173 protein-coding genes, 8 tRNA genes and 44 pseudogenes (2 of these 225 cut by a window edge) are annotated in these 230,686 nt (G+C 63.8%); 120 read left to right on the forward strand and 105 right to left on the reverse strand.

The window, feature by feature from the left end:
* Positions 1-366: the 5' end (the start) of a glycine betaine ABC transporter substrate-binding protein gene (locus LN139_RS02010; protein WP_236358314.1), read on the reverse strand. 546 nt of this gene lie to the left of the window's left edge; 366 of the gene's 912 nt are visible here — the first part of the coding sequence; it begins with the start codon at positions 364-366; its stop codon lies beyond the left edge, outside the window.
* 25 nt (positions 367-391) lie between these two features.
* A complete protein-coding gene (locus LN139_RS02015; protein ID WP_236358316.1) occupies positions 392-1,111 on the reverse strand; it encodes an ABC transporter permease in 720 nt (239 codons plus the stop codon).
* 430 nt (positions 1,112-1,541) lie between these two features.
* Between LN139_RS02015 and LN139_RS02020 the strand changes: the two genes are divergently transcribed.
* The 3 genes from LN139_RS02020 (at position 1,542) to LN139_RS02030 (ending at position 3,872) form a co-directional block, all read left to right on the forward strand.
* The gene (locus LN139_RS02020; RefSeq protein ID WP_236358318.1) at positions 1,542-1,916 is read left to right on the forward strand and encodes a type II toxin-antitoxin system RelE/ParE family toxin; all 375 of its coding nucleotides are present in this window, start codon (positions 1,542-1,544) and stop codon (positions 1,914-1,916) included.
* Positions 1,900-2,226 (forward strand): helix-turn-helix domain-containing protein, encoded by a 327-nt coding sequence (locus tag LN139_RS02025; RefSeq protein WP_236358320.1) that lies wholly within the window; start codon positions 1,900-1,902, stop codon positions 2,224-2,226. The genes LN139_RS02020 and LN139_RS02025 overlap by 17 nt, the downstream gene beginning before the upstream one ends.
* Before the next feature lie 62 nt (positions 2,227-2,288).
* The gene (locus tag LN139_RS02030) at positions 2,289-3,872 is read left to right on the forward strand and encodes a peptide chain release factor 3 (RefSeq protein ID WP_236358322.1); all 1,584 of its coding nucleotides are present in this window, start codon (positions 2,289-2,291) and stop codon (positions 3,870-3,872) included.
* Positions 3,873-4,014: 142 nt separating this feature from the next.
* Here the strand turns inward: LN139_RS02030 and LN139_RS02035 are convergent.
* The 8 genes and pseudogenes from LN139_RS02035 to LN139_RS02070 form a co-directional block, all read right to left on the reverse strand.
* Positions 4,015-4,982 (reverse strand): annotated as a pseudogene (locus LN139_RS02035) (peptide ABC transporter ATP-binding protein).
* Positions 4,982-5,950, reverse strand: coding sequence for an ABC transporter ATP-binding protein (locus LN139_RS02040; protein ID WP_236358324.1), 969 nt, complete (start codon positions 5,948-5,950; stop codon positions 4,982-4,984). The pseudogene LN139_RS02035 and the gene LN139_RS02040 overlap by 1 nt, the downstream one beginning before the upstream one ends.
* 11 nt (positions 5,951-5,961) lie before the next feature.
* The gene (locus tag LN139_RS02045; RefSeq protein ID WP_236358326.1) at positions 5,962-6,873 is read right to left on the reverse strand and encodes an ABC transporter permease subunit; all 912 of its coding nucleotides are present in this window, start codon (positions 6,871-6,873) and stop codon (positions 5,962-5,964) included.
* 10 nt (positions 6,874-6,883) lie between these two features.
* Complete coding sequence (locus tag LN139_RS02050) at positions 6,884-7,894, reverse strand: ABC transporter permease subunit (protein ID WP_236358328.1); 1,011 nt, start codon at positions 7,892-7,894, stop codon at positions 6,884-6,886.
* A 61-nt stretch (positions 7,895-7,955) separates the two neighbouring features.
* Positions 7,956-9,549 (reverse strand): annotated as a pseudogene (locus tag LN139_RS02055) (ABC transporter substrate-binding protein).
* A gap of 69 nt (positions 9,550-9,618) precedes the next feature.
* Positions 9,619-10,998: an OprD family porin gene (locus LN139_RS02060; protein ID WP_236358330.1), complete on the reverse strand. Its 1,380-nt coding sequence runs from the start codon at positions 10,996-10,998 to the stop codon at positions 9,619-9,621.
* A 204-nt stretch (positions 10,999-11,202) separates the two neighbouring features.
* Entirely contained in the window at positions 11,203-12,804 is a 1,602-nt protein-coding gene (locus LN139_RS02065) for an ABC transporter substrate-binding protein (protein WP_236358332.1), read from the reverse strand.
* Between the two features lie 262 nt (positions 12,805-13,066).
* The gene (locus LN139_RS02070) at positions 13,067-13,774 is read right to left on the reverse strand and encodes an SIMPL domain-containing protein (RefSeq protein WP_236360221.1); all 708 of its coding nucleotides are present in this window, start codon (positions 13,772-13,774) and stop codon (positions 13,067-13,069) included.
* 127 nt (positions 13,775-13,901) lie between these two features.
* Here LN139_RS02070 and LN139_RS02075 point away from each other — a divergent pair.
* The 6 genes and pseudogenes from LN139_RS02075 to LN139_RS02100 all read left to right on the forward strand — a co-directional run bounded on the left by LN139_RS02075 (position 13,902) and on the right by LN139_RS02100 (position 20,495).
* Positions 13,902-15,154: pseudogene (locus LN139_RS02075) on the forward strand (ATP-binding protein).
* The gene (locus tag LN139_RS02080; protein WP_236358334.1) at positions 15,155-15,718 is read left to right on the forward strand and encodes a response regulator transcription factor; all 564 of its coding nucleotides are present in this window, start codon (positions 15,155-15,157) and stop codon (positions 15,716-15,718) included. It abuts the pseudogene before it with no gap.
* Between the two features lie 63 nt (positions 15,719-15,781).
* Entirely contained in the window at positions 15,782-17,497 is a 1,716-nt protein-coding gene (locus tag LN139_RS02085; RefSeq protein WP_236358336.1) for an ABC transporter ATP-binding protein/permease, read from the forward strand.
* Positions 17,498-17,564: 67 nt separating this feature from the next.
* Complete coding sequence (locus LN139_RS02090) at positions 17,565-18,320, forward strand: FadR/GntR family transcriptional regulator (protein ID WP_236358338.1); 756 nt, start codon at positions 17,565-17,567, stop codon at positions 18,318-18,320.
* Positions 18,321-18,502: 182 nt separating this feature from the next.
* The gene (kdgD, locus tag LN139_RS02095) at positions 18,503-19,414 is read left to right on the forward strand and encodes a 5-dehydro-4-deoxyglucarate dehydratase (RefSeq protein WP_236358340.1); all 912 of its coding nucleotides are present in this window, start codon (positions 18,503-18,505) and stop codon (positions 19,412-19,414) included.
* Between the two features lie 139 nt (positions 19,415-19,553).
* The gene (locus tag LN139_RS02100; RefSeq protein ID WP_236358342.1) at positions 19,554-20,495 is read left to right on the forward strand and encodes an AEC family transporter; all 942 of its coding nucleotides are present in this window, start codon (positions 19,554-19,556) and stop codon (positions 20,493-20,495) included.
* Positions 20,496-20,598: 103 nt separating this feature from the next.
* Here LN139_RS02100 and LN139_RS02105 read toward each other — a convergent pair whose 3' ends face one another.
* From LN139_RS02105 to gatC, 5 genes and pseudogenes are all read right to left on the reverse strand, one after another.
* On the reverse strand, positions 20,599-21,633 hold the full coding sequence (locus LN139_RS02105; RefSeq protein ID WP_236360224.1) for a calcium/sodium antiporter: 1,035 nt from the start codon (positions 21,631-21,633) through the stop codon (positions 20,599-20,601).
* Between the two features lie 45 nt (positions 21,634-21,678).
* Positions 21,679-22,065: a septal ring lytic transglycosylase RlpA family protein gene (locus LN139_RS02110; RefSeq protein ID WP_442964369.1), complete on the reverse strand. Its 387-nt coding sequence runs from the start codon at positions 22,063-22,065 to the stop codon at positions 21,679-21,681.
* A 56-nt stretch (positions 22,066-22,121) separates the two neighbouring features.
* Positions 22,122-23,567 carry an Asp-tRNA(Asn)/Glu-tRNA(Gln) amidotransferase subunit GatB gene (gene gatB / locus LN139_RS02115; protein WP_236358344.1) on the reverse strand — a complete coding sequence of 482 codons (1,446 nt, stop codon included), beginning with the start codon at positions 23,565-23,567 and terminating at the stop codon, positions 22,122-22,124.
* Positions 23,568-23,579: 12 nt separating this feature from the next.
* Positions 23,580-25,031 (reverse strand): Asp-tRNA(Asn)/Glu-tRNA(Gln) amidotransferase subunit GatA, encoded by a 1,452-nt coding sequence (gene gatA, locus LN139_RS02120; RefSeq protein WP_236358346.1) that lies wholly within the window; start codon positions 25,029-25,031, stop codon positions 23,580-23,582.
* 15 nt (positions 25,032-25,046) lie between these two features.
* Positions 25,047-25,333 (reverse strand): annotated as a pseudogene (gene gatC, locus LN139_RS02125) (Asp-tRNA(Asn)/Glu-tRNA(Gln) amidotransferase subunit GatC).
* Positions 25,334-25,533: 200 nt separating this feature from the next.
* Between gatC and mreB the strand changes: the two are divergent.
* From mreB to tldD, 8 genes and pseudogenes are all read left to right on the forward strand, one after another.
* Positions 25,534-26,571, forward strand: a complete 1,038-nt coding sequence (gene mreB, locus LN139_RS02130; protein WP_097086069.1) for a rod shape-determining protein MreB — start codon at positions 25,534-25,536, stop codon at positions 26,569-26,571.
* A gap of 126 nt (positions 26,572-26,697) precedes the next feature.
* Positions 26,698-27,816, forward strand: coding sequence for a rod shape-determining protein MreC (mreC, locus tag LN139_RS02135; protein ID WP_268944866.1), 1,119 nt, complete (start codon positions 26,698-26,700; stop codon positions 27,814-27,816).
* Complete coding sequence (gene mreD / locus LN139_RS02140; RefSeq protein WP_236358350.1) at positions 27,816-28,307, forward strand: rod shape-determining protein MreD; 492 nt, start codon at positions 27,816-27,818, stop codon at positions 28,305-28,307. The genes mreC and mreD overlap by 1 nt, the downstream gene beginning before the upstream one ends.
* Positions 28,308-28,333: 26 nt before the next feature.
* Entirely contained in the window at positions 28,334-28,909 is a 576-nt protein-coding gene (locus LN139_RS02145; protein WP_236358352.1) for a Maf family protein, read from the forward strand.
* 64 nt (positions 28,910-28,973) lie between these two features.
* A pseudogene (rng, locus tag LN139_RS02150) lies at positions 28,974-30,430 on the forward strand (ribonuclease G).
* Positions 30,431-30,464: 34 nt separating this feature from the next.
* Positions 30,465-34,279: pseudogene (locus LN139_RS02155) on the forward strand (YhdP family protein).
* Positions 34,280-34,349: 70 nt separating this feature from the next.
* Positions 34,350-35,200: pseudogene (locus tag LN139_RS02160) on the forward strand (carbon-nitrogen hydrolase family protein).
* Positions 35,201-35,202: 2 nt separating this feature from the next.
* A complete protein-coding gene (tldD, locus tag LN139_RS02165; protein ID WP_236358354.1) occupies positions 35,203-36,645 on the forward strand; it encodes a metalloprotease TldD in 1,443 nt (480 codons plus the stop codon).
* 13 nt (positions 36,646-36,658) lie between these two features.
* Here tldD and yjgA read toward each other — a convergent pair whose 3' ends face one another.
* Positions 36,659-37,180: a ribosome biogenesis factor YjgA gene (yjgA, locus tag LN139_RS02170; RefSeq protein WP_236358356.1), complete on the reverse strand. Its 522-nt coding sequence runs from the start codon at positions 37,178-37,180 to the stop codon at positions 36,659-36,661.
* 111 nt (positions 37,181-37,291) lie between these two features.
* On the opposite strand from yjgA, the pseudogene pmbA reads away from it, so the two are divergent.
* The 6 genes and pseudogenes from pmbA to LN139_RS02200 all read left to right on the forward strand — a co-directional run bounded on the left by pmbA (position 37,292) and on the right by LN139_RS02200 (position 42,526).
* Positions 37,292-38,637, forward strand: a pseudogene (gene pmbA, locus LN139_RS02175) (metalloprotease PmbA).
* 122 nt (positions 38,638-38,759) lie between these two features.
* Positions 38,760-39,173, forward strand: coding sequence for a FagA protein (locus tag LN139_RS02180; RefSeq protein ID WP_236358358.1), 414 nt, complete (start codon positions 38,760-38,762; stop codon positions 39,171-39,173).
* Positions 39,148-40,523, forward strand: a pseudogene (locus tag LN139_RS02185) (class II fumarate hydratase). The gene LN139_RS02180 and the pseudogene LN139_RS02185 overlap by 26 nt, the downstream one beginning before the upstream one ends.
* 17 nt (positions 40,524-40,540) lie before the next feature.
* Positions 40,541-41,002: a hypothetical protein gene (locus tag LN139_RS02190; RefSeq protein ID WP_236358360.1), complete on the forward strand. Its 462-nt coding sequence runs from the start codon at positions 40,541-40,543 to the stop codon at positions 41,000-41,002.
* Between the two features lie 2 nt (positions 41,003-41,004).
* On the forward strand, positions 41,005-41,616 hold the full coding sequence (locus tag LN139_RS02195; RefSeq protein ID WP_236358362.1) for a superoxide dismutase: 612 nt from the start codon (positions 41,005-41,007) through the stop codon (positions 41,614-41,616).
* 1 nt (position 41,617) lies between these two features.
* Positions 41,618-42,526, forward strand: a complete 909-nt coding sequence (locus LN139_RS02200) for a ZIP family metal transporter (protein WP_236358364.1) — start codon at positions 41,618-41,620, stop codon at positions 42,524-42,526.
* Positions 42,527-42,665: 139 nt separating this feature from the next.
* Here LN139_RS02200 and LN139_RS02205 read toward each other — a convergent pair whose 3' ends face one another.
* The 10 genes and pseudogenes from LN139_RS02205 to LN139_RS02250 form a co-directional block, all read right to left on the reverse strand.
* On the reverse strand, positions 42,666-42,938 hold the full coding sequence (locus LN139_RS02205) for an HPr family phosphocarrier protein (RefSeq protein ID WP_236358365.1): 273 nt from the start codon (positions 42,936-42,938) through the stop codon (positions 42,666-42,668).
* A gap of 16 nt (positions 42,939-42,954) precedes the next feature.
* Positions 42,955-43,811, reverse strand: a pseudogene (gene rapZ, locus LN139_RS02210) (RNase adapter RapZ).
* Position 43,812: 1 nt separating this feature from the next.
* The gene (gene ptsN / locus LN139_RS02215; RefSeq protein ID WP_236358367.1) at positions 43,813-44,277 is read right to left on the reverse strand and encodes a PTS IIA-like nitrogen regulatory protein PtsN; all 465 of its coding nucleotides are present in this window, start codon (positions 44,275-44,277) and stop codon (positions 43,813-43,815) included.
* 12 nt (positions 44,278-44,289) lie between these two features.
* A complete protein-coding gene (hpf, locus tag LN139_RS02220; RefSeq protein WP_236358369.1) occupies positions 44,290-44,598 on the reverse strand; it encodes a ribosome hibernation-promoting factor, HPF/YfiA family in 309 nt (102 codons plus the stop codon).
* A gap of 92 nt (positions 44,599-44,690) precedes the next feature.
* A pseudogene (locus LN139_RS02225) lies at positions 44,691-46,208 on the reverse strand (RNA polymerase factor sigma-54).
* Between the two features lie 135 nt (positions 46,209-46,343).
* Entirely contained in the window at positions 46,344-47,069 is a 726-nt protein-coding gene (gene lptB / locus LN139_RS02230) for an LPS export ABC transporter ATP-binding protein (RefSeq protein ID WP_236358371.1), read from the reverse strand.
* Positions 47,069-47,626 (reverse strand): lipopolysaccharide transport periplasmic protein LptA, encoded by a 558-nt coding sequence (gene lptA, locus LN139_RS02235; protein WP_236358373.1) that lies wholly within the window; start codon positions 47,624-47,626, stop codon positions 47,069-47,071. Before lptA ends, lptB begins: the two co-directional genes overlap by 1 nt.
* The gene (gene lptC, locus LN139_RS02240; RefSeq protein WP_236358375.1) at positions 47,607-48,185 is read right to left on the reverse strand and encodes an LPS export ABC transporter periplasmic protein LptC; all 579 of its coding nucleotides are present in this window, start codon (positions 48,183-48,185) and stop codon (positions 47,607-47,609) included. The genes lptA and lptC overlap by 20 nt, the downstream gene beginning before the upstream one ends.
* A gap of 10 nt (positions 48,186-48,195) precedes the next feature.
* Positions 48,196-48,717, reverse strand: a complete 522-nt coding sequence (locus tag LN139_RS02245) for a KdsC family phosphatase (protein WP_236358377.1) — start codon at positions 48,715-48,717, stop codon at positions 48,196-48,198.
* Positions 48,717-49,692 (reverse strand): annotated as a pseudogene (locus LN139_RS02250) (KpsF/GutQ family sugar-phosphate isomerase). Before LN139_RS02250 ends, LN139_RS02245 begins: the two are co-directional and overlap by 1 nt.
* A 250-nt stretch (positions 49,693-49,942) precedes the next feature.
* Between LN139_RS02250 and LN139_RS02255 the strand changes: the two are divergent.
* The 10 genes and pseudogenes from LN139_RS02255 (at position 49,943) to hisC (ending at position 57,814) form a co-directional block, all read left to right on the forward strand.
* The gene (locus LN139_RS02255; RefSeq protein WP_236358379.1) at positions 49,943-50,752 is read left to right on the forward strand and encodes an ATP-binding cassette domain-containing protein; all 810 of its coding nucleotides are present in this window, start codon (positions 49,943-49,945) and stop codon (positions 50,750-50,752) included.
* Positions 50,752-51,549: a lipid asymmetry maintenance ABC transporter permease subunit MlaE gene (mlaE, locus tag LN139_RS02260; RefSeq protein WP_236358381.1), complete on the forward strand. Its 798-nt coding sequence runs from the start codon at positions 50,752-50,754 to the stop codon at positions 51,547-51,549. Before LN139_RS02255 ends, mlaE begins: the two co-directional genes overlap by 1 nt.
* Positions 51,549-52,016, forward strand: coding sequence for an outer membrane lipid asymmetry maintenance protein MlaD (gene mlaD, locus LN139_RS02265; RefSeq protein WP_236358383.1), 468 nt, complete (start codon positions 51,549-51,551; stop codon positions 52,014-52,016). The genes mlaE and mlaD overlap by 1 nt, the downstream gene beginning before the upstream one ends.
* Before the next feature lie 13 nt (positions 52,017-52,029).
* Complete coding sequence (locus LN139_RS02270) at positions 52,030-52,701, forward strand: MlaC/ttg2D family ABC transporter substrate-binding protein (RefSeq protein ID WP_236358385.1); 672 nt, start codon at positions 52,030-52,032, stop codon at positions 52,699-52,701.
* Positions 52,698-53,000 (forward strand): STAS domain-containing protein, encoded by a 303-nt coding sequence (locus LN139_RS02275; RefSeq protein ID WP_236358387.1) that lies wholly within the window; start codon positions 52,698-52,700, stop codon positions 52,998-53,000. The genes LN139_RS02270 and LN139_RS02275 overlap by 4 nt, the downstream gene beginning before the upstream one ends.
* A 101-nt stretch (positions 53,001-53,101) precedes the next feature.
* Positions 53,102-53,341, forward strand: coding sequence for a BolA family protein (locus LN139_RS02280; RefSeq protein WP_097086129.1), 240 nt, complete (start codon positions 53,102-53,104; stop codon positions 53,339-53,341).
* 22 nt (positions 53,342-53,363) lie between these two features.
* Positions 53,364-54,629: a UDP-N-acetylglucosamine 1-carboxyvinyltransferase gene (gene murA, locus LN139_RS02285; protein ID WP_236358389.1), complete on the forward strand. Its 1,266-nt coding sequence runs from the start codon at positions 53,364-53,366 to the stop codon at positions 54,627-54,629.
* Between the two features lie 55 nt (positions 54,630-54,684).
* Positions 54,685-55,319, forward strand: a pseudogene (gene hisG, locus LN139_RS02290) (ATP phosphoribosyltransferase).
* A 128-nt stretch (positions 55,320-55,447) separates the two neighbouring features.
* Positions 55,448-56,767 carry a histidinol dehydrogenase gene (gene hisD, locus LN139_RS02295; RefSeq protein ID WP_236358391.1) on the forward strand — a complete coding sequence of 440 codons (1,320 nt, stop codon included), beginning with the start codon at positions 55,448-55,450 and terminating at the stop codon, positions 56,765-56,767.
* Between the two features lie 3 nt (positions 56,768-56,770).
* On the forward strand, positions 56,771-57,814 hold the full coding sequence (gene hisC, locus LN139_RS02300) for a histidinol-phosphate transaminase (protein WP_236358393.1): 1,044 nt from the start codon (positions 56,771-56,773) through the stop codon (positions 57,812-57,814).
* 57 nt (positions 57,815-57,871) lie between these two features.
* Here the strand turns inward: hisC and LN139_RS02305 are convergent, their stop codons facing one another.
* Entirely contained in the window at positions 57,872-59,287 is a 1,416-nt protein-coding gene (locus tag LN139_RS02305) for a sugar porter family MFS transporter (RefSeq protein ID WP_236358395.1), read from the reverse strand.
* 211 nt (positions 59,288-59,498) lie between these two features.
* Here LN139_RS02305 and LN139_RS02310 point away from each other — a divergent pair, with 211 nt between their 5' ends.
* The 10 genes and pseudogenes from LN139_RS02310 (at position 59,499) to LN139_RS02355 (ending at position 68,692) form a co-directional block, all read left to right on the forward strand.
* A complete protein-coding gene (locus tag LN139_RS02310; protein ID WP_236358397.1) occupies positions 59,499-60,656 on the forward strand; it encodes an MFS transporter in 1,158 nt (385 codons plus the stop codon).
* Positions 60,657-60,705: 49 nt separating this feature from the next.
* Positions 60,706-61,275, forward strand: a complete 570-nt coding sequence (locus LN139_RS02315) for an RNA polymerase sigma factor (RefSeq protein ID WP_236358399.1) — start codon at positions 60,706-60,708, stop codon at positions 61,273-61,275.
* Complete coding sequence (locus LN139_RS02320; RefSeq protein WP_236358401.1) at positions 61,272-62,255, forward strand: FecR family protein; 984 nt, start codon at positions 61,272-61,274, stop codon at positions 62,253-62,255. The genes LN139_RS02315 and LN139_RS02320 overlap by 4 nt, the downstream gene beginning before the upstream one ends.
* 157 nt (positions 62,256-62,412) lie before the next feature.
* Positions 62,413-64,787: pseudogene (locus LN139_RS02325) on the forward strand (TonB-dependent siderophore receptor).
* A 163-nt stretch (positions 64,788-64,950) separates the two neighbouring features.
* Positions 64,951-65,026: transfer RNA gene (locus LN139_RS02330), tRNA-Glu, on the forward strand.
* A 6-nt stretch (positions 65,027-65,032) separates the two neighbouring features.
* Positions 65,033-65,108: transfer RNA gene (locus LN139_RS02335), tRNA-Gly, on the forward strand.
* Positions 65,109-65,206: 98 nt separating this feature from the next.
* A tRNA-Glu gene (locus LN139_RS02340) sits at positions 65,207-65,282 on the forward strand.
* A gap of 6 nt (positions 65,283-65,288) precedes the next feature.
* Positions 65,289-65,364 (forward strand) — tRNA-Gly (locus tag LN139_RS02345).
* Positions 65,365-65,716: 352 nt separating this feature from the next.
* A pseudogene (hutH, locus tag LN139_RS02350) lies at positions 65,717-67,248 on the forward strand (histidine ammonia-lyase).
* Between the two features lie 70 nt (positions 67,249-67,318).
* The gene (locus LN139_RS02355) at positions 67,319-68,692 is read left to right on the forward strand and encodes an amino acid permease (protein ID WP_236358403.1); all 1,374 of its coding nucleotides are present in this window, start codon (positions 67,319-67,321) and stop codon (positions 68,690-68,692) included.
* Here LN139_RS02355 and LN139_RS02360 read toward each other — a convergent pair.
* The 4 genes and pseudogenes from LN139_RS02360 to LN139_RS02375 all read right to left on the reverse strand — a co-directional run bounded on the left by LN139_RS02360 (position 68,658) and on the right by LN139_RS02375 (position 73,554).
* Positions 68,658-69,906: pseudogene (locus LN139_RS02360) on the reverse strand (NAD(P)/FAD-dependent oxidoreductase). The gene LN139_RS02355 and the pseudogene LN139_RS02360 overlap by 35 nt on opposite strands.
* A gap of 98 nt (positions 69,907-70,004) precedes the next feature.
* Positions 70,005-70,952: a dihydrodipicolinate synthase family protein gene (locus tag LN139_RS02365; protein WP_236358405.1), complete on the reverse strand. Its 948-nt coding sequence runs from the start codon at positions 70,950-70,952 to the stop codon at positions 70,005-70,007.
* 32 nt (positions 70,953-70,984) lie between these two features.
* The gene (locus LN139_RS02370; RefSeq protein ID WP_236358407.1) at positions 70,985-71,923 is read right to left on the reverse strand and encodes a 4-hydroxyproline epimerase; all 939 of its coding nucleotides are present in this window, start codon (positions 71,921-71,923) and stop codon (positions 70,985-70,987) included.
* Positions 71,924-71,933: 10 nt separating this feature from the next.
* Positions 71,934-73,554: pseudogene (locus LN139_RS02375) on the reverse strand (APC family permease).
* Between the two features lie 216 nt (positions 73,555-73,770).
* On the opposite strand from LN139_RS02375, the gene LN139_RS02380 reads away from it, so the two are divergent.
* The 18 genes from LN139_RS02380 to LN139_RS02465 all read left to right on the forward strand — a co-directional run bounded on the left by LN139_RS02380 (position 73,771) and on the right by LN139_RS02465 (position 89,214).
* A complete protein-coding gene (locus LN139_RS02380; RefSeq protein WP_236358409.1) occupies positions 73,771-74,562 on the forward strand; it encodes an AraC family transcriptional regulator in 792 nt (263 codons plus the stop codon).
* A 55-nt stretch (positions 74,563-74,617) separates the two neighbouring features.
* A complete protein-coding gene (locus LN139_RS02385; protein ID WP_236358410.1) occupies positions 74,618-74,938 on the forward strand; it encodes a DUF6482 family protein in 321 nt (106 codons plus the stop codon).
* A gap of 314 nt (positions 74,939-75,252) precedes the next feature.
* Positions 75,253-75,825 carry an acyl-homoserine-lactone synthase gene (locus LN139_RS02390; RefSeq protein ID WP_236358412.1) on the forward strand — a complete coding sequence of 191 codons (573 nt, stop codon included), beginning with the start codon at positions 75,253-75,255 and terminating at the stop codon, positions 75,823-75,825.
* Between the two features lie 2 nt (positions 75,826-75,827).
* Complete coding sequence (locus LN139_RS02395; RefSeq protein WP_236358415.1) at positions 75,828-76,607, forward strand: SDR family oxidoreductase; 780 nt, start codon at positions 75,828-75,830, stop codon at positions 76,605-76,607.
* Positions 76,607-77,200: a hypothetical protein gene (locus tag LN139_RS02400; protein ID WP_236358417.1), complete on the forward strand. Its 594-nt coding sequence runs from the start codon at positions 76,607-76,609 to the stop codon at positions 77,198-77,200. The genes LN139_RS02395 and LN139_RS02400 overlap by 1 nt, the downstream gene beginning before the upstream one ends.
* Positions 77,197-78,009 carry a cyclase family protein gene (locus tag LN139_RS02405; RefSeq protein WP_236358420.1) on the forward strand — a complete coding sequence of 271 codons (813 nt, stop codon included), beginning with the start codon at positions 77,197-77,199 and terminating at the stop codon, positions 78,007-78,009. The genes LN139_RS02400 and LN139_RS02405 overlap by 4 nt, the downstream gene beginning before the upstream one ends.
* 145 nt (positions 78,010-78,154) lie before the next feature.
* Positions 78,155-79,498 carry a coproporphyrinogen-III oxidase family protein gene (locus LN139_RS02410; RefSeq protein WP_236358422.1) on the forward strand — a complete coding sequence of 448 codons (1,344 nt, stop codon included), beginning with the start codon at positions 78,155-78,157 and terminating at the stop codon, positions 79,496-79,498.
* Positions 79,491-79,928 carry an SRPBCC family protein gene (locus LN139_RS02415; RefSeq protein ID WP_236358424.1) on the forward strand — a complete coding sequence of 146 codons (438 nt, stop codon included), beginning with the start codon at positions 79,491-79,493 and terminating at the stop codon, positions 79,926-79,928. Before LN139_RS02410 ends, LN139_RS02415 begins: the two co-directional genes overlap by 8 nt.
* A 14-nt stretch (positions 79,929-79,942) precedes the next feature.
* The gene (locus LN139_RS02420; RefSeq protein WP_236358425.1) at positions 79,943-80,440 is read left to right on the forward strand and encodes an EVE domain-containing protein; all 498 of its coding nucleotides are present in this window, start codon (positions 79,943-79,945) and stop codon (positions 80,438-80,440) included.
* A 28-nt stretch (positions 80,441-80,468) separates the two neighbouring features.
* On the forward strand, positions 80,469-81,734 hold the full coding sequence (locus LN139_RS02425; protein WP_236358427.1) for a beta-ketoacyl-[acyl-carrier-protein] synthase family protein: 1,266 nt from the start codon (positions 80,469-80,471) through the stop codon (positions 81,732-81,734).
* Positions 81,727-82,842: a beta-ketoacyl synthase N-terminal-like domain-containing protein gene (locus tag LN139_RS02430; protein WP_236358429.1), complete on the forward strand. Its 1,116-nt coding sequence runs from the start codon at positions 81,727-81,729 to the stop codon at positions 82,840-82,842. The genes LN139_RS02425 and LN139_RS02430 overlap by 8 nt, the downstream gene beginning before the upstream one ends.
* An 18-nt stretch (positions 82,843-82,860) precedes the next feature.
* The gene (locus LN139_RS02435; protein ID WP_236358431.1) at positions 82,861-83,097 is read left to right on the forward strand and encodes an acyl carrier protein; all 237 of its coding nucleotides are present in this window, start codon (positions 82,861-82,863) and stop codon (positions 83,095-83,097) included.
* Between the two features lie 13 nt (positions 83,098-83,110).
* Positions 83,111-84,367: a class I adenylate-forming enzyme family protein gene (locus tag LN139_RS02440; RefSeq protein ID WP_236358433.1), complete on the forward strand. Its 1,257-nt coding sequence runs from the start codon at positions 83,111-83,113 to the stop codon at positions 84,365-84,367.
* On the forward strand, positions 84,364-84,627 hold the full coding sequence (locus LN139_RS02445) for a hypothetical protein (RefSeq protein WP_236358435.1): 264 nt from the start codon (positions 84,364-84,366) through the stop codon (positions 84,625-84,627). Before LN139_RS02440 ends, LN139_RS02445 begins: the two co-directional genes overlap by 4 nt.
* A 7-nt stretch (positions 84,628-84,634) precedes the next feature.
* The gene (locus tag LN139_RS02450; RefSeq protein ID WP_236358436.1) at positions 84,635-86,053 is read left to right on the forward strand and encodes an SRPBCC family protein; all 1,419 of its coding nucleotides are present in this window, start codon (positions 84,635-84,637) and stop codon (positions 86,051-86,053) included.
* Complete coding sequence (locus tag LN139_RS02455; RefSeq protein WP_236358439.1) at positions 86,050-87,216, forward strand: alpha/beta hydrolase family protein; 1,167 nt, start codon at positions 86,050-86,052, stop codon at positions 87,214-87,216. Before LN139_RS02450 ends, LN139_RS02455 begins: the two co-directional genes overlap by 4 nt.
* Entirely contained in the window at positions 87,213-88,400 is a 1,188-nt protein-coding gene (locus LN139_RS02460) for an MFS transporter (protein WP_236358441.1), read from the forward strand. Before LN139_RS02455 ends, LN139_RS02460 begins: the two co-directional genes overlap by 4 nt.
* 103 nt (positions 88,401-88,503) lie before the next feature.
* On the forward strand, positions 88,504-89,214 hold the full coding sequence (locus tag LN139_RS02465) for an autoinducer binding domain-containing protein (RefSeq protein ID WP_236358443.1): 711 nt from the start codon (positions 88,504-88,506) through the stop codon (positions 89,212-89,214).
* Between the two features lie 64 nt (positions 89,215-89,278).
* Here the strand turns inward: LN139_RS02465 and LN139_RS02470 are convergent, their stop codons facing one another.
* On the reverse strand, positions 89,279-89,644 hold the full coding sequence (locus LN139_RS02470) for a VOC family protein (protein ID WP_236358444.1): 366 nt from the start codon (positions 89,642-89,644) through the stop codon (positions 89,279-89,281).
* Positions 89,645-89,731: 87 nt separating this feature from the next.
* A complete protein-coding gene (locus tag LN139_RS02475; protein WP_236358446.1) occupies positions 89,732-90,412 on the reverse strand; it encodes a helix-turn-helix transcriptional regulator in 681 nt (226 codons plus the stop codon).
* A 148-nt stretch (positions 90,413-90,560) separates the two neighbouring features.
* On the opposite strand from LN139_RS02475, the gene LN139_RS02480 reads away from it, so the two are divergent.
* Positions 90,561-91,325 carry a hypothetical protein gene (locus LN139_RS02480; protein WP_236358447.1) on the forward strand — a complete coding sequence of 255 codons (765 nt, stop codon included), beginning with the start codon at positions 90,561-90,563 and terminating at the stop codon, positions 91,323-91,325.
* 148 nt (positions 91,326-91,473) lie between these two features.
* On the opposite strand, the gene LN139_RS02485 is transcribed toward LN139_RS02480, so the two are convergent.
* Both LN139_RS02485 and LN139_RS02490 read right to left on the reverse strand, forming a co-directional pair.
* Complete coding sequence (locus LN139_RS02485; protein ID WP_236358449.1) at positions 91,474-91,887, reverse strand: PA2817 family protein; 414 nt, start codon at positions 91,885-91,887, stop codon at positions 91,474-91,476.
* A 63-nt stretch (positions 91,888-91,950) separates the two neighbouring features.
* A pseudogene (locus LN139_RS02490) lies at positions 91,951-94,384 on the reverse strand (acyl-CoA dehydrogenase).
* Between the two features lie 165 nt (positions 94,385-94,549).
* Here LN139_RS02490 and LN139_RS02495 point away from each other — a divergent pair.
* The 18 genes and pseudogenes from LN139_RS02495 to LN139_RS02580 all read left to right on the forward strand — a co-directional run bounded on the left by LN139_RS02495 (position 94,550) and on the right by LN139_RS02580 (position 108,218).
* Positions 94,550-95,173, forward strand: coding sequence for a glutathione S-transferase family protein (locus tag LN139_RS02495; RefSeq protein ID WP_236358451.1), 624 nt, complete (start codon positions 94,550-94,552; stop codon positions 95,171-95,173).
* A 124-nt stretch (positions 95,174-95,297) separates the two neighbouring features.
* Positions 95,298-96,231: pseudogene (locus tag LN139_RS02500) on the forward strand (ABC transporter ATP-binding protein).
* Positions 96,228-97,004, forward strand: a complete 777-nt coding sequence (locus LN139_RS02505) for an ABC transporter permease (protein ID WP_236358453.1) — start codon at positions 96,228-96,230, stop codon at positions 97,002-97,004. Before LN139_RS02500 ends, LN139_RS02505 begins: the two are co-directional and overlap by 4 nt.
* A 184-nt stretch (positions 97,005-97,188) precedes the next feature.
* Positions 97,189-99,408 (forward strand): DNA internalization-related competence protein ComEC/Rec2, encoded by a 2,220-nt coding sequence (locus LN139_RS02510; RefSeq protein ID WP_442964370.1) that lies wholly within the window; start codon positions 97,189-97,191, stop codon positions 99,406-99,408.
* A gap of 76 nt (positions 99,409-99,484) precedes the next feature.
* A complete protein-coding gene (locus tag LN139_RS02515) occupies positions 99,485-100,120 on the forward strand; it encodes a MotA/TolQ/ExbB proton channel family protein (protein WP_236358457.1) in 636 nt (211 codons plus the stop codon).
* A complete protein-coding gene (locus LN139_RS02520) occupies positions 100,117-100,542 on the forward strand; it encodes an ExbD/TolR family protein (protein ID WP_236358459.1) in 426 nt (141 codons plus the stop codon). The genes LN139_RS02515 and LN139_RS02520 overlap by 4 nt, the downstream gene beginning before the upstream one ends.
* Positions 100,542-101,549, forward strand: coding sequence for a tetraacyldisaccharide 4'-kinase (gene lpxK / locus LN139_RS02525; protein ID WP_236358461.1), 1,008 nt, complete (start codon positions 100,542-100,544; stop codon positions 101,547-101,549). The genes LN139_RS02520 and lpxK overlap by 1 nt, the downstream gene beginning before the upstream one ends.
* A 26-nt stretch (positions 101,550-101,575) precedes the next feature.
* Positions 101,576-101,758, forward strand: a pseudogene (locus LN139_RS02530) (Trm112 family protein); the annotation flags it as partial.
* Positions 101,759-101,760: 2 nt separating this feature from the next.
* Positions 101,761-102,522, forward strand: coding sequence for a 3-deoxy-manno-octulosonate cytidylyltransferase (gene kdsB / locus LN139_RS02535; RefSeq protein WP_236360229.1), 762 nt, complete (start codon positions 101,761-101,763; stop codon positions 102,520-102,522).
* Positions 102,522-102,986 (forward strand): low molecular weight protein-tyrosine-phosphatase, encoded by a 465-nt coding sequence (locus LN139_RS02540; protein WP_236358463.1) that lies wholly within the window; start codon positions 102,522-102,524, stop codon positions 102,984-102,986. Before kdsB ends, LN139_RS02540 begins: the two co-directional genes overlap by 1 nt.
* Positions 102,983-103,990 carry a UDP-N-acetylmuramate dehydrogenase gene (gene murB, locus LN139_RS02545; RefSeq protein WP_236358465.1) on the forward strand — a complete coding sequence of 336 codons (1,008 nt, stop codon included), beginning with the start codon at positions 102,983-102,985 and terminating at the stop codon, positions 103,988-103,990. Before LN139_RS02540 ends, murB begins: the two co-directional genes overlap by 4 nt.
* A gap of 8 nt (positions 103,991-103,998) precedes the next feature.
* Positions 103,999-104,799, forward strand: a complete 801-nt coding sequence (locus LN139_RS02550) for a helix-turn-helix domain-containing protein (RefSeq protein WP_236358467.1) — start codon at positions 103,999-104,001, stop codon at positions 104,797-104,799.
* Positions 104,800-104,859: 60 nt separating this feature from the next.
* A complete protein-coding gene (locus tag LN139_RS02555) occupies positions 104,860-106,284 on the forward strand; it encodes an NAD(P)/FAD-dependent oxidoreductase (protein WP_236358469.1) in 1,425 nt (474 codons plus the stop codon).
* Positions 106,281-106,622, forward strand: coding sequence for a cupin domain-containing protein (locus tag LN139_RS02560; RefSeq protein WP_236358471.1), 342 nt, complete (start codon positions 106,281-106,283; stop codon positions 106,620-106,622). Before LN139_RS02555 ends, LN139_RS02560 begins: the two co-directional genes overlap by 4 nt.
* A gap of 39 nt (positions 106,623-106,661) precedes the next feature.
* Positions 106,662-107,737: pseudogene (locus tag LN139_RS02565) on the forward strand (polyamine ABC transporter substrate-binding protein).
* Positions 107,738-107,859: 122 nt separating this feature from the next.
* Positions 107,860-107,935: transfer RNA gene (locus tag LN139_RS02570), tRNA-Val, on the forward strand.
* 44 nt (positions 107,936-107,979) lie between these two features.
* Positions 107,980-108,056 (forward strand) — tRNA-Asp (locus LN139_RS02575).
* Positions 108,057-108,141: 85 nt separating this feature from the next.
* Positions 108,142-108,218 (forward strand) — tRNA-Asp (locus LN139_RS02580).
* 234 nt (positions 108,219-108,452) lie between these two features.
* Here LN139_RS02580 and LN139_RS25360 read toward each other — a convergent pair.
* Positions 108,453-111,841: pseudogene (locus LN139_RS25360) on the reverse strand (type III effector HrpK domain-containing protein).
* 305 nt (positions 111,842-112,146) lie between these two features.
* Between LN139_RS25360 and LN139_RS02590 the strand changes: the two are divergent.
* Entirely contained in the window at positions 112,147-113,280 is a 1,134-nt protein-coding gene (locus tag LN139_RS02590; protein ID WP_236358473.1) for a cysteine desulfurase family protein, read from the forward strand.
* A gap of 42 nt (positions 113,281-113,322) precedes the next feature.
* Complete coding sequence (locus tag LN139_RS02595) at positions 113,323-113,949, forward strand: glutathione S-transferase family protein (RefSeq protein ID WP_236358475.1); 627 nt, start codon at positions 113,323-113,325, stop codon at positions 113,947-113,949.
* Between the two features lie 111 nt (positions 113,950-114,060).
* Here the strand turns inward: LN139_RS02595 and LN139_RS02600 are convergent, their stop codons facing one another.
* From LN139_RS02600 to LN139_RS02615, 4 genes are read right to left on the reverse strand one after another with little or no spacing between them, the layout of a single operon-like run.
* Positions 114,061-115,398, reverse strand: a complete 1,338-nt coding sequence (locus LN139_RS02600; protein WP_236358477.1) for an MFS transporter — start codon at positions 115,396-115,398, stop codon at positions 114,061-114,063.
* Complete coding sequence (locus LN139_RS02605; RefSeq protein WP_236358479.1) at positions 115,304-116,320, reverse strand: NAD(P)-dependent oxidoreductase; 1,017 nt, start codon at positions 116,318-116,320, stop codon at positions 115,304-115,306. Before LN139_RS02605 ends, LN139_RS02600 begins: the two co-directional genes overlap by 95 nt.
* Before the next feature lie 12 nt (positions 116,321-116,332).
* The gene (locus LN139_RS02610) at positions 116,333-117,334 is read right to left on the reverse strand and encodes a transketolase family protein (RefSeq protein WP_236358481.1); all 1,002 of its coding nucleotides are present in this window, start codon (positions 117,332-117,334) and stop codon (positions 116,333-116,335) included.
* Position 117,335: 1 nt separating this feature from the next.
* Positions 117,336-118,211, reverse strand: a complete 876-nt coding sequence (locus LN139_RS02615) for a transketolase (RefSeq protein ID WP_236358484.1) — start codon at positions 118,209-118,211, stop codon at positions 117,336-117,338.
* Positions 118,212-118,339: 128 nt separating this feature from the next.
* Here LN139_RS02615 and LN139_RS02620 point away from each other — a divergent pair, with 128 nt between their 5' ends.
* Positions 118,340-119,263, forward strand: a complete 924-nt coding sequence (locus LN139_RS02620; RefSeq protein ID WP_236358486.1) for a LysR substrate-binding domain-containing protein — start codon at positions 118,340-118,342, stop codon at positions 119,261-119,263.
* A 147-nt stretch (positions 119,264-119,410) separates the two neighbouring features.
* On the opposite strand, the gene LN139_RS02625 is transcribed toward LN139_RS02620, so the two are convergent.
* The 3 genes and pseudogenes from LN139_RS02625 to LN139_RS02635 all read right to left on the reverse strand — a co-directional run bounded on the left by LN139_RS02625 (position 119,411) and on the right by LN139_RS02635 (position 122,361).
* The gene (locus tag LN139_RS02625; protein WP_236358488.1) at positions 119,411-119,728 is read right to left on the reverse strand and encodes an AtuA-related protein; all 318 of its coding nucleotides are present in this window, start codon (positions 119,726-119,728) and stop codon (positions 119,411-119,413) included.
* Positions 119,725-121,071: an acyclic terpene utilization AtuA family protein gene (locus tag LN139_RS02630; RefSeq protein ID WP_236358490.1), complete on the reverse strand. Its 1,347-nt coding sequence runs from the start codon at positions 121,069-121,071 to the stop codon at positions 119,725-119,727. The genes LN139_RS02625 and LN139_RS02630 overlap by 4 nt, the downstream gene beginning before the upstream one ends.
* A pseudogene (locus tag LN139_RS02635) lies at positions 121,028-122,361 on the reverse strand (CitMHS family transporter). Before LN139_RS02635 ends, LN139_RS02630 begins: the two are co-directional and overlap by 44 nt.
* Before the next feature lie 102 nt (positions 122,362-122,463).
* Between LN139_RS02635 and LN139_RS02640 the strand changes: the two are divergent.
* Entirely contained in the window at positions 122,464-123,336 is an 873-nt protein-coding gene (locus tag LN139_RS02640; RefSeq protein WP_236358491.1) for a LysR family transcriptional regulator, read from the forward strand.
* A gap of 54 nt (positions 123,337-123,390) precedes the next feature.
* On the opposite strand, the pseudogene LN139_RS25070 reads toward LN139_RS02640, so the two are convergent.
* Both LN139_RS25070 and LN139_RS02645 read right to left on the reverse strand, forming a co-directional pair.
* Positions 123,391-123,885: pseudogene (locus LN139_RS25070) on the reverse strand (methyl-accepting chemotaxis protein); the annotation flags it as partial.
* A complete protein-coding gene (locus tag LN139_RS02645; protein ID WP_442964371.1) occupies positions 123,782-125,380 on the reverse strand; it encodes a HAMP domain-containing methyl-accepting chemotaxis protein in 1,599 nt (532 codons plus the stop codon). The pseudogene LN139_RS25070 and the gene LN139_RS02645, both read right to left, overlap by 104 nt.
* Before the next feature lie 208 nt (positions 125,381-125,588).
* Between LN139_RS02645 and LN139_RS02650 the strand changes: the two genes are divergently transcribed.
* Entirely contained in the window at positions 125,589-126,035 is a 447-nt protein-coding gene (locus LN139_RS02650; protein WP_236358493.1) for a GNAT family N-acetyltransferase, read from the forward strand.
* Positions 126,036-126,093: 58 nt separating this feature from the next.
* Here LN139_RS02650 and LN139_RS02655 read toward each other — a convergent pair whose 3' ends face one another.
* From LN139_RS02655 to LN139_RS02685, 8 genes are all read right to left on the reverse strand, one after another.
* Positions 126,094-126,591, reverse strand: a complete 498-nt coding sequence (locus tag LN139_RS02655; protein ID WP_236358494.1) for a hypothetical protein — start codon at positions 126,589-126,591, stop codon at positions 126,094-126,096.
* A 339-nt stretch (positions 126,592-126,930) separates the two neighbouring features.
* The gene (locus tag LN139_RS25365; RefSeq protein ID WP_442964372.1) at positions 126,931-127,149 is read right to left on the reverse strand and encodes a hypothetical protein; all 219 of its coding nucleotides are present in this window, start codon (positions 127,147-127,149) and stop codon (positions 126,931-126,933) included.
* Positions 127,150-127,354: 205 nt separating this feature from the next.
* Positions 127,355-127,428, reverse strand: a tRNA-Gly gene (locus tag LN139_RS02660).
* Between the two features lie 86 nt (positions 127,429-127,514).
* Positions 127,515-128,384 (reverse strand): alpha/beta fold hydrolase, encoded by an 870-nt coding sequence (locus LN139_RS02665; protein ID WP_329611001.1) that lies wholly within the window; start codon positions 128,382-128,384, stop codon positions 127,515-127,517.
* Positions 128,385-128,656: 272 nt separating this feature from the next.
* Positions 128,657-129,349 (reverse strand): pseudouridine synthase, encoded by a 693-nt coding sequence (locus LN139_RS02670; RefSeq protein ID WP_236358495.1) that lies wholly within the window; start codon positions 129,347-129,349, stop codon positions 128,657-128,659.
* Positions 129,339-129,560, reverse strand: a complete 222-nt coding sequence (locus LN139_RS02675; RefSeq protein WP_236358496.1) for a cysteine-rich CWC family protein — start codon at positions 129,558-129,560, stop codon at positions 129,339-129,341. Before LN139_RS02675 ends, LN139_RS02670 begins: the two co-directional genes overlap by 11 nt.
* Positions 129,532-131,019, reverse strand: a complete 1,488-nt coding sequence (locus LN139_RS02680; protein ID WP_236358497.1) for a sensor domain-containing diguanylate cyclase — start codon at positions 131,017-131,019, stop codon at positions 129,532-129,534. Before LN139_RS02680 ends, LN139_RS02675 begins: the two co-directional genes overlap by 29 nt.
* Positions 131,020-131,097: 78 nt before the next feature.
* Positions 131,098-131,727: an energy transducer TonB gene (locus LN139_RS02685; protein ID WP_236358498.1), complete on the reverse strand. Its 630-nt coding sequence runs from the start codon at positions 131,725-131,727 to the stop codon at positions 131,098-131,100.
* A gap of 94 nt (positions 131,728-131,821) precedes the next feature.
* Here LN139_RS02685 and LN139_RS02690 point away from each other — a divergent pair, with 94 nt between their 5' ends.
* Complete coding sequence (locus LN139_RS02690; protein WP_236358499.1) at positions 131,822-132,613, forward strand: class I SAM-dependent methyltransferase; 792 nt, start codon at positions 131,822-131,824, stop codon at positions 132,611-132,613.
* Between the two features lie 15 nt (positions 132,614-132,628).
* Here LN139_RS02690 and glpD read toward each other — a convergent pair whose 3' ends face one another.
* From glpD to LN139_RS02710, 4 genes and pseudogenes are all read right to left on the reverse strand, one after another.
* Positions 132,629-134,155: a glycerol-3-phosphate dehydrogenase gene (gene glpD / locus LN139_RS02695; protein ID WP_236358500.1), complete on the reverse strand. Its 1,527-nt coding sequence runs from the start codon at positions 134,153-134,155 to the stop codon at positions 132,629-132,631.
* Positions 134,156-134,356: 201 nt separating this feature from the next.
* On the reverse strand, positions 134,357-135,148 hold the full coding sequence (locus LN139_RS02700; protein ID WP_236360231.1) for a DeoR/GlpR family transcriptional regulator: 792 nt from the start codon (positions 135,146-135,148) through the stop codon (positions 134,357-134,359).
* A 37-nt stretch (positions 135,149-135,185) separates the two neighbouring features.
* Positions 135,186-135,668: pseudogene (locus tag LN139_RS02705) on the reverse strand (transcription elongation factor GreAB).
* Between the two features lie 2 nt (positions 135,669-135,670).
* Positions 135,671-136,159, reverse strand: a complete 489-nt coding sequence (locus LN139_RS02710; RefSeq protein ID WP_236358501.1) for a hypothetical protein — start codon at positions 136,157-136,159, stop codon at positions 135,671-135,673.
* Between the two features lie 18 nt (positions 136,160-136,177).
* Here LN139_RS02710 and earP point away from each other — a divergent pair.
* Positions 136,178-137,307 (forward strand): annotated as a pseudogene (gene earP / locus LN139_RS02715) (elongation factor P maturation arginine rhamnosyltransferase EarP).
* Positions 137,308-137,355: 48 nt separating this feature from the next.
* Complete coding sequence (efp, locus tag LN139_RS02720) at positions 137,356-137,925, forward strand: elongation factor P (RefSeq protein WP_236358502.1); 570 nt, start codon at positions 137,356-137,358, stop codon at positions 137,923-137,925.
* 341 nt (positions 137,926-138,266) lie between these two features.
* Here efp and LN139_RS02725 read toward each other — a convergent pair.
* A pseudogene (locus LN139_RS02725) lies at positions 138,267-138,694 on the reverse strand (organic hydroperoxide resistance protein).
* A 140-nt stretch (positions 138,695-138,834) separates the two neighbouring features.
* The gene (locus LN139_RS02730; protein ID WP_236358503.1) at positions 138,835-139,305 is read right to left on the reverse strand and encodes a MarR family winged helix-turn-helix transcriptional regulator; all 471 of its coding nucleotides are present in this window, start codon (positions 139,303-139,305) and stop codon (positions 138,835-138,837) included.
* Positions 139,306-139,490: 185 nt separating this feature from the next.
* Between LN139_RS02730 and LN139_RS02735 the strand changes: the two genes are divergently transcribed.
* On the forward strand, positions 139,491-140,237 hold the full coding sequence (locus LN139_RS02735) for a sulfite exporter TauE/SafE family protein (RefSeq protein WP_268944811.1): 747 nt from the start codon (positions 139,491-139,493) through the stop codon (positions 140,235-140,237).
* On the opposite strand, the gene LN139_RS02740 is transcribed toward LN139_RS02735, so the two are convergent.
* Complete coding sequence (locus LN139_RS02740; RefSeq protein WP_236358504.1) at positions 140,227-141,081, reverse strand: LysR substrate-binding domain-containing protein; 855 nt, start codon at positions 141,079-141,081, stop codon at positions 140,227-140,229. The genes LN139_RS02735 and LN139_RS02740 overlap by 11 nt on opposite strands.
* Positions 141,082-141,183: 102 nt before the next feature.
* Here LN139_RS02740 and LN139_RS02745 point away from each other — a divergent pair, with 102 nt between their 5' ends.
* Positions 141,184-141,378, forward strand: a complete 195-nt coding sequence (locus LN139_RS02745) for a DUF1127 domain-containing protein (protein WP_236358506.1) — start codon at positions 141,184-141,186, stop codon at positions 141,376-141,378.
* A 46-nt stretch (positions 141,379-141,424) separates the two neighbouring features.
* Positions 141,425-142,583 (forward strand): annotated as a pseudogene (locus LN139_RS02750) (winged helix-turn-helix domain-containing protein).
* Here LN139_RS02750 and LN139_RS02755 read toward each other — a convergent pair.
* Complete coding sequence (locus tag LN139_RS02755; RefSeq protein WP_236358508.1) at positions 142,564-143,910, reverse strand: class II 3-deoxy-7-phosphoheptulonate synthase; 1,347 nt, start codon at positions 143,908-143,910, stop codon at positions 142,564-142,566. The pseudogene LN139_RS02750 and the gene LN139_RS02755 sit on opposite strands and share 20 nt — an antisense overlap.
* Before the next feature lie 104 nt (positions 143,911-144,014).
* On the opposite strand from LN139_RS02755, the gene LN139_RS02760 reads away from it, so the two are divergent.
* Both LN139_RS02760 and LN139_RS02765 read left to right on the forward strand, forming a co-directional pair.
* Positions 144,015-144,788, forward strand: coding sequence for a spermidine synthase (locus tag LN139_RS02760; RefSeq protein ID WP_236358510.1), 774 nt, complete (start codon positions 144,015-144,017; stop codon positions 144,786-144,788).
* 256 nt (positions 144,789-145,044) lie between these two features.
* Positions 145,045-146,752: pseudogene (locus tag LN139_RS02765) on the forward strand (DEAD/DEAH box helicase).
* Here the strand turns inward: LN139_RS02765 and LN139_RS02770 are convergent.
* Entirely contained in the window at positions 146,724-147,626 is a 903-nt protein-coding gene (locus LN139_RS02770; protein WP_329611002.1) for a DODA-type extradiol aromatic ring-opening family dioxygenase, read from the reverse strand. The pseudogene LN139_RS02765 and the gene LN139_RS02770 sit on opposite strands and share 29 nt — an antisense overlap.
* A gap of 107 nt (positions 147,627-147,733) precedes the next feature.
* Here LN139_RS02770 and LN139_RS02775 point away from each other — a divergent pair, with 107 nt between their 5' ends.
* Positions 147,734-148,363 (forward strand): thiopurine S-methyltransferase, encoded by a 630-nt coding sequence (locus LN139_RS02775; protein WP_329611003.1) that lies wholly within the window; start codon positions 147,734-147,736, stop codon positions 148,361-148,363.
* 6 nt (positions 148,364-148,369) lie between these two features.
* On the opposite strand, the gene LN139_RS02780 is transcribed toward LN139_RS02775, so the two are convergent.
* The 3 genes and pseudogenes from LN139_RS02780 to LN139_RS02790 form a co-directional block, all read right to left on the reverse strand.
* A complete protein-coding gene (locus LN139_RS02780) occupies positions 148,370-149,008 on the reverse strand; it encodes a DUF2959 family protein (protein ID WP_236358512.1) in 639 nt (212 codons plus the stop codon).
* Between the two features lie 70 nt (positions 149,009-149,078).
* On the reverse strand, positions 149,079-149,966 hold the full coding sequence (gene htpX, locus LN139_RS02785; RefSeq protein ID WP_236358514.1) for a protease HtpX: 888 nt from the start codon (positions 149,964-149,966) through the stop codon (positions 149,079-149,081).
* A 181-nt stretch (positions 149,967-150,147) separates the two neighbouring features.
* Positions 150,148-151,357 (reverse strand): annotated as a pseudogene (locus tag LN139_RS02790) (pyridoxal phosphate-dependent aminotransferase).
* 157 nt (positions 151,358-151,514) lie between these two features.
* Between LN139_RS02790 and msrB the strand changes: the two are divergent.
* Both msrB and LN139_RS02800 read left to right on the forward strand, forming a co-directional pair.
* On the forward strand, positions 151,515-151,919 hold the full coding sequence (gene msrB / locus LN139_RS02795) for a peptide-methionine (R)-S-oxide reductase MsrB (protein WP_236358516.1): 405 nt from the start codon (positions 151,515-151,517) through the stop codon (positions 151,917-151,919).
* Positions 151,916-152,401, forward strand: coding sequence for a glutathione peroxidase (locus tag LN139_RS02800; protein WP_236358518.1), 486 nt, complete (start codon positions 151,916-151,918; stop codon positions 152,399-152,401). Before msrB ends, LN139_RS02800 begins: the two co-directional genes overlap by 4 nt.
* Here the strand turns inward: LN139_RS02800 and LN139_RS02805 are convergent, their stop codons facing one another.
* Complete coding sequence (locus tag LN139_RS02805; RefSeq protein WP_236358520.1) at positions 152,402-154,714, reverse strand: ATP-binding protein; 2,313 nt, start codon at positions 154,712-154,714, stop codon at positions 152,402-152,404.
* A gap of 151 nt (positions 154,715-154,865) precedes the next feature.
* On the opposite strand from LN139_RS02805, the gene LN139_RS02810 reads away from it, so the two are divergent.
* Both LN139_RS02810 and LN139_RS02815 read left to right on the forward strand, forming a co-directional pair.
* A complete protein-coding gene (locus LN139_RS02810; RefSeq protein ID WP_236358523.1) occupies positions 154,866-155,753 on the forward strand; it encodes an ATP-binding protein in 888 nt (295 codons plus the stop codon).
* Entirely contained in the window at positions 155,753-156,238 is a 486-nt protein-coding gene (locus tag LN139_RS02815) for a GAF domain-containing protein (RefSeq protein WP_236358525.1), read from the forward strand. Before LN139_RS02810 ends, LN139_RS02815 begins: the two co-directional genes overlap by 1 nt.
* Here the strand turns inward: LN139_RS02815 and LN139_RS02820 are convergent, their stop codons facing one another.
* Together LN139_RS02820 and LN139_RS02825 are read right to left on the reverse strand one after the other, a co-directional pair.
* The gene (locus LN139_RS02820) at positions 156,239-157,015 is read right to left on the reverse strand and encodes a hypothetical protein (RefSeq protein WP_236358527.1); all 777 of its coding nucleotides are present in this window, start codon (positions 157,013-157,015) and stop codon (positions 156,239-156,241) included.
* A gap of 123 nt (positions 157,016-157,138) precedes the next feature.
* Positions 157,139-158,701 (reverse strand): annotated as a pseudogene (locus tag LN139_RS02825) (TerC family protein).
* Positions 158,702-158,954: 253 nt separating this feature from the next.
* Here LN139_RS02825 and LN139_RS02830 point away from each other — a divergent pair.
* The 5 genes from LN139_RS02830 (at position 158,955) to nadA (ending at position 163,642) form a co-directional block, all read left to right on the forward strand.
* Positions 158,955-159,986: an ABC transporter substrate-binding protein gene (locus tag LN139_RS02830; protein ID WP_236358532.1), complete on the forward strand. Its 1,032-nt coding sequence runs from the start codon at positions 158,955-158,957 to the stop codon at positions 159,984-159,986.
* Positions 159,983-160,852, forward strand: coding sequence for an ABC transporter ATP-binding protein (locus tag LN139_RS02835; protein WP_236358534.1), 870 nt, complete (start codon positions 159,983-159,985; stop codon positions 160,850-160,852). The genes LN139_RS02830 and LN139_RS02835 overlap by 4 nt, the downstream gene beginning before the upstream one ends.
* Positions 160,853-160,854: 2 nt before the next feature.
* Positions 160,855-161,637 carry an ABC transporter permease gene (locus LN139_RS02840; protein ID WP_236358536.1) on the forward strand — a complete coding sequence of 261 codons (783 nt, stop codon included), beginning with the start codon at positions 160,855-160,857 and terminating at the stop codon, positions 161,635-161,637.
* A gap of 87 nt (positions 161,638-161,724) precedes the next feature.
* Positions 161,725-162,435 (forward strand): ABC transporter substrate-binding protein, encoded by a 711-nt coding sequence (locus tag LN139_RS02845; protein ID WP_236358538.1) that lies wholly within the window; start codon positions 161,725-161,727, stop codon positions 162,433-162,435.
* Between the two features lie 148 nt (positions 162,436-162,583).
* Positions 162,584-163,642 carry a quinolinate synthase NadA gene (gene nadA / locus LN139_RS02850; protein WP_236358540.1) on the forward strand — a complete coding sequence of 353 codons (1,059 nt, stop codon included), beginning with the start codon at positions 162,584-162,586 and terminating at the stop codon, positions 163,640-163,642.
* On the opposite strand, the gene LN139_RS02855 is transcribed toward nadA, so the two are convergent.
* A complete protein-coding gene (locus tag LN139_RS02855) occupies positions 163,602-164,843 on the reverse strand; it encodes an OpgC family protein (protein ID WP_236358542.1) in 1,242 nt (413 codons plus the stop codon). The two genes, nadA and LN139_RS02855, sit on opposite strands and share 41 nt — an antisense overlap.
* A 412-nt stretch (positions 164,844-165,255) precedes the next feature.
* Between LN139_RS02855 and LN139_RS02860 the strand changes: the two genes are divergently transcribed.
* Positions 165,256-165,687 carry a hypothetical protein gene (locus LN139_RS02860; protein ID WP_236358544.1) on the forward strand — a complete coding sequence of 144 codons (432 nt, stop codon included), beginning with the start codon at positions 165,256-165,258 and terminating at the stop codon, positions 165,685-165,687.
* Positions 165,688-165,857: 170 nt separating this feature from the next.
* On the forward strand, positions 165,858-166,403 hold the full coding sequence (locus LN139_RS02865; protein WP_236358545.1) for a hypothetical protein: 546 nt from the start codon (positions 165,858-165,860) through the stop codon (positions 166,401-166,403).
* Positions 166,404-166,442: 39 nt separating this feature from the next.
* Here the strand turns inward: LN139_RS02865 and LN139_RS02870 are convergent, their stop codons facing one another.
* The 3 genes and pseudogenes from LN139_RS02870 to LN139_RS02880 form a co-directional block, all read right to left on the reverse strand.
* Positions 166,443-167,075 (reverse strand): hypothetical protein, encoded by a 633-nt coding sequence (locus LN139_RS02870; RefSeq protein WP_236358547.1) that lies wholly within the window; start codon positions 167,073-167,075, stop codon positions 166,443-166,445.
* A 113-nt stretch (positions 167,076-167,188) separates the two neighbouring features.
* Positions 167,189-168,816 (reverse strand): annotated as a pseudogene (locus LN139_RS02875) (FMN-binding glutamate synthase family protein).
* Positions 168,817-168,898: 82 nt separating this feature from the next.
* Positions 168,899-173,186 (reverse strand): annotated as a pseudogene (locus tag LN139_RS02880) (Lhr family helicase).
* 82 nt (positions 173,187-173,268) lie between these two features.
* Here LN139_RS02880 and LN139_RS02885 point away from each other — a divergent pair.
* Positions 173,269-173,671: pseudogene (locus tag LN139_RS02885) on the forward strand (NUDIX hydrolase).
* Here the strand turns inward: LN139_RS02885 and metR are convergent.
* The 14 genes and pseudogenes from metR to LN139_RS02955 all read right to left on the reverse strand — a co-directional run bounded on the left by metR (position 173,649) and on the right by LN139_RS02955 (position 191,087).
* Entirely contained in the window at positions 173,649-174,572 is a 924-nt protein-coding gene (gene metR / locus LN139_RS02890; protein ID WP_236358549.1) for a transcriptional regulator MetR, read from the reverse strand. The pseudogene LN139_RS02885 and the gene metR overlap by 23 nt on opposite strands.
* A 131-nt stretch (positions 174,573-174,703) precedes the next feature.
* The gene (locus LN139_RS02895; protein WP_236358551.1) at positions 174,704-176,380 is read right to left on the reverse strand and encodes a hypothetical protein; all 1,677 of its coding nucleotides are present in this window, start codon (positions 176,378-176,380) and stop codon (positions 174,704-174,706) included.
* Positions 176,381-176,400: 20 nt separating this feature from the next.
* On the reverse strand, positions 176,401-178,680 hold the full coding sequence (locus tag LN139_RS02900; protein ID WP_236358553.1) for a dermonecrotic toxin domain-containing protein: 2,280 nt from the start codon (positions 178,678-178,680) through the stop codon (positions 176,401-176,403).
* On the reverse strand, positions 178,668-179,135 hold the full coding sequence (locus LN139_RS02905) for a hypothetical protein (protein ID WP_236358555.1): 468 nt from the start codon (positions 179,133-179,135) through the stop codon (positions 178,668-178,670). The genes LN139_RS02900 and LN139_RS02905 overlap by 13 nt, the downstream gene beginning before the upstream one ends.
* A 70-nt stretch (positions 179,136-179,205) precedes the next feature.
* Positions 179,206-180,478: pseudogene (locus tag LN139_RS02910) on the reverse strand (sigma-54-dependent transcriptional regulator).
* Positions 180,479-180,522: 44 nt separating this feature from the next.
* Positions 180,523-182,415: a sensor histidine kinase gene (locus LN139_RS02915; protein ID WP_236358557.1), complete on the reverse strand. Its 1,893-nt coding sequence runs from the start codon at positions 182,413-182,415 to the stop codon at positions 180,523-180,525.
* An 82-nt stretch (positions 182,416-182,497) separates the two neighbouring features.
* Positions 182,498-183,232 carry an amino acid ABC transporter ATP-binding protein gene (locus tag LN139_RS02920; RefSeq protein ID WP_236358559.1) on the reverse strand — a complete coding sequence of 245 codons (735 nt, stop codon included), beginning with the start codon at positions 183,230-183,232 and terminating at the stop codon, positions 182,498-182,500.
* Positions 183,229-183,897, reverse strand: a complete 669-nt coding sequence (locus tag LN139_RS02925; protein WP_236360236.1) for an amino acid ABC transporter permease — start codon at positions 183,895-183,897, stop codon at positions 183,229-183,231. Before LN139_RS02925 ends, LN139_RS02920 begins: the two co-directional genes overlap by 4 nt.
* The gene (locus LN139_RS02930; protein WP_236358561.1) at positions 183,894-184,640 is read right to left on the reverse strand and encodes an amino acid ABC transporter permease; all 747 of its coding nucleotides are present in this window, start codon (positions 184,638-184,640) and stop codon (positions 183,894-183,896) included. The genes LN139_RS02925 and LN139_RS02930 overlap by 4 nt, the downstream gene beginning before the upstream one ends.
* Before the next feature lie 68 nt (positions 184,641-184,708).
* Positions 184,709-185,623 carry a glutamate/aspartate ABC transporter substrate-binding protein gene (locus LN139_RS02935; RefSeq protein ID WP_236358563.1) on the reverse strand — a complete coding sequence of 305 codons (915 nt, stop codon included), beginning with the start codon at positions 185,621-185,623 and terminating at the stop codon, positions 184,709-184,711.
* A 182-nt stretch (positions 185,624-185,805) separates the two neighbouring features.
* Complete coding sequence (locus LN139_RS02940; protein WP_236358566.1) at positions 185,806-186,504, reverse strand: DUF4197 domain-containing protein; 699 nt, start codon at positions 186,502-186,504, stop codon at positions 185,806-185,808.
* 15 nt (positions 186,505-186,519) lie between these two features.
* Positions 186,520-186,944: pseudogene (locus LN139_RS02945) on the reverse strand (YbaY family lipoprotein).
* 103 nt (positions 186,945-187,047) lie between these two features.
* A complete protein-coding gene (gene plsB, locus LN139_RS02950; protein ID WP_236358568.1) occupies positions 187,048-189,552 on the reverse strand; it encodes a glycerol-3-phosphate 1-O-acyltransferase PlsB in 2,505 nt (834 codons plus the stop codon).
* Between the two features lie 179 nt (positions 189,553-189,731).
* Positions 189,732-191,087: a TolC family outer membrane protein gene (locus tag LN139_RS02955; RefSeq protein WP_236358570.1), complete on the reverse strand. Its 1,356-nt coding sequence runs from the start codon at positions 191,085-191,087 to the stop codon at positions 189,732-189,734.
* A 517-nt stretch (positions 191,088-191,604) separates the two neighbouring features.
* On the opposite strand from LN139_RS02955, the gene LN139_RS02960 reads away from it, so the two are divergent.
* Together LN139_RS02960 and LN139_RS25075 are read left to right on the forward strand one after the other, a co-directional pair.
* Positions 191,605-197,514: a retention module-containing protein gene (locus LN139_RS02960; RefSeq protein ID WP_236358572.1), complete on the forward strand. Its 5,910-nt coding sequence runs from the start codon at positions 191,605-191,607 to the stop codon at positions 197,512-197,514.
* 211 nt (positions 197,515-197,725) lie between these two features.
* A pseudogene (locus tag LN139_RS25075) lies at positions 197,726-199,121 on the forward strand (ATP-binding protein); the annotation flags it as partial.
* A gap of 132 nt (positions 199,122-199,253) precedes the next feature.
* On the opposite strand, the gene LN139_RS02975 reads toward LN139_RS25075, so the two are convergent.
* Positions 199,254-199,841, reverse strand: a complete 588-nt coding sequence (locus LN139_RS02975) for a UPF0149 family protein (protein ID WP_236358574.1) — start codon at positions 199,839-199,841, stop codon at positions 199,254-199,256.
* Positions 199,842-200,046: 205 nt separating this feature from the next.
* Between LN139_RS02975 and recQ the strand changes: the two genes are divergently transcribed.
* The 4 genes from recQ to LN139_RS02995 all read left to right on the forward strand — a co-directional run bounded on the left by recQ (position 200,047) and on the right by LN139_RS02995 (position 205,452).
* Positions 200,047-202,185, forward strand: coding sequence for a DNA helicase RecQ (gene recQ / locus LN139_RS02980; protein WP_236358576.1), 2,139 nt, complete (start codon positions 200,047-200,049; stop codon positions 202,183-202,185).
* A 92-nt stretch (positions 202,186-202,277) separates the two neighbouring features.
* Positions 202,278-202,715 carry a transcriptional regulator SlyA gene (gene slyA, locus LN139_RS02985; RefSeq protein WP_236358578.1) on the forward strand — a complete coding sequence of 146 codons (438 nt, stop codon included), beginning with the start codon at positions 202,278-202,280 and terminating at the stop codon, positions 202,713-202,715.
* A 74-nt stretch (positions 202,716-202,789) separates the two neighbouring features.
* A complete protein-coding gene (locus LN139_RS02990) occupies positions 202,790-205,171 on the forward strand; it encodes a FimV/HubP family polar landmark protein (RefSeq protein ID WP_236358580.1) in 2,382 nt (793 codons plus the stop codon).
* Positions 205,172-205,173: 2 nt separating this feature from the next.
* The gene (locus LN139_RS02995; protein ID WP_236358582.1) at positions 205,174-205,452 is read left to right on the forward strand and encodes a SelT/SelW/SelH family protein; all 279 of its coding nucleotides are present in this window, start codon (positions 205,174-205,176) and stop codon (positions 205,450-205,452) included.
* Here LN139_RS02995 and LN139_RS03000 read toward each other — a convergent pair.
* Together LN139_RS03000 and LN139_RS03005 are read right to left on the reverse strand one after the other, a co-directional pair.
* Entirely contained in the window at positions 205,449-206,297 is an 849-nt protein-coding gene (locus LN139_RS03000) for a DMT family transporter (protein ID WP_236358585.1), read from the reverse strand. The genes LN139_RS02995 and LN139_RS03000 overlap by 4 nt on opposite strands.
* A gap of 17 nt (positions 206,298-206,314) precedes the next feature.
* A pseudogene (locus LN139_RS03005) lies at positions 206,315-207,767 on the reverse strand (TrkH family potassium uptake protein).
* Positions 207,768-207,948: 181 nt separating this feature from the next.
* Between LN139_RS03005 and LN139_RS03010 the strand changes: the two are divergent.
* A pseudogene (locus LN139_RS03010) lies at positions 207,949-208,493 on the forward strand (nitroreductase family protein).
* An 11-nt stretch (positions 208,494-208,504) separates the two neighbouring features.
* Entirely contained in the window at positions 208,505-209,452 is a 948-nt protein-coding gene (gene pcaQ / locus LN139_RS03015) for a pca operon transcription factor PcaQ (RefSeq protein ID WP_236358587.1), read from the forward strand.
* Between the two features lie 20 nt (positions 209,453-209,472).
* On the opposite strand, the gene mqo is transcribed toward pcaQ, so the two are convergent.
* Positions 209,473-211,116 (reverse strand): malate dehydrogenase (quinone), encoded by a 1,644-nt coding sequence (gene mqo / locus LN139_RS03020; RefSeq protein ID WP_236358589.1) that lies wholly within the window; start codon positions 211,114-211,116, stop codon positions 209,473-209,475.
* Positions 211,117-211,516: 400 nt separating this feature from the next.
* On the opposite strand from mqo, the gene LN139_RS03025 reads away from it, so the two are divergent.
* The 3 genes from LN139_RS03025 (at position 211,517) to LN139_RS03035 (ending at position 213,520) form a co-directional block, all read left to right on the forward strand.
* On the forward strand, positions 211,517-212,320 hold the full coding sequence (locus LN139_RS03025; protein WP_236358591.1) for an FKBP-type peptidyl-prolyl cis-trans isomerase: 804 nt from the start codon (positions 211,517-211,519) through the stop codon (positions 212,318-212,320).
* A gap of 269 nt (positions 212,321-212,589) precedes the next feature.
* A complete protein-coding gene (locus tag LN139_RS03030; RefSeq protein WP_236358593.1) occupies positions 212,590-213,036 on the forward strand; it encodes a YkvA family protein in 447 nt (148 codons plus the stop codon).
* 103 nt (positions 213,037-213,139) lie between these two features.
* On the forward strand, positions 213,140-213,520 hold the full coding sequence (locus LN139_RS03035) for a hypothetical protein (protein ID WP_236358594.1): 381 nt from the start codon (positions 213,140-213,142) through the stop codon (positions 213,518-213,520).
* Here LN139_RS03035 and LN139_RS24670 read toward each other — a convergent pair.
* Both LN139_RS24670 and LN139_RS03050 read right to left on the reverse strand, forming a co-directional pair.
* Positions 213,502-215,243 (reverse strand): annotated as a pseudogene (locus LN139_RS24670) (GGDEF domain-containing protein). The gene LN139_RS03035 and the pseudogene LN139_RS24670 overlap by 19 nt on opposite strands.
* 107 nt (positions 215,244-215,350) lie before the next feature.
* Entirely contained in the window at positions 215,351-217,423 is a 2,073-nt protein-coding gene (locus LN139_RS03050) for a carboxy terminal-processing peptidase (protein ID WP_236360241.1), read from the reverse strand.
* Positions 217,424-217,609: 186 nt separating this feature from the next.
* On the opposite strand from LN139_RS03050, the pseudogene LN139_RS03055 reads away from it, so the two are divergent.
* Positions 217,610-218,559 (forward strand): annotated as a pseudogene (locus LN139_RS03055) (NAD(P)H-quinone oxidoreductase).
* Positions 218,560-218,652: 93 nt separating this feature from the next.
* Here LN139_RS03055 and LN139_RS03060 read toward each other — a convergent pair.
* The 6 genes and pseudogenes from LN139_RS03060 to LN139_RS03085 all read right to left on the reverse strand — a co-directional run bounded on the left by LN139_RS03060 (position 218,653) and on the right by LN139_RS03085 (position 223,511).
* On the reverse strand, positions 218,653-219,516 hold the full coding sequence (locus tag LN139_RS03060; RefSeq protein WP_236358596.1) for an IS3 family transposase: 864 nt from the start codon (positions 219,514-219,516) through the stop codon (positions 218,653-218,655).
* A 5-nt stretch (positions 219,517-219,521) separates the two neighbouring features.
* The gene (locus tag LN139_RS03065) at positions 219,522-219,845 is read right to left on the reverse strand and encodes a transposase (RefSeq protein WP_236355192.1); all 324 of its coding nucleotides are present in this window, start codon (positions 219,843-219,845) and stop codon (positions 219,522-219,524) included.
* Positions 219,846-219,934: 89 nt separating this feature from the next.
* Positions 219,935-220,312, reverse strand: a complete 378-nt coding sequence (locus LN139_RS03070) for a hypothetical protein (RefSeq protein WP_236358598.1) — start codon at positions 220,310-220,312, stop codon at positions 219,935-219,937.
* Between the two features lie 19 nt (positions 220,313-220,331).
* Positions 220,332-221,140: pseudogene (locus LN139_RS03075) on the reverse strand (putative RNA methyltransferase).
* Positions 221,140-222,292 (reverse strand): annotated as a pseudogene (dapE, locus tag LN139_RS03080) (succinyl-diaminopimelate desuccinylase). Before dapE ends, LN139_RS03075 begins: the two co-directional pseudogenes overlap by 1 nt.
* 58 nt (positions 222,293-222,350) lie before the next feature.
* Positions 222,351-223,511: a GGDEF domain-containing protein gene (locus LN139_RS03085; protein WP_236358600.1), complete on the reverse strand. Its 1,161-nt coding sequence runs from the start codon at positions 223,509-223,511 to the stop codon at positions 222,351-222,353.
* 130 nt (positions 223,512-223,641) lie between these two features.
* On the opposite strand from LN139_RS03085, the gene tcdA reads away from it, so the two are divergent.
* Positions 223,642-224,469: a tRNA cyclic N6-threonylcarbamoyladenosine(37) synthase TcdA gene (gene tcdA / locus LN139_RS03090; RefSeq protein WP_236358602.1), complete on the forward strand. Its 828-nt coding sequence runs from the start codon at positions 223,642-223,644 to the stop codon at positions 224,467-224,469.
* Here tcdA and LN139_RS03095 read toward each other — a convergent pair.
* Complete coding sequence (locus tag LN139_RS03095; RefSeq protein WP_236358604.1) at positions 224,446-224,703, reverse strand: type B 50S ribosomal protein L31; 258 nt, start codon at positions 224,701-224,703, stop codon at positions 224,446-224,448. The genes tcdA and LN139_RS03095 overlap by 24 nt on opposite strands.
* A 168-nt stretch (positions 224,704-224,871) precedes the next feature.
* On the opposite strand from LN139_RS03095, the gene LN139_RS03100 reads away from it, so the two are divergent.
* On the forward strand, positions 224,872-225,690 hold the full coding sequence (locus tag LN139_RS03100; protein ID WP_236358607.1) for a hypothetical protein: 819 nt from the start codon (positions 224,872-224,874) through the stop codon (positions 225,688-225,690).
* A 241-nt stretch (positions 225,691-225,931) separates the two neighbouring features.
* On the opposite strand, the gene LN139_RS03105 is transcribed toward LN139_RS03100, so the two are convergent.
* From LN139_RS03105 to LN139_RS03130, 6 genes and pseudogenes are all read right to left on the reverse strand, one after another.
* The gene (locus LN139_RS03105) at positions 225,932-226,339 is read right to left on the reverse strand and encodes a SufE family protein (RefSeq protein ID WP_236358609.1); all 408 of its coding nucleotides are present in this window, start codon (positions 226,337-226,339) and stop codon (positions 225,932-225,934) included.
* Positions 226,336-227,540, reverse strand: a pseudogene (locus LN139_RS03110) (aminotransferase class V-fold PLP-dependent enzyme). Before LN139_RS03110 ends, LN139_RS03105 begins: the two are co-directional and overlap by 4 nt.
* 54 nt (positions 227,541-227,594) lie before the next feature.
* Positions 227,595-228,629, reverse strand: a complete 1,035-nt coding sequence (dapD, locus tag LN139_RS03115) for a 2,3,4,5-tetrahydropyridine-2,6-dicarboxylate N-succinyltransferase (RefSeq protein WP_236358611.1) — start codon at positions 228,627-228,629, stop codon at positions 227,595-227,597.
* 35 nt (positions 228,630-228,664) lie between these two features.
* Entirely contained in the window at positions 228,665-229,009 is a 345-nt protein-coding gene (locus LN139_RS03120; RefSeq protein WP_236358614.1) for an ArsC family reductase, read from the reverse strand.
* Positions 229,010-229,161: 152 nt separating this feature from the next.
* Positions 229,162-229,452: a hypothetical protein gene (locus LN139_RS03125; protein WP_236358616.1), complete on the reverse strand. Its 291-nt coding sequence runs from the start codon at positions 229,450-229,452 to the stop codon at positions 229,162-229,164.
* A gap of 166 nt (positions 229,453-229,618) precedes the next feature.
* Positions 229,619-230,686, reverse strand: the 3' end of a protein-coding gene (locus LN139_RS03130; protein ID WP_236358617.1) for a PAS domain-containing hybrid sensor histidine kinase/response regulator. The gene runs 1,794 nt beyond the window's last position; the window shows 1,068 of its 2,862 coding nt (coding positions 1,795-2,862); its start codon lies off the right edge, out of view; its stop codon occupies positions 229,619-229,621.

The following is a 230,686-nucleotide window of genomic DNA, read 5'->3' on the forward strand; positions in this document are numbered from 1 at the left end:
GTTGAACTTGGAGGGTTCAAGCCACACCAGGCCCTCTTTGGCGTCCAGCTCCTTGACGCGCTGGTAGGTAGCGTCGCTGTCGAGCTTTTCGTTCACATGGTTGTAGGACACCAGCGAGACACCGGTGTATTCCCAGAGCATGTCCAGCTGCCCGGTTTCCTGGGCGCTGCGGGCGATGTTGCTGCCCAGCCCCGAGGTAATGCGAACGTCGTAGCCTTTGGTCTTGAGGTATTCGGCGGTGAGGGTGGCGAGCACGGTCTGCTCGGTGAATACCCTGGCGCCGATGCGCAGCACCGGTTGCGGTGCTGCCTGGGCGAGGCCGGCGCAAAGCAGCGCCAGGCCCGCCAGTAATGTGCGTGTCTTCATGTTCGGTCCTTTATCGTGGCCAGGCTCAATGCGCCGGGGCCAGCCCGCGTTCGAGCCAGGTACGGCTGGCGAAGGTCACCAGGGCGTCCAGCAGCAGTGCCAGCAATGCCGTGCAAGCGGCGCCTAGCACCAGCTGTGGCTGGTTGTTCAGGGCGATGCCGGGGAAGATCAGGCTGCCCAGGCTGTTGGCGCCGATCAGAAACGACAGGGGTGCAGTGCCCACGTTCAGCGCCAGCGCCACACGCACACCGCCGATGATGATCGGCACGGCGTTGGGCAACTCCACCTGCCAAAGCACCTGGCGCGGGGTCATGCCGATGCCCGTGGCCGCTTCCTTGAGCGAGCCCTCGACATTTTTCAGGCCCTCGTAGGTGTTGCGCACGATCGGCAGGAGGGACGCAAGGAACAAGGCGAAGATCGCAGGGCCGGCACCGATGCCGAGGATGCCCAGGGCAATGGCCAGCACGGCCAGCGGCGGCACGGTGTTACCGATGTTGAACACTTGCATGAAGCGCTCTGCTGTATGAGCGCGTTGCGGGCGGCTGAGCCAGATCCCGGCGGGCACGCCGACCAGGATGGAGGCGAGCATTGAAGCGAGCACCAGTTCCAGATGCGCTTGCAGGTAAAACCACAAATCGTCCTGGTAGTGCCGCAGTGTGTCTAGGCCGATCCATTGGATCAGCAGGGCGAGGATCACCACGATGGTCGCGGCGCCCAACAGCCCTTTTCCATAGCCTTTAGCCACAGAGGAGCTCCTGTATTTCGGTCGGCGCAGAGCGGTCGTTGGCGCTGCTCGAAGTGAGCCGCCACTGCCTTCTGCGCGAGAAGCAGCCCGTGCTGCGGAGCCTGGCGAACAGGGCGCGGCGCGGGCCATGAGCACAACCTCGTCAGGTTGAAAGTTGCCGTTTGAACGGCCCCCGACGAAAGGTCATATCGGGGGAGTGGACGTCTCCGGGGTCGGAAAGGTTCCCATAAAAGACGGCACTTGGCCACCTTCTATCACCCTCAGTCACTTTCCCAAGCCGTCGTCGCGCTTGAGAAAATGCCACCGCTGAAGGCCTCTGGATCAGTATCTGCACGCCGTTGAAAACATTTGAAGCTGTTACTCGGTAGCGTTTTTTTAGTGCGTGAAGAAAATTAGGTCACTTGAACAATATTCTTTAAAGGTATATTTCGTGACCTGGATTGTGAGGTTCGACGATGAGTTCGAACAGGAATTCTTTGAATTGCCCGAATGTGTCCAGGACGAGCTGCTGGCCCGCCTCGGGCACCTTGAAAGGGAAGGGCCGCTATTGGGGCGCTCCTACGTTGACACGCTCAACGCCTCTGGCTTTGCACGCATGAAGGAGTTGCGCTCTACGGCAGCTCAGAGCGCATGGCGTGTCGCATTCGCTTTCGACCCGCAGCGTACCGCGATCATTTTGGTGGCTGGAACCAAGTCAGGTATCAGTCAGACCCGTTTCTATCGGTGGCTGATCGAAGTTGCCGACCGGCGATGGATCCGCCACATCGAAGGTCTACAGGAGGCCAATAATGGGAAGGACACTTGATGAAATCACCCACACCCTTCCGTCAGCCCGACGAAAGAAGATTGAGCAGCGCACCGAGCAATTGATTCACGAGCATGCCTCATTGCAGCAACTGCGTAACGAACTCGGCCTGACTCAGGAAGTGCTTGCACAGCTGTTGGGTATGCAACAGGCGAGCGTGTCACGGCTTGAAAAACGTACCGATATGCTGATTTCGACACTACGAGGCTATATCGAGGCTATGGGAGGGACACTGGATCTGGTTGCAAGGTTGCCTGGCAAGGAGCCGGTGCTCGTTCAGGGGATCGCTGATCTCAAGACGGAGCGCTGACGGCGCTCCCCTATATACGCTACAATCCCCGCCCTTTTTCACCGTCACCCCGGGCACCCTTCATGACCCAACAGGCCGCTGAAGTCGCGAAGCGCCGTACCTTCGCCATTATTTCCCACCCCGATGCGGGTAAAACCACCATCACCGAAAAACTGTTGCTGATGGGCAAGGCCATTGCGGTGGCCGGGACGGTGAAGTCGCGCAAATCCGACCGCCATGCCACCAGTGACTGGATGGAAATGGAGAAGCAGCGCGGCATTTCCATCACCACCTCGGTGATGCAGTTCCCCTACCGCGAGCACATGGTCAACCTGCTCGACACCCCCGGCCACGAAGACTTCTCCGAAGACACCTACCGCACCCTCACAGCGGTGGACTCGGCGTTGATGGTGCTCGACGGCGGTAAAGGCGTCGAGCCGCGTACCATCGCGCTGATGGACGTGTGCCGCCTGCGTGACACGCCCATCGTGAGCTTCATCAACAAGCTCGACCGCGACATCCGCGACCCCGTCGAGTTGCTCGATGAAATCGAAGCGGTGCTCAAGATCAAGGCCGCGCCGATCACCTGGCCGATCGGCTGCTACCGCGACTTCAAGGGCGTTTACCACCTGGCGGGCGACTACATCGTGGTCTACACCCCCGGCCACGGCCATGAGCGCACCGAGGCCAAGATCATTCAGGGCCTGGATTCGGCCGAGGCGCGGGAGTATCTGGGCGACGACTATGCAAGCTTCGTCGATCAGCTGGAGCTGGTGCAGGTCGCTTGCCACCCGTTCGATGCCGATGAATTCATGCGCGGCGAGATCACCCCGGTGTTCTTCGGCACGGCACTGGGCAACTTCGGCGTAGACCACGTGCTCGACGCAGTCGTCGACTGGGCGCCGCGCCCGCTGGCCCGTGAAGCCCGCGAGCGCACCGTGCAGCCGGTAGAAGAGAAGTTCTCAGGCTTCATCTTCAAGATCCAGGCGAACATGGACCCCAAGCACCGCGACCGCATCGCGTTCATGCGCATCTGCTCGGGCAAGTACGACAAAGGCATGAAGATGCGCCATGTGCGCCTGGGCAAGGACCTGCGCATCGGCGATGCGCTGACCTTCTTCTCCTCCGAGCGTGAACAGCTCGAAGAAGCCTGGGCCGGCGACATCATCGGCCTGCACAACCACGGCACCATCCAGATCGGCGACACCTTCAGCGAAGGCGAGGCGCTGGGCTTCACCGGCATCCCGCACTTCGCCCCGGAGCTGTTCCGCCGCGTGCGCCTGAAAGACCCGCTCAAGTCCAAGCAACTGCGCCAGGGCCTGCAGCAGCTGGCCGAAGAGGGCGCCACCCAGGTATTTTTCCCGCAGCGCAGCAACGACATCATCCTCGGTGCCGTAGGCGTGCTGCAGTTCGATGTGGTCGCCAGCCGGTTGAAGGAAGAGTACAAGGTCGAGTGCGTTTACGAGCCGATCACCGTGTGGTCCGCCCGCTGGATCGAGTGCGCCGACAAGAAGAAGCTCGAAGACTTCGAGACCAAAGCCATGGAAAACCTGGCCGTCGATGGCGGCGGGCACCTGACCTACCTGGCGCCGACCCGCGTGAACCTATCGGTCATGGAAGAACGCTGGCCGGATGTGACCTTCCGCGCGACGCGCGAGCACCATTAGGAGCTTCAAGCTTCAAGCTTCAAGCTTCAAGCTTCAAGCTTCAAGCTTCAAGCTTCAAGTAAAAGCGGGGTCCTCAATACTGCGAAGGCCCGCTTTTGCTCTTGCTTGTAGCTTGTAGCTTGTAGCTTGTAGCTAGCAACTTCTATATGAATTGTTCGGCATAGTGGCAAGCCACCTGCCGCGTGCCCACCTGCCTGAACACCGGCTCCTCAGCCGAACACCGCTCGGTCGCATACGGGCAGCGCTTGTGGAAGGCGCAGCCTGACGGCGGGTTGAGCGGGTTGGGCAGTTCGCCGGCGATCTTGATCTTGGGCTTGTCCGGGTCGGGCTTCAGGGTCGGGGTGGCCGAGAGCAGCGCGCGGGTGTAGGGGTGCAGCGGGTTGGCGTAGATGTCTTCCTTGGGCCCCATTTCCGCCGGGCGGCCGAGGTACATCACCAGCACGTCGTCGGCTACGTGGCGCACCGCGGCCAGGTTGTGGGAAATGAACACATAGCCGGTCTGGTACTGCTGCTGCAGGTCCATGAACAGGTTCAGCACCTGCGCCTGGATCGACACATCCAGCGCCGAGGTGGGTTCATCGGCCACCAGTACCTTCGGTTGCAGCATCATCGCCCGGGCCAGCGCGATGCGCTGGCGCTGGCCGCCGGAGAACATGTGCGGGTAGCGGTGGTAATGCTCTGGGCGCAGGCCCACCTGTTGCATCATCGCCTGCACTTTTCCCGGCGCTCGGTGCGCGAGAGGCTGGTGTTGATCAGCAGCGGCTCGGCCAACTGATCGCCGACCTTCTGCCGCGGGTTAAGCGAAGCGTAAGGGCTCTGGAACACCATCTGCACCTCACGGCGCAGTTGCTTGCGCTCGGACTTGCTGGCGCCGGCGACCTCGGTACCGGCAATCTGCAACGAGCCGGCGGAGAGTTCTTCGATCAGCGTGAGCGCACGCGCCAGTGTGGATTTGCCACAGCCTGACTCGCCCACCACCGCCAGGGTTTTGCCGGCGTGCAATTCGAATGAAACGCCGTTGAGCGCCCTCACCAGAGCATGGGGCTTGAACAGCCCTCGGGAGACTTCGTAGTGGCGCGTCAGATTACGCGCGCTGAGAACGACGCTCATCACGCCACCTCCTGGTTAAGCGGATAGAAGCAACGGGCCAGGCTCTGGCGTTTAGGGTCCAGCGCCGGGCGCTGGGTGTGGCAATCAGGCTGAGCGTAGGGGCAGCGCGGCGACAGCAGGCAGCCTTGCGGGCGGTCGTAGCGGCCCGGCACCATGCCCGGCAACGTGGCCAGGCGCTCGGCATCGTTGCTGTGCTCGGGGATCGCTGCCAGCAGCGCTTCGCTGTAAGGGTGCGCCGGCTCATCGAACAGCTGCGGCACATGGCCCAGCTCCACCGCCTGGCCTGCATACATCACGCACACGCGCTGGGCGGTTTCGGCCACCACGGCCAGGTCGTGGGTGATCAGGATCAGGGTCATGCCCTGTTCCTTCTGCAGGTTCAGCAACAGCTCCATGATCTGCGCCTGGATGGTCACGTCCAGTGCCGTGGTCGGTTCGTCGGCGATCAACAGCTTGGGCTCGGCAGCAATGGCCATGGCAATCGCCACGCGTTGGCTCATGCCCCCGGAGAGTTGGTGCGGGTAAGCGTCGAGCCGGCTTTCCGGGGCCGGGATCTCGACCTTCTTCAGCAACTCCAGTGCGCGCTGGCGAGCGGCCTTGCCCTTGAGGCCAAGGTGCGCGTGCAGCACTTCTTCGATCTGGTAACCCACGGTGTAGCTGGGGTTCAGGGCCGTCATCGGGTCCTGGAACACCATGGCCAGGTCCTTGCCGACGACGCGGCGGCGCTGGCGCTTGCTCAGGCGCTGCATGTCGTTGCCGTCGAAGTTCACCGAGTCGGCAGTGATGATGCCGGGGGCGTCGATCAGGCCCATCAGCGCCATCATGGTGACCGATTTGCCCGAGCCGGATTCGCCAACGATGGCCAGCACTTCACCCCGCTCCACGGACAGGTTCAGGCCGTCTACCACCGGGACCGCGTTCTTGTCACCGAAACGCACGCTGAGGTTCTTGATTTCCAGTAATGCCATGGTCGTTCTCCTCAGAGCGCGTTCTTGAGTTTCGGGTCCAGCGCATCGCGCAGGCCATCACCCATCAGGTTGATCGCCAGCACGCTGAGCAGGATGGTCAGGCCAGGCAGGCTCACCACCCACCAGGCACGCTCGATGTAGTCGCGGGCCGAAGCCAGCATGGTGCCCCACTCCGGCGTCGGCGGTTGCACGCCAAGGCCCAGGAAGCCCAGCGCTGCGGCGTCGAGGATTGCCGAGGAGAAGCTCAAGGACGCCTGCACGATCAGCGGCGCCATGCAGTTGGGCAGTACGGTGATGAACATCAGCCGTGGCAGGCTCGCACCGGCCAGCCGTGCGGCGGTCACGTAGTCACGGTGCAGCTCGCCCATGACTGCCGCGCGGGTCAGGCGCACGTAGGAGGGCAGCGAAACGACCGCAATGGCGATCACGGTATTGATCAGGCCTGGGCCAAGGATGGCGACGATCGCCACAGCCAGCAGCAACGAGGGCAGGGCCAGCATCACGTCCATAAGGCGCGTGATCGCCGGGCCCATCAGGCGCGGGAAGAAACCCGCCAGCAGGCCCAGCAGGATGCCCGGAATCAGCGACATCACCACCGACGACAGGCCGATCAGCAGCGACAGCCGCGCCCCATGAATCAACCGGGAGAGCAGGTCGCGGCCCAACTCATCGGTGCCCAGCAGGTAGGTGAATTGCCCGCCCTCAAGCCAAGACGGCGGCGTGAGCAGGGCGTCGCGGAATTGCTCGCTGGGGTCGTGCGGCGCGACCCAGGGCGCGAACAGCGCGCAGAAAACGATCAGCACGATGAACGCAAGGCCGGCGACGGCGCCTTTGTTGCGTGAGAAAGCTTGCCAGAATTCCTTCAGCGGCGAAGGGTAGAGCAGGCTTTGGTCCAGCGCGGTGGCCGGGGTTTGAGTTTTCATGTCAGGGCCCTCAGCGCTGATGACGGATGCGTGGGTTGGCCAGGCCGTAGAGAATGTCCACGAAGAAGTTGACCAGGATCACCAGGCAGGCGATCAGCAGGATGCCGTTCTGCACCACGGGATAGTCGCGGGCGCCGATGGCCTCGATCAGCCACTTGCCGATGCCCGGCCAGGAAAAGATCGTTTCGGTCAGCACAGCACCGGCGAGCAGGGTGCCCACTTGCAGGCCGAACACGGTAAGCACCGGGATCAGCGCGTTGCGCAGGCCGTGGATGAACACCACGCGCGTGGGCGAGAGGCCCTTGGCCCGCGCGGTACGGATGTAATCCTCGCGCAGCACTTCCAGCATCGAGGAGCGCGTCATGCGTGCGATCACCGCCAGTGGAATGGTGCCCAGCACGATCGACGGCAGGATCAGGTGCTTGAGCGCGTCCAGCCAGGCGCCTTCGTCTTCGCTGTAGAGCGTGTCGATGAGCATGAAGCCGGTGTGCGGCTGGATGTCGTAGAGCAGGTCGATGCGCCCGGAGACCGGCGTCCAGCCCAGGCTCACCGAAAAGAACATGATCAGGATCAGGCCCCACCAGAAGATCGGCATCGAATAACCCGCCAGGGAAATGCCCATCACGCCATGGTCGAACAGCGAGCCGCGCTTGAGCGCGGCGATCACCCCTGCCAGCAGGCCGAACACCCCGGCGAACAGCAGCGCCGCCAAGGACAGCTCAAGCGTTGCCGGGAACAGGTTGAGGAACTCGTGCCACACGCTGGTGCGAGTGCGCAGCGACTCCCCCAGGTTGCCGTGGGCGAGCTGGCCGATGTAGTCGAAATACTGCAAGTACAACGGCTTGTTCAGCCCCAGCCGTTCCATGGCCTGGGCGTGCATTTCGGGATCGACGCGCCGCTCGCCCATCATCACTTCCACCGGGTCTCCGGGGATCATGCGAATCAGTGCGAACGTCAGCAGGGTGATGCCGAAGAAGGTGGGGATCAACATCCCCACTCGGCGGGCAATGAAGCTAAACATGGTTCAGGCTACCTCATCAGCGCCCGGTCCCACGTGCACGTAACGTGGGCCGGGCGATCATTTACTTCACCTGGGTGGTGGCGAAGTTGTTATTGGTCAAAGGGCTGATGGTGTAGCCCTCGACGTTCTTGCGCATGGCCACGAACAGCTTGGGGTACGCCAGGCTCAGCCACGGTTGTTGCTGGTTGAAGATCACTTGCGCTTGCTCATAGAGCGCAGCGCGTTTGCCAGGGTCGGTTTCGGCGCGGGCCTGATTGATCAGGTCGTCGAAGCCCTTGTCGCACCAGCGCGCGGCGTTTTCGCCACTGCGCGCCGCATCGCAGCTCAGGTTGGGGCTGAGGAAATTGTCCGGGTCGCCGTTGTCGCCGGCCCAGCCATAGAAGGCCAGGTCGTGCTGGCCCAGCTTGATGGCCTTGACCATCTCCCCCATTCCATGGTGCGAATGTCGGCTTTGAGGCCAACCTTGGCCAGGTCCGCCTGCAACAGCTGCGACGACAGCCCCGGGTTGGGGTTGGTAGGGCCGCCGCCGTTGCGGGTGAATACGGTGAACGTGGTGCCTTCCGGTACGCCGGCCTCACGCAGCAGGGCGCGTGCCTTGTCCGGGTCATGGGGCAGGTCTTTGACCTGCTGGTTGAAGCCCAGCAGGGTCGAGGGGTATGGGCCTGTGCCTGCCACCGCATTACCGTCGCCGAACAGTGTGCGAACCAGGTTCGGTTTGTCCAGTGCCATCTGGATCGCCTGGCGCACCCGCACGTCCTTGAGCCACTTGTGCTCGGTGTTCATCGCCACGTAGCTGACCAGCAGGGCCTCTTTGTCCTGCACTTGCAGCGCCGGGTCGGCCTTGATGGCGTTGATGTCGTCAGGTTTGGGATAGACCATCACCTGGCACTCGTTGGCACGCAGCTTCTGCAGGCGAGTGTTGGAGTCCACGGTAATCGCAAATACCAATGGATCAGCGTGCGGTTTGCCGGCGAAGTAATCCGGGTTGGCGCGGAAACGCACTTGAGCGTCCTTGGCATAGCGGCTGAAAATGAACGGGCCGGTGCCGATGGGCTGGGCGTTGAGTTTTTCCGGGGTGCCGGCCTTGAGCAACTGGGCGGCGTATTCGGCTGAATAGATAGAGGTGAAGCCCATTGCCATGTCGCGCAGGAAGGGCGCTTCAGGGCGGGTCAGGTAAAAGGTGACGGTCATGTCATCGACCTTCTCGACGCGTTCGAGCAGGTCCTTGAAGCCCATGGCTTCGAAATACGGATAGCCCATCGGGGCCAGTGCATGCCAAGGGTGCTTGGGGTCCAGCTGGCGCTGGAAGCTGAACAGCACGTCGTCGGCAGTCATGGTGCGCGTGGGTTTGAAGTATTCGGTGGTGTGGAACTTCACCCCGGGCCGCAGGTGAAAGGTATAGCGCTTGCCGTCTTCGCTGATGTCCAGCGTTCGGCCAATGAAGGCACGATATCGGTGGTGCCGGGCTTGAACGTCACCAGGCGGTTGAACACGGTTTCGGCGGAAGCATCGGCGGTGGTGGCCGCGGTGTATTGGACGATGTCGAAACCTTCCGGGCTGGCTTCGGTGCACACCACCAAAGGCTTGGCGGCGGCCGTAGCGCAGAGGCCGAACAGCGTCGCGGCAAGTGCGGCGCGCAGTGCTTGCGGGTTCATGATAGGCCCTCTTCTGGCAAACAACGGGTGTGGCCACCGCAGTTAGGACAACGGCGGTGGCCTCGGGGTTTACAGGATGTTGAACGGCACGGTGGTCACCAGGCGCAGCTCGTTGAGGCTGCCATCGGCCTGGTTGGCCGAAGCGCGGTGCGCGGTGTAGGTGGCGCGCAGGCTGGAGCCCTTCAGGGCGCCGCTTTGCAGGGTATAGGCGGTGCCGAAGCCGTATTCGTAGTGGGTCTCGCCATCGAGGTTGCGCACGTCATAGCCGTTGCCGGTGTAGTGCGTGCCGTCGATGCCCCAGCCACGTGCGGTGTACACGTTGAACTTCAACCCGGGAATGCCGTAGTCGGCCATGTTCAGCAGGTAGCCGAACTGGAGGGATTTCTCGTTCGGGCCGTTGAAGTCCGACAGCAGCGAGTTGGCCAGGAAGATGCCGTTGGTTTCGTGCAGGTAGTCGAAGTACTCGTTACCGTCGACCTGTTGCCAGCCAACCATCACGCTGTGCGCGCCGTGGGTAAGGGTGAATGCCAGGCTGTAGGTGTTGTTGTCGATCGCACCGAGCTTGGCCGAGCCTTCGTCGCGGGTCTTGTAGTAGTTGAGCGCAGTGTTGAGTGCCAGCGAGTTCGGGTCGCCCAGGTCGTGGGTGAGGCCGAAGTAGTACTGGTTCCAGAAGTCTTTGACCTGGGTTGCGTAGAAGCTGGTTTCCAGGCTTTCCAGCGGCTTGTAGACCACCCCTGCGGTGCTGGCGTGGTCGGCGGACACCGCCCGGTTGCCGTATTCGGACACAAACCGGGTCAGGCTCTGCTCGGTACGCGGCGACACACGGTCGAAGGTGCCGGCATCGAAGCTCAGGTTGTTGAACTCGGCGCTGTGCACCGCCAAGCCTTCAAAGCTGGAAGGCAGGGCGCGGTTACCGATGGTGGCGATCATCGGCGTGTTCAGGTTCTGCCGGCCGGCGGTGAAGGTTGTGTTGGACACCCGTGCTTGCAGGTTGGCCAGGCCCAGCTTGCTCCACTGGCCTACGGCATCCCCGTCTGCGTGGGTCAGGGTGCGGTTGCCGCCGCCGGCGATGCGGTCGTGATTCTGCTGCAGGGCGATTTCGTTGTAGGCCGCTACTTGCGCCGCGAGCCCGACGGTGCCCTGGGTGAAGCCGGAGGTGTAGTTGACGATGGTGCCTTGCGTCCAGGTTTCGCGCAGGCTGGTGGATTCACGAGTGCCGTCGCTCTTCTGGATCGAGAAACGCGTGTCGCGCTTGGTGCGCTCCTGGGCGAAGAAGTTCTTGGTCGAGCCGCTCAGCGACTGGCCGGCGACGAAGCCGGTGGCTTCGGCCTGGGCGCTGCTGCTCTTGAGCTGGGTGGGAACGAACGCCTGGCTGGTGGTATCGGCCAGGGCCGCGCCGCTGGTGCTGGCAATGGCCAGCGCCAGGAGCGTGCGGGTGTGGATCTGCATGGTGTGTTGCTCCTTTTTCTTTCTCGTTGTGTTCCGGCGTGTGCGCGCCGGGTGCTGCGCCCCGTTGTGCGACGGGGCTGTTTTTCGGGTAAAGCGCGCCCGCAGGGCTCTGAGGCTCTGTCGAGAGTTCGATGCGCGAACAGGGCTGCGCCGGGGCGCCCCCGTGAGGGGCGCCCGGTCAGTCGATCAACGTTTCGGGAGGGTTCAGTCCTTGATGCCGACGCCGTAGAAGGAGTTCAGGCCCAGGGGGCTGATCTTGAAGCCTTCGACCTTGTCACTCATCGGCTGATAGACCGTGGAGTGGGCGATGGGGGTATAGGGGACCTGTTGCTTGAGCAGCTGCTGGGCCTTCTCGTAAAGCGGGATGCGGTCGGCCTGTTTGGGCGTGGCCTTGGCGGCCTTGATCAGCTTGTCGTAGTCCTGGTTGCAGAACTTGGCGAAGTTGTTGCCGTTGACCGCGTCGCAGCCGAACAGGGTGCCCAGCCAGTTGTCCGGGTCACCGTTGTCGCCGCTCCAGCCAATCAGCATGGCGTCGGTTTCGCCGGCCTTGGCGCGTTTGATGTACTCGCCCCATTCGTAGCTGACGATGCGCGCATTGATCCCGATCTTTTTCCAATCCGATTGCAACATCTCGGCCATCAGGCGCGCATTCGGGTTGTAGGGGCGCTGCACCGGCATGGCCCATAGCTGGATTTCGGTGCCTTCCTTCACGCCGGCTTCCTTGAGCAGAGCCTTGGCTTTTTCAGGGTCGAAGGGGGCGTCCTTGATGGATTTGTCGTAAGACCACTGAGTCGGCGGCATGGCGTTGACTGCCAGCTGGCCGGCGCCCTGATAAACAGCCTCGATGATGCGTTTCTTGTCGACCGCCATGTCCAGCGCCTGGCGGACGCGCACGTCATCGAGCGGCTTGTGGGTGACGTTGTAGGAGATGTAGCCCAGGTTGAAGCCCGGCTGGTTGGGCATCAGCAGGTTCTTGTCGGCTTCCAGCGGCTTGATGTCGGCCGGGCGCGGGTAAGCGGTGACCTGGCACTCGTTGCGCTTGAGTTTCTGCGCACGTACGGAGGCGTCGGTGGTGATGGCGAAGATCAGATTGTCGATCTTCACGTCCGACGGGTTCCAGTAGTCCTTGTTGCCCTTGTAGCGGATCTGCGCGTCTTTCTGGTAGCGGCCGAACACGAATGGGCCGGTGCCGATCGGTTGCTGGTTGATCAGCTCTGGTTTGCCTTCCTTGAGCAGCTTGTCGGCGTATTCGGCGGACTGGATCGAGGCGAAGCTCATCGCCAGGTTCTGGATGAAGGCCGCGTCCACAGTGCCCAGCTGGAAGCGCACAGTGTGGTCGTCGACTTTCTCGACCTTCTTGATGTTGTCGTTCATCCCCATGTCGGTGAAGTAGGGGAACTCGGTGGGGTATGCCTTGCGAAACGGCATGTTCGGGTCGAGCATGCGGTTGAAGGTGAACAGCACATCGTCCGCGTTGAATTCGCGGGTGGGCTTGAAGTAGTCGGTGGTGTGGAATTTCACGCCTTCACGCAGATGGAAGGTGTAAGTCAGGCCGTCATCGGAGACGTCCCAACTGCTGGCAAGGCCAGGAATCACAGTGGTGCCGCCGCGCTCGAACTGCGTCAGGCGGTTGAAGACGGTCTCGGCCGAGGCGTCAAAGTCGGTGCCGGTGGTGTACTGGCCAGGGTCGAAGCCGGCAGGGCTGCCCTCCGAACAGTAAACCAGGTTGGAAGCGGCTTGTGCCAAGGGGGAGAGGGCGAGCAAACCAGCACTTACGACAAACGGAATCACAGCAGCTTTGAGCATGGTGGCCTCATTGTTATCTTCTTCGTGAGAGGGCGGCCTTGTGAGCGCCCCTCCGATACTTATGCAGGCGCCATACCCGGTGCAACGTTGCGATGTAAGACTTTTCGCAAATTGTTGTACGTGAGTACTAGAATGTCGCATCGATGTAATTTGTAACGGTCTGCGGAAGGCGCCCCTGTTCGTTTTCGAACATTGATGCACAGTCTAGGTGCGGGCGCCCCCCGATGGTGCCGATTGTCGTCTCGGCACCGCCGGTCGTCCGTCAGGGCATTTGCACTTCGATGACGCCAGTTGCGTTGATCTGCACCTCGGTGGTGCCTGCTTCCACTTCCGGTGTGACCGGCGCACTGTCAGCGCGCGCGGCTTTCATCATCATCGGCGCCGGGGCCACCGGGAAACGGATCTGCCCGTCGCTGTTGAGGTCCAGGCTGACCACGCGGTAACCCGTGCCGCCCATCGCTTGTGCCACATGCTGTGCGCGGGCCTTGAAGTCGGCCACGGCTTCCTTGAGCAAGGCGTCTTCGTTTTCCTTGCGCGTGGCATGCGCTATATCGAAGCTCATGCCGCCAAGCTTCAATGTCTGCTGCAATTCACCGGTCAGTTTCGACAGCGCGGGGAAGTCCTGGCTTTCAAGGCGCAGCTCGGCGCGTTCGCGCCAGGCGGTGATCTTCTGGCCCTTGTCGTCGTATACGGGATAGCTCTGGCGAGTGCCGACGCGTACGGTCACGCCTTCCACGGCCCGCGCCTGTGCCAGGGCTTTGTTCAATGTTTCGCTGATACCCTTGGCCAGTTGGGCTGGGTCGCGGCCTTGATCTTCGGTGTAGAGCGTCACGTTCATCAGGTCGCGCGGCACCTCGCGGGTGGCCTCAGCACGCAGCGAGACCTGGTTGTAATTCAGCGCCTCGGCGCCCGCCAGGGGCGAGAGAAGAAGGCCTGCCGCCAACAGCAGGGCGGGGCGGTAACGGTGCATCAGCATCTGAAACTCCTTGTTCTGGAAATACCGGTGAGCGTAACTGTGGTGCTTTGCCGCAGATTTGTCAGCCTCTGGCTGGCATTCGGGTATACTTGCCGCTTCCCTTTGACAGCCTGGAGCGCGCATGTTCGCGGCCTTGCCACCGTTGTCCGCCAGCCGCCAGAACCTCTGGCGGCTCACCCTCGTACGCATCCTGGTGCTGGCCGCGCAGGCAGGCTCGGTGGGGTTCGCCTGGCTCACACATCTGTTGCCACTGCCCTGGCTTGCGCTGGTGATCACCCTCGCGTTCTCTGCGGTGCTGTGCGCCTTGACCGCAGCGCGCCTGCGCCTGCCGCTGCCGGTCACCGAGTTCGAATACGCCGTGCAGCTGGGCTGCGACCTGCTGATCCACAGCGTGCTGCTGTATTACTCCGGCGGTTCGACCAACCCGTTCGTGTCCTACTACCTGGTGCCGCTGACGATCGCCGCGGTCACGCTGCCTTGGGTGTATTCGCTGGCGCTGTCGGGGCTGGCGCTGGTCAGCTACACCTTTCTGCTGCTGCGCTTCTACCCGCTGGAAACCTACCCGGTGGCGCGCGAGAACATGCAGGTCTACGGCATGTGGATGAGCATCGCGCTCGCCGCCGGCGTTATCACCTTTTTCGCCGCGCGCATGGCCGAGGAGCTGCGGCGCCAGGAACAGTGGCGAGCGCAACGCCGCGAGGAGGGCCTGCGAGATCAGCAACTGCTGGCCGTGGCCACCGAGGCCGCCGGTGCAGCCCATGAACTGGGCACGCCCTTGGCGACCATGAGCGTGCTGCTCAAGGAAATGCGCCAGGAACACAGTGATGCAGCCCTGCAGGAGGATCTGGCGCTGCTCCAGCAACAGGTGCAGCAATGCAAACATACCCTGCAGCAGCTGGTGCGCGCCGCTGAAGCCAACCGCCGCCTGGATGTCATGCCAAGGCCTGTCAAGGCGTGGCTGGACGAAACCTGCGATCGCTGGCACCTGATGCGCCCGAGGTGACCTACCGCCTCGAGGTTCAGAGCGCTGGCCCGGTGCCTGAGATCGCGCCGCCACCGGACCTCACCCAGGCGCTGCTCAACCTGCTCAACAACGCCGCCGACGCCTGCCCGGACGACCTGCTCGCCACCCTGGACTGGGACGATGAAAACATCTTCATCCGAATTCGCGACCACGGCGCGGGTGTGCCCCTAGCTATTGCCGAGCAAATCGGCAAACCTTTCTTCACGACCAAGGGCAAAGGCTTCGGCCTTGGCCTTTTCCTGAGCAAGGCCAGCGTTACCCGCGCCGGCGGCTCGGTCAAACTCTACAGCCACGAGCAGGGCGGCACGCTGACCGAACTGCGCCTGCCCGTGCAGCCTCAGGAGGCCTGAATGACAGACGAAAACCCGCACGCCGAAGGCGAGGACCTGCCGCACTTGCTGCTGGTCGACGACGACACCACCTTCACCCGGGTGATGGCCCGCGCCATGGCCCGCCGCGGCTTGCGCGTGAGCACCGCCAGCTCCGCCGAGGAAGGCCTGGCACTGGCCCAGCAGGACCTGCCCGACTACGCCGCGCTCGACCTGAAAATGGAAGGCGACTCGGGGCTTGTGCTGTTGCCCAAGCTGTTGGCGCTGGACCCTGAAATGCGCGTGGTGCTGCTCACCGGCTATTCGAGCATCGCCACCGCCGTCGAGGCGATCAAGCGGGGGGCACGCAACTACCTGTGCAAGCCGGCTGACGCCGACGACGTGCTGGCGGCGTTGATGTCCGACCACGCCGACCTCGATACGTTGGTGCCCGACAACCCTATGTCGGTCGACCGCCTGCAGTGGGAGCACATCCAGCGCGTGCTGGGTGAGCACGAGGGCAACATCTCCGCCACCGCACGCGCCCTGGGCATGCACCGGCGCACCCTGCAACGCAAACTGCAGAAGCGGCCAGTACGCCGCTGATTCCTACCTGCCGCCAGCGCCGCCCAGGGCAGGGCGGCACTGGCTCGGCCTGCGAGCCTGAACATGACATCGAACACCGATAATGCAGTGGGCCTGCGTATGCCCGCCGGAAACTTCCTCAAGCGCGTATGGCGCCTTGCCGTGCCGTACTGGCGCAGCGAGGAAAAGGCCAAGGCCTGGACCTTGCTCATCGCCGTACTGGGCCTTTCGCTGTTCAGCGTGGCCGTTTCGGTATGGTTCAACGGCTGGTACCGCGACTTCTACAACGCTCTGGAGAAGAAAGACTTCAGCGCCTTCGGTACGCTGATCGCGCACTTTACGGTCATCGCGATGGTCGCGATCTTCGCTGCGGTCTACCGGCTCTACCTGACGCAGATGCTCACCATCCATTGGCGCCGCTGGCTCACCGAGCAGCATTTTGCCCGCTGGCTGGGGCACAAGAACTACTACCAGCTCGAAACCGCGACCTACCTGGACAACCCCGACCAGCGCATCAGCGAAGACATCAACAGCTTCACCAGCGACACCCTGACCCTGGGCCTGGGGTTCGTCAGAACCGTGGTTAGCCTGGTGTCGTTCTCTGTGATCCTGTGGGGCGTGTCGGGCAGTGCCGAGGTCGCCGGTATCGAGATCCCCGGCTACATGTTCTGGGTGGCACTGGTGTACGCGGTGGTGGGCAGTTGGCTCACGCACATCATCGGCCGCCGCCTGATCCCGCTGTCGAACCTGCAACAGCGCTATGAGGCGAACCTGCGGTTTTCGATGGTGCGCATCCGCGAAAACGCCGAGAGCATTGCGCTCTACAACGGCGAGCCGAACGAGCACCGCCGTTTGAGCGCTCGCTTCGGCGCAGTGTGGGAAAACTTCTGGCAGACCATGCGCGTGCAGAAGCGCCTGACCTACTTCACCTCCGGTTACGACCAGTTGGCGGTGATCCTGCCGCTGGCGCTGGCGGCGCCGCGCTATTTCGCCGGCAAGATCGAGCTGGGCGAGCTGATGCAGATCAGCTCGGCCTTCAGCAATGTGCAGGAGAGCATGAGCTGGTTCATCTCGGCATACACCTCGCTTGCCGGCTGGCGCGCGACCTGTGACCGTTTGCTGGGCTTTCGTGACGACATGGCCGCCAACGAGGCGCGCCCGCAAGCCATCGAAGTGGTGGAGCAGGGCAGCGCGCTGGCGCTGGACAACGTGGCGCTGGACCTGGCCGATGGCCGCAAGCTGGTCAGCGGCGCTTCGCTGCAACTGGCGCCCGGTGAGCGGCTGATGCTCAGTGGCCAGTCCGGCAGTGGCAAGAGTTCGTTGCTGCGGGCCATGGGCAAGCTTTGGCCCAGTGGAGCAGGGCGAATTGTGCTGCCGGGCGAGCGCTACCTGTTCCTTCCGCAAAAGCCCTACCTGCCGATTGGCCCACTTCGTGAAGCCCTCAGTTACCCGGAACCGGCCAGCGCATACGACGACGAGGCCTTCACCGAGGCACTGCGCAGTTGCCGGCTCGGTCATCTGGTCGGCCGGCTGGACGCCAGCGAGCATTGGCAGCGCCTGCTCTCACCGGGTGAACAGCAACGCCTGGCCTTCGCCCGAGCGCTGCTGTACCGGCCGCGCTGGCTGTTCATGGACGAAGCCACTGCGGCGATGGACGAAGAAGACGAGGCGCGGCTGTACGGCCTGCTGATCGAGCGTTTGCCCGGCGTCGGGATCGTAAGCGTCGGCCACCGCAGCACGCTCAAGCCCTTCCACCCTCGGCTTATGGCGATCCGCGAGGGCCAGCTGCTGGCGCAATGAGGCATGCCCGGGCCTATGGGATGCGCTATGATGCCGCCTGATCATTGGCCCGAGTTCGATGCACGTCATGGATAATCAGAGCGCACTTCCACGCGCCCGCAAAAAGCCCCGCAGCCTGGCCCAGGAGCTGGTCGCCGTGCTCTCCGAGCGCATTCGCAGCGGCCAGCTCAAGCGCGGCGACAAGTTGCCCACCGAGTCCGCCATCATGGAAGAGCAGGGCGTGAGCCGTACCGTGGTGCGTGAGGCCATTTCGCGCCTGCAGGCCGCAGGACAGGTCGAAACCCGCCACGGCATCGGCACGTTCGTACTCGACACCCCCAGCCCGAGCGGCTTTCGCATCGACCCGGCTACCATCGTTACCCTGCGTGACGTGCTCGCAGTGCTCGAACTGCGCATCAGCCTTGAGGTCGAGTCGGCAGGCCTTGCTGCCACCCGCCGCACGCCCGAGCAACTGGCGCAGATCCGCGAAGCGCTCGACGCGCTCAACGAGGGCGCCGCGCATTCGCTCGATGCGGTCTCCTCGGATTTCCAGTTCCATCTGCGCATCGCGCTGGCCACTGGCAACCGCTACTTCACCGACATCATGACCCACCTGGGCACCAGCATCATTCCGCGTACGCGCTTGAACTCCGCACGCCTGGCCCATGATGACCAGCAACACTACATGACCCGCCTGAGCCGCGAGCACGAAGAGATCTTCGACGCCATTGCCCGCCAGGACGCCGACGCTGCGCGCGCCGCGATGCGCTTGCACCTGACCAACAGCCGCGAGCGGCTGCGGCAGGCGCACGAAGAGGCAGCGCCCAGTACCGGGCTGAATTAACGCCACATTCGTTTTCAAACATTCAGCCGCGCCGCCTGATCGAGCGGTTGCGGCTGCGCGCCAGAGGAGCAAATGGAATCCGGTTGCAATGCTCCATATGTGGTTGTACGATGACTAACAACATCGAGCGGCATAGCCCCGATGCCGTCTCCCACATTCAGTGCTCGCAGGGTGTTCCTACAATGACTCCACAAGAACTCAAGTCCATCCTCTCCGCCGGTCTGCTGTCTTTCCCGGTCACCGATTTCGACGCCCAGGGTGAATTCGACCCCAAGGGCTACATCAAGCGCCTGGAATGGCTCGCCCCGTACGGCGCCAGCGCGTTGTTCGCGGCGGGCGGCACCGGTGAGTTCTTCTCCCTGGCTGCCGACGAATACTCCGCCATCATCAAGACCGCCGTAGACACCTGCGCCACCAGCGTACCTATCCTCGCCGGCGTCGGCGGTTCCACCCGCCAGGCGATTGCCTACGCTCAGGAAGCCGAGCGCCTGGGGGCCAAAGGCCTGCTGCTGCTGCCGCATTACCTGACTGAAGCCTCCCAAGATGGCGTGGCTGCCCACGTCGAAGCGGTGTGCAAGTCGGTGAACATCGGCGTGATCGTCTACAACCGTAACGTTTGCCGCCTCAACGCGCCGCTGCTGGAGCAACTGGCCGAGCGCTGCCCGAACCTGATCGGTTACAAAGACGGCCTGGGCGACATCGAAACCATGGTCAGCATCCGCCGCCGCCTGGGTGACCGCTTCAGCTACCTGGGTGGCCTGCCCACCGCTGAGGTCTATGCCGCTGCCTACAAGGCGCTGGGTGTGCCGGTCTACTCTTCGGCGGTGTTCAACTTCATCCCGAAAACCGCGATGGACTTCTACCACGCTGTTGCCAAGGACGATCACGCCACGGTTGGCAAGCTGATCGATGATTTCTTCCTGCCGTACCTGGACATCCGCAACCGCAAGCCGGGCTATGCCGTGAGCATCGTCAAGGCAGGCGCCAAGATCGCGGGCTACGATGCAGGCCCGGTACGCACGCCGCTGACCGACCTGACTGGCGAAGAAATCGAAATGCTCGCGGCACTGATGCACAAGATGGGCCCGCAGTAAGGCGTTGCCTGCCCGCGCCGCCACAAGCAGCGCGGGTGTTTCACCCTCTCTATTGCCCATCCTGCATGGGCCCCGGCGCGCCACGAGCGCGCCGTCTCGTTTATGATGGGCGCGCTATCAGCCCACGGACCTTTGCCGAATGCTCGCGCTTTTCCTGCAGACCCTCACCATCACCCTGCCGGTGTTTTCCATGCTGGTGCTGGGGTGGGTGCTCAAGCGAGTCGGCTGGATCGACGACGGGTTCATTCGCGTGACCTCGGCATTGGTGTTCAACCTGACCATGCCGTGCCTTTTGTTTCTGGGCATCGTTCATGCCGATTTCAAAACCTCGTTCAAGCCCGGCATCGTGCTGTACTTCACGCTCGCCACGGTGCTGAGCTTCGCGCTGATCTGGCGTTATGCGATATGGCGCGTGCCTCATGCCGACCGCGGTGTGTTCGTGCAGGGGGCGTTTCGCGGTAACAACGGGGTGATCGGGCTGGCACTCGCGGCGAGCATGTACGGCGCCTATGGCATTTCGCTGGGGTCGATCCTGGCGGGGCTGGTGATCGTTTGCTACAACGCGCTCTCGGTGATCGTGTTGTCGGTCTATACGCCGGGTATGAAGTCCGACCCGCGCAGCGTCATGCTCAATATCGTTCGCAACCCGTTGATCATCAGTGTGCTGGTCGCCATCCCATTTGCCCTGAGCGGCTGGCGCCTGCCGGCGTGGCTTGAGCAGTCGGGTCAAAGCCTTGCGCAGATGAGCCTGCCGCTGGGGTTGATCTGCATCGGTGGCAGCCTGTCATTGGCGGCGTTGCGCGAGAGCAGTGCGACGGCGGTGGAGGCCAGTGTGGGCAAGATGGTCTGGCTGCCGCTGGTTGGTACCTTCGGCGCCTGGCTGTGCGGTTTTCGCGGGGCTGATCTGGGGATTCTGTTTCTGTATTTCGGCGCGCCGACTGCATCGGTCAGCTACGTGATGGTGCGCGCTGCGGGTGGCAATTATCCGTTGGCGGCAGCGATCGTCGTGATTACTACGGTGGCGGCGGCGGTGACGACCAATCTCGGGATTTTCATCCTGCAAAGCCTGGCGCTCATCTGAATTCACCGGCAAGGTCTGGTGAGGGGCAGTTCAAATCGTGTGAGGGCGGCTGGCCGCGCGACGCGCACTGCTGAACATTCAGGTCTCACACCGATCTGGAAACCTAGTGACGGCGGCGCCAGCTGCGCCAGGCTCTGAAAACAGCCATGGTTGCGAGCAGAGGCAGGGCAGGCAGCAGCCAGTGCTCCAGGCGAGCTGCCAATGGCATGCCGAAGGTAAAGCTCAGCAGGTGCAAGCCGAACACCCCGTAAAGCACCAGCAGAATCAAGCCCTCCACCCGTGACACGCGATAACCCGTGTAGAACAGCGGCATCGCCAGCAACGCCACCCCCACCATCACCGGCAATTCGAACGCCAGCGCGTTGGGCGACACCGACAGCGGCTCGGGGCTTGCCAATATCACAAAGCCCAGCACCCCCAGCAGGTTGAACAGGTTGCTGCCGATGACGTTGCCTACCGCCAGGTCACGTTCGCCGCGCAGCAGCGCGATCAGCGACATCGCCAGTTCCGGCAATGACGCGCAGATAGCGACGGCGGTCAGGCCCATGATGCGTTGGGACAGGCCCAGGTCGGTTGCCACCTCCAGGGTTGCGCCAATCAGCCAGCGGCTGCCCAGCGCAGTGGCACCCAGGCCCAGCACTGCAAGCGCCACCGGCATCGCCAGCGAGCGGGGCGTGCCCTGGCGCGACCAGCTGCGGCCATGCCGACGCGCCTGGCCCAGCAGCCGCCACAGCCACAGCACAAGTGCGCCGATCAACAGGCCGCCTTCCCACGTGCCCAGGTTTTCGTTCAGGCACAGGGCATACACCAGCACTGCCGCCAGCAGCATGGCCGGCAGGTCGTGCAGCACCACAGGGCGCGACACCCGCAGCGGCGAGATCAGCGCGCACAAGCCCAGTGTGCCCAGCACGCTGAAGATCAACCCACCGAACAGGCTGCCCAACGCCAGGTCGCCCGCGCCCTGGGTGCTGGCGCGCAACGCGATGGCCATTTGCGGAGCGCTGCTGCTCAGCGCTACCACCGTCAGCCCCAACCGTACCGGGCGCATGTTCAGCCGGTGCGCCAGGCCAACCGCCGCACGCACCATGCACTCGGCACCCAGCAGCATCAGCGCGAGGCCGATCGCCCACTGGATCAGGCTCAGGGCGGGGAGGGTGGCGAGGTCGAAGATGGCGAAGCTCCTTCAGTCGTCCAGGTCTTGAACGCGCACACGTGCGGTGCCGCTGCCGATCATGCCCAGTTGCTCGGCAGCGGCACGTGAAACGTCGATCAGCCGGCCGCGGGTATGTGGGCCGCGGTCGTTGATACGTACCATCACCGTCTTCTGGTTGGCGAGATCGGTGACCAGCACCTTGCTGCCGAACGGCAGCCGCCGGTGCGCCGCGGTCAATGCGCTCTGGTCGAAACGCTCGCCGCTGGCGGTGCGCTTGCCTTGATGGCGAGCGCCGTAATAGGAGGCCATGCCTTGCTGGTCATAGCCGTGAGGGTCGATGGCAGGCTCGGTTTCGTCCATCAGGGCGCAACCGCCCAGCAACATCGAGCCCAGGGCCAAGGCGAGCGAACGCCACATGGCAAAGTCCTTAGAAAGTGGCGCACCCGCCGAAAGGGCGGGCGCGCGGGTCAACGTCAGCCTTCGAGCTTGCGCTTGAGCAGTTCGTTCACCTGCCCCGGGTTGGCCTTGCCTTTGGAGGCCTTCATGGCCTGGCCGACGAAAAAGCCGAACATCTTGCCGCGCTTGGCCTCGTCGGCGGCGCGGTATTGTTCGACCTGAGCTGCGTTGGCGGCCATCACCTCATCGAGCATGGCTTCGATGGCGCCGCTGTCGGTCACCTGCTTCAGGCCCTTGGCTTCGATGATCTGGTCGGCCGAGCCTTCGCCGGCGGCCATCGCTTCGAACACCATCTTGGCAATCTTGCCGGAGATGGTGTTGTCGCGAATGCGCTGGATCATCCCGCCCAGGTGCTCGGCGCTGACCGGCGAGTCGTCGATCTCGAGGCCCAGCTTGTTGAGCAGGCTGCCCAGTTCGACCATCACCCAGTTGGCCGCCAGCTTCGCGTCACCGCCGGTGCTGGTCACTTTCTCGAAGTAGTCCGCCTGCTCACGGCTGGAAGCCAGCACCGCGGCGTCGTACTGCGACAGGCCGTACTGGCTCTGGAAACGCTCGACCTTCTGCGGTGGCAGCTCCGGCAAGCCGGCGCGCACCGTTTCGATGAAGGCGTCCTCGATCACCACCGGCAGCAGGTCGGGGTCGGGGAAGTAACGGTAGTCGTTGGCTTCCTCCTTGCTGCGCATCGAGCGGGTGACGTCCTTGTTCGGGTCGTACAGGCGGGTTTCCTGCACGACCTTGCCGCCGTCCTCGATCAGCTCGATCTGGCGCTGGATTTCATGGTTGATCGCCTTCTCGATGAAGCGGAACGAGTTGACGTTCTTGATCTCGCAGCGGGTGCCGAACTCGGCCTGGCCCTTGGGCCGCACCGAAACGTTACAGTCGCAGCGCAGCGAACCTTCGGCCATGTTGCCGTCGCAGATGCCCAGGTAGCGCACCAGCGCGTGGATAGCCTTGACGTAGGCCACCGCTTCCTTGGCACTGCGCATGTCCGGCTCGGAGACGATCTCCAGCAGCGGTGTGCCGGCGCGGTTCAGGTCGATGCCGGAAGCGCCGTTGAAGTCTTCGTGCAGGCTTTTACCGGCGTCTTCTTCCAGGTGCGCACGGGTGATGCCCACGCGCTTGATGGTGCCGTCTTCCAGGGTGATGTCCAGAAAGCCCTTGCCGACCACCGGGTGGTCCATCTGGCTGATCTGGTAACCCTTGGGCAGGTCGGGGTAGAAGTAGTTCTTGCGCGCGAATACGTTGCGCTGGCCGATTTCAGCATCGACCGCCAGGCCGAACATCACGGCCATGCGCACGGCCTCGGCATTGAGCACCGGCAGCACGCCGGGCATGCCCAGGTCGACCAGGCTGGCCTGGGTGTTGGGCTCGGAACCGAAGGTGGTGGCGCTGCCGGAGAAGATCTTCGACGCGGTGGCGAGCTGGGTATGGATTTCCAGCCCGATCACGACTTCCCATTGCATGTGTGTCTCTCCTCAGAACCCTTCCGGCGACCGGCTGTGCCAGTCGGTGACCTGCTGGTAGCGGTGCGCGATATTGAGCAGGCGCCCTTCCTGGAAGTAGGGTGCCAGCAATTGCACGCCCACCGGCAGGCCGTCGACGAAGCCCGCAGGCATCGACAGGCCCGGCAGGCCAGCCATGTTGGCGGTGATGGTGTAGAAGTCTTCCAGGTACGCAGCGGTCGGGTCGGCGTTCTTGGCGCCGAGCTTCCAGGCCGGGTTCGGCGTGGTTGGGCCGAGGATCACGTCGACTTCCTTGAAGGCGGCCATGAAGTCGTTCTTGATCAGCCGGCGGATCTGCTGCGCCTTGATGTAGTAGGCATCGTAGTAGCCGGCCGAAAGCGCGTAGGTGCCGACCATGATGCGACGCTGCACCTCGGTGCCGAAGCCTTCGCCACGCGAGCGTTTGTACAGGTCGGTGAGGTCGACCGGGCTTTCGCAGCGATAGCCGAAGCGTACGCCGTCGAAGCGCGACAGGTTCGAAGAGGCCTCGGCCGGGGCAATCACATAGTACGCCGGGATCGCATGGCCGAGGTTGGGCAGGCTGATCTCGCGTACCTGTGCACCGAGCTTGCGCAGCTCATCGGCGGCGGCTTGCACGGCGTCGCCCAGGCGCGGGTCGAGGCCGGCACCGAAATACTCTTTCGGCAGGCCGATGCGCAGGCCCTCCAACGGAGCGTTGAGGCTCGCGCTGTAGTCGGGCACCGGCTCGTCGATGCTGGTGGAGTCTTTGGGATCGAAGCCGGCCATTGCCTGCAGCAGCAGCGCGCAGTCTTCGGCGCTGCGTGCCAGCGGGCCACCCTGATCGAGGCTGGAGGCGTAGGCGATCATGCCCCAGCGCGACACGCGGCCGTAGGTGGGCTTGAGGCCGGTGAGGTTGGTGAATGCCGCCGGCTGGCGGATGGAGCCGCCGGTGTCGGTGCCGGTGGCGGCGGGCACCAGGCGTGCAGCCACGGCCGCTGCCGAACCGCCCGACGAGCCACCTGGCACGTGTTCGGTATGCCAGGGGTTGCGCACCGGGCCGAAGTGGCTGTTCTCGTTGGCCGAGCCCATGGCGAACTCGTCCATGTTGGCCTTGCCGAGGGTTACGGTGCCGGCTGCGGCGAGCTTTTCGACCACAGTGGCGTTGTAGGGCGCCTGGAAGTTGGCCAGCATGCGCGAGGCGCAGGTCGTCAGCACGCCCTCGGTGCAGAACAGGTCCTTGTGGGCGATGGGGGCGCCCAGCAGCGCGCCGGTTTCGCCAGCAGCGCGGCGCTGGTCGGCGGCACGCGCCTGCGCAAGCGCAAGCTCGGGAGTAACGGTGATGAAGCTGTTGAGCTCGCCATCGCGCTGGGCGATGCGGGCAAGGAGGGTTTGCGCCAGTTCTTCGGAAGAAAAGGCTTTGTCGGCCAGGCCTTTGGCAACCTGGGCGAGGGTCAATTCGTGCATGACGGGCTCTTTTCCTTAGTCGATGACTTTCGGGACCAGGTACAGGCCACCCTCGGTGGCCGGGGCGACGGCCTGATAGGCCTCGCGCTGGTTGTGTTCGGTCACCTGGTCGTTACGCAGGCGCTGGGATGCTTCCAGCGGGTGCGCCAGGGCGCGATGCCCTGGGTGTCGACGGCCTGCATCTGGTCGACCAGGCCCAGGATGCTGTTGAGGGCATCGATGGTGCCGGGCAGGGCAGTTTCATCCAGGCCCAGGCGGGCCAGATGGGCGATTTTTTCCACGTCGCTGCGCTCGAGCGCCATTGGGGATCCTCGATCAAAGGCGGCGGATTCAGTCCGCGCCGGGGAACACGCTCCCGATCACGCGGTCACATGGCCTCGTTCATGTGGTGGCGTGGCCGGAAAAACAGCCAATTTAACATATTGGCGCCTTGCCCAAAATCCCCGTCGTTGTTAGAGTTTGCGCCACTTTTTTACCCACGCGTTGCCAGGGTCATCTTTCCATGTTCAAGAAACTGCGTGGCATGTTTTCCAGCGATCTTTCCATCGACCTGGGTACAGCCAACACCCTTATCTACGTGCGTGAGCGCGGTATCGTCCTGAATGAACCCTCCGTGGTCGCCATCCGTACCCATGGCAACCAGAAGAGCGTAGTGGCCGTCGGTACCGACGCCAAGCGCATGCTCGGCCGTACGCCGGGCAACATCGCCGCCATCCGTCCGATGAAGGACGGCGTGATCGCCGACTTCAGCGTCTGCGAAAAAATGCTTCAGTACTTCATCAACAAGGTGCATGAGAACAGCTTCCTGCAGCCCAGCCCGCGTGTATTGATCTGCGTGCCTTGCAAATCCACCCAGGTCGAGCGCCGCGCCATCCGTGAATCGGCGCTGGGCGCCGGTGCCCGCGAAGTGTTCCTGATCGAGGAGCCCATGGCTGCTGCCATCGGTGCCGGCCTGCCGGTCGAGGAAGCCCGCGGTTCGATGGTCGTCGACATCGGTGGCGGCACCACCGAAATCGCACTGATCTCCCTGAACGGCGTCGTATACGCCGAATCCGTACGTGTGGGCGGCGACCGCTTCGACGAAGCCATCGTTACCTACGTGCGTCGCAACTACGGCAGCCTGATCGGTGAGTCCACTGCCGAGCGCATCAAGCAGGAAATCGGCACCGCCTACCCGGGCGGCGAAGTGCGCGAAGTCGACGTGCGCGGCCGTAACCTCGCTGAAGGTGTACCGCGCGCGTTCACGCTCAACTCCAACGAAGTGCTCGAAGCGTTGCAGGAATCCCTGGCGACCATCGTGCAAGCGGTCAAGAGCGCGCTGGAGCAATCGCCTCCCGAGCTGGCTTCCGACATCGCCGAGCGCGGCCTGGTGCTTACCGGTGGTGGCGCGCTGCTGCGCGACCTCGACAAACTGCTGGCACAGGAAACCGGCCTGCCGGTGATCGTCGCCGAAGACCCGCTCACCTGCGTAGCGCGTGGCGGCGGCCGTGCCCTGGAAATGATGGACAAGCACACCATGGACCTGCTCTCCAGCGAGTGAGCCTGGCCATGGCGGTTTACAGGTAGTGCCCAGGGGTGCTACCTGTATGCCGGTTCCCCGTGCCATTCGGTTTTTCCGTGAAAAGCCGCCCGTCCATCTGCCCGAAAGGAGCGGATCATCAAACCGCTGTTCAGCAAAGGCCCCTCGCTGGGCATCCGCCTGCTGGTGCTGGCCGTGTTGTCCGTTGCCTTGATGGTGGTCGACGCGCGTTTCACCCTGCTCAAGCCCGTGCGCAACCAGATGTCACTGGTGCTGATGCAATCCTATTGGGTCACCGACCTGCCCGGCCGTACCTGGGAAGCGGTTGCAAGCCAGTTCGGCAGCCGCACCGAACTGGCCGCCGAAAACGAAAAGCTCAAGACCGAGGCCCTGCTGCTGCAGGGGCGCCTGCAGAAGCTGGCTGCCCTGACCGAGCAGAACGTGCGCCTGCGCGAGCTGCTCAACTCCTCGGCCCTGGTCAACGAAAAGGTCGAGGTCGCCGAGCTGATCGGCATGGACCCGAACCCCTTCACCCAGCGCATCCTGATCAACAAAGGTGAGCGCGACGGTGTTTTCCTGGGCCAGCCGGTGCTCGACGCCCGCGGGCTGATGGGCCAGGTGGTCGAACTGATGCCGTACACCGCGCGCGTGCTGTTGCTCACCGACAGCACCCACAGCATTCCGGTGCAGGTCAATCGCAATGGCTTGCGGGCCATCGCCAGCGGCACGGGCAACCCCGAACGCCTCGAGCTGCGCCATGTGGCCGATACCGCCGACATCAAGGAAGGCGACCTGCTGGTGAGCTCAGGCCTCGGCCAGCGTTTCCCTGCGGGCTACCCCGTGGCCACGGTCAAGGAAGTGATCCATGACCCCGGCCAGCCTTTCGCTGTGGTGCGGGCAGTGCCTACCGCTGCGCTGAACCGCAGCCGTTACGTGCTGCTGGTGTTCAGCGACAGCCGTACCCCCGAAGAGCGTGCTGCCGCCGCCGGCGAGGCTCAGGAGGCTGCCGGCCATGCCAGCCCGGCACCGGCTGCAGGCGCCGCTACATCGGCGGCTACCGGTACTGCACCGGCTGCGGCGCCTGCTGCGTCGCCAGCGCCAGCAGCGGCCGCCAAGCCAGCCCAGGGCGCACATTCGGGCAGCAGTCACCCAGCTTCTACGCCTCGCCAAGCGCGGCCGGCGCCTGCCACAGGGGTGCCTGCCACAGGAGTGCCTGCCACAGGTATGCCTGCCACAAGTGCGCCTGCTTCTGGAGAACACCGCTGATGGTCGCCACTCGCCGCCGTAACCACGGCTGGATCGTCTGGTTCAGTTTCCTGATTGGGTTGCCGCTCAGCGTTTCGCCGCTGCCGCAGTTCATGGAGATCCTGCGGCCGTTGTGGGTCGCGGTGCTGCTCGCCTACTGGTGCCTGACGTTGCCCGACAAGGTCGGGCTGGTCTCGGCGTTCTTCCTGGGCCTGGCCCAGGACGTGCTCTACGGCACATTGCTTGGGCAGAACGCGCTGATCCTTACCCTTACCGCCTTTCTCATCATGTCGTTGGCCCCACGGCTGCGCATGTTCCACATGTGGCAGCAATGCCTGACGGTATTCGTGGTGTTGGGCGTCACGCAGCTGGCCCAGCTGTGGCTCAGCGCCCTCACCGGTAATCGCCAGCCCACGCTTGCGTTGTTATGGCCAGCGGTGGTCAGCGCCTTGCTCTGGCCCTGGATCAGCTACGGGTTCCGCGGCCTGCGCCGCCGCTACCGCATCATCTGACCCGCACCCGTCAAGGAGACGCCGCGATGCCAACGCTTCACCTTGCCTCCGGCTCGCCCCGGCGCCGTGAACTGCTCAGCCAGATCGGCGTTCCCTTCTCGACCATCAGCGCGAGCATCGACGAAACGCCGTTGCCCGGCGAAGCAGCACAGGCCTATGTGCTGCGCCTCGCGCTGGCCAAGGCTCAGGCCGGCTCGCAGCACCTCGGAGCTCCGGGCGTGGTGCTGGGCGCAGACACCGCCGTGGTGCTCGACGGGCACATCCTCGGCAAGCCGGCCAATGAGCAAACCGCCATCGATACCCTGCTTGCCCTGGCCGGGCGTGAACACCAGGTGTTGACTGCGGTCGCATTGTTCGACGGCCAGCGCAGCGAGGCGCTGTGTGTTGCCAGCCGCGTTCGCTTTCGTGCCATCGATGCCCAGGAGGCACGCGCCTACTGGGCCAGCGGGGAGCCTGCCGACAAGGCGGGTGGCTACGCTATCCAGGGGCTGGGCGCTGTGTTCGTGGCGTCGCTGGAAGGCAGTTATTCGGCAGTGGTGGGCCTGCCGTTGTGCGAAACCGCACGAATGCTTGCCCTGTTTGGTATTGCCTGCTGGCAATGAACCCGGGCAAGGTGTGGCCTTGCCAGGAAGCACCCCCTGTTGGCCCACTGCACGAGAGCTTGCCATGAGTGAAGAGATCCTGATCAACATCACCCCGATGGAGTCGCGCGTGGCGGTGGTGGAGAACGGCGTGTTGCAGGAAGCGCACGTCGAGCGCACGCAGCGCCGCGGGATCGTCGGCAATATCTACAAAGGCAAGGTGGTGCGAGTGCTGCCAGGCATGCAGGCGGCATTCATCGACATCGGCCTTGAGCGCGCAGCGTTCATTCACGCCTCGGAAATCACCCAGCGTGAGGGCCAGGCTGCCGAGAGCATCACCGCGCTGGTCCACGACGGCCAGAGCCTGGTGGTGCAGGTCACCAAGGACCCCATCGGCAGCAAGGGTGCGCGGCTGACCACGCAGCTGTCGATTCCGTCGCGTTATCTGGTCTACATGCCACGCAGCAGCCACGTCGGGATCTCCCTGAAAATCGAAGACGAAGCCGAGCGCGAGCGTCTGAAGAAAGCGGTTGCCGATTGCGTGGCGGCCGAAGGCGTCGCCAACGCCGGGGGCTTCATCCTGCGCACCGCAGCCGAGGGCGCGCGCTCCGAAGAGCTGCTGATGGATATCCGCTACCTGCGCAGGTTGTGGGAGCAGATCGGCCAGCAGATCAAGACCGTGGGCGCCCCCACCGTCATCTACGAGGACCTTGGCCTTGCACTGCGCACGCTGCGCGACCTGGTCAGCCCCAAGATCGAGAAGATCCGCATCGACTCCCGGGAAACCTTCCAGAAAACCAGCCAGTTCGTTGCCGAGTTGATGCCTGAGATCGCCGACCGGCTGGAGCATACCCCGGCGAGCGGCCGATCTTCGACCTCTACGGAGTAGAGGATGAGATCCAGCGTGCGTTGGAGCGCAAGGTGCCGCTGAAGTCTGGCGGGTATCTGGTGGTCGACCTCGCCGAGGCCATGACCACGGTGGATGTGAACACCGGCGCCTTCGTCGGCCACCGCAACCTGGAAGAAACCATCTTCAAGACCAACCTGGAGGCTGCCACCGCCATCGCGCGGCAACTGAGGCTGCGCAATATCGGCGGCATCATCATCATCGACTTCATCGATATGGAAGACGAAGAGCATCGCCGCCAAGTGCTGCGCACCCTGGAAAAACAGCTGGAGCGCGACCACGCCAAGACCAACATCATCGGCATCACCGAACTGGGCCTGGTGCAGATGACCCGCAAGCGCACTCGCGAAAGCCTCGAACAGGTGCTTTGCGAGCCTTGCGCCAGTTGCCAGGGCCGGGGTAAGCAAAAAACTCCGGAAACGGTCTGTTACGAGATTTTCAGGGAAATTCTTCGGGAGGCACGTGCCTATCAGGCAGAAGGTTACCGGGTGCTGGCCAACCAGAAAGTGGTCGATCGCCTGCTGGATGAAGAGTCCGGTAACGTGGCGGAGCTGGAATCATTCATCGGCCGCACTATTCGCTTTCAGGTCGAAACCATGTATTCGCAGGAACAATACGACGTGGTGCTGCTCTGAAACTGTCGTTCACCGTCTTTGAAGGCTGTTCCCCATGGCGCGTCTGACTCGCTGGCTGGATGCGCTGTTTCGCTGGGCCTTGGGCCTGGCCTGCGCAGTGCTGATACTGCTGGCCCTGCTGGTAAGCCTTGGCCGCTATCTGATGCCGTTGGTGGGCGAGTACGCCGGGGTCGCCAGTGTCAAGGCCAGCCAGGCGCTGCACATGCCGGTGGCCATCGGCCGGCTCGAAGGCAGTTGGCACGGCCTGGCGCCGGTAATCTCCGCCCATGACGTGACGCTGGGCGAGGGCGTGAATCAGCAGCGCCTCGACCGCGTGCAATTGGTGCCGTCGTTGTGGCGCAGCTTGCTGGCGCTGGCGCCACGAGTCGAACACCTGGAAATCGAAGGCCTGCACCTGAGCCTTGAGCAGGGCGCCGATGGCCGATGGGCGCTTGCTGGCCTGCCGACGCGCAGCGATACCCCAGTGGATGTGCCTGCGGCGTTGGCGCAATTGGAACAGCTCGGCGAGTTGTCGGTGCTCGACAGCCAGCTCACCCTCAAACCGCTCGACCGCGACCCGCTGGCTCTGACCTACCTGGGCCTGAGCCTGCGCGGCGGCCGCCAGGGCCAGGCACTGGATGTGCGCTTCAATCTGCCGGATGGCCTGCCGGTAACGGCAGCCCTGCGTACTCGCGTCGATACCGGCAACTGGCAGCAGAGCGATCTTTCAGGCTACCTGAGCCTGCCCCAGAGCGACTGGGCCCACTGGCTGCCACCCAGCCTGTTGCATGGCTGGAACCCCACAGTCCTCAAAGCAGGAGGGGAGGCGTGGGTCGATTGGCGCCAAGGCCAGTTGCACACCGCTGCCTTGCGCCTGAATGCCCCGGAAGTGGCCGGCGCCCTTGACCAGCGCACGCCGGCGCGGGTGAGTGACCTGGCGCTCAATGCGTGGGTGCGGCAGGCCGAGGGCGGTTACCAGGCGCAGGTCGACTCGCTGGCGATGAGCATTAACGGCAAGCGCTGGGAATCGCGCCTGAACCTGCTCCAGGGCTCGGGCGATGACGGCCGCGTCTGGGGCCTGCAGGCCGACCGCCTGGATCTCGGGCCGCTCAAAGGGTTGATCGATGCATGGGCGCCGTTGCCGCAACAGGCGATGGCAGCGGTAGACAACCTCAAGTTCACCGGCGCGTTGCGCAACCTGTCGCTGCAATGGCGGCCAGATGCAACTGGCGACCGCCGCCTGGCATTCGATACCAACCTCGACCACCTCGGCTTCAGCCCCTGGCATGGCGCGCCTGGCGCCGGCTCGGTCAGCGGCAGAGTGCAAGGTGACCTGGGCGGCGGGCAATTGAGCGTGGCGTCCGATGACGGCTTCATGCTGCACCTGTACCCGATCTTCACCAAACCCTGGACCTATCGGCAGGCCCATGCCCGGCTGGACTGGCGCCTGGACCTGGACGCCGAGATCTCTACGCTGATCGCCCCGGCCATTCGGGTGAAGGGCGATGAGGGTGATATCTCCGCCGACTTCCTGATTCGCCTGCCGTTTGCCCACGATGCCGACCCTTACATGGACCTGCGGGTGGGCCTGGCCAACGGCGACGGCAAGTTCACGCCCAAATATCTGCCCGAGGCCCTGGCGCCTTCGGTGGCCGACTGGTTGCGCAAGGCCGTGCTGGGCGGCAAGGTCGATGAGGGTTATTTCCAGTACCAGGGTTCGCTGGCCAAGGCCGCCCCTGACCATGCCCGCAGCATCAGCCTGTTCTTCAAGGTGCGCGAGGCGGAGCTGGACTTCGAGCCAGGCTGGCCGCACGCCCGCCAGGTCGATGGCCGGGTCTATATTCAGGACGGTGCGGTGCGCATCCTTGCCGACAAAGGCCAGGTCCTTGGCACCCAGGTCAGTGGCGTAGATGTGCGTGTGCCCCACGCCCGGCCGGGCAAACCAGCCATCTGCTGGTCGATGGCGATTTCGACGGCAGCCTGGCCGACGGCCTGACCATCCTGCAGACCGCGCCGATAGGCACGGGCGAGCAGTTCGCCGGCTGGGAGGGCGATGGGCCGCTTGCCGGCTCGCTCAAGCTCGACGTGCCGCTGGTCAAGGGCGAAGAGCCAAAAGTGGTGGTCGACTTCAACACCCAGGCGGCGCGCTTGAAGATTGCCAACCCAGCCCTGGAGCTCACCCAGCTCAAGGGCGATTTCCGTTTCGATCTGGACAAGGGCCTGAGCGCGCAGAACGTTGGCGCGCAGGCGTTCGGCCGTCCGCTGAACGCGCAGATCTTCGCCGAAGGCCAGCCCGGCAATCCGCTGACCCGCCTGGCCGTCAAGAGCCAGATACCGGTCGATACCCTCGCGCAGTGGCTCAAGTACGATGCGGCCCTGCCAGCGAGCGGTGAAATTCCTTACAACTTGCAGGTGTGGCTGGGTAAAGAGAGCCGCCTCAGCGTCGACTCCGACCTCAAAGGGGTGGCAATCAGCCTGCCGGCGCCGTTCGGCAAGGATGCCGCCGAGCCGCGCCAGGCGAGTTTCGAGCTGGGCCTGAGCGGGCCGGACCGGCTGGCCAGGGCGCGCTATGCAGCGCTCGCCAATGTCGTGTACCTAGCGCCCAATGGGCAGGTGGATAGCGGCCGCGGCGAATTGCAACTGGGCAGTGAGCCTGCGCAGTTGCCTACCGAGAAAGGCCTGCGCGTCCGCGGTGCGCTCGATCAACTGGATGTTTCGGCGTGGAAGTCGCATGGCGAGCGTTATGCGGGTAATCAGAGCAGTGGCAGCGCCGGCCAGTGGCTGAGCAGCGCCAACGTGCGCATTGGCCAATTGACGGGTATCGGCACCACGTTGGACAACGCTCAGGTCAGCCTGCGACGCGCCGGCAGCGCCTGGGCGGTGGCGGTCGACAGCCAGCAGGTGACCGGCCAGGCAATGCTCCCGGACGACCGCCGGCAGCCCATGGACGTACGCCTGCAGGCTGTGCGCTTGCCACCGCCGGCCCCGCCAGTGACCAATGATGCGCCTGAACCGGATACCCCCGACCCGTTGGCGTCGGTCGACCCGCGTGGCTTGCCGCCGGTGAACCTGCGCATCGATCAGCTTTACCAGGGCGACGAGCCGGTTGGCGCCTGGTCATTGAAGATGCGGCCCAGTACGACCGGGCTGGCGCTGAGCGATATCGATCTGGGCCTGAAGGGCCTGCGCCTGCAAGGCAAGGGAAGCTGGGAAGGTACGCCCGGCAACAGCACCAGCGCCTTCGCTGGCACACTCAGCGGCAAGAACCTGGGTGATGTGCTCAAGGCCTGGAAGTTCGCCCCCAGCGTGACCAGCGACAGTTTCAACGTCGATGTCGATGGCCGCTGGCCAGGCTCGCCAGCGTGGGTGTCGCCCAAGCGCTATTCCGGCAGCATGGACGCCGAGCTCAAACACGGCCAGTTCGTCGAAGTGGAAGGTGGGGCTCAAGCGCTGCGTGTCTTCGGGCTGCTCAACTTCAACGCGATCGGCCGCCGCCTGCGCCTGGACTTTTCCGATCTGCTGGGCAAAGGCCTGAGCTATGACCAGGTCAAGGGCCGGCTGGTGGCGAGCAATGGCGTGTACGTGACGCGAAAGCCTATCGCCCTGACCGGCCCCTCCAGCAACCTGGAGCTCGATGGCACCCTGGACATGGCCGCCGACCGTATCGACGCTCACTTGCAGGTAGCGTTGCCGCTGTCCACGAACCTGCCGATCGCCGCCCTGCTGGTGGGCGCGCCGGCCGTGGGCGGTGCGCTGTTTCTGGTCGACAAGCTGCTGGGCGACAAGGTCGCCAAGTTCGCCAGCGTCAACTACAGCGTTCAAGGCCCACTGAAGGACCCGAAACTCTCCCTCCAGAAGCCGTTCCGGTAAACCGTGAGGCAATCCGTAAGGGCGGGAGGGTGTTAGCATCGGGCGTATTTCCCCGTTGCGAGGCAGGCGTATGACGTTCGCAGTGATCCAGATGGCCAGCGGCCCGCAGCTCGATGCCAACCTGAGCGAGGCGCGCCGCTTGCTGGAGCAAGCCGCCGAGCGAGGCGCACAGCTTGCGGTGCTGCCCGAAAACTTCGCTACGTTCGGCCGCCGCGACTGCGCTGAACTCGGGCGGGCCGAAGCCGACGGTCGGGGGCCGGTCCTGCCAGCCTTGAAACAGGCTGCACGCGACCTCAATCTCTGGCTGGTGGCAGGCACGTTGCCATTGCCACCGGCAGATGCACCCCAGGCCAAACCCCGCGCCTGCTCGCTGGTGTTCGATGAACAAGGCGAAATCGTTGCCCGCTACGACAAGCTGCATCTGTTCGATGCCGACGTGAATGACACCCGCGCTCGTTACCGGGAGTCTGACGACTATGCTCATGGGCAGCAGGTGGTGCTGGTGGATACGCCCGTGGGGCGCATGGGGCTTTCGGTGTGTTACGACCTGCGCTTTCCGGAGCTGTATGCCCGCCTTCGCGAGCAAGGCGCCGAACTGATCAGCGCGCCCTCGGCTTTCACCGGCGTCACCGGGCAGGCGCATTGGGAGATTCTGATCCGCGCCCGGGCCATCGAAACCCAGTGCTACCTGCTAGCGGCCGCTCAGGGCGGCGAACATGGCCAGGGGCGCGAAACCTGGGGGCAGGCAGCCATTGTCGACCCATGGGGGCGGATGCTGGCCCAGCAGGCCAAGGGGCCTGCGGTGTTGACAGGCCGCGTCGATGCGGCCGAGCAGGCGTCCATCAGGGCGCGCATGCCGGTGCTTGAGCACCGGCGGTTTCTACGCAGGGCGCGGTGCGGCCTGCAGGTGATGTGGAGTGAGCATGAGCGAGATGTTAAGCACAGTCAGTGACCGTTTGCTGGCACCTGGAAATCTGGGCCTGGACACCCTGCAAGCCGTGCTTGGAGAGCTGGCCGGGCCGGGGATCGACGCGGCTGATCTGTATTTCCAGGCTCAGGTGTCGGAGTCCTGGTCGTTGGAGGACGGGATCGTCAAGGAAGGCAGCTTCAATCTCGACCAGGGTGTCGGGGTGCGAGCGCAGTCTGGCGAGAAGACCGGTTTTGCCTACAGCAACACGCTGGAGCGCAGCGCGCTGTCACAGGCCGCACAGGCGGCACGCTCCATTTCCCGTGCCGGCCAGGACGGCAAGGTTCAGGTATTCAGCGCGGTGCAGGTGTCGCCGTTGTATGCCGCCGGCAACCCGCTGGATGTGCTCAGCCGGGCCGAAAAAGTCGAGCTGCTCAAACGTATCGATGAGCAGACCCGCGCGTTGGACTCGCGCATCCAGCAAGTGTCGGTGAGCATGGCGGGCGTGTGGGAGCAGGTGCTGATCGCTGCTGCCGACGGCACTCTGGCCGCTGATGTGCGCCCACTGGTGCGTTTCAACGTCAGCGTCATCGTCGAGCACAATGGCCGCCGCGAACGTGGCGGGCAGGGCGGGGGCGGGCGCACCGACTACCGCTACTTCCTGGAGAACGACCGGGCGATGGGCTATGCCCGCGAGGCCCTGCGCCAAGCGCTGGTGAACCTTGAGGCGGTGCCGGCACCGGCCGGCACTTTGCCGGTGGTGCTGGGCTCGGGCTGGTCGGGGGTGTTGTTGCACGAGGCAGTCGGGCATGGCCTGGAAGGCGACTTCAACCGCAAGGGCAGCTCGGCCTACAGCGGCCGGGTGGGCGAGAAGGTCGCCTCCAGCCTCTGCACCATCGTCGACGACGGTACCCTGGCCGGGCGCCGCGGCTCGCTGTCTGTGGACGACGAGGGTGTGCCGACCGAATGCACCACCCTGATCGAAAACGGCGTGCTCAAGGGCTATATGCAGGACAAACTCAACGCTCGCCTGATGGGCAAGGCGCGCACTGGCAACGGCCGGCGTGAATCCTATGCCTGCCTGCCCATGCCGCGCATGACCAACACCTACATGCTCGCCGGCCAGAGTGACCCGCAGGAGATAATCGCCTCGGTGAAGAAGGGCATCTACTGCGCCAACCTTGGCGGTGGGCAGGTGGACATCACTAGTGGCAAGTTCGTGTTCTCCACCAGTGAGGCCTACCTGATCGAAGACGGCAAGATCACCGCACCGGTGAAGGGTGCGACCTTGATCGGCAATGGCCCTGAGGCCATGAGCCGCGTGTCGATGGTGGGCAATGACCTGGCGCTGGACAGCGGCGTTGGCACCTGTGGCAAGGATGGGCAGTCGGTGCCGGTAGGCGTGGGCCAACCGACACTGAAGATCGATGCGATCACCGTGGGCGGCACCGGCGCCTGAGCGCCGGTATCGCTCAACGCAGGCCGCGCTGTTGCTCGTCGAGCTCGCGAATGTACTTGAACAGCTTGCGCGCCGCAGCCGGCGGCTTGTTGTGGGCCGCCTCGTGCTGAGCGTGGCGGATCAACTGCCGCAGGTGCTGGCGGTCGGCGTCGGCGTAGTCGGCAAAGAACGCCGTGAGCGTTTCGTCGCCGCCGCCGATCAACCGGTCGCGCCAGCGCTCAAGGTTATGGAAGCGTTCGTTGTATTCGCGCGTAGAGGCGTCGACCTGATCCAGCATCTGCAGGATCGCCTCGATGTCCTGGTCGCGCATCAGCTTGCCAATGAACTGCATGTGGCGTTTGCGCGCGGAGTTGGCGGTGTGCCGGGGCGCTTCTTCCAGCGCACGGCGCAGCGGCTCGGTCAGCGGCAGGCGCGCGACCATGTCGGGTTTGAGTGTGGTCAGGCGTGCGCCCAGTTCGGTCAGCGCCAGCAGCTCGCGTTTGACCTGGGTTTTGCTTTTACCCTCGCCGAGGGAATCGTCGTAAGAATCGACCATGGGGGCCGTCCGATGAATAACGCCGCCATGATAAACAGTCAGGGGCCACTTGTCCGGCCTGGTTGCCGTGTGGCCCTGGCTGATAGCCGAACATGAAGTGTGGAGAGTGCCATGAAAGCAGAGCAGAGCGTCGGCCCGCAGGACCTGCCGCGGTTGCAGGAACAGGTCGAGCAGATCATCGCCGAGGCCCGCCGTCAGGGCGCGAGCGCCTGCGAGGTGGCGGTGACACTGGAGCAGGGCTTGTCGACTTCAGTGCGCCAGCGTGAGGTGGAAACGGTCGAGTTCAACCGGGACCAGGGCTTTGGCATCACCTTGTATGTGGGCCAGCGCAAGGGCTCGGCGAGCACCTCGGCCAGTGGCCCTGACGCGATCCGGGAAACCGTGGCCGCCGCGCTGGCGATTGCCGAGCATACCTCCGAAGACCCCAGCTCAGGCCTTGCCGACGCCAGCCTGATGTGCAAGCAGGTCGAGGATTTCGATATCTATCACCCGTGGGCGATCACGCCTGATCAGGCCGTTGAACTCGCCTTGGCCGCCGAGGCCGCAGCGTTCGATGCCGACTCGCGCATCACCAACGCCGATGGCAGCACGGTGAGTGTGCATCAGGGCTGCCGCGTCTATGGCAACAGCCATGGCTTCATCGGTGGTTACGCCGCCACGCGCAATACCCTGTCGTGCGTGATGATCGCCGAAGCCGACGGGCAGATGCAGCGCGACTACTGGTACGACTTCAACCGCCGTGGCGAGCTGCTGGCCAGCCCGCAAAGCATCGGCCAGCGGGCCGCCGAGCGCGCTGCCAGCCGCCTTGGCGCCCGCCCGGTCCCGACCTGCGAGGTGCCGGTGCTGTTTTCCGCAGAGCTCGCCGGCGGGTTGTTCGGCAGCTTTCTCTCGGCCATTGCCGGCGGCAACCTGTACCGCAAGTCGTCGTTTCTTGAAGGGCAGTTGGGGCAGATGCTGTTCCCCCAGTGGCTGACCCTCGACGAGCGCCCACATGAGCGGGGCGGGCTGGCCAGTTCATCCTTCGACGGCGACGGCCTGGCCACCTACGCCAAGCCGTTCGTGGAAAACGGCCGGCTGGTGTCGTACATGCTCTCCACCTATTCGGGGCGCAAGCTGGGCATGCCCAGCACGGCCAACGCCGGGGTGTTCACAACCTTTACGTCAGCCATGGCGACCTCGACCAGGCTGCCCTTATTCGCCAGATGGGCCGTGGCCTGCTGGTCACAGAACTGATGGGGCACGGTTTGAACATGGTCACGGGTGACTACTCCCGAGGTGCTGCGGGCTATTGGGTCGAGAACGGCGAGATCCAGTTCCCGGTGCAAGAGGTGACCATCGCGGGGAACATGAAAGACATGTTCGCCAAAATCGCGGCCATCGGTTGCGATATCGAAACACGAAGCCACATCCGCAGCGGCTCTGTGCTGATCGAACGCATGACCGTCGCCGGCAGTTGATGCCAGACGGCTCGCCCGCGCAATGCGGGCGAGCCCATTGAAACTATCCGCCGCTACGCTTGCAGTGATTCTATTTATCAAATAATAATAAAACGCATTACCGGTTGAAGCGGTGCATGCGCATGTCCTCTGCTGTGCGAGAACTACCTTACCTGGACCACTGGCGTTGGCTCGGCCAACAGATCCGCTGCGCCCTGCGGCCCGATGAACCACGCCTGATCGACCATTACTTCGGCGCTGGCCGCTGCCTGGCACGCTTCACGCCCATGGGCCCGCATGCCGTGGCCCTGACCACCTTCCGCCTGTTGCTCGATACCGCTCAAGATGTCGCGTTGCCCTGGCACTGGCGCAACCAATGCCTGGACCAGGCCTGGCGGCCCCTGCGTGAGCTGCATGGGCTGGCGCAGTCATGCCGGGCGCTCGAACAGTGGCAGAGCCACGCGCAGGCCCTTGCGCACTGCGAGTTGCACCCCTCGATTTCCTATCAAGAACCTCCACAAGGATATTCCGATGAGCACTACCCGCATCGAGCGTGACAGCATGGGCGAGCTGCAGGTGCCTGCCCAGGCCCTGTACGGTGCCCAGACTCAGCGCGCGGTCGATAACTTCCCGGTCAGCGGCCAGCGCATGCCCGCCCAGTTCGTGCGTGCACTGGTGCTGGCCAAGGCGGCCGCCGCGCGGGCCAACGTTGCGTTGGAGCAGATCACTCCGGCCCAGGGTAAAGCCATCGAGGCCGCTTGCGAGCAGTTGCTGGCAGGGGATTTCATGCAGCACTTCCCGGTGGATGTTTTCCAGACCGGCTCCGGCACCAGCTCGAACATGAACGCCAACGAGGTGATCGCGACACTGGCCAGCCGCGCCTCGGGCCAGCCGGTGAACCCGAACGACCACGTCAACTGCGGCCAGAGCAGCAACGACATCATCCCCAGCACCATCCACATCAGTGCCGCTTTGGCGCTGCATGAACACCTGTTGCCTGCGCTGGAGCATCTGGTGGCGGTGCTGGACGAAAAAGCCGCTGAGGTGCACCACTTCGTCAAGACCGGGCGCACCCACCTGATGGACGCCATGCCCGTGCGCCTGAGCCAGGTGCTCGAAGGCTGGGCGGCGCAGATCAAGGCCAATCTCGGGCACCTGCGCTCACTGCAGCCCAGCCTGCAGGCACTGGCACAGGGCGGCACCGCCGTGGGCACCGGCATCAATGCTCACCCGGACTTCTCGCGGCTTTTCAGTGAGCACTTGAGCAGCGCCACCGGCGTGCCGTTTACGCCGGGTGCCAACCTGTTCGCCCTGATCGGCTCGCAGACACGGCCGTCGCGATCTCCGGCCAGCTCAAGGCCACCGCTGTCAGCCTGATGAAAATCGCCAATGACCTGCGCTGGATGAACTCCGGGCCGCTGGCGGGCCTTGGCGAAATCGAGCTGGAAGCGTTGCAGCCTGGCTCCTCGATCATGCCGGGCAAGGTCAACCCGGTGATCCCCGAGGCCACCGCCATGGTGGCCGCTCAGGTGATCGGCAACGACGCCACCATCGCTGTGGCAGGCCAGTCGGGTGATTTCGAGCTCAACGTGATGCTGCCGGTGATCGCATCGAACCTGCTCGAAAGCATTGAGCTGCTGGCCAACGTGAGCCGCCTGCTGGCAGACAAGGCCATCGCGAGCTTCCGGGTGAACGAAGCCAAGCTCAAGGAAGCGCTGGGGCGCAATCCCATCCTGGTCACTGCGCTCAACCCCATCATCGGCTACCAGAAGGCCGCCGAAATCGCCAAGCAGGCCTACCGCGAAGGCCGCCCGGTCATCGACGTGGCGCTTGAGAACACCGACCTTTCCCGCGAGCGCCTGGAAACCCTGCTCGACCCGGTAAAACTGACGGCCGGCGGCCTGTAACCGCCCTGGAGGTTGCGATGCAGCACTGGAGAACGACCACGGAGCAGGCCAACCAGCGTTTCGACCGTGGCGACCTGATCGATGCGCGGGAGCTGTACCTGCATGCTCTGGCGCTGGCTCAGGTGCTGTTCGAGCGGTGGCCGGACACGGATCAGGCGGTGGCCGCTTGCGTGATTTCCCATCACAACCTGGCCGACCTGCATGTGCGCCTGGGGCAGCCAGAGGAAAGCGCGCAGTACCTGTGCGTGATTCACCAACGTCTGCTACAGGCCGCCGGCGACACTCGACTGCCCGCCTCATTGCGCGAGGCGGCGATGCGCCACAGCAACCGCACCTACACCGAGCTGCTCACCTTTATCGATAAACATGGGCATCACCCGCCCACCCGCCGGCTGCTGGCCGGCTTTGTCGATCAAGCGTCAGGGCTGGCTCACACCCTGAAGGCTGAGCCTTCACATTACCGATACGGAGTTCACTGACCATGGCTTTCACACTGCCCAAACTGCCCTACGCCTATGAAGCGCTGGAACCTCACGTCGATGCGCAAACCATGGAGATCCACTACACCAAGCACCACCAGACCTACGTCAATGGCCTGAATGCCGCCCTCGAGGGCACCCAATACGCGGACTGGCCGCTGGAGAAACTGCTGCGCGAGCTCAAAAGCCTGCCGGCCGACAAGCAAGGCGCCGTGACCAACCATGGTGGTGGCCACGCCAACCATTCACTGTTCTGGGAGGTGATGGCGCCCGATGCTGGCGGCCAACCCCAAGGCAGCGTGGCCAAGGCCATCGATGCCGAGCTGGGTGGCTTCGAAGCTTTCAAGGAGGCTTTCACCAAGGCCGCGATCAGCCGCTTCGGCAGTGGCTGGGCGTGGTTGAGCGTGACGCCTCAGAAGAAGCTGGTCGTTGAAAGCAGCGCCAACCAGGACAGCCCCTTGATGACCGGCAATACGCCGATCCTCGGGTTGGATGTTTGGGAACACGCCTATTACCTCAAGTACCAGAACCGCCGCCCGGAATACATCAATGCCTTCTATAACGTCATCAACTGGCCTGAAGTCGAGAAGCGCTACCAGGCTGCCATCGCCTGACATGCCAGCGGCAGGTAAGCAGGCCGACAGCTTTTCGGTCAGCAGTGTGCGCCTGTTTCGGCTGGCGTTCGGTTCCTTGCTGCTGTTGGCGGGGTTCACCTTGCTGGCCGCCAAGGCGCTGGCCTGGCTGGACGTCGACGGCGGCATCATGCGCGCGTTCGAAGGCGGGGCGGTCTGCGCCTTGGGTACGGCGCTGGGCGCAGTGCCGGTGCTGGTTATCCGCAATATGCCGGTCGCAGCAGCTGACACCCTGCTTGGGTTTGGCGCGGGCGTAATGCTCGCCGCCACCGCCTTTTCGTTGATCCTGCCGGGGCTCGATGCCGCGGCAGCGGTGGGGCTGTCGCGCTGGGGCTCCGGGGCGATGGTCAGTTTCGGCATCATGCTCGGTGCGCTGGCACTTTATGTGCTGGATCGCAAGGTATCCGGCGCAAGCCCTGAGGCGCTGGTTGCGGCACCCGGCCGGCCGATGGTGCCCAAACGCATCTGGGTGTTCGTGATCGCAATCATCGTTCACAACATTCCCGAGGGCATGGCGGTGGGAGTGTCGGCAGGCGGCGGCATGGAAGGTGCCAACAGCCTGGCCATCGGCATCGCGCTGCAGGATGTACCCGAGGGGCTGGTGATCGCGCTGGTGTTGGCCGGTGCCGGCATGTCACGTGTGCGCGCATTTCTGATAGGAGCGGCATCAGGCCTGGTCGAGCCAGTGTTTGCGGTGCTGTGTGCGTGGCTGGTGCGCCTCGCCGAGTTGCTATTGCCTCTGGGCCTCGCCTTCGCGGGCGGCGCCATGCTGCTGGTGGTTACCCACGAGATCATCCCCGAGTCGCGCAGCAACGGCCATCACAAGCTGGCAAGCCTGGGATTGTGCCTGGGGTTCTGCTTGATGATGGTGCTCGATACGGCGTTAGGATAGAGAAGCTGCTAGCTATGAGCTTCAAGCTTCAAGCAAGAGCAAAAAAGCGCCTTTAGGCGCTTTTTTCGTTCGGGATCGCTGCCAAGGCGCAGCTTGTTCTTGCTTGTAGCTTGTAGCTTGTAGCTTGTAGCTTGTAGCTTCATTCCCCTTCATCGAACTTGTCGTTGATGAGTTTGACCAGGGCGTCCAGCGCTTCCTGGTCCTGTTCGCCTTCGGTGCTCAGGTGAATCTGCGTTCCCTTGCCTGCCGCCAGCATCATCACGGCCATGATGCTTTTGCCATCGACCAGTTTGTCTGCGGCCCGGCCAACACGCACCTGGCACGGAAAGCGGCCCGCCACGCCGACGAACTTCGCTGCGGCGCGCGCATGCAGGCCCAGTTTATTGATGATGGTGATATCGAGTGCGGGCATTGCGCGGGTGTTCCTTTCAGCTGAGGTCGCGGTGGCGAACCTGGACATTCTTGAGGGTATTTTGCAATTGGGCGCCGAGCCGTTCAGTGAGGTACACCGAACGATGGTGCCCGCCGGTGCAGCCAATGGCCACAGTGACGTAGGCCCGGTTGCTTGCGGCAAAGCGCGGCAGCCATTTGAGCAGGTAACTGTGAATATCCTGGTACATCTCTTCGACGTCTGGCGCTGCGGCCAGGTATTCGATCACGGGCGCTTCGAGCCCGGAATGATTGCGTAGCTCTGGCTTCCAGTAGGGGTTGGGCAGGCAGCGGACGTCGAATACGACGTCGGCATCGACTGGCACCCCGCGCTTGAAGCCGAAGGATTCGATCAGGAAGGCCGTGCCTGCATCCGGGCGGTTGAGCAGGCGAAGTTTGATCATGTCACGCAACTGGTACAGGTTCAGCGCAGTGGTGTCGATCTTGAGGTCGGCGAGGTCCGCTATCGGCCCGAGGATGTCGCTTTCGACCTGGATGGCCTCGGCCAGGGACCGCTCTGCATTGCTCAGGGGATGCCGCCGGCGAGTTTCGGAAAGCGCTTGAGCAGAGTGTCTTCGTCAGCGTCAAGGTAAAGCACGTCGCACTGAATGTGCCGCGCCCGCACTTCTTCGAGCAACTCCGGGAAGCGGCTCAGGTGGCTGGGCAGGTTGCGCGCGTCGATGCTCACCGCAACCAGTGGCTGGGCGAGCTCGGTATGGATCAGGGCGCGCTCGGCAAGCTCTGGAAGCAAGCCTGCCGGCAGGTTGTCGATACAGTAGAAACCGTTATCTTCCAGCACATCCAGCGCGGTGCTCTTGCCTGAGCCCGAGCGGCCGCTGACGATAATCAGGCGCATGCTAGTGGCCCTGCTGGGCGTGGACCACGACCTGATACAGCGCCTGACTGTCGGTAGCAGCGCGCAGGGAATCGCGAAGCTCCTTGCGGTCCAGCATGCTTGCGATCTGGCGCAGCAGTTCGAGGTGCTCGTCGGTCGCCTCTTGAGGCACCAGCAACACGAACAGCAAATCGACCGGAGCGCCGTCTATCGCGTCGAAATCGACCGCATGATCGAGGTGGATCAAGGCGCTTATGGGCTGGGAGCATCCAGCCAGGCGGCAGTGAGGAATGGCGATGCCGTTGCCGAAACCGGTGGAACCCAGGCGTTCACGGGCGATCAGGGCTTCGAAGATCTGCTGCTGGTCGAGCCCGACGAGGTCGGGTGCCACCAGTTGGGCAATCTGTTCGAGGACACGTTTCTTGCTGCCTCCCGGCACGTTCACCTGGGAACGGCCGGGGGTCAGGATCTGTTCGATTCGGATCATGGGGGAGGGTGGTCAGCGAGCAGCCGCGCCCTGGAGCAGGCTTTGCTGTTTTTCCTTATGTTTGAGTAACTGCCTGTCGAGCTTGTCGGTGAGCAGGTCGATAGCGGCGTACATGTCGTCGTGTTCTGCGTTGGCGACTACTTCACCGCCAGGCACACGCAGGGTGGCTTCGATTTTTTGCTTCAGTTTCTCGACTTCCATGATCACCTGCACATTGGTGATCTTGTCGAAGTGCCGCTCCAGCTTGGCGAGCTTCTCGTTGATGTAGCTACGCATGGCCTCGGTCACATCCAGTTGGTGCCCACTGATGTTGACTTGCATACCGCTTCTCCTTATTGCCAGTGCATAAAGAGGCGGAAAAAACCGCCTCCTGGAACAGGGTAGGCGCTGGCCAGCGCCTGGGCATCGGTGCGTTACATCAGCCGCTTGCGTTCGCTGGAAGGCGCAATCCCGAGGGATTCACGGTACTTGGCGACAGTGCGGCGAGCTACCTGAATGCCTTGTGCCTCCAGTAAACCAGCGATCTTGCTGTCGCTCAATGGCTTTTTCTGGTTTTCAGCCGCTACGAGTTTCTTGATGATCGCGCGAATAGCGGTGGACGAGCATTCGCCTCCCTCGGAAGTGCTCACGTGGCTGGAGAAAAAGTACTTCAGCTCGTAAATCCCGCGCGGTGTATGCATGAACTTCTGAGTGGTGACCCGGGAGATGGTCGACTCGTGCATGCCGACCGCCTCGGCGATGTCATGCAGCACCAGAGGCTTCATGGCTTCGTCACCGTAGTCGAGGAAGCCCCGCTGATGCTCGACGATCTGTGTCGCCACTTTCATCAGCGTCTCGTTGCGGCTTTGAAGGCTCTTTATGAACCAGCGCGCTTCCTGAAGCTGGTTACGCATGAAGGTGTTGTCGGCGCTGGTGTCGGCACGGCGCACGAACCCTGCGTACTGCGGGTTCACGCGCAGGCGCGGCATCGCTTCCTGGTTGAGCTCGACCAGCCAGCGATCACTGTCCTTGCGCACGATCACGTCCGGCACCACGTACTCGGGCTCGCTGGCCTCGATCTGCGAACCAGGCCGCGGATTGAGGCTTTGTACAAGCTCGATGATCTGCCGCAGGTCGTCTTCCTTGAGCTTCATGCGCCGCAGCAACTGGCTGTAGTCGCGGCTGCCCAGCAAGTCGATGTAGTCGGTTACCAGGCGTAGCGCTTCGCTCAGCCAGGGTGTCTGGGCGGAAGCTGGCGAAGTTGCAAGGCAAGGCATTCGCTCAGACTGCGGGCAGCTACGCCCGCTGGCTCGAACTGCTGGATGCGGTGCAACACCGCCTCGATCTCGTCGAGCTCGATATCAAGCTCCGGGTCGAAGCCATCGCAGATCTCTTCGAGGGTCGCTTCGAGGTAGCCCTGGTCGTTGATACTGTCGATCAAGGTCACGGCAATCAGCCGGTCATCGTCGGACATGGGCACCAGGTTGAGCTGCCAGAGCAGGTGGCTCTGCAGGCTCTCGCCGGCCGAAGTGCGAGTGGTGAAGTCCCACTCGTCATCGTCATTGCTGGGCAGGCTGCTGGCGCTGGTCTGGTAGACGTCTTCCCAGGCGGTATCCACCGGCAACTCGTTGGGAATGCGATCACTCCAATCGCCTTCCTCGCCACCCTCAGCGTTGTCGCTTGCCGGGACGCTGGCTTCGAAACCGGTGTCCTGAAAACTGGTGTCCTGCGCTTCGCTGCTGCTCTTGAGCTCGGCGTTGTCAGCCATGGGGTCGCTGGTGTCGAAATCCTCGCCGTCTTCCTGGCGTTCGAGCATGGGATTGGAATCCAGTGCCTCCTGGATTTCCTGTTGGAGGTCCAGGGTGGAGAGCTGGAGGAGGCGAATGGCCTGTTGCAACTGCGGTGTCATCGTCAGTTGCTGGCCGCATTTTCAGGACGAGCGTTGGTTTCATGGCGGAAGCTAGACACCTTGTTCTGCCGGCGCGGTGCGCCGTCCACTACCTGCTGGCGGCCTCACCGGGGCCAGCTTTAAGCAAGTTATATGCCTGAAAAAACTGGCTTTGCATAGTGTTTAGTTTGGCTGGCTGTCAGAGGCGGAACTCGTGACCGAGGTACACTTCCTTGACCAACTGGTTGGCCAGGATGGTCTCGGCGTCACCCTCGGCAATCAGCTGCCCGTCGTTCACGATGTAGGCGATTTCACAGATATCCAGCGTCTCGCGTACGTTGTGGTCGGTGATCAATACACCGATCCCCTTGGCCTTGAGGTGATGGATGATCTGCTTGATATCACCGACCGAGATCGGGTCGACCCCTGCAAAGGGTTCGTCGAGCAGGATGAACTTGGGCGAGGTGGCCAGGGCGCGGGCGATTTCCACACGACGGCGTTCGCCACCGGAGAGGCTCATCCCCAGGTTGTCGCGGATGTGGGTGATATGGAATTCCTGCAGCAGGTTCTCGAGCTCGGCGCTGCGGCCTGCAGCATCGAGATCCTTGCGGGTTTCCAGGATCGCCATGATGTTGTTGGCCACCGAAAGCTTGCGAAATATCGAAGCCTCCTGGGGCAAGTAGCCAATACCGGCACGCGCACGGCCGTGCATGGGCTGGTGGCTCACGTCGAGGTCGTCGATCAGTACGCGGCCCTGCTCGGCCTGTACCAGCCCGACGATCATGTAGAAGCAGGTGGTCTTGCCCGCGCCGTTGGGCCCGAGCAAACCGACGATCTGGCCGCTGTCGATCGACAGGCTGACGTCGCGCACGACCTGGCGGCCCTTGTAGCTCTTGGCAAGGTGCTGTGCCTTGAGGGTTGCCATTATTTCCCCTTCTGTTGCTGCGCGGGTTCGGTTTTTTTCTTCGGCTGGATCACCATGTCGATCCGCGGCTGCGGAGCGGTGACCTTCGAACCGTTTGCGCGGCCGGCGTTGGCGACCTGGCGTACGGTGTCGTAGACGATCTTCTCGCCGGTGGAAACGTTGCCGTCGTTCACCACTTTGGCGCGGTCGGTGAGGATGATCCTGTCCTGGTTGGCCAGGTAGTCGATAGTCACGGCCCAGGCCTGCACGACAGGTTTGTCCACTGCAGGCTTCTGCTCGTAATAGGCAAGGTTGCCCACCGATGTGAAGGTTTTCACATCACCGTTGTCGTCGCGGGTGACCGTAACCTTGTTACCGGTGATCTTCATCGACCCTTGAGTGATGATCACGTCGCCCACATACACAGCCACACCTTGCTTGTCGTCGAGCTGGGAGGTGTCGGCCTGGATATGGATCGGCTGATCGCGGTCTGTCGGCAGCGCGAGGGCATTGACGCTCCCCAGCGCAGCGCCCAGGCCAAGCAATACCGGGAGGGTTTTAGCGAGAGCGAGCGTCATACTGTCCTCTTACGTTGGACAGCAAGTCTACCTTGCTGTCTTTCAAATACGCTTTCATTCCTTTAGCCGTGGTCACGCCGTTGGCACCGTCGATTCTAACGTCTTGGTCGGTTTCGGCATATTGCCTGCGCGGGTAAACAGTCGCCCGGCTGGTATTGATCACGGTGGTACGGGATTTCTGGTCGGTGCGGTTGAGCTTGACGTTGTCGATGAGCTCCACCTGAGTGCCATCGGGGTTGACCTCGGCACGCTCGCTGCGCACGTGCCACGGGTAGGGCGTGCCGCGGTAGATCTGCATTTCGGGCAGTGTTACGTATGAAATCTCACTGACCTGATGGTGCTCAACCTTGTCTGCAGTCAGGTCGTACTGCAGGCTGCCGTCGTCCATGAACTGCTTAGTGTGGGTGTTGATCGCATAATAGTCGACAACGCTTTCGTCGACCTGAGCCGGTGCATTGTCGAGAAAACGCTCAGGTGTGATGCGCAAATAGCCGATGCCACCGACCACGATGATCAGTGCTATCAGGATCGCCAGATTGCGAAGGAGCTTGTTCTGCATCGTTCAGGCCTTATAGATAGCTGTCGAGCAAGGCATCGAGCTTGCCCTGTGCCCGCAGGATGAGCTCGCAGAATTCACGTGCCGCGCCTTCGCCGCCGCGCGCCTGGGTAACTGCCATGGCATGCTGACGCACGAATGGCGCGGCGTTGGCCACTGCCATGCCCAGGCCGACCCGTCGAATGACCGGCAAGTCTGGCAGGTCATCGCCCAGATAGGCGACATCCTCGTATTCGAGGCCCAGTTGACCGAGCAGTTCGTCCAGCGCGGCCAGTTTGTCTTCGCGGCCCTGATAGAGATGCTCGATGCCGAGGTTTCGCGCACGGCGTTCGACGACCGGGGACTTGCGGCCAGTGATGATAGCAAGGCCGACTGCGGTGCCAAGCATCTTGATGCCGTGGCCATCCAGCGTATTGAAGGTTTTGAACTCGCTGCCGTCCTCGAGGAAGTAGAGGCGGCCATCGGTGAGGACGCCATCGACATCGAAAACCGCGAGTTCGATGCGCTGTGCGCGCTCGAGCAGGTCCTGGTTCATTACATCACTCCGGCACGCAGCAGATCGTGCATGTTCAGCGCCCCAACTGGGCGGTCGTGGTCGTCGACCACAACCAGCGCGCTGATCTTGTGGTCTTCCATGATCTTGAGCGCCTGGGCGGCCAGCATCTCGGGCCGTGCGGTCTTGCCGTGGCGGGTCATGACATCGTCGATCCGTGCATCACGTACATCCACCGCGCGATCAAGGGCGCGGCGCAGGTCGCCGTCGGTGAAAACACCTGCCAGGCGGCCATCGGCTTCCAGCACCACGGTCATCCCCAGGCCCTTGCCGGACATTTCCATCAGCGCTTCGCGCAGGCTGGCGCCACGTGCTACACGCGGCAGCGCTTCGCCTTGATGCATCACGTTTTCGACCTTCAGCAGCAGCCGGCGGCCCAACGCACCACCGGGATGGGAGAAGGCGAAATCCTCAGCGGTGAAGCCCCGGGCTTCGAGCAGGGCTACGGCGAGCGCATCACCGAGCACCAGCGCCACGGTGGTGGAGGAAGTGGGTGCGAGGTTCAGCGGGCAGGCCTCCTGGGTGAGCCGCGAGCCGAGGTTGATGTCGGCGGCTTTGGCCAGCGGTGAGTCGGGGTTGCCGGTCAGGCTGATCAGCCCGATACCCAGGCGTTTGAACAGCGGCACCAGTGCCATCACCTCGGCCGAAGACCCGGAGTTGGAGAGCGCCAGCACGATGTCGTCGCGGGTGATCATGCCCATGTCGCCATGGCTGGCTTCGGCCGGGTGCACGAAGAACGAAGGCGTACCAGTGCTGGCCAGGGTAGCGGCGATCTTCTTGGCCACGTGCCCGGATTTGCCCATGCCCATCACCACGACGCGGCCGTTGCTGCCCATGATCAGCTCGCAGGCGCGCACGAAATCGTCGCCAATGTGAACCAGCAAGCCTTCGACTGCCTCGATCTCTCAGGCGGATGGTCCGCTGCGCGGACTGGATCAGGGCACTGGGCAAGGTCATGTCGTTCAGGTAGCAGAAAGGGAAGGGCGGGGATTATAGGGGAATGCCGCGCGCGGTTCATCCCTGTTTCGAAAACTCTCACGACAGCGCCTGCCCGTCGGCAGACGCTGTATTAAAACGTTTCAAAGCTCAAGGTGGGCCATGCGTGTTGCCAGTGATATAGTTCGCCGCTTGTCGGCCGGCCAGAGCCGTGTGCCTCAGCGGCGGTTCAGGGCGTCCCAAGGGCCAGGCCGCTTCGCAAGGAGTTTGAATGACAGCCGATAACGCCTACGCGGTCGAGCTTAAGGGTGTGACCTTCAAGCGTGGCACGCGCAGCATCTTCGAGAACGTCGACATCCGCATCCCTCGCGGCAAGGTCACGGGCATCATGGGGCCTTCCGGTTGTGGCAAAACCACTCTTCTGAGGCTGATGGGCGCGCAGTTGCGGCCCGATGCGGGTGAGGTGTGGGTCAACGGGCAGAATCTTCCGTCACTGTCGCGCAGCGACCTGTTCGACGCGCGCAAGCATATGGGCGTGCTGTTCCAGAGCGGCGCGCTGTTCACCGACCTCGATGTCTTCGAGAACGTTGCCTTCCCGCTCCGGGTGCATACCGACCTGCCCGAGGAGATGATCCGTGACCTGGTGCTCATGAAGCTTCAGGCCGTAGGGCTGCGCGGTGCGACCGAGCTGATGCCCGATGAGCTTTCCGGGGGCATGAAGCGCCGCGTCGCGCTCGCCAGGGCCATCGCGATGGATCCGCAGATCCTCATGTACGACGAACCGTTCGTCGGCCAGGATCCTATCGCGATGGGCGTGCTGGTGCGCTTGATCCGTCTGCTCAACGACGCGCTGGGGATCACCAGTATCGTCGTTTCCCATGACCTGGCTGAAACCTCCAGCATCGCCGACTATCTGTATGTGGTAGGCGACGGGCAGGTGCTGGGGCAGGGCACTCCGGCCGAACTGAAGGCGTCGGATAACCCGCGCATCCGCCAATTCATGACAGGCCAGCCCGACGGGCCGGTACCCTTCCATTATTCTGCGCCACCGTTGGCCACTGATTTTCTGGGGAAACGCTGATGCGCCGCACAACATTGATCGGGCGGATTCGCCTGATGGGGCGCTCGGCCATCGACGTCGTTGGTGTCCTGGGCCGTTCCAGCCTGTTCCTGGTGAGTGTGCTGTTCGGGCGCGGTGGCACCTCCGGGCGCTTCCAGTTGCTGGTCAAACAGCTGTATTCGGTGGGCGTGCTGTCGTTGCCCATCATCGTGGTATCAGGTGTATTCATCGGCGGGGTGCTCGCGCTGCAGGGCTTCAGTATCCTGGCGCGCTATGGCTCGGAGCAGGCAGTGGGGCAAATGGTCGCGCTGACGCTGCTGCGCGAGCTGGGGCCAGTGGTCACCGCGTTGCTGTTCGCGGGCCGTGCGGGTTCGGCGCTCACCGCCGAGATCGGCAACATGAAGTCCACCGAGCAGTTGTCGAGCCTCGAGATGATCGGTGTCGACCCTCTCAAGTACATCGCTGCGCCACGCCTGTGGGCCGGTTTCATTTCGTTGCCATTGCTGTCTCTGATCTTCGCCGTGGTGGGGATCTGGGGTGGCTCGTGGGTCGCAGTCGACTGGCTGGGCGTATATCAGGGCTCGTTCTGGTCCAACATGCAGAACAGCGTCAGCTTCACCGACGACGTGCTCAACGGGCTGATCAAAAGTGTGGTGTTTGCCTTCGTGGTCACCTGGATCGCCGTGTTCCAGGGCTATGACTGCGAACCCACCTCGGAGGGGATCAGCCGTGCCACCACCCGGACCGTGGTCTACGCCTCATTGGCGGTACTGGGGCTTGATTTCATTCTGACCGCTTTGATGTTTGGAGATTTCTGATGCAGAACCGCACCCTGGAAGTCGGTGTCGGCCTTTTCGTACTGGCCGGGATCCTGGCGATCGTGTTGCTGGCCTTGCGAGTCAGCGGCCTTACCCCTACTTCGGCGCACGACACTTACAAACTTTACGCCTACTTCGACAATATCGCCGGTTTGACTGTCAGAGCGAAGGTGACCATGGCCGGCGTGACCGTCGGCAAGGTCACGGCGATCGATCTGGACCGCGACACCTTCACCGGGCGCGTGACGCTGGAAGTCGACAAGCACGTGAACAACCTGCCTACCGATTCGACTGCATCGATCCTTACCGCCGGGCTGCTGGGCGAGAAGTACATCGGCCTGAGCGTGGGTGGCGATACCAACGTGCTCAAGGATGGCGGGACCATCCACGACACCCAGTCTGCCCTGGTGCTGGAAGACCTGATCGGCAAGTTCCTGCTCAATACCGTGAGCAAAGATGCCAAATAAAGGAGTGAGTCACATGATGTCGACCCTGCGAAACGCATGCCTGGCGCTACTGGCAGCGTTGCCGATGCTGGTGCTTGCCGCACCTGCCAGTGCTGCGGCAGGGGGCTCTGCCCACGATGTGGTTCAGGGCACCACCAGCGAACTGCTCAGCGATCTCAACGCACACCGTGAGCAATACCGCAGCAATCCCAATGCCTTCTACGATGCGTTGAACCGCATCGTCGGCCCGGTCGTGGATGCCGATGGCATTTCTCGCAGCATCATGACCATCAAGTACTCGCGCAAGGCCACGCCTGACCAGATGACTCGCTTCCAGGAGAACTTCAAGCGCAGCCTGATGCAGTTCTATGGCAATGCGTTGCTGGAATACACCAACCAGGGCATCACCGTCGACCCACCCCGTGACGAGAGCGGCGACCGCGCCAGCGTTGGCATGCAGGTCAAGGGCAACAATGGCGCGGTCTATCCGGTTTCCTACACCCTTGAAAAGGTGAATGGCGAGTGGAAGGTGCGCAACGTGATCGTCAACGGCATCAACATCGGCAAGCTGTTCCGTGACCAGTTCGCCGATGCCATGCAGCGCAATGGCAATAACCTGGACAAGACCATCGATGGCTGGGCAGGCGAAGTCGCCAAAGCCAAGCAGGCAACCGACGGCGCTACCGGCGCTCAGGGTGCGCAGTGAACCCGGCTCGAGTCGAGGCTACCGCCGATGGCCTGGCGTTGTTCGGGGAGCTGGACTACCGAGCTGGCAAAGCCTTGCGCGAGCAGGGCGGCAAGCTCGTCAATGCCGGCAGCGGCTTTGTGGTCATTGCCGACTGCTCCGGTGTAGCGAAGGCCAGCAGCGTCGGGATCTCCCTGCTGCTTGCCTTTGCCCGTGACGCCAAGGCTTGCGGCAAAACCCTGAAAGTGCGGGCCATGCCGCGTGATATCTGCCAGATCGCCGAAGTCTGCGGTGTGCTGGAACTGCTCGAAGCCGAGTAGGCAGCCGCCTGGCTGGCCGCCCGCGTACAGTGTTCGCAGGCGGCCGGCTTTTTTTGTATGATGGCCGGCCCGTGCGCACAGGGCGCCGATAGAGGTTGAGCATGCAGGCCACAGAAGTGAAGAGCTTTCTCGAAGAGAAGCTCGACCAGGTCCAGGTTGAAGTCGAAGGTGAAGGCTGCAACTTCCAGTTGAACCTGATCAGCGATGAGCTGGCCGCGTTGAGCCCGGTCAAGCGTCAGCAGCAGGTGTACAGCCACCTGAACCCCTGGATCGCCGACGGCAGCATCCATGCCGTAACCATGAAATTCTTCAGCCGCGCCGCCTGGGCAGAGCGCGCCTGAGCCCTTACGCCACGAGAGTGCTATGGACAAACTGATTATTACCGGCGGCGCTCGCCTCGACGGCGAAATCCGCATCTCCGGAGCCAAGAACTCCGCCTTGCCGATCCTGGCAGCCACCCTGCTGGCTGATGGCCCGGTCACGGTCTCCAACCTGCCGCACCTGCACGACATCACCACGATGATCGAGCTGTTCGGGCGCATGGGGATCGAGCCGGTCATCAATGAAAAGCTGGCCGTCGAAATCGACCCACGCGCAATCAAGACCCTTGTCGCTCCCTATGAGTTGGTCAAGACCATGCGCGCCTCGATTCTGGTGCTCGGCCCGATGGTCGCGCGCTTTGGCGAGGCCGAAGTCGCGCTGCCCGGTGGCTGCGCCATCGGCTCGCGCCCGGTCGACCTGCACATCCGTGGCCTGGAGGCCATGGGCGCCAAGATCGACGTCGAAGGCGGCTACATCAAGGCCAAGGCCCCCGAAGGCGGCCTGCGTGGCGCGCACTTCCTCTTCGACGTGGTGAGCGTGACCGGCACCGAGAACATCATGATGGCTGCAGCCCTCGCCAAGGGCCGCACTGTGCTGCAGAACGCTGCGCGCGAGCCCGAGGTGGTCGACCTCGCCAACTTCCTGATCGCCATGGGTGCCAACATCCAGGGCGCCGGCACCGACACCATCACCATCGATGGCGTCGAGCGCTTGCACTCGGCCAACTTCAAGGTGATGCCCGACCGCATCGAGACCGGCACCTATCTGGTGGCTGCTGCCATTACCGGTGGCCGCGTCAAGCTCAAGGACACCGACCCGACCATCCTCGAAGCGGTGCTGGAGAAGCTCAAGGAAGCGGGCGCGCACATCACCACCGGCGAAAACTGGATCGAGCTGGACATGAAGGGCAAGCGTGCCCGCGCTGTGAACCTGCGCACTGCACCTTACCCTGCGTTCCCCACCGACATGCAGGCTCAGTTCATCTCTCTGAACACCGTGGCCGAAGGCACCGGCGCGGTCATCGAGACCGTGTTCGAGAACCGCTTCATGCACGTCTACGAGCTGCTGCGCATGGGTGCGAGCATCCTGGTCGAAGGTAATACCGCCATCGTCACGGGCGTTTCGCAGCTCAAGGGCGCGCCCGTCATGGCCACTGACCTGCGCGCTTCGGCGAGCCTGGTGCTGGCTGCGCTGGTGGCCGAGGGCGAAACCCTGATCGATCGCATCTACCACATCGACCGTGGCTACGAGTGCATCGAGGAAAAACTGCAAATGCTGGGCGCGAAGATCCGTCGCGTTCCGGGCTAGTAGAAGCCTGGCCGGGCCTGTTGGCCCGGCCGATCGATCAGGGATTCCCCCTCCCATGCTGACCATTGCGTTGTCCAAGGGCCGCATCCTCGACGACACCCTGCCGCTGTTGGCCGAAGCGGGCATCGTGCCCACCGAGAACCCGGACAAGAGCCGCAAGCTGATCATCCCCACCAGCGATGAAGGCGTTCGCCTGTTGATCGTGCGCGCTACCGACGTGCCTACCTACGTGGAGCAGGGTGCTGCCGACCTGGGTGTAGCGGGCAAGGATGTACTGATGGAGTTCGGCGGCCAGGGTATCTATGAGCCGCTGGACCTTCGCATCGCCTGCTGCAAGCTCATGACTGCCGGTGCCGTGGGGCCCCCGCGCCCAAGGGCCGGTTGCGCATCGCCACCAAGTTCGTGAATGTCGCCAAGCGTTATTACGCCGAGCAGGGTCGGCAGGTCGACATCATCAAGCTGTACGGCTCCATGGAGCTGGCGCCGCTGGTGGGCCTGGCAGACAAGATCATCGACGTGGTCGACACCGGCAATACCCTGCGCGCCAATGGCCTGGAACCGCAGGACCTGATCGCCCACATCAGCTCGCGGCTGATCGTGAACAAGGCCTCGATGAAGATGCAGCACGCCCGTATCCAGGCGCTGATCGACACCCTGCGCCAGGCTGTAGAGTCGCGACACCGCGGCTGACCCTTCCCAGCGTGCGGCGCCCGCCGCGCGTTGCACGCTATTAGCGCCATTGGCGGAAATTCCCCGCCACCGGCGCACAGTGCTGATAGATTAAGACCCCCGTGTAACCGCCAAAACAGAGGCTTGCCATGACCGCTGCAACCGCCATACGCCGACTCGATGCCCTTGATCCGGATTTCGCCCGACATCTGGACCATCTGCTGAGCTGGGAAAGTGTGTCGGACGATGCGGTCAACCAGCGCGTGCTGGACATCATCAAGGCTGTGCGCGAGCGCGGTGACGCAGCCTTGGTGGAATTCACCCAGCGTTTCGATGCGGTGCAGGCCACTACCATGGCCGACCTTATCCTGCCGCGTGAACGCCTGGAGCAAGCTCTTGAGCGCATCACACCTACGCAGCGCCAGGCACTGCAGACCGCTGCCGAGCGCGTGCGCGCCTATCACGAGCAGCAGAAGCAGGACTCCTGGAGCTACACCGAAGCCGACGGCACGGTGCTTGGGCAAAAGGTGACTCCACTGGACCGCGCCGGCCTCTACGTGCCAGGCGGCAAGGCTTCCTATCCCTCTTCGGTGCTGATGAACGCCATTCCGGCCAAGGTTGCCGGCGTGGCCGAGGTGGTGATGGTCGTGCCCACGCCCCGTGGCGAGCTCAACGAGTTGGTACTTGCCGCCGCCTGCATCGCCGGTGTGGACCGGGTGTTCACCATCGGTGGTGCGCAGGCCGTGGCCGCACTGGCCTATGGCACCGAGAGCGTGCCCAAGGTCGACAAGGTCGTCGGCCCGGGCAACATCTATGTCGCCACCGCCAAGCGCCATGTTTTCGGCCAGGTGGGCATCGACATGATCGCCGGCCCCTCCGAGATCCTGGTGGTGTGCGACGGCGGCACCGACCCGGACTGGATCGCCATGGACCTGTTCTCACAGGCCGAGCACGACGAAGACGCCCAGGCGATCCTGGTCAGCCCTGATGGAGCCTTCCTCGACGCAGTGGCCGCCAGCATCGACAAGCTGCTGCCCACCATGGAGCGCGCCGAGATCATCCGTACCTCACTGCAAGGCCGCGGCGCGCTGATCAAGGTCTCCGACATGGCGCAGGCAATCGAGGTGAGCAACCGCATCGCGCCCGAGCACCTGGAGCTGTCGGTGGCCGACCCGCAGGCCTGGCTGCCTTCCATTCGCCATGCCGGTGCCATCTTCATGGGCCGCCACACCAGCGAGGCGCTGGGCGACTACTGCGCTGGGCCCAATCATGTGCTGCCCACCTCGGGTACCGCACGGTTTTCGTCACCACTGGGGGTGTACGACTTTCAGAAGCGCTCGTCGATCATCTTCTGCTCGCCCACAGGTGCCTCCGAGCTGGGCAAGACTGCCTCGGTGCTGGCCCGTGGCGAATCTCTCAGCGCGCATGCCCGCAGCGCCGAGTACCGCATTCTGGACCAGGGGGAGTAACCCATGAGCAAGTTCTGGAGCCCGTTCGTCAAGACCCTGGACCCTTACGTTCCGGGCGAGCAACCCAAGCTGACCAACCTGGTCAAGCTCAACACCAACGAGAACCCCTACGGCCCGTCGCCCAAGGCGCTGGCCGCCATGGCCGCCGAGGTGGGCGACAACCTGCGCCTGTACCCGGACCCCAACAGCGATCGCCTCAAGCGTGCCGTGGCCGACTTCTACGGCGTCACAACTGCCCAGGTGTTCGTGGGCAACGGTTCTGACGAAGTGCTGGCGCATATCTTTCACGGCCTGTTCCAGCAGAACCTGCCGTTGCTGTTCCCGGACATCAGCTACAGCTTCTACCCCGTGTATTGCGGCCTGTACGGCATCGATCACGAACTCGTCGCGCTGGACGAACAGTTCCAGATCCGCGTCGAAGACTACGCCCGCCCCAACGGCGGCATCATCTTCCCCAACCCCAATGCCCCGACCGGCTGCCTGCTGGCGCTTGAAGCCGTAGAGCGTATCGCACAGAACAGCCCCGATTCGGTGGTGGTGGTGGATGAGGCGTACATCGACTTCGGCGGCGAATCGGCTATCGCCCTGGTGGGCCGCTACCCGAACCTGCTGGTGACCCAGACCTTGTCCAAGTCGCGCTCGCTGGCAGGGCTGCGGGTGGGTATTGCGGTGGGGCACCCTGACCTGATCGAGGCGCTGGACCGGGTTAAGAACAGCTTCAACTCCTACCCGGTCGACCGCATCGCCATTGCCGGTGGCGCGGCGGCCTTCGAGGACCGTGCCTGGTTCGACCAGACCCGCCAGGCGGTGATCGACAGCCGCGAAGCCTTGAGCGAGCAATTGCGCGCCCGTGGTTTCGAAGTGCTGCCGTCGGCTGCCAACTTCATCTTCGCCCGCCATCCGGAGCGTGACGCGGCAGAGATTGCCGCCAAGGTGAGGGAGAAGGGCGTGATCGTGCGCCACTTCAAGCAGCAACGCATCAGCCAGTTTCTGCGCATCAGCATCGGCACGCCGGAGCAGAACCAGGCGCTGATCGACGCACTCTGACGATCAACAGGCCGGCAGCGCCGATGGGGCGCCTGCCGGATGCTTTCAGCTAGCGCCTCAAAGTTCTTTCTTCATGTAGCGCTCGATCTGCTCAAGGCTCTTGCCCTTGGTTTCCGGCAAGCAAATAGCCACGAACAGCAGTGAGCCCAGATTCAGCGCAGCGAAGACGTAGAAAGTGGCGTTTCCGATCCATTGCAGTGCCATGGGGAAAGCGAACGCCACCAGTGCGTTGAACAGCCATTGCATCGACACCGCCGTGCCGGTGAGCATTCCCCTCACCTGATTGGGGAACAGTTCCGACATCAGCAGCCAGTACACCGGTGAAATGCACATCTGCATGAACAGCAGAAATACCAGGATGCAGCTCAGCGCCAGGTAGCTCTGCAAGGGGCTGTTGGGCAGTGCCGAAAGCACCGTGCCCAATGCCAGCTGCGCCAGGATCACTACGCACAGCCCGGTCATCAGCAGCGGGCGGCGGCCCACCCGGCCGATTGCCCAGATACCCAACAGGGTGGCGATCACCGATACCACACCGTTTCCGATCGTTGCCGTCAGGGCGGCATGAGTACCCAGGCCTGTGGTCTTGAGGATGATCGGGGTGTAGTACATGAATGCGTTGACTCCGGTGAACTGAATCACAAAGCCCAACCCCACGCCGATCAGCATCAGCTTGATCACCCAGGGTTGACGCAGCAATTCACCCACCGGTGGATGGTGCCTGGCAGCGCGAGCGTGGTCGCGCAGTTCAACGGCTTCCTTGTGAGCTTGCTCGGGGGAGTCGCGCAATTGCTCCAGCACCTGCTCCGCTTCGTCGATTCGGCCTTTCGCGGCCAGCCAGCGCGGGGAAGCGGGTACCAGAAACGTCCCCGCAAACAGCAAGGCACCGGGCACCATGGCAATGGCAAGCATGTAGCGCCAGATGTCATTGCGTTGCAGCGTCCAGGCCAGCAAGGCGCTGAGCATATACGCCAGCAACTGGCCTGTGACGATCATCAGCTCGTTACGGCTGACCAGGCGCCCACGACGTTTCGGGCCGGCGATCTCCGCGATGAACACCGGCACCGTAGCCGACCCGCCACCGACCGCCAGGCCGAGCACGAAGCGCATTGCGGTCATCACGCTCACGTTCGGCGCTATCGCTGTGCCCAATGCGCCGAGCACGAACAGCACTGCCAGCGAGCGCAGGGTGGTGCGCCGGCCGAATCGGTCGGAGATATACCCGCTGGCCAGAGAGCCTATGGCTGCACCGACGATCAGCGAAGAAGTGATCAGCCCTTCGGTGAAAGCATTCAGGCCCAGGCCGCCCTGGTCGGCTGGCAAGGTCATGAAGGGCAGGGCGCCGGCGATGATGCCGGTGTCGTAACCGAAGGCCAGGGCGCCCATGGTGGCGACCAGCACGGTAATGAATATCAAACGTCGGGCGCTGGGTTGCGCGCGCTCGGCCGCATCGGCCATAGCGTTGGAATCGGGCATGTGAACAGGTCCTGTAGAGAAAAACGTCGAGCTGGTCAGAGGGGCTGTATGGCGTGGTGGTCGCCGGGAAAGGGCGAAACAGACACTTGGCATAGGAATTTATGACAATGTGTGTCAAAGGAGTTCCTTCCTGAGCCGCTGCCCTTCAAGGCATTGCCACGTAAATGTGCAATCATCGCCGGCCACGTATTCAGAGGCTGACAGTCGAGTTATGGGCAGCAACAAGGCAGTGCTGGCGGTACTGATTTTTGCGGTTTCGGTCGTGGGGTTGGGCATGGGCGCGACCCTGCCTGTGGTTGCGTTGCGCATGTACCAGGTGCAGGCGTCCACTCTGTCGATCGGCCTGCTGGCAGCGATGCCAGCGGTGGGCATGATGGCTTCGGCATTCATGATCGACGCTCTGTGCCGGCGTTTCACGCGGCGCGGGCTTTACCTGCTGGCTCTAGGCGTGTGCTCGGCGAGTGTTGCGGCTATCGAGCCACTGGCCACAGTGCCTTGGGCTCTGGCGGCCGCTCGCGTACTGATGGGCGTGGGCATGGGCGTAGTGATCATCCTTGGCGAATCGTGGGTCAATGAAATGAGCCCGATCAACGCGCGGGGACGGTTGGTTGCGCTCTATGCCACCTGTTTTACCGCCTGCCAGATGCTTGGCCCTGCGTCGGTGGCATGGCTGGGCGCCGAGGGGCCCTGGGTCAACCTGCTGGTGCTGGCCAGCCAGGCCTTGGGCCTGGCACTGGTGGGTTGGGTGATGCCGGCAACCCCGGCGTTGCGTGCGCAGCAGAGCCGTGGCTTCTCGGTGCTGGGTTTCGTGAAAGTGGCGCCGGCGTTGTGCATGGGTGTGCTGTTGTTCAGCTTCTTCGATAGCGTGGTGCTGGCGATGTTTCCGGTATATGCCGCAGGGCTGGGGTTCAGCCTGGCCCTGGCAGCGCTGACCAGTAGCGTGATCCTGGCCGGCGATGCTGCCTGCCAGTTGCCGCTGGGCTGGCTTGCCGACCGCAGTGATCGCCACCGCCTGTACGTAACGTGCGGCCTGCTGGTGCTGTTGATCGGTGCAGGGCTGCCCTGGCTGATGGGTAGCGGGCTCTGGTTATGGCCGGCATTGATCGTATTGGGTGCGGTGGCCGGAGGCGTCTACACCTTGGCTATCGTGTTGATCGGGGAGCGTTTCGAAGGTGCGGACCTGGTGACCGCCAACGCCAGCGCCGGGCTGATCTGGGGCTTGGGCAGCGTGCTCGGGCCATTGGCCAGCGGTGCAGCCATGAGCCTGGGCCCACAAGGCCTGCCTTGTACGTTGGCAGCGTCGGCAGCGCTGTTCGTCGTTTTCGCCTGGCACCTGCAGTGGAAAAGCCGCCAGGCTCTTCACATCTGAGAATGCTTACCATTAGAATCCGCAGCTCACTCCTTGCCTGCCTCCATTCATGACACAACTCCCTCCCGACCCGGATCCGGCGCATGGCTCGACCGCCGAACCGGCAACGGATCGCACGCAGTTTCTGGAGGCATTCCTTGCCGAGCGCGCTCGCATGGAGGCGGTCGTCACTCGGCGAACGGGTTGCCGGCAGACGGCGGCAGATCTCATTCAGGATCTGTTCCTGCGGCTATGGCGGCGGCCAAAGGCTCCTGAGGGCGCCTGGGGGCATTATCTGATTCGTAGCGCAGGCAACCTTGCCATCGACCATCTGCGTAGCGAGAGCGCACGAAGCCGCCTTGCGCAAGGAATGGCCTTGGACGAAGAAAGCCAGTCTTCGGAGGGAGCGCTGGAGGCGGGTAGCGACTTGCGGCATATCGAAGCGGCCTTGCGCGCTTTGCCCGAGCGCACGCGGCGCATCTTTCTGCTCAACCGCATCCATGGCCGCACCTACCTCGAGATTGCCCGAGCAATGGCGCTGTCCCAAAGTGCGGTGGAAAAACATATGATGCGCGCGCTCGATGCGTGCAAGGCCAGCTTGTGCGACTCCACCCGCCCGCCAGGGAATGCCGGCTCATGACTGCTCGTCGCCCCGTTGAATCATTCTCAAGCCGCCAGGCACGGCATTGGCTCGCCGCGCTGGCGGGCAGGCCGGACGCCGCCACGCAAGCGGCATTCGAGCGTTGGCATGCCGCGCATCCGGCCAACGCACTGGCCTGGGATGAAGCGATGTCGCTGTGGCAGGCCACCGATGCACCTGCACGGCGCTTGGCGGCCGACGACGCCAGTGCCTTGCACGCATTGCTTGAGCGGATGGACGCGCCCGCCCCGCCCAGGGCGTTCAGGCGCATCACCTGGGCCAGCGCTGCGGTGGTAGTACTGGCTCTGGGCGCGCTGATCGGCGGTTGGCGCCCTGATCGTTGGGTCGAGGACCTTGCAGCCGACCATGTGTGCCCGGCTGGCCCAGTCTGCAATGTCACGCTGGCAGACGGCTCCGAACTGACCCTCGATGCTGGCAGTGCCATTGCCGTCGACCTGTCTTCGAGTGAGCGCCACGTCGAATTGAGGCGAGGGGCAGTGTTTTTCAAGGTGGCCCATACCGGGGCACCTTTCGTCGTGCAATCGGGGGCCAGCCAGGTGCGCGTGCTCGGGACCGAGTTCGCGGTGCGGCAAACCAGCGGGGGAGGCCGGGTCACAGTGTTGGCAGGTCGAGTTTCGGTGCGTGCGGCACCCGGCGAGCCTGAGCAGGTCCTGCAGGGCAATCAGCAGGTCAGTTGGGCGGGCGGCCATGCCGGTGAGGTGGCCAAGGTCGACAGCGCTGCACAGCTGGCCTGGCGCGAGGGTTGGCTGACCTGGTACCAGGCGCCGTTGTCGGAGGTTGTCGCAGAGCTGGAGCCGTACTATCCCGGGCGCATTGTCGTGCTGGGGGATGCCTTGGGCCAGCGTACGTTGAGCGGCAGCTTTCCCACCAAGGACCCTCAGGCCGTGCTTGGTGCATTGCAGAAAATCCTGGGCTTCGAACAACATCACCTGCCCGGGCCGGTGATCCTGCTGCGTTGAACCGAAAAAATCGAATTCCCATGTGAGGTAACCGTGCTGCTGCTCCGTCTGCTTGGTGCATGCGATCAATTCGTATTTCACACTGGGGAGCACCATGACACACACCTTCAAGCCGGCGCATCGTTCGGTACGCCTCTGGCTTGGCGCCAGCGCCCTGATGGCCGGTTACGCCTTTGCGGGCGAGCCCGCTGAGCCTCACGCAGCGCCTCCAGCCAGCAGCCAGGCAGCCGCTTACAGCTTTTCGATCGCTGCCCAGCCTTTGCCGCAAGCGCTCAGTGCGTTCAGCAGAGCCACTGGCCTGGGCGTGGTCTATACCGTGCAGGTTCCGGCCCAGGTTCAGGCGCCTGCCGTTACCGGCCGCATGAGCGCCGAAGCCGCCCTCAGCCGATTGCTGGCAGGTTCCGGGTTCACTGCGCGATACCTCGACGGGCATACCCTTGCGGTGGAGCTGGCCCCGCAGGAGGGCGTATTGAATTTGCCTGCTACCCAGATCGACGGCGCTTCGTCGCGCGAAAGCGTCAGCAGCTATCAGCCCCCGGCCAGCAGTTCGATCGCGCGCTCCTCCGCACGAGTGCAAGACATCCCGCAGTCGATCAATGTTGTCGCCAGCCAGGTCATCAAGGACCAGGCCCCGCGCAACCTTGACGACGCTTTGAACAACGTCAGCGGTATCACTCAGGGCAACACACTGGCCAGCACGCAGGACTCGGTGCTCAAACGCGGTTTTGGCGACAATCGCGACGGCTCGATCATGCAAGATGGAATGCCGCTGGTTCAGGGCCGCGCGCTCAACGCCACCACCGACCGCGTCGAGGTGCTCAAGGGCCCTGCTTCGCTGCTGTATGGTATCCAAGACCCCGGGGGCGTGGTGAACCTGGTGGCCAAGCGCCCGCAACTCACGCAGTACAACGCGCTGACCGCCCGAGGCTCGAGCTATGGCAACGGCAGGAACGGCAGCGGTGGCACCCTCGACAGCACCGGGCCACTGGGCGCCAGCGGGCTTGCCTACCGGCTGATCGTCGATCATGAAGATGAGGACTACTGGCGCAACTTCGGCACTCACCGCGAAAGCCTGGTAGCACCGTCACTTGCCTGGTACGGCGATGCCACCGAGGTGGTCGCCAGCTATCAGCACCGTGAATTCCTGACGCCTTTCGACCGCGGCACGGCAATCAACCCCAACACCCATCATCCTTTGGACATCCCGGCCACGCGGCGGCTCGATGAGCCTTTCAACGATATGGAAGGGCGTTCGGACCTGTACCAGCTGCAGGTCGATCACCACCTCAATGATGGCTGGAAGGCTCACTTCGGCTTCAGCTACAACCGCGAAACCTACGACGCCAGCCAGGTGCGGATCACCAAAGTGAACCCGGCCAGTGGCACCCTGACCCGCACCATGGACGGCACTCGCGGTGCGCTGACGCATGACCGCTTCTCGACCCTCAGCCTCGAAGGCAGCCAGACCTTGTTCGGCCTGCAGAACGACATGGTCGTCGGGCTGGATGACGAGTACCGCAAGATCTACCGCGCCGAGTTGATTCGCCAGAGCAGCAAGGCCACGTTCAGTTATGTGAATCCGGTGTATGGCCGTGAAGTGCAGGGCACTACCGTCAGTGCTCCCGACAGCGCCCAGACCGATGAGCTGCGCAGCAATTCGTTGTTCATGCAGGACTCGCTGCACCTGAGCGAGCACTGGATCGCTGTGTTTGGTGGCCGCTATCAGGTCTACGACCAATACGCTGGCAAAGGCATTCCCTTCAAGGCCAATACCGATACCAACGGGCAGACCTGGGTGCCGCGCGCGGGGCTGGTGTACAAGCTCGATGACCAGTGGTCGTTCTATGGCAGCTACAGCGAATCGTTCAAGCCCAACTCCAGCATCGCGGCCCTGAGCGGCGGCGTTGTGCTGGATTCGGCCTACGCGCCTGAGCAGGGCAAGAGCTGGGAACTTGGAGCCAAACTCGACATTCCGGGGCGATCACCGCTACGGCAGCGGTGTATCGGATAGACAAGCGCAATGTCCTGGTGTCGCAGGCCGACGCATTGGGCAATACGATCTACAGCGTGGCTGGAGGCGTGCAATCCAAAGGCTTCGAGCTGGATGTCGCGGGCCAGCTGACGGAACGTTGGAGCCTGATCGGCAGCTACGCCTTCACCGATGCCGAAGTCACCAGGGACCCTGACTACAAAGGCAACCGGCTGCAGAACGTGGCGCGCAACTCAGGTTCGCTGTCGGCAGTGTACGACGTTGGCAGCCTGCTGGGTGGCGACCGCTTGCGCCTGGGCGCGGGCATGCGTTACGTCGGCAAGCGGGCAGGGGATGCGGCCAATAGCTTCGACCTTGATCCCTATACCGTGGCTGACGCCTTTGCCAGTTATGACACACGCATCGAAGGGCATAACGTGAACTTCAAGTTCAACGTGAAGAATCTCTTCGACCGAACCTATTACACCTCGGCAGCCAGCACCAACTTTGTGTCGATAGGGGATGCTCGCCAATTCGTACTTTCCAGCACCGTTGAATTCTAGTGAGGCCAAGCCCCGCAAAGGCAGGCTTATCGCGGGGCGAAGTCATTGATTTAAATAAATTTCCAAGCGGGGGTTGACGCCTATGCAAACCCCCCATAGAATGCGCGCCACTTGCAGCGCAAAGCACACAGCGAAGCGCAACGGGTAGTGAAAGTTGTAGCCTGTCCCCTTCGTCTAGTGGCCTAGGACACCGCCCTTTCACGGCGGTAACAGGGGTTCGAGTCCCCTAGGGGACGCCATGTTTTGCGGGAATAGCTCAGTTGGTAGAGCACGACCTTGCCAAGGTCGGGGTCGCGAGTTCGAGTCTCGTTTCCCGCTCCAGTTTACAAACGCCACGCGAAAGCGGGGCGAGTAAAAACCCGAAGGCGACTGGCTGTTACCTTCGGAGGCTGAAACACTCAGGTGTTTCGGGGCTTTACGTCCCCTTCGTCTAGTGGCCTAGGACACCGCCCTTTCACGGCGGTAACAGGGGTTCGAGTCCCCTAGGGGACGCCATATTTTGCGGGAATAGCTCAGTTGGTAGAGCACGACCTTGCCAAGGTCGGGGTCGCGAGTTCGAGTCTCGTTTCCCGCTCCAAATATAGAGAAAAGAGGCCTCGGCCTCTTTTTTCGTTTCTGCGTTTTCTTTCGGGCGCTGCCTGGCTGCTTCTTTTCCTTTCTCTACTCAGATCTCTTCGTTGCCTGTGAGCGCTCGTGGGCGATGTGCGCAGGAGTCGGATAACACTTTTCAATACCTTGCCCGTGGTGGGGCCGTTGACAAACAGCCTGTTGACTGTAAATGTATATACATTAAAAACAACAAGGCCCTCTCCATGCTCAATCCATCTCTCTGGCTCGACGCCGCACCGCGCGGCGGCTTGCGCATCCTGTGTGCTCATGAGCAATTCAGCGCCCACGACCTGCCGTTGATCGGAGAAGGAGCCTGAACCATGACCGGTATTAATCTCATCCCCGGCACATTGACCCTCGCCCAATTGCGCGCGTTCTACCTCAACCCGCAGCCCGTCACTCTGGATGCCAGCGCTGTATCCGGCATCGCAGCCAGCGTTGCCTGCGTCGAAGCCATCGTCGCCGAAGGCCGCACGGCGTACGGCATCAACACAGGTTTCGGCCTGCTGGCCTCCACTCGCATCGCCTCGGCCGACCTTGAAAAACTCCAGCGCTCACTGGTGCTGTCCCACGCTGCCGGCGTCGGCGAGCCACTGGACGACGCCATGGTCGGGCTGATCATGCTGCTGAAAATCAACAGCCTGGCACGCGGTTTCTCAGGTATTCGCCCAGTGGTGATCGATGCCCTGCTGGCCTTGCTCAATGCACGCGTGTACCCGCACATCCCGCTCAAAGGCTCGGTGGGTGCCTCCGGTGACCTGGCGCCGCTTGCGCACATGTCGCTGGTGCTGCTGGGCGAAGGCAAGGCACGCCATAACGGGCAATGGCTGCCGGCGAGTGAAGCGCTGGCGGTGGCTGGCCTCACACCCTGACGCTCGCGGCCAAAGAAGGCCTGGCACTGCTCAACGGCACCCAGGTGTCCACCGCCTATGCACTGCGCGGGCTGTTCGAGGCCGAAGACCTTTACGCCGCAGCCACCGTGTGCGGCGGGCTCAGCGTTGAAGCCATGCTCGGCTCGCGCGCCCCGTTCGACGCGCGCATTCACGCTGCACGCGGCCAGCGCGGGCAGATCGACGCCGCTGCCGCGTATCGCGACCTGCTCACCGAGAGCAGTGAAGTGGCCAGCTCCCATGCCAACTGCGACAAGGTGCAAGACCCTTACTCGCTGCGTTGCCAGCCGCAGGTGATGGGGGCATGCCTCACTCAATTGCGCCAGGCGGCTGACGTGCTGGTGATCGAGGCCAACGCAGTGTCCGACAACCCGCTGGTGTTCGCCGAGCAGGGCGATGTCATCTCCGGCGGCAACTTCCACGCAGAGCCTGTGGCCATGGCGGCCGACAACCTGGCCCTGGCCATTGCAGAGATCGGTGCGCTCTCGGAGCGGCGCATCTCGCTGATGATGGATCGGCACATGTCGCAACTGCCGCCCTTCCTTGTCGAGAACGGTGGAGTCAATTCCGGCTTCATGATCGCTCAGGTAACCGCTGCGGCGTTGGCCAGCGATAACAAGGCCCTGGCACACCCGGCCAGCGTCGACAGCCTGCCCACTTCAGCCAACCAGGAAGACCACGTGTCGATGGCGCCCAACGCCGGCAAACGGCTATGGGCGATGACCGAGAACGTACGCGGCATCATCGCTATCGAATGGCTGGGCGCCTGCCAGGGCCTGGATTTTCGCAAGGGCCTGAAGACCTCTCCCAAACTCGAACAGGCCCGTGCACTGCTGCGCGCGCAGGTCGCGTACTACCAGGAAGACCGCTTCTTCGCCCCCGACATCGAGGCGGCCAGCGCCCTGCTGGCCAGTGGTTGCCTCAACCCGCTGCTCCCAAGTGCGCTGCTGCCGAGCCTGTAAATGCAATCTGCCGCTTCTGTGAAGGAGCGGCTTCCTCTTAAAATACAAACACTAAGAGGAGATTGCCTGCATGAGTACACAGCCAGGATTGAAGCGAGGGCTGAACGCTCGTCATATCCGTTTCATCGCATTAGGGTCGGCCATTGGCACCGGCCTGTTCTACGGTTCGGCCTCGGCCATCCAGAAAGCCGGGCCATCGGTGCTGCTGGCCTACCTGATCGCTGGCGCCGCCGTTTACATGGTGATGCGCGCCTTGGGCGAAATGGCCCTGCGCCGTGCCGAGACTGGCTCGTTCGGCGACTATGCCACCGAGGCGATGGGGCCGTTCGCCGGCTTTTCCACCGGCTGGACCTACGCCTTCGAGATGGTCATCGTTTGCCTGGCCGACGTCACGGCGTTCGGCATCTACATGGGCTTCTGGTTTCCCGAGGTACCGCAGTGGATCTGGGTGCTCTCGGTCATCTGCCTGATCGGCGCGCTGAACCTGTGCACGGTCAAGGTGTTCGGCGAGCTGGAATTCTGGCTGTCGATCGTCAAGGTCGGCGCCATTGTGGCGATGATCCTGGGCGGGCTGTGGATCATGGCTTTCGGCCTGGGCCAGGCTCAGGCGGGCACGGGCGTCGCCAACCTGTGGGAAAACGGCGGCTTCTTCGCCAATGGAGCCAGCGGGCTGATCGCGTCGCTGGCAGTGGTGGTGTTCGCCTTCGGTGGCATCGAAATCATTGGCGTGACCGCCAGCGAAGCCAAGGACCCCGAGCGTACCCTGCCGCGAGCGATCAACGCGGTGCCGCTGCGCATTCTGCTGTTCTACGTGCTCACCTTGCTGGTGCTGATGGCGATCTTCCCGTGGCCGCAGATCGGCAGCCAGGGCAGCCCCTTCGTGCTGATCTTCGACAAGCTCGGCGTTACCTACGCCGCTGCCATTCTCAACGTGGTTGTGATCACCGCAGCGCTGTCGGCGATCAACAGCGATGTGTTCGGCGCCGGCCGCATGTTGTACAGCCTGGCAGTCAAGGGCCATGCGCCCCGGGCTTTCGCTCAGGTGTCGCGTAACGGCGTGCCGTGGCTTACGGTGCTGGTGATGGCCGTAGCGCTGGCGGTGGGGGTGGTGCTCAACTACCTGATTCCGAAGAACGCCTTTGAACTGATCGCTGCGCTGGCCACCTTCGCCACCGTGTGGGTGTGGCTGATGATTTTGCTGTCGCAGTTCATCCTGCGCCGGCGCATGGGGGCGCAGGAGGCTGCATCGCTGAAGTTCGCGGTGCCACTGTGGCCGTTGGCACCGGCGCTGGCGATCGCTTTCATGCTGTTCATCTTCGGTGTGCTGGGCTACTTCGAGGAATCACGCCCGGCGCTGGTGGCCGGGGTGGTGTGGATGTATCTGCTCGGCATCGCCTGGTACAAATGGGTCAAGCCGCGCCAGGCTGAAATCGGTCGGCCCTGAACGCTGCGGGTGCTGGCTTGCCGGCTGCCAGCGCCCCGACCAGCTCGGCCGTTACCGCAGCCTGGGTCAACCCCAGATGCTGGTGCCCGAATGCCAGCAACACCCGGCCCGCGCAGGCCTGGTCGATCACCGGCAGCGAATCGGGCAACGATGGCCTGAAGCCCATCCATGGCGTCGCGCCTTGCGCATTCAAATCCTTTTCGAACAGCCCTTGGCTCAAACGCAGCAACTGCCAGGCGCGCTCATGATTGGGCGGGCGTTCAAGACCCGCAAACTCCACCGTGCCGGCCAGGCGCAGGCCACCGGCCAGGGGAGTCATGATGAAGCGCCGTTCGAATGAGGTGACAGCGAAGGGCAAGCGGCCGGCTTCATGGGGCAACATCAGGTGATAACCACGCTCGGTGTCCAACGGCACATGCAGGCCAGCCAGGCGCTTTGCAAGGCCTGCCGAGTGCGCGCCAGTGGCAATCAGTACGCGGCGGCTGGCCATTTGGCCCTGCGGGTGTGCAACACAACGCCATCAGCTAGCACCTGGCCCCCCAGCACCTCGTTCTGGACGAAATCCACGCCGGCCTGGCGCGCAGCCTCCACCACGGCCAGCAGTGTGATGTAAGGGTCGATGAAGTGCCCGGTCTCTGGAAAGAACAGCCCGCCCTTTGCCCGCTGATGAAGCTGCGGCGCCGTGCTGCGCAGCCGTTCGGCGCCCCAACGTTCGACCGCGACCTGCTGTTGGTTCATGCGTTGCTGCAGCGCCAGCAACGCTGCTTGCGACTCGGACCTCTCGTACATCAACAGCGAGCCTTGCAGGTGCAGCAGCTCGTTGTGGCCGATGCTTTCCAGCAAGCGTTGCCACGCCGGCAGGCTGGCCTGGTTGAGCAGGCGCAAGCCTTCGACGGTGCGGGCGAAAGGCGCCGGGCGCAGGTTCAGCAGCAGCCGGGTGAACCACGGAAGGGCGCGAGGCAGGTAGCGCCAGTCCAGCCGCAGCGGCCCCATGGGGTCGAGCAGCATGGCCGGCACGCGCTTGAGGATCGACAGATCGGCGATCGGGAATACCTGTTCGGTGGCCAGGTGCCCGGCGTTGCCGAAGAGGCGCCCATGCCCGGAGATTGGCGGTCGAGTACCTGAACCTTCAGGCCTTCGCGGGCCAGCTGCAGGGCACAGGTGACGCCGATGATGCCGGCGCCGATGACGATGATGTCGGGGGTGTTGGGCATGAGGGGCTCCGAGGAGGAGTGTTCAAGGAGGTCGTGGCCGCCCTCCCAGGAGTCTGAACCCGTGGGAGGGCGGCTTGCCGCGCGACGACCCGATCAGGTCAGCCCAGGCCCTGCTCACCGGCCCACTGCCCATACCACTCACGGAACAGCCGATACTGGGTTTCAGCATAATGCCGCTGCGGCTCACTCAACCGGTCGCTTTCGTTGAAATGCAGGCGATATTGCTCATCCCCGTTGAGCACCATCAGATGCTTGTAATACAGCACCAGGTCCGCCCCCTCGTCGAACGAAGACAACACCGCCAGCGCCTGTTCCAGCTCACCGGCCAGGCGCCGCGCCCGGGCATCGCCTGCCGCCGCCTGCTTGCTCAAGGCCACCAGCTGCAGCACTTCGCGCGGCAGCGCATTGCCGATGCCGGTGATGGCGCCGGTGGCGTTGCAGTTGACGAATCCATGCACCACCTGGGTGTCCACCCCGACCATCAGCGTCACCTCAGGGTCGCCGGAGGTGATGTGCTCGGCGGCGTAGCGCAGGTCGGCGCCGCCGCCGAATTCCTTGAAGCCGATCAGGTTCGGGTGCTGCCGGCGCAGCTCGAAGAAGAGCTCGGCGCGCGTGGCGAAGCCGTAGTAGGGGCTGTTGTAGATCACCGCCGGCAGCTGCGGTGCGGCACTCAGGATGGCAGCGAAGTGCGCCTTCTGCGCGCTGGCCGATGAGCCCCGCGAGAGCACCCGCGGAATCACCATCAGCCCGTGAGCACCGACCTTGGCCGCGTGAGCTGCATGGGCCACCGCTTCGCGGCTGTTCACGGCACCTGTGCCGACGATGGTCGGCACCCCGGCTGCCACCAGCCGCCCCACGCCTTCCTGGCGCTGCGCCTCGCTCAGCAGCGGCCAGTCGCCCATCGAGCCGCAGTACACCACCGCGCTCATGCCGATATCGATCAGCTCGCGGCCCTTGGCGACCAGTGCGTCGTAGTCGGGCGTGCGCTGTGCGGTGCAGGGGGTCATCAGGGCCGGGATGCAGCCGGTGAAGATGTTGTCGCTCATGGTGTGTCCTCGAAAACCGATAGGTGAAAAAATCAGATGCCCCAGGCGAAGGGGTCGTTGTCGTCGATCAGCAGGCGTGCGTCGGCGGTCACCCAGGCCTGGCCGGTGATGAACGGGCGGATGCGGTGGCCGGCTTCATCGCCTGAAAGCTGGTAGCGGCCGGTGAACTGGCTGCCAGTGATGCCCGCCTGCACCCACGGCTCGCCGGGGGCCAGCTTGCCGTCTGCGGCAAGGCAGGCGAGCTTGGCACTGGTGCCGGTGCCGCACGGCGAGCGGTCGTAGGCTTTGCCGGGGCACATCACGAAATTGCGGCTGTCGGCCTTCGGGTCGGCCGCGAACAGCTCGATGTGGTCGATCATCGCGCCGTCTTCGCCGTGGATGCCTTGCGCCTGAAGCGCCGCGAGCATCTTCCAGGTCAGGTCGGTCAGCCGCTCGACGTTGCTCAGCGCCAGTGCCTCGCCGTGCTGGTTGACCAGGAAGAACCAGTTGCCGCCCCAGGCCACATCGCCAAGAAAGCGGCCGTATCCGGGCACCTGTACTTCCACCTGCCGGCGATAGCGCCAGGCCGGCACGTTGCCAAGTGTGACTTCGCCACGGGCATGCAGGGTGGCGGTGACGGGGCCGACCGGCGTGTCGATCAGGTGCTCTCCCGGCTCCAGCCGGCCCAGATGGTGCAGCGAGGCCACCAGGCCGATGGTGCCGTGGCCGCACATGCCGAGGTACCCGGTGTTGTTGAAGAAGATCACTCCGCACGCAGCACCCGGGCTTACCGGCGGGCACAGCAGCGCCCCCACCAGCACGTCATTGCCACGCGGCTCCAGCAGGCAGGCCTTGCGCCAATGGTCGTGGTGCTCACGCAGTTCGTCGCGCTGGGCGGCGAGGGTGGCGCCTTGCAGGGCAGGGAAGCCCTCGATCACCAGGCGCGTGGGTTCACCGCCGGTGTGGGAGTCGATAACGTGCAGTGTCTTCATGGCAAAGGCCTTAACGCAGTTGTGCGTGCAGCGGTGAAGGAGTGGCGGGCGCCACCTCGGTGGCCTCGTCGTCGTCGGTGTCCAGTTGCAATTGATGCGCAGGTATCCCGGTGGCTGCACCCCAGTAATAGATGGCCAGCGCGCAGGCGGCCACCACCACGGTGTCCAGCGGGTGGCCGATCACGCCCAGGCCGCCGAAGCTGCCTAGCCAAGAGAGCACGATGGTCACGGCGTAGAAACCGATCAGCCAGGCCGAGCTGCGCACCTGTTGGCTCAGGCTGATGTGAGCGGTAGGCACTAGCCGGCCACACAGCAGGTAGATCACGAACAACACGATCTGCAGGCTCAGCAACCACGACACCGTCGCCCAGCCCGACCAGTACACGATCAGCGCGGCGATGATGAACGACAACGGCCCCATCAATGCCAGGCCCCGCACACGAAACGGCCGCGGCAGCTCCGGGCACTACGGCGCAGCGCCGCCACCGACACCGGTGCCACCGCGTAGCTGAGCATCAGCGCCGCCGACACCACGTTGATCAACGCTTCCCAGGAGGGGAAGGGCAGGGTCCAGAACACCGACAGCCCGAAAGTGAGCCACAGTGCCGGGCGCGGGATGCCGGATTCGGCGTCGATGCGGGTGAACAGCTTGAAGAAGGTGCCGGTCTGCGCCCAGCCATAGATCACCCTGGGCGTCGCGTTCATGTAGATGTTGCCGCAGCCGCTGGGGCTGATCACCGCATCGGCCACCACCAACCAGGCGAGCCACGCGACGCCCAATGCCAGGGCGATGTCGCGGTAGGGCAGCGCCAGTGCCTTGCCCATGTTGGCCCAGCCGCTTTCGAGCATCTGGCTGGGGATGCCGCCGAGGAAGGCGATTTGCAGCAGCACGTAGATCGCCGTGGACAGCAACACCGACAGGATCAGCGCCAGCGGAATGGTGCGCTGCGGGTTGTGCACTTCGCTGGCGACCGAAATGATCGGCGTGAGCCCCAGATAGGCGAAGATCACGCCGCCCGCCGACACTGCCATTTCCACCCCCGACAGCCCGAACGGCGCAAAGCCTGCGCTGGTGAAGTTGGCGGGGGTAAAGAAGGTGAACAGCACCACGATCACCAGCAGCGGCACCACGAACTTGAACACGCTGATCAGGTTGTTGGCTTTGGCGAAGGTTTTCACGCTGCGGTAGTTGAGCCAGAAGAACAGGCACAGCAGCGCGAACTGCATCAGCCAGCCCAGCACGGTAGGGTCGCTGGAGCCGCTGCGGGTGAGGCCCGGAAACCACGCTGCCGCGTACTGGCGGGACGCGACGACCTCGATAGCCACCAGGCTTGAGAACGCGATCAGCGTGATCAGCCCCATCAGGTAGCCCAGCAGCGGGCCGTGCGAATAGAACGGGTAGCGCACCACGCCACCTGCACGCGGCAGTGCGGCGCCCAGCTCGCAATAGACGATGCCCAGCAGCAGCACGGCGAAGCCGCCGAGCAGCCAGGAGAAATTCCCGCTGGCCCGGCGATGGCCGACACGTGGCTGGCTGCGAACAGCCAGCCAGAGCCGAAGATCGCTCCCAGGCCGATGAAGGTGAGGTCGGTCAATGACAATTGCTTCTTGAACTTGCCTTGCACTGACATGGCGATGCCTTTTTTGTGGGTTCTTGGAATAGGCAGTGAGCAGAGCGGCCAGGCGGCGCCTGGCTCAATTGTTGTGGGCCTTACGATGAACCCCTCCCGGCCGCAGCGCTTGAGGGTTTTGCTTCGCGAACATGACGAAATCGGCACAGCGGCGCGGGTGGACGCACGCTCAGCGCTCGTGCAAGCTGCCGGCCAGGCTCGCTTCGGAGACCCGCCATGCCCCTCGGCCCGCTTCAGGCGCTGTGCGCCCAGCGCCCTGAATCACTGGAGCAATTCACCGCGCACATGGCTGCGGTGCTGCCTTTGCTCGACGCCATCCCGACCGCAGTGTTTTTCATCAAGGACACACAGGCCCGCTATGTGCTGGCCAACCGCACGCTGGTCGAGCGCTGCGGGCTCAAAAGCCTGGCGCCGCTGCTGGGCAAGACCAGCGCGCAGGTGTTCCCGGCGCGGTTCGGCCCCGGCTACACCGAGCAGGACCGCCGCGTGCTGGAGCAAGGCGAGGTGCTGGAAGACCAGCTCGAATTGCACCTTTACGGCAGCCGAGAACCGGGCTGGTGCCTGACCCACAAGCGCCCGCTGCTCGACCGCCAGGGCCGCGTCATGGGCCTTGCCGGCACGTCGGTCGATCTGCAGGCCGCCGCCGCCACCCACCCGGCCTACCAGCGCCTGGCAGCGGTAGATGAGTACATTCGCGAGCATTTTCAGCGGCCGGTCACGCTCAAGGAGCTCACCGCCGTCGCCGGGCTTTCCGTCGCCCAGCTTGAGCGCTATTGCAAACGCGTGTTTCATCTCACACCGCGGCAGATGATCCACAAGGTCAGGCTCGAACACGCGCACCGCCTGCTGTGCACAGCGCTGCCGATCACCGAGGTGGCGCTGCAGTGCGGCTACACCGACCACAGTGCGTTCAGCCGGCAGTTTCGCGCCTTGACCGGCTTCACGCCGCGTGAGTACCGCGCCGCTCACCCAGGGATAGCGGCCGGCGGCATGAGCTCAGGGCGATGAAACTTGCACAGCCTTTTGCCCCTCGGAGTTAAATCAGGCCATCGAGGGTACCGCTATGAATCTTCATCAATTGGCTCAGCTTGTCGCCAGCAACGACGTGCAGTCACTGGAACTGGTCAGCGTCGAGGGCGGTTCCTACGTGCTGCACGCGCGGCGCGGCGAGCAGCTCGAGCGGGTGCTCAACGACAAGGGCGATACCCTCCACGTGGCCTCGGTGGAAGAGGCACGCAAGGTACTGGCCAGCGTGCCGGAGGTGCCGTTCTTCCTGGTGCAGCCGGCGGTGCATGAGGAAATGGTCGGGCTTGACCATGTGCCTGTAGGTGATGCGCGCGAGCCGATCAAGCTGCGCTCCAGCCCCGGCGCGGCCAACGCCTGACCGCCTCGCTGCGGCTCGCACTATCCCTCGCGGCTATCGAGAGGCTGGCTGCGCAGGGCCCCATACGGCGCTCGCTGGCCGGCCCGCTGCTTTTCCCAGGTTTTCAGGCACAACGCTCCGTAGCCGAATTCACAATCTGATCTTTTTGATAACAGGGCGAAAGTTATCGCTTCAAATTGCCAGAAAACAATCATCGTTGTGAAATATTTTTATGACCTGCGGCAAGTTTCGTTGCAATCTCTTGAAAAACTACCAGAACCGGTAGTTATACCCTTTCCGCAAAGTAACTCTAATAGCGGCCACACCAGCGCACAATGGACGTGGACGTCATGGAGTACATCACTGCCGCATGGCATCAGTTGTCCGAGACTCTTCGGCAGAAGATGGCCAGTTACCGCCACGCTGTATTCATCGAGCGGCTGGGCTGGTCGCTCGAGACTCCGGCGGGGCATGAAATAGACCAGTTCGACCGCGACAATACGGTCTATGTCATTGCTACCGATGATCAGGAACACATCGTGGGTGTGGCGCGGTTATTGAAAACGACCGAGCCTTATTTGTTGAGTGAAGTATTCCCGCATCTGACTGGTGGCAATCCTCTGCCACGCCGCGCCGACACTTGGGAACTCTCGCGCTTTGCGTTCACCGCATCGGCGGCTATTCAACGCGGGCGATACGGTACCGAAGAACTGCTGGATCATTGTTTGTCGTACGCACGCTCCATGGGCGCCCGAAAGTTGCTGACTGTCTCGCCTCCCGGTATTGAAAAGTTGCTGCGCCGTTCACGTTACGGTGTTCGCCGCCTCGGCCCGACCACCTTGTGTGAGGGCGAGCCCATCTCCGCGTTCGAAATCGATATTCCCACTGTTGCACTCAAGGAAGCTTGACCATGGAACGGATTGCATTGATTACCGGTGGCGCCTCCGGCATTGGCCTGGCTATCGCTCACGCCCTGGCCGCTCAAGGCCACGACCTGATCCTGGCCGGCCGGAGCCAGCCGCGCCTTGAAACCGCGCGGGCCGAGCTTGCCGAGCGCCACCCCGCGCGCAGTGTCGAGGTGTTCAGTTGCGATGTGAGTGAGCCGGAGCAGGTCAGGGAGTTGTTCGGCTGGGTCGACACCCATGGTTGGACGCTTCAGGTACTGGTCAACGGCGCCGGCATTTCCGGAGGCGGCATCACCGCCCAGGTAACCGATGAGCTTTGGCAGGCTGTTATTGCGACGAACCTCAACGGTGCGTTTTATGTCACCCGCGAGGCGCTCCAGCGCGACCGCGTGGCGGCGGGTGGCAGGATCATCAACATCGCCTCCACCGGCGGCAAGCAGGGCGTGTTGCACGGTGCACCCTATTCGGCTTCCAAGCATGGCCTGGTGGGGTTCAGCAAGTCGCTGGGCCTGGAGCTGGCGCGTAACGGCAGCGGTATCACGGTCAACGCGGTGTGCCCGGGTTTCGTCGAAAGCGACATGGCCGCCCGCGTTCGCCAGCACTACGCCGCGCTGTGGGGTACCGATGAGGCTGAAACCCGCCAGCGCGTCGAACAGCGCATTCCAACCGGGCGTTATGTCAACCCCGAAGAAGTGGCGGGCATGGTGGTGTACCTGGCCTCGCCCCTGGCCGGCTCGGTCACCGCGCAGGCCCTGAACGTGTGCGGCGGCCTGGGTAACTACTGATGCGTACCGGCCATGAGGGGTGCATCTGGATCGTCGAGTTCGAGCCTCACGACCACTGTGATGAAAGCTGCCTGGACGCCGCCAGCCGCCAACGCTACGAGCAGATGGCGGTGCCGCAGCGGCGCCGATTGTTCGCGCTGCGCCGCCGTGCTCGGCAATTGATCGAACAGGCGTTGCCTTCGGGAGCCGGAACATCCATCAGCAGTAGCCATTCCGGCCGCTGGTTCGCATTCTATGTTGGCAATCAGGCGGTGGGTATCGACCTGGAACAACTGGGCGGGCCGGTAGACCTTGCCGCGCTGGCCGAGCATTTCCCGCACGCATTTCCGCCAGGCCCTGGCCAGCCTTTGCCGGCGCCACTGCGGGCACTTGAAGGTCACTTGCGCTGGTCGCGCCTTGAAGCCGAGATCAAGCACACCGGCCAGACCTTGCATCAGCGGCTTGCGCAACCGCAGCCGGCCGCCGCTCAGGCCCACACCTACTCAGCCGTGTTTTCAGCCCACTACATCGCTGTCTTCTCCCGCCGGCGCGGTGTGCCGATGCCGCGTGTCGTGCAATTGCGCTACAGCAACCTTGCGGGGGCCAGCCAATGAAGGTCATCGACCTGAGCGTGGCGATCCGCGCCACCGACTGGGAGCCCGAGCCTATCGAGCACAAGGTCATCGGCCATGTCGAGGGCGCTCGAATGCTGGGCAGGAGTTACCTGTATTTCACGTGCAAGCACTGGCTATCACGCCTGTATGCGCGGGTGTTTCGACGCCACCTGCTGATAGAACCGAGCCAGTTCCCGGACCGCATGGGGTTGTCGTTGATGAGTTATCGGCTGTCGACCCATACCGGCACTCATATCGACTCACCCTGGCATTACGGTTGGAGGGAAGGGGCCGCCGAGCCGCCCACCATCACCGACCTGCCCCTGGAGCAGTTCTATGGGGACGGCGTGCTGCTGGATGTCAGCGCAGGCGCTGGCCGGATCGATGCGCTGGAGCTTGAGCAGGCGGCGCAGCGGGCGGGGCACGTGTTCAAGCCGGGCGAGATCGCCCTGGTGCGCACCGGCGCCGACGCGCTGTATGGCTCGCGCGAGTACTTCTGCCAATACCGTTACTTCAGCCCCGAGGCGATCACCTGGCTGATCGCGCAAGGGGTCAAGGTGATTGGCACCGACGCCTTCAGCTTCGACGCACCCTTTACACAGATGATCGACAGCTACCTCGCCAGTGGCAATGCATCGACGTTGTGGCCTGCGCATTTCATAGGGCGTGACACACCCTATGCGCAGATAGAGCGGTTGGCCAACCTGGGCGATTTGCCCCGGCCCCGCGGTTTCAAAGTCAGTTGCTTCCCCATAAAACTCGACAAAGCGGACGCTGCCTGGTGCAGGGCCGTGGCGTTGTTTGAGTAACCCAACTTCCGAGAACGCTGATGACCTCCACCGACCTGCACGCCATCAAGCCTTATCCCAAGAAATGCTATTTGCCATTCATTCTCTATCCCCCGGGATGCACCGCCCGGCCCAGGCGGAAAACTGGCTTGAAACGCATATCGACATGAATGCCGAAAGCAAAGAGTTCGTGCTGTACATCGGCATTCCGTTTTGCCGAACCCGCTGCAAATCGTGCCCGTATTTTGCGAGCCTGTTGCCGGAGAACGACAAGCGCGACCGTGAAGGCGTGTACGTCGATGCCTTGCTCAAGGATCTCAGAAAGTGGGCGAGCTACCCCAAGTTCCAGAATGCGTTGTTGCGCAATATCTATATTGGCGGGGGGACCGGCTCCATTCTCAAGACCAGCAACTTGCGGCGCATCGTCGACACCGTGTTCGAGTTGTTCAAGGTTGACCCTCAGTACGAGTTCACCCTCGAAGGCAACGCTCGGGACTATGACGCCGAAAAGATCGACTATGTGAGCCAGTCGCGCATCAACCGCCTGAGCCTGGGCGTGCAGTCGTTCCAGCCCGAGCTGCTGGGTGTGATCGGCTCCCCGCACGCCGCCGAGGATTCTGCCCGTGTGATCCGCGCCTTCCAGGCCAAGGGCTTGCACAATATCCAGATCGACATGATGTACAACCTGCCCGGGCATACCCTGGCACTGTGGCGCAAAGATCTCGAAGTGCTCAAAAGCCTGGACGTTCCGCACTTCACCATCTACCTGTACCGCATCCACAAGGAAACACCGCAAAGCCGGTTGATTACCAAGGGCCGAGTCGAGAAGCCGGATGACCCGGAAACACCCATGGTCAAGGACATGTATGGCCAGGCATTGGAAATTGCCGAGAGCATGGGGTTTCACATGTACATGGTCGATCACTTCGCCAAACCCGGCTACGAGAACATGTACAACCACTGGAACTGGAAGGTGTACATCGACACGCTGGCGATCGGCCCGGGTTCCTACAGCTACTTCGACGGTTATCGGCTCGGCACCGAGGCCGACGTCGAGAAGTACATCGAGCACTGCAACGACGACAAGATTCTCGTCAGCACCGTTTCCGAGAAATTGTCGCCACGGGTGCAGCGTGAGCGTTATGTGGTGTTTGCCCTGCTGTATTACGAAATCGAGTTCGCCTTCTATCACTCCAAGTTCGCCACCTCGTTCCTGGACGATTTCAAAGATGAAATCGCCCGGCTCGAGCGCAAGGGGCTGGTTGAACTGATGCCTGACCGGATGGCGCTCACCCGGCTTGGGTTGGTCTGGCACACCAACGTCATTCTCGAATTCTTCAACCCGGCCTTCTGGAACGATGTCGACTCGCTGAACGAACCCAACTGGTCACTCAACGGAGTGATGGTGGAAGTGGGCGCGCACCCAAGGGCTCACTGGTTGGGCGCCAAAGATCAGGATTTTTTCAATGAACACCCTGTTACCGACGAAGAGGTCGATCACCATGTCTGATATCCACGCTTTCACCTGCACCGTTTCCATGACCGCCGCTGCGACCCCGGCCGACATCTGGGCCCTGTGGGTCGACGTTGGCAACTGGAGTGGCTGGGACGAAGGCATCGAGTGTTCCCGCCTGGTGGCGCAGTTCCGCGAGGGCGGCACGATCGAACTGACGCCCAAAGGCGCAGGCCCGGTGACTGTCGAGCTGAAAACGGTGACCCAGGGCGAGGAGTTTTCGGACGAAACCGTGCTGCCCTTCGGCACATTGAAAAACAGCCACCGGCTCGAGCCGCTGGGTGACCGGGTGTTGATCACTCATACGGTCCAGGCGCTGATCAACGCCGACAGCGTGGGCTTTTTCGAAGATGCGGTGTGGCCACACATGCAAGGTGGAGTGGCCGAGTCCTTGGGCCAGTTGATTTCGATCGCACAAGCGGCCTGAGGAGTTCGCCTTCCATGACACGTTACTGGTGCGGTGTGGTGTCCCGAGAGCACATCAAACGCGGAGAACAGGGTGGCTTTTGCCAGGTGTGCCACGGCAAGCGTTCGCCGCTGGCGAGAATGGCGCCTGGTGATTACATCGTTTTCTATTCGCCGGTTCATGAGTTCAAAGGCGTGCGCAAATGCCAGGCATTTACTGCGCTGGGGCGTGTCGTGGATGACCGTACTTATCAGTTCGAGATGGCGCCGGACTTCAAGCCCTTCAGGCGGGATGTCGAGTATTACGCCACCCGGGACGCTTCTATTTATCCGCTGCTCGAACAACTGGAATTCACCCAGGGCAATCGCAACTGGGGCTATCGCTTTCGGTTCGGCCACTTCGAGATCAGCCAGCAGGACTTCGAATCGATCGCCACCGCCATGAACGTTTCGTACCAGACAGTCGTCAGCGTCCCCAACGCAACACCGGCGCCGCCGCTGGCGGCTGCCGCGCAAAGTTCGCTGTTTGACTGAACCACTACGTGATAAGGGACTATATATCGTGCAACGTCGAGTCGTTGTGACAGGGTTGGGCGTGGTGAGTGCCAATGGCATCGGTGTGGATGCCTTCTGGCACAACATCGTCAATGGCAACAGTGGTATCCGCCCCTATCAATGGGGCGCCGCTTTAGGGTTCGAAAGCCGGGTCTATGGCCAGGCCAAGGACTTCAACGAAAAAGACTTCGACCTGGGAGCGCGCGAATGCGCTGCCGGCGGGCGCTACGTGCAGTTCGCCCTGGCTGCCGGGCAAATGGCGATGAGTGATGCGGGGCTCATGGATCATGCACTCGACCCGCAGCGCCTCGGCGTTGTGGTTGCCAGTGCGATCGCCGATGCCGCTTCGATGGAAAGCCAGTTGCTGCAGATGACCCACGATGGCACCGAGGACATCGACCCGGCCTGGGCCAGTGGTGCCGATCAGCAGGTATTCGATTTTGGCCTGGCGGCCTCCCGCCTGGCCCAGCGCTATGGCGCCGGGGGCGCGGTGCTGAATGTGTCGACAGGCTGCACCGCTGGCCTGGATGCATTGGGGCTGGCGCTGGATGCCATTCGCCAGGGCGAGTTGGATGTGGTGCTGGCCGGGGCGAGCGAAGCGCCGTTGTGCCCGCTGTCGATCGGTTCGTTCGAAGCGCTCGGGGCACTGTCGACGCGCCAGGTGCCCACGCCGCAGCAGGCGTCGACGCCGTTTTCCGGGCAACGCGATGGCTTTGTGATTGCCGAAGGCGCAGGCCTGCTGGTGCTGGAAGCCTACGAGCATGCCGTTGCGCGTGGCGCGCGCATCTATGCCGAGCTCACCGGCTATGCCTCGGTGAACAACGCCTACCACATGACCGACCTGGCGCCGGACGGCGAAGCTCTGGCTCGCTGCATCCGCCTGGCCATGGCCGATGCAGGCATCGAGCCGGAGCAGGTCTCCTACGTCAGTGCCCACGGCAGCTCGACACCGCAGAACGATGTGAACGAAACCAACGCACTCAAAAAGGCCCTGCACGAGCAGGCCTACCGTGTACCGATCAACTCGCTCAAGTCGATGACTGGCCATTCGCTGGCCGCGGCCAATGCCATCGAAGCGGTCAGCCTGGCGCTGGAAATACATCACCAGCACGTGCACCCCACCATCAATTACCAGGTGCCGGACCCGGCCTGCGACCTGGATTACGTGCCGCTGCAGGGCCGCCCGGTGGCAATCGAACATGCCCTGAAACTCTCCAGTGGGTTCTCCGGCATCCACAGCGTCATCGTGATGAAAAGGACTGATCATGAGTAACTCTGTCGTGGTGACTGGCGTGAGCGCCATCGGCCCGCTTGGGGCCACCCCGCGTGCGATTCTCGACAACTGTGGCTTCCTGCCCGAGCGTTCGGGCACCGGCCGTACCGAAGAAACCCCACGCGGCAACCAGTTCTGGTTGCTGGAACCGATGGATTTCAGTGCCTGCACGAGTGCCCGCACAGCCCGCAAGCTCGACAAATTCTGCCTGCTGGGCCTGGCAGCGGCGCAGCAAGCGCTGGCGCACGCGCAGCTGTGCGGCGAAGCCCTCGAACCTGAAGCTGTAGGCCTGTTCATCGGCAACAATCTGGGCGGCTGGGGGTATATCGAAAAAGAGCTTCGGTTGCTGCATACCCAGGGCGTGAAAGCCATGAGCCCTTATGTGGCGACCGCCTGGTTTCCAGCGGCGCTGCAGGGCCAGCTGTCGCTCAAGTATGGCTTTACGGGCCACTCCAAGACGTTCTCCAGCCGCGATGTCGCAGGCCTTCAGGCGCTTGGCTATGCCGCCCAGGCGATACGTGCCGGCCGGATTCAGGTCGCTGTGTGTGGCGCGGCCGAGGACCTGTCGAGCGACTTCGTGCGCGCCGTGCTGGACCAGGACAGCACGGCCACTGGCAATGGCCGCAACCGTGGGCAGTGCTTTTCGGAAGGCGGCGCGTTCCTGATCCTGGAGTCCGAGGCGCACGCCCTGGCGCGCGGTGCCCGGCCGTTGGCCAGGGTCGATCACTTCAGCGACCGGTTTGCTGCGCGGCCCGCCGACCTGGCCCCGACCCTCGCTCACAGCCTTGCGCCGCACGCTCGTGCAGGCCAGGCCCCGGTGCTGTTCATCGGCGAAACCGACGACGCGGCGCTACATGCCGGCCTGCAGCAGGCTTACAACGCCGCGGGCAGGGCCCAGGCGTACACCTACGCGCAACCGGCCCTGGGAACCCGGTTTTCACTCAACGGCGTGCTGGAAGCCGCCTTGGCGTGCCATGAGTTTCAACACGCCGGGGTACCGGGCAGCCTGCTCGAACACCGCCGCGCCGATAGCGAGTTCCACACGGTGGTGATTCCGCGCACCACCTCGCAAGGCAACGTCACCTGTCTCGGCATGAGCCGCTACTGACCTACAAGGAATCGTGCAATGAACAACTTCACCGACTCGGTTCGGGCGCTGCTCAGTGCCTATGTGGATGTAAAGCAGGAGCAGTTCGACATGGCTGCCGACCTCGATCTGGTCTACGACATCGATTCCACCGAAATGACGGAACTGGCCAAGAAGATCGAGCTGGCCTTCGGTATCCCGGTGTCCAAGACCCAGCGCCAGGACTGGACTACCGGGCAGTCGATCAGCGCTTTTCTGGCCCAGCAGCAGCGCTGAAGGGGCTGCCCAGATGAAGCTGATCAATTTGTTGCTGCGAGCCGGCGCCCATGACGACCCGAAGCCGATCATCGAAACCGCCGAGCGTACCTACACCCGCGCCCAGGCCATCGCCGAAGTACAGGCGCTGATCGGGCATCTGAGGCAGGCGGGTGTCGATTCGGGTGAGCGGGTGGTGGCGATCATCGAGCCAAATGCACGCGGGCTGTTTCTGTTGGCCGCAGCCAGCGCCATGGGGTTGCGGCTGATCATGCCTTACAACCTCGCCATGGGTGCGATCGCGGAATGGCTGGATGTCATCGAAGCGGCCCGCCCGGCCCATATCGTTGCGTTCACCCAGGATCGCGCGCTGCTCGATGAACTTGGCCAACGCCACCTTGCCGTGGTGCCAGACCGGGACACGCTGACGCCACTGCCCTCCCGGCCGGCGGCATTCATCATCGATGATCTGCAGCCGGTCCCCGGCTTCCTGACCCTGTTCAGCAGCGGCACGTCCGGGGCACCCAAGCCGATCAGCATCGGTGAAAGCCTGGTCTGTGCACGGGTTTTGAGCGTGACCCAAGCGCTGCAATTCTCAGGCACTGCACGCGCTTTGCTGACGGGCCTGTTCAACAACACCACCGGGGTGATCTTTGCTTTCGGCTGCCTGCTGCACAACGCCTGCCTGGTGATCCCGCACAAGCGCGACGCGGCGCATTGGGCAACACAGGTGGCGGATCTTGAAATCACGCACCTGATGCTCAGGCCCGCCTTGCTCGCCACCTTCCTGGACGCAGTGGCCGCCCAGGCATTGAGCTTGAGCAGCCTGAGGGTACTGGCCTATGGCGCTGCGCCCGTGCCTGCCCCGGTGGTCGAGCGGGGGCGGTCGCTGCTGAGTTGCCAGTGGGTACAGGGTTACGGGCTCACCGAAACCTTCGGGCCCTTCTGTTGGCTGGATGAAGCCGCGCACCGCGATGGCGCGCATCTGGGGCAACCCTATTGCATCGGCGTGCCTGACCACACGGCAGAGGTCAGGGTGCAAGCGCAGGCGCCGGAGCAACCGGGGGTGCTTGAAGTTCGCACGGCGCTGCTCATGGATGGTTACGTCGATTTCGCCAGCGGCCGGGTCAGCGAACCGCCCAGCTGGTACGGCACGGGCGACCTTGCCTGCTTCGATTCGGCTGGCCGCTTGCTGCTCAAGGGCCGGCAGAAGAGGTGGTGCTCAGCGCCAACGGCCACTCGATCTACCCCGCCGAAATCGAGGCTGTCGCACACCAGTGCACTGGGGTGAGCGAGGCCACGTTGATCAGCCGCCGGGTGCCAGGCGACGACGGCGAGCGCCCCGTGCTGTGCGTCGCCGGCCAGATCAGCCGCGAACGCCAGCCCACAGCCCTCGAGCATGTGGCAAACACGCTGCAGGCCTGCCTGAGCGCCGAAAATGGCCGGACTACATCGTATTTCTCGCCCTCGGCATTACCGCGCAACGGCAATGGAAAGATCGCCCGCAACGCCATCCATTTCGAAATTCCCCCTGTTTCCCTGACCTGTTGAGGTATCGATGAACGCTTGCTCTCATTCGGTGTGTTGCGATGCGCCGGCAGCGACGGTGTACGGCATTATCCGAGACTCGGCCCAGTGGCCGCTGCTCTTCGAGCCTTGCCAGGCGGTTACCGCGATAGAGCGCGGTGAGCAGCATGAGGTCATCCGTGTTTCGGCCATGGTCGATGGCAAGGTGATGAACTGGTGCTCGCGCAGAGCATTCGACGACACGCTGCTCTCGATCCAGTCCCACAGCGACATGCCGATGGACTTCATCAAGGCGATGAGCGTGACCTGGAAGGTGATTTCGCTCAGTGCAGCTCGTAGCCTGCTGGTGCTTGAACACCTGTATCAGCGCGCCGATGTGGCCTCAGCCGATCAACAGAGGGCGGCGCAGGAAGAGGCTTCGTTTCTGCGTGGGCTCAATGCCAACTCCACTACCGAGCTTGGCAACATCCGCGACGCTGCCTATCGCATCGCCCGCCAGCGCGAATGTGGCCCCGCGGGGGCCAGCAGCCAGTCCCTGATTTGCCAGGCCCCGGCCGACGAGGTATTTGCGCTGGTCAGCGATACCTCGGCCTGGCCCGGTATCCTGAGCAACTGCGACAGCGCAGTGGTCGAGCACGCAGAGCCGGGCATGCAGGTAGTGCGCATCGACGCACACCTGGATGGCAAGGCTGCGTCCTGGCTCACCCGGCGGACGTTGCTTGAAGGCGCTCGGCGTGTGGATTTCGAGTTGCTGACGCCGATGCCATTGCTCAAAAGCATGACCGGCACCTGGCGGGTGATTGCACTGGATGCCAGAACCAGCCTGCTTCAGGTGGATCGCCGCTGGCAGATGGTGGACCAGTTGCCGGATGACGAGACGCGGTTTTCCAGCCTCCAGGCGGCCAGCCAGTGGTTCGATGAATTCGTGGCAGGCAATGGGCTGCAAGAGCTGACGCTGTTCAAGCGCCATGTCGAAGGCAGCGGCTCTCAGGCGTTCGCGGTGGTCAGCGAGCATCGGCTGGCGCATCACGCCGATGCGGTGTTCGCCGCGCTGCGGGATATCCAGGCATGGCCTGAATATGTCCAGCATTGCCAGACGCTCGACACGCGGTTCGACAATGGCCTCTGGCAGGCGATGAGTTTCAGCAGCGATGTCGGCGCCCAGGCCGAGGTCCAGAGCGTTCGCTGGTGTGACCCCTTGGAACGCACCATCGAATACTTCCAACCGGTGCCGCCAGCGGTCATGGCGCGCCACACCGGCCGTTGGAAAGTTGTACCCGAGGCCTCGGGCCGCAGTTGTACGGTGCGCGCCGAGCATGAAATCGAACTCTGCGACGGCATGAATACGGCAGAGCAGGCCGGGCGTGTGAGCGAAACCGTCACCGCGCATGCGCAGGCCTTGCTTGCGGCGATCGACCAGCGGCTGGCCGCTGCCAGGGTGGCAGCATGAACGCGCTCGTGCCGGTGCCTGCCCGCCGCGCACGGCTGTCGCCTGCGGTCTTCGAGGCGGTCGGTTATTTCATTCCGCGGTTGTTGTTCGGCGACCCGCACATTGCGCCCAAGTTGAGCTGGGGCGACATCGTCTACGCACTGGACGGGTTCGATGAGAGCTGCCTGGATCTGGGCTCTGCGCTGTTCTGGGATCGTTGGCGTGAGGCCTGGGAGCGCCGTGCCAACACCCACCTGGCACGTGCCGAACTCGCAAGAGGCGTGGCTGCCCGTTCGCTTTCTCTGCGCCGCGCGGCGGCTTGCCTGCATTGGGCGGAGTTCATGTATTTCGAAGACCGCCAGTGCAAGGCTCGGCTGCGGGAGCGAGTACGGGAGTGTTTCAAGCAGAGCCTGACGTTCGACGGCTATCGAATGACCGAATACACCTTCACCGTGAGCGGCCACCCCTCTGCCTCGACTTACCGTTACTGGGTGCTCACCCCGGCCCGGAGCCGTAGCGAGCCCTGGCCCTGTGCATTGCTCATCAATGGCCTGGATTCGATCACCGAGGTCGAAGTGTTGACGCTGGGTGAGACCTTCTTGCGCAACGGCCGTGCCGTGATCCTTTTCGAAGGCCCCGGCCAGGGCCTGGAGCTGGGGCGCAGCGCGCTGCGTGCCGACATGGAAATGGTGATCGCCCAGCTGCTGGTGGCGCTGGCCCAACGCCGTTACCTGGACCTTTCGGACCTCGGCCTGTTGGGCGTGAGCTTCGGCGGCTACCTGGCGCTCAGAGCTGCCCACGCGTTACCGGATGCCTTTGGCTGGGTGGTGAACTTCTCCGGGGGGCCGCGTGTTCGCAGCTACCAGAACCTGCCGCGGCGGCTCAAGCAAGACTTCGCCTATGCCTTCGGCATCACCGACCTCGCCCGCATGCCTGAACTGCTCGACAGCCTGGCGCTGCCCGAAGGCTCCAGGGCGAGCCCGCCAATCCTGAGTGTTCATGGCGCCTTCGACGACATTTTCGCGCTGGCTGACCTGCGTGCGGCTATCGCGTCCTGGGGCGGGCATCACCGTCTCGAGGTACTCGAGGGGGAGGCCCACGTGTGCCTTCATGAATTGCCCGAATGCCTGGACCTGATCATCGATTGGATATCAACATTGCACACACCGGAGGCGCAGCCTTGAAAGCACGACTGAGTTTTCTGTATTTCTCGATCTTCGCCTTTGTCGGGATCCACATGCCTTTCTGGCCGGTGTGGCTAAAGGCCAAGGGCCTGGACGACACCGCCATCGCCTTTCTGACCGCTTTGTCATTTGCGTTGAAGGTAGTCGTCACACCGCTGATGGCACGCCATAGCGACCGTCACGGGTCGCAGCATCGGCTGTTGGCCGGTCTGGCGCTGGGCATGCTGGCAGGCGCGGTGTGCTTCTACTGGGTCGACACGTTACTGGGCATCACGCTGCTGACGCTGTTCACCTTCGCTTGCTGGTCGCCGATCATGTCGTTGGCCGAAACCATCACTTTGGCCAATGCCAAGGAACGCAACCTGGACTACGGCCGTATACGGGTCTGGGGTTCGGTCGCCTTTCTGCTGGTCGCCTTGATGGGCGGTGCGCTCATCGCTTCGCTGGACAAGCAGGGCATCCTCACGGCACTGGTGGGTACCATCGCGCTGATCCTGGTTGCCAGTGTCTTGCTGCTGCCAACCGGAGTGCCGGGTGCTCAGCCTACCAATACCGAAGCCTCGCTTCGGCCGTTTCTGCGCAGCAAGGGGTTCATGCTGTTTCTGCTCGCGGCATCTCTGATTCAGGGCAGCCATGCGGTCTATTTCACCTTTGCGACCTTGCACTGGATCAGCGAAGGCCTCAGTGCCAGCAGCATTGGCGCGTTGTGGGCCGTCAGCCTGGCAGTGGAGCTGGCCTTCTTCTTTTTCGGCAAGCCGGTGGTTCAGCGCCTGGGCCCGATCAACGTTCTCGTATTGGGTGGCATTGCCGCCGCCGCACGTTGGTGCCTGATCGGGATGAGCTCCAATATCGCCGTGCTGGCGGTGGCGCAATCGCTTCATGCGGCAACCTTCGGAGCATCGCATTTCGCTGCAATGCTGCTGATCATGGGCTCAGTGGACAAACGCTTGTGTGCCACGGCGCAAGGGCTTTATTCCTCGGCGATCATGGGGCTGAGCATGGGGGTGTTCGTTCTGCTCGCCGGGCCGCTTTATGCCACTTACGGCCATGCGGCGTTCTATGTCATGGCGGCCGCGGCAGCGGCGGGGGCAACGTTGTTGTGGTGTGCACGCCGTGCCGTATTCAAAGTGTCGGCCGATTCGGGTATTGAACCTGGCCAGCCGGGGCTTGTTAATCGCGCCTGACCAAAGCTGCATTTCGGGGCTGAGTCAAATAGAAGTTGTAACAGGCCTTGTCTGAATAGTTCAATAAAGTTTATATTGAATCCTCAGGGAGCGAGGATGAAGTATGAACAATTGGCAAAGTGATATTCTCACTGTGCTCGACGGCTGTGCTTCAGAAGAACACGTCTTTCAGGCAGTGGCGTCGAGTGTGTGTGCATTGGGTTTTGAATGGGCGGCGTTCGGGATCGAGTCGCCCAGCATGCAAGCCGAACCCCAGATCGCAATGATCAACAACTACCCGGAGAAGTGGCAGGCTCATTATCACGCTCGCCGCTATCTGGCGGCTGATCCTACTGTCGCAAATGCCCGGAATTCGCAGGCTCTGTCGGTATGGAGCAACCATGGCTTCGCGGCCTGCCCGCAACTCTGGGAGGATGCGCAGGCATTCGATCTGCGCGTCGGCGTGGCGCAGTCGTGCTTCGGCGAGTATTCAAAAAGTTTGTTGACCCTGGCCCGTTCGCGAGAAGAGTTTACACTCGCGGAAAGGGAGTCGAAGCGCGCCAACATACGCTGGTTAGTGTCAACTGCACATATGTATATTTCCCGTTACTACAGAAACAACCAAGCCGATGCATGCCGGCATCAGCTCACCAAACGGGAAGTGGAAGTGTTGAAGTGGACAGGTGTCGGGCGCACATCGCCAGAGATTTCGGCGTTGTTGTTTATTTCCGAAAATACGGTGAACTACCACATCAAGAATGCGGTAGCAAAGTTGAAAGTCGAGAATAAAACCGCAGCGGCGGTGATATTGGCGATGTGGGGTGTTTTCTGTTGACCTGGGCATTACCGCAGTTGCGATTGCGGTAATGCCATTCAGGCCCTTGCGCTTTCAGCCAGCATCACTCCGGCACGAACACTCGCAGGCGATGGCCATCGGGGTCCAGTGCGACGAAGGTGTAGCCGAAATCCAGGTGCTGCGGGGTTTGAACCACGGGCAAGCCTTTGTTGACCCAGTCGGTGTGGGTGGCATCTACCAGTGCCTTGTCGCTCACGCAAAAAGCGATCTCTCCTTCGGTGCCCAGCGTGCCTGCACCTGGCTTGACCGTATGGCGTGACCACAGCCCGAGCATGACACCGGATTCGAGCTTGAACATGGCGAAGGTGGGGGAGGCCTCCAGCGGCGGATGGCCGAGCAGTGCCTGGTAGAAGGCCACGCTGGCCGTGGGGTTGTCGACGTACAGGATGAAGAAATTGGGCGTGATCATAGGGCCTCCTGGCTTGCATATGGGCCGCCGGATTGACGGTCGCGCCCATCCTACCCAGCGCTTTACCTATTTCTGTCAGCAGCCGTATCAGGCCTGGATGCCCTGGTCGGCGCGCCATGCCTTCAGCAGGGCCCGGCGCGGTGTCGGGTAGCGTTGCTCGGTCGGCTCCAGCGTGAGGATACGGTCGCAGCGAAAGTGCCGAAAGCTGCCGCGCAGCTCGCACCAGGCTACCAGCACGTGGGCCTGGTCGAAGTAGCCCAGCGCGAACGGCCACACCAGCCGTGTGGACACCTGCCCCTGGCCGTCGCGGTAGTGCAGGTGTGCCTTGCATTCGGCCTTGATGGCCTGGCGCAGGCTGAGGTGAGTGGCGGAATCCAGCACGGGGCTTGCGCCCACCAGCAATGCCGAGTCGTCCAGTTCGTTTCGAAGGCGCTCGGGCAACACGCTGTGGATTTTTTCCAAGGCATCCCTGGCCGCCATGACCAGCCGCTCATCCGCCCGTGCTGCAACCCAGCGAGAGCCCAGTGCCAGCGCCTCCAGTTCCTCTTCGGTGAACATCAGCGGCGGCAGCATGAAGCCTGGATGAAGCACAAAACCCAGGCCCGCGACGCCTTCGATATGAGCACCTTGTTCCTTCAAGGTATCGATATCGCGGTAGAGCGTGCGCAGGGTAATGCCCAGTTCTTCAGCCAGGGCTGCCCCGGTCACGGGAAAGCGATGGCGGCGCAGAATCTGGATCAGGCTCAACAGTCGTTGGGAACGAGACATGGAAAGCAGGCCGTGTAGCGAGTGGACGAGGGCCTGAATTGTATAGCGCTGCCGATGCGCGCGTACTGCTTCCGCGCAGATCGACGGGTGATGGCTAAGCGCTTCGCTTATGGAGTAGGCTCGGGGCTGGTCTGACAACTGGCCCGCCATGAACATCCTCTTTCTCAAACTGATCATCACCCCCAGCCTGATGATGGCCATATCCCTGGTGGCGCGGCGCTGGGGCCCGTTTCTCGGTGGGCTGCTGGCTGGCCTGCCGATCACCTCCACCACCGTAATGGCGTTCCTGGCATTGGAGCAGGGGCCGGCGTTTGCCGTGGCAGTGGTGCCCAGCGCGCTGGCCGGCCTGGCGGCGGTGGTGTGCAGTTACCTTGCCTACCTGCAAGTGGCCAAGCGTTGGCACTGGGGGCTGGCGCTTGCCGCTGCGGTGCTGGGGTTCGCCTTTACCTGCACGCTGCTGCAGTGGGCGGGCTCACTGTGGCTGTCAGTGCTGGCATGCCTGGCGCTGGTAGCGACCATCCTGCCCTTGGCACCTGCCCGCGTGTTGCCTGCCAGTGCGCGCCCGTCTCGCTCTTGGGAGATCCCGGCTCGCATGATCGCGGCGACGTCGTTGCTGCTGGTCATCACCGGCGGCGCACCGTGGTGGGGGCCGAAGGTGAGCGGTGTGCTGGCGCCCATCCCGGTGATCGCCTGGCCGCTGGTGGTGTTCAGCCACTTGCAGGTCGGCCTGCTGGCGATGGCCTCCACCGTGCGCGGGAACGCGCTGGGGGCACTGGGGGTGGTGGCGTTTTACTTGGTGATCTGGCTGGGGGCGAGTGTGGTGGGGATCTGGCTGGCGTTGTTACTGGGGGTGGCGGCGTCTCTGCTGGTGACATTCGGGGTTGTGGGGTTCTTGCGGTTGCGCAGGCGCTGATACCTGCGCGTCGCCCGGCTAGCCGGCCTCCCACTGAGCTCCAAGCTCCAAGCTCCAAGCCCAAACCTCCCAGTTCAATCAGTAAATGGGAGGGCGGCTTGCCGCGCGAGATGCTGCCAGATCGCCACGGCTTGATGCTGCCGAAATCTCAGTGCCGGCTGGCCTGATCGACCTGCAACGCCAGCAACTGCTTCTCCTGCACCCAGTCGAACGGCTCGTCGTTCTCTTCGGCTTCGAAGCGCCGCTCTTCCAGTTGCTGGTAGAGCTCGATCTCTTCATCGGGCATGAAGTGCAGGCAATCGCCGCCGAAGAACCACAGCAGGTCGCGCGGCACCAGGTGGGCGATCTGCGGGTAGCGCTGGATGGTCTGGCAGATCAGGTCCTGGCCCAGGTACTGGCTTTGCACCGGGTCTTGCGGCAGTTGTTCGAGCAACTCGTCGAAGCGCTCCAGAAACAGCGCGTGGCTTTCCTCGGGCACCTGCTCGGCCTCGCCGAGGGCGCCGAGGATGTTGCGCAGGTGGCGGAGCAGGGCCAGGTGGTGTTCGAGGGCGGAAACGGTCATGGCACAAGGCTCCTGGAGAAAACGGCCGGGCAGTATAAAGGCTTGCGCCGGCCGCTGTAACACTTAGCGGATCTTGCCTTCGGCAGGCAGCAGCTCGTCCTTGCCGAAATCATCCACGTCGATCACCGCGCGGCGCGCAGTTTCCGCAGCCTTGAGCTGTTGCCCTTCGCTCGCCAGCAGCACGCCGTGCTCGACCGCTGCCTCGATCAGGTCCTGCCCTGCGGCTGCCTTGAGCTGGCCCGCTCGCACGGCGGCGTGCAGTTTGCGGCGGATCGGTGCAACGGCGTTCAACCGCTCGCAGGCGGCATGCAAAGCGCCTACGGCATCGTCGGGGTCGGTTGGGCGGTAGCAGCCTTCAAGCAGGTCTTCCAGGGCCAGGTCGCCCGGTGCGCGGCCAAGGATCGCCGCCACCTCGGCGTCAGCCTTGTCGCTTGGCCCGCGGTGGCGGCGGCCGAACGGGAAGATAACCAACCGCAACAGCCCGCCCAGCAAGCGGTTGGGCGCGTTGTCGAGCAGCTTGCTCAGGGCGTCTTCAGCCTTGCCCAGGCTTTCATCCATGGCCCAGCGCAGCAGCGGTTGCAGGTGCTGCGGTGATTGCTGGTCGTGGTAGCGCTTGAGCGCAGCGCTGGCCAGGTACAGGTAGCTGAGCACATCGCCCAGCCGCGCCGAGAGGCGCTCGCGGCGCTTGAGCTCGCCGCCGAGCATCATCATGTTCAGGTCCGCCAGCAGGGCGAAGGCTGCCGCCAGGCGGTCGAGGTTGCGGAAGTAGCGCTGGCTCAGGGCGTCGCCAGGCTGGCGCTGCAGATGGCCCAGCCCCAGGCTCAGCACCAGCGTGCTGCAGGCATTGCCGAAGGCGAAACCCAGGTGGCGCAGCAACAGGTTGTCGAAACCACGCAGGTCGTTGTCGTGGGCTGCGGCCATTTCCTTGAGCACGAACGGATGGCAGCGGATGGCGCCCTGGCCGAAGATCATCAGGTTGCGCGAGAGGATATTCGCCCCTTCCACGGTGATGAAGATCGGCGCGCCCAGCCAGGTGCGGCCCAGGTAATTGCGCGGCCCGTCGATGATCGCCTTGCCGCCGTGCACGTCCATCGCGTGGGTGATGCACTCGCGGCCGCGTTCGGTGAGGTGGTACTTGAGGATCGCCGAGAGCACCGAGGGTTTCTCGCCCAGGTCCACCGCATTGGCGGTAAGGATGCGCGCGCTGTCCATCAGCCAGGCGTTGCCGCCGATGCGTGCGAGGGATTCCTGGATGCCTTCGAAGGCGTTGAGCGGCACATTGAATTGCTCACGCACCTGAGCGTACTGGCCGGTCACCAGGCTTGTGTACTTGGCCATGCCGGTGCCCACCGCCGGCAGCGAAATCGAGCGGCCCACCGACAGGCAGTTCATCAGCATCATCCAGCCTTTGCCGAGCATGGGCTGCCCGCCGATCAGCGCCGAAAGCGGCACGAACACATCCTTGCCGCTGTTGGGCCCGTTCATGAACGCCGCGCCCAACGGCACATGGCGCCGGCCGATGTTCACGCCGGGTGTGTCGGTCGGGATGAGCGCCAGGCTGATGCCCAGGTCGGTTTGGTCGCCGAGCAGGTGGTCCGGGTCGTATGCCTTGAAGGCAAGGCCCAGCAGGGTGGCGACCGGGCCGAGGGTGATGTAGCGCTTTTCCCAGGTCAGGCGCAGGCCGAGTACTTCTTCGCCTTGCCACTGGCCTTTGCAGACGATGCCGACGTCCGGCATGGCGCCGGCATCGGATCCCGCCAGCGGGCCGGTGAGGGCGAAGCAGGGGATTTCTTCGCCACGCGCCAGGCGCGGCAGGTAATGGTCGCGCTGCTCATCGGTGCCGTAGTGCAGCAGCAGCTCGGCCGGGCCCAGCGAGTTGGGCACCATCACCGTGGAGGCCAGGTCGCCGCAGCGGGTGGCGAGTTTCATCGCCACCTGCGAATGGGCATACGCAGAGAAGCCCTTGCCGCCGTAGGCCTTGGGGATGATCAAAGCGAAGAATCCGTGTGCCTTGATGTGCGCCCACGCCTCGGGCGGCAGGTCCATCGCCTGGCCGACCTGCCAGTCGGTGAGCATTGCGCACAGTTCATCGGTGGGGCCATCGATGAAGGCGCGTTCTTCATCGGTGAGGCGCGCGCGGGGTAGTTGAGCAGAGTGTGCCAGTCGGGCCGGCCGCTGAAGAGCTCGCCGTCCCACCACACGGTGCCGGCGTCGATCGCGTCGCGCTCGGTGGCCGACATCGGCGGCAGCGTGCGTTTGAACCAGCTGAACAACGGCGTGGTGAACAGCCGCACGCGCAGTTCGCCGAGAAGATGAACGCCGCAGTGGCGGCGAGCAGCACCCAAAGCACCAGCATCAGCCCGCCCGGCGCCTTGCCGAACACGCCCATGGCCAGCAGATAGAGGGCCACCAGCCCAAGCGCCGGCGCTGGCGCCGTTCGGCAATGGGCAAGCCAGGCAATGCCCAGCACCAGCAGCACGATCCACAACCACAGCATAGGGAACTCCTTCTCAAGGCTCGCCCCGGCAGTCTAGACGCTGCGCGCCGGGCGTGTACCTGAAGACCGGCCGCTGCGTTGCGAAGTTCGGCCAAAGGCTACGGGGTATCGGCCGCTCGGCCGGGTTAAACTGCCGGGCATCGCCACTGCCAAGGAAGCTTCGCCATGCTGAAAATCTGGGGCCGGGTCAATTCAAGCAACGTACGCAAGGTGCTGTGGTGCGCCGAGGAGTTGGGGCTGAACTACCAGCAGGTCGACGCTGGTGGCGCTTTCGGGGTAGTCGACACCCCTGAATACCGGGCGATGAACCCCAATGGCCGAGTGCCTGTAGTGCAAGATGGGGATCTCACGCTCTACGAGTCCAACACCATCTGCCGCTACCTGCTGGCCACCCACGCTGCCGGCAGCCACTGGTGGCCGGAACAGCCCGCTGCGCGCGCCCGCGCCGAACTCTGGATGGACTGGGCCACTGCGAGCCTGGCCGCGCCGTTCAAAGAGGTATTCTGGGGCGTGATGCGCACCCCGCCTGCAGAGCAGAACTGGCCCGCGATCCTGGCCGCACGTGACGCCTGCGCCGAGCTGCTCGGCCAGGCCGATGCGTTGCTTGCGCACCAGCCGTACCTCTCCGGCGAGCACATCGGCATGGGCGACATTCCGTTGGGGTGCGTAGCCTATGGCTGGTTCGGCATGCCCATCGAACGCCCGCCACTTGCGCACCTCGAAGCCTGGTACGCGCGGCTGTGCGAGCGCCCCGCCTATCGGCGCGCTGTAATGACTGCCCTGACCTGATAGTCACTATTAATCGGCATTGCTGTACTTATGCCATTACGCTCGGTGAATATGCCCACCGTTCCGGGTGCGCCGCACCCATTGCCATTTCTGGCCCAAGCTCAAGCGATAAGTGAAGCCCGACATGACCCAAGCCCTGTCCATACGACAGCTGACAAAAACCTACGGCAACGGTTTCCAGGCCCTCAAGGGGATCGACCTGGACGTGGCCGAAGGTGAGCTTCTTCGCCCTGCTCGGCCCCAACGGGGCGGGCAAATCCACCACCATCGGCGTGCTCTCGACCCTGGTGAACAAAAGCTCCGGCACGGTCAACGTGTTCGGCCATGACCTGGACAAGGAGCCTGCCAAGCTCAAGCGCTCGATCGGCGTGGTGCCGCAGGAATTCAATTTCAACCAGTTCGAGAAGACCTTCGACATTGTGGTTACCCAGGCCGGCTACTACGGTATCCCGGCCAAGGTCGCCCGTGAGCGTGCCGAGCAGTACCTGAACCAGCTGGGCCTGTGGGACAAGCGTGATACGCCGTCTCGCTCGCTGTCCGGCGGCATGAAGCGGCGGCTGATGATCGCCCGCGCGCTGATCCACGAGCCGCGCTTGCTGATCCTCGACGAGCCCACCGCTGGTGTGGACATCGAGCTGCGCCGCTCGATGTGGACCTTCCTCACCGAGCTCAACCGCAAGGGCACCACCATCATCCTTACCACGCACTACCTGGAAGAGGCCGAGCAGCTGTGCCGCAACATCGGCATCATCGACCACGGCACCATCGTGCAGAACACCAGCATGCGCAACCTGCTGGGCAAGCTTACGGTCGAGACCTTTCTGCTCGACCTGGGCCGCGACCTCGACCACGCTCCGGAGCTGCCTGGCTATCCCTGCCGGCTGGTCGATGCCCACACCCTGGAAGTGCAGGTGGACAAGGCCGCCGGTGTGACTGCGCTGTTCGCAGCGCTCGCCGAACGCAACATCCCGGTGAGCAGCCTGCGCAACAAGACCAACCGCCTGGAGGAACTGTTCGTGTCCCTGGTCGAACGTAACCTTGCGAAGGTGGCCCTATGAGCGAGCTTTCAGCCAACCTGGTGGCGCTGAACACCATCGTCTACCGCGAAATCCGCCGCTTCATGCGCATCTGGCCGCAGACCCTGCTGCCGCCTGCGATCACCATGGTGCTGTACTTCGTGATCTTCGGGAACCTGATCGGCCGGCAGATCGGCGGCATGGGCGGGTTCAGCTACATGCAGTACATCGTGCCGGGGCTGATCATGATGTCGGTGATCACCAACTCCTACGGCAACGTGGTCTCCAGCTTCTTCGGCGCCAAGTTCCAGCGCTCGATCGAGGAACTGATGGTGTCTCCGGTGTCGCCGCACACCATCCTGGTCGGCTATGTGCTGGGCGGCGTGCTGCGCGGGCTGGCGGTGGGCCTGATCGTGACCCTGCTGTCGCTGTTCTTCACCGACCTGCAGGTGCACCACTTGGGCATCACTGTGCTGGTGGTGGTGCTCACTGCGACGATCTTTTCGCTGCTGGGTTTCGTCAACGCGGTGTTCGCACGCAACTTCGATGATATTTCGATCATCCCGACCTTCGTTCTGACGCCGCTGACCTACCTGGGCGGGGTGTTCGATTCGATCAACCTGCTGCCGCCGATCTGGCAGACCATCTCGCTGGCAAACCCCGTGCTGCACATGGTCAACGCCTTCCGCTACGGCATCCTCGGCGTTTCCGATATTCGCATCGGCGTGGCGATCACCTTCATGCTGGTGTCGACCGTGGTGCTGTACTTCTGCTGCACGCGGTTGCTGGTGAGCGGGCGAGGGATGCGCTCCTAGTCTCGATACGCTCTTGAACCAGTGAGAGGGCGGCTTGCCGCGCGACAAGTCGATACTCGTCGCGCGGCAAGCCGCCCTCCGCACTTTTTCTGCCGGGTGCGCCTTGAGTTTTTGTGACAAGTGCTGAAAAACATTTCTGCCGGTCTGGGCTATAGCTGCACAGGCACAGATTGCAGAGGTGAATATGGGGCCAAGGATGGCTGCATTGGCTGCCGGGCTGCTGGCATTGCGCTGGCTGCCGGCGTTGCCGACAGGTTGGATGTTGGGGCTAGGGGCGTTGTTGGCAGTGGTTTGCCTGTGGCGCGGGCATTGGCTGCCGGGATGGTTCCTGGCGGGGCTGTGCTGGGCCTGCCTGTCGGCGCAATGGGCGCTCGATGAGCGGCTGCCGCCGGCGCTGCACGGTGAAACGTTCTGGCTGGAAGGGCGTGTCACCGGCCTGCCGCGTGAGGACGGGCGCAGCGTGCGCTTCGAGCTGCGGGATGTGAGCGCGCGCCGCGCCGAATTGCCCACGCGCCTGCGCCTGAGCTGGTTCGCAGGCCCGCCGGTGCGCGATGGCGAACGCTGGCGCCTGGCGGTGACCCTGCGCGAGCCGCGGGGCCTGGTGAACCCTGGCGGCTTCGATCAGGAAGCCTGGCTGTTGGCGCAACGCATTGGCGCGCAGGGCAGTGTGAAAGATGGTCAACGCCTACAGGCCGCCACCTCATGGCAATGGCGTGAGCGCCTGGCCGAACGCCTGCTGGCGGTGCCCGCTCAAGGCTACGAGGCAGTGATCGCGGCGTTGGTGCTAGGTGACTCCCGTGGGCTGAAACCCGAGCAATGGCAGATGCTGCAGGCCACCGGCACGGTGCATTTGCTGGTGATTTCCGGCCAGCACATCGGTGTGTTCGCGGGGCTGCTCTACGGCTTGGTGGCGGGCCTGGCTCGGCTGGGGCTGTGGCCAGCGCGCTGGCCCTGGTTGCCCTGCGCGTGCCTGGCGAGCATGGCTGGCGCGTTGGGGTATGGGGCATTGGCAGGCTTCGGCGTGCCCGTACAGCGCGCCTGCCTGATTCTGGCCTGGGTGCTGCTGTGGCGGCTGACCTATCGCAGGCCGAGCCTTGGGCTGCCGCTGCTGGGGGCACTGTGCGGGGTGCTGCTGGCCGAGCCATTGGCCAGCCTGCGGCAGGGCTTCTGGCTGTCGTTCGCGGCGGTGGCGATATTGCTGCTGGGGTTCTCCGGGCGCCTGGGCGGCTGGCCGCTCTGGCAAGCCTGGCTGCGCCCGCAATGGTTGACGGCCATAGGCCTGGCGCCCTGGCTGGTGGCACTTGGGCTGCCGGTCAGCGTCAGCGGGCCGTTGGCGAACCTGTTTGCCGTGCCTTGGGTGAGCCTGGTGGTTTTGCCGGGCGCGCTGGCCGGTACGGCGCTGCTGCTGGTGTGGCCGTGGGCGGGGCAGGGGCTGCTGATTGGCGTGGGGCATGCCTTGGCGTTGTTGTTTGGCGCACTCGAGCACTTGGCGGGCCTGGCTGCGCCTCTGGAAGTCCCCGCGCCGCCAGGCTGGGCCTGGCCGCTGATCGCCCTGGGCGTGCTGTGGTGGCTGGCACCGGCTGGGGTGCCGCTGCGCTGGCTTGGCCTGCCGCTGATGGCGCTGCTGTTCTGGGCACCCCGCCCGGCCCCGCCGCACGGCGAGGCCTGGGTCACTCAACTGGATGTCGGCCAAGGCCTGGCGGTGCTGGTGCGCACCCGTGACCACGCGTTGCTGTACGACGCCGGGCCCACCCTTGGCGGCAGCGACGCCGGCCAGCAGGTGGTGGTGCCCAGCCTTCGGCAACTGGGCGTGCGCAGGCTCGACGGCCTGCTGATCAGCCACGGCCACCTGGACCACGCCGGTGGTGCCACCAGCGTGCTCAAAGCCTTGCCTACTGGCTGGCGCCGCGCTGGCGACCCGCACACCCTGCCCGAGGGCTACGACCCCTGCGAAAGCGGCGCGCAATGGGATTGGAACGGCGTGCGCTTCAGCCAGTGGCGCTGGCAGGCGGCGAAGGAGGGCAACCTTGCCTCGTGCGTGCTGCTGATCGAAGCCGGCGAGCAGCGCCTGTTGCTGCCCGGCGATCTGGAACTGCCAGGCGAACAGGCGTTGCTGCGCGAGCGCCCCGATTGGCGCGCAGAGTGGCTGCAAGCACCTCATCACGGCAGCAAGACCTCCTCCAGTGCAGCACTGCTCGACGGCCTGGGTGTGCGACAGGTGATGATCCCGCGCGGCAGTGCCAACCGTTTTGGCCATCCGCATCCGCAGGTGCTGGCCCGCTATACGGCGCGCGGCATCCAGATACACGACACCGCCGTGCATGGCGCACTGTGGCTACGCCTGGGCAGCACCGAGCCGCCTGAGCGCTGGCGCGAGCGGCCACGCTTCTGGCGTTTGCCCTGACCCTTGTGTCGCCGCGCCTTCGGCAGCCACGCCGGGCTGTGGTAGAGTGGCGGCCTTTTTTCGAGGGGCGCTTACTGTGTGGGAATTGGTCAAAGCCGGCGGTTGGATGATGGTGCCGATCATTCTGAGCTCGGTCGTGGCGCTGGCGATCGTCGCCGAGCGCCTGTGGACACTGCGCGCCAGCCGTGTCGCTCCCGACCACCTGGTGGGCCAGGTGTGGCGCTGGATCAAGGACAAACAGCTGAACAAGGAACGCCTCAAGGAGCTGCGCGCCGGCTCGCCTCTGGGTGAGATTCTCGCCGCAGGCCTGGCCAACTCCCGCCATGGCCGCGAGATCATGAAAGAGTGCATCGAGGAGTCCGCCTCGCGCGTGATTCACGAGCTGGAGCGCTACATCAGCACCCTCGGCACCATCGCCGCCATGGCCCCGCTGCTGGGCCTGCTGGGCACGGTACTCGGCATGATCGACATCTTCAGCGCCTTCACCGCCACCGGCATGAGCGCCAACGCCTCGGTGCTCGCCGGCGGTATTTCCAAAGCGCTGATCACCACGGCCTCGGGCCTGATGGTCGGTATTCCTGCGGTGTTCTTCCACCGCTTCCTGCTGCGCCGGGTCGACGAACTGGTGGTGAGCATGGAGCAAGAGGCGATCAAACTGGTGGAAGTGGTGCAGGGCGAGCGTGACGTCGACATGGCCGAGGTGGCTGCGTGAAATTCCGTCGCCGCCGCCAGCGCGAGCACATCGACATCAACCTGGCGTCCCTGATCGATATCGTGTTCGTGCTGCTGCTGTTCTTCGTGGTCACTACCACCTTCACCCGCGAAACCCAACTGCGCGTCGAGCTGCCTCAGGCGGTGAGCGGTGCGCCGAGCGAGCTGGACGAAAAACGCATCGACATCGCCATCAGCGCCGATGGCGAATACGCGGTCAACGACAAGCGCCTGCCCAAGAGTGACCTCGACACGCTGATGAGTGCGATCAAGAGCGAGGCCGGCGAAAACACCGCCTTGCCGATGTCCATCAGTGCCGACGGCAAAACCCCGCACCAGGCAGTCATCACCGCAATGGACGCCGCCGGCAAGCTGGGCTTCAGCAAGCTCTCGATGACCACCATCGAAGCGCAGGGCCATTGATGGGCCTGGGCGACCGGCTGCTCAAGGCCTGGTACACAGGCCACCCGGCACCGGCGCTGCTGGCGCCGCTCGAAGCGCTCTACCGCCGCGTGGCCCGCAACAAACGCGAACGCTACCTCAGTGGCCAGGCCCATGCCTGGCGCGCGCCGTGCCCGGTGCTGGTGGTGGGCAACATCACCGTCGGTGGCACCGGCAAGACGCCGATGATTCTCTGGATGGTCGAACGCTGCCGCGCACTTGGGCTGCGGGTGGGCGTGGTCAGCCGTGGCTACGGCGCCAAACCGCCCAGCTTGCCGTGGCGTGTGAATGCGAGCGATGCGCCGGAAGTGGCCGGTGACGAGCCGCTGCTGATCTTGCAGCGCAGTCGCGTGCCGATGGTGATCGACCCTGACCGCTCCCGCGCCGTGCAGGCTCTGTTGGCCGCCGAGCCGCTGGACCTGGTGCTCAGTGACGACGGCCTGCAGCACTACCGCCTGGCCCGGGATCTTGAGCTGGTGCTGATCGACGCAGCCCGCGGCCTGGGCAATGGCCGCTGCCTGCCGGCGGGGCCGCTGCGGGAACCGGCCGAGCGCCTGAGCAGTGTCGACGCGGTGCTCTTCAACGGCGCCCGGCACGACACCGAGCAAGGCTTCGGCTTCGTGCTGCGGCCTTCGGCGCTGGTGAACCTGGCCAGCGGCGAGCGCAAAAGCCTCGAGCATTTCGCGCCCGGCCAGGCGCTGCACGCGGTGGCCGGCATCGGTAACCCGCAGCGTTTCTTCGACACCCTGGAAGCGCTACACTGGCGGCCTGTGCACCATGCGTTCGCCGACCACGCGCGCTTCAGCGCCCAGGCGCTGGATTTCCAGCCTGCCCTGCCGCTGGTGATGACCGAAAAGGACGCGGTCAAATGCCGGGCCTTTGCCCAGCCGAACTGGTGGTACCTGGCGGTGGACGCACAACCTTCCCAAGCCTTCCAGGCCTGGTTCGACGCGCAGGTGCAGGCCCTGGTGGCCCGCTACGCGCGCTGACCGGCCGCAGCCGATCAAGGACACCCATGGACACCAAGCTGCTCGACATCCTCGCCTGCCCGATCACCAAAGGCCCGCTCAAGCTCAGCGACGACAAGCTCGAACTGATCAGCAAAGGCGCGGGCCTTGCCTACCCGATCCGCGACGGCATCCCGGTGATGCTCGAAACCGAAGCCCGCACCCTGACCGACGACGAGCGCCTGGACAAACGATCCCCGCGTTCACCGTCGTCATCCCGGCCCGTTACGCCTCCACCCGCCTGCCCGGCAAGCCGCTGCAACTGATCGCCGGCAAGCCCATGGTGCAGTGGGTGTGGGAGCAGGCCAGCAAGAGCGGCGCCGAGCGCGTGGTGGTGGCCACTGACGACGCCCGCATCCTCGAAGCCTGCGCAAGCTTCGGCGGCCAGGCGATCCTCACCCGCGCCGATCACGAGTCCGGCACCGACCGGCTCGCTGAAGTGGCCCAGGCATTGAACCTCGCCGCCGACGCCATCGTGGTCAACGTGCAGGGCGACGAGCCGCTGATTCCGCCGCAGGTGATCGACCAGGTGGCCGCCAACCTCGCTGCCCACCCCGAGGCGCGCATGGCGACCCTGGCCGAGCCGATCGAAACGGTCGAGGCGCTGTTCAACCCCAATATCGTCAAGGTCGTCAGCGACAAGGCGGGCCTGGCCCTGACCTTCAGCCGCTCGACGCTGCCCTGGGCACGCGACGCGTTGGCCAGGGCCCCCGACGTGCTGCCGGCCGGCGTGCCCTATCGCCGCCACATCGGCATCTACGCCTACCGCGCAGGCTTCCTGCAGGACTTCGTCGCCTGGGGCCCATGCTGGCTGGAGCAGACCGAAGCGCTGGAGCAGCTGCGCGCGCTGTGGCACGGCGTGCGCATTCATGTGGCCAATGCCCTGATCGCCCCGCCCACCGGCGTCGATACCCCTGAAGATCTCGAGCGCGTAAGGCGCTTGCTGGAGGCCTGATGCGCATCCTGTTCGTGTGCCTGGGCAACATCTGCCGCTCGCCCACCGCCGAAGGCGTGCTGCGTCAAAAGCTGGCCGACGCAGGCCTCGGCCAGCGTTTCGAAGTGGCGTCGGCCGGCACCGGCGACTGGCACGTGGGCAAGGCCCCCGATACTCGCACCCAGGCTGCGGCGCGCAAACGCGGCTATGACCTGAGCGCGCAACGGGCGCAGCAGGTCGACGCCGAAGATTTCTTCTCTCGCGACCTGATCCTGGCCATGGACCGCGCCAACCTGGCGCACCTGGAGCGCATGCGCCCCGAGGGCAGCCCCGCGCGGCTGGCGCTGTTTCTGGAGTTCACCGGCTCAACCGTGGCCGAGGTTCCTGATCCCTACTATGGCGGCGAAGACGGCTTCAGCGAGGTGCTCGACCTGATCGAAGCGGGCTGCGACACGCTGGTGGCCGAATACGGAGGCCAGCGGTGAGCCTGGCGGTCGAGCAGGGCGCTTCTCTGCAACCGTGGAACACGTTCGGCGTGCAAGCGCATGCCGAACGCTTCGTGCAGGTGCACAACGACGATGAGCTGCGCCAGGCCTTGGCGCTGGCCGAGCACAACGGCTGGCCGGTGCGGGTGATTGGCGGCGGCAGCAACCTGGTGCTGGCGCGCGACGTGGCGGGCCTGGTGATTCGCATGGCCAGCCGGGGCATTCGCGTGCTGGGCGATGGCCTGGTCGAAGCCGAGGCCGGCGAGCCCTGGCACCCCTTCGTGCAATACACCCTCGCCCAGGGCCTGGCCGGCCTTGAGAACCTCAGCCTGATCCCCGGCACCGTGGGCGCAGCGCCGATGCAGAACGTGGGCGCCTACGGCGTGGAGGTCAAGGACGTCTTCGCCGGCCTCACCGCACTGGACCGCCACAGCGGAGAGCTGCGCGAGTTCTCCTTGAGCGAATGCGAATTCGGCTACCGCGACAGCCGCTTCAAGCGCGAGGCTGGCCGCTGGGTGATCCTGCGGGTGCGTTTTCGATTGAGCGCCGAGGCCCCACTGCATCTGGACTACGGCCCGGTGCGCCAGCGCCTGGCCGAGCAGGGCATCGATGCGCCGACTGCGCAGGATGTGAGCCGCGCCATCTGTTCGATCCGCCAGGAAAAGCTCCCCGACCCTGCGGTGCTGGGCAATGCCGGCAGTTTCTTCAAGAACCCGGTGATCCCGCAGGCTCAGGCCGATGCGCTGCGCGAGCGCTACCCGGACCTGGTGAGTTACCCGTTGCCGGGTGGTGAGGCCAAGCTCGCCGCCGGTTGGCTGATCGACAAGGCCGGCTGGCGGGGCTACCGCGATGGCGCGGTCGGCGTGCATGCGTTGCAGGCGCTGGTGCTGGTCAACCACGGCGGCGCCACCGGCGCACAGGTGCTGGGGCTGGCCGAGCGAGTCCAGGCCGATGTGCGCGAGCGCTTCGGCGTGATGCTGGAGATGGAACCCAACGTGCTCTGAGCCCCGCCATGCCGCCGATCCCGCTCGACACCGATGCGCAGACCGCCATCACCCGTGAGGTGGTAATGCGCTATCACTTGGCATGGAAGCGCCGCGATCTGGAGGCGATTCTCGCGATCTACCACCCCGACGTGCAGTACAACGATTTCTTCCAGGCCCGCAGCATGGGCCTGGCGGAGCTGCGCCAATACGTCATCGGCACGCTGCCGCGCCACCCTGATGAATACCTGGAGCACAACGACCGTATCCGCGTCGATGGCAGTACTGCGTTCATCCAGTATCAGACAGCCCTTCAGGGCGGCGGGCAGCGCGTGGTGTTCCGTTCGAGCGAGGCGATCACCGTCTGCGACGGGCTGATCCTGCAGGTCAACGAATACGCGTCACTGGTGCGCGAGCAACTGCCGGGTAGCGAGCAGCGCCCGGCACCGGCCATCAGCAAACTGGGCCTGTCGGCGCGGCAATTGAGTTTCATGGCGCGCGACCTGGAGGACTACTTCAGCCAGCAGCAGCCGTTTCGCGATCCCGAGCTGAGCCTGGCGCGGGTGGCCACGGCCACCGGCTACAGCCGCAACCAGATGTCCTACCTGCTCAACCAGGTGCTGGGCCAGAGCTTCTACCGCTACGTGACCCAGGCACGCCTGGCCTGGCTGCTGGAACGCCTGAACGAGGCGGGGCCTGCCGCAGCGGTCGATGAGCTGGCCGCCAGTGCCGGCTTCAATTCCACTTCGGTGTTCTACAAAGCCTTCCGCGCCCACACCGGCAGCACGCCCAAGGCCTGGCTCAAGGCGCATTGCGCGCGTACCCGCTGACAAGACAGCCACACGCCCACCCGCATAACCTCTGCCGGCATGTGAACGGTGGAGGCGGCGATGAGCGACTGGCGGGCAGTGAGCCTGTGGATGGACCAACTGCAAGGGCCACTGGTGCCACGCCCGGCGCTGAACGAGGCGCTGGAGGCGGACGTGGCGATCATCGGCGCCGGTTACACCGGGCTGTGGACTGCCTGGTACCTCAAGCAGCAGGCGCCGCACCTGAACATTGTCGTTCTCGAAGCGCGGATTGCCGGCTTCGGCGCCTCCGGGCGCAACGGCGGCTGGCTGATGGGCAACCTGCTCGGCGAAGACCGCCTGCTGGCGCCGCTCGCCGCACCGGAGCGCAAGGCGGCCTTCGCGCTGCTGCACGGCATCCCCGATGAGGTGGCGCGGGTGTGCCAGGCCCAGGGCATCGACTGCGAACTGCGCAAGGGCGGGGTACTCTACTGCGCGGCGCGCTACCCCGAGCAGGAGCGGCGCCTGCGTGAGCAATTGCAAGCCGCGCGCGCCGAGGGCCTGGGCGAAGGCGATTACCGCTGGCTGAGCCCGGAGGCGCTGCGTGAGCAACTGAATGTGGCCAATGCCTATGGCGCGCTGTATTCGCCGCACTGCGCAACCATTCAGCCGGCCAAGCTGGTGCGCGGCCTTGCCGAGGCCGTGGAGCGGGCCGGCGTGCGCATTTTCGAGCAGAGCGCGGTGCTCGATTGGCAGCCCGGCTGCGTGCGCACTGCCGCAGGCGAGGTGCGCGCCAGCTGGGTGGTGCCGGCAGTGGAGGGGTATTCGAGCCAACTGCCGCCGTTGAACCGCCACCATGTGGCGGCACAGAGCCTGATCGTGGCCACCGAGCCATTGTCCTCGCAGCTGTGGGCGCAGATCGGCCTGGACCGCGGCCAGGCCTTCAGCGAGAACAGCCGGCAGGTTACCTATGGCCAGCGCACGCGCGACGATCGCCTGGTATTCGGCGCCCGTGGCGGCTACCGCTTCGGCGGGCGCCTGCGTGAAGATTTCAACCTCAGCCAGGCCGAGCGCCAATTGCGCCAAGGTTTGTTCAGCGACCTGTTCCCGATGCTGCGCAATGTGCGCCTGACCCACGCCTGGGGAGGCAACCTAGGCGTTGCCCGGCGCTTCCAGCCGCACATGCTGATCGACCGCCGCCAGCAGGTGGCACTGGCCGGAGGCTTTGGCGGGGAGGGCGTCGGCGCCAGCAACCTGGGCGGGCGCACCCTGGCTGCGCTGATCCTGGGCCAGCACAACGAACTGACCGAGCAGCCCTGGGTGTGGAACGACCGCCCACTGGCCGCGCTGCCGCGCTGGGAGCCCGAGCCGCTGCGCTGGCTGGGCTACAACGCGATCATCCAGAGTTTCGTCCATGAAGACCGCGTGCTCGCCAACCCGCAGGCGCCGCGCTGGCGCCGCTCGATGGCCGAAGGCCTGGCCGCGACCATGGAACGCCTGATGCACACCCGGGAGCCATTCGCATGACCATCGAACATTTCAAGAACACCCACACCCTCGCCTTGGGCGAACCTGGCCCGGTCGCCGTGCCGCTGGGCGAGCCGCTGTCGCAGGTGGCCACCCACAGCGTCGAGCGCAGCGATGGCGTGGAGGCCGGGGTCTGGGAATGCACGCCCGGGCGCTGGCGGCGGCAGATCGTGCAGCAGGAGTTCTGCCATTTCGTGCAGGGCCGCTGCACCTTCATCCCCGACGAAGGCGAGCCCATCGAGATCCAGGCCGGCGACGCGCTGGTGTTCCCTGCGAACACCACGGGTATCTGGGATGTACAACAAACCGTTCGCAAGAGTTACGTGCTGATTTTCTGACTGCCCCCCACAACATCTAAAACCACAGAGGTTGGCGTCATGTTCAAGACTTTCGCGGTCCCCTTGCTTTTGGCTGTGTCCACCGCCCATGCGGCCGAAACGGTGCGCATCTACAACTGGAGCAGCTACATCGCGCCCGACACTCTCAAAGTGTTCACCGAGCGCACCGGTTACCCTACCCAGTACGACCTCTACGACAGCAACGAGGTGCTCGACGCCAAGCTCTCGGCAGGCCATTCCGGCTACGACGTGGTGTTCCCTTCCAACCACTTCATGGCGCGGCAGATCACCGCTGGGGCCCTCAAGCCGCTGGACCGCAGCAAGTTGCCCAACTGGCAAAACCTCAACCCTGCGTTGATGAAGGCGCTGGAGGCCAACGACCCGGGCAACCGTTATGGTTTCCCCGATCTGTGGGGCAGCACTGGCATCGGCTACAACATCGACAAGGTCAAGGCAGTGCTGGGCGACACGCCCATCGACTCCTGGGACGTGGTGTTCAAGCCTGAAAACATGAAGAAACTCGCCAAATGCGGCGTGGCCTTTCTCGACAACGGCCCGGAAATCCTCCCCATCGCGCTCAACTACCTGGGCCTGCCGCACCACAGCCAGAACAAGGCCGACTACGATAAGGCCCAGGCCTTGCTGATGGGCGTGCGCCCTTACGTGCGCTATTTCCACAACTCCAAGTACACCAGCGACCTGGCCAACGGTGACGTGTGCCTGGTGGTGGGGTTTTCCGGGGACGTGATGCAGGCCGCCTCCCGCGCCAGCGAGGCGCACAACGGGCAGAAGATCGCCTACGTGATTCCCAAGAGGGCTCGCCGATGTGGTTCGACATGGTCGCCATGCCCGCCGACGCCCCAGACGAGGCGGCAGGCTATGCGTACCTGAACTACCTGCTGGAGCCGGCGGTGATGGCCAGCATCAGCAATGCGGTGCATTACGCCAATGGCAACGCGGCGGCGGATTCGCTGGTGGACCCGGCCGTGCGCAACGACCCGATGGTGTACCCGCCGGAGCAAGTGATGCAGAAACTGTTCGTACTGCAAGCGGTGCCGCTGGCCACCGACCGCATGCGCACGCGGATCTGGAGCCGGGTGAAGAACGGCGAGTGATGCCCCTGGCAGGGGAGGGCGCCTGCGAACCCGGGCGCTCTCAAGTTTTTTGAAAAAACTTCAAGCAGGCTATTGACTTAGGTCTGCCGGATGCCCAGAATGCGCCACCTCAGCGAAGCAAAGGGTGATTAGCTCAGCCGGGAGAGCATCTGCCTTACAAGCAGAGGGTCGGCGGTTCGATCCCGTCATCACCCACCACTTCGTGAGTACTGTTTCAAATCGGGCGTCAGCCCGGCCGACGCGCAGCGGTAGTTCAGTCGGTTAGAATACCGGCCTGTCACGCCGGGGGTCGCGGGTTCGAGTCCCGTCCGCTGCGCCATTTTACTTCCAGCCTTTGCACTTCACGGTGCTCTGGTTGAGACCGAAGCCTCACCCCGCATCGGTCAGCCAGCGTCAAACGAAACGCAGCGGTAGTTCAGTCGGTTAGAACACCGGCCTGTCACGCCGGGGGTCGCGGGTTCGAGTCCCGTCCGCTGCGCCATATTCGTGCATGAGCCTTTGAACAGCTCGGCACACACAAAAAAGCGACCTTAGGTCGCTTTTTTGCTTTCTGCGTCGTCGATGCACGTCGCCGTTGCACGCCGCCCGGCAAGCCGGCCTCCCACAAAGAGGCCCGGCATCGACTCGGCCTCCGCGCAGATCACTCGGTGGGCGGCTTGCCGCGCGACGTGTGTCGCTGACCATGCAGGCCTCCCACTACAACCTGGCTAGCGCTTCAAGAGGTCCAGGTTTCCCCACCCGGCCAGTCCTTGGTCGGAATGTCCGCAATGGTCCCATCCTTGACCCCGTCGATCCCGTAGCGCTCGATCGCCTCACCCAGCACCGTGCCGAACGAATCCTGCTGGGCCTGCTGCTGCCCTTCCTTGACCAGGCCAGGAATGAGAGCCCCCAGCACGGCCACGCCTGCGCCGAGAAAACCGAGCACACCAGCGGTGCCCGCCAGGGCCGGCAAAAAGCGTGGCAGGTTCGCGCCGAGCAGGCCCAGCGTGCCTTCTGCAGCCGACGCAGTGCCGGCGAGCACGCCCAAGGAGCCCGCAGTGATGCTAAAGCCGCCGCTCAGGTTGTCGCCCCGGCGAATCGCCTGCACACCGTCGAAAATGCCGTAGGCGCCAGCAGCGATCCCGGCCAGGCCACCGATGCCCTTGGCGGCTTCCTCGAAGTTCTTCGAGATCTTGACGTAGTTCTCGCCCTTGTTGACGTTGGCTTCGACCTTGTTGAGCAAGTCGCCGGCCAGGCCCGCGTTGTTCATGTCCTTGATCAGGTCCTTGCCCTTTTCAGCGCGTCGGCCATGTACGTCTGGTAGCCCTTGGCGCCGCCTTCGGTCAGCACGGTGGCGGTTTGCACAGAGCCGGTGGCGATGTCGACGATGTTACGGTCGGTGAGGTTCTTGCCGCTCTGCGCACCGCGCGAAATGGTCACGCCGGCCAGGAACAGCCCGCTCACCGCATGCAAGGTGCCGCTGCCGTAAGCGCCCTTGGCATCGCCGCTGGGGTCGAAGTCCGACAGCTTGCCGAACTTGTCCAGTGCCTTGGTGCCCTGGCGCATCAGGTCCCAGTTGCCACGGAAGCCCGAGAGCACCTGGTCGGTCGTGGCCATGGTGCCGTCGGCGTTCATCAGCAGTTCGGGCGACTCGGTGCGCATCTGGTCGATGAGCTTGCGGATCTTGTCCTCGTCCAGCTCGTCGCCGCCGTTCTTGCCGTAGGCCTTCTTGATGTCTTCGAAGCTTGAGCCCTTGAACAGGTTCTCCTGGGTGACGGTGGAGAAATTGTCGTTGACCTGCTTGTCGAACTGGGCAGTGAAGGTCGGGTCCAGCGTGGCGTTGTACAGCGCGATTTCCATGCTGTAGCTGGCGGCGGCCTGCTCCGGCGTCTGGGTCTTGAGCAGCTCGCGCATGCGATCCCCGGTGGCCAGTTGGTCCTTGTAGAAGGTTTTGAGCTCCTCGGCGTGCTTGGATTTGCCCACGCCGCCCTGGATTTCAGCGGCGTCGCTCTTGCCGAGCATGGTCTGCATGCTCTGGGCGGTAGCGTAGTAGCTGGTCAGCGCAGCGGTCTGGTCGGTCTTGCCGTCCTTGGTGGCCGCATCCCAGGCCTTGTCGAGCGCCTTGCCTGACTTGATCTCGTCGTCGTAGGTTTTGCCCACGGCCTCTTTCAGGCCCGGATTGGCCTCGAACAGGCTCTTGAGCCCTTCGTCGCCCTTGTCCTTGATGAACTTGGCGGTGTCCGGGTCTTTCTGCAGAAGGCTGATGTGCTCGTTGATGTCCTGCAGCAGTTTCTCCGGCTCCCAGAACGCGCCGGAGCTGTTGGCGATGGCCACCTTGCCGTAGTCGGTGCTCCACATGCCGGCGTTGGCGCCGTCGATCACCAGTTTCTGCGCGTTCTGCAGGTCCAGCAGCACGGCGGCCTTTTGCTCGGCGCTGTACTTCTCCAGGGTGCTCGAACACGTCTTTGCCCAGCTTGCTGGTGTCGACATGGCTGGTGATGTTGCCCGAGACCACGCCCTGCATCAGGGTGGTCAGGCCAGCAGCATCCTTGGGCGCTTCCTTGCTCAGCCAGGTCGTGATATCAGCCCTGTTGGCCTTGCCGTCGGCGCTGCCGCCAAGGCTTGCGGAAGCGGTGTCCAGTTGCCGGAAGGCGCCGGGCTGGGAGAAGAAGTCCAGCGCTTCCTTCTCCTGCTGGCTCAACTGCGGGTTGGCGTTCTTGTAGTCCTTGATGTTCTGCTCGGTCAGGGCATCGCCTGCCCCGGTCTTGCCGCGGATCGAATCGTACTTCTGGTCGAGGATCGCAGCGTATTGCGCGACCTGCCTGGAGCCTGCATCGGCATCCGGGTTGGCCTTGAGGTAATCCTTGTAGCTGGTGATGTCGCTGCTGGCCTGGGGTTTGGCCAGTTGCGAGAAGCCGTACTTGCCGAAATCCTGCAGGCGCCCGGCCTCGGTACCGTGTTTGGCTTCGCCGCCCTTGGTAAAGCCGTCGATGCTGCTGTTGGCGACATCGCCACCGCTGAGCACTTCACCTTTCTCGTTGTAACCGACCACGCGGTCGAGCACCTGGCTTGCGCGGAAGGCCGCATTGGCGTCGGTATCGAAATCGCCCACGCGCTCCTTGAGTGCATCTTTCACGCCGCTCTGGTTGCCGAGGTTCTTGAGCAGTGGGTTGGCGTCGATGATGTCCTGGGCGCTGCGTTTGTCGTCCTTGGGCAGTTCCCAGACGATGCCGGCCGCTTCGGCGTCCTTGCGTGCCTGCGCATCGCCGCCCACGTCCGAGGCGTGGGTGAGGGTGCCCTTGAGGCTGTCGAAGCCGCCCTTGCCGAAATCCTGCAAGCGGCCAGCTTCAGTGCCGTGCTTGGCTTCGCCGCCTTTGGTGAAGCCGTCGATGCTGCTGTTGTCGACATCGTTGCCGGCCAGGCGCTGGCCGTTTTCATCGAAACGCACCACGTGGTCGAGCACTTGGGCCGCGCGGAAGGCAGCATCCGGGTCGCGCTCGAAGTCACCGACCTGCTCCTTGAGCATGTCCTTGACGTGGCTCTGGTTACCCAGGTTTTTCAGCAAGGGGCTCGAGTCGATGATGTCCTGGGCCGAGCGTTTGTCGTTCTCGGGCGTTCCCACTTGATGCCCAGCGCTTCGGCTTTTTCGCGGTTTTCCTTGTTCTCGCTGGCGGCCTCGATATGCTTGAGCTCGCCCTTGAGGTTCTCGAAACCGTACTTGCCAAAATCCTGCAAACGCCCGGCTTCGGTGCCGTGCTTGGCATCGCCGCCCTTGGTGAACCCGTCGACTCGGCTGTTGCCGATGTCACCGCCGACCAGGCGCTTGCCGCCTTCGTCGAACTGCTCTACATGGTCGAGCACCTGCACGGCGCGGTAGGCCGCATCCGGGTCTTTCTCGAAATCGCCGACACGGTCCCTGAGCTTGTCCTTCACGCCGCTCTGGTTGCCCAGGTTCTTGAGCAGGGGGCTGGAGTCGATGATCTCCTGCGCGCTGCGGTTGTCGCCTTTCGGGCGTTCCCATTCGATACCGGCGTCTTTGGCCTTGGCGCGATCGACAGCGTCGCCCCATTGGTTGTTGCTGTCGCTGCGCTCGTTGCTGGCGACTTTCTCGACTGACACAGACATTGACCGTCCTCCTTGGGTGATGGATGCCAAAGGCAGTGACTGCGAACGCCTGGACAGACGCACTGCTTCGATCGGCAAGGCTGTGCCCCTTATAGGTGCGGCATATGAATCGAAAGTGACAGCAATGTGGCAGGGCAGGGCGGCCGCTCACCGGTAACGCTGCAGCCCCTGTGAGCCAAGGGCGAGGGGCTGTTGTGAAATGTTGTTAAACAAGCACCCTGGGGGCTTGTGCACGGTGCGCACCCGCCCGGCGTTATCGGCTAGCATGGGGCAGTCTTTCCCTCACTGATCCCGGTGGCCCAGCCATGCAACAGCTTTATTTCGACTACGCCGCGACGACGCCCATCGACGACGCCGTGATTACCGACATGCTCAGCTGCATGGGCCGCGCCAGCACCTTCGGCAACCCGGCGTCGGCGTCCCACGGCTTCGGCCAGCGCGCGCGCCTGGCGGTGGAAACCGCACGCGAGCAGGTGGCTGCGCTGGTGGGCACGCAGGCGGGCAACATTATCTGGACGTCCGGTGCGACCGAGTCGAACAACCTGGCGCTCAAAGGCCTCGCCGCCAAGGCGGGTGAGCGCCGGCACCTGATCACCAGCACGATCGAACACAAGGCGGTGCTCGACACGGTGCTTCAATTGCAGCGAGAGGGTTTCGAGGTCACCTGGCTGGCGCCTGATCGGGACGGCCTGATCCAGCCCCAGGCGGTGGCAGAGGCACTGCGAGGTGACACGCTTGCGGTGTCGCTGATGCTGGTTAACAACGAGCTGGGCACGCTCACCGACATTCAGGCGATTGGCGCTCTGGTGCGTGCCCACGGCGCCTTGCTGCATGTGGATGCTGCCCAGGCCGCTGGCAAGGTGGCGATCGACCTGGCGACGCTGGCCGTGGACCTGATGTCGTTCTCTGCTCACAAAAGCTACGGCCCCAAGGGCATCGGTGCATTGTTCGTCGGTGAACGGGCACGGCCATGCCTGGGCGCGCAGATCCACGGTGGCGGGCATGAGCAGGGCTTGCGCTCCGGCACCCTGGCCACGCACCAGATCGTCGGCATGGGCAGCGCTTTTGCCCTTGCCGGGGCGCAGCGCGAAGCTGAATGGGCGCGCCTGAGCGGCCTGAGCCTGGATTTGCGCGAACGCCTGCTGGCATTGCCGGGCGTGGCCCTCAACGGCCATCCCACGCAGCGCGTGCCACACACGGTGAACCTGTGCATCGGCCACCCGTTCTTCAACATGCGCCAGTTCTCCGAGCAGGTGGCTTTTTCCTCGACCTCGGCCTGCAACTCCGCGAGCAGCGGGCCTTCGCACGTGTTGCGGGCGCTGGGGCTCAGTGATGCTCAGGCATCAGGCAGCGTGCGCCTGAGCCTGGGGCGTTACACCACCGCGCAGGATGTCGAGCAGTTGGTGCAGATTATCAAGGGCTGTTTGCCCGGTGCCTGATTCCAGGGGCCGGAGGTTGGGCATCGATCACAAGGATGAAAAATGTTGAAACTGCTTGGGCGTACTTCATCGATCAACGTACGCAAGGTGCTCTGGGCATGCCAAGAGCTTGGCCTGCCGCTGGAGCGGGAAGAGGATTGGGGGCTGGGGTTTCGCTCGCCGCAGGCGCCAGCCTTCATGGCATTGAACCCGAACGCGCAGATCCCGGTATTGATCGACGATGATTTCGTACTGTGGGAGTCCAACAGCATCCTGCGCTACCTGGCCAATGCCTATGGCGGGGAGGCGGTGTATCCGGCCAGCGTTCGCCAGCGCGCGGCGGTGGACCAGTGGATGGACTGGCAAGCCGTTGAGCTGAACCCGGCCTGGAGTTATGTGTTTCATTCACGAGTGCGCAAGCACCCAGATTTTCAGGACCCTGCCGCGCTGCTCAAAGGCCAGGTGCGCTGGGCCGCGGCGATGGGCATTCTGGAGCAGCAGCTGTGCAAGACACAGGCGTTCGTGGCTGGCGAGCACTTCAGCCTGGCGGACATCGTGATCGGGCTGTCGGTGAACCGGTGGTTCGGCACGCCATTCGAGCATCCGCACTTTCCGGCGATCGAGCAGTACTACCAAAGGCTCGGTGGCCGTGAGGCTTTCGAACTGTACTGCGGGCCAGGGCAACCCTGAACCGGTCAGTTACACGTCGCGCGGCAAGCCGCCCTCCCACTCAAAAAAATCTGCGGCGCAGTTCAGAGTAGTGGGAGGGCGGCTTGCCGCGCGACGAACGACGAACCAACCTCAACGGTGCGCTGGCCTGCTCACCACTAACCCCGCCGGGTTGCTGCTCTCGACCTTGCCCGCCACCGCTGGCGCCGTTTCGCGCATCTTCAACGCACACACCGTCGAGATCACCCCTAGCGAGCTGAACAGCAGCGCCGGCCCCATCCAGCCCACCTGCGAGTAGATTGCCGTGGCGATGAAGGGCAGGGCGCCGGCGATCAGCGAGGCGCAGTTGTAGCCCAGCGAGATGCCTGAAGAGCGTACGTTGGCCGGGAACTGCTCGGAGAACCAGCTCGACTCCACCGCAAAGATCGGGTCGTGGCTCAGCAGCAGCGACACCGCCACCGCAGCGACGATCATCACGGTGACGCCGCTGTTGATCATCAGGAACATCGGAATGCCAAAGGCGATGGTGAAGATCGACCCCAGCAGGAACACCGGCTTGCGCCCGATGCGGTCGCTCAAGGCACCGAACAGCAAGTGGCTGACCAGCCCCAGGGCTGAGCCGATCATGGTGCCCCAGAGCACGTTTTCCTTGGCCGCCACGTTGGCCAGCAGCACGTACGACAGCATGAAACTGGTAGCGATGTAGTACCCGCCGGTTTCAGCCAGGCGGGCGCCGGCCAGTTGCAGGATCTTGCGCCAGTCGTTGCGCAGGGCATGCAGCGCGGGCTGCTCGACCAGGGTGTTCTCAGCCTTGGCCTGTTCGAAAGCCGGTGACTCGCTCACGCCCAGGCGGATGTACATGCCCACCGCGACCATCACCACCGAAAACAGGAACGGCGCACGCCACACCCAATCGCCTTCCAGAAAGGCCGAGGACAACAAAAAGGCGCCGTTGGCCATCAGCAAGCCCATAGGAATCCCGATTTGCGGCACCGCACCGAAGAAGCCACGGCGGTTGGCCGGTGCATGCTCGCAGGCCATCAGCACCGCGCCACCCCATTCGGCACCGAAGCCGATGCCTTGGAGCATGCGCAGGAAAATCAGCAGCAAGGGCGCGATCACCCCGGCCTGCTCGTAGGTGGGCAGGGCACCGATCAGCACCGTAGCTCCGCCCATGGCCAGCAGCGACCATAGCAGCACCGCCTTGCGCCCCACGCGGTCACCGAAGTGGCCTGCGAGGTACCCACCCAGCGGGCGCATGAAAAAGCCCACTGCCATAGTGGCGAAGGCCGCAAGGATACCGACGATGGGCTCGGTGGTGTGGAAGAACACCTTGCCGAACCAGCCGGCGGCCGCTGTGCCGTAGATGAAAAAGTCATAGCTCTCCACTGCCGACCCGATCATCGAGGCGAAGGAGACCTTGGCGGCATTGCCGCCGGGTTGGGTTGAGGCTGATCGAGTGTCGCTCATGGCTGACTCCGAACATTATCGTTGTTGTAGCGGGCGGCGAACCGCCCTTCGGTATCGCAACAGCGTCAGGGCGCGGCAGCGCCCAGGTTTCGATCACACGGCTGTCGTCGCGCTTGCCCAGGCCTGCTTCGGTCGCCTGGGTGAAGCGCTGGTGAGCGATGTCGAGCAACGGCACCTGCGCATCGCAGGCCCGGGCTGCCTCGGCCACCAGGCCACTGTCCTTGACGAAGATATCCACCATACTGGTGACCCGCGTGTCGGTGCCTTCGAGCATGCGTGGGCCGCGGTCGGAGAGCATCCATGAACCGCCGGCGCCTTGTTCGATCAGCGCCAGTACCTGGGCCGGGTCCAGCTCGAGCGAGCGCGCCAGGTTCAGCGCTTCGGCAGCGGCCACCAGGTGCACCGAGCACAGGTGCTGGTTGACCACCTTGATCGCCTGGCCATCCCCGACCTGAGCACCCACCGGCTTGACGCTGCCCATCGCCCGCAGCACCGGCGACACATGGTCCAGTGCTTGCGCCGTGCCGGACGCGAAGATCAGCAGGCTGCCGGTTTGCGCGCGTGCGACGCCGCCGGTCACCGGCGCGTCCACCACCACGATGCCGCGGCTGGCCAATCGCGCGCCTTGCTCGCGCACCGCGGCCGGGCCGACCGTGCTCATGATCACCCAGTGCTGGCCGGGGGTGGCCTGGCTGAACTGGTCGACCAACGCCGCCAATTGCGCGGGCGTGGCGACCATCACCACCACCACGTCGGCTTCCAGTGCCGCGCGCCAGTCACCGCTGGCTTCCAGGTGCTGGGCCTGGGCTGTCTGGCGCCCGGCTTCGCTCAACTCGATACCGACCACCGTGTGGCCGGCGCCTTGAATCTGCAGTGCCATGGGCAGGCCGATGGCCCCCAGGCCGATGAATGCAACGTTCATGCGGGGTACTCCTCAGGCCAGCCACTGTTGGATGCGGGCCACCATGGTGTCGGTGGAAATGCCGTAGCGGTCGTGCAGGGTGGGCAGGGCGCCGGCGTCGAGAAAGGCATCGGGCAGGGCGATTTGCTGGAAGGCCGGGCTCACCCGCGCCTTGAGCAGCGCCAGCGCCACCGCTTCACCCAGGCCGCCCACGGTGCTGTGGTTTTCCGCCACCACCACCAGGCGCCCGCTGCGCCGGCATTGCTCGATGATGGTTGTTTCATCGAGCGGCTTGAGGGTCGGCACATGCAACACGGCCACCTCCGCAGCGCCGCCCTGCATGCGCTCGGCCACCTCCAGCGCACGCATGGTCATGATGCCGCTGGAGATGATCAGCACATCCTTGCCATCGCGCAGCAGCTTGGCTTTGCCCAGCTCGAAGCGATAGCCGTACTCGTCCAGCAGCAGCGGCACCTTGCCGCGCAGCAAGCGCATGTACACCGGCCCCTGATGCTCGGCCATCGCGGCCACGGCCTGGGTGGTGTCGAGCGCATCGCACGGGTCGATCACGGTCATGTTGGGCACCGCGCGCATCAGCGCCAGGTCGTCGGTGGCCTGGTGGCTGGGGCCGTAGCCGGTGGTCAGCCCGGGCAGCGCGGCGCAGATCTTGACGTTGAGGTTCTCCTCGGCGATCACCTGGTGAATGAAGTCGTAGGCCCGGCGGGTGGCGAACACCGCGTAGGTGGTGGCAAAAGGCGCCAGGCCCTCTTTGGCCATGCCGCCGGCGGCGGCCATCAGCAGCTGCTCGGCCATGCCCATCTGGAAGTGCCGCTCGGGGAAGGCCTGGCCGAAGATGTGCAGGTCGGTGTACTTGGAAAGGTCGGCGGTCAGGCCGACGATATTCGGGTTATGCCGCGCGGCTTCCACCAGCGCATGGCCGAACGGGGCGGCCTCGGTGCGCTGGCCTTCGCTGGCGATCGAGGCAATCATCGCCGAGGTGGTCAGGCGAGGCTTTTTCAGGGCTTCGACGCTCATGTCACAGGCTCCCATCGTTGTTGTAACGGGCATCCAATGCCTGGATCGCAGCCTGCCACTCGTGGGGCTCTACGCGGATGAAGTGGTTCTTTTCACGGGTTTCGAGAAAGTCCACGCCCTTGCCCATCAAGGTGTCGAACAGGATTACGCGTGGCTGTTGCGCCGGGTGCGCCATGGCGGCGTCGAAGGCGGCGACCACCGCCGGCAGGTTGTTGCCGTCGACCCGTTGCACGTGCCAGCCGAAGGCTTGCCATTTGTCCACCAGAGGCTCGAACTCGAGGATTTCATGGGAGTTGCCATCGGCCTGCTGGCGGTTCAGGTCCACCAGCGCGATGAGGTTGCCCAGCTTGTGGTGCGCTGCCGAGAGTGCCGCCTCCCAGGTGGAGCCTTCGTCCAGCTCGCCGTCGGACATCGAATTGAACACCCAGGCCGGGTTGTTCTTGAATTTCAGCGCTAGCGCCATGCCCACGCCGATCGGCAGGCCCTGGCCGAGCGAGCCGCCGGAGATTTCCATGCCCGGCGTGTAGCTGGCCATGCCCGACATGGGCAGGCGGCTGTCGTCGGCGCCGTAGGTCTCGAGTTCGCTTTCCGGCAGCACGCCGGCTTCGAGCAATGCGGCGTAGAGGGCGATGGCGTAGTGGCCGTGGGAGAGCAGGAAGCGGTCGCGGCCTTCCCATTCAGGGTCGTGGGGGCGAAGGTTCATGGCGTGGCACCAGGCGGTGGCCAGTACATCGGCCCAGCCCAGTGCCTGGCCGACATAGCCCTGGCCCTGGACTTCACCCATGCGCAGGGCGAAGCGGCGGATGCGCCAGGCGTGGTGAGCGATGCGCTGAAGCGGTGAGGTGGCCGCTTCGGCGCCTTGAGCGATTATTGTCATTATGGGTTCCTGCCTTTTTGTGAGCGTAGTTGGCGCATTGATGTTGCAAATTCATCAAATAGCCGCGTACAACCTGCACTCACGCTAGCACCAGCGTTTTCTCGCTCACAAAGGATATTTTCGCAGCCATGGCTGAGCCAGATTCACTGATTGCACAACTGCGGCGGGTGCCGCTGGCGTCACTTCGTGTGTTCGAGGCAGCCGGGCGCACCGGCTCGTTCGTGCAGGCCGCGCAGGAGATCGGTGTGTCCGCGAGTGCGGTAAGCCACTCGATCAGGAAGCTCGAAGACTTGATCGAGGTTGCGCTGTTCGAGCGTACTACGCGGGAGGTCAACTTGACCGCGCCTGGCCGCGCGCTGCTTGAGTACGTGCAACGCGGCCTTGACGAAATGCACCGGGGCCTGGCGCTGATCAAGAGTGACGAACCGCGCCCGCTTCGCCTGCACACCGCACCCAGCTTCGGCATGCAATGGCTGATGCCGCGCCTGGCGCGCTTCGTGGCTGCGCACCCGGATGTTGACCTGCGGTTTTCCGCCAGCACCGACTACGCCCAGTTCGACAACGATGACTTCGACCTGGACGTGGTCTACGGCGAGCCCCGCTCGGCGCTGCATGAGAAGGTGCCGCTGGCGATGGAGCACCTGAGCCCGATGTGCAGCCCGGCGCTGGCCGGCACCTTGCGCACGCCGCAGGATCTCTACCAGCAACGGCTGATTCAATGCGATGTGCAGATGCTGCAATGGAAAGGCTGGTTCGAGGCCAATCGCCTTGTTGCGCCACGGCACTATGCGCTGCGTTTCGACCGCAGCAGCATGGCGATTGCCGCAGCGGTCAACGGCATGGGCGTGGTGCTCGAATCCAGCCTGCTGGCGCAGCACGAACTGGAAAGTGGTGCATTGGTAGCGCCGTTTCGTGGCATGACCCATGACATCCAGTACGTGGGGCACTATCTGGTGTACCCCAGGCGCCGCACCCGCCACCAGGCGGTGGAGGTGTTCAAGAAATGGTTGCTGGATGAGTTGAGCGTCGGGCGTTGTGCGTCGCCCGGCTAGCCGGCCTCTTACGGATAGCCACAACGCCCGGCTCAACGGTGGGAGGCTGTCGCCCGGCTAGCCGGCCTCCCACGGATGTGGCCACAACGCGCAGATCAAACTGTGGGAGGCCGGCTTGCCGGGCGACGTGCAACGGCGACAAGCCCGTTATTCCACCTCCATCCTCAGCAGCGAAGCCCCCAGGCATTTGCCATGTGCATCCAGCGCCAGCGAGCGCGTGACGCCGCCGCGCAACAACCCCGGCAGCACGAAATTCAGCGCATGCAACTGTGGCATCTCATAACGCCGCACGGGCCCGGCGCTGGCGTCGCGCAGGTGCGCGAACCACGCCTCTACGCGCTCGGCCGTCAGCACTTCGGCCAGCCTTGGATAATCTTCAGCCTTGTAGGCGATCACCGAGATATTCGACGTGTCGCCCTTGTCGCCAGTGCGGGCGTGGGCAAGCTGATGCAGAAACCGGCTCATGGGCAAACCTCCAGATGAACACTCGGCGGCGCCAGCTCGCGTGGCAGGTACACACTGGCGACCGCCAGCACTTCCCGCACCTGGCGGGTAGCGCCACCGCCGCCGGCCGGGCCGTTGGTGTAGAGGGTTTCCACCTCGTTAGCCAAGGCTTGCGCGCACTCGCGTGTGGCGCAGCGCCCCGCCACACGCAGCCGCACTTCCCACGGCTCGCCAGCCTGGCCAAAAGCGCTGCCGTGCAGCGAGTCGATGCCCATCAGCTCGCAACGCAGCTCCTGCACCGCCACGCCGGTCAGCGCCAGGCGCTGCTTGACGATCTGCCCGGCCAGGCGCGCGCGGGCCACGGCGTTGGGGCCGCCATAGGAGATCTGCCCCTCGCCGATCCAGCCGTCGCGATAGCCCACCGTCACCTTCAGCCGCTCCGGCCGGGCGCTGCCGCTGGCGCCGCTGGCCTGAACGAGGTCAGGCCCAAGTGGCTCGAACCGCACCGCCGAGAAGTCTGCCGTCACATCCGGGGTGAGGTAGCGGCTGGGGTCATGCACCTCGTACAACAACTGTTCGGTGCAAGTGGCCACATCGATGCGCCCGCCGCTGCCGGCGACCTTGGTGATGTGTGCGTGGCCCTCGGCATCGACCTGCGCCAGCGGAAAACCCAGCCGCGCGAGATCCGGCACCTCCTTCACCCCAGGGTCGGCGAAGTAGCCGCCGCTGACCTGCCCCGCGCATTCGAGCAAATGCCCGGTGAGCGTGCCGCGGCCACGGCGCAGCCAGTCGTCCGCCGCCCAGCCGAACGCATGTACCTGCGGGGCCAGGAACAATGAAGGGTCGGCGACGCGCCCGGTCACCACCACATCGGCGCCCATGGCCAGCGCCTCGACGATGCCCTCGGCGCCGAGATAGGCATTGGCCGACACCAGCCGTTCGCCCAGCTCGCCCACGCTCAGGCCGTTGTCCAGCTCCCATTCGGGATGCGCACGCAGCACGGCCAGCACATCATCACCCTCGACCGCAGCCACCTTCAGGCCATGCAAACCCAGCTCCGCAGCGATGGCCTGCACGCAGCGTGCGGCGGCGCGCGGGTTGGCCGCGCCCATGTTGCTGATGATCCGCAGGCGCCGGCTGCCCTGGCGAACGAACGGCAGCACTGCACGCATTCGCGCCGCCAGCAACGGGTCGTAACCGGCTTGCGGGTCGGCCAGGCGCGCCTGCTGAGCCAGCGCGATGGTGCGCTCGGCCAGGCATTCGAAGATCAGGTAATCCAGCTCGCCTTCGCGAGCCAGCTCAACCGCAGGTTCCAGGCGGTCACCGGAGTAACCGGCGCCAGCGCCAATACGCAAGGTATTCATGTTCAGAAACTCCCAATGCCAGCGCGGCCAAGGTCATCAGCACGGACGCTGCGAACAGAAAGGGCAGGGTGAAGCGCTGGTGGTCGGCGAGGTCCAGCTTGCACAGCCCCACCAGCAGGAAGGTCGCTGGCGTCAGCGGGCTGACCGGAAAGCCTGTGGTGTGCACGCCCAGCAGCGAGGCCTGGGCCACCTGCAACGGGTCCACGCCCAGCGAACGGCCGACCTCGGCGATCACCGGCATCACGCCGAAGTAAAAGGAATCAGGATCGAACAGCAGGCTCAGCGGCATCGACACAAAGCCCACCAGCATCGGAATCAGCGTGCCGTGCCCCGGTGGAATCTGCTGCACCGCCACCTGGGCCATGGCCTTGAGCATGCCGGTGCCTTGCATGATCCCGGTGAACACACCGGCGGCGAGCAGGATGCTGGCCATGGTGAGGGCAGTCTTGGCGTGGGCGTCGATGCGCAGCCGTTGCTGGTCGACCTGCGGATAATTCAGGCACAGCGCGGCCACCGTGCCGAGCATGAACATCACCACCGGATCGACCCAGCCGGCGATCATCACTGCCATCACGACCAGGGTGAGCATCAGGTTGGCCCAGAACAGGCGAGGGCGGCGCAGGCTCTGCTCTTCGGGCGTGAGCACCCGCTGTGGTGCTTCCACCTGCCCGCCGCCGAGCAGGCCAAGGCGTTTCTCCTCGCGCCGGCCCAGCCACCAGGCGCAACCGAACACGAACGCCAGCCCCACCAGTTGCACCGGAATCAGCGGCTGAAACAGCTCGGCCACCGGCACGTGTAAGGCGGCCGAGGAGCGCAGTACCGGGCCGGTCCAGGGCAGGAAGTTGACCCCGGCCGCCATCGACGCCACGCAGGCGAGTACGCGCCGGTCGATGCCCAGCCGCGTGTACAGCGGCAGCATCGCCGGCACCGTAACCAGAAAGGTCACCGCCCCGAACCGTCCAGGTGCACCAGCAAGGCCAGAAGCGCTGTGCCGCAGACGATACGTGTGGGCCGTGTGCCCACCGCGCGCAGGATGCGGTCGATGATCGGGTCGAGCATGCCGGCATCGGTCATCACCCCGAAGAACAGGATGGCGAAGATGAACATGCCCACCACCGGCGCGACGTTCTTGATGCCTGTGAGGATGAAACCACTGGTTTGCAGGCCGAAGCCGGCGACCAGCGCGGCAAGGACCGGGAAAGCGATCAGCGCCACCAGGGGCGATACGCGTTTGCTCATCACTGCGACCAACAGCGCAAGGATGGTGATGACGCCATAGAGGGCGAGCATGGGGGAGGGCTCCGGCTTGTTTTTATTGTTGGCTTGAGTATCGGGAAGACACGCGGCGTGTGTAAATTGCAATTAAAAGCGGCCCACATTCGAAAAAACAAAATGAAGAATGCCCTGCAACACATTCGCGCGTTCGTTACCGTCGCCCATCGCGGCAACTTCGCCCGCGCGGCCGACGACCTGCACCTCTCACCCTCGGCCCTTACCGTGCAGATTCGCCAGCTCGAAAGCTGGCTGGGCGTCGCCCTGCTCGAACGCAGCCCTCGCCATGTCGCACTCACCGCCGCTGGCCGCGAGGCCCTGCCGGCCATGGAGAAGCTGCTGCTGGATCTGGGCAACATCGTCAGCGCAGGCCAAGGCCTGGCCGCTGTGCGCCGTGGTGTGGTGAGCATCGCCGCGTTGCCCTCACTGTGCGCCGGCATGCTGCCGGAGCGGCTGGCGGTGTTCGCGCAGGCGTACCCCGGCATCGAAGTGCGCCTGCGCGACCTGGTCGCCGAGCGCATCTGCGAACGGGTGCGCAATGCCGACGTCGATTTCGGCCTTGGCGTGCAGGCCAAGCTCAGCCACGGCCTGGATTTCGCGCCGCTCATGCAGGACCGCCTCTGCCTGTTCGTGCCCCTCGGCCATCGGCTCGCCAGCGGCCCGCTCAGCCTTGCCGACCTGGACGACCAGCCGATGATCCTCACCGGCCGCGACAGCAGCGTGCGCGCACAGACCGAGCAGGTGTTTCACGAACGTGGATTGCGGCTCAAGGCGGTGATGGAGGCGAACTACATGTCGACGGTGCTGGCGCTGGTGCGCAACGGATTGGGGGTCGCACTTCTGCCGGAATCGGCCGATGACGGTGGGGCGCGACTGGTGAGGCGAGGGTTGGAGGAGGCGGGGCTGGAGCGGGAGTTGGGGGTGATTACGCGCAGCGGGGGAAGCCTTTCACCCGCGGCGCAACGGCTGGTCGAGTGCCTGCGCGGAGGTTGAAGGCGCCCTGCTTCAACAGCGGGGCGCTCTATTTGTGAGGTTGCTACGAATGGGTCAAACCTTGAACCGGCCAGCCAGCGCTTGCAGCTGCACGCTGATGCGCGCCAGCTCCGAGCTGGAGCTGGCGGTCTCCTCGCTGGCGGCGGCTGTTTGATCCGAAATGTCGCGAACGTTGGTCACGCTGCGGGTGATCTGCTCGCCGGCAGCGCTTCGCTGCTCGGCGGCGCAGGCGATCTGCTCGTTCATTGACTCGATATCTTTCACCGAGCGGGCGATCTGCTTGAGCATCTGGCCGACTTCCCGTGAGCGTTCCACGCTGTTGTCGGTCAGGGCGGCATTCTGCTCCAGCACCGTGGCCATGTGGTCGGTGCTCTGGTTGAGCCCGGCGATAAGCTGCACGATCTCCTCGGTAGACGTGCGAGTGCGCTGGGCCAGGCCGCGCACCTCATCGGCCACCACCGCAAACCCGCGCCCGGCATCGCCCGCCCGTGCCGCTTCGATCGCTGCGTTGAGTGCCAGCAGGTTGGTCTGCTCGGAGACCGATTTGATGGACGTCGACCACGCCGCCGATGCTGTCGGCATGGCCGCGCAGGGTGGTCATCACCGCCTTGGCAGCCGCCATGTCCTTGGCCAGCTGTTCGATCTGGCCCACCGCCTTGTTCACCGCAAGGTCACCTTCACCGGCCTGCCGGCTGGCGTCGAGCGCAGAAGTGGCAGCCTGGCCGGCGTTACGCGCCACTTCATGGGTGGTGGCAGCCATTTCCTGCATCGCGGTGGCGATCTGGTCGGTCTCGACCTTCTGCGACTGCACGCCAGCGCTGGTCTGTTCGGTGACGGCGGAGAGCTGCTCGGCGGCGCTTGCCACCTGCACCACGCCGTCCTTGAGCTGGCTGACCAGGCCATGCAGGTTGACGGTCATACGCTGCATGCTGGACTGCAAGGCACCGAGCTCGTCGGTGCGAGTGACGGTTTGGCGGTGGGTGAAATCACCCTTGGCCACGGTTTCGGCCATCTCCACCGTCTGTTCCAGCGGCACCACGATGGAGCGGGTGATCAGCCAGGCCGCCAACAGGCCGAGGCCGATCGCCACACCCAGCCAGATCAGCAGGGCACGGAGCGCATCGCTGATATCGGACTTCTGAAAGCCGGCCTGAATGTCGGTCAGTTGGTTGCCGAGGGCGAGCAACCGGTTGATCGTCGTGGTGATGCTGGCCTGCGCCGCGTCCACTGCCTCTTGAGCCTGAACGCTTTGCTCCAGCCCCTGCTTGTAACGGCTGGCCTCGGCAACCAGCCGCTGCACTGCCTCAGCGGGCAGGTTGGTGGTTTTGAGTGCGGAAAGAGCCGTTGATACATCGGCCACAGCACTGTTCGCGGCGGCTGCTGAGTCCTTGCTGGGGATCGCGATGTAGTCGCGGAACATCAGATGCATTTTCTGCAAGTCGAACGTGGCTGCCGCGAGCTGTTCACGCGCCTGGTAGCTGTAGGCCTCAGCGTTGGCCTCGCTCGACAGTGCTTTGAGCTGCACGCTCAGCGCCTGCGCAGACGTTGACGCAGCCTTGCGTGCCGTATCGCGCTCACGTGTCGAGGCGACCGCCTGTTGGTAGAAGGTTCGATAGCTTTTGAGCAGGTCGCTTACCTCGTTCAGCAATACGACGTTCTGCTGGGAACTGAAATTCGGCTGGATCGCATGCGCCTGGGCCTCGATCTTGTCCAGGGCGGCGAGCCACTTGCTCGCCTGCTCATCGGAACCGCTCACGTAATACACCAGGCGCTCGATACGCATGTCCCGGGTCATGGTGCCGAGGCTGGCGATATCGCGCATGCGATCACTGCGGTCAGCCAGGTTCAGTGCAGCCTGCCAGCCGGTGTAGGCGACCAGCAGGATCATCGCGATCAGGAGGGTGAAGCCCAGGGAGAGTTTGGTGCGTACGCTGAGGTTGTCGAAAGCGTTCGAGCGAGATTGCTGCATGGGAGGAGTACCAAAACGGTGAAAGGGCGGGACAAGGAGTAATGGCTCTTTGCCTTCATGCTGTCTTTTTAGCATTCCTGAATAGTTTGCGCGCTAAATATATTTTTTGAGTGTTGGCGAACGCCGCCGAAACGGGGTGGTCATTCCGTTCATCGGCAGTGTCTGGCCTGCATGTGAATGGTGGGGTAGCGGTTGCCCACACTGAAGACAGCCGCCGTAGAGGGGTTGTAGCCAAGGTATTGATCTCAAGCCCGATAACGCAGAGCCCTGGAGGCAGAGCGACATGATCCGACAAGCAGTCGCCAGTGATGAGCCCGATGTAAGAGATTGCGCTGAACGAGCCTATGCCCGTTATGTACCGAGGATCGGGCGCAAGCCTGCGCCGATGATTGCGGATTTCGCTACGCAGATAGCGGCGGGCATCGTCTATGTTGCGGCGGATGAACACGCCAACTTTCAGGGGTTTATTGTGTTCCATGCCAAGGAAGGGCATTGCTTATTGGAAAATGTGGCCGTTTTGCCCAGTGCGGCCGGGCGGGGCGTCGGGAAGGCATTGATCAGGTTTTGTGAGGGTACTGCCCGTCAATGGGGGATGAGCGCTGTTCAGTTGTATACCAATAAGAAGATGACGGACAACCTCTCGATCTACCCCAGACTGGGTTATCTGAAAATAGGTGAGCGCTCGGAAGAAGGTTTTGATCGTGTGTATTTCGAGAAGAAATTTCAATAACCGCAGCGGTGAAGGCACGGTGTGCGGTTTCGGCCAGGTTTTTGCGCAACCCACGGCGTCACTCGAAAGAAGTCACGAAGCGGGTTTGAATCTCCGCACCGGCTGGCGGAAGCGCATTGATCATTACGGCGGCATTATCACCTTGGTTGAGATAGGCCAAATAGTCGCCTGTTTCAAAGGTTACCCTGAACCCTGCCAGCCAGGGCTCGGAGTTGATGAAGGCGTCAAGGATTCCCTCAACCGAGCATATGATTGTGCCCTCCAAGTGAGTGGCCGATAAGTCTGCAAGCAGGTCTTCTCTTCTCCATGAGCATATGGCGTTCGGCTCTATTTCGAAAGACGGCGGTACTTTACCTGGCGTCAGGTCGGCACCCACCCGCTCGCCGTCATTCAAAATATACATGGATAGTACTTCGCCCTCGCCGAACTGCCATGTGAGAGAACCTGTATCTTCCAGGTATTTTTCATCGTTGAAATAGTACTGGTCGTGTAGGAGCGCGTTCAGCCGCTTTCCTGTAAGGGTGCGGGCATTTATCAGATATTGAGCTTCGCTCATTTTAGGTCTGGGTGGTTTTCAGGCATTTGGCATTTCCTGTGGCGGATCACGCAATCAGCGACTGTGAAAAATTCATGATGTGTATCAGAAGGATACTGATTATTGAAACTTGAAAAAATAAAAGGTCAATTGAAGGCTTTTGATCGGTAAAGAAAGAAGGTTAGTAGAAAATGCCAAACACATCGCCTTCTTCTACGAATTGACGCGAGTCGCGTAAAACCTGCTCCAGAAGGCAGGGTCGCGTGCTACTTTCTTGGCGTGCCGGGGATCTGAAGAGTGTGCCTCTTTCAAACGTAGTGATCTCAGCGCTCGCCGTTCTGCTTCCTGCAAGATAATCACTCAAGCGTGAATCATGTGCTGGATGATTTCCAGCGCGTGGCGTCTGACCCATGTGAGAGGCGGCACCCCAGGCTCCTTAGATCCGCCGATCTGTTCTGGATGGGAGGCAATGTGGTCAGTGCTGCGGTACTTGATGGCCGAGCATAGCATGTTGTCAAGGCGCCTTCGAAGCGCAAAGTCGGGCGGCCCGTGGGGGGGGCAAACGAACTTACGCTTCATGCGCTAAACGGTAATAACGCACGGTGGTCTGTAACTTTCGAAATGATGTTGGTTCGTGAGCAAAGAATTTGAGGCTTTAGTCAAAGCTTCTGACCAGGCATCCAGAACATGCGCTGACGTACTGGTGAGCGATCGGACTTAGTGTGTGCGCTTGGTACGAGGGAGGTGGCTGCGAAGATAGGCCGAACGGCCCTGAATCGAAAGTTGGAGCGGGTAGAGGGAATCGAACCCTCAACTAAAGCTTGGGAAGCTTTCGTTTTACCACTAAACTATACCCGCTTGAAGGCTGCACTTTTTACCAGAACCTCCCCCGGATGGGAACCCCAACCCCAAAATAAATCTCCCTTCCAAGCGCCTGGCAGGCTCTAAACCGCCACCGCCCGCATCGCCTTCCAGTCCCGCACCTCCCCCCGATCTTCGAAAAACCCGAGCAACACCCGCCTGTGCCCTTCGCAGGCCGCCTTGTGCTCCATGTCCAGAAAATGCCCCGCCTGCGCGATGCTCACGAACCGAGCATCACGTACGTGCCCGCCGAATGCGCGGGCGTCTTCTGGCGTGGTGTATTCGTCCCATTCACCGTTGACGAACAGCACCGGCACGTCGATATCGCGCGCGGCGGTGAGGGTGGTGCCGAGGTCGTCGTGCAGCACCTCGTTCACGTGGTGCTGGGTTTGTGCGTACTCCTGCTCGGCCAGGCTGCTCACGTGGCGATGGTTGAAGCGCTTGAACAGCGGCGGCAGGTGTTTGCCGATGGTGGCGTTGATCAGCGTGGCGATCTGCTGGCGGTTGCGGTCGGCCAAGGCCTGGCAGCCGCGGTCGAGGTAGTCGCGCATGGGCGGATTGATGATCGGCGAGAAGGAGTTGACCACTGCGCTTTCGATGCGCCGCGGGCGCTGAGCGAGGGCCAGCATGGCGCAGGCGCCGCCCCAGGAGAACGACATCACATGGCTTGCGCGAAAGTGCTCGATCAGGTCGAGCAGGATGCGGCTCTCCTCGGCCTTGCTGATCAGGTGTTGATGGCCGTTGTGCTCGCGGGATTTGCCGGCGTAGGGCTGGTCATAGAGCACCACGTTCAGGCGCGGGGTGAGGTTGCGCACGGTCTGCGCGAAGGAGGCGGTTGTGGCCAATGAGCCATTGACCAGGATTACAGTGCTGGCGCCTGGGTTTGAGCGGTAGAACTCCGTGTACACCCGGTAGGGGCCTTGTACATTCAGTACGGCGGTTTCTGGCCTCATGGTCGTCGACTCCTGGCGAAAAACGAGTACTTGCGCAGAGGGACTTTGCAGGGGGCATGTGACAGAACGATGGGGCGTGGGTGACGATTCGATAGGCGGGTGCCTGTGCTAGACGGATTGCGGGCCTAGTCGCGCGGCAAGCCGCCCTCCCACCGGGTTGGCTGAGGCGCAGATCACCCCGTGGGAGGCCGGCTTGCCGGACGCCGTGTAACGGGCGACGCAAAACGGCCGAAGAAAAGCCATGGAATCCCCCACTGGGTGAAGAAGGAGGATCAGATCTGCTCGATCTCTTCAGCCGTCAGGGCGCGGTATTGGCCCGGCTGCAGCGCAGGGTCGAGCAGTAGCGGGCCCATGCTCAGCCGGTGCAGGCCGGTCACGCGGTTCTGGAAATGGCCGAACATGCGCTTGACCTGGTGGTAACGGCCCTCCACGAGGCTCAGCTCGGCCATATGGCTGCCAAGGCGCACGAGGGTGGCCGGCTGCGTGGTGAGGCCTTCGTAGGCGAAATACAGGCCTTGGGCGAACACCTCGGCGTAGTGCTCGCCGATCGGTTGCTCGGTATACACGCGGTAGCGCTTGTGTTGCTGGCTGCCGGGTTGTGTGAGGCGGCGTGACCACTGGCCGTCGTTGGTGAGGATCAGCAAACCGGTGGTGTGGTAGTCCAGCCGCCCGGCCAGGTGCAGGCCTAGGCGGTGCTCGGGGGCGAGCAGGTCGAGCACGGTGCGGTGGCGGGGGTCGCTGGTGGCGCTCACGCAGCCGGTGGGTTTGTGCAGCATGTAATAGCGCGCCGGCTCGCCGGCCTGCAGCAGGTGTTCGTCGACCTCGGCGCGGTCGAAGGCGCTCACCTCGTGGGCTGGCTCCCGGCACACCTGGCCGTTGACGAGCACGCGCCCCTGGGCAAGCACCAGCCGTGCCTGCTGGCGATTGAAGGGCCCGCGCAGGGCGATCAGGCGGTCAAGGCGCATGCTGTTGCAGCTGTTCGAGCACGCCGGCGCAGCGCGGGCACAGGCAACGGGCGTTGCGCAGCTCAGGCGGCAGTGCCAGCAGGCGCTCGGCGTTGATGGTGACCCCGAAGCACCAGCACGGCTCAGGCGTGCCGGCGGCTACCGCGCAGCCATTGCGGGCGCCGCAGGCCGGGCACAGCGCCTCAGGCGCGGGGGCTGTTGGTTTGTTCACAGCACACCCGGTTGCGGCCGCTTTGTTTGGCGCGGTAGAGCGCATTGTCGGCGCGGGCGATGACCTTCTCCAGGTTGTCGCCCGGCTGCATCAGCGTCAGGCCCACGCTGGTGGTGATGTGCAGGGCGCTGCCGCGGTAATGGAATGCATGGGCCTCGGTGCGCTGCCGCACTTTTTCAGCGATGGCCTGGGCGGCGTTGCCGTCGGTGTCCTTGAGCAGCACGATGAACTCTTCGCCGCCCCAGCGGCTGATGATGTCGCTGGTGCGCAGGGTGTCGCGCAGCACGTCGGCGAAGCCTGCCAGCACCTCGTCGCCGGCCAGGTGGCCATGGGTATCGTTGAGCACCTTGAACTTGTCCAGGTCGAGCATCAACGCGCTCAGCGGCGCGCCGGACCGCTGCACGTCGCTCAGTGCCTGGCCGGCCAGCAGGTTGAAGCCACGACGGTTGGGCAGGCCGGTGAGGCTGTCCTGGGTGGCCAGGGTTTCGACGTGGCGCTGATAGCGGCGCAGCACATGGCTGAACACCAGCACCATCAACACAATGGCCAGGCCGCAGATCGCGAGATTCAGGTACAGCGATTGGCGAATGCCGGAGAGCGCGCCGTTCTCGCGTTTATCGACGAACAGGTACCAGTTGAGCTCAGGCAGGTAGCGCACGTTGAGAAAGTGCCCGCTGCCCTGTTCGCGATACTCGTACTGCCCATCGCTGGGCCGGGGCAGCCGCACCATCAGGTCGGCCAGGGCGGGGATGTTCTGCAAGCGGGTGCCGGCGCGCGCGCCCTCCGGCCCGCCATTGGCGCCGGTGAGCATCAGCGTGCCCTGGCTGTCGACGAAATAGACCATGCGCCCGTAGCGCTGCTGATAGCGGTCCAGCAACTTGATCACCGCATCTACCGTAAGCCCCACCCCGGTGGCGCCGATGAAGCGGCCCTGATAGTCGAACACCTTGTAGTTGATGAAGAAGGTGAGTTTGTCCTGGTTGGCCATGTCCAGGTCGACATTGATCTCGGAAGGCTCGGCCATGTCGCGCACGCGGAAGTACCACACATCGCGGGGTTCAGCCTGGTCGATCTTCTTCAGCACGCCCTTGGCCTGGTAGTAGGTGCGGGTCTGCTCGGAAACGAAGAACGCGGTGTAGGCGCCGTAATGCTCCATCACCTCGTTGAGGTAGCGGGTCATCTGCTGCGGGCTGTTCTCCCCACTCATCACCCAGTCACGCAGGAAGGTGTCGCGCGACATCATCGAGGCGATCAGCGCCGGGCGGATGAGGTCCTTCTGGATTTCCGAATAGACGGTGTCGGAGGTCAGCGGCAGCTCGGTGTTGACGATGCTGTCGCGGATCGAGCTGCGGGAGGCGTAATAACTGAGCAAGGACGTGGCAATCAGTGCGCCGGCCAACAGCATCACCAGCGCCGTGATCAGCGGCTTTTGGGAGAAGAGGGAGGAGCGCGAAGGCATGTCGATTCCATGAGCTGGTGTCCTGTGGCCAGCATTCTACGTGGAATTGTTTGCGCGCGGCGCGCTGAAACACTCAGCTCAAGCGGCCACGCGAATGTTCTGCAACACCACCGGGCGCGCCCAGGCTTCGTCGAATTGCAGCTCGTATTGCTGCTGCGCCATCTCGGCGGCCGAATAAGGCGTGTTCGGCGGCGGCAACAGGCCGGTTTCGAACTCGGCGATCGGCAGGTAGAGCGCGCGCGGGGAGGGGCCCGGGCCGGGCGTCGGGAGCGGTTTGCCGTAGTTCATCACCACCGGGCGTGCCCAGGCCTCGTCGAATTGCAGCTCGTACTGCTGCTGGGCGATTTCTTCAGGCGGGTAGGGCTTTGCGGCCTTGGGCAGCAGGTCGGTATCGAGCTCGGCGATCGGCAGGAACAGCGGCTTGGGCGGCTCGATCACCTTGTCGGTGATGGGGCAGGCGCGCTGGTCGTTGATCTGCTCAAGGGTCGGCTCACCGCTGGCGGGCGCTGCGTTTTCGTCGGCGGGCAGGGCGAGCAACTCGAAAGTGCCCTCGGCACCGGCCTCGATGTCGCCGCGGCGCTCGGCCTGGGCGCGGGCGAAGAAATCCTCCCACAGCGTGCTACTGCCGCCCAGAGTCTGGACGTTGCGCTGGCTGTAGTTCCCGACAGGGGAGACGTAACCGACAGGGGCGGAGACGAAATCGGACATGGGATTCGGGCGCTGGCTGAGTTCTGGCAAAATACCGGACACTGTTGCTATCGGCCAGCCCGGCCGTCGCTTTAACCGCCTCGTGAGAAACCCCATGCCAGACCGACAGACGGCGCCTGTGTTGCAAGTTCAGGCGCTTGGTGCCGCCCATTCCTCTCTCGCCCGACAATGGGCCGAGCGCCTGGCGCTTCCGTTGTTCGATGGCCAGGCCGAGCTTGCCTTGCAGGTCGGTGATGCTGGCCTGCAATTGCAATTGCTTGGCCCGCAGGCGCCGGGGCCGGTGCGGGTGGATTTCGTCGAGGGCGCCGCAGCGCATCGGCGCCAGTTCGGCGGCGGCAGCGGGCAGATGATCGCAAAGGCCGTGGGTGTGCAGGCGGGCGTTCGCCCGCAGGTGCTGGACGCTACCGCGGGCCTGGGTGGCGATGCCTTCGTGCTGGCCAGCCTGGGCTGCACCCTGCAGCTGATCGAGCGCCAGCCGGTGATCGCCGCGCTGCTTGAGGACGGGCTGGCGCGTGCGGCGCAGTCGGCCGATACCGCCGAGATCGCTGCGCGCATGCAACTGCTCAAAGGCAATGCCATCGAGGTGATGCAAGCCTGGCCGGGCGAGCCGCCGCAGGTGATCTACCTCGACCCGATGTTTCCCCATCGCGACAAAAGCGCATTGGTGAAGAAGGAGATGCGCCTGTTCCGGCCACTGGTGGGGGATGACCTGGATGCACCTGCCTTGCTGGCAGCCGCACTGGCCTTGGCCACTCACCGCGTGGTGGTCAAGCGCCCACGCAAAGCGCCCGCCATCGAAGGGCGGGCGCCAAGCCTGGTGATCGAGGGAAAGTCGAGCCGGTACGACGTCTACCCGCTCAAAGCGCTCAAACCTGGGCCGCGTTGAGCAGCCCGAGCCTGGTTACGCCGCCTGGCTGCGCCGCTGCCGGCTCAGGTAATCGGCCAGCGCCTTCTGCTGCTCAGGCGTGGTGAACAGGCCGACCTTCGTGCGGCGCCAGAGGATGTCCTCGGCGTCCACTGCCCATTCTTCGCGGCACAGGTAGTCCACTTCCCGGGCGCTCAGCCCACCCCCGAAATCCTGGCCCAGGTCTTCAATGCTGGCCGCGCCTTCGACCAAGGCCCAGCTGCGGTAGCCATAGGTGGTGGCCCAACGTTCAGCGGTGCTTGCCGGCAGCCAGGCGTTGCGAGCGAGCAACTCGGCCGCGAGAGCCTGCGGCGTGCTCATGTTTTCACCACCTGGCAGTGGCGCCTTGGCCGTCCAGCTGCCTTTCATGTTCGGGAACCACGGAGCGAGGTCCGCCATGGCGGATTCGGCCAACTTGCGATAAGTGGTCAGCTTGCCGCCGAACACCGACAGCAGCGGTGGCTCGCTCTTCTCGCCCGACAGCGCGAGCGTGTAGTCACGGGTGATGGCAGAAGGGTTGTCGGATTCATCGTTGCACAGCGGGCGAACGCCTGAGTAGGTGCGCACGATATCGCTACGCGACAGCTGTTGTTTGAAGTGATTGTTGATCACTTGCAGGATGTAGTCGGTCTCGCCCTCGGTAATCGCCACCTTGGCCGGGTCGCCGGTGTATTCGCGGTCGGTGGTGCCGATCAGGGTGAACTGGCCCATGTATGGGATAGCGAAGACGATGCGCTTGTCTTCGTTCTGCAGAATGTAGGCGTTATCGCCTTCGTACAGGCGCGGCACTACCAGGTGGCTGCCTTGAATCAGGCGTATGCCATAGGCCGATTCGAGCTTGAAGTCTTCGCGCAGCAGCTGCGCTACCCACGGGCCGGCAGCGTTCACCAAAGCCTTGGCGCGGATCGAGAAGGAGGTGCCATCGGCACGCTCCATGTTCAGGTGCCACAGCCCCTCGCTGCGGCGGGCGCCTACGCAACGGGTGCGGGTGTGAATGTGCGCGCCGTTGTCACGAGCGGCCTGGGCGTTGAGCACCACCAGGCGGGCGTCGTCGACCCAGCAATCGGAGTATTCGAAACCGCGCTTGAGTTCAGCCTTCAGCGGGTTGCGCGGGCCGAAGCGCAGGCTGCGGGACGCAGGAAGTTTTTCACGCTTGCCGAGGTGATCGTAGAGGAACAGGCCGGCGCGGATCATCCAGGCCGGCCGCAAGTGCGGCTGATGTGGCAGCACGAAGCGCAATGGCTTGACGATGTGCGGCGCCTTGGCCAGCAGCACTTCGCGCTCGGCCAGTGCCTCGCGCACCAAGCGGAATTCGTAGTGCTCGAGGTAGCGCAGGCCGCCGTGGATGAGCTTGCTGCTCGCCGAAGAGGTATGTTTGGCCAGGTCGTCGCGCTCACACAGGAACACCGACAAACCGCGGCCGGCGGCGTCCGAAGCAATGCCGACGCCATTGATGCCACCGCCAATCACGGCAACGTCATAGGCCTCGGCCAGAGGGGGGACGGGGGTAGTGTGTCGGAACATCGGGGCAGCCTCCCAGCATTCGCACGGCGGTGGTCGGTTTCGAATTCGAGTGAAACCGGACGTTCAATGTTCATTTTCGAAAATAGTAGCGCAACAAAACGAGCATCGCTACCCAGCTTCGATTGATAAATTCGATCAAAGTGCAAGAAAAAGAACATAAGCGAACATTGCCACCGCCGGCCGGCGGTGGCAGGGAGGCGGTCAGACGACTTCCAGGCGGACCTTGTGCTCGTTGAGCACCGTCATGAGGGCGGGCGCTGGCGCTTCGTTGGTCACCAAGCAATCGACCAGGCCGATCGAGCCCATGCGCACCATGGCATTGCGCCCGAACTTGCTGGAGTCTGCCGCCAGGATCACCTGCCTGGCATTGGCGATGATGGCCTGGGACACGCGCACTTCCTGATAATCGAAATCCAGCAGGCTGCCGTCGCCTTCATCGATGCCGCTGATGCCCACCAGCGCGTAGTCGACCTTGAACTGCTGAATGAAGTCGGCGCAGGCCTGGCCGACCACGCCACCGTCGCGGCGCACGGTGCCGCCTGCCAGCAGCACCTCGAAATCGTCCTTGCCGCTCAGGATGGAGGCCACATGAATGTTGTTGGTGATGATCTTGAGCTGCTGGTGGTTGAGCAACGCACGGGCGATGCATTCGGTGGTGGTGCCGATATTGATGAACAGCGAGGCGTAGTCGGGGACTTGCGCAGCGACCTTGTCGGCGATGCGCTGCTTCTCATCGCGCATCTGGTCGGCGCGCATGGCGTAGGCGGTGTTCTCGATGCTCGAGTCGTACGCGGCGCCGCCATGGTAGCGGCGCAGCAGGTTGCTTTCGGCCAGTTGGTTGATGTCACGGCGAATGGTCTGCGGAGTGACCACAAATTGCTGGGCCATCTCCTCGATGCTCACATAACCGCGCTCACGCACCAGTTCGAGGATCTGCTGCTGGCGGGGGGCAGGTTCATAGGAGTCCTTGGGCTGCCTTCGGGATGGCCGCATCATGCCGGAGCAGGCGGCCGCAAAACAATGCACCGGGTTATTGCACTGCGACGATGGCATAGCCTTTGGCGCCACCTTCGAGATTGAGCCTCACCTCATCGCCTTCGCCCAGCCCCCTCAGTGCCTGGCCCAGCGGCGCTTGCGGGTGATCACCAGCCAGGGCTGGCCTTGCAGCTCCAGGCGCAGGCCGGCCGCGTCAGGGCCCAGGAACAGGTTGCGGGTGCTGCCATCATCGGCGCGCAGCTGCAGCATGTCGCCGGTGCGGATGCCCACTTCCGGATCATGTGCTTGCACCGGCAGCGCGCGGTAGAGCGCCAGCGCTCGGGCAATTTCCTGCAGCCGGCGCGCCTGGCCGTGGGCCAGGTAGAGAGGCCTCAAGGCCGCGAGTGTCGTACTTGTTCTCGGCTTTGCTTTCTTCGTGAGTGGCCGCTTCGCGAGCGGTCTGCACCGCGCGGGCCAGCAGGTCGTGGTCGTGTTCGAGGGTGGCGACGATGTTCGCCAGTAACGCGGCTTTGTTCATGGTTAGCGGCACAGGCGCGCGACGTTCTCGCGGCTTTGGTCGGTGGGGGCGTTGCGCGACTGTTCCAGCCAGAACTGGCATTGCGGATTGCTCTGGTTGGCAGGGTCACGGCGCGCGGCGTCTTCGTATTGGCGCAGTTGCTGGCTGTGCAGGTTCTGCTGGTAATGCTGGAACATGGCGTCACTGCCTTGCGGCGCCGGCGGTGCTGGCGCAGGTTCGTTCGAAGGCGGGGGTGGCACCGGGGCGCGCATGGCTGCGGGCGGCGGCAACGGTGGCAACTGCGCAGCAGGTAGAAAGCGCCAGGCCAGCCAGCCGCTCAGGCCGATTGCCACTGCGCCGAGCCAAAGGCCCAAGGCAATACAGAGGATCAGTTGCAGGGTGAAAAACGGCTGTTCATCGGTGGGCTCCCAATGCGGTTTGCGGCCATTGTGGCACAGTGGCCAGCCTTTGCTTGGCGAGCGGATGGCCCGCGCGGCAGAATGCGCGTTCATTTCAGCGAGGCATGAGTTTTGTCGCGGCCAGTTTGGGACATCTTCTGCAAGGTGGTGGATAACTTCGGGGACATCGGGGTCACCTGGCGCCTGGCGCGCCAGCTGGTGGCCGAGCATGGCCTTGGCGTAAGGCTGTGGGTCGATCACTTGCCATCGTTTGTGCGCTTGTGCCCCCAGGCTAACACCGATGCCTCTGAACAATGGCATGAAGGCGTGCAGGTGCGGCAATGGCCCGAGCCCTGGCTGCCGGTAGAGGTTGCGCCGGTGGTGATAGAGGCCTTTGGCTGCAAGTTGCCGGAGGGCTACGTCCAGGCGCTGGCAGCGCAGGCTCGGCCTTCGTTGTGGTTGAACCTCGACTACCTGAGTGCGGAGCAGTGGGTGGGCGGCTGCCACGGCTTGCCGTCCTTTTCGGCGCCGGGTTACCAGAAGTTCTTCTTTTTCCCAGGCTTTCGCCCCGACACCGGCGGGCTGCTGCGTGAGCAGGGCCTGTTCGCCCGGCGCGATGCTTTCGACTCCGCCGAGCGCCATATCTTTTTGCAGCATCTGGGTGTCAGCCCTCGGCCGGGTGCTTTGCTCGTCTCTTTGTTCGCGTATGAAAACCCAAGCCTCGCCAGCTGGCTCGGCGCTATGGCAGCCGGCCCGCAACCGGTGCACCTGCTGGTGCCCGAAGGCAAGGTGTTGGCGGATGTAAACCGTTGGCTGGGCCAGCCGCTGGCGATAGGCGAACAGGCCGAGCGTGGAAGCTTGCGTGTTCAGGTCCTGCCCTTCGTGCCGCAGCAGGATTACGACCGATTGCTGTGGGCCTGCGACTTCAACGCCGTGCGCGGCGAGGACTCCTTCGTGCGCGCCCAATGGGCCGCCCGGCCGATGCTTCGGCACATCTATCCGCAGGAAGAGAGTGTGCATCTGGAAAACTCGAAGCCTTTCTCGAGCTTTATTGCCAGCAAGGTTTGCCTGAGCCAGCCCGGGCCGCGTTACTGGGCCTGTGGCGCGCCTGGAATACTGGCCTGAGCATGGGCGAGCCCTGGCCACAGTGGCTGGCCCATCGCCAAACCCTCGCCACCCATGCCCGCCAATGGTGCGTGGCACAAGCCGCTCGGCCGGACCTTGCCACGGCGCTGGTTAATTTTCACCGAAATTGGATATGATACGCGGCTTGAATTTGCCACCACCCCCACAGAATCCGGAATTTTGTAATGAAAACTGGTAAAGAGCTGAAACCCGGTACCGTACTGCGCATCGACAACGATCCATGGCTGGTACAAAAGGCCGAGTTCACCAAGTCGGGTCGCAACAGCGCGATCATGAAGACCAAGCTGAAGAACCTGCTGACCGGTTACAAGACCGAAACCGTCTACTTCGCCGACGACAAGCTCGACGACGTGATCCTGGACCGCAAGGACGTCACCTTGTCGTTCATCAGCGGTGACTCGTACACCTTCATGGACACCACCGACTACACCATGTACGAGCTGAACGCCGAAGACATCGACGCCGTTCTGCCGTACGTCGAAGAAGGCATGCAGGACGTCTGCGCGCTGACCATGTACGAAGAGAAAGTCGTATCGGTCGAGCTGCCGACCACCATCAGCCGCCAGGTCGTCTACACCGAGAACGCTGCCCGTGGCGACACCTCCGGCAAGGTCATGAAGCCTGCCAAGCTGTCCAACGGCACCGAGATCCAGGTGGCCGACTTCATCGAAATCGACGAGATGATCGACATCGACACTCGCGATGGTTCCTTCAAGAGCCGCTCGAAGAAGTAATCGCCCCGTTGCGATGTGAAAAACCCGCCGATTGGCGGGTTTTTTATTGTCTGGGCGTTGCCTGGGGATTTCACGTCGCCCGTTACACGGCGTCCGGGAGAAGAAAAAGGTTCATTGCTCGACAAAAACGAAAAAACCCGCCGAAGCGGGTTCTGTGCCCATTACCATCCCAGCATCCTGCCGGCAGCCTCCTGGCCATGGTCGACCTTCCTTGATCGTCGCGTTGCAGTCCGTGGCAGCGCGTTGGGTAGGTGTAGATTAGGGCCGGGGCCGTTCGGGCAACAGTGGAGATCACCACCACCGCGTGTAAGCCGTTGGCTATGCCAGCGTTGAGCCTAAGCTCAAACGCTTACGTGCAGGCGTACATCGATGTTGCCGCGGGTGGCGTTGGAGTAAGGGCAAACCAGATGAGCGGCGTCTACCAGCGCTTGTGCCTCGTCGAGCGCCAGGCCAGGCAATTCGATGTGCAGGTCGATGTCCAGGCCGAAACCGCCTCGATCTGGCCGATCCCCACATCGGCACTCACCCGCACACTGGCTGGCACGCTGCGCTTTTGCTGAGCAGCCACAAATTTCAGCGCACCGATAAAGCACGCCGAATAGCCAGCTGCAAACATCTGTTCCGGGTTGGTGCCCTCACCCCCGGCACCGCCAAGTGCCTTTGGCGTGCTCAACTTCACATCCAGCGCGTGGTCGCTGGAGATTGCGCGGCCATCACGGCCACCGGTAGCGGCGGAGGTGGCAGTGTACAGAGCGGTGAATCGAGTCATGGGCGGCCTCTTTGTATGTTCGCAATTAATTTGCGTGCTAAGTAATTAGCTACAAGATAGGCACTATTTGCTTTGTGCGCAAGATAAATGTCGATGAGCAGATAGGCGGCTTCAGTGCACCGCCTCCTCAGGTAATGGAATCAGACCTTTCCCTGAAGCCGTTTGCGCAAGTCCAGCAGTTCCTCCTGCAAGGCCCGCAGCTCATCGATGCCAGTGCCTGTGGCCTCGACGATGCATCCCGGAACGGACTGCGCCTTGGCCTTGAGCCCGCGTCCCGCTTCGGTGAGGTTCACCAGCACCACGCGCTCATCCTCTTTGCTGCGAGTGCGGCTGAGCAGGCCTTCGCTTTCCAGCCGTTTGAGCAAAGGCGTGAGGGAGCCGGGATCGGTCAACAGCTTGTTGCTGATTTCACCGACGGTGAGCCCGTCACGTTCCCACAGCACAAGCATGGTCAAGTACTGCGGGTAGGTCAGCCCCAGCGCTTGCAAAAGGGGCTTGTAGACCTTGGTCATCATCAACGAGGTCGAATAGAGGGCAAAGCACAGTTGGTTATCCAGCAGCAGAGGATCGCTGGACGCCGTGGGGGTTGTGCAGGAAGTGTCTGTACTCATGCTGGTCCTTGGTCTAAAGCCGGTGCGGTGATGTGGCCCGCTCATGTATTTAGTGTGCCAGCGAATGTCGCTCGGCTCCATGCGCGTGCGCTGGCCGCATGAAATTCTGAGCGCTGCGGCTTTGCATAAGTTCGTTCTATGTTGGTTTGCATTACCATGCGCGCCTACCGGGACGGAGGGGCGTAGTGGATATCCTGTTTTACGCGGTGCTTGGGGCTGGCATGGGGGTGTTGGGTGGGCTGTTCGGCATCGGTGGCGGGCTGATTGCGATACCGGCGCTGGGTTTGTTGTTCGGCCTTGACCAGACGTTGGCGCAGGGTACTGCCCTGGTGATGGTAGTGCCGAACGTGATGCTGGCGCTGTGGCGCTATCACCAGCGCAACCGTATCGACCCACGCCACGCCTTTGCGCTTGGGGCGGCAGGGTTCATCTTCGCCTGGCTGGGTTCGATGATCGCCGTAGGCCTGGATGCCAAGGCCATGCGCTGGGGGTTTATCGTTTTCCTGATACTGCTCGCCGGTTTCAACGCCTGGCGCACCTTCCAGGCCACGCCACTGGCAGTAGGGGAGATGCGCCATGGTTGGCCCGCGCTGGCCGCGCTGGGCGGCGCCTCCGGTGCGCTGGGCGGTTTTTTCGGGGTGGGCGGGGCGGTAGTGGCCACCCCGGTGCTGACCGGCACCTTCGGTACCACGCAGGTGGTCGCCCAGGGCCTGTCCCTTGCGCTGGCGCTGCCCAGCACCGGCGTGACCTTGCTCACCTATGCCTTGCACGATCACGTGCTGTGGCGCATGGGTGTGCCCATGTCAGTGGGCGGGTTGCTCAGCATCAGCTGGGGAGTGCGCATGGCCTACGCACTGCCCGAGCGTGCGCTGCGCCGGCTGTTCTGCCTGTTCCTGATGCTGTGTGCACTGCTGCTGGCCTTCAAAGCCTGAAGCCTTCTGCTATGTGCTCGGCCAAGGCGTCGAGCATCGGCGAATGGCTGGCGGGGTTGCGCAGCAGCATGATGTTCGCCAGCGGCAGTTGAGGCAGGCCTTCGGCCTCACCGAGGATGCGCATGTCGGTGGTCATCAGGCTTTGCAACTGCGCCGTCACCGCCAGGCCCGCACTCACCACCGCCATGATCGCTGCCAGGCTCGGGCTGCTGTAGGCCACTCGATAGCCTCGGCCGCTGGAGTCCAGCGCGTTGCAGGCCCACTGCCGGCAGAAGCAGTCATTGTTGAACATCGCCAGGGGGATCGGGTCCTGCTCATGCGGCGCGAAGCCCGACGCCTCGGCCCAGACGAACCGCTCCTGGCGCAGCAACTGGCCCATGTTCTCGCCGGGCTGGCGGGTGACGATGGTCAGGTCCAGGTCGTTGCGCAGCAGCAGCTGCGTCGAGTTTTCGCAGTGCACTTCCACCTGCACCAGCGGGTAGGTCTGAGCGAACCCCGAAAGGATCCCCGGCAAAAAACGCATGGCGTAGTCATCGGGCGTGCCGATGCGCACCGTCCCGATCATGTGGGGCTGGCGCAGCGTATTGATCGCCTCGCTGTGCAACTTGAGGATGCGCCGCGCGTAGCCCAGCAGTATCTGGCCTTCTGCAGTGAGGCGAACCTGGCGCCCGTCGCGCTCGAACAGCCGGCGCTGCAGCACGTCGTCCTCGAGCCGTTTGATCTGCATGCTGACCGCAGATTGGGTGCGGTTGACCTTTTCGGCGGCCTTGGTGAAGCCGCCTTCCTCGGCGATGGTGACGAAGGTGCGCAATACCTCGGAATCGATACTCTGGTAGCCGGTCATCGTCATCGATCTCCGAGATGGGTTGCATAAGAAACATTCGTTGGATTGATCCTAACCTGCTCGCTGACACTTGCGCCATACCCACTTGGCAGGAGCGCAGTGATGAACAAGCAGAGAGGTTTCTTGCAACTGAGCGCGGCGCCCTGGCGCCTGGCCACTCGCTGGTACGAACTGCATCGCCAGCGCCAGCAACTGGCAGCGCTGGGCGATACAGCGCTCAAGGACCTGGGCCTGTCGCGGGCCGATATCTGGCAAGAGAGCGAGCGCTCGTTCTGGGACGATCCGTTGCGCAAGTGAAAACGCGGTTCTATGGTTGGGGCCTGATGTTCTGGAGCTCCGCCTGATGATCGAACTGTCCAACCGCCAGGCCCGGCGCGTCGCCCTGGCCGCCCAAGGCTTTGGTGGCCGCGCCGCAGGCAACGGCAGCCGCGCGCTGCAGGCGATGATCCAGCGCCTCGGCGCCTTGCAACTGGACTCGGTCAACGCCGTAGCGCGTTCGCATTATCTGCCGCTGTTCTCGCGGCTGGGCAGCTATCCCCGGGAAGCGCTGGATGCCCTGGCCTGGGGGCCAAAACGCCAACAGCGCTTGTTCGAGGCCTGGGGCCACGAGGCGTCGTTGCTGCCACTGAGCCTGCAACCGGCGCTGCGTTGGCGGCATGCAAGGGCCGCCCGAGGCGAAGGCATCTATCAGGAGCTTGCGCGTTTCGGCCGTGAGCGCCAGGACGTGATCAACCGCGTGCTGGATCAGGTCGCCGGTCAAGGCGCGCTGTCTGCCGGGGCGCTGAACACCCGTGAGGGCAAGGCCGGCCCCTGGTGGGACTGGAGTGAGGAAAAGCAGGCATTCGAGTGGCTGTTCGCTGCCGGCGAGCTGTGTGTCGCCACGCGGCGCGGTTTCGAGCGCATCTATGACTTGCCCGAGCGCGTGCTGCCCGGCGCTGTGCTGGCCCAGGCGACGCCCACCGAAGCCGAAGGCCAACGCGCACTGATGCTGCACGCGGCGCAGGCGCTGGGAGTCGCCACCGAAAAGGACCTGCGCGATTACTTTCGGCTGGAGCCGGCCGATGCCAAGGCGCGCCTGGCTGAGTTGGAAGAGGAGGGCCTGTTGCTGCCTTGCCGGGTCGAGGGTTGGAAGCAACCTGCCTGGTGCGCCGCGGGTGTGAAGGTGCCGCGCAAGGTGCAAGCCAGTGCTTTGCTGTCGCCCTTCGATTCACTGGTGTGGGAGCGTTCGCGGGTGGAACGGCTGTTCGAATTCCGCTATCGCCTGGAGTTCTACGTGCCGCCCGCCAAGCGGATCTACGGCTACTACGTGATGCCGTTCTTGCATGAGGAGCGGATCGAGGCACGCGCTCGACCTGCGGGCCGACCGCGCCAACGGCCGCCTGCGGGTGGTGGCGGTGCACGAGGAAAGCATCGGCCTGGACGCGCCGGCCCGTGCAGCGTTGGATAAGCAGCTGCACGGGCTGGCCGCCTGGCTGGGGCTGGTTATCGAGCCGCTTGCTTGAGGGTCTCGGCGATCATGAACGCCAGCTCCAGCGACTGATCGGCGTTCATGCGCGGGTCGCAATGGGTGTGATAGCGGTCGCTCAGGGCGTCTTCGGTGATGGGCCTTGCGCCGCCGATGCATTCGGTCACGTTCTGCCCGGTCATTTCGATGTGAATGCCGCCCGGGTAACTGCCCTCGGCACGGTGAGCCTGGAAGAACGCTTTCACCTCTTCGAGGATCTGCGCGAAGTCGCGGGTCTTGTAGCCGCTGCTGGCCTTGATGGTGTTGCCGTGCATCGGGTCGCTGCTCCACAGCACCTGGCGGCCTTCACGCTGCACCGCGCGAATCAGCGCGGGCAGGTGCGCTTCGACCTTGCCGGCGCCCATGCGGGCGATAAGGTTGAGGCGGCCCGGGTCGTTGTCGGGGTTGAGCACGTCGATCAGCCGCAGCAGCTCATCGGGCGCCATGCTCGGGCCGACTTTCACCCCGATCGGGTTGTTCACCCCGCGCAGGAATTCGACATGGGCGCCGTCGAGCTGGCGGGTGCGGTCGCCGATCCAGAGCATGTGCGCCGAGCAGTCGTACCAGTCGTTGGTGAGGCTGTCGCGGCGCACGAAGGCCTCTTCGAAATTCAGCAGCAGTGCTTCGTGAGCGGTGAAGAAGCTGGTTTCGCGCAGCTGCGGGGCGTTCTCCATGCCGACAGCGCGCATGAATGCGAGGGTTTCGTCGATGCGGTCGGCCAGGTGGTGATATTTGTCGGCCAGCGCGGAGCCGGCAATGAAGTCCAGGTTCCAGCGGTGCACCTGGTGCAGGTCGGCAAAGCCGCCCTGAGCGAAGGCGCGCAGCAGGTTCAGGCTGGCGGTGGCCTGATGGTAGGCCTGCATCAGCCGCTCCGGGTCGGGCGTGCGGCTTTTCTCGTCGAAACCCATGCCGTTGACGATGTCGCCCCGGTAGGCGGGCAGGGTGATGCCGTTCAGGGTTTCATCACCTGCCGAGCGCGGCTTCGCGAACTGGCCGGCCATGCGCCCGACCTTCACCACCGGGCAGCCGGCAGCGAAAGTCATCACGATCGCCATCTGCAGCAGCACCTTGAAGGTGTCGCGGATCTTGGCGGCGGAAAACTCGGCGAAGCTCTCGGCGCAATCGCCGCCTTGCAGCAGAAAGGCCCGGCCCTGTGTGACTTCGGCGAATTGCCGGCGCAGCTCGCGCGCTTCACCGGCGAACACCAGCGGCGGCATGGCAGCCAGCTTTTGCTCCACGGCATGCAGGTGCGCCGCATCAGGGTAGACCGGCTGCTGGCCGATAGGCCGTTGGCGCCAGCTGTCGGGGGTCCAGGGTGTGGTCATGGCAAGGCTCGTGAGGCAGGCTGAAGAGGGCGCCGATCATAGCACCGCTGGCGCCGGCCAATGGCATTGGCGACAATGGCGCCTTTAACCTTCGAGCCTGCGCCATGGACGACAGCCCGCCAGACACCTCCCCGCGCAAAGAGCACATGCTCGCCGAAGTGCGTGACGACTTCGGCCTGATCCGCGTGTGGGAAGTGGACGACTACCGCTTTCTCGAATTCGGCGAGGCCATCGAGCAGAGCTGTACCTTCACCGCCGACCCCGCGTGGCTGGAGTACGACTACACCCGCGCCATGCTGATCGGTGCGCTGTGCCACCCAGCGCCTGAGACGGCGCTGTTCATGGGCCTGGGTGCCGGCACCCTGACCCAGGCGTGCCTGAAGTTTCTGCCACTCGATGATGTCGAGTGCATCGAGCTGCGCCCTGACGTGCCGCGCCTGGCGATGGAGTACATGGGCCTTGCCGATGACCCGCGGTTGTATATCCGCGTGGGCGATGCGCGCGAGCTGCTGCCCAGTGCCGAGCCGGCCGATCTGATCTTCGTCGACCTCTACACCGATCAGGGCCCTGGGCCTGCGCACCTGGCCTGGGCTTTCTTCGAGGCCTGCCAGCAGCGGCTCAATCCCGACGGATGGCTGGTGATCAACCAATGGGGCGACGACGCCGGAAAACCGCTCGGCGCCGCACTGTTGCGCGGGCTCTACCACAGGCATTACTGGGAGCTGCCGGTCAAGGAAGGCAATGTGATCCTGCTGGTGCCGGCCAGCCTCGACCAACACCTGGATCTGCAAGGCCTGGCTGCCCGCGCCGAGGCCCTGGCGCCGCGCCTGGGCTACCGGCTGGACGCGCTGATCGGAGCCATACGCAGCGCCACCTGAAACCGTTCAGCCAATTGGTACGATATGACAAAAAACACTCACCTGAGGCGTCGTTTTCAGGTATTATGCGCGCCGGCTCTGGAAGGGGCCGCGTTAAGTTGCGTTTTCTCCCGAAGGTCCCTTCGGCTGGACGCCCGCCTTGCCGGGCTCTCCTTGACGATTCACCCCCACATCACAATCGTTTTCGCAAATCCCCGCCGCCGGAACTGCAGGGCGACTCTAACCAGTCACAACATGGCATGCGCAGTTTCGGAGCATGGGTCTTTGCGGATGCACCTATGAGGCAGTCCCATGACCCAGGAAACCGGCGGTTTCGCCGCTCTCGATCTTCACCCGAGCATCGTTGCCGCAGTCATCGCCACAGGCTATGAAGAGCCTTCGGCGATCCAGCAGCAGATCGATCCCGCTCATCCTCGCCGGCCACGATGTGATCGGCCAGGCCCAGACCGGCACCGGCAAAACCGCCGCCTTCGCACTGCCGGTGCTGCACAAGATCGATGTGAGCAAGCGCGAGCCGCAAGCCCTGATCCTCGCTCCAACCCGCGAGCTGGCCCTGCAAGTGGCCACCGCATTCGAAACCTATGCCAAGCAGATGCCCGGCGTGAACGTCGTGGCCGTCTACGGCGGTGCCCCATGGGCCCGCAGATCAAAGCCCTGCGCCAGGGTGCGCAGATCATCGTCGCTACCCCTGGCCGCCTGTGCGACCACCTGCGCCGCGATGAAAAAGTACTCGCCACCGTCAACCACCTGGTGCTCGACGAAGCCGACGAAATGCTCAAGCTCGGCTTCATGGACGACCTTGAAGTCATCTTCGATGCCATGCCCGAAACGCGCCAGACCGTGCTGTTCTCCGCCACGCTGCCGCCGTCGATCCGCGCGATCGCCGAGCGCCACCTGAAAGAGCCCAAGCACGTCAAGATCCAGAGCGAAACCCAGACCGTAGCTGCCATCGAGCAGGCCTACATGCTGGTGCACGCCGACCAGAAGGTCGCCGCCGTGCTGCGCTTGCTGGAAGTCGAAGAGTTCGACGCGCTGATCGCCTTCGTGCGTACCAAGCAGGCCACCCTGGATCTGGCCAGCGCGCTGGAAGCCAAAGGCTACAAGGCTGCTGCCCTGAACGGCGACATCGCCCAGAACCAGCGTGAGCGTGTGATCGAGTCGCTCAAGGATGGCCGCCTCGACATCGTCGTCGCCACCGACGTCGCTGCCCGTGGCCTGGACGTGCCGCGCATCAGCTTCACGTGTTCAACGTCGACATGCCGTACGACCCGGAGTCCTACGTGCACCGTATCGGCCGTACTGGCCGTGCCGGCCGTGAAGGCCGTGCCCTGCTGCTGGTAACGCCGCGCGAGCGTCGCATGCTGCAGGTGATCGAGCGTGTGACCGGCCAGAAGGTCAGCGAAGTGCGTATGCCCGCTCCCCAGGCGGTGCTCGACGCGCGCATCAAGAAGCTCACCAACAGCCTCAAGCCGCTGGTCGCTGATGCCGAAACCACCCATGGCGAGCTGTTCGACCGCCTGGCGGCCGACATTGGCTGCACCGCGCGTGCCCTGGCCGCAGCCCTGCTGCGCAAGGCCACCAATGGCCAGGCGCTGGACCTGTCCAGTGTCGAGCGCGAGCAGCCACTGGTGCCCAACAATGCTCCGCGTGAGCGCAGCGAGCGTTCCGAGCGCAGCTTCACCGGCGACCGCCCGGAGCGCCGCGCGCCAATGCCGCTGGGCGAAGGCCGTGCACGTTGCCGTACCGCGCTGGGTGCCCGCGACGGTATCGCCGCCAAGAACCTGCTCGGCGCCATCCTCAACGAGGGCGGCCTGGCGCGCGACGCAATCGGCCGTATCCAGATCCGCGAGACCTTCAGCCTGGTCGAGCTGCCTGAAGAGGGCCTGGATCGCCTGCTGGCCAAGCTCAAGGACACTCGTGTGGCCGGCAAGCAGCTCAAGCTGCGCCGTTATCGCGAAGACTGAGCCCAGAAGGGTGCAAGCCGGCCTTCCACCTGGCTTGCACAGCCTGGAACATTGAAAAACCGCCGCCGGGGTAACCGGGCGGCGGTTTTTCGATGCCTGAGAGAAACCTCAACCGAACCGGTAGATGTCCATCCCCAACGCGCCAAGGGTAAAACCGCTGTGCGCCAGGCTGAACGCACCTCCAGCGCCACGGGCGAAGTACAGCGGCAACAGGTGCTCGTCGCTTGGATGGTTGCGCGCCGCGAAGGGCGCTCGCTGGCGGTAGTCGAGCAGCGCGGCTTCGTGCTTCGGCCAGCTGTTCCACCATCCAGTCGCGAAAAGCCTGTGCCCAGGCCGTGCCGCTGTCGCCCTGGGCATGCCAGTCCAGCTCACGCAGGTTATGGGTGATGCTGCCCGAGCCCACCAGCAGGATGCCCTGTTCGCGCAAGCTCGCCAGCGCCTCGCCGATGGCTTGCTGCAGGCGCGGGCCGCCGGCGCTGGGCAGTGACACCTGCACGATGGGGATGTCCGCAGCCGGATACATCAGGCTCATCGGCACCCACGCACCGTGGTCGAATGGGCGCTCGGCATCCAGGCGCGCCGGCAAGCCGGCGGCGCTGAGCCGGGCAACGATGTCTTCGGCCAAGGCCGGCTCGCCCGGGGCGGGGTATTGCACTGCGAACAATGCCGGCGGGAAGCCACCGAAGTCATGCCAGGTGGCGGGCTGTGCGCCGCTGGCGACGCGAAGGTCAGGGCTTTCCCAATGTGCCGACACCAGCACGATCGCCTTCGGCCAAGGCAGCTCGGCCGCAAGCTTTGCCAGTGCAGGGCCGCTGGCGCCGGGCTCCAGAGCCAGCATGGGGGAGCCGTGGGAGATGAACAGGCTGGGCAACATGATTCGCCCTCCATTGAGGTTTCAGATGATGGCCATCTTGTGCCAGGCGAACCCGGTGGTTCCAACGGTATTTTTTGACGCTGATGATCGAGAAAGCTGAGGTATCGATGGACGCAGATTTTTGGCACGACCGCTGGCAGCGCCAGCAGATTTCCTTCCATCGAGAGGTGCCCAACCCTTCGCTGCAAGCCTGGTGGTGCGAATGGGTTCCGGCGGGGGCGCGAGTGCTGGTGCCGCTGTGCGGCAAGAGCGTGGACATGGCCTGGTTGGCTGCACAAGGGTATGAAGTGGTTGGGGCGGAGCTGTCGGCCTTGGCGGTGGAGGCGTTCTTCCACGAGCAAGGCCTTGAGCCTCAGGTGCGCCAACAGGGTGAGCACCGCCTCTATCAGGCGGGCCCCGTGCAGGTCTGGCAGGGGGATTTTTTCACGCTCAGCCCTGCCCAGGTCGGCGCTTGCACTGCCTACTATGACCGAGCGGCGCTGATTGCTCTGCCACCGTCGATGCGCGCCGCCTATGTAGAGCATTTGGCCACATTGCTGCCTTCAGGGGCGCTGGGGATGTTGATTGGCCTGGATTTCATCCAGGGCGAGATCGAAGGGCCGCCGTTTGCAACTTCAGGCGAAGCGATCACCGAGTTGCTCGGCGCGCACTGGTCGCTCGCGCGAGGTGGGCCGTGCCGATGCCATGCCCGGTGCCTCGCCGCGTTACCACCAGGCGGGGCTGGCTTACCTGGATGAAACCACCTACTGGCTCTGCAAGCGCTCGAATGCAGCCCGCCTGCGCCCTCGATGGAGCGCTGCAGATCGATCAGCAGGGGCTCTACGGTGCCGCTGACGGTGCTGTAGCTCTGCTGCAGGCCGCCGATCACCCTGGGCGTTCTGCTGGTGGCGCAGGTACAACAATTGATCGTTCAGCGCGCCCAGGGCAGGCAGCACCTTGCTCTGCGCACTGCGCATCTTGCCGATCAGCAGGCTGTACTGTTCGCGGGCCTGTTGCAGCTCCTGGGCACTGGCCTCGCGCAGGGGGGCGCTTTGGTATTGATCCAGTTCGTGCTCCCAGTCATCGAACACCGCTTTTGCTACCGCTTCGACCTGGTCGACGCGCGGCTTCACCGCGTCGGCTGCCCGCTGGCTGGCAGCGTAGTCGCGCTGTAGCTCGGCCAGCTGTGAGGCTTGGTCGGCGGGAGAGGCATTCAGTGCCTGGCGGTAGTGCTCCAGGGTTCGGTTGAACTGGTAGCGAGCCTTGATCTGCGCGTCGCGGGCGTCTTCAACGCGGTGGGCGAGGATCTCGCGCTTGGGGATACCGGCCTTTTCGATCATCGACAGGTAAGGGCTTTGGCAGCCGGTGAGCAGCAGGGCGAAGACCAGCAGGAGAGGGCGCATGGGGAGCCTTTCGGGGAAACCTGCCGGATAGGACAACGAAAAAGGGCAGCTTGCGCTGCCCTCGTTGCGATCAACCGCGCCGGCGCAGCGCCTCGATGCGCTCCTCCAGTGGCGGGTGGCTCATCAGCAGGCCGGCCAGGCCCTGCTTGAGGCCTCCATTGATGCCGAAAGCCTGCAGGCTGTCGGGCATCTGCACCGGCACGCCTTGCTCGGCGCGCAGGCGTTGCAGCGCGTTGATCATCGCTCCGGTACCGGCCAGCTGCGCGCCAGCTTCATCGGCACGAAACTCGCGCCGGCGCGGAACGCACATGGTGATGATGCTTGCGAGGATGCCCAGCACCAGCTCGGCGAAAATGGTGGCCACGATGTAGCCAATGCCATGGCCTTGCTCGTTGCGCAGGATCACCCGGTCGACGAAGTTGCCGATGATGCGCGCGAAGAACATCACGAAGGTGTTCACCACCCCCTGTACCAGCGCGAGCGTGACCATGTCGCCATTGGCCACGTGGCCGATCTCGTGTGCCAGCACGGCGCGCACTTCATCACGCGAGAACCGCTCCAGCAAACCCTGGCTCACGGCCACCAGCGCATCGTTGCGGTTCCAGCCGGTGGCGAAGGCGTTGGACTCGTAGGCCGGGAAGATGCCCACCTCGGGTGTGCGGATGCCTGCCTCGCGGGCAAGCTCTTCGACGGTGCTGAGCAGCCACTGCTCATGGTGAGTGCGGGGTTGGCTGATGATCTGAGTGCCGGTGCTCATCTTGGCCATCCGCTTGGAGATGAACAGCGACACCAGCGAGCCTGCGAAGCCGAACACGGCGCAGAACACGAGCAATTGGTTGAGGTTCAGGCCAACGCCCTGGCGGGCGAAGTAGCTGTCGATGCCGAGCAGCCTCGGTGTGATGCTGGCGATCGACGCCACCGCAAGGTTGGTGGCGACGAACAGCAGGATGCGCATCATGGTGAACAGGTACTCCCGACGGAAAGGTGCTAAAGCGTCAGGGGCGTATATAAGGCGAGCCGTCGGGCTATTCAACCTGGGTACTATTTCAAACTATGTCCCAGAAATTTCCTACGAGACTCGCGCGCCTTGCACACCTTGACCGCGCAGGCCGGGCCCCGTTCGTCGGGCCCGTAAGCGATTATTGCCGATAGTTGCCAAGAAACCCGCCGATACGGCGGATCGCCTGCTCCAGGTCGTCGACCCGGGAAGGGTGACCACGCGGAAATGGTCAGGCCATGGCCAGTTGAACGCCGTGCCCTGGACCACCAGCAGTTTTTCCGAGAGCAGCAGGTCGAGCACGAACTTTTCGTCGTTGGCGATAGGGCGCACCTTGGGATCGATGCGCGGGAAGGCGTAGAGCGCGCCCATGGGCTTGACGCATGACACCCCCGGGATGTCGTTGAGCAGTTCCAGGCGCGGTTGCGTTGCTCCAGCAGGCGGCCCGGAGGCAGCACCAGGTCGTTGATGCTCTGGTAGCCGCCCAAAGCGGTCTGGATGGCGTGCTGGGCCGGCACGTTCGCGCACAGGCGCATGTTGGCCAGGATGTCCAGGCCTTCGATATAGCTGTGGGCCTGGTGCTTGGGCCCGGAAATCACCAGCCAGCCGGAGCGGAAGCCCGCCACCCGGTAGGATTTGGACAGCCCGTTGAAGGTCAGGCACAGCAGGTCCGGGGCGAGCGAGGCGGTGCTGATGTGCACGGCATCGTCATAGAGGATCTTGTCGTAGATCTCGTCGGAGAACACCACCAGGTTGTGCTGGCGGGCGATCTCGAGCATGCCCAGCAGCACCTCGCGCGGGTACACGGCACCGGTGGGGTTGTTCGGGTTGATCAGCACCATGGCTTTGGTGTTGGGGGTGATCTTGGCTTTCATGTCGGCAAGGTCGGGCGCCCAGCCTGCCTGCTCGTCGCACAGGTAGTGCACCGCGTTGCCGCCAGCCAGGCTCACCGATGCGGTCCAGAGCGGGTAGTCGGGTGCGGGGATCAGCACTTCGTCGCCATTGTTGAGCAGCGCCTGCAGCGACATCACGATCAGTTCTGAAACCCCGTTGCCCAGGTAGATGTCTTCTATACCGACACCGGCGATCTCTTTCTGCTGGCAGTACTGCATCACTGCCTTGCGTGCACTGAACAGGCCCTTGGAATCGCTGTAACCCTGGGCGGTGGGCAGGTTGCGAATCACGTCCTGAAGGATCTCTTCAGGTGCTTCGAAACCGAAGGGTGCAGGGTTGCCGATGTTCAGCTTGAGAATGCGATGGCCTTCCTCCTCCAGCCGCTTGGCGTGCTTGAGCACCGGGCCGCGGATGTCGTAGCAGACGTTGGCGAGCTTGTTCGATTTGCTGAACTGCATGATCGGATCCTGGGAGAGGCAGGGGCGCCGCACAAAGAGGTTTGAACCGCCCCGGCGCGAGTGACAGACTGATGCACTGTTGCGGCGCAATGATACGTGCCGGCCGAATTTGCGAAAAGACACAGTGGATGGTTTTTCCACTGCAAAGGTGTAGCCAATGCCCAAGATCGACAAGACCCTCGAACAATGGCGCGAGCAGCTCGACCCCGAGCAATACCGAGTGTGCCGGCTGGCCGGCACCGAACGCCCGTTCACCGGCAAATACAACGAAACCAGGACCCCAGGTGTGTATCACTGCATCTGCTGTAAGGCGCCGCTGTTCGATTCCACCACCAAGTTCGACTCCGGTTGTGGCTGGCCCAGCTTCTCCGCGCCGATCGAAGACAACGCCATGATCGAATTGCGTGACACCACCCACGGGATGATCCGCACCGAGGTGCGCTGCGCCGGGTGCGATGCCCACCTGGGCCACGTATTTCCCGATGGCCCCGCCCCGACCGGCCTGCGTTACTGCATCAACTCGGTGTGCCTGAACCTGGTGCCACGCGAGGCCCAGGCATGAGCGAGGCATTCATGGATGTGCCGTGCGTGCTGATGAACGGCGAGCGCAAGGCCCTGGCGGATTTCGGCGCCCGCGCAGTGCTGGTGGTCAACACCGCCAGCCAGTGCGGTTTCACACCGCAGTACAAGGGCCTTGAGCAGCTTTGGCAACAGTGGAAGAGCAAGGGTTTGCTGGTGATCGGGTTTCCTTGCAACCAGTTCGGCCACCAGGAGCCGGCCGATGACCGCCAGATTGCGCAGTTCTGCGACTCAAGCTTCGGCGTGAGCTTTCCGTTGTGCCGCAAGGTGGAGGTCAATGGCGACCACGCCCACCGCCTGTTCGTGGCGCTCAAGGCCGCAGCGCCTGGCTTGATGGGCAGCCAGCGCATCAAGTGGAATTTCACCAAGTTCCTCATCGATACCCGCTCAGGGAATGTTCAGCGCTTTGCACCGTTCACCAAACCGGAAAAGCTCGACGCCGAACTTGCCCGCCTGCTGGGCTGATCAGGCCCCGGGTATCCACTGGTCGATCATCGCTACCAGCTCCTCACGGCGGAACGGCTTGGCCAGGTAATCGTTCATGCCCGCAGCGCGGCAGCGGTCGCGCTCCTCGGGCATGGCGTTGGCGGTCAAGGCCACGATCGGCAGGTCTGGCCAGTTGCCGCTCTGGCGGATGCGCCGAGTGGCTTCGTAGCCGTCCATCACCGGCATGTTGCAGTCCATCAGCACCAGGTCGAAGCTGCCGTTTTCCAGCTCGATCAAGGCTTCTGCGCCTTGGGTCGCGATGACGACTTCGCAGCCGAGCTTGCCGAGCATGCCTCGTGCTACCAGTTGGTTCACAGGGTTGTCTTCCACCAGCAGGATGCGTGCCCGGCGCTGCCGGGTGCGTTCCTGGCCGGCAGGCTCGTGGCTGGGTGAGTCTTCGTGATTCAGGGTGCGCCTCAGCACCTGGCGCAGCGCCTCGCGTGACAGGGGCCGTGCCATCTGCTGCAAGGGGTTGAGGTGGGCAGCCTGGTCGCTGGGCAGGAAATTGCCATAGGCGGTCACCAGCAGGATCGGCGACTGGCTGCCAGGGCGCAGCCGGTACAGGCACTCGGGTGAATCGGTGATCAGCAGGTCGGCGTCCAGGGCCTGTGCACTGGCCTCCGGGTCGCGCCGCTGGTACTCCAGCCCCCAGCCGGGCAGCAGGTTTTCCAACAGCTCCGCCAGGCCGCTGTTGGCAGCGCTCAGGCCGATGATGCGACCTTGCAGCACAGGGACCAGCGGCGCCGGTGTGTGAGTGGCCAGCGGCAGCTCGGCGGTGAACTGGCTGCCAAAGCCCGGCTCGGAGCTGATCGACAGCCGGCCGTGCATCGCCTCACACAGGTTGTGCGTGAGTGCAAGGCCCAGCCCGGTGCCGCCGAACTGCCGGGTGATGCCGGCGCCGGCCTGAGTGAACGGCTTGAAGATCTTTGCCTGGGCTTCCTTGGGAATGCCGATGCCGGTGTCGCGCACCTCGACCGTTACGCCACTCACTGCCGCACGCAGGCGCACGTCGACGCGGCCGAAGCGGGTGAACTTCAGGGCGTTGGACAACAGGTTGCTGACGATCTGGCGCACCCGCGTAGGGTCGCCCAGCACCAGTTGCGGGAAGTTGGGCGCGATCAGGCAGGTCAGCTCGACGTTGGGCGCTGCGTTCTGCGACAGCAGGTTGGCGGTATCCTCCACCAGCGTACCCAGGTCGAAGGGGATGCGCTCCAGCTCAAGCTGGCCGGCGTCGAACTTCGAAAGGTCGAGGATATCGTTGAGCAACTCCACCAGTACCTTGCCAGAGTCATGGGCAATCGACAGTTGCTGGCGCTGTTCTGCCGCCAGCGGGCTGTCCATGGCCAGCGCTATCATGCCCAGCAGGCCATTGAGTGGAGTGCGGATTTCGTGGCTCATGTTGGCCAGGAACGCAGCGCGTGCCTGCGCCATGTCCATGGCCGTGCGCCGGGCCACCTCCAGCTCTTCGTTGGACTGGCTCAGGCGCACGTTGCTGGCCTTGAGCTCGGTGGTGCGGGCAGAGACGATATTTTCCAGCTCGCCCAGGTACTCGGTGAGGCGGTTCTCCGCTACGCGGCGTTGCTGGATTTCCATGGCCATGCTGACGAACTGCTGGTTGGTGACCTTGACCAGCACGCCGATTTCGTCATCTTCGTGGCCCGGCGGGCATACCAGCCGGTTGGGCTTGGCCGAATGCGGGTCGCTCTCGGCCAGGCTGCGAATCACCTTCACCAGTGGCTTGGTGAGCATTGAATAGAACAGCACCATCAGCAGTGCGGTGAGCAGCGCTGCGCGCAAAAAGCCGCTGATCAGTGTAACCGCTGCACGTTCCAGAAAACGGTCGCCAATGGCGGCCGTGTCGATGCGCAGGTTCAGGGTACCGAGGGTTTCCTTCTCCATGTGGTTCAGGAACAGCCGGTCGGTGTAGATGACGTTGGTGCCGAACAGCGCATCGGTGAGCAGCCGGTAGCGGCTGGGCGGGCGCTCCCGGTCGACGTTGGCCAGTACCTGATTGTCGTTGTCGATCAGGCTCACCCCGATCACCGACTCCGAGCGCAGCAGCCCGCGCGTCAGTTCCTCGGCCAGTTCGCTGTCGATGTTGTAGGCGATACGCGAGGCCGGATTGTGCGCCACTTCCAGCAGCGAGTTCATCTGGCGTTTGATGGCTTCGTTGACACTGGCATAATCCAGCGCGATTTGCGCGAAGCTGAGCAGCGTGCCGATCACCAGGCCTACTACCACGGTCATGCGGGCCTGTTTGTACGACAAACGCTGGGTGAACTGGATGTCCATGGGTACTGCGCCGTGTCCCTGAGGTTTGTGCTGTCGCCGCCCTTGGCAACGCCTGCGGTGCTGTTGTTATCGACCCCTGCCGGCCTGGCACGTTCACGACACGCCAGCCCTGAGCGCCTCTTTTACTCCCTTCCCGCCTGGAGGTGAAGCGATGGATCCTCGTTTATCTGCATTTATCGACCGCGCCGAAGCCCTTCTGGCGCGGCTTGAGCCCTTGCTGCCGGAGCCCAGGCCGGCCATCGACTGGGGCACCACTCTGGCGGCGCGCTGGCAACGTGACGCGCGTGGTGGCTACCTTGCGCCGCTGCGCGCCACCCTGGACCTGCGCCTGGCCGACCTGCTCGGCGTTGACCGCCAGCGTGACCAGCTGGCGCGCAATACCCGCCAGTTCCTCGACGGTTTACCGGCCAACCACGCCCTGATGTGGGGCGCACGCGGCACGGGCAAGTCTTCGCTGGTGCGCGCACTGTTGGCCGAATACGCCGGCTGCGGGCTTCGACTGATCGAAATCGAGCGTGACTACCTGGCCGACCTGCCGCGCGTGGTCGAGCAGTTGCAGGGCCGGCCCGAGCGTTTCGTGCTGTTTTGCGACGACCTGTCGTTCGAGGCCGGGGAGGGCGACTACCGCGTGCTGAAGAGTGTGCTGGATGGCTCGCTGGAACAGGCACCGGACAACGTGCTGTTGTACGCAACCTCCAACCGCCGCCACCTGGTGCCGGAGCATCAAAGCGACAACGAGCGCTGGCAGAGCGTCGAAGGCGAACTTCACCCCAGCGAAGCGGTGGAGGACAAGATCGCGCTCTCGGACCGCTTCGGCCTGTGGCTGTCGTTCTACCCCTTCAGCCAGGAACACTACCTTGAGGTGGTCTGCCATTGGGTGGGTGTGCTGGCCCCGCGCGCCGGCCTTGCCTGGCAGCGCGACGATGCACTGGAAAAACAGGCGGTACGCTGGGCCACCGGCCGCGGCAACCGCAACGGCCGCTGCGCCTATCAATTCGCCCGCCACTGGGTGGGCCTGAAACTGCTGGAGAACACCTGATGATCGATTTGAATGCCGCAGGCAACGGGCTGGAGGGCTATTCGCTGCTGTGCGCCCAACTGGAAGCGCTGCTCGCCGATGAGCGTGACTTCGTCGCCAACGCCGCGCAGTTCTCGGCATTGCTCTACAGCGAAGTGCCGGACCTCAACTGGGCAGGGTTCTACCTGAACCGCGAGCAGACGCTGGTACTGGGGCCATTTCAGGGCAAGGTGGCGTGCGTGCGCATTCCGTTTGGCAAAGGTGTGTGCGGTGCGGCGGCGGCCAGCCTGCAGACCCAGCGCATCGAGGACGTCCACGCGTTCCCGGGGCATATCGCCTGCGACAGCGCGTCGAACAGTGAACTGGTGGTGCCTTTGGTCAAAGAAGGGGAGCTGTGGGGTGTGCTGGACCTGGACAGCCCGTTGACCGGGCGTTTCAGCGAAGCCGACCAGCGCGGCATCGAGGCGCTGGTGGCGATCTTCATGCGGTTGACCGAGCGTTTCTGATCAATCGTAGATGGCGCGCTTCTTCCACTCGGCCTCTTCCTTGGCGGTTTCTTCGTCAAGGCCTTGGCCGAGCTCGCTGGCTTCGTGGGCATGGTGCTGGATGTCGTTCATCACCATGTCGTTGGCGCGGGCCAGGAGTTTCTCAAGGTAGCGCAGTTGTTCGGCATACACCGACGGCTCGGGCTGTTTCTTCAGGTACTGCACGCCACGCTCGAAGGCCAGCCGCGCATGCCCGGGTTCGCCGGCCTGGAACGCCTGCTGGCCGAGGTTGTTGAAGAACTCGATATGCAACAGCACCAGGATGTGGCGGATCTGGTTGACCCAATGGCGTGACTCGCCCGGGGCGAACAAGCCGTCCTGGGTTGCACGGATCACCTGGTGGTGCATGATCTCGAGCTGATAGCTCACTTCCTTGGCCCGTTCTTCGGTCTGGATCGGGCTGGGCGGGTTGCTCACCTGCAACTGATCGCCCTGGGCGACCAGCGCCTCGAGTTCCGGGATGCGCTCCTTGAGCGCGGCATTGGCCTTGTCCAGCGGCAGCAGCTTTTTGCTCATGTGCAGCTCGATGCGATAAAGCATCAGCTTGATTTCAGGCGTGATCAGTTGGCCTGGGAAGGTCTCGCTGATCTCGGCACAGCGGCGCAGCCGGTCGCTGAGCTCGAATTTCTGCCGGGTGCGCGCCACCTTGTTGGCCTCGACCATATTGTTCAGAAAACCGATCGCGATCAGCGACGCGATCCCTGCGACGATTAGCAGGGTGATCATCATGGGGGTCACGGTGGTGGCCTCGTCATTACCAGAGTCTTAAGAGTAGCCACCCGGGCGGGCCGCGGGTATTGGCTTTGGGCCATTATGCGCGCGGCGCCGCTTGCCGGATAGCCTCAGGGCTTGTCAGGCCGATCAAACTCGCTTTCGCAGGTGCAGGGTTTTGACCCGCCGCTCTTCCACGCTGTGCACGCGCAATTGCCAGGTGCCGCATTCGACTTCATCACCAACCACCGGCAGGCGGTCGAGCAAACTCATCATCAGCCCACCGACCGTCTGGTAATCGTCGCTGGCCGGGGCCTGGAAACCGCTGCGCTCAGCCAGATACGCCAGGCTCAGGGTGCCGCTGGCAAGCCAGCCGCCCTCTTCGGCCGCAAGAGCCGGGCCATTACGGTCGCTCGCATCCGGCAGCTCGCCGGTGATCGCCTCCAGCACATCCGTCAGCGTGAGCAGGCCTGTGAAGTCGCCGAATTCGTTGACCACGAAAGCAATGTGCGCCGAGCGGGCGCGCATCTGCTCCAGCGCATTGAGCAGGTCGAAGGTTTCCAGCAGATGCAGCGGTTGGTGGGCGAGCGCAGGCAGGTTGGGCTCGCGGCCGGCCAGCAGCTCGCAAAGCACCTCCTGCTTGCGCACGTAACCCAGGGGCATCCGGCTTGCCGGGCTCCACCAGCACCAGCCGCGAATGCGCGGTATTGGCCAACACTTCGTTGAGCAGGTGAGCGGGCGTGTGTCGCTCAGGCTGGCCACGTCGGTTCGTGGGGTCATGGCCGTGCGAATCGGCCGCTGAGCCAATTGCAGCACGGCGCTGATCATCACTCGCTCGCGGCGGCCGAACATCGGGGCGGCTTCGCCGCTGGCCTGCGAGGGCTCGTCGACCAGGTCTGCCACATCGTGGCCCACTTCGCTTTCATCCAGCGGCTTGCCACCCAGCAGGCGCAGCACCGCATGGGCCGTGCGTTCGCGCATGGGCTGGTTGCCCCGCAGGCTCTTGCGCCGACGATGGCGCGCCAGCTGGTTGAACGCCTCCAGCAGCAGCGAGAAACCAATGGCTGCGTACAGGTACCCCTTGGGAATATGGAAGCCCAGGCCTTCGGCCGTCAGGCTGAAGCCGATCATCAGCAAGAAGCCCAGGCACAGCATGATCACCGTAGGGTGGGCGTTGACGAAGCGCGTGAGCGGCTTGCTCGCCACGATCATCAGGCCGATGGAGATCATCACCGCGATCATCATCACCGCCAGGTGTTCGACCATGCCCACGGCCGTGATCACAGCGTCCAGCGAGAACACGGCGTCGAGCACCACGATTTGCGCGACGATGGGCCAGAATGCGGCGTAGCCGGCCCCGGCCTGCCGGTTGGCGGCATGGCCTTCAAGCCGTTCATGCAGCTCCATGGTGGCCTTGAACAGCAGGAACACGCCGCCGAACAGCAGGATCAGGTCACGGCCTGAGAAGCCCTGGCCGAACACCTCGAACAGCGGGCGGGTAAGGGTGACCATCCAGGAAATGCTGGCCAGCAGGCCCAGGCGCATGATCAACGCCAGCGACAGGCCGATGACCCGCGCGCGGTCGCGCTGATGAGGGGGGAGTTTGTCGGCCAGGATGGCGATGAACACCAGGTTGTCGATGCCCAGCACCAGCTCGAGCACGATCAGCGTCAGCAGGCCCAGCCAGGCCGTGGGGTCGGCGATCCATTCCATGGGGGTCAGCCCTCCTGGCCAGAGTGGTGGGAGGGCAGCGAAGCGTTACGACTGGGAGGTTCCTGCGTGTTCATGAAGGCCTGTTCGGGCAGATAGGGCCTCCGATGCTATCCACACCACGGAAAATCGCATCTCAGGAATTATTTCCAAAGGTGACTAAGCAATCTCGTTATAACCATAAATCCTAAAATTATTTTTATTTATAACTTCTCCTGTGCAGGATGAGCCACCCAGCCGCCACAGGACCTCCGCCATGCCCGCTCCACTCACTCGCCGTACGCTGCTCGGCCAACTCGCTCTGCTCGGTGCAGCGGGCGCCGGCGCGAGCCTGTTGGCCGCGTGCGACAACAAGCCCGGCACCGCTGCTGCGCCTGCGGTCGTCAAGCAGGCCGGCGACAAGCCCGTTGCCTTCCGCTACCCGGACAACCCGGCCTTCGACCTGGTGTACCTGGCGGACTCGCTCGGCTATTTCGAAGGCACGCAGACGCGCCCCAATTACATCGGCAAGATCGCCGCGCCGCAGATCATCCCGCTGGTAGGCACTGGTGAAATCGACTTTGGCACACGCATGGTGCCGCTGGTGATCAGCGCCATCGCCAGTGGGCTGGACCTCAAGGTAGTGGCCGCCGGTGGCAAGACCCTGCAGGAGGCGCCGCACATGAAGTATTTCGTGCGCGCCGATTCCGGCATCACCCAACCCAGGGACTGGGAAGGCAAAACCGTAGGCTTCAACAGCTTCGGCGCCTGCGCCGAGTTCGTCAGCAAGAAGTACCTGCGCGAACAGGGCGTGAACGTCGACAAGATCAACTGGGTAGTGGTGCCGGACAACCAGAGCGAGCAAACCCTGGCCACCGGCAACATCGACATCGCCATCATTCACCCGCCAGCCTCTGGTGGCGCGGAACACAACCCGGCGCTGCGCAAACTCTGGAGCGACTATGACCTGGACGGTGGCCTGGGCGGCATGGCGCCCTACAGCGGCTATGGCAAGTTCATCCGCGAACACCCCGAGGCTACGCGCGATTTCGTCGCTGCCATCGCCAAGGCAGCCAATTGGGTGAACGCCAACCCGGATGACGCGCGCAAGGTGATCGCCCAACGCCTGGGCATGAAGCTTGAGCTGGTGGAGCGTTATGCCTACGTCGACAACCTGGTGATTACCGAGCCGCCGATCCAGTACTACATCGACATCCTGCAGAACGAGGGCAAGCTGCAGCCGGGCAAAGTGCAGATCAAGGACGTCTACACCAACCAGTACAACCCGTTCGCCAAGGCCAGCGCATGATGGCGGGCAAGATTGTCGCCCAGGGCCTGGAAATGGCCTACGACGCTCGCAATGAGGCCGGCGCGGTGGAGCGGGTGCCGGTGCTGGAGGGGTTCGACCTGGCCGTGCGCGAGGGTGAGTTCCTGTCGGTGCTCGGGCCGTCAGGCTGCGGCAAGTCGACCTTTCTCAACATCCTCGCGGGCCTGGCCAGCAAGACCGGCGGTGAGCTGCGCATCGATGGCCAGCCCAGCCAAGGCATCAACCGCAACCAGGGCGTGGTGTTTCAGGGTTATGCGCTGTTCCCCTGGCGCACGGTGCTCGACAACATCGCTGTGGGCCTGCAGATTCGTGGCGTGCCTCGCCGCCAGCGGCGTGAGCGGGCACGGGAATACCTGGCGCTGGTGGGCCTTGACGGCTTTGCCGAGCGCTACCCGCACGAGCTTTCCGGCGGCATGCGCCAGCGTGTGGCGATTGCCCGTTCGCTGGCCTACGACCCCGATGTGCTGCTGATGGACGAGCCGTTTGCGGCGCTGGATGCGCAAACCCGTGAAAGCCTGCAGGACGAGCTGTTGCGGATCTGGGACGCGCACAAGAAAACCATCGTGTTCATCACCCACAGCCTGGACGAGGCGATCTTCCTGTCCGACCGGGTGGCGGTGATGACGGCCCGGCCCGGGCGGGTGAAAACCATTCTGGACATCGACCTGCCGCGCCCGCGCGAGGCAGGCCTGCGCAACACCGAAGCCTTCGTGCACCTGCGCCAGCGCGCCTGGGAAGTTTTGCGCGATGAGGTCAGGCCCGGCCCGGCGGTGACCGCCGCGCCGATCGAGCCGCCCGCGACCTGGCAGAGCCTGGCGCTGGCCGGTGGCGTACGGATAGGGGTATGAGCATGAGTACAAGGTTTTTCAGGCCGCGCAGGGTGGTCGAAAGCAGCCTGGGCATCGTGCTGTTCCTTGCGCTGTGGGAGGCATTGCCGCGGCTGGGGCTGGTCAACGCCGGCTACCTCAGCCCGCCCTCGGCAGTGCTGGAAAGCATCATGGAACTGGCGCGCAGCGGCGCGTTGTGGAAACACCTTCAGGCCAGCTTATGGCGCTCGCTGGCCGGGCTGGGCATTGCCATTGTCAGCGGTGTCGGGCTGGGGTTGCTGATGGGCTGGTTCGCGCGTCTGGAGCGGATCGTCGACCCCATCCTGCAATTGTTCAGGCAGACCTCGGCGCTGGCATTGTTCCCGGTGTTCATTCTGTTTCTGGGCATCGGTGAGGGTTCGAAGATCGCGATCATTTTCTGGGCGTCGTTCTGGCCGATCCTGCTCAGTACCTTGAGCGGCGTGCGCCAGGTCGACACCTTGCTGGTGCAGTCGGCGTTGTCGATGGGGGCCGGCAAGCGCTTTCTGTTCTTGAACGTGGTGCTCCCGGCGGCCTCGCCGTCGATCTTCACCGGCATCCGCCTGGCGGGGGCCTACTGCATCACCGCATTGGTGGCGGCCGAGATGATCGGCGCTCACTCGGGGCTGGGGTTCCTGACCCTCAACTCTCAGGAGGTGTTCCAGATCCCTAGCATGTACGCTGGCATCCTCTTGCTGGCGGTGGTGGGCCTTGCGGTCAACGCGCTGCTGGCGCTTCTGGAGCGGCGCTTCACGCGGTGGCGGCGGGGGCTCAAGCACGGTGCCTGAATTGAGCTGGCCAGGCCGGGCCCGGCCGACGCGCAGGTTTGGCCTGGCGTTGCTTGCCTGCGCCGCACTCGGGCTTGGCGGCGGGTGGTGGCTGCAAAAGCCCCATCACACCGCCAGTTCGCCGGGCCCGTGTTGCAAGCAGCGGCGGGTGGCGAATTGAAAGTCGCCTTGCGCAGCTACCCTCGGCCCACTCGCAGCACCGATGCGCTGGTCAATGAACCGGACCTGCTCGACCAACACCTTGCCGATTACCTCGCCGGTGCACTGCACAGCCGCCTGGTGCTGGTGCCGCCAGCCCAAGCGCAGTTGGTCATCAACCTGCCGCACGCCGGCAGCGCGGCCCGTGGCCCGGCCGCACCTCAAGGCGCGATGCTCGCCTTGCGCGGTGAGGCCCGTGACGAACTGGCCGGTGCCGAGGTGTGCGTGGGCGAGGGTAGCCCGTGGCAGGCGGCGTTGCAGAAAGAAGGTGCGAGGCTGAAGGCCTACCCCTCGTCGCTGCGCGCTTCGGTGGCTTTCATGGGCGGCGAGTGCCGTTTCTATGCGGACTCGCGCGCTGCGCTGGAGGGCCTCTTGCAGCTGCCTGAATGGCGCTTCTATCGCTTGCTGCCGCAACGGCTGGACGCCTCCAGCGATGCCCGGGTGTACCTGGCCGGCGATGATTCCGCCAGCCGCGACTGGGTGCGTGACCGCCTGGCGCAGTGGCGCCGCGACGGTGGCCAGGCCAAGGCCTGGGCCGGCCATGCCGATGAGCTGCTCAGCGACAGCCTGAAGCTTGCCGACGGGCTGGTGTGCCACTGAAGCCACCGCTTGGCGCATATGCCCTGAGCGTGCGACCGAAGGCTTGAAAAGCCCTTTGGAAACGGGCCATTTCGCTGTAGCCTGCGGCCGTCCCGCCACGGCGGGGTGTATAGTCGCCATCGCCCCATGCAGCAGGTGCCCGCTTCCCATGACGCAGATCTCCGAACGCCTTCTGGTCCAGGCCCATCTGGACGCTCGCCAGCCTCAGGCCCTGAGCCCGGAAGAGCAGACCTGGTACCGCGAAACCATCGCCGCCGAGCTCAAGGCGCGGGATGCGGTTCTCGTTGCGCACTACTATTGCGACCCGATCATCCAGGCCCTGGCCGAGGAAACCGGCGGTTGTGTTGCCGACTCGCTGGAGATGGCCCGTTTTGGCCGCCAGCACCCGGCCAGCACCGTGCTGGTCGCGGGTGTGCGCTTCATGGGTGAGACCTCGAAAATCCTGACGCCTGAAAAGCGCGTGCTGATGCCAACACTGGAGGCGACCTGCTCGCTGGACCTTGGCTGCCCGGTCGAGGCCTTCAGTGCGTTCTGCGACCAGCATCCGGAGCGCACCGTGGTCGTCTACGCCAACACCTCTGCGGCGGTCAAAGCCCGTGCTGATTGGGTGGTGACTTCCAGCTGCGCGCTGGAGATCGTCGAAAGCCTGATGGACAACGGCGAAACGCTGATCTGGGGGCCGGACAAACACCTGGGCCGGTTCATCCAGAACCGCACCGGCGCCGACATGCTGCTGTGGGACGGTGCCTGCATCGTTCACGAGGAGTTCAAGTCTCGCCAGCTCGAGGACATGAAGGCACTGTACCCGGATGCTGCCGTATTGGTGCACCCCGAGTCGCCCGAGGCTGTGGTGGCGCTGGCCGACGCCGTGGGCTCTACCAGCCAGCTCATCGCTGCGGCGCAGCGCATGCCCAACACCCACTTCATCGTGGCCACCGACCGCGGCATTTTCTACAAGATGCAGCAGCTGTGCCCGGACAAAACCTTCATCGAGGCGCCCACTGCCGGTAACGGCGCGGCCTGCCGCAGCTGCGCGCACTGCCCGTGGATGGCGATGAACACCTTGCAGCGCACCTTGCAGTGCCTGCGCGAGGGCACTAACGAGATATTCGTCGACCCGGCACTGGTGCCTAACGCGGTGCGGCCTTTAACGCGCATGCTGGACTTTACCCAGGCCGCGCGACTGAAGCAGGCTGGCAACGCCTGAGAGGGTTCAGGCTGTGGGTTGGCCGGCCCCCGGATGGCCGGCCCCGGATGGCCGGCCCCGGATGGCCGGACCCCGCCACCTTTGCCGCAGGCCGGGCAGTACCCAGGCGTTTGTAGAGGTCGAGCCAGGCGGCCAGCGCCACCATCATCACTACTGCCAGTACTGCCGTGGTGTACTGTGCGACCGGGTGATCGTCGCACAGCGCGTTGGCGATATCGGCCAGCGGCGCCAGCAGCACACTGAAGCAGAACACCTCCAACGAGTGCCGGCCCATGCTGCACAGGGGCTGGCAGATGCGCGCATTCAGCCAGGCGCCGCCGCGTGGCAGCAGGCAGGCGGTAACGTAGGCCAAGGCCAGGAAGTTGCCCAGGCGCATCGGCACCAGGTCGGTCTTGCCAGGGCCGAACTTCATCAGCGGCATGTCAGGTGAGATAGCCTGCAAGCCCAGCGCCGGCCAGCGCCAGTTGAGCGCCAGCAGCAGGCAGAAAGCGATGTAGCCCAGGCACAGCACGAACAGGGGCTGGCGCGGCGAAGGCCTGGCCGGCGCCAATGCGGTGCTGTCGGAACGCACAGCCATCAGGCCCCCGACCACGAACAGAAGCTGCCAGGCAAAGGGGTTGAAGTACCAGGTGCCGCCGCCTTCGTTGGACAAATTCCAGCCAGTCAGGGTGGCAGGCAGGTAGAGGCCCAGCGACACAGCCAGCGCCAGCGCAGGCATGCGCAGAATCGACGGCAGCATGGCCGGCAGGCCGAACAGCAGCGCCACGTACAGCGGCAGCGGGTCCATCAGGTTGGGCTTGAAGCGCAGCAGCAACTCGTCGACCAGCGCCTTTTGCGGGTTCTCGACGAAATCGGTCAGGCCCATTTCCCGCACCAGGTCTCGGGTTTCGACATGTTCATTGGCGAAGAACATGATGCCCATCAGCAGCACCAGCAAGAAGATGTGCGCCACGTAGAGCGTCCAGCAGCGCCGCAGGATCCGCACGGTGGCGACGGTGAAGCCGTCACGCCGCGCCAACTTGCCGTAGGCGAGCACAGCCGAATAACCGGCCAGGAAGACGAAAATCTCCGCAGCGTCCGACAGGCCGAAGTTGCGCAGCGTGACTTCGCCCAGCGGGTTGTGGGGGATGTGGTCCCACAATATGAAGATCAGGGCCAGGCCCCGGAAAAAGTCGATGCGTAGGTCGCGTCCGCTGTTCATCGGCAGGCACCTTGGAAATTACCGGTAAATATCAGGGTAGAGAGGCGGGGGGCAGGAGCGGTTCCGCGCCGCTGGTCATCGGGCTGGGCGGCCCTTGTCGCAGCGGCGGGGAGGATCGGGTTTAACGGATCCAGATGCAAGGGCTACGTGTTACAGATTGTTTTCAGGGAGATGACAGCCTGTTGCGCTTTGGCCGTCGTTCGTTACACGTCGCCCGGCAAGCCGGCCTCCCACTCGATGATCTGGCCTTGCACCCAAGGAACCGGCCTTGCACCGCAATAAATTGGTGAGAGGGCGGCTTGCCGCGCGACACAGCCGCCCAAACCCATGGGATTTTCCAGAAAAATCGTTAAACTCCCGCGCGCCGCGCAAGCGCCTCCATTACCTAAAGCTCTCAAGGATCATTCGCACTATGGAAAGCACCGCTTCGAAACCCTGGTATTCCACCCGCCCCGCACCGGTGTTCATGGCTGCTTTCTATTGCCTGCTGGTATTCATACAGGCGGCCTTCTGGGTCATTGGCGAAGGCTGGGAAAAAGCCCGTCAGGGCGACATTTCCTTCCTCGCCCTGCTCAATGTGTGTGTGGTGGCACTGTTTCTGTTTGTAGGCGGGTGGCTGCTGTTCAAGCGCAAACGCGCCTGTTCGCTGTTCTTCGTCTCGGCGTTGGTTCTAGGCATCGCACTGATCGCATTGCAATCGCGTGGCGTATCCATCTGGTACTTGCTGGCCCTGCCGATGTTCAAGGAATACGCGCTGATCCTTGGTATCTGGGTTTACAGCCTGCAACTGCGCGGCGAGCGCTACTATCGCCGCAAGCCGGTCGCAGAGCCATCGGCTACCTGATACCGGCTACGCCACCGCCTCATCCTCCGACGCCCTTTCAAAACTCTCGGCCCGCGCAGTCGCCCGGATGTTCGAAAGGTTTTCGCAAACGCAGGCCAGGCAATCTCCCTTGCTGGCAAAAGGCTTTCCATCGACAATCCCCGCCCCGTTCATCCAAGCAAGGACCTGCTGTGAAGAAGCCTTACCTGAGCGTTGTTGTTTTTGCGCTGCTACTGCAGGGCTGCGGTGTAACCATGGCGCGGTACGAGCCGGACTTTCAGAACGTCCAGATACTCAAGCAGAACGCACCCATGCAACCGATGCGCGAAGCACAAGTGCAGGCCGACCCTGGCCAGGGTTCATTGATGGTTCGCTTGAATCCAATTTCATCGCCCGCAGGCAGTATCCCGTTGCACATTCAGGCAGCCATCAACGATGAACTGCGTCGTGCGGGGTTGCTCGATCCTCAGGCTGGTCGGCAACTGCACGTGCAGTTGACCAAGAGCCAATTGAACAGTGGAGTTGCGACCGGAGACGGCGAGCTGGCAGCCCATTTCGTGCTGCGCGAGGGTGATCGGGTTTTGTTCGAAACCACCAGGCAGGTGGATCGCAAGTGGAGCAGCAGCTTCTTCGGCCCCATCGCCATTCCGGTGGCTGCCAACAACTACAACCCGATGTTGCAGTCGTTGCTCAAGTCGCTTTACAGCGATCCGCAATTCCTGAAAGCGTTGAAATAACCTGGCAGCGAGAGCCACGACAGTGGCTCTCGCGCAGGGTCACGGTTTCGATTCGCGGCCGCTCATACCGGCATACTGTGCGCGATGGCTGTCAGCCCAGCCCTTGAGCAGCGCATTGACCTGCCGGTCGAACGTGTCGTTGAACGCAGCCTGTACGGTGTGGCCCATCGCCGGAAGGAACCAGATTCCGATCCAGGTATGAATCGAGTCGTGGTTGCTGGCCTTGCTCATGGGTTGGTCCTGGGCATCCAGGGTTTCCAGCGTCATGGTGTACTGATCCGTGGCCATGGCTGGAATCAGCCCCAAGGTCAGCCCACTGAGCGCGCCGAGCGCTACCTGCCCGCCACCTGGCGCGTGGTTGTAGACCTTCAGCCGCAGCCGCAGGTCACCCGGCTGTTTGTCGAAGGCATCGAAACCGACACGGCCAAACAATGCCGAGTTGCTGAGCGTGCGCTTGAGTTCAGGTTTGAGCGCGTCGCGCACCTGTGGCAACTCGGTGGCCGAGCCTGCCGGGTCGCCCTGATAGAAATTGAAATCTACATAGACGTCAGGCTTGTTCGCGTAGCTGCTCATGGAGGGCAGGGTGACGGGAGCGACTTCATCTTGGGTAAAACTTGCGCATCCACTCAGGCTCAAAGCCAGGGCGACACCCAGGACTCGTACGAATTGCATGTTCACTTCCTTGCGTAAAGATTGGAAACCCCTTCAGGGCGCGCGGATTGTAAAGGCTTTTGCCTAGTGGCAAAAGGCCGCGCTCCTGTGAGGATCTGGCCGCAGGCCTCTCTTCACGCCACTGCCTCATCCACCGAAGCCCCTTCGAAACTCTCCGCCCGCGCAATCGCCCACATGCGCGAGTAGAACTCGCCATCGACCTCGCCGCTGAGCAACTCCCGGGTTTGAGGAACAAGTGCATCTGCGAAAACAGCTTCACCTCGGTAGCGCTCATGCGCCGCACCAGGTGCTTGGCGGTGAGTTGCGAAGGGTGAGTGAGGCCGGCTGCGGCGAGCATTTCGGCCAGCGCCTTGAGGGTACTGCGGTGGAAGTTGTAGACCCGCTGGGCTTTGTCAGGCACCACCAGGGCACGCTGGCGCAGGGGGTCCTGAGTGGCGACGCCGGTGGGGCATTTGTTGGTGTGGCAGCTCTGCGACTGGATGCAGCCGATGGCGAACATGAACCCGCGCGCCGAGTTGGCCCAGTCCGCGCCGATGGCCATGACGCTGGCCAGGTCGAAGGCGCTGATCACCTTGCCGCTGGCGCCGAGCTTGATTTTCTCCCGCAGGCCGATACCCACCAGGGTGTTGTGCACGAACAGCAAGCCTTCGCGCATCGGCACGCCGAGGTGGTCGGTGAATTCCACCGGTGCTGCGCCCGTGCCGCCTTCGGCGCCGTCGACCACGATGAAGTCCGGCAGAATGCCGGTTTCCAGCATAGCCTTGGCGATGCCCATGAACTCCCAGGGGTGGCCCAGGCACAGCTTGAACCCCACCGGCTTGCCGCCTGAAAGCTCACGCAGTTGCGCGATGAACTGCATCATTTCCAGCGGTGTGTCGAAGGCGCTGTGGCGTGAAGGCGATACGCAGTCCTGATCCATCGGCACGCCCCGGGTACGGGCGATCTCTTCGGTGATCTTGTGCTTGGGCAAAATGCCGCCGTGGCCGGGCTTGGCCCCTTGCGACAGCTTGATCTCGATCATCTTCACCTGCGGTGTGCGGGCCTGCTCGGCGAATTTCGCCGGGTCGAAGCGGCCGTCATCGGCGCGGCAGCCGAAATAGCCGCTGCCCAGCTCCCAGGTCAGGTCGCCGCCGGCTTCGCGATGGTAGGGGCTGATGCTGCCTTCGCCGGTGTCGTGATAGAAGTTGCCCAGCTTTGCGCCCCTGTTCAGGGCGCGGATCGCATTGGCGCTGAGCGAGCCGAAGCTCATCGCCGAAATGTTGAACACCGAGGCCAGGTAAGGCTGGGTGCACTGCGGGCCGCCGATGCGTACACGGAAGCTCTCCGGGTCGCTCATCGGCGCCGGGCGCATGGAGTGGCTGATGAATTCGTAGCCGGTCTGGTAGACGTTCATCAGGGTGCCGAAAGGCTTGTCGGACGCCTCGTTCTTGGCGCGCGAATACACCAGCGCACGCTGGGCGCGGGAGAAGGGCGTGGCGTCCTCGTCGGCTTCGAGCAGGTACTGGCGGATCTCCGGGCGAATGCCCTCGATCAGGTAGCGGATGTTGCCCAGGATCGGATAGTTGCGGCGCACCGCGTGGCGGCTCTGCAGCAGGTCGAACAGCCCCAGCAGGCTCAAGGCTCCGGCGATCAGGGTAAAGATCCACAGCCACTCATGGCGCGGCGCAAAGGGCAGAGTAGCGAGGGTGAACAGCACGCAGCCGACGAAGAAAGCATAGCGGCTCAGCAACGACAGGTTCATGGATATTCCTTGGCAGGCAGGGCACGGTGTTGAAAAACATAACGCAGAAGATGGCTTTTTGCTTGCTGCCCGCCTGCAATCTTCATCCAGGGCTGGTATCGCGGATCAGCAAATCGCGCACGGCAGGCTCCTCGGCTTGCAGGTAATGGGCCTTGCCGGCGATGCGGGTGGCCACCAGCAGCCCATCGCGAAACACCAGGCGGTTGCCGGGGACTGCAGGCACTTTGGCGCCAGGCAGGAGCGTGCCGGCCTGGTTCAACGGGTCCAGCGCGCTGATGCAGACCAGCTCGCCGCTCTCGGGTCGATTGCGCACTTGGCGCAGCAGCGGGATCGCCTCAGGCAGGGCGAACTGCTCACCGGCCAGGCCGTCGACGAAGCGGCCACCGCGGATCTCCCCGCGCGCTTCCAGCCGATGCAGTGCGCGCAGCACTACGCGCCAACTGGGCAGCCAGCTCGCCTCGCGCTCCAGCAAGCGCCAGAACACCACGCCGTAGCGGCGCAGCAGCGCCTTGGCGACGGTTTCGGCCTTGTCTTCATCACTCACGTCGCTTGCCGAAGTACGGACGAGCGCCCAGCGCCCGGCGTCGTCCATGCCGCCGATGTAGGCGCCGCGCCCACGCCTGGGGCTGCGTGCCTGGCGGCGGCCGGCCGGGGTGATCAGCGCGCGCAGGCCGGCAAAGCTGTCGGCAGTCACCTGGCCGGCAGCCACGGCTTCCTGAAGCGCGTTTTCAAGCTCTGTCGGCAGCAGCCTAGCCTCGCTCTGCAGTTCATCGAAAAACAGCGCGCCCTGGACCTTGAGCGCCTCCACCACGCGCGCTGTGCGAGCACTCGAATTCAGCGGGCTCGGTGCTGGCACTCAATGCGCGCCAGAAGCCGGCCCGCGGGCGCGGCAGCAGCAGGATGGCAGAGCCGCGCAGGGTGGTGCCTGCCTTGCCCGCCGCGCCAGGCCGTAACCAGGCGGCCCGGCCCTGGCGGCAGGCATCGTCGAGCCAGGTGCCGCTGTAGCCCTTAAGGCGCGGCGCCAGCAGCTCCTGTTCCCAGCCACCAGCGGCCGCGCTGTAGCCCTCCAGCAACTCGAGCGCTTCGCTCAAGGCCTGTGGGCCCTGCAAGCGGCTGGCGGGCGCCAGGTGCTGCCACTCGAAGGCGAAGCGCATGAAGGCCTGCAGGCTGACCGGCTCGATCTCCCGGCGCAGGCGCTTGATCGTGTAGCGGTGGATGCGCGCCAGCAGGTGGCGCTCGCACCACTGGGTTTGCTGCACGCCGGGGCAGAACTGGCCGCGCAGCACATAACCCTCGGCTTCCAGCCGTGCCAGCGCCTGTTCGATGTGGTTGCCGGGCACCTGCAACGGCTCAGCCAGCTCGCCCAGCGACAGAGGGCCCGAACCGCCCAGGCGGCCACGCACCAGTTCAAGCAAGGCCTGCTCGGGGGCTTCGGCCTGGTCGAAGCCAGGCAATGCAGGCAAGGCCGGCGCCAGCGGCGCTTCCGGGTACAGCGCGCGCATCGCCATCAGGCGCTCGACTGCAAACCACAGGCCGTGCCCGCCTTCAACTTCCATGCAGGCGGCACGGCCCTGGCGTGCCAGCGCTTCCAGCCAATCCGCCCAGCCGGCCCGCGTGTGGGCCTCGGTTCGAGTCACCGCGCCCAGGCTCATCAGCGCCTCGTGCATTTCGTCCGGGTTGCGCGGGCTGGGCCAGGCCTCGGTTGCTACTGCGTCGATGGCATCCGCGTCGAGTGTGCCCAAGTCATCGGCACTCTGCGGGTCGCTCCAGCGCCTCGCCAGCACCGCTTGGGTACGCCGCTCTTCCAGAGGCGCATCATCGAGAAAGGCGTAGGGCCGCGCGTTGAGAATGGCTGCGGCCAGGGGCGACGGCGCTGGCAAATCGCGGCAGACCAGCCGCACCTGGCCCTGCTCGATACGCCGCAGCAACACCAGCCACGCTTCGGCATCCAGGGCCTCGTGCAGGCAGTCATCCAGCGTCTGGTTCACCAGCGGGTGGTCGGGCACTTCGCGCTCACCGGCGAGGTTCTCCAGGCAAGCGATCTGGTCGGGAACACCTTGAGCGATCAGGTCTTCGCTTTTCATCCGTTGCAGTTGCGGCGCCACCTTGCGCCCGCCGCTGTAGCGCGGCAGGGCCAGTGCAGTGGAAGCGTTCCAGCGCCAGCGCACGCCGAACAACGGTGCTTCGAGCACTGCCTGGATGAGGATGTGCTCGGCGCTCTGGCTGTTGAGGTACTTCCACACATCGGCCAGCTCGAAGCTGTGGCTGGTGGAGAGCGACAGCACGATGGCGTCTTCGCTGGCCGCAGCCTGTAGCTCGAAGTTGAACGCGCGGCAAAAGCGTTTGCGCAAGGCCAGGCCCCAGGCACGGTTGACCCGGCTTCCGAACGGGCTGTGAATGATCAACTGGGTGGCGCCGGACTCGTCGAAAAAACGCTCCATGATGAGCGTGTGCTGCGACGGCAGTGCGCTCAACGCCTGGCGCGTGCGGGCCAGGTAGTTCCAGCAGTTGTTCGGCGCTGTCTGGCGCAAGCCCCTTGGCGCTTTGCAACCACTCAAGCACCGGTGCCATCTCGCCTTGCGCCGCCTGCAAACGCAAGTCGATATCGGCCTGCAGACGCCCCACCGAAGCCGACAGCTCATCGCTGCGCCCCGGTGCCTCGCCCAGCCAGAACGGGATGTTCGGTGCCTGGCCCTTGGCGTCTTCCACCCCGCACCCGGCCGCTTTCTACCCGCAGGATGCGATAGGGCGTGTTGCCGAGCTGGAATACATCGCCGGCAATGCTCTCCACCGCAAAGTCTTCATTGACCGTGCCGATGTTCAGCCCCTGAGGCTCGAGCACCACGCTGTAGTCGGCGTTGTCGGGGATGGTACCGCCGCTGGTGACCGCCGTGAGCTGGCTGCCACGGCGCCCACGCAGCGTACCGCTGACCGCGTCGCGGTGCAGGTCAGGCACTTCGCAGGCCCTGAGCGCTGGCGTAGCCACCGGTCAGCGTCGCCAGCAGTTCCTGGTACCGGGCCTGGGTCAGATCGCGGTAGGGCATGGCCTGTCGCAGGCAATCGAACAGTGCCTGTTCGTGCCACTTCCTGGCTGCTCACCTCTGCGACGATCTGCTGCGCCAGCACGTCCAGCGGCGCATGGCTGATTTTCAACTCATCCAGCTCGCCGCGCTGCACGCAATCGAGCAGTGCCACACATTCGATCAGGTCGTCGCGCGAGGTGGGAAACAGCCGCCCTTTGGGCGTGCCACCCACGAAGTGCCCGGAGCGGCCGACCCGTTGCAGGAAGGCGGCGATCGAACCGGGGGAGGCGATCTGGCACACCAGGTCGACCTCGCCGATGTCGATGCCCAGCTCCAGAGAGGCCGTGGCCACCAGCACCTGCAACTCGCCAGCCTTCAGGCGTTGTTCGGCGCTGAGCCGCTGCTCGCGGGCCAGGCTGCCATGGTGCGCGGCGACGGCATCCTGGCCGAGGCGGTCGGACAGGTGCCGAGCCAGCCGCTCGGCCAGGCGCCGGGTGTTGACGAAGATCAGCGTGGTGCGGTGCGCCCGCGCAAGGTCTGCCAGGCGCTGGTAGACCGGCTCCCAGACATCGTTGGCCATGACCGCACTCAATGGCACCGGCGGCAGTTCCAACGCCAGGTCTCGCGGCCGCGCATGGCCGATGTCGACGATCCGGCATGGCCTGCCATTGCCCGCCAGCAGGTGCGCCCACGCGCTCGATGGGCTTTTTGCGTGGCCGACAGGCCAATACGCCGCAATGGCCGGCCGCTCAGGGCCTGCAACCGTTCCAGCGTCAGCGCCAGGTGAGCGCCGCGCTTGCTGGCGGCGACCGCATGAATCTCATCCACGATCACCGTGTGCACCTGGCCGAGCATGCCGCGCCCGCTGGCCGAACCCAGCAGCACGTACAGCGACTCGGGCGTGGTCGCCAGGATATGCGGCGCCTCACGGCGCATGCGTGCGCGCTCTTTCTGTGGCGTATCGCCGGTGCGCACGGCGGTGCGCAAGGCTGGCATGGGCGTGTGCAACTGATCGAGTTGCTCGGCGATGCCGGCCAGCGGGCGCTGCAGGTTGAGCTGGATGTCGTTGGACAGCGCCTTGAGCGGCGAGACGTAAACCACCAGCGTCGCCTCGGGCAACTCGCCCGCCAGCCCCTGGCGAACCAGTTCGTCGATCACCGCCATGAACGCCGTAAGGGTTTTACCCGAGCCGGTGGGCGCAGCCACCAACGTGGATTCGCCCGCCTGGATGAACGGCCAGGCGAGCGCCTGCGCCTCGGTCGGCTGGCCGAAAGCACGCGCGAACCAGGCGCCAACGGCGGGGTGCAGGCGGTCGAGTGGGGGAGCAAGCTCGGTGAGCGAATTCATGGCCTTGTTATGCGGCCAGCAGGCGATGGATGCAAGCGCGTTCGTCTGGCGCTAAGCTGCGCGCTTTGCCTGCGAGCCTCTCATGCCCAAGACCATCCATATCGCCGCAGCGCTGCTGCTGGACGCCGAAGGCCGCTCCCTGCTGGTGCGCAAACGCGGCAGTGCGATCTTCATGCAGCCGGGCGGCAAGATCGACGCCGGCGAAACCCCGCTGCAAGCCCTGGTGCGTGAGCTCGAAGAGGAGCTGTGCCTGCGCATCGACCCTGCCCAGGCACGCCCGTTGGGCCAGTTCCGTGGGCCGGGCAGCCAATGAGCCTGGCTTCGAGGTGTGCTGCGAATTGTTCGAGGTACGTACCGAGCAGGCTGTTCAGCCGGCTGCAGAAATCGAAGAAGCGCGCTGGGTGACCAGCCCCGAAGGGCTGGAGGTGGCGCCGCTGTCAGCGCGACGAATTTTCCCGCGCTTCATGCCTGCCGGGCCGCGCTGACGCCGTCGAGCGTGGCGAAAGAAGTGTCTTTGGCGGTGAGCAGAAAGTCGCGCATGAATGGCGCTTCGAGCATGTCGCTGCGCACGCCTGCGTAGAGGGTGGCGAACAGGCCTTTCTCACCTAGCCGCTTGGCGCGCACATAGCCGCGCGCGCTGTACTCGTGCAGTGCCCAGTGCGGCATCCCGCACACCCCGCGGCCGCTCGCCACCAATTGCATCATCATCACCGTCAGTTCGGCGGTGCGCACGCCGGCAGGCTCGATATCGGCCGGCTCCAGGAAGCGGGTGAAAATGTCCAGCCGCTCGCGCTCCACCGGGTAGGTGATCAGGGTTTGCTCGCGCAGGTCGTCAGGCACGATGTACGGTTTGCTCGCCAAGGGGTGCTGGTTGGCCACCGCCAGCATGGCCTCGTAGGTGAACAGCGGTACGTAGGTGATGCCGGCCAGTTCCACCGGGTCGGAGGTGACCACCAGGTCCAGGTCGCCGCGTGCCAGCGCCGGCAGCGGTGCAAAGGCAAAGCCGGAGGCCAGGTCCAGCTCCACCTCGGGCCAGGCGTCACGAAACTGGTCGATGGTCGGCATCAGCCACTGGAAGCAGCTGTGGCATTCGATGGCCATGTGCAGGCGCCCGGCGGTGCCACCGGCCAGCCGGGCCAGGTCACGCTCGGCGCCGCGCATCAGCGGCAAGGTGGCGTCGGCCAGCTGCAGCAGGCGCAGGCCGGCGCTGGTGAAACGCACGGGTTTGGTCTTGCGGATGAACAGCGGCATGCCCAGGCGTTCTTCCAGCTCCTTGAACTGGTGCGAAAGCGCCGACTGGGTGAGGTGCAAACGCTCGGCGGCCTCTACCAGGCTGTCGGATTCGCGCAGGGCGTGCAGGGTCTTGAGATGGCGGATTTCGAGCATGGGCGGTCCATGAAACAAAAAGTGGCAACATCTGAGGTATGTTGAATTTCGTTCATGATACGCGCCGCGAAGCAGCCGGGTGAAGCGCTCGCCCGCAGCCTGTGAAAAGGCTACGGGCGAGGATCGATGGGTTAAACCCCAAAGCGTGTCTGGTAGCGGTACATGAACGTGAAGTCCAGGTCCGCGCGCAGGATGCGCGGGGCGCTTTCACCCTGGCTAATTTGCCAGTTCAGGCCCAGGTGGCGCTGCTCCAGGGTTTTAAGGTGCGCCTTGTTGAAGTTGAGCAGGCGCGAGTTGCTGTGAGGGTAATGCACGTGGGCGAACCAGAGCACCGTGCCAGTCTCGCTATCGATAATGCTGAACTCATCAAGGAAGTCGGCGCCATCACCGCCACTGAGCGCTCGGCGTGGGCCGGAGCGCTCGATGCTGACCTGGTTCTGGTCCAGCAGGTAGGCCAGCTTCGACGCGCTGGGCGCCTCGGCGGCCTTGCTGAAGCGTACCCGCAGCACATGGCCCTGGCGGCGCAACTCTCCAGCGCGGTCCAGCAACTGTTGGCGCAGGGTGCTGGCGTCATCGTCATTCAGGCGGCTCAACTGGCTGGCGTAGTCATCCAGGCGGTCGGCCTCGATGTCGAGCATGCTCTGCAGGTCGGCGCCGGTAATCGAAGACGCCCCACTGGCACGCTCGGCGCGTGGCACTGCGTCGTGGGCCTGTTCCAGCGCCGAGCGGGCGTTGCTGCGCACCTGCGCTGCGTTGACCGGCGCGGCCATTGCTCGGGCCGGTTCAGGCGCCGGCTCGCTCAGGCGGTAGCGACCGTCGTGCAGTGCTGGACTCCAGCGTTCCTCAGCGCCGCCGAGCCGGGTCACCACCAGTGCCTCGCCTTCTCTTCGGCCCAGATACCATTGGCCCTGATCGTCCTGGAACGGCCGCAGCGGATGTTGGCCGGCCTGGCGACCTGATGATGGTGCCGGTGGATAGGCCGGGCTGACGCTACGACGCTGTTTGATCGCGCGGATCATCACGAGCAGGCGTTCGTGAATGCGTGCATCGATCATCTCCGGGTGCACGGCGGCAATCCCGTTGAGTGTGGCCTTGAAGGTATCGAGGCGTGCATGCAGGTCGTGGATCACCGATGCTCGCTGTTCCTTGCTCAACGAGCTGGTACGCAGGGAAACATCGATGTCCAGGGCGCGGTGCACCACGTCCACCGAGCGTTGGTAGTTGTCGACCACACGCACCCACTCCGGTGTCTGGCCATTGCGCATGAACAGCCGAGTCAGCGCATCGAAACGCAGGCCTTCACCGCGCTCGAAGCTCCAGAGCGACAGGGCCTGGTCGATGCTTTCGTAAGTGGAGGGGGTGGGCCCGCCCAGTACCCGGATGTGCTGTGGTGTGACCGTAGGGCGCGCTTCGCGGGCAGCATCGAGCGCTTTGACCAGTTCGTCCGCCTCCACCAGCACGTGCGCATTCAAGGGGCGTAGCAGCGCCTGGCTGTCGAGGAAATCGCCGAGGGCGGAAATCAGTTCGTCCTCATTGGGGGCTGCGTCGATCACCTGCTGCAGGCGACGCCGGAGCTGTTCGCTGGCGAGCTGGGCTTGCTCCAGTGCCTGATCGGCGGCGCGATAGCGTGCCATGCACAGTGTGCGTTGCTGCCACTTGCAGATGAACCTGAAATGGGCGCAGCCAGCGACGGTTTTTTCCGGATGGGCAAACAACTGGGTGCGTTGGCGGTGCGTCATTTCCTGCAAGGCTGCCCGTAGCTCGTCGTAGAGGGTTTCCTGGTGTTTCGAGCACCGCCAGGGTGGCATGGAACTCCGAGAGAGTGAGCTCACCACTGTGAGCTTTGCGCATGATAGGGGTGACGTCCTCGGAGATCCGCGCAACCTGCTCGGTCAACCGGCTCAGACGCTGTTGGCGAGTTTCGATCTGCAACAGCACCCGTTGTGGCAAATAGCGTCTCAACCAGAGCGGAACGCGGCCGTGGGCCGCATCGGCTGCACGCTGCAGCACGTTTCCTCCACCTTGGCCACCATGCTGTATCAGCCGGCCGAACAGATTGCCGGTGAGTTTCCCAGGTACCTTCAGGACCAAGCGCTACGGGTTGTTCGGCGAACGCCCTGCCTGGCCTGCGCAGGCGCCAGGTATGCATCGCGGTGTCCCACTGCACCTGATAAGCCTGGCCGTTGCGCAGGATCCAGTGATTGCCCTGGTCCTGATACACCCCCTTGAAGCGGTTCTCGGTGCCCACCGCCAGGCCCTCGAGGTTGTGCTCGACCGCGTAGCCTTCGAAAGGGCGATCCAGACGTAACCGCTGGGCCGCCAGGCGTTGCTGGCTGGCGCTGGTGATATGGCCGGGGCGGCTGGCACGGGCCACCGCGCGATTTGCTGCCGGGGACAACGCCGCCCCCGTAGGCAACAGGTCCAACGCTGCGCCGAGCAGCGCCATCAACGCCATCTGGACTTCCAGCAGGCCATCGTGGCTTGTGCCTCGTTCGAAATGGCGTGCGCCCTTGTACAGGCCGTACAAGCCCTCGCCGATACCAATCAGGGTTCCGACACCCGGCAAAAAGCCCAGCGCGATCTGGATACCATCGACCACCTGCTGGCGTGACAACTGGTTGTGCAGGCCCAGCAGATCGCCATTGCTGCGGGCTGTCTGGCGGTGGGTTCGCAGGTACGCACCGGCACGCTCGTTAAGCAGTTGTTGCGCCATCGACCGCTCCCCGGGCCAGGTGGTCTGGCTCTGGAACAGGCGGTAGAAGCCGTTCTGCAAGGCCTGATCGATGCGCGCTGCGAGCCATTTGGGATCGCCTTCGATTGCGCGGCTGGCGATGTAGTCTCGGATAGCTGGCTTCAGGCACAGGCCAGCCAGGTGCTCGAGGGCCTCGGCTACCGTGGCATGTTGGGACAGGATGGCTTCGGGCGCCTGTGGCAGGTACAGCAGCACACAGGGGCGTGCAGTGTCGACGATCAACAGCGCGCTTTCTATCTGGGCACCGCTGACGTAAAGGTCCTGGTCGAATACCGTCAAACCCACTGGCTGCAAACGTACCGTACCCCACTGATCAGGGCTGTGCGCCTGAACGGCGAGCTCCAGCATGGCTTGGGCCTGCGTATCGATAAGGCCCAGCAAGCCGGCCAGGCGGGCCTGCAGCGCAAGTGCGGTCTCGAACGGCCGTCGCAGCAATGCCCGGCGTTGATGGTTGTGTTCGATTGCGGGAAAGAAGTAGCCGGTGAGGACCGATTCATAGGCTTGGGCCAGGTCCAGCGCCGTTGCAGTGGCTTTCAACCACTGGCTGTCGATGCCGGTGCGTAAGCGTGCCGCGGTAGTCGCCACGTCGCTCTCGACCTGCACAGCCAGAAAATCCAGGCGCCGGTCCAGCTCGCTGTCCACCGAAGGGTCGATGTTGTGCAACAGAAACTGCTCGAGCGAAATGAGCTCGCGCTCCACGCTCGGTACCGTCTCGAAAACCGGCACTTGCCGTGGGTCGCCCGAATGCGGCAGTGCCCGCTGTTCCAGTTGCGCCGGCAGGTCGAGCGTTACCTGGCAGTAGCCCTCGGCGCCGAAATCGTCCCGCAGCCGTTGAGCGACCTGTTTCTGTAGCCAGCTCTGGCGTGAGGGCAGGTGCGCTTGTTGATGTACCCGAGCTTCCTCATGGGCCTGGCAATGCTCTGCCAGGTCGCTGACCAGCCTTCGGCGCTGCTCCTCGTCCAGCTGTCGGAGCCAGCCCAGGTCCAGGTTACCGATCGCCAACAGTTGCTGCCCGGCCAGCACCTGCGATAGCGCGTGATCGCGTGGCCAGTGAGGGGGCGGCGTCAATGCCTCCAGTAGCTCCAGGCGTATCTCGTCAAGCGGCAGCGCGGGGTCGGCGGCAGCTACCCCGGTGTTCAGTGAGGCCAGCAGGGCAGAAGTGAATGCTTGATCCGTAGCAGAGCGCGCTGTGATCTGTTGCGAGGGTTCCATGCCCAGCAGCAACTGAACATGCGCGCAGGCCTCTGCTGGCGAGCCATAGCGTTTCAGGCCACCGGGCAACCGATGCCACGCCAGCAGCGTTATCGCAGGCTGGCCCTGCTCGGCCAGTGCCGAGTGTTCGGTCAGCAGTACCACACCAGGAGCAAGTGCTCGGTCTCGGTCATCACCAATTCAGCCAGGCGGTACCTGGGCAGGATCGCTTCACCCTTGAGCAGTTGGCTGGTCACGCTGATCACCAGCTTCATTTCTTCATCGTTCAGTACGCCCAATGCGGCCTGTATACGGGTTTCAAGTGCGAGTACCTGCAGGTTGAGTTCAGTGAGCTGCTCGAGCTCGGCGGCTGTGTAGTGATGATCAGGAGCCAGTGCTCCGAGCAATGCCCAAGCTAGAGTCAGGCTGTTCTGGCGGATTTTTTCGGCGTCCAGGCAATGGCCGAGCAGTTGCTCGAAGGTGTCGCTGGAGTTGACCAGGCACGCCAGGGCCAGCGCTTTCTGGGCGCTGGCTTCGGCAAGGGAAGGTTCATGGTGTTCGAAGGTGGTGGTGCTGTCGAAAGCGTCTGGCGAGAGGGTATCGGGGTTCAGTTCGCTCATGTTCACGGCCCTGTGGTGGCAAGAGCGCGTATTGAAGCGCGCACTGTGCAATCTCAAGGCTGTATGATAGTTATCCGTTGAGCCCGTACTTCTTCACTTTGTCGAACAGTGTGGTCTTGGCCATGCCCAGTTCCTGGCTGGCCTGGCTCAGGTTGCCGCCCGTGCGTGCCAGGGCATCGGTGAGCAGGTTGCGCTCGAAGGCTTCCACGGCTTCGGAAAAGCTCAGGCCCTGGCTCAGCCCGCTGCCCTGCTTGAACGCCGGCAGGCTCAGGGCGAAGCGTTCGGCCACGTTGCGCAGTTCGCGCACGTTGCCCGGCCAGTCGTGGCTCATCAGCTTGGAGACGGTATGACTGTCCAGCTCGGGGCGGGGCGGTCAAACCGAAGCGCCGCCTGCTGCAGGAAGTACTCGAACAGCTGGAGGATATCTTCACGGCGCTCACGCAGCGGCGGCAGTTCCAGAGTGACGACGTTCAGGCGGTAGTAGAAGTCGCTGCGAAACCCGCCTTCACGGCCCAGCGCGTCGAGATCGGCCTTGGTGGCAGCGATCACCCGGCAGTCGACTTCCACCGGCTGGTTCGAGCCCAGCCGTTCGACCTGGCGCTCCTGCAGCACGCGCAGCATCTTGATCTGCAGGCTCAGCGGCATGCTCTCGACTTCATCGAGAAACAGGGTGCCGCCGTTGGCATGTTCCACCTTGCCGATGCGGCGTTTGCCGGCACCGGTGAAGGCGTTGGCTTCATGGCCGAAGATTTCGCTCTCGAACAGGCTTTCAGGCAGGCCGCCACAGTTGAGCGCCACGAAGGGCTGATGCTGGCGCCTGCTGAAGTCATGCAGGCAGCGGGCGATCAGCTCCTTGCCGGTGCCGGTCTCGCCTTCGATCAGCACGTTGGCGGCAGTGTCGGCCACGTTGGCGATCAGCTCCCGCACCGCCTGCATGGCAGGCGAGCGGCCAATGATGCGTTGCTCCAGTGCGCCGCGGCCGGCCAGTTGTTTTTCCAGGTGGTGCACTTCGCGCGCCAGGCCGCGGTGCTCGAGGGCGCGGCGTACCACGTCCACCAGCCGTTCCGGGGAGAACGGCTTTTCCATGAAGTCGTAGGCGCCCTGGCGCATCGCACCTACAGCCATGGAAATGTCGCCGTGGCCAGTGATCAGCACCACCGGCAGGCTGGGGTCACGGGCTCTGAGCTCGGCCAGCAAGGCCATGCCGTCCATGCCCGGCAGGCGAATGTCGCTGACCACGATCCCGGCAAAGTCGTTGCCCACCCGTGCCAGCGCCTGCTCGGCGCTGCTCACCCCTCGCAGTCGATGTCCTCCAGCGCCAGTGCCTGCTGGCAGCCCAGCAGCACATGGGGATCATCCTCGACGATCAGAACGCTCAAGGGGGTATTCATGTCGAGGGGCTCGCAAGGCTGGGGGTGGGCAACAAGGGGAGGCGAAGCAGGAAGGTGGCGCCGGGGCCCTCGTCAGCGGCCAGGGCCAGCTCGCCGCCGGCGGCTGCAGCCAGGCTGGCCGAGAGTGTCAGGCCCAGCCCCAGGCCCTGTTCACCAGGCTTGGTGGTGAAGAAGGGTTCGAACAGGTGCTGGCGGGCAGCATCGTCGATGCCGTGGCCGTTGTCCTGCACCCGCAGGCAGTAATGCTCGCCCAGCACCTGGCCTCGCAGCGTGAGCCGCGGCGCATCCATGCCTGCCATGGCGTCCAGGGCATTGCCGATCAGGTTGCCCAACACTTGTTCCAGGCGGGTCTGGTCTATTCCGACGCGCGCATCCGCCGCCTGCCGGTCCACCTGCACGCCTGCGAGGCGGCTATCGAGAACCTGCAGTGCGGCATCCAGCGCGCTGCCAATATTGGCCTGGCCGTGGTCGTCGCCACGCCGTGCGAAAGCGCGCAGGCTGGCGGTGATGCGGCCCATGCGGTCTACCAGGTCGTTGATGGTGCGCAGGTTGGTGCTGGCCACGTCCAGCGCGCCTCGTTCGAGAAACCGAACGGTGTTGCCGGAGAGCGTGCGCAGCGCGGCCAGCGGCTGGTTCAGCTCGTGGGCAATGCTGGTGGACATCTGCCCAATGGCGGCCAGTTTGCCGGCGCGCACCAGTTCATCCTGCGCCTGGCGCAGGGTTTCTTCGGCGTGGCGCCGCTCGCGAATCTGCGCCCGCAGGCGTTCGTTGCTGGCGCGCAGGTCGGCGGTACGCTCGGCGATGCGTTTTTCCAGCAGGTTGTTGGCCTCTTCGAGCGCTTCTCGAGCGGCCAGGCGGGTAGCGAGGACCTTGCGCCGCTCTTTCCAGGCGATCAGCAAAAAGGCCAGCAGGGCGAAGGCCACGCCCACCAGCGCACCGAGGATCATCGCCTCATGACGCTGTTCGCGCAGCGGCGTGAGCAGCGTGAAGCGCCAGTGGGTATCAGGGAGTAGGCGGCTTTGTGCCAGATAGGTGATGGTGCTGGCATTGCCGTTGTCATCGGTTTGCACCAGCGACAGCCGCTCCAGGTCCTGGGCCAGCGTTTCGCGGTCTACCGGCTCCAGCTCGGTCAGGCGATACCAGTAGTATTGCAGGCTGCGCGCCAGGCGCTCGAGGATCACTTCGTTGAGCGGGTAGATCGACTTGAGGCGCCGCGCCGGGTCGCTGGAGAGGATGATGATCCCGTTTTCGTCGCTGACGAAGGCTTCCAGGCGCGCGCGCTTCCAGCGTTCTTCCATTGCCTCCAGGCGTACCTTGATCACGGCCACGCCGATGATCCTGCCGTGATCTTCCAGGCCATGGGCCAGATGATAGCCAGGCTCGCCGTTGGTGGTGCCGATGCCGTAGTAGCGGCCGGTCTGGCCGCGGATGGCATCCTTGAAATAAGGGCGGAACGATAGGTCCTCGCCGAGGAAACTGTCGGTGTCGCGCCAGTTGCTGGTGGCCTGCACGCGGCCGGTGGGGTCGAGCACATAGATGACCCGTGCCCCGCTGCGCCGCTGCAGGCCTTCGAGGTAGGTGTTCACCGCGCCACGCCGGCCGCCGTCGGGCCAGGCCAGCAGGTCGGAGACCCCCGTTTCCAGCTCCAGCACGCTGGGCAGGTAACGGTACTGGTTCAGCTCGATTTCGAGCGCCCGTGCATTGAGCTCCATCTGCCGCGCGCCGGCTTCGCTGAGCGAGCGCAGGCCGTACTGATCGCTGATCCAGTAGCCCAGCACGCCCAGGGCGCTGGTGACCAGCACGATCAATGGCAACATCAGCAAATGGCGGTGGGAACGTGGGAGCACGAGAAAGGTGGAGGGCCGTTCAGGAGTAGGGCGCCATTTCATCACAGCGCCCTGCCGCTGCCCAGCGCCGAGCACCTGGCCACGCGCAGCGGCGTGGCCAGGGCGGGCAGGGCGCGGCGGCCGATCAATGCTGCAGGATCCGCGACAGGAAGTGGCGGGCACGTTCCGAGCGCGCTTCGATATCACCGAAGAACTCGTCCTTGGCGCAATCCTCGACGATCTGCCCCTGGTCCATGAAGATCACCCGGTCGGCCACCTTGCGTGCAAAGCCCATTTCGTGGGTTACGCACATCATGGTCATGCCTTCCTGAGCCAGCTGCACCATCACATCGAGCACTTCATTGACCATTTCCGGGTCGAGTGCCGAGGTGGGTTCGTCGAACAGCATGACGATCGGGTCCATCGCCAATGCCCGAGCAATCGCCACACGCTGTTGCTGGCCGCCGGAAAGCTGGCCGGGGAACTTGTGCGCGTGGGCTTTGAGGCCAACGCGGTCGAGCAGCTTCAGGCCCTTTTCGGTCGCTTCCTCTTTGCTGCGGCCGAGCACCTTGATCTGCGCGATGGTGAGGTTTTCGGTGATCGACAGGTGCGGGAACAGCTCGAAATGCTGAAACACCATGCCCACCCGCGAGCGCAGCTTGGGCAGGTCGGTCTTGGCTGCGCCCACCGACGTGCCGTCGACCACGATGTCGCCCTTCTGGAAGGGCTCAAGCGCGTTGACGCACTTGATCAGCGTGGACTTGCCCGACCCGGACGGGCCGCACACCACCACCACTTCACCCTTCTTGACTTCGGTGCTGCAGTCGGTGAGCACCTGGAAGTTGCCATACCACTTGGAGATGTTCTTGATGGAAATCATACGGCCAACCTTTTCTGCAGGCGCTTGACCAGTACCGAGGCACCGAAGCTGATGAGGAAGTACACGACACCGGCGAAGATCAGGAACTCATTGGCCTGGCCGACGATGTCGCCGCTGGAACGCGCGGAGTTGAGGAAGTCCACCAGGCCCACGGTGTAGACCAGCGAGGTGTCCTGGAACAGGATGATGCTCTGCTGCAGCAACAGCGGGGTCATCTTGCGAAACGCCTGGGGCAGGATGATCAGCCGCATCATCTGGCCGTAGCGCATGCCCAGCGCCTGCGCGGCGCCCATCTGGCCCTTGGGAATGGCCTGCACGCCGGCGCGCACGATTTCGCAGAAGTACGCCGCCTCGAACATCATGAACGCCACCACGCACGAGGTGAACGCACCGATGGGCGTATTGGTGCCGGTGATCCAGCCGATCACGAAAGGCACCGCCAGGTAGAACCAGGTGATGACCAGCAGCAGCGGGATGGAGCGGAAGTAGTTGACGTAGAAGCCGGCCACTTTCGACAGTAGCGGGTTATGTGACAGCCGCATCAGCGCCAGCAGGGTGCCGAGGGTGATACCGCCCGCCACGCCCAGTGCCATGATCTTGAGCGTCATGACCAGGCCATTCCACAGCGCAGGCAGCGCCGGGACGATTCCGGAGAAGTCCATTATTTACCCCCCGTGGAGATCATGCCGGGCACCAGGGCGCGTTTTTCGACCAGGCGCATCAGCAACATCAGGCTCATGTTCAAGGTGAAGTAGATCAAGGTGGCCAGGGTGAATGCCTCGAACAATCGCGCCGAGAACTCGGCGGTCTGCTTGGTCTGCGCCAGCAGCTCCATCAAACCGATCAGCGAGGCCACCGAGGAGTTCTTGAACACGTTCAGGAATTCGGAGGTGAGCGGCGGGATGATGATGCGAAACGCTTGAGGCAGCAGCACGATCCTGTAGATCTGGCTGGTGGTAAAGCCCATGGCGCGGGCGGCAGCAGCCTGGCCGCGGGGCAGCGACTCGATACCGGTGCGCACTTGCTCGCACACCCGCGCGGCAGTGAACAGCCCCAGGCAGATCATCACGCTGATGAACGCCGAGGTGGTGGGGTTGAGGTCTTGCTTGAACCATTCCTGCGCGCCTTCAGGCAACAGGTCGGGGACAAGGAAGTACCAGATGAACAGCTGCACCAGTAGCGGGACATTACGAAACAATTCGACGTATGCAGTACCGATGGCGCGCAGCCAGCGGTTGGGGACGGTGCGCAGCACGCCGAGCACGGTGCCGAGCGCCAGGGCGACGACCCAGGCGCTGAGCGCAATGGCGATGGTCCAGCCCAGGCCCGAGATGTACCAGTCCAGGTAAATCTCGTCGCCTACGCCGGTGGAGTCGAAGAATACGCCCCAATTCCAGGAATAGTGCATGGTAGTGGCCTACACGAAAGGGGTGACCGAAAGAGCCTGGCCGCCGCGCAGGCGGCCAGGTGCAAGGCTTACGACTGTTTGTCGGGCGCCGGCTTGTCGGTCGGGTTGGCGATCAGGGCCTTGAGCTTGTCGCTCATCGGGAACTGCAGGTTCAGGTTCTTCGGCGGCACAGGCTGCTCGAACCACTTGTTATAGATGCCGTTGATGTCGCCGGACTTGTAAGTCGCGGTGATGGCGTCGTCGACCACTTTCTTGAAGGCCTCGTCGCCCTTGCGCACCATGCAGCCGTAGATTTCATAGGATTGCGGGGTGCCGGTCACTTCCCAATCAGTGGGCTTCTTGGCCTTGGCCATTTCGCCGGCCAGCAGCACGTCGTCCATCATGAAGGCCACGGCGCGGCCGGTTTCGAGCATCTGGAAGGCTTCACCGTGGTCCTTGGCGGAAATCACGTTCATGCCCATCTGCTTGTCGGCGTTCATGGCCTTGAGCAGGCGCTCGGAAGTGGTACCGGCGGTGGTTACCACGTTCTTGCCCTTGAGGTCGGCGAAATCCTTGTAGGCGCTGTCTTTCTTCGACAGCAGGCGGGTGCCGACTTCGAAGATACCTACCGAAAAGTCGACCTGCTGGCCGCGCTCTGCGTTGTTGGTGGTGGAGCCGCATTCCAGGTCGACGGTGCCGTTCTGCACCAGCGGGATACGGGTCTGGGAGGTCACCAGGTTGTACTTGACCTCGAGATTGGGCATGTCCAGTTGCTTCTTCAGCGCATCGACGACCTTGAGTTGCAGGTCGTGCGAGTAGCCGATCGGTTTGCCGGAGGCATCAGCGATATAGGAGAAGGGGATGGAGGAGTCACGGTGGCCGAGGGTGATGGAGCCGGAATCCTTGATCTTCTTCAAGGTGCCGGTCAGTTCCTCTGCCTGGGCGCCAGTGCTGCACAGGGCGGCGAACAGGGAAAGGCTCAACAGGGTCGGGGCGATACGCATGCTTTGTATCCTCGAGGTTTGTTCTTTTTAGTACGCCAGAGTTGGCTGACGAGAACAGAGCATGACGCGTGCCAGCTTCTGGAAACGCTCAAGGCCCCGGTTTTCGGGGCCTCGAACGCAGGGCTGGCGGCTGGCCATCCGGGATCCCGGATGTGCCACCGAAGTGCTGTTCGGAATTCCGACTATCGCGAACCCAGTGCACCGAAGACTTTCTTGGCAAGGCCGCTGGCCGCTGCCGCGGGGTTCTTGCGAATCGACTCCTCCTGCTGGGCGATCATCGTGAACAGCCCATCGAGGGCCTTTTCAGTGACATAGCCTTCGACGGTGTTGGTCTTGCTGTTGAGCAGCCCCAGGGTGCTGGCCTGGCCCGCGACACCGTTGAATTTCTGTGCCAGCCCGATCTTGTCGGTGTTGGCCTTGACGATGGGCAGGAACTTGGCGCGGATTTCCTCGCGGCTGCTCTTGTTCAGGTACTGGGTGGCCGAATCCTGGCCGCCCTGAAGGATGCCCTTGGCGTCGGTGACGGTCATGTTCTTCACCGAGTTCACCAGAATCGCCTGAGCTTGCGGCACTGCGGCCTCGGCAGCGGCGTTCATGCCGTTCTCCAGGTCCTGGACTTGCGAGCCCATGCCCAACGCGCCCATGAGTTTGTTGGCTTTCTCAAGCTTGGCGGGCAACTGGATGCGCACCTGCGGGTTGTTGTTGAAACCGCCAGGGGTGCCAAGCTGCTTGACCGCCACTTGTGCGCCTTGCGCCAGCGCGTCCTTCAGGCCGCCGGTGGCATCGGATTGCGACAGGTCGTTCAGCGACAGCGCCAGTGCGTTGGCCGAGAGCAGCACACCCGCGCACAGGGTGGCCAAGGGGGCGAAGCGACGGAGCATGGGAGTGTCCTTGTGTCAGTGAATGATCGGTGCGCCAGTATGCACAGGTTCCAGGCGGATGCGCAGCGGTGAAGGGTCCTGGCCATCGAGGGTCACGCTGTGCTGTTCGGAGTTGATCCACAGCAGCTTGCCGTCCGCTTCGATCCGCGCGCTCACCGCGTAACGGTGGCCAGCCTTGAGCTGGTTGGGGTTGTAGGTGAGGCTGAAGGGCAGCGGCACCTGGCGGCCCTCGGTGGGGCCGCTTGCTTGCCGAGCTCAACGGCCGGGGCGTCGGCCAGGGAAACATCCTGCAGGCTCACGCTGAGCACTGCCTCTGGCGGCAACGCGATGCGTTGCAGGTAATACACCTCGCCGGCCAGTGTCGCTTTGGGTCGTGGAACCTGTGTGCAGGCCCCTAATACGAGCAAGGGCAGGCACAGCGGCGAAGGGCGAATACGCATGTTCAGGGCTCCTATCAAAAGGCCGGAAGGCTAGCGCCACGGATGGGCGGTGCAACCTGCGCGCGGTTATTCGAGAGTTTTCCGAAAGTGCCCGGGCATAGGTTCATACCGCAGGCGCCTCCGGTTGCAGTGCCACCTGGCGGATCGACAGGCGCAGCTCGGCCGACAGCACGCGCTTGGCTGCGCCTTCAGCCAGCTCGCCCAGCCGCGCCTGGTAACCCAGGCGGCCCTGGTCATCGGTGAACACCACGCCCACCGCCTGCAACGTCTCGATGAAGTGGCGGAACAGGGTCTTGTCGAAGAACTCCGGCGCGTTGAGCCCGTGCAGCATCGACAACCGCCTGGCCATCACCGTGCACAGCTCCTCCAGCGATTCGGCGGTGAGCTGGTGCTGGCCGGCATTGAGCAGCAGGGCGATCGCCATATAAAAGCGCTGCAACGTCTGGGTGATGCCGCGCGCCAGCAGCGTCAGCAGCACGAACTCCCTGGAGCTGGGCGCTGCGCGCACGTAGGCGTCGCCGTCCAGGCGCAGCAGCCCTTGCTCGACGAAGGCGGCCAGCCACTGGTCGAGCACGGTGTCGAGCTCCTCCACGGGCCAGCGAATGAAAAGCTCCGCCTGAAGGAAAGGGTAAAGCGCGCGGGTGAAGCGCTGCATCTGTTCACGGGTCATCCGCGACGCACTGAGGAAGAAGCTGGCGAGCAACGCCGGCAGTGCGAAGGCATGGAGGATGTTGTTGCGGTAATAGGTCATCAATACGGCATTGGGTTCATCCAGATAGAGAATGCGCCCCAGCCGATCATGCTGCTCGGCCAGCAGCCCCATGCCACGCACGTGCTCGATCAGTGCCTTGCCATCGCCCTCGGGCAACGTGGTGAACGGGGAATACGGCACCGCCCGTTGCAGTGCCAGGAACAGGTTCAGCGCCCCTTCCAGTGCGACCTCGTCCAGTGCCTGGCGGCTGCTGGAGAGCAACGCCAGCGCCACCAGGTTGACCGGGTTGATGGCCACCGCCTCGTTGATGCTGCGCGCCACCTGGTCACCGAGCTGGCGGGTGACCGGATGCAGCCACTGTGGGCGTTCACCCTCGGCCTGGGCCTGCTGCTGCCAGCCAGGTTGGTTGACGTCGAGGAACTGGCCCAGGCGAATCGGTTCGCCGAAATTGACCGCGACCTCACCGAAGCGCTGCTTCAGCGCGCCGATTACCTTGAAAATGTCGAACACCGATTCTTTCTTCTTGCTCGCCCCACGGAGTTCACCCAGGTAGGTGCGGCCCTCCAGCACCCGCTCATAGCCGATGTACACCGGCACCAGCACCACGGGTGTGCGCGAAGAGCGCAAATAGCTGCGCAAGGTGATCGAGAGCATGCCGGGCTTGGGCCGCAGCATGCGCCCGGTACGTGAGCGGCCGCCCTCGACGAAATACTCCACCGGAAAGCCACGCGTGTGCAGGGTATGCAGGTATTCGTTGAACACCGCTGCGTAGAGCGGATTGCCCTTGAAGGTGCGGCGCATGAAGAAGGCCCCGCCGCGGCGCAGCAGGCTGCCGATCACGGGCATGTTCAGGTTGATGCCGGCAGCGATGTGGGGCGGCGTCAGGCCATTTCGGAACAGCAGGTAGGACAGCAGCAGGTAATCGATGTGGCTGCGGTGGCAGGGCACATAGATCACTTCATGGCCGGGGGCGATGGCCTTGACCTGATCGATGTGGCCGACCTTGATGCCGTCGTAGATCTTGTGCCAGAACCAGCTGAGCACCACCTCCAGAAAGCGAATGGCGGTGTAGGTGTAGTCCGAAGCGATCTCGTTGCCGTAGCGCAGGGCGAGTTTCTCTGCCTTTTCCTGGGTGATGTGGCTGGCCTGCATCTGCTCGGTGATGGCTTCGCGCACCTGCGGGGCGTGTACCAGGCCTTTGACCAGGTGCCGGCGGTGGGAGATGTCAGGGCCGATCACGGCGGCCTTTTGCTGGCGGAAATGCACTCGCAGCAGGCGCTGGGCACGGCGCGTGGTGCGCTCCTGCGTATGGTTGTTGTCCATCAACTGGCGCAGGCGCAGCGGCGGGGCGAACTGCACGCGGGTTTTGCGGCCCAGGATCATGATGGTCACTAACCGGCGCAGGCGCCCGGTGACGGCCCAACTGTCGGCGAACAGCAGCTTCCATGCACTGTTTTCACTGGCAGGCGACAGGCCCCAGAACACGCTCACCGGCACGATCTGCGCATCGACGCTCGCATCTTCGGCCGCCAGCGCGACGAGCCTGCGCAGAGTAGGCGGTGCGCCGCGCTTGTCGTGGCGGCCGAGCCAGTCCGGGTCGGGCGTGAGGTAGAGAAACGCCGCCGGCTCCAGCACAGAGTCCAGCGCCACCGGCCACACCGGGCGCGGCAGCCCTGCCTTGGCGCATTCCCGATCCACCACCGCCAGGTCACTCAGTGCCGGCGACTGCAGCACGTAGAACGCAGGGGTGCTGCGGTCGAGATTCTCACCGTACGACGGCGGATTGATGGTTTCCGAGCGCACCCACAGGTAGAGGGTGCGGCGAAGCAGGCTGAACACCAGCCGGCGAAGGGGGAGAGGGTCATGTGCTGTGGAGGTCCTTGAATACCCGCGCATTGTGCCAGAAGCGCAGCAAAAAGCTGTGGGCCTCAAGCGAGAGAGCGGCCGAGCGGGGCTGGCGGCAGTCATGCGTTGGATAATCGAACGGTGCTTTAGTGCACATGGGCTGCAAGGCAGCCGGGAGGGGAAGCGGCAGATGCCGCCCGAGCACAGGCATGCTCGGGCGGGCGTGGTACTCAGCGCATGCCGGGCAGGCGGGCTTCGCTGCGAACCTCGGTCTTGGCCACTGCCTCAGGCGGCAGCACCACGCGTGCCTTGGGCAGCAACTCACCCATGTTGGCCAGTACACGGTACATCGAGTATTCCTCGGTGTAGCGCACTTCCACGAAGCGGCGGTTGGCGTTGTACAGCTCGTTTTCGCTGTCCAGTACATCGAGCAGCGTGCGCTGGCCCAGGCCGAACTGGTCCTGGTAGGCAGAGCGTACGCGGGTGCTGGTCTGGGCGTATTCGCGGGCAACCGGGGTCTGGATGCGGGCGTTTTCCATTGCGTGCCAGGCCAGCGACATATTCTCGTTGAGCGTACGCAGGGCGTTGTTGCGGATGTCCATCGCCTGGTTGATGCGGTGCGCGTCGCCTTGCAGGCGGGCCTTGTCGGAACCACCGCGGAACAGGTTGTAGCTGACCGCTACGCCTGCACGCCAGTTGTTGTAGTGGCCTTCTTCACCGGAGATGTTGTTGTTCGCGCCCACTGCCATCTCGGCATCTACACGCGGGTAGAACTGCGATTTGGCACCTTCATACTGCTGCTCGGCCGATTGCACGTCGGCCTGGGCAGATTTGAGGTACGGATTGTTTTCCTGCATGGCCTGGCGAGCCTGCTCAAGGCCAGGCGGCAGTTCACCGATGATGGAGGTCGGCTCTTCAAGCTGGTCGGGCATCTGGCCAACGGCGCTGTAGAAGTTGGACTCGGCGTCGGCCAGGTCGACCATGGCGGTCTGATAGTTGTTCTGCGCCAGGGCGACGCGGGCACGGGACTGGTCGCTGTCGGCACTGCTGCCGACGCCGCGCTCGGTGCGCAGGCCGATCTGGTCGTTCACACGCTGGTGCGCTTGCAGGTTATTGCGCGCCAGTGCCACTTCTTCGCGGCGCTGCAGTACTTGCAGGTACACCTCGACTGCACGCAGCGCCAGGTCCTGGGCCACGCCCTGCACGTAATAGGCACGCGAGGTCGAAACCGACTCGGTACGTGCTACTTCTCGCGAGGTGTTGGAGCCGTCGAACAGCATCTGGCGCAGGCGCAGTTCCGACTGGGTGTAGTTCAAGGTTTCCTTGTTGTGGTTACCTTGCGCGCGCGTAGTAGGCGTGTCGGAGCGCTCACGCCCCCAGCCACCGACCAGGTCCACGCTCGGGAAGTAGGCACCGCGGGCGACTTTGGCGTCTTCATCCGCAGCGAGGCGCGCGTTGATGTTCGATTGCAGCTCAGGATGGTTGTCGACCGTGGCCTGAATGGCTTGTTGAAGGGTCATTGCATGCAGTGAGCCGGCGCTCATGGCCAAAAGAACGGCGCTGCAGAGCGGAGTCAAAACGCGCATCGGGTACTTCTCCCTGTAGTGTGATGTGTTGCATCGCCAATCATTTGACGTTTTAGCTGGATCGTCTGGTTGGCGATCCTAACATCAGTTGTTAGCAACGTTTTCTGAACTTCTAAGATCGTTTTTTCATAGCCTATATGACAAAAAAAACTTAGGGAATCGCCAGTCATACCCTTCATTCTGATGTCCGATGTATCGCCCAAGGCTAAGCCTGGGCTGTGAATCTGCAACTTTTCAAAAAGTTCAATGTTTTTTTCGGCTCTGCACGGGGCCGCTGTAACGCACGGATCAGCGTTTCAGGATGGGGTGACAAAATATTGGCGGTTGATTGCCGCCGCCCCTGCCTGTAACACGGAAGCTTCGCCGAACTTGAATGTCTGAACGTTCATTCGCTGTGGTTCTGCATCAACGAAGCCTTCAGGATAGCCTAGTGCTACTACGCTGAGTACCTCCGCGTGTCTGTTAACAGCTCCTGTGCCGTAGCCCGATGCCATAGATGGCAATTGGAGGAGTGGGCATGGCAAGTTTGATCGGTGTTGTCAGCAAGGTAGTGGGCCAGGTATTTGCGGTGGGCCCTGGTGGCAACCGTCGCTTGTTGGTCGAAGGCGACCGCGTCTATGCAGGTGAAACCCTGGACACCGGCATTGGCGGCGCTGTGGCCGTGCACATGCAGAACGGTAGCGAACTGACCCTCGGCCGCGGCAGCAGCCTGGAGCTGACCCCGCAGTTGCTGGCTGGTGAGGCTCCCGTGCTGCAGGTGCAGGACGCCGACCCCTCCAATACCCAGTTGACCGATGTCGAGCGCTTGCAGCAGGCGATCGCTGCGGGCGACGACCCGACGCTGAACGCCGAACCCACCGCCGCAGGCCCCAACAGCCCTGCTGCCACTTTGAATGGGCCTGCAGGCAGCCTGGGCGGCGGCCATTCGTTCGTATTGCTCGAAGCGGTCGGTGGCTCCGTGACCCCTGTTATCGGCTTTCCGACCGAGGGCCTGGTGGTCAACCCTGAGTTCCCACAGCCCGTGGTCGGCGACCTCAACGTGAACCAGGCGGCGCCTGGCACTACGACCCCGCCTGTCACTCCTCCGGTTACTCCGCCGGTCAACAACCCTGTGATCATTGGCGACCTGGATAACAACGGCCCAGAGCACACCGTCTACGAAGCCAACCTGAGCAACGGCACCGATCCTAATGCCGATGCCCTGACCAAACGTGGCAGCTTCACGGTCGACGCCAAGGATGGCTTGGCGTCGCTCACCATCGATGGCGTGCAGGTGATTGCCAATAACACACTGGTCGGCACCAGCATTGTCGGGCAGGACGGCAACACGCTGACCATCACCGGTTATGACGCCAGCACCCAGACCATCAGTTACAGCTACACCCTAAGCCAGGCGCAGACCAACACTGGCAAAGCGGGCGAGGCGCTTTACGAAGACTTCAAAGTGGTCGCCACTGACCCGCAAGGCGACAGTGATACCGCCTGGCTGAACGTGAAGATCGTCGACGATGCCCCAATCGCCGCCGACGACACCAGCACCGTCGCCACCGAACAAACCCCGACCGTCACCGGCAACGTGCTGGACAACGACAAGGTCGGCGCCGACAGCAACGCCACTCCGGTTACCGCGCAAACGCTCGTGGGCGAGTTCGGCACGCTGACCCTGAACAACGACGGCAGCTACAGCTACACCCTGAAACCGGGCACCGTGCTGCCGAACGGCTTCAGCGGCAGCGACGTGTTCCAGTACACCCTCACCGACGGTGACGGCGACAGCACCACCGCCAAACTGACCGTACCGGTCGGCGGCGTCGACCACGGCGTGACCATCATCGGCCTGGACAACAAAGGCCCTGAACACACCGTCTACGAAGCCAACCTCAGCAACGGCACCGACCCGAACGCTGCGGCCCTGACCGTCAAGGGCAGCTTCAACATCGATGCCAAGGACGGCCTGACCTCGCTGACCATCGATGGTGTGCAGATCATCACCAACGACAAGCTGGTCGGCACCAGTGTCGTTGGCCAGGATGGCAACACCCTGACCATCACCGGCTACGACGCCAGCACCCAGACCCTGAGCTACAGCTACACGCTGAGCGAAGCGCAGTCGAACCTGGGCAAAGCGGATCAAGCGCTGTTCGAAGACTTCCGTGTGGTCGCTACCGACCCGCAAGGCCAGACCGACTTCGCCTGGTTGAACGTCAAGATCGTCGACGATGCCCCAATCGCCGCCGACGACACCAGCACCGTCGCCACCGAACAAACCCCGACCGTCACCGGCAACGTGCTGGACAACGACAAGGTCGGCGCCGACAGCAACGCCACTCCGGTCACCGCGCAAACGCTCGTGGGCGAGTTCGGCACGCTGACCCTGAACAACGACGGCAGCTACAGCTACACCCTGAAACCGGGCACCGTGCTGCCGAACGGCTTCAGCGGCAGCGACGTGTTCCAGTACACCCTCACCGACGGTGACGGCGACAGCACCACCGCCAAACTGACCGTACCGGTCGGCGGCGTCGACCACGGCGTGACCATCATCGGCCTGGACAACAAAGGCCCTGAACACACCGTCTACGAAGCCAACCTGAGCAACGGCACCGACCCGAACGCTGCGGCTTTGACCGTCAAGGGCAGCTTCAACATCGATGCCAAGGACGGCCTGACCTCGCTGACCATCGATGGTGTGCAGATCATCACCAACGACAAGTTGGTGGGCACCAGTGTCGTTGGCCAGGATGGCAACACCCTGACCATCACCGGCTACGACGCCAGCACCCAGACCCTGAGCTACAGCTACACGCTGAGCGAAGCGCAGTCGAACCTGGGCAAAGCGGATCAAGCTCTGTTCGAAGACTTCCGTGTGGTCGCTACCGACCCGCAAGGCCAGACCGACTTCGCCTGGCTGAACGTGAAGATCGTCGACGACGCCCCCATCGCCGCCGACGACACCAGCACCGTCGCCACCGAGCAAACCCCGACCGTCACCGGCAACGTGCTGGACAACGACAAGGTCGGCGCCGACAGCAACGCCACTCCGGTCACCGCGCAAACGCTCGTGGGCGAGTTCGGCACGCTGACCCTGAACAACGACGGCAGCTACAGCTACACCCTGAAACCGGGCACCGTGCTGCCGAACGGCTTCAGCGGCAGCGACGTGTTCCAGTACACCCTCACCGACGGTGACGGCGACAGCACCACCGCCAAACTGACCGTACCGGTCGGCGGCGTCGACCACGGCGTGACCATCATCGGCCTGGACAACAAAGGCCCTGAACACACCGTCTACGAAGCCAACCTCAGCAACGGCACCGACCCGAACGCTGCGGCCCTGACCGTCAAGGGCAGCTTCAACATCGATGCCAAGGACGGCCTGACCTCGCTGACCATCGATGGTGTGCAGATCATCACCAACGACAAGCTGGTCGGCACCAGTGTCGTTGGCCAGGATGGCAACACCCTGACCATCACCGGCTACGACGCCAGCACCCAGACCCTGAGCTACAGCTACACGCTGAGCGAAGCGCAGTCGAACCTGGGCAAAGCGGATCAAGCGCTGTTTGAAGACTTCCGTGTGGTCGCTACCGACCCGCAAGGCCAGACCGACTTCGCCTGGCTGAATGTGAAGATCGTCGACGATGCGCCTATCGCCAAGCCTGATTTCAACACCGCGTCGGATCACAACACCCGCATCAGCGGCAACGTGCTGAGCAACGACCTGATCGGTGCCGACAGCAACGAGCGACCAGTGACCGCCCAGGCCAACGTCAAAGGCACTTACGGCACGCTGAACCTCAACAGCGACGGTACCTACACCTACACGCTGAACGCTGACAGCGATGCCTACAAGGCGATCATTCCTGGCCAGCACGCCGAGGAGCATTTCCGGTACCAGATCACCGATGGTGACGGCGATACCGCCACCTCCTGGCTCAACATCCAGGTCAACAACATCATCGACCCGATCACCCTGAACATTGCTCAGGACACCCTGACCATTCAGGAAAGCGCGCTGCCGGGCGGCACGCACGAGAACAAGGACGGCCAGACCGTTGACGGCACCTTCAAGGTCGATACCGCCGATGGCGTGCAGAACCTGAAAGTCGGTGGCGTGGATGTGGTCAAGGACGGCCAGGTGATGATCGACCAGGACGGCGCATCGGCGAAAACGCCGTACGGTACCTTCACCGTGACCGGCTACTCTGACGGCACCGTGTACTACAAGTACACCCTCGAAAAGGCTGCCGACCATGCGCCGGGGCAGGGGGCCAACACCCTCGATGACAATATCGCTATCGTCGCCGAGAGCCGCGGGCGCGAGGTTGCTACCGGCGAGCTGCACATGCGCATCGTCGACGACGTGCCTACCGCCAGCCAGGAAAGCCCGGTACTGGACGTGCATAACGCCGGCACCAACCTGATGCTGGTGCTCGACACCTCCAACAGCATGAACGGCGACAGCAAGGTCGGTAACCTGTCGCGCCTGGAGTTCGCCAAGCAGGCCATCGATACATTGATTGGCCAATACCAGGACCTGGGCGATGTGCGCGTGCAGATCGTCACCTTCAACACCTACGCCAACCAGCTCGAGTCCCGCTGGATGACCGCCGACCAGGCACGTGAAGTGCTCAAGGACATCACTGCCTCGGGTGGCACCAACTACGACTACGCCCTGGACAAGGCCGGCGAAGCCTGGAGTGCGCCGGGCGCGCTGGAGAAAGGCCAGAACGTCAGCTACTTCCTGTCCGATGGCAACCCCACGCTCTCCGATCAGCAGCCGCTGCCGGTCAAAGGCGTGCAGAGCGGCCGTGAAACCGAGCCGGGTGTGGGCGATGGCATCGATGCCAAGGAAGCCCTGGCGTGGGAAGGTTTCCTTCGTGACCACCAGATCAAGTCCTACGCCATCGGCATGGGCCCGAGCCTGGATACCAAATACCTTGACCCGATCGCCTATGACGGCGTGCTGGGGCAGGACAAGGACGCGCAATGGGCGCGCAACCTCAGCGACCTGCCCGAAGCGCTCGCGGGGACCGTGACCAGTGCACCGGTCAGCGGCTCGCTGGTGGGTGAGGGCGGTTTCGGAGCCGATGGTGGGCACGTCAGTGCGCTGACCGTCGACGGCGTGACCTGGACTTACGTACCGGCCAATGGCCGAGAGCTGAGCAGCGTTCAAGCCAGCGACCCGAACGCCAAGTACAGCTTCAACCCCGCGAGCGGCGAGCTGACCATCAGCACCGCGCACTCGGGTGAGCTGTCGGTCAACCTCAATACCGGTGCCTATCAATACGCGCTGAAAAACGGCAACAGCGGCGGCTACCGCGAGAACATCACCTTCACGCTGGAAGACCATGACCGCGACACCGCCAGCTCTTCGCTGGTGGTTACGGTCAAGGCTGCGGCCGAGGGTGACTTCACCGCCAACAACGTCAATCGGCTGCGCGTGCTGGACGATGCGCGCACCATCGAGCGTTCGGATTTCCACGCTAACACCGCGATTCTGCTGGCGACGGTATTGGTAGCGGGCACGTTGGGTACGCCTGAGAATGGTCGCCTGTCCGATGCCCTGACCGTGACACTGCATAAAGGTGAAACGCTGGACGTCAGCCAGCTCGACGGCAAGGCAGCGGTGTTGAGCTGGGCTGGCAGCGATGGCGTTTACCACACCTTGGGCAAGGATGGCTTCACTGCCGACCACGACGGCCAGTACCACATCAAGGTCACTGCTTCGCCGGTGGCTGCGGCGCAGGCCCAGGACAGCGACTACAGCCTGCAGCTGGGGCTGCATTATGGCCAGCCGCAGGTTGAAACCCAGCCAGCGCAACCCAATCGGGTCGAGGTGCAGTCGGTCGAGCACACCAGCCACGCCCGTGTAGCGGTGGCCCAGGCCGCAGAGCATGCGGACTCGGCCAATGCCCAAGCCAAGGCTGGCGGTGAAAAAACGCAGCCACATGAGCTGAGCACGTTGCTGGGCGATGAGCACGAGCAGCCACTGTTGACCTCCGCCCAGGGCGAGCAGGGCCATGATGTGCTAGTAGCTGGCAGCGGCAACGAGGTGCTGAGCGGCGGCGCGGGTGCCAATACCTTCACTTGGGAACCGGGCAGCAGCGGCCACGATGTAGTGACCGACTTCAAGCCTGGCGTGGACACGCTCGACCTGAGCCAGCTGTTGGGTGATGTGGCCAAGAGCGGCTCGCTGGATGACTTCTTCAAAGTCACCCAGAACGGCAAGGGCGATGATGTCAGCACGACCCTGATCGTCGGCAAAGGCAGCAATGCCCAGTCGATCGAGCTTGAGCACGTGAACCTGGCCGAGCAGTACCACGCTACTACGCAAGCCAATGGTGGCAATGGGCTGGTGGTCAGTGCCCACGACGTGATCAACGGCCTGCTGGGCGACCATTCGCTGAAGGTCGAAGTGTCCTGACAGCGCCGCTGGCGGGCTCAGCAGGTGGCGCAAGCTGCCTGCTGGCCTGTACCGGAATCGCCAGGCAGTTATCCACTGGCCTGGCGTAGCCCCGAGGCTTCGGCATTGCGCCAGGTTGCCTGCTCATCGGCATAATGCCACTACATCGCACGATCAGACATTTGCTGATACGCTCAGCAACGCCCAATGCCAGCTCCTCGGGAGCCCTTTCATGCCCAATTCGAATCGCGCCTGCCCGGTCGTGTTCCCCCACACCGCGCGCGCCTCGCGTGACCCGCTGTCGGATATCGAACTGTTGCACAGCATCAGCGTTGCGCTGATCGGTGAACAGGACCGCGAAGCGCTGTATGGCAAGATCGTCGACGCGGCGGTGGCCATCACCGGTTCGCAGTTCGGCACCATGCAGATGCTTTGCCCCACAGGCGACCAGTCCGGGCATGGCGGGCAGTTGCAATTGCTCTACTCCCATGGCTTGCCCCCCGAGGCCATAGATTTCTGGCAATGGGTCGATACCAGCGCGCGCAGCAGCTGCGCCCAGGCGCTCACCTTGCGCCAGCGGGTGATCATCCCCGACTTCGAACAATGGCCGGCGATTGCCGGGACCAAAGACCTGATGGCTTTTCGCCGGGCAGGCATCCGTGCGGCGCAAACCACGCCGCTGATGACCCGGGACGGCCAATTGCTGGGCATGATTTCCACTCACTGGCGCGACCCCCATCACCCTAGCGCCCGTGACCTGCGCCTGCTCGATATTCTCGCTCGCCAGGCGGCCGATCTGCTGGAGCGCACTGCGGCCGAAGAAGCCTTGCGCCTTTTCAATGAAAACCTCGAGCAGCGTGTGCAGGAACGCACCGCCGAGCTGCTCCAGGCCGAGGAAAAGCTGCGCCAGTCGCAGAAGATGGAAGCGGTCGGGCAGCTTACCGGCGGCCTGGCTCACGACTTCAACAACCTGCTGGCGGGCATCTCAGGCGCCTTGGGCATGATGGAGCGACGCATCGAACAAGGCCGGCCCGAAGACCTGGCCAAGTACCTTGTAGCGGCCCAAGGGGCGACCCAGCGTGCCGCATCGCTCACTCATCGGCTGCTGGCGTTCTCGCGCCGGCAGGCACTGGACCCGCGCCCCACCGATGTCAATGTGCTGATGCATGGCATGGTCGAGCTGGTGCAGCGCACGGTAGGGGCACGCATTCTCAGTCAAGACCGAGGCGGCCGATGAGCTATGGCAAGCCCGGGTAGACGCCGGCCAACTGGAAAACGCACTGCTCAATCTCTGCATCAACGCCCGTGACGCAATGCCGGAGGGCGGGCACATGACCCTGCGCACCCGCAACCACAGGCTCGCCGTGCAAGGCCAACACAGCACCGCGTTGCCGGCTGGCGATTACCTGTGCCTGAGCGTCACCGATACCGGTACCGGGATCGCACCGGACATCCTGGCACGGGTATTCGAGCCCTTCTTCACCACCAAGCCGGTGGGCCAGGGCACCGGCCTGGGCCTGTCGATGATCTACGGGTTCGCCCAGCAGTCTGGCGGCGGGGTGGGCATCACCTCGGTGGTGGGGCAGGGTACCGAGGTGTCGATCTATCTGCCGCGCTGTCATGAGGCAGCTGCTGGCCAAACCGGTATTGCGCCGGTTGCCGAACCCTCGAACATCGTTGCCATGGCACCGCACATCGCGGTGCATGCCTGACTCCGGCAAGGCCGAGATTTGCAGCGCCGACGCAGGCGCGGGTTCCGATCAGTGGTGGCGAGGCTTGAGCAGCGCGGGCTTTTCATCCGGCGCGTGGCTGATCAGGTAGAGGCCGGTCAGGATTTCCGGGATCTGCACGATCATCTCGTCCAGCAGGTCGGCATCGCGTGCGATGTCAGCGAATTCGGGTTGCTCGTCGAACAGCCCGGAAGCCGCCATGATCGGCAGCAGCAGCTCGCTCACCTCATCCTCGGCAGTGTCGAACCAGGCAGCCTCGCGCAGGAACACCCCCTCCATGAAGCCAATGCACCAGCCGCGCAGGTCGGACTCGTCGGGTTCATCGCCCAGGTCCAGGTCGCAGGGCAGCTCGAACTCGTCGTCACTGGCCAGCTGGCGGGCAATGTGAGCCTTGAGCGCGACCAACGTGGTTTCGACTTCCTCGCGCTGGGCATCGCCACTGTAGTGAGGCTCCTCGGCGAACAGCGCATCGATCCATTCGCGCTCAGGCACTGGCTCGGCGCAGATCGACAACGCAGTGAGGTAGCCGTGCGTGGCAATGTAGTCCAGCGCTTCCTCGTGCAGGTCATCGGCGTCGAGGAAAACTTGCAGGCGTGTGAGTTGCTCAGCGAAGGACATTGAGGGGCTACCTTGGGGGGTGGGGACAAAGGTCAATTCTAGGCCCTGCATGGGCATTAACGCCAGCGACCGGACCAACGCGCCCCGCTGGGGTATACTGCCGCGCTCAACGTCTGGTTCACCTGTGGTTACGTTTTCGCCGCAGCGCCATGCGTTTTCTCATCCACACTTCGCGGCGAGTGTTTCCAAGGGGTCAGAGGTTACGATGCACGAACAGGCACTGCGCGTTCTCAAGGATGTATTCGGCTATGACAGCTTCCGTGGCCGTCAGGGCGAGATCATCGAGCGCGTGGCCAACGGCGGCGATGCGCTGGTGCTGATGCCCACTGGCGGCGGCAAGTCGCTGTGCTACCAGGTGCCGGGGTTGCTGCGAGGAGGCCTGGCGGTGATCGTCTCGCCGCTGATCGCGCTGATGGACGATCAGGTCGCGACCCTCGACGAACTGGGTGTGGCCGCCGCCGCGCTGAACTCCACGCTCGATGCCGAGCAGCAGCGGCAGTTGGCGGTTCGCCTGCGCCAGGGCGAGGTCAAGATGCTTTATCTTGCGCCGGAGCGCCTGGTGCAGCCGCGCATGCTCAGCTTTCTGCAGCAACTGGACATCGCCCTGTTCGCCATCGACGAGGCGCACTGCGTTTCGCAGTGGGGCCATGACTTCCGCCCCGAGTACCTCGAGCTGGGCCGCCTGGCCGAGTTGTTCCCGGATGTCCCGCGCATCGCACTGACCGCCACCGCCGACAAGCGCACCCGTGAAGAAATCGTCAACCGCCTGCACCTGCACGACGCCGAGCGGTTTCTTTCAAGCTTCGACCGGCCCAACATCTTTTACCGCATCCTGCCCAAGGAACAGCCCCGCAAGCAGTTGCTGAGCTTTCTCGCCCAGCGCAAGGGCGATGCAGGCATCGTCTATTGCCTGTCACGCAAGAAGGTCGATGACGTGGCTGCCTTTCTCTGCGAGCAAGGCTATCCGGCGCTGCCTTATCACGCCGGGCTGCCGGCCGACCTGCGGGCCTTCCACCAGAAGCGCTTTCTCAATGAAGAAGGGCTGATCATGGTAGCCACCATCGCGTTCGGGATGGGCATCGACAAGCCCAACGTGCGTTTCGTCGCGCACATGGACCTGCCCAAGTCGCTGGAGGCGTATTACCAGGAAACCGGCCGCGCCGGCCGCGATGGCCTGCCAGCCGATGCCTGGATGGCTTATGGGCTTCAGGATGTGCTGATGCTCAAGCAGATGATGCAGAACTCCGAAGGCGACGAGCGCCACAAGCGGGTCGAGCAGCACAAGCTCGATGCCATGCTGGCCCTGTGCGAAGAAACCCGCTGCCGCCGCCAGGTGATGCTTGCCTATTTCGATGAAGACCTGCCCCAGCCTTGCGGGCATTGCGACAACTGCATCGATGGCGTGCAAACCTGGAATGCCACCGAGCCTGCGCGCCAGGCGTTGTCGGCGGTGTATCGCACCGGCCAGCGCTATGGCGTTGGGCATCTGGTCGATGTACTGCTGGGCAAGGACAACGAAAAGGTCCGCCAGGCAGGGCACCAGCAACTGGCGGTGTTCGGGGTGGGCAAGGGCATGGCCGATGGCGAGTGGCGCACGCTGTTCCGCCAACTGGTCGCCCGTGGCCTTGCCGACATCGACCTCGAAGGTTTCGGCGGCTTGCGCCTGACCGACGCGTGCCGCCCACTGCTGCGCGGCGAACAGGAGCTGGAACTGCGCCGCGATACCAAGCCGCAAGTGGCCGCCCGCTCCAGCAGCGGTGGCAGCCCGGCCAGCCAGTTGGTGCGCGGCGAGGAGCGCGAGCAGTGGGAAGCGCTGCGGGCCCTGCGCCGGCGCCTGGCCGAAGAGCACAAAGTGCCGCCCTACGTCATCTTCCCCGATTCCACCCTGCTTGAAATGCTGCGCAGCCAGCCGCGCGACCTTGGCGACATGGCTCAGGTCAGCGGCGTGGGTGCGCGCAAGCTCGAACGCTACGGGCAAGCGTTTCTGGAAGTGCTCGCCGGTGGCGAGGCGCCCGCGGCGCAGGCATCGCCCACCGACCTGCGCCATGAGCTGGTGAGCCTGGCCCGTGCCGGCATGACGCCCGCGCAGATCGCCGGGCAACTCAAGTGCAGCGAGAAGAACGTCTACAGCCTGCTCGCCGAACTGATCGGTGAGCAGCAACTGTCGCTCGAGCAGGCACTGGACCTGCCCGAGGATCTACTCATGGAATTGCAGGACGCCTTCCTCGATGGCGAGGGTGAGTTGCCTCCGGTCAGCGAGGTCCAGCCTCTGTTTGCCAGCCGCGTGCCCGATGGCGTCCTGCATTGCGTACGCGCCGCCTTGCTGGCCGAGTTCGAGCTATGACACACGCCTGCGCCTGCCTTGCGCGTTGGCACGGGGCATGCTTAGCTCACTAACCAATTATTCGAACGCGTCTTCTGAACCGTGAGTTTTCTATGCCGTTGAACGATCAACACCGCTTCGGTACTCAACTGGCGCAATTGTCGCGCGCCTGGCGTGGCGAGCTCGACCGGCGCCTGGCAGGCCTTGGCCTTTCGCAGGCCCGCTGGCTGGTGCTGCTGCACCTTGCACGCTTCACCGAAGCGCCTACGCAACGCGAACTGGCCAAAAGCGTCGGAGTTGAAGGGCCGACCCTGGCGCGCCTGCTCGACAGCCTTGAAAGCCAGGGCCTGGTGCAGCGCCAGGCGGTGCAGGAAGATCGGCGCGCCAAGAAGATCACACTGAGCCAGGCGGCCATGCCGCTGATCGAGCAGATCGAAGCGATCGCACAGGCATTGCGCTCGGAGCTGTTTGGTGGCGTGGGCGAAGAAGAGCTGCGTGTGGCGATGGCGGTGCACGCCAAGGTGCTGGCGAATCTGGAAAAGAAATCCTGAAGCGTGCGCTTTGAGAATGAACGAGCGCAGGCTATAACGATGTTACCGGTAGCAGTATTTCCCAAGGGATGCTCATGCACATGCGTTTCACGCCCCCACGCAGGCTGGCCCTGCGCCTTCTGAAGGCCTCCTGCCTCGCCACCGCGTTGGCGCTGCCTGGCATGGCCAGCGCGCTAGGGCTTGGAGACATCAGCCTGCATTCGGGGCTGAACCAGCCATTCAACGCCGACATCGAGCTGCTCGACGTGGCAGGGCTCGGCCCTGAAGACATGCGTGTGGCACTGGCATCCCCGGAGGCTTTCGCCAAGGCTGGCCTCGACCGCTCCTTCTTTCTCTCCGACCTGCGTTTCACGCCGGTTTTCCGAGGTGGGCGTGCGTTCATTCATGTGGCTTCCAGCAAGGCCGTCATCGAGCCTTACCTGAGTTTCGTCGTGCAGGTCGACCGGCCCAGCGGCCAGGTACTGCGCGGTTACACGCTGTTGATCGACCCACCCGGTACCGTGGCGCTGGCCCCGGCGCAGATTCCCAGTCCCGGAAGCCGACAGGCGGCCGCTGCGGCTGCCGCCCCGACCGTGCAAACCACGCCGGCCGCGCCCGCGGCCGAGCGCGCGCGGCCGGCTGCACTGGAAGGCAAACGCTATGTGGTACAGAAGGGGGATACGCTCTGGACCATTACCCAGCGGCTGGTGGCTGCCGGCACGCCAACACCGGCCAATGACCTTGCCCGCGACTTGCGGGCCCTGAACCCGGCACGTGGCCCGCTCAAGGCTGGCCAGTCATTGTTGCTGCCCGACACTGCTGTACTGCCGCAGGCGGCGGGGGATGAGCCCGCGCCCTCTGCACCTGCACAGGCCGCGCAGGGCGTTGCATCCGCTTCGGTGCCTGCCCCGGACATGGCCGCAAGCGTGCTCAATCAACAGTTGCAGCAGAACCTCGATGACCTGCAGGCTCAGGTCAAGGGCCTGGAGGGCGACCTTGCCAGCCGCGATCAGCACATCGCCGACCTGCAGGGCCAGCTTTCCGGCGGTAAGCCTGCTGCAGCGCCGGTAGCCGCTGCACCTGCTATACCGCAACCGGCCCCGCCAGCCCAGGCTGCGGCGCCAGCCCCAGCGGCTGTTCAGCCCGCACCGGCGGCGCCCACGGCCCTAGTGGCCGAGCCCGTCATGGCGGAGGATGACAGCTGGATGTATCAGGTTGCTGCACTGTTGGCGGTGGTGTTGTTGCTGGGCCTGCTGCTGTGGCGCCGGCGCTCGGCCAATGCGCCCAAGCCCGTGGCCGAGCGGCAACCCAGCGAGGCACCGAAACCCTACAGCGGCCCGGCCGTGGCGGCCACGCCAGCACTGGAGGAAGCCGACGACAGCCAGGAGCCGCCGGTGGCGCCGGGGCCAGCCCCTGCGCGCAAGGCACCTCCGGCAACCGATGCCCTGGACGGCGCCAGCATCTATATCGCCTATGGGCGTTTCAACGAAGCGTTGGGCATCCTGCGTGAAGGCGCCAAACGCGAACCTGGGCGTGTCGATCTGCGCTTGCGCATCCTCGAGGTGCTGGCCATGCAGGGCGACACCGCTGCCTACGCCGAAGAAGACCGGCAGCTTCGCCAGCAGGGCATCCCGGCTCATGAGCTCGACCGGGTCCGAGAGCGTTACCCCAAGGTTGCCCTGGCGCTGGCTGCCAGCGCTGCGGCGGCCGTGGCCTTGAGCGCAGAGGCAGAGCACGCCGAGCTGGAGCCGCCTGTGCAAGCCCAACCTGAGCCGCTGCCGGCCGCTGACGAGTTGCCACTCGATCTTGAGCTCAATGACCTGCCCGACCTGTCTGACCTCGACCCGCCAGCCGAGCCTGCCGGTGCTGACCCCGGCGAGTTCCAGCTGAGCCTCGACGACCTCTCCCTGGATGCCGACTGGGCCTCCATCGACCCGTTCGACACGCCGGCATTGCGCCCGGCAGGCATTGCCGAGGTGGAGCCTGAGCTTTTCGAAGAGCCGATGCTGGTAGACCCAGGCTTTACCAGCAACCTCAAGGAACTGCCGGAAGTCTTCGAAATGCCCGAGGAGGATTTTCTCGGCGATTTTACCGCCGAGGAGGTAGAGCCTCTGGTGCTGGAGCCGGTGCAGGAGTTCGATGCCAGCACGCTGGAGGTCGATTTCGAACGTGATTTCGCTGGCGCCCCTGGCGCAGCCGGGAATGAGTTCGACCTGACCGGAGAGCTGCCCAACCTGCCTGACCTCGATGAGCTACCTTCGCTGGGCGAGTTGACCGAGCTGGGTGAGCTCTCGCTGGACCTGGACGACATCGAAAGCCAGTACGACGGCGCCGAGAAACTGGACCAGGCGCGCGCGCTGATCGAAGACGGCAAGGCCGAGGCCGCAAGCGGCCTGCTTTACGAGCTGCTGCGTGAGGGCGATGGCATCAGCCGCGACCAGGCGCGCACCCTGTTGGCAGAGCTGGAGGGCCGTTGACCATGGCCGGTACTGCGCTTATCAGCATTACCTACTGCACTCAGTGCCAGTGGTTGTTGCGGGCCGCTTGGCTGGCGCAGGAGCTGCTCAGTACGTTCGCTGATGAGCTGGGCGGTGTGACGCTGGTGCCCGGGACTGGCGGAGTATTCGAGATTACCTGTGACGGGCAGGTAATCTGGGAGCGCAAGGCTGACGGTGGCTTCCCTGAAGCGAAGGCCCTCAAGCAGCGTGTACGCGATCGCATCGACCCTGAGCGCGACCTGGGCCACAACGACCGCTAGCGTTTGAGCGCCGGCAGTACGGCTGCCGCGACGATAAGCGCGCCGCCGGCCAGCATCGGGCCGGTGGGCCGTTCGGTGAAGATCCACCAGGCGAAGGCAATGCCGTAGACCGGCTCCATGGCGAACACCACTGCGGCAGTGCGGGCCTTGACCACCTGCAGGCTGGCGACGAACAAGCCATGCGCCAGCCCCGTACAGAACACACCCAGCAACGCCAGCCAGAGCCAATCCATTGCGCGAAGGCTACCCGCCACAGGCAGCGCCCAGGGCAACAACACCAGCATCACCACCGCGTTCTGGCAGAGCGCCGCTTGTACCGGGCCGATGCTGGCGGGCCGTGCGCGGTTGAGCAGCGCCAGCAAGGCGAACAACAGTCCCGAGAGCACACCCCACAGCAGCCCCGTCGTCGCTCCAGTGGCCAGATCGAAATGCGGTGTCACCAGCACCAGGCCAATGGTCACCGCCACGACCTGAAGCGCTTCCACCCGGCGCAAACGCTCGCGGAAAAGCACGGTTTCGAATAACACCGTGAACGCCGGAAAGCTGCAAAAGCCCAAGGTGCCGATTGCTACGCCGCCGACCTTGATGGCCTGGAAGAACGTGACCCAATGCGCTGCCAGCAGCAGCCCGGCCAGGGCGAGTTGCCTACCGCCAGCAGGGCCCAGGCGCTGCCAGCGCTCGCCACGTGACAAACCTATGAACGCCCCCAGCGCCAATACCGCAAACAGGGCGCGTGCGCACACGATGACCCAGGGCGTAGCTTGCGCCAATTTGCCGAAGATCCCGGCAAGGCCGAACAGCAAGGCACCGGCATGCAGGGCGAGCAGCGCGTGGCGTGGCTGCATCGAGGGTGCTCCCTTACTCAGTGGCGCCAGAAGGCGGGCATGAACAACACCAGCACGGTGACGATTTCCAGCCGGCCGATCAACATGCCAAACGACAACAACCACTTGGCCGCATCCGGCAGCGGTGCGAAGTTGCCCGCCGGGCCGATGGTGTCGCCCAGCCCCGGGCCTACACCTGCCACGGTGCTGGCGGCACCGGTGAGCGCCGTCATCCAGTCCAGGCCCATCAGGCCCAGCGCCAGGGCGATCAGGCCGATGGTGGCGCCGAAGAAAAACGAAAAGGTCGGCACCGAGCGCACGATCTCTTCGTCCAGCCGGTGGCGGTTGTACTGCTGGCGGATCACCGCGCGTGGGTGGATCAACTGGTTGAGGCTGGCCTTGAGCAGGATCCACGCCACCTGGAAACGGAAGATCTTGATGCCGCCCGCCGTGGAACCAGAGCAACCGCCGATGAACCCCAGGTAGAAGAAGAACATCAGGGCGAAGTTGCCCCACAGGCTGTAATCGCCCAAGGCGAAGCCCGTGGTGGTGATGACCGAGGTGGTGTTGAAGGCGACGTGGCGCAGTGCGTCGTACCAGGGCAGGCCGGTGGTCGCCCAGTACCAGGTGCCCATCACCGCCCAGCACACCAGCAACAGCCCGATGAAACCGCGCACCTGTTCGTCGCGCCAAAGCGCCCATCGGTTGCCGCGCAGGGTGGAAACATACAGGGCGAACGGCAGGCTGCCGAGATCATCACCACCACTGCCACCCAGTGCACCGCCGGCTGTTGCCACTTGGCAAGCGACAGGTCAGAGGTGGAAAACCCGCCGGTGGAAATGGCCGACATGGCGTGGTTGATCGAGTCGAAGCCGCCCATGCCGGCCAACCAGAACCCCAAGGCGCCCAGCGCTGTGAAGCAGACGTACACCAGCACGATCGACTTGGCCACCATGTGCGAGCGGGGCATCACCTTTCGGAACGGTCGGAGGACTCGGTCTGGAACAGCCGCATGCCACCGATGCGCAGCATCGGCAGGATCGCTACCGCCATGCCGATAAAGCCAATGCCGCCAAGCCAGTGCAGCAGCGAGCGCCAGATCAGGATGCCGGGGGACATGCCATCGAGCCCGCTGAGCACGGTGGAGCCGGTGGCGGTGATGCCCGACATGCTTTCGAAGAAAGCATCGGTGTAGCTGATGTGCTGGGTGAACAGAAAGGGCAGGGCAGCGAACACCGCCACGATCACCCAACTGCTGACGGTGAGCATGTACATGTCGCGTGGGCGCAGGTGCACCTGCTCGGGCCGGCCGCGCAGCACCAGCAGCGTGCCCGCCAGGAAGGTGAGGGCGCTGGCCCAGATGAACGGGCGCAGTTCGGCCTGGTCGCCGTAGTACAGCAGCGTGGCCATCGGCAGCAGCATGCTGACCGCCAGGGTGATCAGGAAAATCCCGATGATGAAGCCGATGATGCGAATGGTCGCCGAGGCCATGGTGCCCACGCTGGCAGGAAATCAGCCGGCCATTCTACCCGTGCCCGCCGGGCTGTAAACGCCAGGCTGGCATTCGCCGCGTGGCCACGGTAGCGTGCGACTGATTTTGTTCCCCGCTGGCACGTTCTTGCTGCATAGCCGACGCATTGAAGGAGAAACATGATGGATGCATTGAGACACTTTGCTGCACCGGGTTTCGGTAGGCCGCCTGGTGGCTCCGGCGCCGAACGCCGAACAACGCGAGATCCTGTTCCAGGCGGCATTTCGCGCCCCGGACCACAAAGTGCTGCGCCCTATCGCTTCCTGACCATCGAGGGCGAGGGCCTGGATCGGTTGGGCGACTTGCTGGCCGAGGCCACGGCAGCATCGGCCGATGATGTACCCCAGGCCGCCATCGACAAGGCGCGCAAGAACCCTCAGCGAGCACCGCTGATCGTCGTTGCCATTGCCTGCCTGCAAGAGCACCCGAAGGTGCCGGCCAGCGAGCAGTTGCTGACCGCTGGCTGCGCTGCCCATGGCCTGATATTGGCGGCCTACGCCCAAGGCATCGGCGCGATGTGGCGAAGTGGTGAGGTGTCGTTTTCGCCCATCGTTGCCCGTGGCCTGGGGCTTGCGGCCAACGAGCAGGTCATCGGCTTCATCTACCTGGGCACCGCAGAAACCGAGCCTCGCTCGCCAGCACCGCTGCCCAGCGCTGAATACGTCAACGCCTGGAACGGGCAATAAGCGGCACGGCCATGAACCTGGACACCCGCATCAAGTTCCGCCACTTGCTGTGCTTTCTGGAAATCGCCCGGCAAGGCAGTTTCGCCCGTGCCGCCGATGCCATGGCGGTGAGCCAGCCTGCGATCTCCAAAACTCTCAAGGAGCTTGAGGACCTGCTTGGTACGCGGCTGTTCGAGCGTGACAAGGCAGGCGTGGAGCTGACTGCGGCCGGCACCCGCTTCATGCGTTACGCGGGCCCGTGCGTGCAGGCGTTGCGTGAAGGCGTGAACACCTTGCGCAGCGATCGCCACGAGCCGCCGCTGGTGCGCGTTGGCGTGCTCTCGACCGTGGAAAGCCAGCTGATGCCCTTGGTGCTGCAGCGCCTGCATGCACGGCACCCGGCGCTGGTGGTGAGTGTGGCCACCGGGCCAGGGGCCTATCTGTTGGGGCAGTTGCACGTGGGTGACCTGGACCTGGTCATCGGCCGCATGACCGACAGCCCGCAGGTGCAAGGCCTTGCCTTCGAGCATCTGTACAGCGAAGCGATGACGCTGATCGTGCGCCCCGGGCACCCGTTGCTGCCCTTGGGGCCGGCAGCGCGAGAAGCCGCCAGTCGATACCCGCTGGTGCTGCCACTGGCTGGCACCACCATTCGCAAGCACGCCGACAGCCTGTTCGTGCAATGCGGCATCGAACTCTCGGCGCAGCGGCTGGAAACGCTTTCACCGACCTTGAGCCGGCGTTACGTGCTGGGCAGCGATGCGATCTGGGTCGCCCCGCGCGATGCGGTTCGCCTGGAATTGGGGTTGGGAGAGTTGAGCGAGCTGGACCTGGGCGTACACGAGCCGGGCGGCTCGGTGGGCCTGTGCAGCAACGCGGCATTGCCGCTGCCGTTACCGGCGCACTGGGTGTGCGAGGTGGTCCGGGAGGTAGCCGGGCAATACCGGCAAGGAGAGCAAGCCTTGCCGCCACAGGCGTGACGGCAGGGCCAGGTACTGCTTCAGAGCGCCAGGTCAGCGTCGGCTTTCGGCGCGACCGGGGATTTCGATGCAGCCGGCGAAGGGCTGGCGTTATTCACCGGTGGCGGGGTGTCGAGCTGCAGGATCTGGGCGGTGTAGGCCCATTCCTTGGCGACGGCGTCAGGGCTGTCGTTGAGCTTGGTGCCGTAGCTCGGAACGATTGCCTTGATCTTGGCCTGCCACTCAGGGGTGGCGACCTTGTCCTTGAACACCTTCTCAAGCACGTTGAGCATGATCGGTGCAGCGGTCGAGGCACCTGGCGAGGCACCCAGCAGGCCGGCGATCGAGCCGTCCTTGGACGCTACCACTTCGGTACCCAGTTTCAGCACGCCGCCCTTGGCCTCGTCACGCTTGATGATCTGAACGCGCTGGCCGGCTTGCCACAGGCGCCAGTCTTCCTTCTTGGCGTGCGGGAAGTAGGCTTGCAGGGCCTTGAAGCGGTCGTCGTCCGACATCATCAGTTGGCCGGCGAGGTATTCCACCAACGGGTACTCGTCAATGCCCACTTTGGTCATCGGCCAGAAGTTGTGGGTGGTGGTGCTGCTGAGCAGGTCGAAGTAGCTGCCTTGCTTCAGGAACTTGGTCGAGAAGGTGGCGAATGGGCCAAACAGGATCACGCGCTTGCCGTCGAGCACGCGAGTGTCCATGTGCGGCACCGACATGGGTGGCGCGCCGGTGGAGGCAATGCCGTAGGCCTTGGCCATGTGTTGCAGGGCCACGCTCTGGTTGTCGGTGACCAGGAACGAACCGCCGACCGGGAAGCCTGCGTATTCCCTGGCTTCAGGAATGCCGGACTTCTGCAACAGCTTCAATGCACCGCCGCCTGCGCCGATGAACAGGAACTTGGCGTCGGTTTCGGTGGTGTCACCGGTTTTCAGGTTCTTGTAGCTGACGCGCCAGCTGCCATCATCGTTGTGGGTGATGTCTTCGACTTCGCTGGAGAGCTTCAGGGTGAAGTTCTGCTTGGTCTGCAGGTTGGCCACGAACTGGCGGGTGATCTCGCCGAAGTTCATGTCGGTGCCGATCGGCGACCAGGTGGCAGCGATTTTCTGGGCCGGGTCACGGCCTTCCATCATCAGCGGGACCCACTTCTTGATCTGCTCGGGGTCTTCGGAGAACTGCATACCGCTGAACAGCGGGCTCGCCTTGAGCGCCTGGAAGCGCTTCTCGAGGAAGGCGATGTTGTCGTCGCCCCAGACGAAGCTCATGTGCGGGGTGGAGTTGATGAACGACTTGGGGTTCTTCAACACGCCGTTGGTGACCTGATAGGCCCAGAACTGGCGAGAGACCTGGAAGGCCTCGTTGATCTCGATCGCCTTGGCGATCTGCACCTTGCCGTCTTTGTCGGTAGGGGTGTAGTTGAGCTCGGCCAGGGCCGAGTGGCCGGTGCCTGCGTTGTTCCAGCCGTTGGAGCTTTCTTCGGCCACGCCATCCAGGCGCTCGACCATCTCCATCGACCAGCCCGGCTCCAGCTCATTGAGCCAGGTGCCGAGGGTGGCGCTCATCACACCGCCGCCGATCAGCAGCACGTCTACTTTCTTGATCTGGTCTGCGCACGCAGAGCCTGACCCCATCGAGACAGCCAAAGCCAGCCCGACCAGGGTAGTGTTGACCCTATCAAACATTGTGTTCATCCACGTTAGCGAGTGACCCACTGCCCACGGTTGGGTAGCAGGTGTTGGCGTATTTCAGGACTGCGGCGATGTTGTCGCTCCGATCCGCCGCCGCGATGGCTGAACCGGTTAATAAGTGGGCGCCACTATACCTGAATCCGCGACAATGTGGCGCCAGTGCGCAACGCAGAGCGGTGGTAGCGGCTGTATGCGAGTTGCGCCAAGCTTCAAGGTTTTGACAGGTTTTTCACATTTCTGAATGGATTTTGAACAGAAAGTGCGCGAACCCATTGAGTTACTTGAACTTATCAGCGCATTCCTGCTCTGATGCCGTAGCCATCGGTTGGGCGTGCCTGCTAAGCTCGGCGCCTCGTTCCGACTGCTCCCATGGCGCAACATTGAAGGAAACTGCATGAAACAGCATCGATTGGCCGCGGCTATCGCCCTGGTAGGTTTGGTACTCGCAGGTTGCGACAAGCAAACCAGCAGTGTCGAGCTGAAGACCCCCGCCCAGAAAGCCTCCTACGGTATCGGCCTGAACATGGGCAAGAGCCTGGCCCAGGAAGGCATGGACGACCTCGACTCCAAGGCCGTGGCGCTGGGTATCGAGGATGCCGTCGGCAAGAAGGAACAGAAACTCAAGGACGACGAACTGGTGCAAGCCTTCGCCGACCTGCAAAAGCGCGCCGAGGAGCGCATGGCCAAGAAGAGCGAGCAAGCCCTCGCTGACGGCAAGAAATTCCTCGAGGAAAACGGCAAGAAAGACGGCGTGACCACCACCGCTTCTGGCCTGCAGTATCAGGTCATCAAGCAAGGCGACGGCCCGCAGCCCAAGCCTACCGACGTGGTCACCGTGCACTACACCGGCAAGCTCACCGATGGCACCACCTTCGACAGCTCCGTCGACCGTGGCAGCCCGATCGACCTGCCTGTCAGCGGCGTGATCCCGGGTTGGGTCGAAGGCCTGCAACTGATGCACGTCGGCGAGAAGATCAAGCTGTTCATCCCGAGCGACCTGGCCTACGGTGCCCAGAGCCCGAGCCCTGCCATCCCTGCCAACTCGGTGCTGGTGTTCGACCTGGAACTGCTGGGTATCAAGGACCCGGCCCAGGCTGGCGCAGCTGCTGCCGACGAAGACGAAGACGGCGCAGCGGCTGCCGATGAGCAAGAGCAACAGCCTGCTGAGAAACCAGCGGCCAAGCCTGCCAAGAAGTAATACTGCCGCATCCACAGCGCCCCGTTCAGACGGGGCGTTGTCGTTTCGGGTCGGCACTGCTGCCGGCCTGTCCCATGCTGGGCCCTCGCCGGTTGCATCAAGTCGGTGAACTGTTGTCGAAAGGTTTGCCTAAGAGCGCTGATTGAAAAACGCCCGATCTGAGGTCGCCCCTTGGGCTACGGGCGCTTTGGGCTGAAAAGCCGTCACTGTTCACATGGTTATCCACAAAAATTGTGGATAACCCTTTCAGGGTCATTCACGGAGGTTTCATGAAGGCACCTTTCACGTTCTCACGCTTTCTCCCATTGGCCGAGCGCCTGCTCAGCCGGGGGCGGCTGCCAGCGTTGCTGCTGTCGGTAACGCACAAGCTGCGCGGCCGCGGTACAGGAAAGCTGCGCGATGACGTCATGCTGCTCAGCGCCCTGTGCGCCGCCTGGTGGCGGGGCGAGTATCGCGCCATCAGCGGCAAAGCGATGTTGTCGGTGGTGGCGGGGCTCTTGTATTTCGTCAGCCCCATCGATGCCATCCCGGATTGGTTGCTTGGCGTCGGCATGCTCGATGACATCGTGGTGCTGGGGTGGGTGATGAAGGTGCTGTCGGGTGAACTGGACGCCTTCCGCGCCTGGCGCGAGCAACAGTCACCCGAGCGCCTGCGCGATGCCGAGCGCGTGCCGGAAGGCACCAAGGTTCTGGAAGGCGAGTACCTGGGGCGTTGACCCAAAAGGCTGGCCCTGTGCCGCTACCGGCTGCGCCTAGACTGCCGCAACGCAAAGTGGATCGACGTCGGCGGGCCAGGCCGGTCGACAGGGAGAGGTGCTCATGAGCGTGCGGATCAGCCGCCAGAAATGGAACAACCTGCTCAGCGAACTGGATGTCGCGCAGCGGCAGCGGCATTTGCTTACCTACAGGGCCCTGCTCGAACGCCTGCAACTGCCGAGCCCGGCGATGCAGACACTCACCGCAGCCCTTGAATACCTTGCCACGCTCGACGCCCGCGCCGAGCAACCCCTGCGCAGTTCACTGGTGATCAGCCAAGGCGCCAGCCGCCTGCCGCGCACCGGCTTTTTCGAATGCGTCTCGCGGCTGGGGCGGTTCGACGGGCCTGCCGATGGGGTGGCTGCCGCCTCCTGGCATGCTTCTGAAGTGGTTCGCGTCTTCGAATACACCTATCCGGAACAGCTTCAGGCCTCCAACACGTAGATGCACGAACCGCTGGTGTCCTTGGCGTGATGCTTGGCTTCCGAGGCCAGCTCCGCCAGGCGGCTGGCGTCCAGCGCGGCACACGCTTGCGGGCGCAGGTGCACCACGCCCACTGACAGCGACAGCAAAGGGAACGTCTGGCGTTGGCCCTGGCGGTTGTGGGCGATGAAGCACCCGGCCTGCTGATGCTCCGGCCTGTAAAAGCGGTTGCACTGGTTCTGGAAGTCTTGCAGCAGTTTGTCGAGGCGCTGGCGCCAGTCGGCCGAGCCGAGTACCAGCATGAAGTCATCGCCACCAATGTGGCCCACGAAATCACGCGCCGGGTCGATGCGGTCACGCAGGCATTGCGCCAGGCACAGCAATATTTCGTCGCCGCGCCCATAACCGTACAGGTCGTTGAACGGCTTGAAGCTGTCCACGTCGACGTAGCACACCGCAGCCTCCCGCCCTTGTTGCAAAAGCCGCCCCAGGCACTGCTGGATAGGCACGTTGCCCGGAAGCAGGGTCAGCGGGTTGGCGTAACGGGCTTGCTGGATCTTGAGTTCGGTAATCAGCTTGAGCACGTCGATCACCCGGCCAAGGCCGCGGTAGTTGCCATTCTCGGTGATGATGAAATCTTCCTCGATGCGTTGGCGGGCACGGCTGGTCAGCAGCCGGCTCACCTGTTGCAGCGTCTGGCTGATGTCCACCGCCAGCACGTCATTGCTCATCAACCGGCTGATGGGTTTGCGCGCGAACAGTTCTGTTCCGAACGGCTTGAGCAAGGCATCGGACAGCGAATGCCGGTGCACGATGCCACAAGGCTGCCCCCGGGCGTCCACGACCGCCAGCGAGTTGAGGCTGGCCTGGTGACGAAACCGCTCGAGCACCTGCGCGGTGGGGGTGTCGCTGAGCACGGCGGGCTGGTCTATCAGCAGGTCTGTAAGGTCGTTGCCTTCATCCTGCAGTGCAGGCTGGCTTTCAAGCTTGGGCATCAGTGCCGGGGCCTCCCGCGGAGGGTGCTCCTGAGGCCTGGCGAGCAGATAGCCTTGCACCAGGTCCACGCCCATTTCAGTGAGCACGGCCAGCTCTTCGACCAGTTCGATCCCTTCGGCGATCACTTGGGCGCGGGAGGTACGGGCGATCTGCAGAATGGAGCCTACGAACTCGCGCTTGACCGCATCCTGATGGATGTTATCGATGAAGTGGCGGTCGATCTTCACGTAGTCCGGGCGCAGCTCCGACCATAGCCGCAAGCTCGAATAGCCGGCACCCAGGTCGTCCAGGGCGATGGTGAAGCCCATCGAGCGGTAGTGGTGCAGGGCGGTCGACAGCAGTTGGAAGTCGTCGGTGGGGGTTTGCTCGGTGAGCTCGATCACCACCTGCCGAGGCGTCAGGCCGAAGCGCTGAAGCAATTGCAGTGTCAGGCCTGACGGATGAATCGGCTCCAGCAGCGATTCGGGGAGACGTTGAGAAACAGCTTGCCGGCCAGCTTCTGATCGCTGAAACGCCGGCAGGCGCTTTCGCGGCAGGCGACTTCAAGCTCGCTCAGGCGGCCAGTCTGGCGGGCCACCGAAAACAGGTTGAGCGGCGAGTGCAGCGGGCTGTTGGACGGGCCGCGCGAGAGGGCCTCATAGCCGAGAATCCGTCGTTCCGACAGGCTCACGATCGGCTGGAACAGACTATGCACCCCGCCGCCCGAAATGATGGAGGTGAGGGCGCTCAGCTGTTCAGTGATGGTCATGCGCGGGTACCCCGACAACACAATAAGAAGGGCCGGACGCTTGCGCGGCCGGCCCTATTTCACGACAGACTGATGACAGCTTTATTACTAAAGTGCCACCACTGGGCTCAATGTTTCGCAACCTGCGAGTTCAGGTGCAGGTAATCCAGCAGAATGTGACCGGTTTCACTCAGGTACGCATCGTCTTCAGGCTTGCTGTCGTCCGGTGCGGTGCCCAGCGGGTCTTCTTCTTCCTTCTTGAGCTCCTTGAGCGGCTCCTCGCCCTTGGCCTTGCGCCTTGCGTTCTCCAGCGCCAGTTGCTGCTGCTCGATGCTGGTGTGTTGAGCGCGGCGGTCAGCTTCGTTCAGGCTTACCGTCTTCTCCTCGTTGAGCTTCTGCGTCAGCGCCAGGCGATCGCGGATGTAGGTGAACTCCGCGCTCTTGGCGATGCGCTGGTCGTGCAGTTGCTTGAGCTGAGCGATGAACGGCTTGAACGGGTCAACCTCAGGCTTGATGGCCGGGCGGATGGTGTCCCACGGCATAGCCTCGGGCAGCGCGCTTTCGCCGATCTCCTTGGTGTCGATGATCGATGGGTAGGCGATGTCCGGCAGCACGCCCTGATGCTGGGTGCTCTGGCCGGAAACCCGGTAGAACTTGGCCAGGGTCAGCTTGAGTTCACCGTGGTTGAGCGGCTGGATGGTCTGCACGGTGCCCTTGCCGAAGGTCTGGCCACCGATGATCAGCGCACGGTGGTAGTCCTGCATGGCGCCGGCGAAGATCTCCGAGGCCGACGCCGAGAGGCGGTTGACCAGCAATGCCATCGGCCCTTTGTAGAAAGCGCCGGGGTTTTCATCTTCCAGCACGTCGACGCGGCCATCACTGTTGCGCACAAGCACCGTCGGGCCCTTGTCGATGAACAGGCTGGTCAGCTCGGTCGCTTCCTGCAGCGAGCCACCGCCGTTGTTGCGCAAGTCGATCACCACGCCGTCGACCTTCTCCTGCTGCAACTCGCCCAGCAGTTTCTTCACGTCGCGCGTGGTGCTCTTGTAGTTCGGGTCGCCGGCGCGGAAGGCCTTGAAGTCGAGGTAGAAGGCCGGAATTTCGATCACGCCCAGCTTGTAGTCGCGGCCGTCCTGGTTCAGGTGCAGGATCGATTTCTTCGCGGCCTGCTCTTCGAGCTTGACCGCCTCGCGGGTGATCGAAACGATCTTGCTGGTCTGGTCGTTCGGTGCGTTGGTGTGCGGAATCACTTCCAGGCGCACCACCGAGCCTTTGGGCCCGCGAATCAGCTTGACGACTTCGTCCAGGCGCCAGCCGACCACGTCGACCATTTCCTTGTCGCCCTGGGCAACGCCGATGATCTTGTCGGACGGCGCGACCTGCTTGGTTTTCTCCGCAGGGCCTGCCGGCACCAGGCGCACGATCTTGACCTGATCGTTGTCGCTTTGCAGCACCGCACCGATGCCTTCGAGCGACAGGCTCATGTTGATGTCGAAGTTTTCCGCGCTGTCGGGCGAGAGGTAGTTGGTGTGCGGATCATAGGATTGCGCAAAGGTGTTGATGTACGCCGAGAAGATGTCTTCGGCGCGGGTCTGGTCCAGGCGCGCCAGTTGGTTCTTGTAGCGCTTGGTGAGGGTGTCCTGGATCTGCTTGTTGTCCTTGCCAGCGATCTTCATGCGCAGCACCTCGTCCATCAGGCGCTTGCGCCAGAGCTCGTCGAGGTCAGCCTTGCTGGTGATCCAGGGGGCATCCTTGCGCTCGACCATCAGGCTCTGGTGAGTGGTGAAGTCGAGCTTGTCGACGCCCTGGCCGAGCAGGCCGAGGGTGAAGTCCAGGCGGTCTTTCACCCGGTCCAGGTAGCGCTTGTAAATCGTGAAGCCCGGGTCGAGGTTGCCACCCTTGAGGAAGTCGTCGAACTGCGTCTTCCACTTGTCGAATTCGCTGATGTCGCTGGCCAGGAAGTAACTGCGCGAGGGATCAAGCAGCTTGAGATAGCTGTCATAGATGATCACAGAGCGCGCGTCATCGAGTGGCGGCTTGCTGTAGTGGTGGCGTTTCAACAGCTCTACAACGTTGAGGCTGGCAATCACCTCGTCGCGGTCAGGCTGCAGGCCATCCCATTTGTTCGCTGCAAATGAAGGTGTTGCTGCTGGCAGAAGGGCGAGGCCCAGTGCCAATGCCAAGGCGGTGCGGGGAGAAATTGCTTCATGCTGATTCGACGTGGGGGCAATTGATAACGCATATTGGGCCGTCTTCGAGATGACCGAGTTCCATGCTGGCGCCGTGATAAAGCAGTTTTCATCTGGCGGGCCCGCAATCCGGTCGCATAATGCGAAAGCCCCGCGCCAAGGCGCGGGGCTCAGTCCTGAAACAACTATGGAGGTAGCGTGAAGGCATTGCAAGGCGTTGAAGGGCAAGTCGAGTGGGCCGAGCGCCCTGATCCCGCCTGTGACGTAGGGCAGGTACGTATCCGAGTGGCGGCCGCCGGGCTGAACCGGGCAGACCTGTTGCAGCGTGCCGGGATGTACCCGCCGCCGCCGGGCGCCTCCGATATTCTGGGCCTTGAATGCGCCGGGGTAATTGAAGAGGTTGGCCCGGGCAGCGCTTGGCAGGTGGGCGACAAGGTGTGCGCCTTGCTTGCCGGGGGCGGCATGGCCGAACAGGTGGTGGTCGATGCCCGCCACGTGCTGCCGGTGCCAGCCGGGCTGAGCCTGGAGCAGGCTGCGGGCATCATGGAGGTGTACGCCACTGCCTGGTTGAACCTGTTCCAGTTGGGCGGCCTCAAGCCTGGGGAGAAGTGTTGCTGCACGCCGGCGCCAGCGGTGTGGGCACCGCGGCGATCCAGCTGTGCAATGCCTTCGGCAACCCGGTGTGGGTCAGCGTCGGCTCCGCAGAGCGCCTGGCCTATTGCGAAAAGCTCGGTGCCCAGGGCGGTGTGGTCCGTCATGAGAACCTCGAAGCGCTGGTCGATTTCGGCCCGTTCGATGTGATTCTCGACCCGGTCGGCGCCAAGTACAGCGAACTCAACCTCAAAGCCATCGCGCAGGACGGCCGTTGGGTGCTGATCGGTTTGATGAGCGGCAAGGATGCGCAGCTCGATCTGGCCAAGGTGCTGGCCAAGCGCGTGCACCTGATCGGCTCGACCCTGCGCTCGCGTGACGATGCATTCAAGGCAGAATTGCTGGCCGACCTTGCGATGAACGTATGGCCGCTGTTCGAAGAAGGCCGGCTCGACCCACGCCTGGACCGCGTATTCGACGTGCGCGACGCGCAGGCTGCATTCGATGAGCTCGGCGAAAACCAGATCAGCGGGAAAATCGTTCTAACCGTAGGTTAGGGAGCTGCGAGCTGCGAGCTACGAGCTACTAGCTGCAAGTAAAAGCGAGATTTGGGGTGTTACGCAGATCTTGCTCTTTGGTGTGTCACCGCTTCACTGGACACCTGACTTGAGCGGCAGCACGGTTTCATAGGGGGTTTTGTATCCCAGTGAGCCGTGCGGTCGTTCGAAATTGTAGTACTCGATATATTCCTGGATCAGCCGTTTTGTCCGCGCATGAGGTTGGGCGCCCCAGCGCTTGAGCCACTCGCGCTTCAAAAGACTGAACCAGCTCTCGGCGCAGGCATTATCCCAGCAGTTACCTTTCCGAGACATGCTTTGGGCAAAGCCATGTTGCAGGAGCCAGTGGCGTACCCGCTCGCCACGATATTGGACGCCCTGATCACTATGAAACAACCCCTGGTGCGTTAGTCCTTCTGCTCTTCTGGCCATCTCGAGGGCCTTGATCACCAGCCCTTCCCGGGGCTGCAAACTCATCGAATGGCCGATCAGACGACGATTGGGCAATGACAGCACGGTCGCCAGATAAAACCAGCATCCATTTTCCAGGCGCAGTTGCGTGATGTCCGAGACCCATGTTTGCTTGGCCGGCGGGTTGTCGAACTGTCGCTCAAGCAAGTTGGGACGCGCAGGGTCGAGTACGCGCGCATATCGACGTTTGCGAGGCACGTAACAGGCGCGGCGGTCCATTTTTCGCATCAGGCGATGAACCCGATTGCGGCCGACTTTGACACCTTCCTGAGTCAATTGGTGGTGGATCTTACGGCTGCCCAATATCTGCATGGACTGGTCATGCAACTGCTCGATCCGCTCACTCAAAGCCATATTCTCCTGCTTGCGCAGGGAGCCGGGCCCCTGAGAGCTGGCCAGCCAAGCGTAGTAACCACTGCGCGCGACGTTGAGTACCCGACAGCACACCGCAACGGGCCATTCGTTCATTTGGTCGCGAATGGCCACATAAATTACTGCTGGCGCTTTGCAAAGTACTCTTCGGCCTTTTTTAAGATGGCAGTCTCCATCTTCAGTCGCTCGATTTCACGCTTCAGCCGCTTGTTCTCGCGCTCAAGATCCGCATTGCTGCGAGCAGGCGGTTCCGGTTTTTCTGCCATGGTGTGTGCCCCTATTCTGCCGGTACGAGAATACTCAGTACGCCAACGGCTGAGTACCGCGAGATGGATACCCAGCTCTTTGGCGGTTTCAGTGAGCGTACCGGCAGACTCGATTGAGCGCTTGACCGCTTGAGCTTTGAAAGCGTCGCTGAAGCGACGACGATGTTGGCATTGCATGGACACCCCTCCGTTTGAAAGGGTGTCCAGCAAATTGGTGACACACCACTTGCTCTTGCTTGCAGCTTGCAGCTTGCAGCTTCCAGCTCCTATGAGGTTCTCCAGGTGATTTCCTGCTCGCCGTCGGCGCTTATGCGTATCCAGCGGTCCGCCTCTTCGTCGGCTTCTTCTTCGACCCAGGTTCCCGGGGCGCAGCGCACTTCTACATCGAGCGCTGCATAAGCTGCCCGAGCACAGGCGATGTCATCGGCCCAGGGGGTGCTGTCGCTTTCCAGGAACAGGCTGTTCCATTTGCCGACGGCCTTGGGCACCCAGGTAACCGGCACGTCGCCTGCGGTGCATTTCCAGGCCTGGCCCTGTTGCACCCAGCCGCTGCAACTGCCCAGTGCGCTGCCGAGCCAGGCGGTGATGGCCTGGTGATCGACGTCGCTGTCCTTGAGGTAGATTTCGATGTCGGGTTGGCGCATGGCGTGAGCTCGGTAAGGGTCAGTGGGCAACGAAGTAATCGTAACGCATCGACACGGTAACGCTGAACGGCCCCGGCCGCTCGATCACCGCAGCGCGGCGTTCGGCACTGGCGCGCCAGCCGTGTGGCGTCATGGCCATCAGTGCAGCGCGCGAGTCGGGGCGATCAGCTTGAGGGTGTAGGTCAGGGTTTCGCTGTGGGCGTGGGCCATGCCGGCAGGCACTTGCGCCAGGTGCTTGTCGTCGACGTATTCGCGCACTTCGTCGTACAGCCGCTGGCGCAGTTCCATCAGATGGTCACGGGTGGGGCCTACCCGCAACAGGCCGCCACCCGGTGCCAGCAGGCGCTGAGCTTCGGCCCAGTCCAGCGGGCTGAATACACTGGTGAGCAGCTGGCAACTGGCGCTGGGCAGTGGAATGCGCGCCATGCTCGCCACCAGCCAGGTCACGCCCGGTGCGCGCTTGCAGCCGCGCTTTACCGCTTCGCGAGAGATGTCCAGTGCATAGCCGTCGCTGCCCGGCAGGGCCTCGGCGAGCTGCGCGCTGTAGTAGCCTTCGCCGCAGCCGATGTCGACCCAGCGCCTGGGCGCGTAGCCAGCGGCGAGCTCCGCCAGGCGGCGGGCAACCGGCGCGTAATGGCCTTCTTCGAGGAAGGTGCGGCGTGCGTCCACCATGGCCTGGTTGTCACCGGGGGCGCGGCTGTTCTTGTGCTGCACCGGCAGCAGGTTCAGGTAACCCTGGCGGGCGCGGTCGAAGCGATGCCCGGCCGGGCACGCCACGCCGTTCTCGGCATTGGCCAGCGGGGCCGAGCACAGGGGGCAGGTGAGCATCAGGCGAGCAACCGCACGAGGGTCTGGTAATAGATGTCGGTGAGCACGTCGAGGTCGCTGGCGAGCACGCGTTCATCCACCTGGTGAATGGTCGCGTTGACCGGGCCCAGCTCCACCACTTGTGTGCCGAGGGTGGCGATGAAGCGCCCATCGGAAGTGCCGCCGCTGGTGGACGGCTGAGTGTCACGCCCAGTGACGGCCTGAATGCTGGCGCGCACCGCGTCGAGCAGCTCACCCGGCTCGGTGAGAAACGGCAGGCCCGAGAGCGACCAGTCGATGTGCCACTCCAGCTGGTGCTTGTCGAGAATCGCCGCGACCCGCTGCTGCAGCCCTTCCACCGTGGACTCGGTGGAGAAGCGGAAGTTGAACAGCGCGGTCAGCGTGCCTGGCACCACGTTGGTGGCGCCGGTGCCCGAATCGACATCTGGAGATCTGGAAACTGGTGGGCGGGAAGAAGGCATTGCCATCGTCCCAATGCTCGGCAGCAAGCTCGGCCAGCGCCGGTGCAGCCAGGTGAATCGGGTTGCGCGCCAGGTGCGGATAGGCCACATGGCCTTGCACGCCTTTCACCGTCAAGGTGGCGCCGAGCGAGCCGCGGCGGCCGTTCTTGACCACGTCGCCTACCAGCGCGGTGCTCGACGGCTCGCCGACGATGCACCAGTCCAGCCGCTCGCCCCGGGCGCGCAGCACCTCCACCACCGCCTGGGTGCCGTGCACCGCAGGGCCTTCTTCATCGCTGGTGATCAGGTACGCCAGGGTGCCCTTGTGATCGGGGTAGTCGCGCACGAAGCGCTCGCTGGCCACTACCATCGCTGCCAGGCTGCCTTTCATGTCGGCTGCGCCTCGGCCGCAGAGCATGCCGTTTTCATCCACCTTCGCCGCGAACGGCTCATGCTGCCAGGCCTGTACCGGCCCGGTGGGCACCACGTCGGTATGGCCAGCGAAGCACAGCACCGGGCCATCGCCATTGCCGTGGGTGGCCCAGAAGTTGTCGACGTCTTCGAAGCGCATCGGCTCGAGCTTGAAGCCCACCGCGCCCAGGCGCTGCATCATCATGGCCTGGCAATCCGCGTCGAGCGGCGTGACCGAAGGGCGGCTGATCAGGTCGCAAGCCAGTTGCAGGGTGGGCGAAAGGTCGGCGGCGGCCGTCATGGGAAACTCCGGGCGAGGTAGCGGGCAAAGGGCGCTATGTTATAGCAAAAGCGCGGTATCAGGCGACCACCTCGACCCGCCCGCGTACCTGCTTGGCGCGATACAGAGCCTGGTCCACATGCCCCAGCAAGGTCTCGAAATCCTGCCGCGCTGCCAGGCTGCGTGTGTCGGCAAGGCCTGCGCTGAAGCTCAGGGTGAAAGGCAACTGCTGATCTGCCGCAAGGGCTGTTTTCAAGCGATCCAGAAAGCCTTGCGCCTGTTCGGCCTCGGTATGCGGAAACACCAGCAGAAACTCCTCGCCGCCCCAGCGCACGAACACGTCGCTCTCGCGTTTGAGCGCGTGCACGGTGCGGGCGAACAGCTGCAGCGCGGCGTCGCCCACGGCATGGCCGTGCTGGTCGTTGATGAGTTCGAAGTGGTCCAGGTCGATCATCACCATCGCCGCCGGGTAGCGCCGCAGCAGCGCCTGAGCCCACTCCTGGCGCAGCAGGGTGCTGGCGCCACGGCGATTGAGTGCGCCGGTGAGGCTGTCGGTGACGCTCAGGTGCTGGATCTGATGGCGCAGCTGTTCCTGCAGCATCAGTGCGAAGCTCAAGGTGAACAGGAACGAGACCATGAAGTCCATGGCCAGCGCCGCGAGGGAGGGCAGGTCCGGGATGTCGAGCACCAGTGCGGGCGGTGTTTCGACCAGCATGGCCAGGGTGTTGCCGGCATGGAACAGTATCAGTGCAACGTGCCCCACGATCAGCCCCCAGGCGCCGCGGTAACGCTGGCGCAGTGGCCAGGTCACGCGCAGTTGCCAGGCGATGGCAAGGGCAAGCCAGCCGGTGAACCACGGCAATACCCAACCGCTGGGCAGCAGCGCATGCGCGCCCAGGGCGAAGGCCAGGGCGGGGCCCAGTACCGTCACGAGGATTCGCTGGTTGCCTGCGGTAGAGTCACCCATGTAATGCAGCGCCAGGGTATGGGAACCGATCGCGATCAGCAGCAAGGCAATGTTGGCCGTAAAGCACTGCCCCGGCGTGAACAGGCCCAGCCATGGCAGATGCTCCGGCACCAGGCCAGGCTGCAGCATCGGCACCACGCGGTAGGCGGCCAGCACCAGGTCGCCGACTATCCACGCATGCACGGCCGGGCTATGGCGGCCGTGGCCGACGTAGGACAGGCACAGCACCAGGGTGGTCATCAGCCCGAACGGGGTGATGAGATAAAGCAGCATCAGGGGGTCGTTGAGCAGCATGGCCGGGCGGCACGCGGGGAAATGAAGGCGCGCATTCTACTGCATCGGCTTGCCTACGGTGATGGCACACGAGGCTATAATGCGCGCCGATCTGACTGGAGGTAACCCGATGAGCACTGACGACCCCCGCTTTGGCGGCATTGCCCGCCTGTATGGCCAGGCGGGCCTCGAGCGCCTGCGCGCTGCTCATGTGGCGGTGATTGGCATCGGTGGCGTCGGCTCATGGGCCGCCGAGGCGCTGGCGCGCAGTGGTGTGGGCGAGATTTCGCTGTTCGACCTCGACGACGTGTGTGCGAGTAATACCAACCGCCAGGCCCATGCGCTGGAAGGGCACACCGGGCAGCCCAAGGTGGAAGTGACGGCACAGCGCCTGCGGGCGATAAACCCGGCCTGCACGGTGCACGCGGTGCAGGATTTCGTCACGGCCGAGACCTTGGGTGAGTACATCACCGAGCAACTGGATTTCGTGGTCGACTGCATCGACAGCGTGGCAGCCAAGGCGGCACTCATCGCCTGGTGCAAGCGGCGCAAGATCGGCATCGTCACCACCGGCGGCGCCGGCGGGCAGATCGACCCGACGCGGGTGGAGATCGCTGACCTCAACCGCACCACGCACGACCCGCTGGCTTCGCGGGTGCGTTCGCTGCTGCGCCGCGACTATGGGTTTTCCCGCAACACCTCGCGCAGCTACAGCGTGCCGTGTGTGTTCTCGACGGAGCAGTTGCGCTACCCGTTGCCGGACGGCGGCGTGTGCCTGAGCAAGAGCTTCGTAGGCGAGGGTGTGCGCCTGGACTGCGCCGGCGGCTTCGGCGCAGTGATGATGGTCACCGCGACCTTCGGCATGGCTGCAGCAGCCCGTGCAGTGGACAAACTGGTGGCCGGCAGCCGCCGCCCGAGCGAGCGGCGCAGCGCTTCAGGGCTTGCCGACGAAGCCTGAGAAACGCTTGTTGAACCCTGCCACGCGACCTTCGCTCTTGGCCTTGCGTTCCTTGCCGGTGTAGACCGGGTGCGAGGCGCTGGAGACGTCCAGCGCTACATAGGGATACGTATGGCCATCGCTGTGGGCGAAGGTCTTGTCGGTGTCGACAGTGGAGCCGATCAGCCAGAAAGCATCGGCGCCTACGTCGTGGAAGAGGACGGGGCGGTAGGCGGGGTGGATATCGGGTTTCATGAGCAATCCTCTCGATCAGTAATGTTATGTTGTAACTGATGATATAGATTCTCATCGGGCTTCGCCAGTGGCCAAAGCGGGCTAGGAAAATTCCGAAATTTTCCCGGTGTGTGGTCGCGCAGGCTCCAGAGCGCCAACGTGTAGAGCCCGCCTACCGCTGGAGCGCTCATGGACACGGCCAGATGCACTGAAGATGACGTTCGTTACCTCGCCAGCCACTTCGCTCTGCTGCCGGCCGCTGAGCTCGAGCGCAAGCGCAGGGCACTGGTTTGCGACAGTTGCGGCGCGGAGGCGTACTTTCGCAAAGCCTCGGCGAGCGGGCAGGGCGCCTGCTTCGGCGCCAGGCCCCACGGCCTGCTGTGCCAGGCCACCGCGATAGGGGCGGTGAAGGGCAATGCCAATCCCGAAGAGCAGGATATTCTCGACAATCCCGGTGACGTCATCGAACTCGACCTCTGCTATGGCCGTGCGGGCACCGGTACGCCGTTGCCTTGGCAAGCGCCAGTCACCACACCGGGTTCGGCAGGTCGCTACACTGGGCTGGGCTCTGGAGCCCCGGCGCTTACTCGCCGGCGTTTGACGCCGATTCTTCGCAACCTGATCTACAGCGAACCGTTCCGCAATTCTTCGCAGGTCATCAACGTGCCTGGCCAGGGCATTCACACGATCAGGCGGTTTTTCGTCTCCACCCATCAGGTGCATGCCGGGCTCGAAGGCTGGCACCTCGGCTACTGGGGAATGATCGCCAGTGTCGGTGTTGCCAATGACGAGGGGGCGCTCTGGCTGAATGCTGGCGGGTATGGGGACTACAGCGTGCTGGTGTCAGAGAATATGGTGAGCGACCTGTTGCGGCGTGCGCGCAAACAGGATGTGGATGCCCTGGCGGGTTGCCACCTGCTGGTGCTGGGCGAGTTGAGGCGGTCTGGCGGGGGCAAGTTGTGGGTGTATCTGGACGACGTCGAACGCTGCGCGGTGTATGACGACTGAACGCTCCGTTGCACGTCGCCTGTTGCACGTCGCCTGTTGCACGTCGCCTGTTGCATGTCGCCCGGCAAGCCGGCCTCCCACGATTTGATCTGCGCCCGTTGCACGGCGTCGCGCGGCGAGCCGCCCTCCCACCGAATTTGATCTGCGCTCCGGATTCAGGTGGGAGGCCGGCTTGCCGGGCGACGATTGACATTCCAGTGCTACGGTGCAGATCAAATGGTGGCGACGAGGCCGCTCACCCTCACCCGGATACCAACACCCGCATCCGCTGCACAACCGCATTGAGCCCATTGCTGCGCGACGGCGACAGTTGCCGCCCCAGCCCCAGCGCCTGGAACCACTGCCCGACGTCCAGCCCCTGCAACTGCTGCGCACTCAAGCCTTCGACCCTGACCAGCAGCAGCGCCAGCAAGCCGCGCAGCAAGCGGGCGTCACTGCTGGCTCGGAACGCCCAGCCATGGCCGACACGCTCCGCCACCAGCCACACCAGGCTTTCACACCCCTGCACACGATTGGCCTCAGTCTTTTCCACGTCGAGCAGCGGGGGCAGGCGATCGCCCCACTGCATCAACAGGCGTGCGCGTTGCTCCCAACTGGCGATTCCGGCAAAAGCATCCAGCGCAGCCTGCGCTGCGGCAGGCAGGCTCATCTCAGCAGCTCCAGGCTGGCATCGAGCGCCTCGAAGAAGCGATGCAGGTCGGCCGAGTCGTTGTACAGCGCCAGCGAAACACGGATCGCGCCGCCCAGCCCAACTGCCCGAACAGCGGCATCGCGCAATGCAAGCCGGCACGCACCGCGATGCCCTGTTCTGTAAGCAGATGGGCCAGGTCGGCGTTATGTACGCCTTGCACCACGAAGCTCGCCAACGCTCGCTGCGGCGCGCCGAGCACCTGGATGCCTTCCCGGTCGTTGAGCCCGCGCAGCAATTGCTCGTGCAGGGCCTGCTCATGGGCCAACACCGCTTCGGTTTCCAGGCCGCCCAGATAGTCGAGCGTCGCTCCCAGGCCGATCACCCCCGCTATAGGCGGAGTACCGGCTTCGAAACCCAGTGGCGCCGGCCGGAAGCTGGCGCTGTGGTAGCCCGCCTGTTGCACCATTTCACCGCCGAACTGCCAGTGCGCCAGCCGCTCCAGTGCCTCGCTGCGGCCGCAGATCACTCCGACCCCGTCAGGGCCATAGAGCTTATGGCTGGAAAACACATAGAAGTCGCAACCCAGAGCACCGAACTCAGGCCGGCCATGCACCACGCCCTGCGCGCCGTCGACCACGCTCAATGCACCCTGCTCGCGGGCCAGCTCTGCCAGCTCGCGCACCGGCTGTCGAGTACCGAGCACGTTGGAGAGCTGGCTGACCGCAACCAGCCGCGTGGCCGGGCCGATCAGCGTGCGCGCGGCTTCAAGGTCTATGACGCCGGCTTCGGTCAACGGCAGCACCACCAGCTTCAGGCCCTTGCGCTGCGCCAGTTGCTGCCAGGGCAGCAGATTGGCGTGGTGCTCCAGGGCGCTGACGACGATCTCGTCGCCCGCCTGGCACTGGCCTTCGAGCCCGTAAGCCAGCAGGTTCAGCGCCGAGGTGGCGCCGTGAGTGAATACCACCTGCCGGGCGCTCGGCATCGCCAACCAGAGCGCAACCTTCTCGCGGCTGGCCTCGAAGGCCTGGGTCGCCAGAGCGCCGGGCAGGTGCTGGGCACGGTGCACGTTGGCCGCGCCGTGGCCGTAGTAATGGGCAAGCGCGTCCAGCAGGGCTTGAGGCTTCTGCGTGGTGGCGGCGCTGTCGAGGTAGGTTTGCTGCTGGCGTTGCAGCGCAGCGATGGCGGGGAAGTCCGCGCGCCAGGGGGAGGTGTGAAACATGGCGAGGGCCTCGCGCATCGAAGGCCGGGGCAGGGGCCCCGGCCGAAGGGCAGATCAGTTGTGAGCGTGCAGCGCGTCGTTGAGCTCGATGGCCGACTTGTGGGTCTTGCATTCCACGGCGCCGGTTTCGGAGTTGCGACGGAACAGCAGGTCCGGTTGGCCAGCCAGCTCGCGGGCCTTGATGACCTTGACCAGCTCGCCCGCGTCGTCCAGCAAGCGCACCTTGGTGCCGGCGGTGACATACAGCCCCGACTCCACGGTGTTGCGGTCACCCAGCGGAATGCCGATGCCGGCATTGGCGCCGATCAGGCAGCCTTCGCCGACCTTGATGACGATGTTGCCGCCGCCGGAGAGGGTGCCCATGGTCGAGCAACCGCCGCCCAGGTCCGAACCCTTGCCGACGAACACGCCCGCCGAAACGCGGCCCTCGATCATGCCCGGGCCTTCGGTGCCGGCGTTAAAGTTGACGAAACCCTCGTGCATGATGGTGGTGCCTTCGCCGATGTAGGCGCCCAGTCGCACGCGGGCGCTGTCGGCGATGCGCACGCCGGCCGGAACCACGTAGTCGGTCATCTTCGGGAATTTGTCGACCGAGAACACCTCCAGCAACTCGCCCTTCAGGCGCGCTTCGAGCTGGCGCTCGGCCAGTTCGGCCAGGTCGACCGCGCCCTGGCTGGTCCAGGCCACGTTCGGCAGCAGCGGGAAGATACCTGCCAGGCTGGTGCCGTGCGGCTTGACCAGGCGGTGCGAAAGCAGGTGCAGCTTCAGGTACGCCTCGGGGGTGGAGGTGAGTGCGGCGTCTTCGCTCAGGAAGGTCGCCACCAGCGGCTTCTGGCTTTCGGCCAGGCGCGTCAGCAGCGCGGCTTGCGCAGCATCGATGCCCTTGAGGGCGTCGGCCAGCTCGCTGGCCTGGGTGTTGTTGAACGCGATGGCCTGGTTGCCACCGGTGTAGCCCAATACCTTGGCGGCGGCATCGGCCAGCGCAGCTGCAGGGTTGAGCAGGGGTTGGGCGTAGAACACTTCCAGCCAGGTGCCCTGGCGGTTCTGGGTGCCGACACCGAAGGCCAGGCTGAACAGGTTAGCGGACATGCAGTTACCTCTATATTCGTAAACGGCGCCGGGGCTCAGAGGGCCGCGGCGTACAGGTCAGGTTTGAAGCCAATCAGGGTGCGATCGCTCAGCTCGAGCACCGGCCGCTTGATCATCGACGGCTGGGCCAGCATCAGTTCGATGGCACTGGCCTGGTCGAGGTCAACCTTCTGTGCCTCGTCGAGCTTGCGAAAGGTGGTGCCTGCGCGGTTGAGCACGGTTTGCCAGCCGTGTTCATCGCACCAGCGCGCCAGGTGCTCGCGGTCGATGCCCTGGGTTTTGTAATCATGAAACGCATACGCCACCTGATGCTCGTCGAGCCAGGTGCGGGCCTTTTTCATGGTGTCGCAGGCTTTGATGCCGTAGAGGGTGTAAGCCATTGGTTAACGAGGGCTGGCCGGGCTTGACCGTACCTTCCCGCTGTCTCCGGTCGATTCAGTGGGCCGAATTATGCGGGATCGGGCGGCTCGATGCCACGGTTGTCAGGCTCGGATGTGTTAGCCCGGCCTTAAGCCCGCGGCCTTGGAGCCGCTCAGGAAACTTCGCGTGCCAGCTCATCGCGGCGGGTTTCGTAAGCCTTCAGGTAGACCGACTGAAGGCCTGCCACCGTTGCCTCGGCAACCTGATCCCTGTCCACGCCAAGGGTGAACCCGTTGGCGAAGGTGATCGTACGTTCCAGCTCGCTTCTGTTGTGCGCTGCTTGAACTTCAGCAAGCAGAAACTTTGCCGTCGTCTTCATCGCCAGTGGCATCGCCATGGCTTCCAGATCGTCGCTGAGCCGTTCGGTGTGAGATGAACCTGGCATATCCATCAAGTGGGGCATCTCATGGCCTTGTGGTTTCGTGGCATCTGGCAGCTCATACGTTCAGCCACTTCACCATAGACGATGCCGGCCGATCGCCCGCTTTTTTATTCAGGCCAGGGCCGAACGATCACCTCTGGCCTGAAACCACCTTGAAAGTGGCAGCCTGATGCTGAACGGCGGATCGCTACCTCCCAAGCAGCTCACTGATACGCGCTGCAAGCGTATCCACCGCGAACGGCTTGGTCATGACGGACATCCCGACATCCAGCTCTCCACTTTTCAACATGGCGTTCTCGGCGTAGCCGGTAATGAACAGCACTTTCAATTCCGGGCGCGTGGCGCGGGCCGCGTCGGCCATCTGTCGGCCATTCATGCCTCCCGGCAAGCCTACGTCGCTGATCAGCAGGTCGATACGCGCGTCCGAGAGCAGAATACGCAGGCCGCCTGCGCTGTCGGCGGCCTCGATGGCCGTATAGCCAAGCTCGCCCAGAACATCGGTCACCAACAGCCTCACGGTGGGTTCGTCTTCCACCACCAGAATGGTCTGGCCCTCCAGCGCCTGGGTGCTCAGTTCAGTATTCAGAGAAGGCTCCGAGGGCGAGGCCGAACCCAGATGTCGCGGTAAGTAGATGGACACCGTAGTGCCTTCCCCCACGATCGAATGGATGCGGACCTGGCCATGGGACTGCTTGGCAAAACCGTAGATCATGGACAAGCCCAGGCCCGTCCCCTGGCCCAGAGGCTTGGTGGTGAAAAAAGGATCGAACGCTTTGGCGACCACGTCCGGGGGCATGCCGGTGCCGGTATCGGAAACGCTCAGGCACAGGTACTCACCCTCGGGAATGTCCTGGCGCTGGGCAGCTTTGCGGTCAATGTGGCGATTGGAGGTCTCGACGATGATGGTGCCGCCGTCAGGCATGGCGTCTCGGGCGTTGATGCACAGATTCAGCAGGGCGTTTTCCAGCTGGGACTGATCGACCAGCGCCGTCCACAGTTCGGGCGCCTGAAGTACCTGGACAGGCACGCCTGGGCCCACGGTGCGTTGGACCAGGTCGCGCATGTCCGACACCAGCGAGTTGACATCCGTACAGACCGGGTCAAGTGTCTGCCTTCGAGAGAAGGCGAGCAGGCGGTGGGTGAGGGCGGCGGCGCGTTTTGCCGCCCCCTGGGCCGCTGTCATGTATTTGTCGATATCTTTAAGGCGGCCCTGATTGAAGCGCTTGCTCATCAATTCAAGGCTGCCGAGGATGCC

Origin of the sequence: Pseudomonas sp. KNUC1026 (assembly GCF_021650705.1) — a bacterium.
Lineage (GTDB): Bacteria > Pseudomonadota > Gammaproteobacteria > Pseudomonadales > Pseudomonadaceae > Aquipseudomonas.

Excerpts from the sequence above, each read along its gene's own strand:
- LN139_RS02465 (WP_236358443.1), top strand. The coding sequence starts at position 88,504 with ATGAACAATTGGCAAAGTGATATTCTCACTGTGCTCGACGGCTGTGCT.
- LN139_RS02800 (WP_236358518.1), top strand. The coding sequence starts at position 151,916 with ATGAGCGAGGCATTCATGGATGTGCCGTGCGTGCTGATGAACGGCGAG.
- LN139_RS02540 (WP_236358463.1), top strand. The coding sequence starts at position 102,522 with ATGCGCATCCTGTTCGTGTGCCTGGGCAACATCTGCCGCTCGCCCACC.
- LN139_RS02255 (WP_236358379.1), top strand. The coding sequence starts at position 49,943 with ATGACAGCCGATAACGCCTACGCGGTCGAGCTTAAGGGTGTGACCTTC.
- kdgD (WP_236358340.1), top strand. The coding sequence starts at position 18,503 with ATGACTCCACAAGAACTCAAGTCCATCCTCTCCGCCGGTCTGCTGTCT.
- LN139_RS25365 (WP_442964372.1), bottom strand. The coding sequence starts at position 127,149 with ATGAAGCGTAAGTTCGTTTGCCCCCCCCACGGGCCGCCCGACTTTGCG.
- LN139_RS02990 (WP_236358580.1), top strand. The coding sequence starts at position 202,790 with ATGCACATGCGTTTCACGCCCCCACGCAGGCTGGCCCTGCGCCTTCTG.
- LN139_RS02710 (WP_236358501.1), bottom strand. The coding sequence starts at position 136,159 with ATGAACGCGCATTCTGCCGCGCGGGCCATCCGCTCGCCAAGCAAAGGC.
- glpD (WP_236358500.1), bottom strand. The coding sequence starts at position 134,155 with ATGTTCCGACACACTACCCCCGTCCCCCCTCTGGCCGAGGCCTATGAC.
- plsB (WP_236358568.1), bottom strand. The coding sequence starts at position 189,552 with ATGCGCGGGTATTCAAGGACCTCCACAGCACATGACCCTCTCCCCCTT.
- LN139_RS02475 (WP_236358446.1), bottom strand. The coding sequence starts at position 90,412 with ATGTCTCGTTCCCAACGACTGTTGAGCCTGATCCAGATTCTGCGCCGC.
- LN139_RS02840 (WP_236358536.1), top strand. The coding sequence starts at position 160,855 with ATGAGTACAAGGTTTTTCAGGCCGCGCAGGGTGGTCGAAAGCAGCCTG.
- LN139_RS02620 (WP_236358486.1), top strand. The coding sequence starts at position 118,340 with ATGGCTGAGCCAGATTCACTGATTGCACAACTGCGGCGGGTGCCGCTG.
- LN139_RS03065 (WP_236355192.1), bottom strand. The coding sequence starts at position 219,845 with ATGCAATGCCAACATCGTCGTCGCTTCAGCGACGCTTTCAAAGCTCAA.
- LN139_RS02435 (WP_236358431.1), top strand. The coding sequence starts at position 82,861 with ATGAACAACTTCACCGACTCGGTTCGGGCGCTGCTCAGTGCCTATGTG.
- dapD (WP_236358611.1), bottom strand. The coding sequence starts at position 228,629 with ATGTCCGCTAACCTGTTCAGCCTGGCCTTCGGTGTCGGCACCCAGAAC.
- LN139_RS02505 (WP_236358453.1), top strand. The coding sequence starts at position 96,228 with ATGAGCGAGCTTTCAGCCAACCTGGTGGCGCTGAACACCATCGTCTAC.
- LN139_RS02395 (WP_236358415.1), top strand. The coding sequence starts at position 75,828 with ATGGAACGGATTGCATTGATTACCGGTGGCGCCTCCGGCATTGGCCTG.
- LN139_RS02685 (WP_236358498.1), bottom strand. The coding sequence starts at position 131,727 with ATGTCCGATTTCGTCTCCGCCCCTGTCGGTTACGTCTCCCCTGTCGGG.
- LN139_RS02455 (WP_236358439.1), top strand. The coding sequence starts at position 86,050 with ATGAACGCGCTCGTGCCGGTGCCTGCCCGCCGCGCACGGCTGTCGCCT.
- LN139_RS02860 (WP_236358544.1), top strand. The coding sequence starts at position 165,256 with ATGGAAAGCACCGCTTCGAAACCCTGGTATTCCACCCGCCCCGCACCG.
- LN139_RS02180 (WP_236358358.1), top strand. The coding sequence starts at position 38,760 with ATGTCCTCTGCTGTGCGAGAACTACCTTACCTGGACCACTGGCGTTGG.
- mqo (WP_236358589.1), bottom strand. The coding sequence starts at position 211,116 with ATGTTTGATAGGGTCAACACTACCCTGGTCGGGCTGGCTTTGGCTGTC.
- murA (WP_236358389.1), top strand. The coding sequence starts at position 53,364 with ATGGACAAACTGATTATTACCGGCGGCGCTCGCCTCGACGGCGAAATC.
- LN139_RS02485 (WP_236358449.1), bottom strand. The coding sequence starts at position 91,887 with ATGACCGTTTCCGCCCTCGAACACCACCTGGCCCTGCTCCGCCACCTG.
- lptA (WP_236358373.1), bottom strand. The coding sequence starts at position 47,626 with ATGACGCTCGCTCTCGCTAAAACCCTCCCGGTATTGCTTGGCCTGGGC.
- LN139_RS02430 (WP_236358429.1), top strand. The coding sequence starts at position 81,727 with ATGAGTAACTCTGTCGTGGTGACTGGCGTGAGCGCCATCGGCCCGCTT.
- LN139_RS03100 (WP_236358607.1), top strand. The coding sequence starts at position 224,872 with ATGGACACGGCCAGATGCACTGAAGATGACGTTCGTTACCTCGCCAGC.
- tcdA (WP_236358602.1), top strand. The coding sequence starts at position 223,642 with ATGAGCACTGACGACCCCCGCTTTGGCGGCATTGCCCGCCTGTATGGC.
- LN139_RS02085 (WP_236358336.1), top strand. The coding sequence starts at position 15,782 with ATGACATCGAACACCGATAATGCAGTGGGCCTGCGTATGCCCGCCGGA.
- LN139_RS02065 (WP_236358332.1), bottom strand. The coding sequence starts at position 12,804 with ATGCTCAAAGCTGCTGTGATTCCGTTTGTCGTAAGTGCTGGTTTGCTC.
- LN139_RS02310 (WP_236358397.1), top strand. The coding sequence starts at position 59,499 with ATGGGCAGCAACAAGGCAGTGCTGGCGGTACTGATTTTTGCGGTTTCG.
- LN139_RS02030 (WP_236358322.1), top strand. The coding sequence starts at position 2,289 with ATGACCCAACAGGCCGCTGAAGTCGCGAAGCGCCGTACCTTCGCCATT.
- lptB (WP_236358371.1), bottom strand. The coding sequence starts at position 47,069 with ATGGCAACCCTCAAGGCACAGCACCTTGCCAAGAGCTACAAGGGCCGC.
- hpf (WP_236358369.1), bottom strand. The coding sequence starts at position 44,598 with ATGCAAGTCAACATCAGTGGGCACCAACTGGATGTGACCGAGGCCATG.
- LN139_RS02050 (WP_236358328.1), bottom strand. The coding sequence starts at position 7,894 with ATGTTTAGCTTCATTGCCCGCCGAGTGGGGATGTTGATCCCCACCTTC.
- LN139_RS02630 (WP_236358490.1), bottom strand. The coding sequence starts at position 121,071 with ATGAATACCTTGCGTATTGGCGCTGGCGCCGGTTACTCCGGTGACCGC.
- lpxK (WP_236358461.1), top strand. The coding sequence starts at position 100,542 with ATGGGCCTGGGCGACCGGCTGCTCAAGGCCTGGTACACAGGCCACCCG.
- LN139_RS02315 (WP_236358399.1), top strand. The coding sequence starts at position 60,706 with ATGACACAACTCCCTCCCGACCCGGATCCGGCGCATGGCTCGACCGCC.
- gatA (WP_236358346.1), bottom strand. The coding sequence starts at position 25,031 with ATGCACGAATTGACCCTCGCCCAGGTTGCCAAAGGCCTGGCCGACAAA.
- pcaQ (WP_236358587.1), top strand. The coding sequence starts at position 208,505 with ATGAACCTGGACACCCGCATCAAGTTCCGCCACTTGCTGTGCTTTCTG.
- LN139_RS03095 (WP_236358604.1), bottom strand. The coding sequence starts at position 224,703 with ATGAAACCCGATATCCACCCCGCCTACCGCCCCGTCCTCTTCCACGAC.
- LN139_RS02495 (WP_236358451.1), top strand. The coding sequence starts at position 94,550 with ATGCTGAAAATCTGGGGCCGGGTCAATTCAAGCAACGTACGCAAGGTG.
- LN139_RS02320 (WP_236358401.1), top strand. The coding sequence starts at position 61,272 with ATGACTGCTCGTCGCCCCGTTGAATCATTCTCAAGCCGCCAGGCACGG.
- LN139_RS02245 (WP_236358377.1), bottom strand. The coding sequence starts at position 48,717 with ATGAACCAGGACCTGCTCGAGCGCGCACAGCGCATCGAACTCGCGGTT.
- msrB (WP_236358516.1), top strand. The coding sequence starts at position 151,515 with ATGCCCAAGATCGACAAGACCCTCGAACAATGGCGCGAGCAGCTCGAC.
- LN139_RS02690 (WP_236358499.1), top strand. The coding sequence starts at position 131,822 with ATGCCAGACCGACAGACGGCGCCTGTGTTGCAAGTTCAGGCGCTTGGT.
- LN139_RS02960 (WP_236358572.1), top strand. The coding sequence starts at position 191,605 with ATGGCAAGTTTGATCGGTGTTGTCAGCAAGGTAGTGGGCCAGGTATTT.
- slyA (WP_236358578.1), top strand. The coding sequence starts at position 202,278 with ATGCCGTTGAACGATCAACACCGCTTCGGTACTCAACTGGCGCAATTG.
- LN139_RS02080 (WP_236358334.1), top strand. The coding sequence starts at position 15,155 with ATGACAGACGAAAACCCGCACGCCGAAGGCGAGGACCTGCCGCACTTG.
- LN139_RS02190 (WP_236358360.1), top strand. The coding sequence starts at position 40,541 with ATGCAGCACTGGAGAACGACCACGGAGCAGGCCAACCAGCGTTTCGAC.
- LN139_RS03035 (WP_236358594.1), top strand. The coding sequence starts at position 213,140 with ATGAGCGTGCGGATCAGCCGCCAGAAATGGAACAACCTGCTCAGCGAA.
- hisC (WP_236358393.1), top strand. The coding sequence starts at position 56,771 with ATGAGCAAGTTCTGGAGCCCGTTCGTCAAGACCCTGGACCCTTACGTT.
- LN139_RS02390 (WP_236358412.1), top strand. The coding sequence starts at position 75,253 with ATGGACGTGGACGTCATGGAGTACATCACTGCCGCATGGCATCAGTTG.
- LN139_RS02955 (WP_236358570.1), bottom strand. The coding sequence starts at position 191,087 with ATGCGCGTTTTGACTCCGCTCTGCAGCGCCGTTCTTTTGGCCATGAGC.
- LN139_RS02355 (WP_236358403.1), top strand. The coding sequence starts at position 67,319 with ATGAGTACACAGCCAGGATTGAAGCGAGGGCTGAACGCTCGTCATATC.
- LN139_RS02385 (WP_236358410.1), top strand. The coding sequence starts at position 74,618 with ATGAATCTTCATCAATTGGCTCAGCTTGTCGCCAGCAACGACGTGCAG.
- LN139_RS03120 (WP_236358614.1), bottom strand. The coding sequence starts at position 229,009 with ATGGCTTACACCCTCTACGGCATCAAAGCCTGCGACACCATGAAAAAG.
- LN139_RS02605 (WP_236358479.1), bottom strand. The coding sequence starts at position 116,320 with ATGAACGTTGCATTCATCGGCCTGGGGGCCATCGGCCTGCCCATGGCA.
- LN139_RS02645 (WP_442964371.1), bottom strand. The coding sequence starts at position 125,380 with ATGCTAAAAAGACAGCATGAAGGCAAAGAGCCATTACTCCTTGTCCCG.
- LN139_RS02855 (WP_236358542.1), bottom strand. The coding sequence starts at position 164,843 with ATGAACAGCGGACGCGACCTACGCATCGACTTTTTCCGGGGCCTGGCC.
- LN139_RS03125 (WP_236358616.1), bottom strand. The coding sequence starts at position 229,452 with ATGCCCCACTTGATGGATATGCCAGGTTCATCTCACACCGAACGGCTC.
- LN139_RS02040 (WP_236358324.1), bottom strand. The coding sequence starts at position 5,950 with ATGGCATTACTGGAAATCAAGAACCTCAGCGTGCGTTTCGGTGACAAG.
- LN139_RS02450 (WP_236358436.1), top strand. The coding sequence starts at position 84,635 with ATGAACGCTTGCTCTCATTCGGTGTGTTGCGATGCGCCGGCAGCGACG.
- LN139_RS02665 (WP_329611001.1), bottom strand. The coding sequence starts at position 128,384 with ATGAGGCCAGAAACCGCCGTACTGAATGTACAAGGCCCCTACCGGGTG.
- LN139_RS02935 (WP_236358563.1), bottom strand. The coding sequence starts at position 185,623 with ATGCGTATCGCCCCGACCCTGTTGAGCCTTTCCCTGTTCGCCGCCCTG.
- LN139_RS03085 (WP_236358600.1), bottom strand. The coding sequence starts at position 223,511 with ATGCTGCTTTATCTCATCACCCCGTTCGGGCTGATGACCACCCTGGTG.
- recQ (WP_236358576.1), top strand. The coding sequence starts at position 200,047 with ATGCACGAACAGGCACTGCGCGTTCTCAAGGATGTATTCGGCTATGAC.
- LN139_RS02835 (WP_236358534.1), top strand. The coding sequence starts at position 159,983 with ATGATGGCGGGCAAGATTGTCGCCCAGGGCCTGGAAATGGCCTACGAC.
- LN139_RS02595 (WP_236358475.1), top strand. The coding sequence starts at position 113,323 with ATGTTGAAACTGCTTGGGCGTACTTCATCGATCAACGTACGCAAGGTG.
- LN139_RS02810 (WP_236358523.1), top strand. The coding sequence starts at position 154,866 with ATGGATCCTCGTTTATCTGCATTTATCGACCGCGCCGAAGCCCTTCTG.
- ptsN (WP_236358367.1), bottom strand. The coding sequence starts at position 44,277 with ATGATCCGAATCGAACAGATCCTGACCCCCGGCCGTTCCCAGGTGAAC.
- LN139_RS02815 (WP_236358525.1), top strand. The coding sequence starts at position 155,753 with ATGATCGATTTGAATGCCGCAGGCAACGGGCTGGAGGGCTATTCGCTG.
- efp (WP_236358502.1), top strand. The coding sequence starts at position 137,356 with ATGAAAACTGGTAAAGAGCTGAAACCCGGTACCGTACTGCGCATCGAC.
- LN139_RS02555 (WP_236358469.1), top strand. The coding sequence starts at position 104,860 with ATGAGCGACTGGCGGGCAGTGAGCCTGTGGATGGACCAACTGCAAGGG.
- yjgA (WP_236358356.1), bottom strand. The coding sequence starts at position 37,180 with ATGGTCGATTCTTACGACGATTCCCTCGGCGAGGGTAAAAGCAAAACC.
- LN139_RS02205 (WP_236358365.1), bottom strand. The coding sequence starts at position 42,938 with ATGCCCGCACTCGATATCACCATCATCAATAAACTGGGCCTGCATGCG.
- LN139_RS02200 (WP_236358364.1), top strand. The coding sequence starts at position 41,618 with ATGCCAGCGGCAGGTAAGCAGGCCGACAGCTTTTCGGTCAGCAGTGTG.
- LN139_RS02615 (WP_236358484.1), bottom strand. The coding sequence starts at position 118,211 with ATGACAATAATCGCTCAAGGCGCCGAAGCGGCCACCTCACCGCTTCAG.
- mreB (WP_097086069.1), top strand. The coding sequence starts at position 25,534 with ATGTTCAAGAAACTGCGTGGCATGTTTTCCAGCGATCTTTCCATCGAC.
- LN139_RS02700 (WP_236360231.1), bottom strand. The coding sequence starts at position 135,148 with ATGCGGCCATCCCGAAGGCAGCCCAAGGACTCCTATGAACCTGCCCCC.
- LN139_RS03000 (WP_236358585.1), bottom strand. The coding sequence starts at position 206,297 with ATGCAGCCACGCCACGCGCTGCTCGCCCTGCATGCCGGTGCCTTGCTG.
- LN139_RS02415 (WP_236358424.1), top strand. The coding sequence starts at position 79,491 with ATGTCTGATATCCACGCTTTCACCTGCACCGTTTCCATGACCGCCGCT.
- LN139_RS02195 (WP_236358362.1), top strand. The coding sequence starts at position 41,005 with ATGGCTTTCACACTGCCCAAACTGCCCTACGCCTATGAAGCGCTGGAA.
- LN139_RS02090 (WP_236358338.1), top strand. The coding sequence starts at position 17,565 with ATGGATAATCAGAGCGCACTTCCACGCGCCCGCAAAAAGCCCCGCAGC.
- LN139_RS03025 (WP_236358591.1), top strand. The coding sequence starts at position 211,517 with ATGAAACAGCATCGATTGGCCGCGGCTATCGCCCTGGTAGGTTTGGTA.
- lptC (WP_236358375.1), bottom strand. The coding sequence starts at position 48,185 with ATGCAGAACAAGCTCCTTCGCAATCTGGCGATCCTGATAGCACTGATC.
- nadA (WP_236358540.1), top strand. The coding sequence starts at position 162,584 with ATGACGCAGATCTCCGAACGCCTTCTGGTCCAGGCCCATCTGGACGCT.
- LN139_RS02770 (WP_329611002.1), bottom strand. The coding sequence starts at position 147,626 with ATGTTGCCCAGCCTGTTCATCTCCCACGGCTCCCCCATGCTGGCTCTG.
- LN139_RS03030 (WP_236358593.1), top strand. The coding sequence starts at position 212,590 with ATGAAGGCACCTTTCACGTTCTCACGCTTTCTCCCATTGGCCGAGCGC.
- LN139_RS02145 (WP_236358352.1), top strand. The coding sequence starts at position 28,334 with ATGCCAACGCTTCACCTTGCCTCCGGCTCGCCCCGGCGCCGTGAACTG.
- LN139_RS02365 (WP_236358405.1), bottom strand. The coding sequence starts at position 70,952 with ATGAGCGACAACATCTTCACCGGCTGCATCCCGGCCCTGATGACCCCC.
- tldD (WP_236358354.1), top strand. The coding sequence starts at position 35,203 with ATGAGCGAGATGTTAAGCACAGTCAGTGACCGTTTGCTGGCACCTGGA.
- LN139_RS02650 (WP_236358493.1), top strand. The coding sequence starts at position 125,589 with ATGATCCGACAAGCAGTCGCCAGTGATGAGCCCGATGTAAGAGATTGC.
- LN139_RS02470 (WP_236358444.1), bottom strand. The coding sequence starts at position 89,644 with ATGATCACGCCCAATTTCTTCATCCTGTACGTCGACAACCCCACGGCC.
- LN139_RS02730 (WP_236358503.1), bottom strand. The coding sequence starts at position 139,305 with ATGAGTACAGACACTTCCTGCACAACCCCCACGGCGTCCAGCGATCCT.
- LN139_RS02100 (WP_236358342.1), top strand. The coding sequence starts at position 19,554 with ATGCTCGCGCTTTTCCTGCAGACCCTCACCATCACCCTGCCGGTGTTT.
- LN139_RS02905 (WP_236358555.1), bottom strand. The coding sequence starts at position 179,135 with ATGAGCGAACTGAACCCCGATACCCTCTCGCCAGACGCTTTCGACAGC.
- LN139_RS02270 (WP_236358385.1), top strand. The coding sequence starts at position 52,030 with ATGATGTCGACCCTGCGAAACGCATGCCTGGCGCTACTGGCAGCGTTG.
- LN139_RS02640 (WP_236358491.1), top strand. The coding sequence starts at position 122,464 with ATGAAGAATGCCCTGCAACACATTCGCGCGTTCGTTACCGTCGCCCAT.
- LN139_RS02830 (WP_236358532.1), top strand. The coding sequence starts at position 158,955 with ATGCCCGCTCCACTCACTCGCCGTACGCTGCTCGGCCAACTCGCTCTG.
- LN139_RS02895 (WP_236358551.1), bottom strand. The coding sequence starts at position 176,380 with ATGCCACCCTGGCGGTGCTCGAAACACCAGGAAACCCTCTACGACGAG.
- mlaD (WP_236358383.1), top strand. The coding sequence starts at position 51,549 with ATGCAGAACCGCACCCTGGAAGTCGGTGTCGGCCTTTTCGTACTGGCC.
- LN139_RS03070 (WP_236358598.1), bottom strand. The coding sequence starts at position 220,312 with ATGCGCCAACCCGACATCGAAATCTACCTCAAGGACAGCGACGTCGAT.
- LN139_RS02920 (WP_236358559.1), bottom strand. The coding sequence starts at position 183,232 with ATGATTTCCATCAAGAACATCTCCAAGTGGTATGGCAACTTCCAGGTG.
- LN139_RS03105 (WP_236358609.1), bottom strand. The coding sequence starts at position 226,339 with ATGAGCCTGCCTGCCGCAGCGCAGGCTGCGCTGGATGCTTTTGCCGGA.
- LN139_RS02655 (WP_236358494.1), bottom strand. The coding sequence starts at position 126,591 with ATGAGCGAAGCTCAATATCTGATAAATGCCCGCACCCTTACAGGAAAG.
- LN139_RS02480 (WP_236358447.1), top strand. The coding sequence starts at position 90,561 with ATGAACATCCTCTTTCTCAAACTGATCATCACCCCCAGCCTGATGATG.
- mreD (WP_236358350.1), top strand. The coding sequence starts at position 27,816 with ATGGTCGCCACTCGCCGCCGTAACCACGGCTGGATCGTCTGGTTCAGT.
- gatB (WP_236358344.1), bottom strand. The coding sequence starts at position 23,567 with ATGCAATGGGAAGTCGTGATCGGGCTGGAAATCCATACCCAGCTCGCC.
- LN139_RS02410 (WP_236358422.1), top strand. The coding sequence starts at position 78,155 with ATGAATGCCGAAAGCAAAGAGTTCGTGCTGTACATCGGCATTCCGTTT.
- LN139_RS02280 (WP_097086129.1), top strand. The coding sequence starts at position 53,102 with ATGCAGGCCACAGAAGTGAAGAGCTTTCTCGAAGAGAAGCTCGACCAG.
- LN139_RS02440 (WP_236358433.1), top strand. The coding sequence starts at position 83,111 with ATGAAGCTGATCAATTTGTTGCTGCGAGCCGGCGCCCATGACGACCCG.
- LN139_RS02600 (WP_236358477.1), bottom strand. The coding sequence starts at position 115,398 with ATGAGCGACACTCGATCAGCCTCAACCCAACCCGGCGGCAATGCCGCC.
- LN139_RS02915 (WP_236358557.1), bottom strand. The coding sequence starts at position 182,415 with ATGAAATGGCGCCCTACTCCTGAACGGCCCTCCACCTTTCTCGTGCTC.
- LN139_RS02745 (WP_236358506.1), top strand. The coding sequence starts at position 141,184 with ATGAACAAGCAGAGAGGTTTCTTGCAACTGAGCGCGGCGCCCTGGCGC.
- hisD (WP_236358391.1), top strand. The coding sequence starts at position 55,448 with ATGACCGCTGCAACCGCCATACGCCGACTCGATGCCCTTGATCCGGAT.
- LN139_RS02305 (WP_236358395.1), bottom strand. The coding sequence starts at position 59,287 with ATGCCCGATTCCAACGCTATGGCCGATGCGGCCGAGCGCGCGCAACCC.
- LN139_RS02110 (WP_442964369.1), bottom strand. The coding sequence starts at position 22,065 with ATGTGGCGTTCGCTCGCCTTGGCCCTGGGCTCGATGTTGCTGGGCGGT.
- LN139_RS02060 (WP_236358330.1), bottom strand. The coding sequence starts at position 10,998 with ATGCAGATCCACACCCGCACGCTCCTGGCGCTGGCCATTGCCAGCACC.
- LN139_RS02930 (WP_236358561.1), bottom strand. The coding sequence starts at position 184,640 with ATGCACTATTCCTGGAATTGGGGCGTATTCTTCGACTCCACCGGCGTA.
- LN139_RS02590 (WP_236358473.1), top strand. The coding sequence starts at position 112,147 with ATGCAACAGCTTTATTTCGACTACGCCGCGACGACGCCCATCGACGAC.
- LN139_RS02755 (WP_236358508.1), bottom strand. The coding sequence starts at position 143,910 with ATGACCACACCCTGGACCCCCGACAGCTGGCGCCAACGGCCTATCGGC.
- LN139_RS02045 (WP_236358326.1), bottom strand. The coding sequence starts at position 6,873 with ATGAAAACTCAAACCCCGGCCACCGCGCTGGACCAAAGCCTGCTCTAC.
- metR (WP_236358549.1), bottom strand. The coding sequence starts at position 174,572 with ATGCTCGAAATCCGCCATCTCAAGACCCTGCACGCCCTGCGCGAATCC.
- LN139_RS02025 (WP_236358320.1), top strand. The coding sequence starts at position 1,900 with ATGGGAAGGACACTTGATGAAATCACCCACACCCTTCCGTCAGCCCGA.
- LN139_RS02405 (WP_236358420.1), top strand. The coding sequence starts at position 77,197 with ATGAAGGTCATCGACCTGAGCGTGGCGATCCGCGCCACCGACTGGGAG.
- LN139_RS02805 (WP_236358520.1), bottom strand. The coding sequence starts at position 154,714 with ATGGACATCCAGTTCACCCAGCGTTTGTCGTACAAACAGGCCCGCATG.
- LN139_RS02775 (WP_329611003.1), top strand. The coding sequence starts at position 147,734 with ATGGACGCAGATTTTTGGCACGACCGCTGGCAGCGCCAGCAGATTTCC.
- LN139_RS02070 (WP_236360221.1), bottom strand. The coding sequence starts at position 13,774 with ATGCACCGTTACCGCCCCGCCCTGCTGTTGGCGGCAGGCCTTCTTCTC.
- LN139_RS02780 (WP_236358512.1), bottom strand. The coding sequence starts at position 149,008 with ATGCGCCCTCTCCTGCTGGTCTTCGCCCTGCTGCTCACCGGCTGCCAA.
- LN139_RS02560 (WP_236358471.1), top strand. The coding sequence starts at position 106,281 with ATGACCATCGAACATTTCAAGAACACCCACACCCTCGCCTTGGGCGAA.
- LN139_RS02870 (WP_236358547.1), bottom strand. The coding sequence starts at position 167,075 with ATGCAATTCGTACGAGTCCTGGGTGTCGCCCTGGCTTTGAGCCTGAGT.
- LN139_RS02550 (WP_236358467.1), top strand. The coding sequence starts at position 103,999 with ATGCCGCCGATCCCGCTCGACACCGATGCGCAGACCGCCATCACCCGT.
- LN139_RS02760 (WP_236358510.1), top strand. The coding sequence starts at position 144,015 with ATGGACGACAGCCCGCCAGACACCTCCCCGCGCAAAGAGCACATGCTC.
- LN139_RS02975 (WP_236358574.1), bottom strand. The coding sequence starts at position 199,841 with ATGTCCTTCGCTGAGCAACTCACACGCCTGCAAGTTTTCCTCGACGCC.
- mlaE (WP_236358381.1), top strand. The coding sequence starts at position 50,752 with ATGCGCCGCACAACATTGATCGGGCGGATTCGCCTGATGGGGCGCTCG.
- LN139_RS02380 (WP_236358409.1), top strand. The coding sequence starts at position 73,771 with ATGCCCCTCGGCCCGCTTCAGGCGCTGTGCGCCCAGCGCCCTGAATCA.
- LN139_RS02670 (WP_236358495.1), bottom strand. The coding sequence starts at position 129,349 with ATGCGCCTTGACCGCCTGATCGCCCTGCGCGGGCCCTTCAATCGCCAG.
- LN139_RS02510 (WP_442964370.1), top strand. The coding sequence starts at position 97,189 with ATGGGGCCAAGGATGGCTGCATTGGCTGCCGGGCTGCTGGCATTGCGC.
- LN139_RS02610 (WP_236358481.1), bottom strand. The coding sequence starts at position 117,334 with ATGAGCGTCGAAGCCCTGAAAAAGCCTCGCCTGACCACCTCGGCGATG.
- LN139_RS02740 (WP_236358504.1), bottom strand. The coding sequence starts at position 141,081 with ATGACCGGCTACCAGAGTATCGATTCCGAGGTATTGCGCACCTTCGTC.
- LN139_RS02370 (WP_236358407.1), bottom strand. The coding sequence starts at position 71,923 with ATGAAGACACTGCACGTTATCGACTCCCACACCGGCGGTGAACCCACG.
- LN139_RS02680 (WP_236358497.1), bottom strand. The coding sequence starts at position 131,019 with ATGCCTTCGCGCTCCTCCCTCTTCTCCCAAAAGCCGCTGATCACGGCG.
- LN139_RS02420 (WP_236358425.1), top strand. The coding sequence starts at position 79,943 with ATGACACGTTACTGGTGCGGTGTGGTGTCCCGAGAGCACATCAAACGC.
- LN139_RS02995 (WP_236358582.1), top strand. The coding sequence starts at position 205,174 with ATGGCCGGTACTGCGCTTATCAGCATTACCTACTGCACTCAGTGCCAG.
- LN139_RS02940 (WP_236358566.1), bottom strand. The coding sequence starts at position 186,504 with ATGCTCCGTCGCTTCGCCCCCTTGGCCACCCTGTGCGCGGGTGTGCTG.
- LN139_RS02400 (WP_236358417.1), top strand. The coding sequence starts at position 76,607 with ATGCGTACCGGCCATGAGGGGTGCATCTGGATCGTCGAGTTCGAGCCT.
- htpX (WP_236358514.1), bottom strand. The coding sequence starts at position 149,966 with ATGATGCGCATCCTGCTGTTCGTCGCCACCAACCTTGCGGTGGCGTCG.
- LN139_RS02625 (WP_236358488.1), bottom strand. The coding sequence starts at position 119,728 with ATGAGCCGGTTTCTGCATCAGCTTGCCCACGCCCGCACTGGCGACAAG.